Annotated in this window: 192 protein-coding genes, 1 tRNA gene and 1 other RNA gene (1 of these 194 cut by a window edge); 93 read left to right on the forward strand and 101 right to left on the reverse strand. The window is 71.3% G+C overall.

Annotated elements, in window-relative coordinates; all coding sequences use genetic code 11:
* Nucleotides 1-89, forward strand: the end of a protein-coding gene (locus tag R9X44_RS08195; protein WP_319813391.1) for a TrkA family potassium uptake protein. 580 nt of this gene lie to the left of the window's left edge; 89 of the gene's 669 nt are visible here — the last part of the coding sequence; its start codon lies beyond the left edge, outside the window; its stop codon occupies nucleotides 87-89.
* 1 nt (nucleotide 90) lies between these two features.
* Nucleotides 91-753, forward strand: a complete 663-nt coding sequence (locus tag R9X44_RS08200; protein ID WP_319813392.1) for a TrkA family potassium uptake protein — start codon at nucleotides 91-93, stop codon at nucleotides 751-753.
* A gap of 384 nt (nucleotides 754-1,137) precedes the next feature.
* Here R9X44_RS08200 and R9X44_RS08205 read toward each other — a convergent pair whose 3' ends face one another.
* Entirely contained in the window at nucleotides 1,138-1,911 is a 774-nt protein-coding gene (locus R9X44_RS08205; protein WP_319813393.1) for a hypothetical protein, read from the reverse strand.
* A 142-nt stretch (nucleotides 1,912-2,053) separates the two neighbouring features.
* On the opposite strand from R9X44_RS08205, the gene R9X44_RS08210 reads away from it, so the two are divergent.
* From R9X44_RS08210 to R9X44_RS08225, 4 genes are read left to right on the forward strand one after another with little or no spacing between them, the layout of a single operon-like run.
* Entirely contained in the window at nucleotides 2,054-4,435 is a 2,382-nt protein-coding gene (locus R9X44_RS08210; protein ID WP_319813394.1) for a nitrate- and nitrite sensing domain-containing protein, read from the forward strand.
* The gene (locus tag R9X44_RS08215; protein WP_319813395.1) at nucleotides 4,432-4,830 is read left to right on the forward strand and encodes a roadblock/LC7 domain-containing protein; all 399 of its coding nucleotides are present in this window, start codon (nucleotides 4,432-4,434) and stop codon (nucleotides 4,828-4,830) included. Before R9X44_RS08210 ends, R9X44_RS08215 begins: the two co-directional genes overlap by 4 nt.
* On the forward strand, nucleotides 4,827-5,198 hold the full coding sequence (locus R9X44_RS08220; RefSeq protein WP_319813396.1) for a DUF742 domain-containing protein: 372 nt from the start codon (nucleotides 4,827-4,829) through the stop codon (nucleotides 5,196-5,198). Before R9X44_RS08215 ends, R9X44_RS08220 begins: the two co-directional genes overlap by 4 nt.
* Entirely contained in the window at nucleotides 5,179-5,748 is a 570-nt protein-coding gene (locus R9X44_RS08225) for a GTP-binding protein (RefSeq protein ID WP_319813397.1), read from the forward strand. The genes R9X44_RS08220 and R9X44_RS08225 overlap by 20 nt, the downstream gene beginning before the upstream one ends.
* Before the next feature lie 112 nt (nucleotides 5,749-5,860).
* On the opposite strand, the gene R9X44_RS08230 is transcribed toward R9X44_RS08225, so the two are convergent.
* From R9X44_RS08230 to R9X44_RS08240, 3 genes are read right to left on the reverse strand one after another with little or no spacing between them, the layout of a single operon-like run.
* Complete coding sequence (locus R9X44_RS08230; protein WP_319813398.1) at nucleotides 5,861-6,595, reverse strand: DUF3159 domain-containing protein; 735 nt, start codon at nucleotides 6,593-6,595, stop codon at nucleotides 5,861-5,863.
* Nucleotides 6,592-6,969, reverse strand: coding sequence for an OB-fold nucleic acid binding domain-containing protein (locus R9X44_RS08235; RefSeq protein WP_319813399.1), 378 nt, complete (start codon nucleotides 6,967-6,969; stop codon nucleotides 6,592-6,594). The genes R9X44_RS08230 and R9X44_RS08235 overlap by 4 nt, the downstream gene beginning before the upstream one ends.
* 10 nt (nucleotides 6,970-6,979) lie before the next feature.
* Entirely contained in the window at nucleotides 6,980-8,173 is a 1,194-nt protein-coding gene (locus R9X44_RS08240) for an MFS transporter (RefSeq protein ID WP_319813400.1), read from the reverse strand.
* 87 nt (nucleotides 8,174-8,260) lie between these two features.
* Here R9X44_RS08240 and R9X44_RS08245 point away from each other — a divergent pair, with 87 nt between their 5' ends.
* On the forward strand, nucleotides 8,261-9,226 hold the full coding sequence (locus R9X44_RS08245) for a LacI family DNA-binding transcriptional regulator (protein ID WP_319813401.1): 966 nt from the start codon (nucleotides 8,261-8,263) through the stop codon (nucleotides 9,224-9,226).
* 486 nt (nucleotides 9,227-9,712) lie between these two features.
* Here the strand turns inward: R9X44_RS08245 and R9X44_RS08250 are convergent, their stop codons facing one another.
* From R9X44_RS08250 to R9X44_RS08260, 3 genes are all read right to left on the reverse strand, one after another.
* On the reverse strand, nucleotides 9,713-10,516 hold the full coding sequence (locus R9X44_RS08250) for a DUF3710 domain-containing protein (RefSeq protein ID WP_319813402.1): 804 nt from the start codon (nucleotides 10,514-10,516) through the stop codon (nucleotides 9,713-9,715).
* A 28-nt stretch (nucleotides 10,517-10,544) separates the two neighbouring features.
* The gene (dut, locus tag R9X44_RS08255) at nucleotides 10,545-11,009 is read right to left on the reverse strand and encodes a dUTP diphosphatase (protein ID WP_319813403.1); all 465 of its coding nucleotides are present in this window, start codon (nucleotides 11,007-11,009) and stop codon (nucleotides 10,545-10,547) included.
* 76 nt (nucleotides 11,010-11,085) lie between these two features.
* Entirely contained in the window at nucleotides 11,086-11,796 is a 711-nt protein-coding gene (locus R9X44_RS08260; RefSeq protein ID WP_319813404.1) for a PIG-L deacetylase family protein, read from the reverse strand.
* Nucleotides 11,797-11,833: 37 nt separating this feature from the next.
* On the opposite strand from R9X44_RS08260, the gene R9X44_RS08265 reads away from it, so the two are divergent.
* Nucleotides 11,834-12,805 (forward strand): hypothetical protein, encoded by a 972-nt coding sequence (locus R9X44_RS08265; RefSeq protein ID WP_319813405.1) that lies wholly within the window; start codon nucleotides 11,834-11,836, stop codon nucleotides 12,803-12,805.
* Here the strand turns inward: R9X44_RS08265 and valS are convergent.
* Nucleotides 12,792-15,314, reverse strand: a complete 2,523-nt coding sequence (valS, locus tag R9X44_RS08270) for a valine--tRNA ligase (RefSeq protein WP_319813406.1) — start codon at nucleotides 15,312-15,314, stop codon at nucleotides 12,792-12,794. The genes R9X44_RS08265 and valS overlap by 14 nt on opposite strands.
* A gap of 128 nt (nucleotides 15,315-15,442) precedes the next feature.
* Here valS and R9X44_RS08275 point away from each other — a divergent pair, with 128 nt between their 5' ends.
* The gene (locus R9X44_RS08275; RefSeq protein ID WP_319813407.1) at nucleotides 15,443-15,730 is read left to right on the forward strand and encodes a DUF4235 domain-containing protein; all 288 of its coding nucleotides are present in this window, start codon (nucleotides 15,443-15,445) and stop codon (nucleotides 15,728-15,730) included.
* Nucleotides 15,731-15,851: 121 nt separating this feature from the next.
* Here the strand turns inward: R9X44_RS08275 and R9X44_RS08280 are convergent, their stop codons facing one another.
* Nucleotides 15,852-16,736 (reverse strand): hypothetical protein, encoded by an 885-nt coding sequence (locus R9X44_RS08280; RefSeq protein WP_319813408.1) that lies wholly within the window; start codon nucleotides 16,734-16,736, stop codon nucleotides 15,852-15,854.
* A gap of 29 nt (nucleotides 16,737-16,765) precedes the next feature.
* A complete protein-coding gene (locus R9X44_RS08285; RefSeq protein ID WP_123668390.1) occupies nucleotides 16,766-17,062 on the reverse strand; it encodes a DUF4193 domain-containing protein in 297 nt (98 codons plus the stop codon).
* A gap of 595 nt (nucleotides 17,063-17,657) precedes the next feature.
* Between R9X44_RS08285 and R9X44_RS08290 the strand changes: the two genes are divergently transcribed.
* Nucleotides 17,658-19,559: a serine/threonine-protein kinase gene (locus tag R9X44_RS08290; RefSeq protein WP_319813409.1), complete on the forward strand. Its 1,902-nt coding sequence runs from the start codon at nucleotides 17,658-17,660 to the stop codon at nucleotides 19,557-19,559.
* A gap of 99 nt (nucleotides 19,560-19,658) precedes the next feature.
* Nucleotides 19,659-20,210 (forward strand): hypothetical protein, encoded by a 552-nt coding sequence (locus R9X44_RS08295; RefSeq protein ID WP_319813410.1) that lies wholly within the window; start codon nucleotides 19,659-19,661, stop codon nucleotides 20,208-20,210.
* Between the two features lie 87 nt (nucleotides 20,211-20,297).
* On the opposite strand, the gene R9X44_RS08300 is transcribed toward R9X44_RS08295, so the two are convergent.
* Complete coding sequence (locus R9X44_RS08300; protein WP_319813411.1) at nucleotides 20,298-21,461, reverse strand: HAMP domain-containing sensor histidine kinase; 1,164 nt, start codon at nucleotides 21,459-21,461, stop codon at nucleotides 20,298-20,300.
* Nucleotides 21,458-22,111 (reverse strand): response regulator transcription factor, encoded by a 654-nt coding sequence (locus R9X44_RS08305; protein ID WP_319813412.1) that lies wholly within the window; start codon nucleotides 22,109-22,111, stop codon nucleotides 21,458-21,460. The genes R9X44_RS08300 and R9X44_RS08305 overlap by 4 nt, the downstream gene beginning before the upstream one ends.
* 190 nt (nucleotides 22,112-22,301) lie before the next feature.
* Here R9X44_RS08305 and R9X44_RS08310 point away from each other — a divergent pair, with 190 nt between their 5' ends.
* A complete protein-coding gene (locus tag R9X44_RS08310; RefSeq protein WP_319813413.1) occupies nucleotides 22,302-22,463 on the forward strand; it encodes a hypothetical protein in 162 nt (53 codons plus the stop codon).
* A gap of 3 nt (nucleotides 22,464-22,466) precedes the next feature.
* Here R9X44_RS08310 and R9X44_RS08315 read toward each other — a convergent pair whose 3' ends face one another.
* From R9X44_RS08315 to R9X44_RS08325, 3 genes are all read right to left on the reverse strand, one after another.
* Complete coding sequence (locus R9X44_RS08315) at nucleotides 22,467-23,204, reverse strand: inositol monophosphatase family protein (protein ID WP_413774922.1); 738 nt, start codon at nucleotides 23,202-23,204, stop codon at nucleotides 22,467-22,469.
* Between the two features lie 61 nt (nucleotides 23,205-23,265).
* Complete coding sequence (gene hemH / locus R9X44_RS08320; protein WP_319813414.1) at nucleotides 23,266-24,147, reverse strand: ferrochelatase; 882 nt, start codon at nucleotides 24,145-24,147, stop codon at nucleotides 23,266-23,268.
* A 55-nt stretch (nucleotides 24,148-24,202) separates the two neighbouring features.
* Nucleotides 24,203-25,288: a lytic transglycosylase domain-containing protein gene (locus R9X44_RS08325; RefSeq protein WP_319813415.1), complete on the reverse strand. Its 1,086-nt coding sequence runs from the start codon at nucleotides 25,286-25,288 to the stop codon at nucleotides 24,203-24,205.
* A gap of 78 nt (nucleotides 25,289-25,366) precedes the next feature.
* Here R9X44_RS08325 and R9X44_RS08330 point away from each other — a divergent pair, with 78 nt between their 5' ends.
* The 5 genes from R9X44_RS08330 (at nucleotide 25,367) to R9X44_RS08350 (ending at nucleotide 31,928) form a co-directional block, all read left to right on the forward strand.
* Nucleotides 25,367-26,581: an MFS transporter gene (locus R9X44_RS08330; protein WP_319813416.1), complete on the forward strand. Its 1,215-nt coding sequence runs from the start codon at nucleotides 25,367-25,369 to the stop codon at nucleotides 26,579-26,581.
* 23 nt (nucleotides 26,582-26,604) lie between these two features.
* Nucleotides 26,605-27,906 carry a D-arabinono-1,4-lactone oxidase gene (locus tag R9X44_RS08335; RefSeq protein ID WP_319813417.1) on the forward strand — a complete coding sequence of 434 codons (1,302 nt, stop codon included), beginning with the start codon at nucleotides 26,605-26,607 and terminating at the stop codon, nucleotides 27,904-27,906.
* Between the two features lie 399 nt (nucleotides 27,907-28,305).
* Nucleotides 28,306-29,760, forward strand: a complete 1,455-nt coding sequence (sepH, locus tag R9X44_RS08340) for a septation protein SepH (RefSeq protein WP_319813418.1) — start codon at nucleotides 28,306-28,308, stop codon at nucleotides 29,758-29,760.
* Between the two features lie 54 nt (nucleotides 29,761-29,814).
* Entirely contained in the window at nucleotides 29,815-30,309 is a 495-nt protein-coding gene (locus R9X44_RS08345; RefSeq protein ID WP_319813419.1) for a PH domain-containing protein, read from the forward strand.
* Entirely contained in the window at nucleotides 30,306-31,928 is a 1,623-nt protein-coding gene (locus tag R9X44_RS08350; RefSeq protein WP_319813420.1) for a PH domain-containing protein, read from the forward strand. The genes R9X44_RS08345 and R9X44_RS08350 overlap by 4 nt, the downstream gene beginning before the upstream one ends.
* Here the strand turns inward: R9X44_RS08350 and R9X44_RS08355 are convergent.
* From R9X44_RS08355 to R9X44_RS08365, 3 genes are all read right to left on the reverse strand, one after another.
* Complete coding sequence (locus R9X44_RS08355) at nucleotides 31,925-34,153, reverse strand: SulP family inorganic anion transporter (protein ID WP_319813421.1); 2,229 nt, start codon at nucleotides 34,151-34,153, stop codon at nucleotides 31,925-31,927. The two genes, R9X44_RS08350 and R9X44_RS08355, sit on opposite strands and share 4 nt — an antisense overlap.
* Nucleotides 34,154-34,872: 719 nt before the next feature.
* The gene (locus tag R9X44_RS08360; RefSeq protein ID WP_319813422.1) at nucleotides 34,873-36,945 is read right to left on the reverse strand and encodes a hypothetical protein; all 2,073 of its coding nucleotides are present in this window, start codon (nucleotides 36,943-36,945) and stop codon (nucleotides 34,873-34,875) included.
* Nucleotides 36,946-37,109: 164 nt separating this feature from the next.
* Nucleotides 37,110-37,691 (reverse strand): YbhB/YbcL family Raf kinase inhibitor-like protein, encoded by a 582-nt coding sequence (locus tag R9X44_RS08365; RefSeq protein ID WP_319813423.1) that lies wholly within the window; start codon nucleotides 37,689-37,691, stop codon nucleotides 37,110-37,112.
* A gap of 297 nt (nucleotides 37,692-37,988) precedes the next feature.
* Here R9X44_RS08365 and R9X44_RS08370 point away from each other — a divergent pair, with 297 nt between their 5' ends.
* The 6 genes from R9X44_RS08370 (at nucleotide 37,989) to R9X44_RS08395 (ending at nucleotide 43,562) form a co-directional block, all read left to right on the forward strand.
* Complete coding sequence (locus tag R9X44_RS08370; protein WP_319813424.1) at nucleotides 37,989-39,362, forward strand: NAD(P)/FAD-dependent oxidoreductase; 1,374 nt, start codon at nucleotides 37,989-37,991, stop codon at nucleotides 39,360-39,362.
* An 84-nt stretch (nucleotides 39,363-39,446) separates the two neighbouring features.
* On the forward strand, nucleotides 39,447-39,674 hold the full coding sequence (locus R9X44_RS08375; protein ID WP_319813425.1) for a type II toxin-antitoxin system HicB family antitoxin: 228 nt from the start codon (nucleotides 39,447-39,449) through the stop codon (nucleotides 39,672-39,674).
* Nucleotides 39,671-39,904: a type II toxin-antitoxin system HicA family toxin gene (locus R9X44_RS08380; protein WP_319813426.1), complete on the forward strand. Its 234-nt coding sequence runs from the start codon at nucleotides 39,671-39,673 to the stop codon at nucleotides 39,902-39,904. Before R9X44_RS08375 ends, R9X44_RS08380 begins: the two co-directional genes overlap by 4 nt.
* Before the next feature lie 123 nt (nucleotides 39,905-40,027).
* Nucleotides 40,028-40,408: RNase P RNA component class A (gene rnpB / locus R9X44_RS08385), an RNA gene on the forward strand.
* 266 nt (nucleotides 40,409-40,674) lie between these two features.
* Nucleotides 40,675-41,454 carry an aminotransferase class IV family protein gene (locus tag R9X44_RS08390; protein WP_319813427.1) on the forward strand — a complete coding sequence of 260 codons (780 nt, stop codon included), beginning with the start codon at nucleotides 40,675-40,677 and terminating at the stop codon, nucleotides 41,452-41,454.
* Between the two features lie 1,559 nt (nucleotides 41,455-43,013).
* Nucleotides 43,014-43,562, forward strand: coding sequence for a hypothetical protein (locus R9X44_RS08395; RefSeq protein WP_319813428.1), 549 nt, complete (start codon nucleotides 43,014-43,016; stop codon nucleotides 43,560-43,562).
* Between the two features lie 788 nt (nucleotides 43,563-44,350).
* Here the strand turns inward: R9X44_RS08395 and R9X44_RS08400 are convergent.
* From R9X44_RS08400 to R9X44_RS08425, 6 genes are all read right to left on the reverse strand, one after another.
* A complete protein-coding gene (locus R9X44_RS08400) occupies nucleotides 44,351-44,929 on the reverse strand; it encodes a permease-like cell division protein FtsX (RefSeq protein ID WP_319813429.1) in 579 nt (192 codons plus the stop codon).
* The gene (locus tag R9X44_RS08405; protein WP_319813430.1) at nucleotides 44,926-45,441 is read right to left on the reverse strand and encodes a SigE family RNA polymerase sigma factor; all 516 of its coding nucleotides are present in this window, start codon (nucleotides 45,439-45,441) and stop codon (nucleotides 44,926-44,928) included. Before R9X44_RS08405 ends, R9X44_RS08400 begins: the two co-directional genes overlap by 4 nt.
* Nucleotides 45,442-45,732: 291 nt before the next feature.
* Entirely contained in the window at nucleotides 45,733-46,056 is a 324-nt protein-coding gene (locus tag R9X44_RS08410) for a hypothetical protein (RefSeq protein ID WP_319813431.1), read from the reverse strand.
* 97 nt (nucleotides 46,057-46,153) lie between these two features.
* Nucleotides 46,154-47,263, reverse strand: coding sequence for a bifunctional RNase H/acid phosphatase (locus tag R9X44_RS08415; protein ID WP_319813432.1), 1,110 nt, complete (start codon nucleotides 47,261-47,263; stop codon nucleotides 46,154-46,156).
* The gene (locus R9X44_RS08420; protein WP_319813433.1) at nucleotides 47,260-48,003 is read right to left on the reverse strand and encodes a zinc ribbon domain-containing protein; all 744 of its coding nucleotides are present in this window, start codon (nucleotides 48,001-48,003) and stop codon (nucleotides 47,260-47,262) included. Before R9X44_RS08420 ends, R9X44_RS08415 begins: the two co-directional genes overlap by 4 nt.
* Nucleotides 48,000-48,803, reverse strand: coding sequence for a Nif3-like dinuclear metal center hexameric protein (locus tag R9X44_RS08425; RefSeq protein ID WP_319813434.1), 804 nt, complete (start codon nucleotides 48,801-48,803; stop codon nucleotides 48,000-48,002). Before R9X44_RS08425 ends, R9X44_RS08420 begins: the two co-directional genes overlap by 4 nt.
* Nucleotides 48,804-48,952: 149 nt before the next feature.
* On the opposite strand from R9X44_RS08425, the gene R9X44_RS08430 reads away from it, so the two are divergent.
* Nucleotides 48,953-49,333, forward strand: coding sequence for a DUF6191 domain-containing protein (locus R9X44_RS08430; protein WP_319813435.1), 381 nt, complete (start codon nucleotides 48,953-48,955; stop codon nucleotides 49,331-49,333).
* Nucleotides 49,334-49,391: 58 nt separating this feature from the next.
* On the opposite strand, the gene R9X44_RS08435 is transcribed toward R9X44_RS08430, so the two are convergent.
* Entirely contained in the window at nucleotides 49,392-50,483 is a 1,092-nt protein-coding gene (locus R9X44_RS08435; RefSeq protein ID WP_319813436.1) for an alpha/beta fold hydrolase, read from the reverse strand.
* A gap of 287 nt (nucleotides 50,484-50,770) precedes the next feature.
* Between R9X44_RS08435 and R9X44_RS08440 the strand changes: the two genes are divergently transcribed.
* Nucleotides 50,771-52,546 carry a RelA/SpoT family protein gene (locus tag R9X44_RS08440; RefSeq protein ID WP_319813437.1) on the forward strand — a complete coding sequence of 592 codons (1,776 nt, stop codon included), beginning with the start codon at nucleotides 50,771-50,773 and terminating at the stop codon, nucleotides 52,544-52,546.
* A 5-nt stretch (nucleotides 52,547-52,551) separates the two neighbouring features.
* Here R9X44_RS08440 and R9X44_RS08445 read toward each other — a convergent pair whose 3' ends face one another.
* From R9X44_RS08445 to hrpA, 5 genes are all read right to left on the reverse strand, one after another.
* Complete coding sequence (locus R9X44_RS08445; RefSeq protein WP_319813438.1) at nucleotides 52,552-54,879, reverse strand: GMC family oxidoreductase; 2,328 nt, start codon at nucleotides 54,877-54,879, stop codon at nucleotides 52,552-52,554.
* Nucleotides 54,880-54,882: 3 nt separating this feature from the next.
* The gene (locus R9X44_RS08450) at nucleotides 54,883-55,965 is read right to left on the reverse strand and encodes an alpha/beta fold hydrolase (protein WP_319813439.1); all 1,083 of its coding nucleotides are present in this window, start codon (nucleotides 55,963-55,965) and stop codon (nucleotides 54,883-54,885) included.
* Between the two features lie 127 nt (nucleotides 55,966-56,092).
* Nucleotides 56,093-58,930 (reverse strand): helix-turn-helix transcriptional regulator, encoded by a 2,838-nt coding sequence (locus R9X44_RS08455; RefSeq protein ID WP_319813440.1) that lies wholly within the window; start codon nucleotides 58,928-58,930, stop codon nucleotides 56,093-56,095.
* 192 nt (nucleotides 58,931-59,122) lie between these two features.
* The gene (locus R9X44_RS08460; RefSeq protein WP_319813441.1) at nucleotides 59,123-60,694 is read right to left on the reverse strand and encodes an ankyrin repeat domain-containing protein; all 1,572 of its coding nucleotides are present in this window, start codon (nucleotides 60,692-60,694) and stop codon (nucleotides 59,123-59,125) included.
* Nucleotides 60,695-60,702: 8 nt separating this feature from the next.
* Nucleotides 60,703-64,473 carry an ATP-dependent RNA helicase HrpA gene (gene hrpA / locus R9X44_RS08465; protein ID WP_413774923.1) on the reverse strand — a complete coding sequence of 1,257 codons (3,771 nt, stop codon included), beginning with the start codon at nucleotides 64,471-64,473 and terminating at the stop codon, nucleotides 60,703-60,705.
* Nucleotides 64,474-64,688: 215 nt separating this feature from the next.
* Here hrpA and R9X44_RS08470 point away from each other — a divergent pair, with 215 nt between their 5' ends.
* The 4 genes from R9X44_RS08470 (at nucleotide 64,689) to R9X44_RS08485 (ending at nucleotide 69,484) form a co-directional block, all read left to right on the forward strand.
* Nucleotides 64,689-65,195 carry a CAP domain-containing protein gene (locus R9X44_RS08470; RefSeq protein WP_319813443.1) on the forward strand — a complete coding sequence of 169 codons (507 nt, stop codon included), beginning with the start codon at nucleotides 64,689-64,691 and terminating at the stop codon, nucleotides 65,193-65,195.
* Between the two features lie 149 nt (nucleotides 65,196-65,344).
* Nucleotides 65,345-66,091, forward strand: a complete 747-nt coding sequence (locus R9X44_RS08475; protein ID WP_319813444.1) for a CAP domain-containing protein — start codon at nucleotides 65,345-65,347, stop codon at nucleotides 66,089-66,091.
* A gap of 161 nt (nucleotides 66,092-66,252) precedes the next feature.
* Complete coding sequence (locus R9X44_RS08480) at nucleotides 66,253-67,848, forward strand: carbohydrate-binding protein (RefSeq protein WP_319813445.1); 1,596 nt, start codon at nucleotides 66,253-66,255, stop codon at nucleotides 67,846-67,848.
* A 157-nt stretch (nucleotides 67,849-68,005) separates the two neighbouring features.
* Entirely contained in the window at nucleotides 68,006-69,484 is a 1,479-nt protein-coding gene (locus tag R9X44_RS08485; protein WP_319813446.1) for a family 16 glycosylhydrolase, read from the forward strand.
* Here the strand turns inward: R9X44_RS08485 and R9X44_RS08490 are convergent.
* From R9X44_RS08490 to R9X44_RS08500, 3 genes are all read right to left on the reverse strand, one after another.
* Complete coding sequence (locus R9X44_RS08490; RefSeq protein WP_319813447.1) at nucleotides 69,377-72,625, reverse strand: error-prone DNA polymerase; 3,249 nt, start codon at nucleotides 72,623-72,625, stop codon at nucleotides 69,377-69,379. The genes R9X44_RS08485 and R9X44_RS08490 overlap by 108 nt on opposite strands.
* Before the next feature lie 795 nt (nucleotides 72,626-73,420).
* Nucleotides 73,421-74,953, reverse strand: a complete 1,533-nt coding sequence (locus tag R9X44_RS08495; RefSeq protein ID WP_319813588.1) for a DNA polymerase Y family protein — start codon at nucleotides 74,951-74,953, stop codon at nucleotides 73,421-73,423.
* A 776-nt stretch (nucleotides 74,954-75,729) separates the two neighbouring features.
* Nucleotides 75,730-76,254 (reverse strand): hypothetical protein, encoded by a 525-nt coding sequence (locus R9X44_RS08500; RefSeq protein WP_319813448.1) that lies wholly within the window; start codon nucleotides 76,252-76,254, stop codon nucleotides 75,730-75,732.
* Between the two features lie 395 nt (nucleotides 76,255-76,649).
* On the opposite strand from R9X44_RS08500, the gene R9X44_RS08505 reads away from it, so the two are divergent.
* Nucleotides 76,650-76,958 (forward strand): hypothetical protein, encoded by a 309-nt coding sequence (locus R9X44_RS08505; protein ID WP_319813449.1) that lies wholly within the window; start codon nucleotides 76,650-76,652, stop codon nucleotides 76,956-76,958.
* Nucleotides 76,959-77,038: 80 nt separating this feature from the next.
* On the opposite strand, the gene R9X44_RS08510 is transcribed toward R9X44_RS08505, so the two are convergent.
* From R9X44_RS08510 to R9X44_RS08520, 3 genes are all read right to left on the reverse strand, one after another.
* Nucleotides 77,039-78,067 (reverse strand): DUF2637 domain-containing protein, encoded by a 1,029-nt coding sequence (locus tag R9X44_RS08510; RefSeq protein WP_319813450.1) that lies wholly within the window; start codon nucleotides 78,065-78,067, stop codon nucleotides 77,039-77,041.
* Nucleotides 78,068-78,182: 115 nt separating this feature from the next.
* A complete protein-coding gene (locus tag R9X44_RS08515) occupies nucleotides 78,183-78,608 on the reverse strand; it encodes a VOC family protein (RefSeq protein ID WP_319813451.1) in 426 nt (141 codons plus the stop codon).
* Between the two features lie 82 nt (nucleotides 78,609-78,690).
* Complete coding sequence (locus R9X44_RS08520; protein ID WP_319813452.1) at nucleotides 78,691-79,533, reverse strand: helix-turn-helix domain-containing protein; 843 nt, start codon at nucleotides 79,531-79,533, stop codon at nucleotides 78,691-78,693.
* Nucleotides 79,534-79,614: 81 nt separating this feature from the next.
* Between R9X44_RS08520 and R9X44_RS08525 the strand changes: the two genes are divergently transcribed.
* Nucleotides 79,615-79,687, forward strand: a tRNA-Val gene (locus R9X44_RS08525).
* A gap of 92 nt (nucleotides 79,688-79,779) precedes the next feature.
* On the opposite strand, the gene R9X44_RS08530 is transcribed toward R9X44_RS08525, so the two are convergent.
* Genes R9X44_RS08530 through R9X44_RS08545 form a run of 4 tightly spaced genes read right to left on the reverse strand, consistent with a single transcriptional unit; the run spans nucleotide 79,780 to nucleotide 83,061 of the window.
* The gene (locus tag R9X44_RS08530) at nucleotides 79,780-80,760 is read right to left on the reverse strand and encodes a class I SAM-dependent methyltransferase (RefSeq protein WP_319813453.1); all 981 of its coding nucleotides are present in this window, start codon (nucleotides 80,758-80,760) and stop codon (nucleotides 79,780-79,782) included.
* Nucleotides 80,761-80,801: 41 nt separating this feature from the next.
* Nucleotides 80,802-81,395: an isochorismatase family cysteine hydrolase gene (locus R9X44_RS08535; protein ID WP_319813589.1), complete on the reverse strand. Its 594-nt coding sequence runs from the start codon at nucleotides 81,393-81,395 to the stop codon at nucleotides 80,802-80,804.
* 13 nt (nucleotides 81,396-81,408) lie between these two features.
* Nucleotides 81,409-82,476 (reverse strand): isocitrate/isopropylmalate family dehydrogenase, encoded by a 1,068-nt coding sequence (locus R9X44_RS08540; RefSeq protein ID WP_319813454.1) that lies wholly within the window; start codon nucleotides 82,474-82,476, stop codon nucleotides 81,409-81,411.
* A 57-nt stretch (nucleotides 82,477-82,533) separates the two neighbouring features.
* On the reverse strand, nucleotides 82,534-83,061 hold the full coding sequence (locus tag R9X44_RS08545; RefSeq protein ID WP_319813455.1) for an EF-hand domain-containing protein: 528 nt from the start codon (nucleotides 83,059-83,061) through the stop codon (nucleotides 82,534-82,536).
* Nucleotides 83,062-83,434: 373 nt separating this feature from the next.
* On the opposite strand from R9X44_RS08545, the gene R9X44_RS08550 reads away from it, so the two are divergent.
* Entirely contained in the window at nucleotides 83,435-83,848 is a 414-nt protein-coding gene (locus tag R9X44_RS08550; RefSeq protein WP_319813456.1) for a hypothetical protein, read from the forward strand.
* Between the two features lie 76 nt (nucleotides 83,849-83,924).
* On the opposite strand, the gene R9X44_RS08555 is transcribed toward R9X44_RS08550, so the two are convergent.
* Nucleotides 83,925-84,893: a PAC2 family protein gene (locus tag R9X44_RS08555; RefSeq protein WP_319813457.1), complete on the reverse strand. Its 969-nt coding sequence runs from the start codon at nucleotides 84,891-84,893 to the stop codon at nucleotides 83,925-83,927.
* 62 nt (nucleotides 84,894-84,955) lie between these two features.
* Entirely contained in the window at nucleotides 84,956-85,903 is a 948-nt protein-coding gene (locus R9X44_RS08560) for a phosphoribulokinase (RefSeq protein WP_319813458.1), read from the reverse strand.
* A gap of 133 nt (nucleotides 85,904-86,036) precedes the next feature.
* Between R9X44_RS08560 and R9X44_RS08565 the strand changes: the two genes are divergently transcribed.
* Both R9X44_RS08565 and R9X44_RS08570 read left to right on the forward strand, forming a co-directional pair.
* Entirely contained in the window at nucleotides 86,037-86,693 is a 657-nt protein-coding gene (locus tag R9X44_RS08565; protein ID WP_319813459.1) for a response regulator transcription factor, read from the forward strand.
* Complete coding sequence (locus R9X44_RS08570) at nucleotides 86,690-87,352, forward strand: sensor histidine kinase (RefSeq protein ID WP_319813460.1); 663 nt, start codon at nucleotides 86,690-86,692, stop codon at nucleotides 87,350-87,352. Before R9X44_RS08565 ends, R9X44_RS08570 begins: the two co-directional genes overlap by 4 nt.
* 5 nt (nucleotides 87,353-87,357) lie before the next feature.
* On the opposite strand, the gene R9X44_RS08575 is transcribed toward R9X44_RS08570, so the two are convergent.
* Together R9X44_RS08575 and R9X44_RS08580 are read right to left on the reverse strand one after the other, a co-directional pair.
* Nucleotides 87,358-88,440 (reverse strand): DUF6879 family protein, encoded by a 1,083-nt coding sequence (locus R9X44_RS08575; protein ID WP_319813461.1) that lies wholly within the window; start codon nucleotides 88,438-88,440, stop codon nucleotides 87,358-87,360.
* The gene (locus R9X44_RS08580) at nucleotides 88,430-89,218 is read right to left on the reverse strand and encodes a GNAT family N-acetyltransferase (RefSeq protein WP_319813462.1); all 789 of its coding nucleotides are present in this window, start codon (nucleotides 89,216-89,218) and stop codon (nucleotides 88,430-88,432) included. The genes R9X44_RS08575 and R9X44_RS08580 overlap by 11 nt, the downstream gene beginning before the upstream one ends.
* 93 nt (nucleotides 89,219-89,311) lie before the next feature.
* On the opposite strand from R9X44_RS08580, the gene R9X44_RS08585 reads away from it, so the two are divergent.
* The 5 genes from R9X44_RS08585 to R9X44_RS08605 are packed head-to-tail and all read left to right on the forward strand — an operon-like array spanning nucleotide 89,312 to nucleotide 94,869.
* Nucleotides 89,312-90,127, forward strand: a complete 816-nt coding sequence (locus R9X44_RS08585; protein WP_319813463.1) for an SCO2525 family SAM-dependent methyltransferase — start codon at nucleotides 89,312-89,314, stop codon at nucleotides 90,125-90,127.
* The gene (locus tag R9X44_RS08590; RefSeq protein WP_319813464.1) at nucleotides 90,117-91,979 is read left to right on the forward strand and encodes an SCO2524 family protein; all 1,863 of its coding nucleotides are present in this window, start codon (nucleotides 90,117-90,119) and stop codon (nucleotides 91,977-91,979) included. Before R9X44_RS08585 ends, R9X44_RS08590 begins: the two co-directional genes overlap by 11 nt.
* 1 nt (nucleotide 91,980) lies before the next feature.
* Nucleotides 91,981-92,895 (forward strand): SCO2523 family variant P-loop protein, encoded by a 915-nt coding sequence (locus R9X44_RS08595; RefSeq protein WP_319813465.1) that lies wholly within the window; start codon nucleotides 91,981-91,983, stop codon nucleotides 92,893-92,895.
* A complete protein-coding gene (locus R9X44_RS08600) occupies nucleotides 92,892-93,860 on the forward strand; it encodes an SCO2522 family protein (protein WP_319813466.1) in 969 nt (322 codons plus the stop codon). Before R9X44_RS08595 ends, R9X44_RS08600 begins: the two co-directional genes overlap by 4 nt.
* Nucleotides 93,838-94,869 (forward strand): SCO2521 family protein, encoded by a 1,032-nt coding sequence (locus R9X44_RS08605; protein ID WP_319813467.1) that lies wholly within the window; start codon nucleotides 93,838-93,840, stop codon nucleotides 94,867-94,869. Before R9X44_RS08600 ends, R9X44_RS08605 begins: the two co-directional genes overlap by 23 nt.
* Nucleotides 94,870-94,872: 3 nt before the next feature.
* Here R9X44_RS08605 and R9X44_RS08610 read toward each other — a convergent pair whose 3' ends face one another.
* Entirely contained in the window at nucleotides 94,873-96,036 is a 1,164-nt protein-coding gene (locus R9X44_RS08610; RefSeq protein ID WP_319813468.1) for an FAD-dependent oxidoreductase, read from the reverse strand.
* Between the two features lie 487 nt (nucleotides 96,037-96,523).
* Complete coding sequence (locus R9X44_RS08615) at nucleotides 96,524-97,381, reverse strand: LysR family transcriptional regulator (protein ID WP_319813469.1); 858 nt, start codon at nucleotides 97,379-97,381, stop codon at nucleotides 96,524-96,526.
* A 94-nt stretch (nucleotides 97,382-97,475) separates the two neighbouring features.
* Here R9X44_RS08615 and R9X44_RS08620 point away from each other — a divergent pair, with 94 nt between their 5' ends.
* From R9X44_RS08620 to R9X44_RS08635, 4 genes are all read left to right on the forward strand, one after another.
* Nucleotides 97,476-98,897 (forward strand): form I ribulose bisphosphate carboxylase large subunit, encoded by a 1,422-nt coding sequence (locus R9X44_RS08620; RefSeq protein WP_319813470.1) that lies wholly within the window; start codon nucleotides 97,476-97,478, stop codon nucleotides 98,895-98,897.
* Nucleotides 98,898-98,911: 14 nt separating this feature from the next.
* Nucleotides 98,912-99,328 carry a ribulose bisphosphate carboxylase small subunit gene (locus R9X44_RS08625; RefSeq protein ID WP_319813471.1) on the forward strand — a complete coding sequence of 139 codons (417 nt, stop codon included), beginning with the start codon at nucleotides 98,912-98,914 and terminating at the stop codon, nucleotides 99,326-99,328.
* A gap of 17 nt (nucleotides 99,329-99,345) precedes the next feature.
* Nucleotides 99,346-100,284 carry a CbbX protein gene (gene cbbX, locus R9X44_RS08630; RefSeq protein ID WP_319813472.1) on the forward strand — a complete coding sequence of 313 codons (939 nt, stop codon included), beginning with the start codon at nucleotides 99,346-99,348 and terminating at the stop codon, nucleotides 100,282-100,284.
* A 74-nt stretch (nucleotides 100,285-100,358) separates the two neighbouring features.
* Nucleotides 100,359-101,642: an HD-GYP domain-containing protein gene (locus tag R9X44_RS08635; protein WP_319813473.1), complete on the forward strand. Its 1,284-nt coding sequence runs from the start codon at nucleotides 100,359-100,361 to the stop codon at nucleotides 101,640-101,642.
* Nucleotides 101,643-101,644: 2 nt separating this feature from the next.
* On the opposite strand, the gene R9X44_RS08640 is transcribed toward R9X44_RS08635, so the two are convergent.
* Nucleotides 101,645-102,598, reverse strand: coding sequence for a hypothetical protein (locus R9X44_RS08640; protein ID WP_319813474.1), 954 nt, complete (start codon nucleotides 102,596-102,598; stop codon nucleotides 101,645-101,647).
* A gap of 342 nt (nucleotides 102,599-102,940) precedes the next feature.
* On the opposite strand from R9X44_RS08640, the gene R9X44_RS08645 reads away from it, so the two are divergent.
* Nucleotides 102,941-103,546, forward strand: coding sequence for a TenA family protein (locus R9X44_RS08645; RefSeq protein WP_319813475.1), 606 nt, complete (start codon nucleotides 102,941-102,943; stop codon nucleotides 103,544-103,546).
* Nucleotides 103,547-103,555: 9 nt separating this feature from the next.
* Here R9X44_RS08645 and R9X44_RS08650 read toward each other — a convergent pair whose 3' ends face one another.
* Nucleotides 103,556-104,647, reverse strand: a complete 1,092-nt coding sequence (locus tag R9X44_RS08650) for an AAA family ATPase (RefSeq protein ID WP_319813476.1) — start codon at nucleotides 104,645-104,647, stop codon at nucleotides 103,556-103,558.
* Nucleotides 104,644-105,282: a nicotinamide riboside transporter PnuC gene (pnuC, locus tag R9X44_RS08655; protein WP_319813477.1), complete on the reverse strand. Its 639-nt coding sequence runs from the start codon at nucleotides 105,280-105,282 to the stop codon at nucleotides 104,644-104,646. The genes R9X44_RS08650 and pnuC overlap by 4 nt, the downstream gene beginning before the upstream one ends.
* A gap of 233 nt (nucleotides 105,283-105,515) precedes the next feature.
* Between pnuC and R9X44_RS08660 the strand changes: the two genes are divergently transcribed.
* Nucleotides 105,516-107,123 (forward strand): hypothetical protein, encoded by a 1,608-nt coding sequence (locus R9X44_RS08660; RefSeq protein WP_319813478.1) that lies wholly within the window; start codon nucleotides 105,516-105,518, stop codon nucleotides 107,121-107,123.
* Nucleotides 107,124-107,159: 36 nt separating this feature from the next.
* Here the strand turns inward: R9X44_RS08660 and R9X44_RS08665 are convergent, their stop codons facing one another.
* From R9X44_RS08665 to R9X44_RS08695, 7 genes are all read right to left on the reverse strand, one after another.
* Nucleotides 107,160-107,459: an SCO4225 family membrane protein gene (locus R9X44_RS08665; protein ID WP_319813479.1), complete on the reverse strand. Its 300-nt coding sequence runs from the start codon at nucleotides 107,457-107,459 to the stop codon at nucleotides 107,160-107,162.
* A 181-nt stretch (nucleotides 107,460-107,640) separates the two neighbouring features.
* On the reverse strand, nucleotides 107,641-109,056 hold the full coding sequence (locus R9X44_RS08670) for an acyl-CoA carboxylase subunit beta (protein WP_319813480.1): 1,416 nt from the start codon (nucleotides 109,054-109,056) through the stop codon (nucleotides 107,641-107,643).
* 16 nt (nucleotides 109,057-109,072) lie between these two features.
* The gene (fabF, locus tag R9X44_RS08675; protein ID WP_319813481.1) at nucleotides 109,073-110,338 is read right to left on the reverse strand and encodes a beta-ketoacyl-ACP synthase II; all 1,266 of its coding nucleotides are present in this window, start codon (nucleotides 110,336-110,338) and stop codon (nucleotides 109,073-109,075) included.
* A 106-nt stretch (nucleotides 110,339-110,444) separates the two neighbouring features.
* A complete protein-coding gene (locus R9X44_RS08680) occupies nucleotides 110,445-110,702 on the reverse strand; it encodes an acyl carrier protein (protein WP_319813482.1) in 258 nt (85 codons plus the stop codon).
* A gap of 44 nt (nucleotides 110,703-110,746) precedes the next feature.
* Nucleotides 110,747-111,706: a beta-ketoacyl-ACP synthase III gene (locus R9X44_RS08685; RefSeq protein ID WP_319813483.1), complete on the reverse strand. Its 960-nt coding sequence runs from the start codon at nucleotides 111,704-111,706 to the stop codon at nucleotides 110,747-110,749.
* Entirely contained in the window at nucleotides 111,703-112,596 is an 894-nt protein-coding gene (locus R9X44_RS08690) for an ACP S-malonyltransferase (RefSeq protein WP_319813484.1), read from the reverse strand. The genes R9X44_RS08685 and R9X44_RS08690 overlap by 4 nt, the downstream gene beginning before the upstream one ends.
* Before the next feature lie 125 nt (nucleotides 112,597-112,721).
* Entirely contained in the window at nucleotides 112,722-113,906 is a 1,185-nt protein-coding gene (locus tag R9X44_RS08695; RefSeq protein ID WP_319813485.1) for a helix-turn-helix domain-containing protein, read from the reverse strand.
* 198 nt (nucleotides 113,907-114,104) lie between these two features.
* Here R9X44_RS08695 and R9X44_RS08700 point away from each other — a divergent pair, with 198 nt between their 5' ends.
* Nucleotides 114,105-115,100 carry a sulfotransferase gene (locus R9X44_RS08700; protein WP_319813486.1) on the forward strand — a complete coding sequence of 332 codons (996 nt, stop codon included), beginning with the start codon at nucleotides 114,105-114,107 and terminating at the stop codon, nucleotides 115,098-115,100.
* 96 nt (nucleotides 115,101-115,196) lie between these two features.
* On the opposite strand, the gene aceE is transcribed toward R9X44_RS08700, so the two are convergent.
* Nucleotides 115,197-117,995, reverse strand: a complete 2,799-nt coding sequence (gene aceE, locus R9X44_RS08705) for a pyruvate dehydrogenase (acetyl-transferring), homodimeric type (protein ID WP_413774924.1) — start codon at nucleotides 117,993-117,995, stop codon at nucleotides 115,197-115,199.
* 212 nt (nucleotides 117,996-118,207) lie between these two features.
* On the opposite strand from aceE, the gene R9X44_RS08710 reads away from it, so the two are divergent.
* The 4 genes from R9X44_RS08710 to R9X44_RS08725 all read left to right on the forward strand — a co-directional run bounded on the left by R9X44_RS08710 (nucleotide 118,208) and on the right by R9X44_RS08725 (nucleotide 121,562).
* The gene (locus tag R9X44_RS08710; protein ID WP_319813487.1) at nucleotides 118,208-118,615 is read left to right on the forward strand and encodes a secondary thiamine-phosphate synthase enzyme YjbQ; all 408 of its coding nucleotides are present in this window, start codon (nucleotides 118,208-118,210) and stop codon (nucleotides 118,613-118,615) included.
* A 233-nt stretch (nucleotides 118,616-118,848) separates the two neighbouring features.
* On the forward strand, nucleotides 118,849-119,277 hold the full coding sequence (locus R9X44_RS08715) for a DUF3052 domain-containing protein (protein ID WP_319813488.1): 429 nt from the start codon (nucleotides 118,849-118,851) through the stop codon (nucleotides 119,275-119,277).
* A 110-nt stretch (nucleotides 119,278-119,387) separates the two neighbouring features.
* Complete coding sequence (locus tag R9X44_RS08720; RefSeq protein ID WP_319813489.1) at nucleotides 119,388-119,846, forward strand: peroxiredoxin; 459 nt, start codon at nucleotides 119,388-119,390, stop codon at nucleotides 119,844-119,846.
* Between the two features lie 165 nt (nucleotides 119,847-120,011).
* The gene (locus R9X44_RS08725; protein WP_319813490.1) at nucleotides 120,012-121,562 is read left to right on the forward strand and encodes a VWA domain-containing protein; all 1,551 of its coding nucleotides are present in this window, start codon (nucleotides 120,012-120,014) and stop codon (nucleotides 121,560-121,562) included.
* A 103-nt stretch (nucleotides 121,563-121,665) separates the two neighbouring features.
* Here R9X44_RS08725 and R9X44_RS08730 read toward each other — a convergent pair whose 3' ends face one another.
* The 3 genes from R9X44_RS08730 to R9X44_RS08740 form a co-directional block, all read right to left on the reverse strand.
* On the reverse strand, nucleotides 121,666-122,160 hold the full coding sequence (locus tag R9X44_RS08730; protein WP_319813491.1) for a DUF3145 domain-containing protein: 495 nt from the start codon (nucleotides 122,158-122,160) through the stop codon (nucleotides 121,666-121,668).
* A gap of 165 nt (nucleotides 122,161-122,325) precedes the next feature.
* Nucleotides 122,326-123,354, reverse strand: a complete 1,029-nt coding sequence (locus tag R9X44_RS08735) for an adenosine deaminase (RefSeq protein WP_319813492.1) — start codon at nucleotides 123,352-123,354, stop codon at nucleotides 122,326-122,328.
* 28 nt (nucleotides 123,355-123,382) lie between these two features.
* Nucleotides 123,383-123,934, reverse strand: coding sequence for a TetR/AcrR family transcriptional regulator (locus tag R9X44_RS08740; RefSeq protein ID WP_319813493.1), 552 nt, complete (start codon nucleotides 123,932-123,934; stop codon nucleotides 123,383-123,385).
* A 74-nt stretch (nucleotides 123,935-124,008) separates the two neighbouring features.
* Between R9X44_RS08740 and R9X44_RS08745 the strand changes: the two genes are divergently transcribed.
* The 5 genes from R9X44_RS08745 to R9X44_RS08765 all read left to right on the forward strand — a co-directional run bounded on the left by R9X44_RS08745 (nucleotide 124,009) and on the right by R9X44_RS08765 (nucleotide 129,016).
* Entirely contained in the window at nucleotides 124,009-124,422 is a 414-nt protein-coding gene (locus R9X44_RS08745) for an organic hydroperoxide resistance protein (protein WP_319813494.1), read from the forward strand.
* Between the two features lie 88 nt (nucleotides 124,423-124,510).
* On the forward strand, nucleotides 124,511-125,596 hold the full coding sequence (locus tag R9X44_RS08750; protein WP_319813495.1) for a S8 family peptidase: 1,086 nt from the start codon (nucleotides 124,511-124,513) through the stop codon (nucleotides 125,594-125,596).
* Nucleotides 125,593-126,135 (forward strand): sigma-70 family RNA polymerase sigma factor, encoded by a 543-nt coding sequence (locus R9X44_RS08755; protein WP_319813496.1) that lies wholly within the window; start codon nucleotides 125,593-125,595, stop codon nucleotides 126,133-126,135. Before R9X44_RS08750 ends, R9X44_RS08755 begins: the two co-directional genes overlap by 4 nt.
* Nucleotides 126,136-126,383: 248 nt before the next feature.
* Nucleotides 126,384-126,812 (forward strand): hypothetical protein, encoded by a 429-nt coding sequence (locus R9X44_RS08760; RefSeq protein WP_319813497.1) that lies wholly within the window; start codon nucleotides 126,384-126,386, stop codon nucleotides 126,810-126,812.
* Nucleotides 126,809-129,016, forward strand: a complete 2,208-nt coding sequence (locus R9X44_RS08765) for a CHAT domain-containing protein (RefSeq protein WP_319813498.1) — start codon at nucleotides 126,809-126,811, stop codon at nucleotides 129,014-129,016. Before R9X44_RS08760 ends, R9X44_RS08765 begins: the two co-directional genes overlap by 4 nt.
* Before the next feature lie 433 nt (nucleotides 129,017-129,449).
* On the opposite strand, the gene R9X44_RS08770 is transcribed toward R9X44_RS08765, so the two are convergent.
* From R9X44_RS08770 to R9X44_RS08785, 4 genes are all read right to left on the reverse strand, one after another.
* Nucleotides 129,450-130,268, reverse strand: a complete 819-nt coding sequence (locus tag R9X44_RS08770; RefSeq protein ID WP_319813499.1) for a sulfurtransferase — start codon at nucleotides 130,266-130,268, stop codon at nucleotides 129,450-129,452.
* A gap of 53 nt (nucleotides 130,269-130,321) precedes the next feature.
* On the reverse strand, nucleotides 130,322-131,431 hold the full coding sequence (locus R9X44_RS08775) for an alkaline phosphatase family protein (protein WP_319813500.1): 1,110 nt from the start codon (nucleotides 131,429-131,431) through the stop codon (nucleotides 130,322-130,324).
* The gene (locus R9X44_RS08780) at nucleotides 131,428-132,012 is read right to left on the reverse strand and encodes a DUF5998 family protein (protein WP_319813501.1); all 585 of its coding nucleotides are present in this window, start codon (nucleotides 132,010-132,012) and stop codon (nucleotides 131,428-131,430) included. Before R9X44_RS08780 ends, R9X44_RS08775 begins: the two co-directional genes overlap by 4 nt.
* A gap of 91 nt (nucleotides 132,013-132,103) precedes the next feature.
* Nucleotides 132,104-134,554, reverse strand: coding sequence for a GNAT family N-acetyltransferase (locus tag R9X44_RS08785; protein ID WP_319813502.1), 2,451 nt, complete (start codon nucleotides 134,552-134,554; stop codon nucleotides 132,104-132,106).
* Between the two features lie 258 nt (nucleotides 134,555-134,812).
* Between R9X44_RS08785 and R9X44_RS08790 the strand changes: the two genes are divergently transcribed.
* From R9X44_RS08790 to R9X44_RS08815, 6 genes are all read left to right on the forward strand, one after another.
* Complete coding sequence (locus R9X44_RS08790; protein WP_319813503.1) at nucleotides 134,813-135,706, forward strand: sugar kinase; 894 nt, start codon at nucleotides 134,813-134,815, stop codon at nucleotides 135,704-135,706.
* A 352-nt stretch (nucleotides 135,707-136,058) separates the two neighbouring features.
* Entirely contained in the window at nucleotides 136,059-137,051 is a 993-nt protein-coding gene (locus R9X44_RS08795; RefSeq protein ID WP_413774918.1) for a methionine ABC transporter ATP-binding protein, read from the forward strand.
* 38 nt (nucleotides 137,052-137,089) lie between these two features.
* Nucleotides 137,090-137,689 (forward strand): methionine ABC transporter permease, encoded by a 600-nt coding sequence (locus R9X44_RS08800; RefSeq protein WP_319813591.1) that lies wholly within the window; start codon nucleotides 137,090-137,092, stop codon nucleotides 137,687-137,689.
* Between the two features lie 24 nt (nucleotides 137,690-137,713).
* A complete protein-coding gene (locus tag R9X44_RS08805; protein WP_319813505.1) occupies nucleotides 137,714-138,520 on the forward strand; it encodes a MetQ/NlpA family ABC transporter substrate-binding protein in 807 nt (268 codons plus the stop codon).
* A 136-nt stretch (nucleotides 138,521-138,656) separates the two neighbouring features.
* Nucleotides 138,657-138,989 carry a hypothetical protein gene (locus R9X44_RS08810; protein WP_319813506.1) on the forward strand — a complete coding sequence of 111 codons (333 nt, stop codon included), beginning with the start codon at nucleotides 138,657-138,659 and terminating at the stop codon, nucleotides 138,987-138,989.
* A 23-nt stretch (nucleotides 138,990-139,012) separates the two neighbouring features.
* Nucleotides 139,013-140,143 (forward strand): DUF6745 domain-containing protein, encoded by a 1,131-nt coding sequence (locus tag R9X44_RS08815; protein ID WP_319813507.1) that lies wholly within the window; start codon nucleotides 139,013-139,015, stop codon nucleotides 140,141-140,143.
* 57 nt (nucleotides 140,144-140,200) lie between these two features.
* Here R9X44_RS08815 and R9X44_RS08820 read toward each other — a convergent pair whose 3' ends face one another.
* From R9X44_RS08820 to R9X44_RS08840, 5 genes are read right to left on the reverse strand one after another with little or no spacing between them, the layout of a single operon-like run.
* Nucleotides 140,201-141,040, reverse strand: a complete 840-nt coding sequence (locus tag R9X44_RS08820; protein WP_319813508.1) for an STM4011 family radical SAM protein — start codon at nucleotides 141,038-141,040, stop codon at nucleotides 140,201-140,203.
* A complete protein-coding gene (locus R9X44_RS08825) occupies nucleotides 141,040-142,386 on the reverse strand; it encodes an STM4012 family radical SAM protein (RefSeq protein ID WP_319813509.1) in 1,347 nt (448 codons plus the stop codon). Before R9X44_RS08825 ends, R9X44_RS08820 begins: the two co-directional genes overlap by 1 nt.
* Nucleotides 142,383-143,168, reverse strand: a complete 786-nt coding sequence (locus tag R9X44_RS08830; RefSeq protein WP_319813510.1) for an STM4013/SEN3800 family hydrolase — start codon at nucleotides 143,166-143,168, stop codon at nucleotides 142,383-142,385. Before R9X44_RS08830 ends, R9X44_RS08825 begins: the two co-directional genes overlap by 4 nt.
* Nucleotides 143,169-143,202: 34 nt before the next feature.
* Nucleotides 143,203-144,255: an STM4014 family protein gene (locus tag R9X44_RS08835; protein ID WP_319813511.1), complete on the reverse strand. Its 1,053-nt coding sequence runs from the start codon at nucleotides 144,253-144,255 to the stop codon at nucleotides 143,203-143,205.
* A gap of 2 nt (nucleotides 144,256-144,257) precedes the next feature.
* Nucleotides 144,258-145,190 carry an STM4015 family protein gene (locus R9X44_RS08840; protein WP_319813512.1) on the reverse strand — a complete coding sequence of 311 codons (933 nt, stop codon included), beginning with the start codon at nucleotides 145,188-145,190 and terminating at the stop codon, nucleotides 144,258-144,260.
* 159 nt (nucleotides 145,191-145,349) lie between these two features.
* Here R9X44_RS08840 and R9X44_RS08845 point away from each other — a divergent pair, with 159 nt between their 5' ends.
* The 4 genes from R9X44_RS08845 to R9X44_RS08860 are packed head-to-tail and all read left to right on the forward strand — an operon-like array spanning nucleotide 145,350 to nucleotide 148,556.
* Nucleotides 145,350-146,549, forward strand: coding sequence for an acyl-CoA dehydrogenase family protein (locus R9X44_RS08845; RefSeq protein ID WP_319813513.1), 1,200 nt, complete (start codon nucleotides 145,350-145,352; stop codon nucleotides 146,547-146,549).
* Nucleotides 146,550-146,581: 32 nt separating this feature from the next.
* Nucleotides 146,582-147,355, forward strand: a complete 774-nt coding sequence (locus R9X44_RS08850) for a nuclear transport factor 2 family protein (protein ID WP_319813514.1) — start codon at nucleotides 146,582-146,584, stop codon at nucleotides 147,353-147,355.
* A 20-nt stretch (nucleotides 147,356-147,375) separates the two neighbouring features.
* Nucleotides 147,376-147,909 carry a VOC family protein gene (locus R9X44_RS08855; RefSeq protein WP_319813515.1) on the forward strand — a complete coding sequence of 178 codons (534 nt, stop codon included), beginning with the start codon at nucleotides 147,376-147,378 and terminating at the stop codon, nucleotides 147,907-147,909.
* Nucleotides 147,906-148,556, forward strand: coding sequence for a polysaccharide deacetylase family protein (locus tag R9X44_RS08860; protein WP_319813516.1), 651 nt, complete (start codon nucleotides 147,906-147,908; stop codon nucleotides 148,554-148,556). Before R9X44_RS08855 ends, R9X44_RS08860 begins: the two co-directional genes overlap by 4 nt.
* A gap of 83 nt (nucleotides 148,557-148,639) precedes the next feature.
* On the opposite strand, the gene R9X44_RS08865 is transcribed toward R9X44_RS08860, so the two are convergent.
* The gene (locus R9X44_RS08865) at nucleotides 148,640-149,239 is read right to left on the reverse strand and encodes a TetR/AcrR family transcriptional regulator (RefSeq protein ID WP_319813517.1); all 600 of its coding nucleotides are present in this window, start codon (nucleotides 149,237-149,239) and stop codon (nucleotides 148,640-148,642) included.
* Nucleotides 149,240-149,415: 176 nt separating this feature from the next.
* Here R9X44_RS08865 and R9X44_RS08870 point away from each other — a divergent pair, with 176 nt between their 5' ends.
* From R9X44_RS08870 to R9X44_RS08880, 3 genes are all read left to right on the forward strand, one after another.
* The gene (locus R9X44_RS08870) at nucleotides 149,416-151,476 is read left to right on the forward strand and encodes a RecQ family ATP-dependent DNA helicase (RefSeq protein ID WP_319813518.1); all 2,061 of its coding nucleotides are present in this window, start codon (nucleotides 149,416-149,418) and stop codon (nucleotides 151,474-151,476) included.
* A gap of 1,005 nt (nucleotides 151,477-152,481) precedes the next feature.
* Nucleotides 152,482-153,123, forward strand: coding sequence for a hypothetical protein (locus R9X44_RS08875; protein ID WP_319813519.1), 642 nt, complete (start codon nucleotides 152,482-152,484; stop codon nucleotides 153,121-153,123).
* A gap of 179 nt (nucleotides 153,124-153,302) precedes the next feature.
* Nucleotides 153,303-154,085 (forward strand): MBL fold metallo-hydrolase, encoded by a 783-nt coding sequence (locus R9X44_RS08880; protein WP_319813520.1) that lies wholly within the window; start codon nucleotides 153,303-153,305, stop codon nucleotides 154,083-154,085.
* A gap of 917 nt (nucleotides 154,086-155,002) precedes the next feature.
* Here R9X44_RS08880 and R9X44_RS08885 read toward each other — a convergent pair.
* The 5 genes from R9X44_RS08885 to R9X44_RS08905 all read right to left on the reverse strand — a co-directional run bounded on the left by R9X44_RS08885 (nucleotide 155,003) and on the right by R9X44_RS08905 (nucleotide 159,210).
* Complete coding sequence (locus R9X44_RS08885) at nucleotides 155,003-155,608, reverse strand: response regulator transcription factor (RefSeq protein WP_319813521.1); 606 nt, start codon at nucleotides 155,606-155,608, stop codon at nucleotides 155,003-155,005.
* Nucleotides 155,605-156,726, reverse strand: a complete 1,122-nt coding sequence (locus R9X44_RS08890; protein ID WP_319813522.1) for a sensor histidine kinase — start codon at nucleotides 156,724-156,726, stop codon at nucleotides 155,605-155,607. The genes R9X44_RS08885 and R9X44_RS08890 overlap by 4 nt, the downstream gene beginning before the upstream one ends.
* A gap of 42 nt (nucleotides 156,727-156,768) precedes the next feature.
* Nucleotides 156,769-157,338: an ABC transporter gene (locus tag R9X44_RS08895; protein ID WP_319813523.1), complete on the reverse strand. Its 570-nt coding sequence runs from the start codon at nucleotides 157,336-157,338 to the stop codon at nucleotides 156,769-156,771.
* Nucleotides 157,339-157,429: 91 nt separating this feature from the next.
* Nucleotides 157,430-158,029: a class I SAM-dependent methyltransferase gene (locus R9X44_RS08900; RefSeq protein ID WP_319813524.1), complete on the reverse strand. Its 600-nt coding sequence runs from the start codon at nucleotides 158,027-158,029 to the stop codon at nucleotides 157,430-157,432.
* A 32-nt stretch (nucleotides 158,030-158,061) separates the two neighbouring features.
* Nucleotides 158,062-159,210: a lactate 2-monooxygenase gene (locus R9X44_RS08905; RefSeq protein ID WP_319813525.1), complete on the reverse strand. Its 1,149-nt coding sequence runs from the start codon at nucleotides 159,208-159,210 to the stop codon at nucleotides 158,062-158,064.
* A gap of 51 nt (nucleotides 159,211-159,261) precedes the next feature.
* Between R9X44_RS08905 and R9X44_RS08910 the strand changes: the two genes are divergently transcribed.
* Both R9X44_RS08910 and R9X44_RS08915 read left to right on the forward strand, forming a co-directional pair.
* Nucleotides 159,262-161,736 (forward strand): DNA topoisomerase IV subunit A, encoded by a 2,475-nt coding sequence (locus R9X44_RS08910; RefSeq protein WP_319813526.1) that lies wholly within the window; start codon nucleotides 159,262-159,264, stop codon nucleotides 161,734-161,736.
* Between the two features lie 79 nt (nucleotides 161,737-161,815).
* Nucleotides 161,816-162,598: an SDR family oxidoreductase gene (locus R9X44_RS08915; RefSeq protein ID WP_319813592.1), complete on the forward strand. Its 783-nt coding sequence runs from the start codon at nucleotides 161,816-161,818 to the stop codon at nucleotides 162,596-162,598.
* 3 nt (nucleotides 162,599-162,601) lie between these two features.
* On the opposite strand, the gene R9X44_RS08920 is transcribed toward R9X44_RS08915, so the two are convergent.
* The 3 genes from R9X44_RS08920 to R9X44_RS08930 are packed head-to-tail and all read right to left on the reverse strand — an operon-like array spanning nucleotide 162,602 to nucleotide 164,055.
* A complete protein-coding gene (locus tag R9X44_RS08920) occupies nucleotides 162,602-163,120 on the reverse strand; it encodes a hypothetical protein (protein ID WP_319813527.1) in 519 nt (172 codons plus the stop codon).
* 27 nt (nucleotides 163,121-163,147) lie between these two features.
* A complete protein-coding gene (locus tag R9X44_RS08925) occupies nucleotides 163,148-163,663 on the reverse strand; it encodes a hypothetical protein (RefSeq protein WP_319813528.1) in 516 nt (171 codons plus the stop codon).
* A gap of 20 nt (nucleotides 163,664-163,683) precedes the next feature.
* Nucleotides 163,684-164,055, reverse strand: coding sequence for a nuclear transport factor 2 family protein (locus R9X44_RS08930; protein ID WP_319813529.1), 372 nt, complete (start codon nucleotides 164,053-164,055; stop codon nucleotides 163,684-163,686).
* A 99-nt stretch (nucleotides 164,056-164,154) separates the two neighbouring features.
* Here R9X44_RS08930 and R9X44_RS08935 point away from each other — a divergent pair, with 99 nt between their 5' ends.
* The gene (locus tag R9X44_RS08935; protein ID WP_319813530.1) at nucleotides 164,155-164,712 is read left to right on the forward strand and encodes a thioredoxin family protein; all 558 of its coding nucleotides are present in this window, start codon (nucleotides 164,155-164,157) and stop codon (nucleotides 164,710-164,712) included.
* On the opposite strand, the gene R9X44_RS08940 is transcribed toward R9X44_RS08935, so the two are convergent.
* Complete coding sequence (locus R9X44_RS08940; protein WP_319813531.1) at nucleotides 164,690-165,919, reverse strand: NADH:flavin oxidoreductase; 1,230 nt, start codon at nucleotides 165,917-165,919, stop codon at nucleotides 164,690-164,692. The genes R9X44_RS08935 and R9X44_RS08940 overlap by 23 nt on opposite strands.
* Nucleotides 165,920-166,033: 114 nt before the next feature.
* On the opposite strand from R9X44_RS08940, the gene R9X44_RS08945 reads away from it, so the two are divergent.
* The gene (locus R9X44_RS08945) at nucleotides 166,034-166,675 is read left to right on the forward strand and encodes a TetR/AcrR family transcriptional regulator (RefSeq protein WP_319813532.1); all 642 of its coding nucleotides are present in this window, start codon (nucleotides 166,034-166,036) and stop codon (nucleotides 166,673-166,675) included.
* Here the strand turns inward: R9X44_RS08945 and R9X44_RS08950 are convergent, their stop codons facing one another.
* Both R9X44_RS08950 and R9X44_RS08955 read right to left on the reverse strand, forming a co-directional pair.
* Nucleotides 166,676-167,023, reverse strand: a complete 348-nt coding sequence (locus R9X44_RS08950) for a hypothetical protein (RefSeq protein WP_319813533.1) — start codon at nucleotides 167,021-167,023, stop codon at nucleotides 166,676-166,678.
* Between the two features lie 97 nt (nucleotides 167,024-167,120).
* A complete protein-coding gene (locus R9X44_RS08955; protein WP_319813534.1) occupies nucleotides 167,121-169,202 on the reverse strand; it encodes a DNA topoisomerase IV subunit B in 2,082 nt (693 codons plus the stop codon).
* 149 nt (nucleotides 169,203-169,351) lie between these two features.
* Between R9X44_RS08955 and R9X44_RS08960 the strand changes: the two genes are divergently transcribed.
* From R9X44_RS08960 to R9X44_RS08970, 3 genes are all read left to right on the forward strand, one after another.
* Entirely contained in the window at nucleotides 169,352-170,023 is a 672-nt protein-coding gene (locus tag R9X44_RS08960; protein WP_319813535.1) for a VOC family protein, read from the forward strand.
* A gap of 148 nt (nucleotides 170,024-170,171) precedes the next feature.
* On the forward strand, nucleotides 170,172-170,399 hold the full coding sequence (locus tag R9X44_RS08965; protein WP_319813536.1) for a hypothetical protein: 228 nt from the start codon (nucleotides 170,172-170,174) through the stop codon (nucleotides 170,397-170,399).
* Between the two features lie 106 nt (nucleotides 170,400-170,505).
* A complete protein-coding gene (locus R9X44_RS08970) occupies nucleotides 170,506-171,249 on the forward strand; it encodes a peroxide stress protein YaaA (RefSeq protein WP_319813537.1) in 744 nt (247 codons plus the stop codon).
* 38 nt (nucleotides 171,250-171,287) lie between these two features.
* On the opposite strand, the gene R9X44_RS08975 is transcribed toward R9X44_RS08970, so the two are convergent.
* The 4 genes from R9X44_RS08975 to R9X44_RS08990 all read right to left on the reverse strand — a co-directional run bounded on the left by R9X44_RS08975 (nucleotide 171,288) and on the right by R9X44_RS08990 (nucleotide 177,154).
* Nucleotides 171,288-172,262 (reverse strand): hypothetical protein, encoded by a 975-nt coding sequence (locus tag R9X44_RS08975; protein ID WP_319813538.1) that lies wholly within the window; start codon nucleotides 172,260-172,262, stop codon nucleotides 171,288-171,290.
* A gap of 174 nt (nucleotides 172,263-172,436) precedes the next feature.
* Nucleotides 172,437-174,059 (reverse strand): RNA polymerase sigma factor, encoded by a 1,623-nt coding sequence (locus tag R9X44_RS08980; RefSeq protein WP_319813539.1) that lies wholly within the window; start codon nucleotides 174,057-174,059, stop codon nucleotides 172,437-172,439.
* 141 nt (nucleotides 174,060-174,200) lie between these two features.
* Nucleotides 174,201-176,297 (reverse strand): SpoIIE family protein phosphatase, encoded by a 2,097-nt coding sequence (locus R9X44_RS08985; protein ID WP_319813540.1) that lies wholly within the window; start codon nucleotides 176,295-176,297, stop codon nucleotides 174,201-174,203.
* Nucleotides 176,298-176,575: 278 nt separating this feature from the next.
* Nucleotides 176,576-177,154, reverse strand: a complete 579-nt coding sequence (locus R9X44_RS08990; protein ID WP_319813541.1) for an HhH-GPD-type base excision DNA repair protein — start codon at nucleotides 177,152-177,154, stop codon at nucleotides 176,576-176,578.
* A 133-nt stretch (nucleotides 177,155-177,287) separates the two neighbouring features.
* Between R9X44_RS08990 and R9X44_RS08995 the strand changes: the two genes are divergently transcribed.
* From R9X44_RS08995 to R9X44_RS09025, 7 genes are all read left to right on the forward strand, one after another.
* Nucleotides 177,288-178,793: a hypothetical protein gene (locus R9X44_RS08995; protein WP_319813542.1), complete on the forward strand. Its 1,506-nt coding sequence runs from the start codon at nucleotides 177,288-177,290 to the stop codon at nucleotides 178,791-178,793.
* A gap of 75 nt (nucleotides 178,794-178,868) precedes the next feature.
* Complete coding sequence (locus R9X44_RS09000) at nucleotides 178,869-179,879, forward strand: TY-Chap domain-containing protein (protein WP_319813543.1); 1,011 nt, start codon at nucleotides 178,869-178,871, stop codon at nucleotides 179,877-179,879.
* A gap of 4 nt (nucleotides 179,880-179,883) precedes the next feature.
* Nucleotides 179,884-182,769 carry a TY-Chap domain-containing protein gene (locus tag R9X44_RS09005; protein WP_319813544.1) on the forward strand — a complete coding sequence of 962 codons (2,886 nt, stop codon included), beginning with the start codon at nucleotides 179,884-179,886 and terminating at the stop codon, nucleotides 182,767-182,769.
* Entirely contained in the window at nucleotides 182,770-183,135 is a 366-nt protein-coding gene (locus tag R9X44_RS09010) for a hypothetical protein (RefSeq protein WP_319813545.1), read from the forward strand.
* A gap of 53 nt (nucleotides 183,136-183,188) precedes the next feature.
* Entirely contained in the window at nucleotides 183,189-183,947 is a 759-nt protein-coding gene (locus tag R9X44_RS09015) for a 5-oxoprolinase subunit PxpA (protein WP_319813593.1), read from the forward strand.
* Nucleotides 183,948-183,957: 10 nt separating this feature from the next.
* Entirely contained in the window at nucleotides 183,958-184,560 is a 603-nt protein-coding gene (gene pxpB, locus R9X44_RS09020) for a 5-oxoprolinase subunit PxpB (RefSeq protein ID WP_319813546.1), read from the forward strand.
* An 11-nt stretch (nucleotides 184,561-184,571) separates the two neighbouring features.
* Nucleotides 184,572-185,618, forward strand: coding sequence for a DNA glycosylase AlkZ-like family protein (locus tag R9X44_RS09025; protein WP_319813547.1), 1,047 nt, complete (start codon nucleotides 184,572-184,574; stop codon nucleotides 185,616-185,618).
* Between the two features lie 6 nt (nucleotides 185,619-185,624).
* On the opposite strand, the gene R9X44_RS09030 is transcribed toward R9X44_RS09025, so the two are convergent.
* The 3 genes from R9X44_RS09030 to R9X44_RS09040 all read right to left on the reverse strand — a co-directional run bounded on the left by R9X44_RS09030 (nucleotide 185,625) and on the right by R9X44_RS09040 (nucleotide 189,820).
* On the reverse strand, nucleotides 185,625-186,476 hold the full coding sequence (locus tag R9X44_RS09030; RefSeq protein WP_319813548.1) for a biotin-dependent carboxyltransferase family protein: 852 nt from the start codon (nucleotides 186,474-186,476) through the stop codon (nucleotides 185,625-185,627).
* A gap of 54 nt (nucleotides 186,477-186,530) precedes the next feature.
* Nucleotides 186,531-188,804 (reverse strand): AAA family ATPase, encoded by a 2,274-nt coding sequence (locus R9X44_RS09035; protein ID WP_319813549.1) that lies wholly within the window; start codon nucleotides 188,802-188,804, stop codon nucleotides 186,531-186,533.
* Nucleotides 188,805-189,115: 311 nt separating this feature from the next.
* Nucleotides 189,116-189,820 (reverse strand): ribonuclease HII, encoded by a 705-nt coding sequence (locus R9X44_RS09040; protein ID WP_413774925.1) that lies wholly within the window; start codon nucleotides 189,818-189,820, stop codon nucleotides 189,116-189,118.
* Nucleotides 189,821-190,067: 247 nt separating this feature from the next.
* Between R9X44_RS09040 and R9X44_RS09045 the strand changes: the two genes are divergently transcribed.
* Together R9X44_RS09045 and R9X44_RS09050 are read left to right on the forward strand one after the other, a co-directional pair.
* A complete protein-coding gene (locus tag R9X44_RS09045; protein ID WP_319813551.1) occupies nucleotides 190,068-190,931 on the forward strand; it encodes an oxygenase MpaB family protein in 864 nt (287 codons plus the stop codon).
* Between the two features lie 138 nt (nucleotides 190,932-191,069).
* Entirely contained in the window at nucleotides 191,070-192,914 is a 1,845-nt protein-coding gene (locus R9X44_RS09050; protein WP_319813552.1) for a Shedu anti-phage system protein SduA domain-containing protein, read from the forward strand.
* Nucleotides 192,915-193,076: 162 nt separating this feature from the next.
* Here the strand turns inward: R9X44_RS09050 and R9X44_RS09055 are convergent, their stop codons facing one another.
* Both R9X44_RS09055 and nrdR read right to left on the reverse strand, forming a co-directional pair.
* The gene (locus R9X44_RS09055) at nucleotides 193,077-195,938 is read right to left on the reverse strand and encodes a vitamin B12-dependent ribonucleotide reductase (RefSeq protein ID WP_319813553.1); all 2,862 of its coding nucleotides are present in this window, start codon (nucleotides 195,936-195,938) and stop codon (nucleotides 193,077-193,079) included.
* A 138-nt stretch (nucleotides 195,939-196,076) separates the two neighbouring features.
* Entirely contained in the window at nucleotides 196,077-196,532 is a 456-nt protein-coding gene (gene nrdR, locus R9X44_RS09060; RefSeq protein WP_319813554.1) for a transcriptional regulator NrdR, read from the reverse strand.
* Between the two features lie 372 nt (nucleotides 196,533-196,904).
* On the opposite strand from nrdR, the gene lexA reads away from it, so the two are divergent.
* The gene (gene lexA, locus R9X44_RS09065; protein ID WP_319813555.1) at nucleotides 196,905-197,576 is read left to right on the forward strand and encodes a transcriptional repressor LexA; all 672 of its coding nucleotides are present in this window, start codon (nucleotides 196,905-196,907) and stop codon (nucleotides 197,574-197,576) included.
* Nucleotides 197,577-197,729: 153 nt separating this feature from the next.
* Here the strand turns inward: lexA and R9X44_RS09070 are convergent, their stop codons facing one another.
* Both R9X44_RS09070 and leuS read right to left on the reverse strand, forming a co-directional pair.
* The gene (locus R9X44_RS09070; protein WP_319813556.1) at nucleotides 197,730-198,449 is read right to left on the reverse strand and encodes a nucleotidyltransferase family protein; all 720 of its coding nucleotides are present in this window, start codon (nucleotides 198,447-198,449) and stop codon (nucleotides 197,730-197,732) included.
* Between the two features lie 96 nt (nucleotides 198,450-198,545).
* The gene (gene leuS / locus R9X44_RS09075) at nucleotides 198,546-201,017 is read right to left on the reverse strand and encodes a leucine--tRNA ligase (RefSeq protein WP_319813557.1); all 2,472 of its coding nucleotides are present in this window, start codon (nucleotides 201,015-201,017) and stop codon (nucleotides 198,546-198,548) included.
* Between the two features lie 304 nt (nucleotides 201,018-201,321).
* Between leuS and R9X44_RS09080 the strand changes: the two genes are divergently transcribed.
* Nucleotides 201,322-202,866 carry a long-chain fatty acid--CoA ligase gene (locus R9X44_RS09080; RefSeq protein ID WP_319813558.1) on the forward strand — a complete coding sequence of 515 codons (1,545 nt, stop codon included), beginning with the start codon at nucleotides 201,322-201,324 and terminating at the stop codon, nucleotides 202,864-202,866.
* A gap of 52 nt (nucleotides 202,867-202,918) precedes the next feature.
* On the opposite strand, the gene R9X44_RS09085 is transcribed toward R9X44_RS09080, so the two are convergent.
* Together R9X44_RS09085 and R9X44_RS09090 are read right to left on the reverse strand one after the other, a co-directional pair.
* Nucleotides 202,919-204,466, reverse strand: coding sequence for a GMC family oxidoreductase (locus tag R9X44_RS09085; RefSeq protein ID WP_319813559.1), 1,548 nt, complete (start codon nucleotides 204,464-204,466; stop codon nucleotides 202,919-202,921).
* Between the two features lie 80 nt (nucleotides 204,467-204,546).
* The gene (locus R9X44_RS09090) at nucleotides 204,547-205,920 is read right to left on the reverse strand and encodes an aspartate aminotransferase family protein (protein ID WP_319813560.1); all 1,374 of its coding nucleotides are present in this window, start codon (nucleotides 205,918-205,920) and stop codon (nucleotides 204,547-204,549) included.
* A 176-nt stretch (nucleotides 205,921-206,096) separates the two neighbouring features.
* Here R9X44_RS09090 and R9X44_RS09095 point away from each other — a divergent pair, with 176 nt between their 5' ends.
* Together R9X44_RS09095 and R9X44_RS09100 are read left to right on the forward strand one after the other, a co-directional pair.
* Nucleotides 206,097-206,957, forward strand: coding sequence for an alpha/beta hydrolase (locus R9X44_RS09095; RefSeq protein WP_319813561.1), 861 nt, complete (start codon nucleotides 206,097-206,099; stop codon nucleotides 206,955-206,957).
* Between the two features lie 79 nt (nucleotides 206,958-207,036).
* On the forward strand, nucleotides 207,037-208,284 hold the full coding sequence (locus R9X44_RS09100; protein ID WP_319813562.1) for a cytochrome P450: 1,248 nt from the start codon (nucleotides 207,037-207,039) through the stop codon (nucleotides 208,282-208,284).
* A 137-nt stretch (nucleotides 208,285-208,421) separates the two neighbouring features.
* Here the strand turns inward: R9X44_RS09100 and R9X44_RS09105 are convergent, their stop codons facing one another.
* The 5 genes from R9X44_RS09105 to R9X44_RS09125 form a co-directional block, all read right to left on the reverse strand.
* On the reverse strand, nucleotides 208,422-209,357 hold the full coding sequence (locus R9X44_RS09105; RefSeq protein WP_319813563.1) for a hypothetical protein: 936 nt from the start codon (nucleotides 209,355-209,357) through the stop codon (nucleotides 208,422-208,424).
* Between the two features lie 104 nt (nucleotides 209,358-209,461).
* Complete coding sequence (locus R9X44_RS09110; RefSeq protein ID WP_319813564.1) at nucleotides 209,462-210,724, reverse strand: cyclopropane-fatty-acyl-phospholipid synthase family protein; 1,263 nt, start codon at nucleotides 210,722-210,724, stop codon at nucleotides 209,462-209,464.
* A complete protein-coding gene (locus R9X44_RS09115; RefSeq protein WP_319813565.1) occupies nucleotides 210,721-212,052 on the reverse strand; it encodes an FAD-binding oxidoreductase in 1,332 nt (443 codons plus the stop codon). Before R9X44_RS09115 ends, R9X44_RS09110 begins: the two co-directional genes overlap by 4 nt.
* A gap of 93 nt (nucleotides 212,053-212,145) precedes the next feature.
* Complete coding sequence (locus tag R9X44_RS09120) at nucleotides 212,146-212,637, reverse strand: DUF1707 and DUF4870 domain-containing protein (protein WP_319813566.1); 492 nt, start codon at nucleotides 212,635-212,637, stop codon at nucleotides 212,146-212,148.
* Between the two features lie 58 nt (nucleotides 212,638-212,695).
* Nucleotides 212,696-213,499, reverse strand: a complete 804-nt coding sequence (locus R9X44_RS09125) for a polysaccharide deacetylase family protein (protein ID WP_319813567.1) — start codon at nucleotides 213,497-213,499, stop codon at nucleotides 212,696-212,698.
* A gap of 123 nt (nucleotides 213,500-213,622) precedes the next feature.
* Here R9X44_RS09125 and R9X44_RS09130 point away from each other — a divergent pair, with 123 nt between their 5' ends.
* The 3 genes from R9X44_RS09130 to R9X44_RS09140 all read left to right on the forward strand — a co-directional run bounded on the left by R9X44_RS09130 (nucleotide 213,623) and on the right by R9X44_RS09140 (nucleotide 217,613).
* Nucleotides 213,623-213,967: a hypothetical protein gene (locus R9X44_RS09130; RefSeq protein WP_319813568.1), complete on the forward strand. Its 345-nt coding sequence runs from the start codon at nucleotides 213,623-213,625 to the stop codon at nucleotides 213,965-213,967.
* Nucleotides 213,968-214,054: 87 nt separating this feature from the next.
* Complete coding sequence (locus R9X44_RS09135; RefSeq protein WP_319813569.1) at nucleotides 214,055-215,032, forward strand: DUF4192 domain-containing protein; 978 nt, start codon at nucleotides 214,055-214,057, stop codon at nucleotides 215,030-215,032.
* Between the two features lie 100 nt (nucleotides 215,033-215,132).
* Nucleotides 215,133-217,613: a penicillin acylase family protein gene (locus R9X44_RS09140; protein ID WP_319813594.1), complete on the forward strand. Its 2,481-nt coding sequence runs from the start codon at nucleotides 215,133-215,135 to the stop codon at nucleotides 217,611-217,613.
* A gap of 37 nt (nucleotides 217,614-217,650) precedes the next feature.
* Here the strand turns inward: R9X44_RS09140 and R9X44_RS09145 are convergent, their stop codons facing one another.
* Nucleotides 217,651-219,636, reverse strand: coding sequence for an ATP-dependent DNA helicase (locus R9X44_RS09145; protein WP_319813570.1), 1,986 nt, complete (start codon nucleotides 219,634-219,636; stop codon nucleotides 217,651-217,653).
* 135 nt (nucleotides 219,637-219,771) lie between these two features.
* Nucleotides 219,772-220,986 carry a pyridoxal phosphate-dependent aminotransferase gene (locus R9X44_RS09150; RefSeq protein ID WP_319813571.1) on the reverse strand — a complete coding sequence of 405 codons (1,215 nt, stop codon included), beginning with the start codon at nucleotides 220,984-220,986 and terminating at the stop codon, nucleotides 219,772-219,774.
* 136 nt (nucleotides 220,987-221,122) lie between these two features.
* On the opposite strand from R9X44_RS09150, the gene R9X44_RS09155 reads away from it, so the two are divergent.
* Both R9X44_RS09155 and R9X44_RS09160 read left to right on the forward strand, forming a co-directional pair.
* Nucleotides 221,123-221,941: an SDR family oxidoreductase gene (locus R9X44_RS09155; RefSeq protein WP_319813572.1), complete on the forward strand. Its 819-nt coding sequence runs from the start codon at nucleotides 221,123-221,125 to the stop codon at nucleotides 221,939-221,941.
* Between the two features lie 78 nt (nucleotides 221,942-222,019).
* Complete coding sequence (locus R9X44_RS09160) at nucleotides 222,020-222,487, forward strand: DUF523 domain-containing protein (protein WP_319813573.1); 468 nt, start codon at nucleotides 222,020-222,022, stop codon at nucleotides 222,485-222,487.
* Nucleotides 222,488-222,570: the final 83 nt, after the last annotated feature.

A 222,570-nucleotide genomic window follows, 5' to 3' on the forward strand; every position in this document is an offset into this window, starting at 1 on the left:
ACGGCGACGTCGTGCACGTGATGGCGCGGGCCGGCGACATCGACAAGATCACCGAGGCGCTGGCCACACGGGTGCGGGAGGAAGACTGACATGCGGGTGGCTATCGCCGGTGCCGGCGCGGTGGGCAGGTCGATCGCGCAGGAACTGCTGGAGAACGGGCACGAGGTCCTGCTCATCGACAAGGACCCCAAGGCCATCAAGGTCGAGATGGTGCCGCGCGCCGAGTGGCTGCTGGCCGACGCGTGCGAGATCTCCTCGCTCGACGACGCCGCGCTCGAACGCTGCCAGGTCGTCGTGGCCTCGAGCGGCGACGACAAGGTGAACCTCGTGGTGTCGCTGCTCGCCAAGACCGAGTACGGGGTGCCGCGCGTCGTCGCGCGCATCAACCACCCGAAGAACGAGTGGCTGTTCAACGACTCATGGGGCGTCGACGTCGCCGTGTCCACGCCGCGTCTGCTCAGCGCGCTGGTCGAGGAGGCCGTCAGCGTCGGCGACCTCGTCCGCCTGATGACGTTCCGCCAGGGCGACGCCAACCTCGTGGAACTCACCCTCCCCGACGACGCCCCCCTCAACGGCCGGCGCGTCGGCGAGGTCCAGTGGCCCCGCGACACCGCCCTCGTCGCCATCCTCCGCGAAGGCCGCGTCCTCGTCCCCTCCAAGGACGACACCCTCGAAGCCGGCGACGAACTCATGTTCGTCGCCAGCCAGGACGTAGAAGACGAGTTGGGAGACCTGCTTAACCCCCGTGTTTAATTGCCGTGCTGTGTTTTTTGGGCCTCGCTCCGCTCGGCCGGTGATTGGGCGCTCTAAGCCGCCGTCTTCCCTCCGCCTTGCTCGCCTTGCGGCTCGCAAGGCTCCGGTCCAGACGGCGGCGCGCCCAATCACTCTGGGGTCTTCCACTCAGAGGCCGTGGCCCCGGTGCGGCTGGAACCCTCGCGGGGTGTTCGCTCGGAGGCCGTGGCCCCGGCTTAGCTGGAAACTCTGCGGGGTGTTCGCTCAGAGGCCGTGGCCTCGGCTGGGCTGGAAACTCTGCGGGGTGTTCGCTCAGAGGCCGTGGCCTCGGCTGGGCTGGAAACTCTGGGGAGTTCCGCTTGGGGAATGCGGGCCCCGGCTGGGCCGGGGCCTGACAGCGGCCTGCTATTCCGCCAGGTAGATGGCCTCTAGGGCCTCTACGTAGCGGAGGACCGCTACTTGGGCTACTGAGGAGTGGCCGCCTAGGACGGGGGCGGGTTCGGCTGTGGCGTCGGCGGCGGCCTTGGCGAGTTCTTCGGGATCGGCGTCGAGGACGAAGGGGGAGAACGCCAGGCGCTGTGCGCCGTTGGCGCGCAGCGCGTTCGCGGCGGCGGCGAGGGCGGCGGGGTCGCCCAGGGGGGCCGCGACGACGGGGACGGCGAGCCGGGAGGCGAGCAGCACCGAGGTGATCTCGGCGCTCTCGTCGGCGGCACGGCAGCCGAGGACGACGCCGTCGGCGGCGGTCACCATGCTCATCATGCGGATGCGGTCGGCGCGGGCGAGCCCGGCTTCGGCGAGGCGCAGGTGCAGCGCCTCGGCGAGCAGCGGGTGCGGGCCGAGCGTCTCGGAGACGAGGACGGGCACCGAGGACAGTCCTTCGCGCAGCGCGTTCTCGAAGGCGCGGTCGGGGCCGAGCAGGAGCGGCACCACCACCGCCGCCGGGTCGCCGACCAGTTCGCCGAGGTTCTCGTCGGCGCCCGCGTGCACCGGGATGCCTGGGTGGGCCGACTCGATGAAGCCGGCCAGCTCTGACATCACCTCGGTTGACGCGCCCGTCAGCACCACGGCGGGCGAGTCGGAGGGCAGGGTGAAGGAGCCGCCGCGGTGTCGTCCGCCGCGACGACCGGCACGGCGCCGGGTGGGCAACGAGTCGGGAGTCACATCGGGGAGTTCGGTCACGGGGCAAGGGTAGTCCCGTAACGTGCAGACTTTGTGCCATATGCACGGGGAAGCGCATTACATCACCCCGTAGTAGGCTCCGCTTACCCCTCAGCGCCATACCTCGAACCACCCCGCCGGAACCCACGGAGGACTGCCGGGCATGAGACGTTCCCGCAGCCAGCCGATCAGATCCGCGATCGTCTCGCTCATCGCCGTCCCCCTCACGACCCTTGTGCTGTTGTGGGCGTTCACCGCTTTCACGTCGCTCGGCGACGGCATGCTGCTCGCCCGCGCGCAGTCGCTCGACGGCCAGGTCGTGCGCCCCACCCAGACCCTCATCGCCGCGCTCCAGAACGAGCGGATGGTGTCGATGGCGGCGCTCGCGGGCTCGCGGACCGCCACCGCGGAGGACCTCGCGGCGCAGCGGCAGACGACCGACGACGCGCGCACGGTGTTCGAGACCAACACCTCGGACCCTGGCCTGCGCGACGGCATCGAGAGCGACATCCGCTCGGCGATCGACATCCTCACCCGCGACCTCGGCGGTCTCGACCTGCTGCGCAGCGTCGTCGACGGCGGCGCGGCGCGCAGCCGTCCGCAGGTGCTGTCGTCGTACGGCACGTACCTGGACCACGCGTTCGCCATCTACCGCTCGGTCTCGCCGCCCGACCTCACGATCGCCGCCGACGTGGCGACGCTGACGTCGCTCGGCATGGCCCGCGAGCAGCTGTCGCGGATGGACGCGGCGCTCGCCGGGCGGCTCGACGGCGGGCTGACCGCCTGGGACCGCAAGGAGGTGGCGCGGGCCGGCGGCGCGCGCGACCTGCTGTACACCGACACGCTGCCGCGGCTGCGCCCGGCCGACCGCGACCGCTACACCGCGTTCCTCAACACCATCGAGTACCAGCGGCTCCAGCAGTTCGAGGACCGCATCACCCGCAACGCGGGACCGGTCGCGCAGGTCTCCTGGGACGCCAACGCCGCGAAGGTCCAGACGGGGCTGCTCACCCTCGAGGAGGAGATGCTCGGCGGCATCACCTCGCGCGCGGAGGGCGTCGCGATCGGGGTGCTGCTGGAGATCGGCATCGCGGGCGGGCTCGGGCTCGGCGCGATCGTCGGCTCGATCGTCATCGCCTGGCGGGTGTCGCGCCGCCTCATCCGGGAGAGCCGGGCGCTCGCCGACACCGTCGGCGACTTCACGCGCGACCAGCTCCCGGTGATGGCCGAACTCGTGCGCAACGGCCAGCGGGTCGGCGATGAGCCGATCGAGCCAGGCGTGCAGTTCAGCGTCACCGAGATCGAGCGCATCTTCCGCTCGTTCACCTCCGCGCGCGCCGCCGTCCTCGAAGCCGCGATGCACGAGGCGGCGACCATGGCGAACGTCCGCGAGGTATTCGTCAACCTCGCCTCGCGCAACCAGGCGCTGCTGCACCGTCAGCTGTCGCTGCTCGACGAGATGGAACGCGAGGCCGACGACTCAGCGCAGCTCGGCCGCCTGTTCCAGCTCGACCACCTCGCGACCCGCATGCGGCGGCACGCCGAGGGCCTGGTCATCCTCGCCGGGAAGGCCCCCGGACGCGGCTGGCGCTCGCCCGTCCCGCTGGTCGACGTGGTGCGCGGCGCGGCCTCGGAGGTGGAGGACTACACGCGCGTCAGGGTGCTGCCGATGCCCCGGATCGCGCTCGTCGGACCCGCCGTCGCCGACACCATCCACCTGCTCGCCGACCTCATCGAGAACGCCGTCCAGTACTCGCCGCCGGACACCGCCATCGAGGTGTCCGGCCAGGGCGTCGCCGCCGGATACGTGCTGGAGATCGAGGACCGCGGGCTCGGCCTGCCGCCCGAGGTCATCGAGCAGCTCAACGAACGGCTCGCCGCGCCGCCCGAGTTCACCCTCTCCGACACCGCGCGGCTCGGCCTGTTCGTCGTCGGACGGCTCGCCAAGCGGCACGGCATCCGGGTGTCGCTGCGCGTCTCTCCCTACGGCGGCACCACCGCCGTGGTGTTCCTGCCGCGCGAACTGCTGGCCGCCGACGTCCCCGACGCGCCCGCCGAGCCGTCGCCCGCGCTGCGCGCCGAACGCGTGCTCGCCGCCGCGGGCGGCCCCGCAGAACCGCGCCCGGTCGCGGTCCTACGCGAGGAGGTCCCCGTGCCCGACGTCCCGGCCGCCCCGCAGCCCCCGGCCGACGGCCCCGCCCCCGAGGCCGTCGCCCCCGAGGAGGCCCCCGAGCAGCCCGCCGCGCAGCCCGACGACGCGCTCGGGATGCACCTCGGCCTGCCGAGGCGGCGGCGCAAGACCCGTACGGAGGTCCCCGCCACCCCCACCGACCTCGTGTCGGCGACGACGGGACCCAACACTCTTCCGGCGGCGGGTCAGGGGGCGGTCTCCGGACCGAACCCCATGGTCCCCGAACCGCCGGAACGTTCGCCCGATAACCTCCGGCTGCGGATGTCGGCGATGCAGCGTGGCTGGGAACGCGGCCGCGCCGACTCCGCGGCGTCCGGTGACGAACACCTTCAGCACTCCGAGGAGCACTCATGACCGAACCCGGCGATCTCAACTGGTTGCTGAACAACCTCGTCGACAGCGTCGCGCAGGTGAAGCAGGCGGTCGTCCTGTCCAGCGACGGACTCGTGGTGGGCTCCTCCCGGGGCCTCGCCCGTGACGACGCCGAGCACATGGCGGCGCTCGCGTCCGGATTCCAGAGCCTGGCCCGCAGCACCGGCGAGGCGTTCAAGGGCGGCGCGGTCCGGCAGACGATCGTGGAGATGGACGACGCGTTCCTGTTCGTCACCTCCGCCGGTCAGGGCGCGTGCCTCGCGGTGCTCGCCGACTCCGCCGCCGACGTGGGCGTCATCGCCTACGAGATGGCGATGCTGGTGACGCGGGTCGGCCTGCATCTGTCGGCCAAGCCCCGGACGGTGAGTCTTCCGTGACCGGACACGAGTGGCTGGACGAGGAGGCCGGACCCATCGTCCGGGCCTTCTGGCTGACGGGTGGCCGGACCGAGTCCGGCAACCGGACCGATCTCGATCTCATGACACTCGTGGTGCGCACGACCGAACCGGTGTACGGTTCGCTGCTTCTGTCCCCTGAACACGAGGCGATCCTCCAGCTCGCCCATCAGCCGCTCACGGTCGCGGAACTGGCGTCCGCGCTGGACCTTGCCGTAGGTGTCGTGCGGGTGCTGCTCGGCGATCTGCTGAACGACCGTCGGATCACGGTGCGGGCCCCTTCGTCCGTCACCAGGTTCCCCACCACCAGAATCATCGAAGAGGTAATTCATGGACTCCAGGCCCTCTGAGGCCGAGCTCGCCGTCAAGATCCTGGTGGCGGGAGGGTTCGGCGCAGGGAAGACCACGATGGTCGCGTCGGTGAGCGAGATGCGTCCGCTGCGCACCGAGGAGCAGCTCACCGAGCGCAGCATCGGCGTCGACGACCTGGACGGCGTGGAGCGCAAGACCACCACCACCGTGGCGATGGACTTCGGCCGGATCACGCTGCGCACCGGACTCGTGCTCTACCTGTTCGGCACGCCGGGCCAGGACCGGTTCTGGTTCATGTGGGACGAGCTCGCCGAGGGCGCGCTCGGCGCCGTCGTCCTAGTCGACACCCGCAGGCTCGCCGACTGTTTCGCCTCGATCGACTACTTCGAGCGGCGCGGCCTGCCGTTCATCATCGCGGTGAACACGTTCGACGGCGCCAAGCCCTACACCGCCGACGACATCCGCATCGCCCTCGACCTCGACCCGGAGATCCCGGTCGTCAACTGCGACGCGCGCTCGCGCGAGTCGACCCGCCAGGTGCTGATCAGCCTGATGGGCCACGTCATGACGGCGATGGCCCGGCGCTAGTTCCTTCCGCGCGCCGACGCGCGAACGGCCGCCGAGGCGGCCGTTCGTCGTTTGAGCGTGTCCCCAATCGGCCCTTATGGACCGCACAGAGCCCTCCCCCGAGGGCTGAGCGTCATTCTGCGGGCTTGTCCCGGCCGTCCTGTTCCCTGGCGCCCTCGAGCGCGGCGGCGACGTCCTCGGGCGTCTCGTCGTCCGGCAGGGGGGTGCGGCCGCGCGCGAGCACCCATACCATCGCGGCGAACGAGGCGACCTGGAGCGGCCAGCCGAGCGCGATCTTCGCGGTGCCGAGCCAGCCGACCATGCCCGCGAGGTACAGCGGGTACTGGACGACCACGCGCAGCACGCACGGCAGCACGAGCAGCCACGTCAGCTTGGCGCACAGCCTGACGATCGCCGGGTCGCGCCGCCACGCGGTCGGGTCGCCGGTGACGGACCCGATGATGAACCCGACGACGGGCCAGCGCGCGACGATCGAGCCGATGAGCACGACCGAATAGACGGCGTTGTAGAGGATGCCCGGCAGGAACGCGTCCTCGGCCTTGCCGGTGCGCAGCGCGAAGAACGCCGCGATGCCGATCCCGACCAGGCTGTTCAGGACGAACTGGGTCGTGGAGCGCTGCACCAGCCGGACCACGAGCAGCAGCACCGCCGAGCCGACGCCCAGGCCGACCGACAGCTTCAGATCATGGCTGATCAGCCAGGTCAGGGTGAACAGGACGGTCGGCACCGCGCCCTCGGCGATGCCGCGGCCGCCGCCCAGCGCCTTGCCGAGCTGGGAGCGGACCGCCGCCTCGACCGTCCGCCTGGCGTTCTCGTCCGCCTCGTGGGCTGCCTGCACGTCGGTCACGTCGATCCTCGGAGTTCGTAGCGGGGATTGAAGATGACCTTGCGGCCGTCCTGGACGCTCACCAGGCCCTCGGCGCTGAGCCTTCGGCCCGGCTCGATCCCGGCGATCCGGCGGCGGCCCAACCAGACGAGGTTCACCACGTCCGAGCCGTCGTAGAGTTCGGCCTCCAGGGCGGGCGCGCCGCCCCGGGGTCGCAGGGTCACCGTACGTAGCGTACCGGCGACGTGCGCCCTGCGGCGTTCGGCGCAGGCGGCGATGGGTGTCGCCCCCTCCGCGCCCGTGTCCTTCCGCAGCTCTTCGGCCTCCATCTCGGCCTTGCTCGAAGCGAGGCGGCGGAGGAAGCCTCGCAGCCCGCTGCCGGGCGCTTCGTCCATGTTTCAGAGGCTACGGCAAACGCGGACCGGCCGGGGAACGCGCGGCCAACAGATACCCCCCGGCAAGACAGACGGCCACCGCCGCCACCCCGCCGAGCGCCGATCCGGACAGCGCGGCGACCGTGCCGACGTCGTCCTGGACCTTGCCCGCGAGCGCGGAGCCGGCCGACACCCCGACGGTCATGAACGCCACGATCCACGCGAACGCCTCGGTGACGGTGCCCGCCGGGGCGAGGCCGTCGACGAGACCGAAGACACACGCGAGGGTCGGCGCGAGGAAGATCCCCGAGACGTACGAAAGGACCATCATCAGCGGCAGGCCGGGCGTGAGCAGCAGCAGCGCGTACCCGACGGTCAGTCCCGCGAGCAGCGGCGGAATCCGGCGTTCCGGACGCCCGGGCCACGACCGCGCCCCGTAGACGAGTCCGCCGGTCAGCGCCCCGAGCGCGTTGACGGCGATCAGCCACCCGGACGCCTCCTCGCGCCCGATCCCCTCGGCGTAGGCGACCATCGCGACGTTGAAGACGCCGAGGCTCAGCCCGATGAACCCGAGCGACACCCCGAGCACGACGAGGCCCGGCGAGCGCAGCGCCCCCGCCCAGTCCCCCGCCGACGGACGTCCCCGCCACGCCCGCGACGGCCCGGACAGCGCGACCACGAGGGCCCCGGCCAGCCCGAGCAGCGCGCACACGTACAGCGGCGCGGTCCCCGACACGGCCTTGGACGCGATCACCAGCACGGGCCCGAGCGTGAACAGGAGTTCCTGGGCGGCCGCGTCCATCGCGTACGCGGCCTGCACCTGGTCGGGCTCCTTGAGCACATCGGGCCACAGCGCCCGGAGGCCCGGTTCCAGCGGCGGCGTGAACAGCCCCGCGACGGAGACGGCGACGAGCGCGAGCGGCACCGAGCCGATCCCGGTGAACGCGAACGCGACGAAACCCGCGCCCGCCAGGGCCGCGCTGGTGAGCAGGACGCGCGGCTGGCCGAGCCGGTCCATGAGCCTGCCGAGCAGCGGCTGTCCCGCCCCGGCGGCGAGGCCGTGGACGGCGGCGAGCATGCCGGCGAGCGCGTAACTGCCGCCCTCGGCGCGGGTGAACAGGACGATCGCGAGCACGCCCATCCCGTTCGGCAGGCGGCCCAGCAGGGTCCCGCCGAGGAGCCGCGCCGCGTAGGGGGCTCGCAGAAGGCTGAGATAGACGCGCATAATTCTCCATACCCGTCAGTTATACGTATCACTAGAATCAGTGATACGTATGGGGGCGGCACCGACGGATCTACTCTAAGGGGCGTGATGCCAGCACACAGTCGGCCCACGAGCAAGGACGTCGCGGCCGCGGCCGGCGTCTCACAGTCCACGGTCTCGATGGTGCTCAGCGGAAAGTGGCCGGGACGCGTCTCGGAGGCCACCGCCCAGAACGTCCGCGAGGCCGCGCAGCGGCTCGGTTACCGGCCCAATCCCGCGGCCCGCAACCTCCGCCTCGGCCGCACCCGGACGATCATGCTCGTCGTCCCCGCGATCACCGCGCCGTTCTTCGCCGCCGTCTACACCGGCGCGGCCAAGGTCGCGGTGGAGCACGGCTTCAGCCTCGTGGTGTTCCCGTGGCCCCTGGAGGCCGACGGGCCCTTCAGCGGCCCGCAGGAGGCCATCGACGGCATGCTGGCGTCGTCGATGGGCGAGAACTCGCTGGCGGGGATGCGCCGCCCGGTCCCGCTCGTCATGGTCGACAGCGACCCCGCGGGGCCTGCCCCGACCGTCAACTTCGACGTGCAGGCCGCGATCGGCGACATCGTCGCGCACCTGCGCGGGCTCGGGCACACCCGGATCGGGCACCTCGCCGCCGACATCAACGTGTGGACGTTCCGCAGCCGCGCGCTCGGCCTCGCCGACCGGGTCCCCGAACTCGTCACCGGACGCGCCGCGATCAGCATCGCCGCGGGGTTCGAGACCGCGCTGCGGATGCTGTCGGCCCCCGACCGCCCCACCGCGCTCGTCTGCGACGACGACACCCTCGCCGCGGGCGCGCACAAGGCCGCGCGCCACCTCGGCCTCAACGTCCCCGGCGACGTGTCCATCACCGGCTTCGACGACCTCTACCTGGCCGAAGCCCTCGAACTCACGACCGTCCGCCTCCCCGCCGAACGCATGGGCGAACTCGCCATGACCCACCTCATGGACGTCCTCGAAGGCCGCCCCGCCACCCCAACCCTCCTCCCCGCCGAACTCATCATCCGCCGCTCCACCGGCACCCCCACCTAACCCACCCCAACCCCTTTTACCCCGCAGTCCCTTCGGGACTGCGGGGTAGTGGAGTCCTCCCCCCGCACCCCCAAAGGCACCGCAGCCTACGGCCCCCGCGAACCCCGCCGAGACCCTTCTTCCCGCAGTCCCAAGGGACCGCGCGACACGCCCTCAGCGCCCGTGGTCCCAGCAGACCCCGGCCGACGCCCTCTTCCCCGCAGCCCCAGGGGATTGCGAGACACGACCTCAGCGCCTCAGGTCAGCGGGCCCCGCCGATGCCCTTTTCCCGCAGTCCCGAGGGGACTGCGGGGTAGGGGCTCGGCGTCTCGGGTCTCAGCGGACCTCGGCGACGCGTATACCCCGCAACCGCAGGGTGGGGCCTCGGGTTACAGCGGACCACGGCGACGCGTATACCCCGCAACCGCAGGGTGGGGCCTCGGGTTACAGCGGACCACGGCGACGCCGTATCCCCGCAGTCCCGGAGGGACTGCGGGGTGGGGTGGGTTAGCGGACTTCGGTTATGTGGGTGCCTGGGGTGAAGGGGTCGAAGTCGTCGTCGTCTTCGTCGGACTCGGTCTCCTGCTGGCCCATGGCGTTCTTGGCCTCGGCGGGGAGGTTCAGGGGGAGGGCCTCGCGCGGGGGCATCGGCTGGTCGCCGCGGACCACGACGATCTGGGAGAGGACGTCCTCCAGGGGCTGGAAGGCTTCCTCGTCCTCGACCGCCTCACCGGCGATCAGGGCGCGCAGGAACCAGCGCGGGCCGTCGATGCCGAGGAAGCGCAGCGGCTGCCACGCGAAGCCCTGGTCGATGACCTCCTGCGGGATCTGCGAGCGGACCTCTTCCGGCATCTGCTCGAGCATCTCGGCGGTGAGCTGCGCGGGGATCAGCGCGCGCACCTCGGTGCCGAAGGGGCCCTCGCCCTCCTGCACCTGACCATTGGCGTTGCCGGTGATCTCCTCGGCGAGCTCCTTGCGCAGCTCTTCCCAGATGCCCGAGCGCTTGGGCGCGGCGAACGCCTGGAGCTGCATGCTGCTCTGCCCGGCGATCACCGTGATCGCGACGATCTTGCCGTTGACCGGGTTGCCCTGGTCGTCGACCTCGGTCGGCTCGAGGTTGACCTGGATCTCCAGGCCGGGGCCGATCGGCACCTGGACGGCCCCGAAGTCGAGCCGCTCCATCTCGGGCACCGTGTCCTCGGCCGCGTCCCAGGGGCCGGTGCCTCCGGCCGGCGCGGTCTCCTCGGCGGGTACCGCCTCGGCGGGCTGCGCCGCCGACTGCTTCTCCTGACGACGACGTCCGAAAGCCACTTTCCCTACTCCTTCGTTCGAATGCGCGCTAGGAGTGCGCTCGCTGAGCGTATCCGCCTGTGGAGCCGAATCCGCCCGCGCCGCGGGCCGATCCCGGCAGATCGGCGACTTCCACAAAAGCCGCCTTTTCCACCTTTTGAATGACCAGCTGGGCGATCCGGTCGCCGCGTGCCAGCCGGACGGTCTCACGCAGGTCGGTGTTCAGCAGCGTCACCTTGATCTCACCCCGGTACCCGGCGTCGACCGTGCCAGGGGCGTTGACCAGCGTCACCCCCAGGCTAGCCGCAAGACCGGAACGTGGATGGACAAAAGCGGCAAAGCCATCGGGGAGCGCGATCGCGAGCCCCGTCGGCACCACATGCCGCTCGCCGGGCTCGAGGACCACGTCCTCAGCCGCGTACAGGTCGGCTCCCGCGTCGCCGGGATGGGCGTACGACGGGGCGGGAAGCCCCTGGTCGAGCCGCTTGATCAACACCTCGACGGCACCGCGCACGCCGTTCCTCCCCCTCAAGGCCGGTCAGGGTGGAAACCCTACCGCCGCCCGGAGGTCACGGCCGCTCGAACGCCGCCTACAGCCGCTCGAACGCCACGGCGTAGGGCACGCCGACGGCCTCGCCCGCCCCCGCCAGGATCGACCTGACCATCTCCTGCGGGTCGGGACCGCCCTCGAGGTTCGCGAAGTAGACCTCGTGGGCCGCCAGGGCCCTGAGCCCGGTCTCCACATGGTCGGTGACGTCCACGAAGTGCGTGGCCTGCGGCGCGTTGGCGAACAGCGCGAACCTGACGCCCTGCCAGGCCGGGTCGGGAAGGTCGCGGAACACCCACGGGTTGGCCGCGTCGCGCACCGCGTCGGCAACGGCTCGGCCGAGGACCCGGTGGTCGGCCATGTTGTACATGCCGGGCCCGAACGTTTCCCTGAAGTTCAGCGAGACGACCACGTCCGGCCGGTGCCGCCGGATCGCCCCGGCGACCGCGCGGCGCAGCGGCAGCCCGTATTCGAGCACCCCGTCCGGGAAGTCCAGGAACTCGACGGTGTCGACCCCGACGATCCGCGCCGCCTCGACCTGCTCGGCCGACCTGATCGGGCCGACCTCCTCGGGCGGCATCGCCTGGATGCCCGCCTCGCCCCGGGTCGCCAGCACCTCGACGACGCGTTTGCCCTGCGCGGTCCAGCGCGCGATCGCCATGGCCGCGCCGTACTCGAGGTCGTCGGGGTGCGCGACGATCGCCAGCGCGGACTCCCAGTCCTCCTCCACCGCCTGCAACTCCACTGCCTCCATGAACGCCAGCCTAGACGGCGGCACTAGGGTGTGCCGGATGAGCCACCTCCCGGCCCGCCGCGTGCTGCTCGCGGGCTCCCTCGCGCTGCTGACGGCCGCGACCGCCTGCGGCGGCTCAGGGACCGCGCCCGCGCCGGACGCCGCCTCCGCGCCCGCCGCCGAGGCCCCGCGCGGCTCGTCGGGCGGCGGCTCCCCGCACCCGACCGCCGTCGCGCCGGAGGCCCCCGCGCCCGACGCCCCCGCGGCCCCCGCCGCGCGGCCCAAGCCCGCGCCCGGCGTCTCGGCGCGCTGGGTGGTCTACGACCGCAAGACCGGCAGGACGCTCAGCAAGAGCGGCGCGAACAGGACGGTCAGGTCGGCCTCGGTGGTCAAGCTGCTCATCGCGCTCGACTACCTGGGCAGCCGCAAGGGCAAGGTCGCGCCCGCGCACGCCGCGCGCTTCGCCAAGATGCTGCGCTCCAGCGACGACTCGGCCGCCACGTTCTTCTGGAACCTCGGCGGCAAGGGCGCGATCGTCACCCGGATGAAGAAGAAGATCAGCCTCGCCGACACCGCGCCGCCGCCCGCGGGCCAGCCCGGCTACTGGGGCTACACCGCGATCAGCGCGCGCGACATCGCCGCGACGTACCGGTTCCTGCTCGACAGGGCATCGCCGAAGGTCCGCGACACGATCATGGGCCACCTCGGCAAGGCCACCAAGTGCGGGACCGACGGGTTCGACCAGAGCTGGGGCATCCCCGCCGCGACCAAGCGCAGGCACGCGGTCAAGCAGGGGTGGTCGGGGTTCGGCCTGACCCCGCCCTACCCCTGCGCGAACAACTCGCGTTACGTCCCGGCCGCAGGCCCCGACCTCGGGCTCGGCCGGCCCGTCCTGCACACCACCGGGACGATCGGCGCGCAGGCCAGGTACATCGTCGTGGTGCTGACCCTCAACCCCGCGGGCGCGTCCTACCGGGTCTCGGGCCAGCGGCTGACCAAGCTCACCAGGGAACTCGTCAAGGGCCTGTGACGGCCAGCTCCACCTCGGCGCTGACGCCCTCGGCCGCGCTGTCCCCCACGACCGCGAGGTCGGCGACGACCCCGGCCGCCGCGAGGTCGTCGAGCGCGACGAGCGAGGCGTCCGCGCCGCTCAGCACCACCCTGGCGACCTCCGCGCGCATCGACGTCCCGGCCGTCGACTTGGCCTTGCGGACCTGCGACAGCGCGTCGGCCGTCGCGGCGAGCACCCGCGGGTCGCCCGCGCGCTCACCCGGCTCCGGCCACGCCGCGCGGTGCACCGAGCCGTCGTGCCACCACGACCAGACCTCCTCGGTCGCGAACGGCAGGAACGGCGCGAACAGCCGCAGCAGCGCGTCGAGCGCCGTGCGCAGCGCCGAGCGCGCGGCGGCCGACGCCGGGCCCTCGCCGTACGCGCGCTGCTTGACCAGCTCGAGGTAGTCGTCGCAGAACTGCCAGAAGAACCGCTCGGTGACGTTCAGCGCGCGCGTGTAGTCGTAGTCCTCGAACGCGGCGGTCGCCTCGGCGACGACGTCGGCGAGCCCGGCGAGCATCGCCCGGTCCAGCGGCGTCAGCGCCGCGTCGTCGGCCTCGCCCGGCAGCCCGAGCACGAACTTCGACGCGTTCAGCACCTTGGTCGCGAGCCTGCGGCCGACCTTGATCTGCGCGGTGTCGAACGCGGTGTCGGTGCCCGGCCTGCCGTTGGCCGCCCAGTACCTGACGGCGTCGGACCCGAACTGCTGGAGCAGCCCGAGCGGCGTCACCACGTTCCCGACGGACTTCGACATCTTCTTGCGGTCGGGGTCGAGGATCCAGCCCGACAGCGCCGCGTCGGTCCACGGCAGCGTCCCGAACTCGAGTTCGCTGCGCACGACCGTGGAGAACAGCCAGGTGCGGATGATGTCGTGGGCCTGCGGGCGCAGGTCGAACGGGAAGACGCGGGCGAACAGGTCGGGGTCGTCACTCCAGCGTCCGGCGATCTGCGGGGTGAGCGAGGAGGTCGCCCAGGTGTCGAAGATGTCGGGGTCGGCGGTGAAACCGCCAGGAACGTCGCGCTGCGTCTCGGTGTAGCCCGCGGGCACGTCGGTCGACGGGTCCACCGGCAGCAGCGCCTCGTCCGGCACGAGCGGGGTGTCGTAACGCGGCTCGCCCGAGCCGTCCAGCGGGTACCAGACGGGGATCGGCACGCCGAAGAACCGCTGCCGCGACACGAGCCAGTCGCCGTTCAGGCCCTCGACCCAGTTCTCGTACCGGGTGCGCATGTAGGCCGGGTGCCAGGAGATCTTCCGGCCCGACTCCACGAACCTGCGGCGCAGGTCCTCGTCACGGCCGCCGTTGCGCAGGTACCACTGCCGGGTCGTGACGATCTCCAGCGGCTTGCTGCCCTTCTCGTAGAAGCTCACCGGACGCGTCAACGGCTTGGGGTCGCCCTCGAGCCCGCCGGACCCGCGCAGCAGCTCCACGATCCGCTCGCGCGCGCTGTGCACGGTCTTGCCCGCGAGCTCCGCGTAAGGGGCCGCGGGGACGCCCTCGGGCGGCTCGGGCGCGATCCGTCCGTCGCGGCCGACGACCGCGCGGATCGGCAGGTCGAGTTCGCGCCACCACACCACGTCGGTGGTGTCGCCGAACGTGCAGACCATCACCAGGCCGGAACCCTTCTCGGGGTCGGCGAGCCGGTGCGCGAGGACCGGCACCTCGACGTCGAACAGCGGCGTGCGCGCGGCGCTGCCGAACAGCGCGCGGTAGCGGTCGTCGTCGGGGTGTGCGACCAGCGCGACGCACGCGGGCAGCAGCTCGGGCCGCGTCGTCTCGACGTGGACCGGCCCCTCCGGCCCCTGGAACACGAGCCGGTGGAACGCGCCGGGCTGGTCGCGGTTCTCCAGCTCCGCCTGGGCGACCGCGGTGCGGAACGTCACGTCCCACAGGGTCGGGGCCTCGGCCAGATACGCCTCGCCGCGCGCCAGATTGCGCAGGAAGGCCCGCTGGGACGCCGCCCGGGCGCGGGCCCCGATCGTGGTGTACAGGTGGCTCCAGTCGACGGACAGGCCGACCCGCCGCCACATCTCCTCGAACGCCTTCTCGTCCACCTCGGTCAGCCGCTCGCACAGCTCGATGAAGTTCCGGCGGCTGACCGGGATCTGCTGCTTGCCCGGCTTGTCCGGCGGCTCGAACGACGGGTCGTAGGGCAGCGACGGGTCACAGCGGACCCCGAAGTGGTTCTGGACGCGGCGCTCGGTCGGCAGGCCGTTGTCGTCCCAGCCGATCGGGTAGAAGACCTCCTTGCCGCGCATCCGCTGGTAGCGCGCGACGGTGTCGGTGTGCGTGTAGGAGAACACGTGCCCGACGTGGAGCGACCCGCTGACGGTCGGCGGCGGCGTGTCGATCGCGTAGACCTGGGCGCGGTCCTTGGTCCGGTCGAAGGCGTAGGTCCCCTCGCGCTCCCAGACGGCTACCCACTTGTCCTCCAGGCCGTCGAGGGTGGCCCTTTCCGGGATGGCGCGGGTGCGTTGCGTCTCGGTCATCCGCCAAGGATAGGGACGCGCGGCGCGGAAGGCGCGTTGATTACCGCCGCCCTGGGGAGACAGGTCCCGATCGCGATAGCGTCGGAAGACGCTGCGGACTACGCCGCACGAGCGAGGAAGGGGCGACGATGGCCCAGAAACCGGACGTCGGCTGGAAGATCTTCGCCGGCATCACGGGGATGGTCGGCGGACTTGCCGCACGCAAGTCACTTGAACTGCTGTGGCGCAAGGGGACCGGCCGCAAGCCCCCGGTCAACCCCGAGGCCCCCGACGTCAGCCTCGCCGAGGCGCTCGGCTGGGCCGTGCTGATCGGCGTCGGCATGGAGGTGAGCCGCGTCCTGGTCACCAGGCTCGCGGTCAAGCAGTGGCAGGCGACCACCGGCGCGCTGCCCGCCCACCTGCTCAAGGACGACTGAACCCGCACGGACCCTGAACGACAGAACCCGGCACGCGGGACGGGTGTGCCGCCCGTCCCGCCGTCGGTCCGTACTCCCGGCTCCCTGACCGGCCCTGGAGGCCCGGTGGCCGGCCCCGCGGCTAGTCCTGTGGCGGAGGGCCGGGGGGCGGCAGGTCCTGCGGTGGGGGCCCGGGAGGCGGGATCTGGGCGTGTCCGCCGCCCAGCAGATGATGCGGTTTCGGCTCGCGCGGCACACCCCGCGCGAGGGTTCCGTAACGGGCCAGGTCGTTCCTGACCTTCTCGGCGAGCTTCTTGGTGGCCGCCCGGTTCAGCGTGCCGCCCGCGACCGCCCCGGTGAGGAACGGGCCGAGGGTGGTCATGTGCCTTCCCAGCACGCCCATCATGCGTTTGCGCAGCGCGGCCTTGGCCGCGCCGCCCAGGCCGACGCTCAGCGAGCCCGAGTCCATCGGGTTGACGCCGCGCTGCTTGGCCCAGGCGACCGCGTAGGTCATGGTCCGCTCGGCGGTCCCGCCCTGGATCTGCACGCCGTGCGCCTCGTGCAGCTCGGCGATCATCTTGGTCTCGATCGCCGCGACCACGAGGGTCTCCGCGACGATCTGGGCCGGGGCCGTGAGCAGCAGCGGCGGTGCGGTGAACTGCACGGCCGCGAGCGCGCCGCCCGCCGCGCCCACCGCCGTCGTCCGGTTCACCGCGCCGCGCACCAGCTCGTCGGCGAGCGCCTCCGCGCTCAGCCCCGGGTAGTGCGCCCGCAGCGTCTCGAGGTCCCGGATCGGAATCCGGGGGGCGACCGCGGCGAAGGTGTCGGCGAGCCACTTGCCGCCCGCGAGGCCCCTGACCCCCGCGCCCTTCGCGCTGGAGGCGAGGAGGTGGGCGAGCCGTCCGATCAGCCGTCCCCTTGTGGTCTTGTCCAGCTCCTCCGTGCCGGACAGACGGCCGATCAGCTCGCCGATCTCCTGTTCTTCCTCCCCACGCGGGGGCTCGGGATGGTCGCCCTCGCTGGTCATCCCGCCCTCTCCCTCCCTGCGCCGGCTGGTCAGGCCGCGCACTCCGTGCAGACGGGCTCGCCGTTCTTCTCCTTGGCGAGCTGGCTGCGGTGGTGCACCAGGAAGCAGCTGCTGCACGTGAACTCGTCGGCCTGCTTGGGCACGACCTTGAACGACAGTTCCTCGTTCGACAGGTCCGCGCCCGGCAGCTCGGCGACCTCGCCGGCGTCCAGGTCCTCGTCGATGATCCCCGCGGACTTGTCGGTCCGCCGGGCCTGGAGCTCCTGGAGGCTGTCCTCGCCGAGGTCGTCGTCGGTCTTGCGCGGGCTGTCGTAGTCGGTGGCCATCTCTCTCCATCCCCCTCTTGGCCTTACCGGGCTCCCGCCCGGAGGCTCCGTAGTCCTCTATATGCACCCCGTCGCGCGGAAGTAACGCACGGGACGCCGTTCTTGTGCCCGATCCGGGCGGGAAATTCTGTCACGGTTTGCGACCTCCGCCACACATGCCGCTACCGCCACTCCGATACGGCAGCGCGCCGAGGCGGGCGCTCCCGTCCGGCTCCCGCCCGAGAGAACGGTCGGCGACCGGGGATCGTCCCCGCTTGCTGCGCCCACCGCGGGCGGGATCATACCTGGGAAGAACGGGTCCATGAGTCATGACGTGACCATCGACGGGGAAAAACTGCCTGCGAATCACGGTTTGTGGCGAACAACACCCACGTTCCGGCCATCGGAGACCAGTGAGCGGCCATCGGACAAGCCGGTGAGGGAGGACGCGGCGGCCATGACGGCGACCGAGGCTTCGGCCCCGTCTCCAGAAGGTCTCCTACCCCAACAAACGGCCAGAAGTACAGAGAGATCTCATAGTTCAGACTCACGCGATATCGTCGCCGCCTGAGAAGCGCTTGAGGAATGAGCTGACCTGTTGACTCGGAGGGGTCGCATGCCGAAGTACGCTCCGCTGGAGCAAGGTGACCCGACAACGCTCGGTTCCTACGAGGTGGTCGGACGCCTCGGAGCCGGCGGGCAGGGCGCCGTCTACCTGGGCCGGACCGGTGACGGCCAGTTCGTCGCGATCAAGCTACTGCACGCCCAGATGAACGCCGACCCGCAGGCGCGCGCCCGTTTCGTCCGGGAGGTCGCCGCCGCGCAGAAGGTCGAGCCGTTCTGCACCGCCCGGATCATCGAGGCGCAGGTCGACGGCGACTCGCCCTATGTGGTGAGCGAGTACATCGAGGGCCCGTCGCTGCACGAGCTCGTCGCCACCGGCGGGCCGCGCCCGGCCCAGGAGCTGAACCTCCTGGCCATCGGCATGCTCACCGCGCTGGCGGCCATCCACGAGGTGGGCATCGTCCACCGCGACTTCAAGCCCAACAACGTGCTGATCGCCGCCGACGGCCCCCGGGTCGTCGACTTCGGCATCGCGCGGACCGTCAACTCCCAGGAGAGCGCGGTCACCGCCACCGGCATGGTCGTCGGCACCCCCGGCTACCTCGCGCCCGAGCAGCTCACCGGCGCGCCGCTCCAGCCCGCGGTGGACATCTTCGCGTTCGGCGCGACGATGATCTTCGCGGCCACCGGCCAGTCGCCGTTCGAGGCCGACACCCTGCCGGTGATCATCAACCGCATCCTCAACGAGGAGCCCGACATCACCGGGCTGCCCCCCGAGCTGCGGCCGCTGATCGCCAGGTGCCTGTCCAAGGACGCCTCGCTGCGCCCGTCGGCGCTCGACGCCCTGCTGGAGCTCGTGCCGCGCTCCGGGGCGGCCCCGTCGTCGGCGACCCAGCGCGAGGAGCTGCTGAACCAGGGCACGCGGATCGCCGCGCAGCTGCCCACGCCGCCCGCGCCGCACACGCCGACACCCGCGCCCTTCGCCTCCCCCGCGAACCCGTACGCGGCCGCTCCGCCGAACCCGTACGCCGCCTCGCCCGGGCCGGTGAGCCCGCCGTCGTACACGCCGCCGCCCACGCCTGGCCCGCTCAGCGCGCAGCCGAGCCCCCAGGCGTTCCAGCAGCCGGGCCAGCCGACCCCGCCGCCGTTCCAGCAGTCCGGGTTCCAGCCGGGCCTCCAGCAGGCACCGCACCAGCAGCCCGGCTACCCGCAGCAGGGCCCCTACACGCCGACGCCGCAGCCGCAGTTCGGCCAGGCGCCCCCGCCGCCCCCGCCCTACGGCGGCCCCGGCTACCCGCAGCAGAACCAGCCGTTCGGCGGCCAGCCGCCGCGCCGCAAGTCCAACGGCGCGGTCGTCGCCGCGATCGCGGGCGCGGTCGTCGTGGTGCTGCTGCTGGTGATCGCGATCGCCATCGCGCTGCCCGACGACAAGCCCGCCGACCCCGTCGTCGCGCCGCCGCCCACCCAGCAGGCCCCGGTCAACCCGGTGCCGCCGAGCAAGAGCCAGGACAACAACACGGGGTCCGGCACCGGCAACAAGCCCGACTGCGGCCAGCAGGGCGACACCGCCTTCTGCGAGGACTACGCGGGCACCTGGACGGGCCTGGTCACCCAGGTCAAGCCGGAGAGCGCGCAGTACTACGTGAAGGTGACCTTCACCAACGGCTCGCCGACCGGTGAGATCGTCTACACCAACGGGCCCAACGACAAGACCACGTGGTCGTGCTCGGGCACCGTCACGTTCCTGCACCACCCGGGCACCTCGGTCTGGAAGAGCATCGCGCGGGAGAACATCACCAAGAAGGACAACGCCACGTGCCCCGACGTGACGTACAACGAGTTCTTCCCCAAGGACGACGGCGTGGAGATGTTCATCACCAACTTCAGCACCCAGGCCGCCGCCGACGACGGCAGCGGCGAGTACAGCTTCATCGGTACGCTGACACGCCAGTAGGTCCCCCCGCCTGAAGGACTCCGCGTGTACCCTCCGCCTCCTGGACAGCCTCCGTACGGAACCCCGCCTCCGTTCGCCGGACCTCCGCCAAGGCGGGGGGTGTCGCCCGCGGTGCTCGTCCTCGGCGGGTTCGGCCTCCTGATCCTGCTGCTGGCCGCCGTCCTGCTCGTCGTCCTGTCAGACGACGGGAAGGGCGGCGGCACGCCCGTTGCGACGCCGTCCGCGCCCGGCTTCGACGCCAAGTACGCGGGCACCTGGACGGGCCCGGTCATCCAGATCAAGCCGACGTCGGCGCGGTTCATCGTCACCGTCGTGATCGCCGAGGGCTCGACCACCGGCCAGATCAAGCTCGAGAACGACCCGACCAGCACCTCGACCGGCGCGTTCTCCTGCTCGGGCACGCTGACGTTCCTGCACCACACGCCGAACTACGACTTCAAGTCGGTCGTGCAGGAGAGCATCACCCAGTCGCAGGGCAGCGTGACCTGTGACGCGCTGTCGTACTCGACGCTGTTCCCCAACCCCGACAACAACGGCGGCTCGAACGACGGCCTGTACTACAAGACGTACTTCAACGAGTCCGCCGCCGACCGGGATTCCGATCACAACGCGATCGGCGAGCTGAAGCGCCAGTCCGGCGCGAACGCCTGAGCCCCGGAAAGCACAGCCGCGAACGCCTGAGCGCCGGAAGGCACAGCCGCGAACGCCTGAGCCCCCGAGCCCCGCTCCGGCCCCGCGTCAGCGGGCCTGGAGCGGCAGCCGCACGGTGATGATGAGACCGCCCCCCGGCCTGGGGCTGGCGACCACGGTCCCCCGGTGGGCGGTCACCACCGAGCGCACGATCGACAGGCCGAGCCCCGCGCCCTTGGCGGACTCGATCCGGTCGCTGTTGAGCCGCCGGAACGGCTCGAACAGCCGGTCGATCTCGTAGGCCGGGATCACCGGCCCGGAGTTCTCCACCTGGCAGGCCGCCGCGCCGTCGAGCACCCCGGTGCGCAGGAAGACCTCGCCGCCCTCCACGTTGTGCTTGAGCGCGTTGTCGACGAGGTTGGCGATCAGATGTTCCAGCAGCACCGGGTCGCCGACGGTGTCGGCGGAGGTCAGCTCGGTGTTCAGGGTCACGTCGGGCCGCTCGCCCTCGGGCCGGTTGCGCACCGATTCGAGCACGGTGTCGGCGACCTCCTTGAGGTCGACCACCTTGCGGGTGGTCAGCTCGCGCTCGCTGCGGGCCAGCAGGAGCAGGCCCTCGATGAGCCGCTCGTGCCGCGCGTTGGTGGCCAGCAGGGTCTTGCCGACCGTCATCATGTCCGGCGACACCTCGGGGTCGGTGAGCGCGACCTCCAGCAGGGTCCGGTTGATCGCCAGCGGGGTCCGCAGCTCGTGCGAGGCGTTGGCGACGAACCTGCGCTGTGAGTCGAAGGCGTCGCCGAGCCGCGCGAGCATCGCGTCGAACGTGTCGGCGAGCTCCTTGATCTCGTCCTCGGGGCCCTCGAGCGCGATCCGCTCGTGCAGGGTGCTCTCCGACAGCCGCCGCGCGGCGGCGGTGATCGCGTGCAGCGGCGCGAGGGCGCGGTCGGCGACGATGTAGCCGAGCACGAGCGCCATCAGGCCGACCCCGAACAGCGCGAACACCATCCGCTTGACGAGCTGGGCCAGCATTCCCGTGCGCAGCTCGTCGACCGGACGCGTGTAGTAGAAGCCCTCCGACGTCCGGTACGTGAGGTCGCTGCCGGGCCGCAGCACGTCGCTGAACGACTGGCCGACGAACACGTAGGTGACCGCCATGAGCAGGCACCCGGCGAAGAAGAACAGGACGCCGTACAGCAGGGTGAGCCGCAGCCTGACGCTGACGCGCCTGGGCAGCTCCCGCAGGTCCCGCAGCAGGTTCGTCGGCGACGTCACAGCCGGTACCCCACCCCGGGCACCGTCTCGATCACCGGGGGGTCGCCGAGTTTCTTGCGCAGCGTCATCATGGTGACCCTGACCACGTTGGTGAACGGGTCGATGTGCTCGTCCCACGCCTTCTCCAGCAGCTGCTCGGAGCTGACGACGACGCCGTCGGCGGCCAGCAGCACCTCAAGGACGGCGAACTCCTTGCGGGTCAGCTCGATCGGGCGGCCGTCGCGCGAGACGGTGAAGCGCCCCGCGTCGAGTTCGATCCCGGCGCGGGCCAGCACCGGCGGGAGCGGGGTCGCGACGCGCCGGGACAGCGCCCGCACCCTGGCGATCAGCTCCTTGAACGCGAACGGCTTGGCGAGGTAGTCGTCCGCGCCGAGGTTCAGGCCGGCGACCTTGTCCTCGAGCTCGCCGGCGGCGGTGAGCATGAGGATGCGCGCCCCGTAACGCTGCCCGACGAGGGTGCGGCACACCTCGTCGCCGTGCACCTTGGGCAGATCGCGGTCGAGCACGATCACGTCGTACTCGTTGATCCCGGCCCGCTCCAGCGCGCCCGCGCCGTCGTAGGCGATGTCGACGGCCATCGCCTCGCGGCGCAGCCCCGTGGCGATCGCGTCGGCCATGACCCGTTCGTCCTCGACGACCAGAACTCGCACCTTGCGCTCCTCTTTCCCGCCGCGCTCCCACACCCCGACGGGCATGTCGCGGCCTTTCCGTTATGCCACAGGGCCGGTAAGCGACCGGTAAGCGAAGGGCAGGGGTGCTTCGCTGAAATTCTCCATGGGTAAAGGTTTAGACCGGTCTAGACCCGGGGTAGAGGGGATTCGACCCGGAAGGACCATGCTTATGAGCGAGCTCAACGAGACGATCCAGCAGCGGCTCAAGGAGGCTTACGCCTCCCTGCGCGCCGCCACCAGGGACGGCGACGACTACCTCGCCGACGTGCGCCAGTCGGAGATCGACGAGCTGCGGCGGATCGCCGACGCCCACGACCTCCCCGCCCGCTGAACCTCAGTCCCTCGCGGGGTCGAGCGGCGCGAGCAGATCGTGCAGCGGGCCGAACAGGTCGGCACCGGCCGCGATCGTCAGCTCGTTCCCCGCGGGGGCGCCGGCGAGCCCGCCTACCCGCCCGCCCGCCTCGGTGACGATCAGGGTCCCCGCCGCGATGTCCCACGCCTGCACGCCGCGCTCGTAGTAGCCGTCGATCCGGCCCGCCGCGACCTGGCACAGGTCGATCGCCGCGGCCCCGTTGCGGCGGATGTCCCGCACGTTCGGCAGCACCCCCGTCAGCACCCGCGCCTGGGCGGCCCGGCGTTCGGGCGCGTAGCCGAAGCCCGTCGCCACGAGCGCGCTGTGCAGCGGCACCCCCGAGGTGCAGCGGATCGGCTCGCCGTTCAGGAACGCGCCGCCGCCGCGCACGGCGGTGAAGGTCCAGCCCCTGCGCGGCACCTCGACCACCGCCGCGACGGTCTCGCCGCCGCTCTCGGCGGCGATGCTCACCGCCCAGTCCGGCAGGTCGTAGAGGTAGTTGACGGTCCCGTCGATCGGGTCGACGACCCAGCGCACGCCGGACGAGCCCGCGGTGACGCCCTCCTCCTCGCCGAGGAACGCGTCGCCGGGCCGTGCCGCGCCGATGCGCTCGCGGATGAGGCGTTCTGCGGCCTGGTCCATCTGGGTGACCACGTCGGTCGCGCTCGACTTGGTGGCGACCACGGCGGGCCCCTCGACGGGCCGCTTGTCGATCAGCATCCGGCCGGTCTCGCGGGCCGTCGCGACGGCCAGGTCGAGCAGGTCGGCGGGGTCGGGCAGCTCAGCCACGGCGGGTCCTCTCGAAGAGCTCGGCGGCCAGCGGGGCGAGCGCGACGCCCGGCGTGCCCGCCCGCGCGAGGCGCATGCCGAGTTCGGCGGCGAGGTCGCGGGCCTCGACGTCGAGGTCGTAGATGACCTCCATGTGGTCGGACACGAACCCGATCGGGACGAGGACCACGTCGCGGACGCCCAGCGAGTACAGGGTGCGCAGGTGGTCGAGGATGTCGGGTTCGAGCCACGGCTGCGAGGGCGGGCCGCTGCGGCTCTGGTAGACCAGGTCGAACTTGGGGACCGCCCCGGACGCCTCGTGCACCCGGACGGCCACCTCGTGCAGCTCGGTGTCGTACTCGGCGCGGCCCGGCTGCGCCAGCGGGACGCTGTGCGCGGTGAACACGAGCCGCGCCTCGGGCAGCTGGGCGAGCGCCTTCTGGGTCGCGGAGACGAACGCGTCGACGAACTGGGGTTCGAGGCAGTACGGCGGGATCTTGGTGATCTCCGGCGCGCCCGGGACCGCCGCCCTGGCCCGGTCGATGTCCTCCTGGTACTGGCCGGAGGAGGAGTAGCCGCTGTAGGCGGAGGTGACGAACGCGGCGGCCGAGGTGATCCCGTCTTCCTTCATCTGGGCGACGGTGTCGGCGAGGTAGGGCGGCCAGTTGCGGTTCCCCCAGTAGACGGGGACGTCCACCAGCTTCTCGATCGCCGCCTTCAGCTCCCGGCACTGGTCGTTGATCGGGCTCCTGCCCCCGAAGCGGTGGTAGTGCTCGGCCACCTCCTCCAGGCGCTCGCGCGGGACGTTACGCCCCCGCGTGACGTTCTCCAGGAAGGGCATGACGTCCTCGGGGCCTTCCGGACCGCCGAAGGAGACCAGCAGCAACGCGTCCATGGGCCCCAGCCTATGAGACCCCCCGGGCGGACCGGTGGCGGCCGAGGGTGAACGATCAGGAGAACTGTCTGCCGTAGGCGTCGGCGAGCGCGAGGACCTCCTGGACATACCAGTCGGCATGGTTGTAGGCGTAGATCGCCTTGTACAGGTCGCGTTGGGCCCCTGACGCGCACAGGTACTTCGCGGCGGCGGGGATCGCGTCGAACGGGTTCATGACGTCGGCGGCGCCGTCGCCGTCGCCGTCCACGCCGTAGCTCTTCCAGGTGGCGGGCATGAACTGCATCGGGCCGAGCGCGCCCGCGCTCGACGGGCCGACGTTGACGCCGTGGTCGCTCTCCACCTGGCCGATCGCGGCGAGCACCGTCCAGGACAGGCCGGGGCATGTCGTCGCCGCGCTCTTGTACAGGTCGAGGTAGTTCCCCGCGGTACCGCCCTGGGAGGCGGTGTGCAGGTTCACCACCTCGGCCTTCTTCCCGAGGATCTCGCGCACCTTCGTGACGAGCGTCGCGGGTTTGAGGCCGGGCGCGTTCACCAGGACCGCGACCGACGGCACGAGGCCGATCCGCGCGCCGACCTCGGGCGCGACGAGGACGTCGACGCCGGGCAGGCCGAGCGGCGCGGTGCCGCCCAGGACGACCTCGGGGGCCTCGCGTCCGGCGAAGCGGTAGGTCGCGCCGAGGGAGAGCCCGAGGTCTTCCGCGGCCGAGGAGGCGGCGACGAAGCGGCCGCCCGCGAGCGCGGTCCACAGCTCCTGGCTCTCGGCGGTGACCGGCGGGGTCCACGACCTGAACCGCGACGGGTCCACCGCGAGCACGTCGACGCTCTTGCCCTGAAGGGTGACCGCGCCGCCCGCGACGGTGATCACGTCGGCGACCTTGGCGATCTCGCTGATCCTGGCGACCCTGCCGTCGTCTATCCCGGTGGGCAGTACGGCCAGCACGTCCGGCACCACGACGCGTTCCAGCGCCGCGACGGGCGCCGCGGTCGCCGTCGGGTCCTGGGTGATCGCGGGCGGCGGGACCATGGCCTGCCGTGACGGCTCCGCGACGTCGCCGAGCCGGATCGCCGCCCACACCGCGACGGCGGTCAGGGCGAGCACGACGACCGAGGCCACGGCGGTCACGAGGCGGTCTTTGCGCACCCGGGAAGGCTAGCGCCGAGGGCTCCCGCCGGGCATTCCCGGGCGGCGGGTACGGTTGCCGATTCGGGGGTGGATCTGATGGCGAATCCGTACCGGGCCCTGTTCGCGCAGCCCGGCGCGCGGTCGTTCGTGCCCGCGAGCTTCGTGGGCCGCATGGCGATGTCGATGCTCGGGATCGGCATCGTGCTCATGGTCACCGGCACCCACGGCGGGTACGCGCTCGCCGGGGCGGTGGCGGCGACGACCCAGGTCGCCTACGCGGTCACCTCGCCGCTGGTGGCCAGGCTCGTGGACCGGGTGGGGCAGCGCCGCGTCCTGGTTCCGCTGGTCTCGGCCAACGCCGTCGCGATGACCGCGCTGATCCTGTGCGCTCAGCTCGGCGCGCCCTCCTGGAGCCTGTTCCCGACCGGAATCCTGGTCGGGATGACGTCGCCGTCGATGGGCGCGCTGGTGCGGGCGCGGTGGTCGTACCTGCTCTCGCCCACGGGCGGCAAGGACAAGCCGCCGCTCCAGACCGCCTTCGCGATGGAGTCGGTCCTCGACGAGCTCGTGTTCATCACCGGCCCGACCCTCGCGACCCTGCTCGCCACCGCGGTGATCCCGGCGGGCGGCCTCGCGGCGGCCGGACTGTTCACCTTCGCCGGGGGCCTTGCCTTCGCCGCGCAGTACCGCACCGAGCCTCCGGCGAGGGGTCTGCGCCGGGGCGGGCGGAACGCCCTGGCTTATGCGGGGATGCCGGGGATGGCGCTTGTCTTCCTCGCCCTCGGCGTCGTGTTCGGCGCGGTCGAGGTGAGCGCGATCGCGTTCTCCGAGGAGCAGGGCCACAAGGGCCTGTCGGGCGTCGTGCTCGCCTGCTTCGCGGCCGGGAGCGGCCTCGCGGGCCTCTGGTACGGGGCGCGGGAGTGGGTGTGGCCGCTGGGCCGCCGCTTCCGGCTCGGCCTCGTGGTGTTCGCCGCGGGCCTTGTGCCGGTCGCCCTCGTGGAGAGCCTGCCGCTGATGATGGTGGTGATCTTCTTCGCCGGGCTGGCGATCTCGCCGACGATCATCCCCGCCTATGGGGTACTTGAGCGGATCGTGCCGGAAGGGCAGCTCACCGAGGGGCTGACCTGGGCGTCCACCGCCGTCGGGCTGGGCGTGGCGGGCGGCGCGTCGGCGGCGGGCGCGATCATCGACGCGCGCGGCTCGGGTCCGGCGTTCGCGTTCGCCCTCGGCGTCGGCGTTCTGGGCGCGCTGCTCGGACTCGTCGCCGTGTCACGGTTGCATAACGACGCGAAACGCGAATTTTCTTCATAAACCGCGTCCACTACCCTCCTTCCATGTCTGTGGAAACCTGGCGCAACTGGGCGGGCAACGAGCGATCCGTCCCCGCCCGCGTCGTCACCCCCCGCTCCACCGAGGAGGTCGCGGCCGCCGTGCGCGCCGCGGCGGCCGAGGGGCTGGCGATCCGGATGCCCGGCACCGGGCACTCCTTCACCGGCGTCGCGCTCACCGACGGGGTGATGCTGCGCCCGTCGGGGCTGACCGGCGTGCGGTCCATCGACACCGCCACCGGCCTGGTCACCGCCGAGGCCGGCCTTCCGCTGTGGCGGCTCAACCAGCTGCTCGCCGAGCACGGCCTCGCCCTTGCCAACATGGGCGACATCCAGGAGCAGACCATCGCCGGGGCGAGCCAGACCGGCACCCACGGCACGGGACGCGACCACGCCGGCCTCGCCTCCCAGATCGCCGGGCTCGAACTCGTCCTCGCCGACGGCTCGGTCGTCACCTGCTCGGCGACCGAGCGGCCCGAGCTGTTCGACGCCGCCCGCGTCGGCCTCGGCGCGCTCGGCGTCGTCACCGCGATCACCTGGCAGACCGTCCCGGCGTTCCTGCTGCGCGCCCAGGAAGAGCCGATGGCCTGGGACGAGGTCCTCGGCCGGGTGGACGAGCTCGAGGCCGCCAACGAGCACTTCGAGTTCTACTGGTTCCCGCACAGCGAGGGCTGCCTGACCAAGCGCAACAACCGGGTGGAGGGCCCGCGCGACCCCCTGCCGAAGTTCAAGGCGTGGCTCGACGACGAGTTCATCTCCAACAAGGTCTTCGGCGTCGCCCAGGGCCTCACCCGGCGGGTCCCGTCGACCATCGGCCCGATCAACGGCATCTCCGCCAAGCTGCTCGGCGCGCGCACCTTCACCGACACCTCCCACGAGGTGTTCACCAGCTCCCGGACCGTCAGGTTCAAGGAGCAGGAGTACGCGATCCCGCGTGAGCACCTGGTGCCCGCGCTGCGCGAGATCCGCGCCGCGTTCGACCGGCGCGGCTGGCGCATCAGCTTCCCCATCGAGGTCCGGCTGCTGCCCGCCGAGGACGCGTGGCTGTCGATGGCGCACGAGCGGCACTCGGCCTTCATCGCGATCCACGTCTACCACCGCAACGACCACAGGGCGTACTTCGAGGGCGTCGAGGAGATCCTGACCGGCTTCGAGGGCCGTCCGCACTGGGGCAAGATGCACACGCGCGACGCCGCCTACCTCCAGAGCGTCTACCCGCGCTTCGGCGACTTCACGAAGCTGCGCGACGAACTCGACCCGGACCGCTTGTTCCGCAACGCCTACCTGAACCGCGTGCTCGGAGCGTGACGGGCGCGCGCCCGGGAACATACGCCGCGAACCTCGACCTTCCGCCCCGGCGGGCCGCCCACGGGCCGCCCGCCAGGGAAAAGGATGCACAAGAAACCGGCCGCCCCGCCCCGCGAGGCCCCCGCGCACGGCAAGCTAGCCGCGGGAGGAGAACGGCTTTGTCCTGTACTCCGGGTGACACCGCTCACGTGGAGGCCCGCGGGCACTAGCACACCGGACGAATCGGAGCGACGATGTTCGGACATGCCGGGTACGGTGCTGGCAGCGGATGTGTCCCTGACGAGACACTGGGAGCGCTCCGGGCGGTGAACCGTGCGGAGCATCCGGGGGAAGGGACGCATGCGCCCGCTGTCGCAACCGACGGCGTCAGGGCCCGGGACAAGGCTGGGAAGGACACGCATGCAGGAGCTGCGCCTCGTGGCGGTGAGCGAGGACGGTTCGTACCTCGTGCTGGCCACCGCCGGCCGGGGCACCCGGTTCACCCTGCCCGTGGACGATCGGCTGCGCGCCGCCGTCCGTGGGCACTTCTCCCGACTCGGTCAGTTCGAGATCGAAGTGGAGAGCCCTTTGCGCCCCAAGGAGATCCAGGCCCGCATCCGCGCGGGGGAGACGGCGGAGGAGATCGCCGAGTCCGCCGGCATTCCCGTCGAGCGCGTCCGGTGGTTCGAGGGCCCGGTCCTCCAGGAGCGCGAGTACATGGCGCAGCAGGCACAGCGCTGCGTCGTCCGCACCCCGGGTGAGCCGACGCCGGGACCGCCGCTCGGCGAGCTCGTGGAGGAACGCCTCGGCAGACGCGGGGCCGACCTTGAAGAGGTCACCTGGGACGCCTGGAAGTGCGAGGACAACACCTGGCAGATCCGGCTGTCGTTCTACGACGCCGGACGTCCGCACGCCGCCGAGTGGAAGTTCGACCCGCGCCGCCGTGTCGTGCGCTCACTCGACGACGAGGCAGCGCGGCTCATCCACCTCGGCGAGGAGGAGGAGCCCGAGCAGCCCGCCGACACCGTGACGCCGCTGCGCCGCCCGTCGATGAAGATCGTCTCCGACCACCGGCGCGAGTTCCCCGCCGGACGTCCCGTGCCCGCGCCGTTCAGCCAGCGCCCCGACCTCGCCGACGCGCTCCCGTCGCTGCCGTCGCCGCCCCTGTCCCCCGAGCCCTTCACCCCCGAGCGGTTCCAGCGCGAGACGCGCGGCGCGGACCTGCCCGACCTCGACGCCCTCGGCGCGCTCCTCGACGCCACCGCCCCCACCCCGCCCGCTCCCCCTGCCGTTCCCGAACCCGCCGCCGAGACCGCCTCCGAACCCGCCTCCGGAACCACAGCGGCCGACGAACCCGTCGCGTCGCGCCACGACGTCCCCGCCGACCCGGCCCCCGCCGCCGACCCCGCGCCGGAGGCCGCCGCGCCCCTGGCCGACCCCCTGCCGTCCGCGCTCACCGTGGACAGGCCCGCCCCGGAGGACTCCCCGAACACGACTTCCGCTCAGCAGTCTGAGCCGGAGCCCGTCGAGATCGAGGAGCCCACCGTGCCGCAGGAGCCGACCACCGCTTCCGTTCCCGAGCCCGTCGCGCCCGAGCCGCTGCCCGCGGCCCGGCACGTCGAGCCCGTCGCGCCGCCCGCGGCCGCCGAGCCCGCGCCCGTCGCGCCCGAGCCGGTCGAGCGGCCCGCCGCCGCCGAGCCGACGCCGGAGCCCGAGCCGATGCCGGTCCCGGTGAAGAAGCCGAAGCCCGCGCCGGTCCCGGCCGCCGCGGCGGCCAAGGGCGAGCCGCGGCCGCGCAAGCGCCCGGCCCGCAACCGGCGCGCGAGCGTCCCGTCCTGGGACGAGATCATGTTCGGCGCGCGCCGCCCCGACTAGACGGCGGCATCGCGGCGGCCACCCCTTTGGGGCGTGGCCGCATAGGGTGAGATCGTGACAACGCGGCTGAGGCCGCCCGCGCACCGGGTCTCCGGCCGGGCAGTGATCAAGTGGGCCGCCGATCTGCTGATCGGCGGCGCGGTGCTGACCGGCGTGGCGTTCGGCTTCACCGCATGGGCGCGCGGCGCGGACTTCGCGTTCCAGCCCGGCTGGCTGCCGTGGACCGTCGCCGCGCTCAGCGTCATTTCGGTCCTGGTGATCCCCGCCTGGCGCTACCGGGTGCACCGCTGGGAGGTCAGCTCCGACGTGGTGTACACCACGGTCGGGTGGCTGAGCCGCGAGTGGCTGCTGGTCCCGGTCAGCCGGATCCAGACCGTCGACGCCGCGCAGAACTGGCTCGAGCGGCTGCTCGACCTCGCCACGCTCAAGGTGACCACCGCCTCGCACGAGGGGTCGTCGGAGCTCACCGGCCTGCCCGTCGGCACGGCCACCGAACTGGCCGAGCGCCTGGCCAGACGCGCGCACGACCTGCGGGACGACGCCACATGATCACCGGGGAGCCGGAGCAGAGCGCCCCCGCCGAGGGGGACGGACCCGGCGGCCCCGTCGCGCCGCCCGAACCGCCCGACACGCGCAGGCTGAGCCCCGTCAGCTGCGTCGCCAGCGCGCTCCGGGAACTCGCCGCGCTGCTCGTCGTGGCCGTCAGCGGGCTGCTGATCAGCGGGTTCAACGTCGCGGTCTACTTCACGCTCGCCGCGCTCGCCATGGGGCTGCTGCACCAGGCGGTCCGCTGGTGGTCGTTCACGTACACGCTGTACCCCGACCGCCTCGAGCTGCGCCACCAGCTCATCGGACGGTCGGTGAAGACGATCCCGCTGGAGCGCGTCAGAGGCGTCGACATCAACGCCAGCCCCACCCACCGGCTGCTCGGCCTCGCCGTCGTGCGGATCGACGCGGCGGCGGGCGGCGACGAGGGCGTCCTTGACGGCGTCAGCCGCAAGGAGGCCGAACGGCTCAGGCAGCGGCTGCTGGGCCGCCGCCCCACCGTCCCCGGAGGGCCGCGGCCCGAGATCGTCGCGCGGTCCGAGCCGAGCTGGTACTGGTACGCCCCCCTCAGCGGCGCGTACCTGCTGACGCCGTTCGCACTCGCCGGAAGCGTCCTGGGCACCCTGTACAACCTCAGCAACGAGGTCGGCCTGATCTCCGAGGGCACACTCAGCCATCTCGGCGACCGCGTCCTCGGGTTCTCCCCCGTCCTCGCGGCGTTCGTGGCGCTGCTGTTCGTGCTCGCGATGCCGCTCGCGTCCGTGCTGGTCTTCGCCTGGTTCAACTGGGACTTCCAGCTCCGCGCGATCAAGGCCGACCCCTCCGGCGAGGGCAACGGCTCGCAGGGGGCGCTGCTGGCCGAGCGCGGCCTCGTCACCCGGCGCAGCGTCACCCTTGAACGCCGCCGCATCCGGGGCCTTGAACTGCGCGACAACCCGCTGGAACGGCTGCTCGGCGTCGTCAGGCTGACCGCGCTCGTCACCGGGCTCGGCGACGCCGAACACCGGGGACGGCTGCTGCCGACCGCGCCAAGGGCCGTCGCCGAGAAGGTCATCACGCGGCTCGGCGCGATGTTCACCACACCGCTCACCGTCCACCCGCCCGTCGCGCGCACCCGCAGGATCACCCGTGCCGTCCTGCCGCCGCTCGTGCTCGGCGTGGTCGCCGCCGCCACCGGACGGCCCTGGCTCGCCGCCCTGTGCGCTGCGGCGGCCGTCCTTGGCGTCCCGCTGGCGCTCGACAGGTACCGGCAGCTCGGCCACGCCACCGACGGACGGCTCCTGTCGGTCAGGTCCGGCTCGCTCGTCCGGCACCAGCAGATCATCGAGAACCGCGCGGTGGTCGGCTGGAAGCTGCGCCAGAGCGTGTTCCAGCGGCGCGGCGGCGTCGCCACCCTGACCGTCGCGGTCGGGGCCGGGGAGGGCGGGTACGCCGTCATTGACGCCGACGCGGCCGAGGCCGTCGACTTCGCGAGGTCGGTCACGCCCGCCTGGATCACCCCGTTCCTCGCCGATGACGGCACACGGGCCTCAGCCGCCGCCGACGGGCCCGTCAGGCCCCGGGAGACGACAGAGCCCCCGGACGGCGCGTCCGGGGGCTCTGCGGGGCGTTCAGCCGGTTAGGCGTTGGCCGCCGCGCCGCGGCGTCCGTCGTCCTCCTCGGCCGGGACCTCTTCGGGCACCGCGAGGAACCCTCCGCTCTCGGCGTCGTAGATGTGGACCTTGGCCGTCGCCAGGTCGAGGTACATCCCGACGAGCTCGATCTCGCCGAGGTCGACGCGCCGCCGCAGCCACGGGTAGCTGAGCAGGTTGTCGAGCTGCTGCACCACGTTGGCCTGGCACAGCCGGGTCAACGGGCTCGCCGTGTGGTCGCCCTCCGGCTCGTGCAGGAAGCGGTCGAGGCTGTAGTTGGCGTGCTTCAACCAGTTCGACAGCTGCGGCAGGTGCTCCACCTCGCTGCCCCCGGCCAGCACACCCGCCATCGCGCCGCAGTTCGAGTGGCCGCAGACGGTGATCGTCTTCACGTCGAGCACCGATGTGGCGTACTCGACGGTGGCCATCACCGAGTCGTCGGGCACCCGCGAGCCGTTGCGCGGCACGAGGTTGCCCACGTTGCGGTTGATGAAGATGTCGCCGGGCCCGCTGGCGGTGATCAGATTGGGCACCACCCGGGAGTCGACGCACGTGATGAAGAGGTGGTCAGGGGTCTGGGCCATGGCCAGCTCGGCCATGATCGGACGGACAAGGCGTGCGGTGCGTCCGTGGTATTCCCGGACGCCCGCGAGGAGCACCTCGCGCGGCGAGGCGCCGTCGAGGTCCTGGACGGGACCGCGCTCACGCCGTGACCAGGGCGCCCACCAGCGGACACCACCGGACGACTTGTCCTTCGGAGCAGCTTCGCCCGTCATGGCGTTTTCGTACCAAGACTCATGGATTTCATCGATATCGACTTTACCGCCCTGCCTTTCGTGGGAAACGCGCCAGGTGTGGATAGTGTCGAACGCCGCGTTGTCCATGAAGTCCACGTCGAGGTCGAGGTCCACCGGAACGCCCGGCGGGATGGCCGCGAGCGCGGTGTTCAGCCGGGGCACGCCGAGGAACGTCAGCGACCCGGCGACGACGACGTGCCACCGTCCGTCGCGCTGCTCGGTGCGCACCCTGACCCGGGTGAGCCGCCGCAGCGCCAGGCAGGCCGCCAGGGCGATCCCGAGGAGCACGCCCTCGCCCAAGCCGAGGACGACGACACCGGCCATGGTGATCCAGTAGATCCAGGTCTCGCGGTGCGGCCGCAGGCCCTTCAGGTGGGAACGGTCCAGCATCCGCAGGCCCAGCGCGACGAGCAGGGCGGCGAGGGCGGCCAGCGGGATCTGCTCGATCAGCGCCGCGCACGACAGCGCGAGGACCAGCACCCACACGCCGTGCAGCACGGTCGAGGCCCTGGTCAGCGCGCCCGCGCGGACGTTCGCGGTCGACCGGACGATCACGCCCGCGACGGGCAGGCCGCCGAGGAAGCCGGACACGAAGTTGCCCGCGCCCTGGCCCATCAGCTCGCGGTCGAGATCGCTGCGCGGCACCCCGACCGGGCGCATCCGGTCGACCGCCACCGCGCACAGCAGCGACTCCACCCCGGCGACCAGCGCGACGGACACGACGGCGCCGACCAGGTCGGGGAGCGCGGCGTCGGGGGCCTTGGGCAGGCCCCAGCCGCCGAACAGGCTCTCGGGAAGGTCGACGCGCGGGACGTCGAGGCCGCCCGCCCAGGCGATCAGCGTGGCGAACGCCACAGCGACGAGCGGGGCGGGAATCCTGCGGAACGGCAGCCGCTCCCAGGCCAGCAGCACCACGACGGTCAGCACCCCGACCATCACCGCGGCCGAGTGGTTGCGCACGATCTGCTGCGGCAGCTCCACGAGGTTGGCCATCGCCGAGTGCTGCGGGCTGCCGCCGAGCACGATGTGCAGCTGCGACAGCACGAGCACCACGCCGATGCCCGCGAGCATCCCGTGCACCACCGCGGGCGACACCGCGAGGGCGGTCCTGGCGACCCGGCACGCGCCGAGCCCGATCTGGAGCAGGCCCGCGCACATCGTGATGGCGCAGGTCGCCTGCCATCCGTACGTCTGGACCATCGAGGCGACGATCACGGTGAGTCCCGCGGCGGGACCGCTCACCTGGAGCGGCGACCCCCCGGTCAGACCGGCGACGATCCCGCCGACGATGGCGGCTATCAGGCCCGCGGCTACCGGCGCCCCCGAGGCGACGGCGATACCGAGCGAAAGCGGGATCGCCACCAGGAACACCACGAACGACGCGGGAATATCCCTGCCGGGCGCGATGAAACGCGTCACTACATTCTGTGGTTCGAAGGTCACACCCCGTATCGAATCACAGCCACCCACCCACCGAGCCCCCATTCCCCGGTGAGCCACCCACCCACCCCCACCAACCAAAAACCCCACCCCGCCCCTCCAACCCCAGGGGCCGACAGGCCGACGCGATCCGTCCATGAGGCCGCGTCCACCGGGCGGGGTTCACGCCGCCCCCCTTCGACCCCCTTCGACGCCAGGGCCGACAGGTCGGCGCGGTACGTCCGTCCGGCCACGTCCACCGGGCAGGAATCCCGCCACACCCCTTCGACGCCGGGGCCGACAGGCCAGCGCGGCGCGTCCGTGAGGCCGCATCCGCCGGGCGGGGTTCACGCTGCACGCCCTTCGACGCCGGGGCCGACAGGTCGGCGCGATGCGTCCGTCAGGCCGCGTCCACCGGGCGGGAACCCGCCGCACGCCCTCCGACGCCGGGGCCGACAGGTCGGCGCGGTACGTCCGTCCGGCCACGTCCACCGGGCAGGAATCCCGCCGCACCCCTTCGACGCCGGGGCCGACAGGTCGGCGCGGCGCGTCCGTGAGGCCGCGTCAGCCGGGCGGGGTTCACGCCGCACGCCCTCCGACGCCGGGGCCGACAGGCCGGCGCAGCGCGTCCGTTGGGTGGGGCTCGGGCTCGGCGGAAACGGCTGAGCCCGCCTCCGTGGACCTGGCGGTCGTGGGGGCGGGCTCGGCGTGGGCTGCGGCTAGTGGCGGTAGTCGCGGTACTCGTCCCACTCCTCGGTGGAGCGGGGTTGGTCGGCGTACTGGGCCGTCGGGTACTGCTGCGAGGGGTACTGGGCCGACGGGTCAACCGGGGCGCTGAACGGGGTCTGCTCGCCCGGGTAGTAGCCGCCCGAGCCCGTGGTGGGCTGCTCGCCGGTGGTGCCGCCGAGGCTGCTGCCGGTGAAGTCGCCGTAGCGTCCGGCGTTCTCCCCGCCCTGGCCGTAGGACGACGAGCCGTAGGACGGGGAACCGCCCGTGCTCGACGGGTAGCCGCCCAGGGGGTCGTCGTAGCGGGCGGGGCTGGGGTCCGCGCCGTAGGCGGGGGCCGTGGGGTAGTCGGTGGAACCGCCGCCGTAGGACGACCCGGACGACGACCCGTAGGAGGAGCCGCCCAGGGCGTCAGAGGACAGGCCGCCGCTCGGCGACGACGACGGCCACGCCGAGCCGTAGTCGCGGTTCTCGGAGTTCAGCGGGTCGTTCAACGGGTCCAGCGCCGGAGCCGGGCTGTAGGACGACGGGGCCGACGTCCCCGGCGCGTCCGACTTGCGGCGGTCGGCCTGGATGCGCTGGAGGAGCTCGTCGACCGTCGGCAGCCGGGTGCCGTCGGTGTTCTCGCTCGCCGAGGGCTGCTCCGCCGGGGCGCCATAGGACGGCGCGCCGCCCAGCGGCGGGGTGAGCGGTCCGGACGAGCCGCCGAGCGGTCCGCCGCCCAGCGGCGACGCCGACGCGGCGGCCGCGCCCGCGCTGAGCGGACCCGTGCTGCGGCTCGGCGGAGGCGTCGGCAGCGACGGGCTCGCCGACAGCGGACCCGTACCGCCCGCCGACAGCGGACCAGTGCCCTGCGTGGGCAGCGGGCCGCTGGTGCGCGGCGCGGGAGTGCCGTAGGGCCCCGCGCTGAGCGGACCCGTGCCGAGACCGCTCCCGGAACCGAGACCGCCGCCGAGACCACCGCTGGTGCCGAGGCCGCTCAACGGGGCAGCAGGGTAAGCCTGGGTCGCCTCGGGGTCGCGCGCCTGGGCGGCGGCCGCGGGACGCGCGAACGGGTCGGGCAGGCCGAGCGGGTCGGGCTGCGGGACGCGCGGCTGCGGCGGCTCGAACGCGGCGGCCGCGGGCTGCGCCGGCTGCTGCTCGTACTTGTCGAAACCGCGCACCGCGGGCTGGTCGAACCTGGTCAGCGGCTCGTTCTGCCAGTCAGGGGCCGCCGCGGGCTCCAGCGGATCGGGCCGCAGGGGGCGCTGCGCGGGCTCGGGGTCGTAGCCGTCGTTCTGGTCGGGGTAGTAGGCGGTCGTGTCGCTGTAGGCGTCGCCGTAGCCGTCCTTCGCGTACTGCTGGTCCCCGTACTGCTGGTCCCCGTACTGCTGATCGGCGTACTGCTGGTCGGCGTACTGGCCGTCGGCGTACTGCTGCTGGCCGTCGTACTGCGACTGGTCGGCGTAACCGTCGGCCGCGTACTGCTGGTCGGCGTACCCGTCGGCGTACTGGTCGTTGCCGTACTGGTCGTTGCCGTACTGGTCGTTGCCGTACTGGCCATCGGCGTGCTGGGCGTTGCCGTACTGCGCGTCGGCGTACTGGTTGTTGTCGGCGTACTGCTGGTCGCCGTAGGACTCCGTGTACTGCTCGCCCGCGTAGGAGTCGGCGTACTGGTCGTCCTGGGGCTGCGCGGCGGCGTGGACGGGCTCGGGCTCGGGCTGCGCGACGGAGTCGAGCGGATCGGGCTGGGCGGCCTTGGCCTCGCCGCCCTCACCGTTCTGCCAGGGGAACTTGGGCTTGTCGAACGTGATCGTCGCCCAGTAGTCGTCGTCGGCCATGCGCTCGCTGGCCTTGCCCCGGGGGGCGCGGCCGCGTCCCGGCTCGCCCGCCGTCGGCGCGGACAGCGGCGCGCCCGCGACCCTGCGGTCGGGACCGCCGGCCTCCTCGCCGTCCTTGCGGGGCTTAGGGTCGTCGCTCATCCAGTCGTCGTCGTCATCGCGCTCCCGCTGCGCCCGCATGCCGAGCGCGACGAGCACCACGACGAGACCGACGAGGATGACCAACCCCGTAATAACGATAACCATCGCTCCACCCCAGTGCCATGGCCCGGCGCACAGGTCCGGCCCCGTTTGTGTCGGCGGTGTGGCCGCACGTGCCCGGTTCCGCCCGTCACCGCGCCCTGCCCGTCCGTTCGCGAACCACTACCATCACACGATCTCTCACGTTTTGGCCACAGATCCGGGAACTCTCACGACGGTGACTGCTGCCCGAAGTATCCGGTGATGCGACCCCGTCCCACGGTCCGCTCGGCGATCGCGGGCAGCGACTCCTTGAGCTCGCCCACCTCGTCCTCGGGAATGGGCGAGGACAGCGCGTAGACGGTGAAGCGGATCCGGTGCCGCTCCCCCTTGGGCGGGCACGGCGGGAGGTACGACGCGCTTCCCGCGGAGTTGCGGCCCTGCACGCCGCGGTCGGGGACCACCCCCTCGACGAGGTCGGCGGTCGTCCCGTCCAGGTTGGCGAGCACCCAGTGAATATACGTGCCGCCGCGCGCGTCCGGGTCGTCGACGACGACGGCGAAGGCTTTGGCCTCCGGCACGCCCGACCAGTGCAGCGGCAGGATCTTGCCCTGGCCGTCGAGTTCGGCGCAGCCGTAACGCTCGGGGATATCCTTCATGTCGGTGAACGCCGGGCTGCTGACGGTGAACTCCGCCAGCTCGCCGCTGCCCGAGCCGCTGCCGACGACGCCGCAGCCCGAGATCAGGGACGCCCCCACGAGCGACGCGGCGGCCACTTTGAGGACGGCGGCCCGTCCCGAGGTCTTCTTCATCAGATCAGCACTCCCGGGTCGAGATCGTACGCGAGCAGACGCGCTCGCGCGCGGTCCCCGCAAAACCCTAGGGCCTCACCGGACCTTGGGACGCCGATGATGTGACGTTGGTCATTAACAGCGGTCAGGATTTGAGCCCGTGAGAACTTGTGTCGTAGTTCACGGCGCTAGAGCGGTCCACTTTTACCCGACACGGAATTTCAGCGAAAGTTCCTTGGTTCTCGTTTGGACTAGACCAGACACGTCCGCTACATTGTGAATGTCTTCACAAGGTGACACCCTCTTTAGGAGCCTGAGATGGCCAGACGGCCTGACGCGAACCCCGACGCCCCGCACATCCTCATCGTGGGGGGTGGCTATGTCGGCCTGTACACCGCGCTCCGCCTCCAGAAGAAGCTGAAGAGCGAGCTGAAGCGCGGCGAGGTCCAGATCACCATCGTCGACCCGCAGTCCTACATGACCTACCAGCCGTTCCTGCCCGAGGCCGCCGCCGGCAACCTCTCGCCCCGGCACGTGGTCGTCCCGCTGCGTCGCGTCCTGCCCAAGGTCAACATCGTCACCGCGCGCGTCACCGAGCTCTCCCACGCCGAGCGCTGGGCCATCATCCAGCCCGTCGAAGGCCCCCCGAAGCGGCTCACCTACGACTACCTCGTCATGGCCGCCGGATCCGTCTCGCGCACCCTGCCCATCCCGGGCCTCGCCGAGAACGGCATCGGCTTCAAGACCATCGGTGAGGCCATCCACCTGCGCAACCACGTCCTCGCCCAGCTCGACATCGCCTCCTCGACCGACGACCTCGAGCTGCGCAAGCGCGCGCTGACCTTCGTCGTCGTCGGCGGCGGGTTCGCCGGCGTCGAGGCGCTGGCCGAGATGGAGGACATGGCCCGCGACGCGATCAAGCTGCACCCGAACCTGCGCGCGGACGACATGCGCTGGGTCATGGTCGAAGCCGCCGACCGCATCCTTCCCGAGGTCGGCCCCGAACTCGGCGAGTGGACCGCCGAGCAGCTGCGCGGGCGCGGCATCGACGTCAAGCTGAAGACGTTCCTGCAGTCGGCCGTCGACAACGTCATCGAACTGTCGGACGGCGAGAAGTTCCCGACCAACACCCTCGTGTGGACCGCCGGCGCCAAGGCCAACCCGCTCGGCAAGTCGACCGACCTGCCGATCGACGAGCGCGGCCGCGTCAAGGGCAACGAGTTCCTGCAGATCGAGGGCACCGTCCGGGCCTTCACCGCGGGCGACAACGCCGCGATCCCGGACCTCACCAAGGAGGGCACCGAGTACTGCGCGCCGAACGCGCAGCACGCCGTCCGCCAGGCCAAGGTCCTCGCCGAGAACATCCTCGCCGCCTACCGCGGCAAGGCCCTCAAGCCCTACCGCCACGCCTACGTCGGCTCCGTCGCCGGCCTCGGCCTGCACAAGGGCGTCGCCCACGTCTACGGCATCAAGCAGCGCGGCCTGGCCGCCTGGTTCATGCACCGCACCTACCACCTCTCCCGCGTCCCCACCTTCAACCGCAAGGTCCGCGTCATAGCCGACTGGACCCTCGCCCTCTTCTTCAAGCGCGAAACCGTCTCCCTCGGCAGCATCGAAGCCCCCTTCGAAGAATTCGCCCTCGCCGCCGCCACCGACCGCCCCACCCCGGTAGTCAAGAGCGCAGCCAAGTAACCCCTTGGCCCCAAAGGGGCACGGTCCACCCAGACCGTGCCCCTTCCCCATTCCCTGGGGTCGCGACCCCGTAGATTGGTCGTCATGAGCACGCTGCACCTGACCGCGCAGATCTGGCAGGAGGACGACGCCTACGTCGCCCACTGCCCCGAGCTCGACGTCACGAGCCAGGGCGACAGCCTCGACCACGCCCTCGCCATGATCAAGGAAGCCGTGGAACTCACCCTCGCGGACCTCACCCCCGAGGAACTCGCCGCCCAGCTCCACCCGACCCCCGCCCTCATCCCCTTCGAGGTCCAGCTCACCGCATGAGCCCCCGCCTCATCCCCCCGACCCCCGCCGCAACGGTCCTCAAGGCATTCGACGCCCTCGGCTTCGTCCGCGTCCGCCAGTCCGGCAGCCACGTCCGTCTCCGGCACCCCGACGGCCGTGCCGTCACGATCCCCGACCACGGCCGCAAGGACCTCAAGACCGGCACCCTCCACGGCATCCTGCGCCAGGCCCGCGTCCCCGTCCAGGACTTCCTCACCGCACTCCCCTGACCGCGCCCAGCCCCGCAAGGAAGCCGAAGGCTTCGAGCCCCCTCCTTTCGAGGAAGCCGGAGGCTTCGAGCCTTGTCGGATCGGGGGCGGGCGGGGCGGGTCTAGGATTAGGGGTACGGCGGACGAGCCGGCCGGGCGGTCGCGTCGGGGATCTTCGGATCTCCGCCGAGGAAAGTCCGGGCTCCACAGGGCAGGGTGGTCGGTAACACCGACCCGGGGCGACCCGCGGGACAGTGCCACAGAAAACAAACCGCCCCGCTCCCCCAGGGGACGCGAGGTAAGGGTGAAACGGTGAGGTAAGAGCTCACCAGCGCCCAGGGCGACCTGGGCGGCTAGGTAAACCCCACCCGGAGCAAGACCAGACAGCGGACGACACGGGCTGCCCGCCCAATGTCCGCGGGTAGGTCGCTAGAGGACGTCGGCAACGACGCCCCAAGATGGATGACCGCCAAGGAGAGGCACCACCCCTCCAAACAGAACCCGGCTTACAGGCCGCCTCGTCCGCCCCACCCCAGCACAATCCCCTAAATCGGGACACCCCGCGCCTTCCGCAAGCTCAAGCGCGCCAAAACACCCGCCGACGCCCCGTCATCACCCACCCACACCCCCACGGTCGCCACGGCCGAACTGACAACAAGCCGCGGAATCGCATCCCGCAACTGCACCCCCACCCCGGACGTGCTCGGTTCGTCGTGCACTTCCCATGTCCTGTCGCTGCTTCAGCGCTGCACTTCAGCATTTGGGGATCGGCCCGGTGCGAGACTGCCGTCATGGCTGAACTCAATGGGGCGCAGGTCTCCGCCGATGCGCTGCAAGCGCTGGCTCTTACGAACTATGGCCACTTCACGTCCATGCGCGTCGAGGACGGGCACGTCCGCGGCTATTCACAGCACCTGGACAGGCTGGTCACCGACTGTCGGGAGCTGTTCTCCGCCGCACTCGATCGAGACCGAGTGCGCTCCTACGTTCGCTCAGCCGTCGGTGACCGCAAGGAAGCGTTCATCCTCCGCGTCACGGTGTTCGACCCCGCCTTGGATCTGGGCCACATCGGCGGGCAGGCTGCTCCCTCGGTGCTCGTGACGCACCGCCCGGCACCGGGTCTCCCGGCCTCTCCTCTGCGCATCCGGACCACGGCCTACCAACGTGATCTGCCGAAAGTGAAGCATGTCGGATTGCTCGGGCAGCTCTGGCACCGGAGGGAAGCCCTCTCGGCCGGTTTTGACGACTGCCTCTTCCATGACAGCGCCGGGTTCATCTCCGAAGGCGCGACTTGGAACATCGGCTTCTTCGACGGACACAAGGTGCTCTGGCCGAACGCCGACGTCCTCCCCGGCGTGACCATGAGCCTCCTCAAGCAGACCCACGAGGAGACGGTCACGGCACCGGTGCACGTGCGCGACATTCCCGAAATGAGCGCCGCCTTCGCCACGAACACGTCTGTGGGCGTGCGTCCCATCGCCGCCATCGACGACATCCCCCTCGACGCCGAACACGACATCATCGACGCTCTCCGCAAGGAGTACCAGGAGATCCGTCCCGAAAGCCTCTGACCCCACCGGCCCCACCACCGAGGAGCCACCACATGGCACCCGTCGTCCAGCTCTGGTCCGGCCGCGAGGTCCGCTGGCTCCGCGACGCCAAGCGCATGACCATCCAAGCGTCCGCCGCCCATCCCATGGGAGCGGTTTTGCGCGTGGACATGATATTTACAACTATCGGATGCCATAAATCTAATATTTGACACATCCGGAAACGTAGACTTCTGCCGAATCTTGCTGTTTGGGATCAAGAACGGTGGCTTTGCCGCCGCCGGCCGCTCCTGCTCCCTGTCACGACTTCTCGCCGTTACGCGGAGCACTCTGGACCCAACTGCACATGCGACAGGCTGTGGTGCCCCCTGGGGGCTACGCCGTCAGCGGCGATCGCGCTCAGTGTCCGTGGTCGATCAGCTCTGAAACCACCTCGGACCACTCGTTGCAGAGCTCAGCCGACGGCCAGAACGGTTCTGTTTCCGGGTCTGAGCGCCATGTCAGGTGAACGACTGCCCATGCATTCCGCTGCGGCAACCAATACAGAACCTCGTCGCAGACACCGCACCGCGCGAGCGCCTTCACCTCGGCTCCATACAACGAGTGTTCTCTGCTGCCGCACTCGCGAACCAGCTCCACACCGAGTGCTTGACTCGTCACATCGTCCTCCGCGAGTGAAATCCAGCGGCCAGGGAGGTCATCCGGACGGAAGAGCATGCCGCATGATCCCGACGACACTGGCTCAACGCCAACGATCCCAGTGCACATTTCGTGCACATGAGGGTGGGAGAAGGCGGGAAACGATGAGAACTGCCCCGAAGTGAAGGGAAGCGTTTGGGCTGATCAGGATGCGTTTCTGCTGGTCAGGTGGTTGGGGGCTCCGTTCCCGGCGTACAGGCTGCCTCGTCCGCCGCCAACTGAAGACCCAAACCTCGTGTCGAACGTCGGATGGCGGACTGCGCTGAACGAGGTGCTCGGGCGAGGTGCGCTGGGGACCGATTCCGCGAGATCACACTCCGAAACCCGGGCTCTGGCCCTGGCGATGTGTCGGTCGGCTTCCCTCTCTCTACCTGCCCGCTGGACGTAGACCGCGTCTCCTTCGACGTCCGCCTTCCGTTCCGTCGGACCAAGCGCCTATCCCAGACGCCGCTGTCAGATCGCGACATTGCTCAAAGAACGCGAGGCGGACTTTTGGCCGGACGCACTTCCCGGCCATCGTGTGAAGTAGATCAACAGCACTGTGTTCGCAGCGCGATCACGGTCCGCGATGGCGAGGGTGAGCTGCTGCTCGTCGAACGCGCCGACAAGAAACTCTGAGGCCTGTCGGCGGTGGCCTGCATGTCGGCGAGACCGTCACCGAGGCCCGCCTGCGCGAGCTGGCAGGCCATCCGCCAGGACGCCTACGAGGCCCTGACCCGCAAGTCGGACACCTTCTAGCTCCAACATGCCGTGCCCACGTATAACGGACATCCCTAACTGGAAGAACAGCGACAAGCGTGGGACAACAAAACCGCTCTGCTATACGCACTCTTGACAAACCATGCCACCAGCAGGCTTGATATAGGCATACGCTGATCTACATGATCCAGCCCAAGAACCATCGCCAATGCCAGACCTCCGAACCTTTTCATCCAGCAGTCCCGGAGATGCTTTTGCTCAATGCCCTAACCGCCACGATAGGAACACTCGTTGGTGTCATCTTTGGCGGACTATTGGCCGACCATTCACAGCGCAAAATCTGGAAACAACAAAACACCGAAGAATGGAGAGGCAGGCAAGTAGAGGCCTGTCTTGAACTGATAGCCGCCGCACGGAAATGGCGCTCATACATAATGAGCGCCAAGGCAAGAATCGAGCTGGTCGAGAATCCAACCTACGGCGAACCGGTGCCCGTCTTCGACGAAACAGGGTCATCCCTCCAGGCTGCAGCAGAACTTTCCCTCGCCAAAGTCCAGCTTCTGGTGCGGGATCAAGAAGTTCAGCGCTCGGCTGCCGATCTAGTGTCCGCCCTTCGGAGACTCGGCACCATCCGCGCCCCATTGCCCCCGGGAAATATTCCAAAGGAACAATCAGATCACATTCAGAGTTTGCAGCAAGATTTCATTCGGGCCGTAGGATCTGCAGTTTAAGAGTAGTATTTAATGACTCGCATCACTACCAGGTGGCCGTACGGGGAGAGGCCCGCTATGCGCGAAGCCCTTTTGAGATCCAGTTCGTCTTCCGTCCGAAGCCGCGCCAACGCGTCGGCCCGGAGCTGCACCGGCCGTCTACGCGGCATGTGCCTTTCGTGTTGAGAACATGGGGCAACGATATCCCGCGGACCTACTCCAGACCACCCCCGACGACCCTCAAGATCAGTGCACGTTTCGTGCCCATGAGATAGGGATGGGGGGGTGTGGTGGGTGATGTCCTTTCCGGGGTGACCAAGCGGCTCCTTAGATCCCTCCTGAGGGCCTCTGATGTCGCTGGTCTCGCCGCCGAGGGGTGTCACTCCAGGGGACCCGTCAGTGGCTGTCTTAAGATGTTTGGGTGGAGTATGAAGTGGTGTATGACGTTATCTTTCGGGTGGAGTGGGAGCAGCCCGGGGAGCCGGGGAATCCTTATGCGGGGCTGTGTTTTACTGAGGAGGGGGAAAGGTTGGCGCATGTGGCTGTGCCGCCTGGGAGGCGTCCGTTGTGTGGGTCGACGCGGCGGTTTATTGTGCCTGGGGAGAGGTGGGATGGGCAGATTTTGGAACGCTGGCGGCGGTGTTCGGAGTGTTTGGGTATGTGTCCTGTGGGGTCGTGATGGTGTTCGTTGGGCTATGTGGACGTAGCGTGGGGTGGAATTGGTTATGGGTAGGCTGTGGCGGGTGGTTGGTTGTTGGGTGGGTTGGGGGGGTTTTGGTGGTGGGTGTTTTGTGGGGGGGCTTTGGGGGTTAGGTGGGGGGTTGGGGGGTGGGGTCGGGGACTAGGGTGTCTATGCCGGGGAGGGGGGTTAGGGCGGTGGTCAGGTAGGGGATGGCGGTGGGGGTTGTGCGGATGCGGAAGGAGTCGGGGATGTCGCCTGGGCGGAGTCCGGAGAGGAGGGTGGGGGTGTGGGGGAAGAGGGTGTGGAAGCGGGTGTATGCCTCGGGTTGGGATTCGTAGTGGAAGGAGTGGACTTCGGGGAGGGAGGTGAGGAGGTCGGCGATGGCCTGGCGTTGGGCGGGGGTTGTGTTCTTGCCTGCGCAGGAGGGTTGGGAGGAGGTGGAGACACAGAGGTAGGCGGTTAGTTGGTAGGGGGGCGGGGGTGAGGTGGCTGCTTCGGTGGGGAGGGGGGCTGGTTTGACTACCTGGAAGACTGTGGCGATCAGGGCGGCGGAGATCAGGGCGGCGGTCAGGGGGTGGGGGAAAGAGAGGGAGAGCCTTGGGAGGGTGCGGCGGTGGGTGGGGGTGGGGAGGGGTGGGGGGGTGGTTATGGATTGGGCGGTTGTGGTGAGGGTTTCGCGGAGGAGGGATTCCAGGGGGTGGGTCATTGGGGGGGCTCCAGGTGGTGGGAGAGGGCGGTGAGGGCGCGGGAGACCGTGGATTTTGCGGTGCCTCGGGTGATGTTCATGGTGGTGGCGGTTTCGGCTTCGGAGAGGTCAAGGAAGTAGCGGAGGATCAGGGCTTCGCGTTGGCGTGGGGGGAGGTTGTGGAGGGCTTTGAGGACTTCTCGGCGGGATTCGTCAAGGAGGGCTTCGGATTCCGCGGAGAAGGCGAAGAGCTCGGGGGTGGGGAAGAAAGGGAGGCGGCGTTTGCGGAGGACGGAGCGGCAGCGGTTGAGGACGGAGGAGCGGGCGTAGGAGAGGGCCTTGGTGGGGTCGCGTAGGGACGGCCAGCGTTTGTAGAGGCCGAGGAATGCCTCTTGGACTACGTCCTGGGCGGACTCGCGGTCGCCGAGCATGAGGAAGGCGAGGCGGGTGAGGCCAAGGGAGTGCTCGCGGTACAGCGCGGCGAAGGATGCCTCGTCCGGACGGCGGCGGGGGGCCGTCGTGTCAGCGGTCATGTCTCAGAGACGCGGGGACGGGCCGGAGGTTGCCTCTCGGGCGGAGAATTCCGTGGCGCCGCCGAGGGCCCGACGGACGGAGACCGGTTGGCGCCCTGCGGGAGCGGATCGAGCAGGGGCGTATCAGGCGATGGCCTCTGGACCGCCGCAGGGCGATCGGTCCGGCCTTCTCGGGACGAGGGGCTGCGTGGGAGGCCGGTGTGGCGCTGGCCCGTACCCGAGTGAGAGGCCGGAGTGGGGCTGGCCCGTGCCCGAATGGGAGGGCCGGTCTGTCGACCGGTGAAGGTGGGGTCAGGCCGGGACGGTCGCCGTGGCGGCCTGGGCTATCTCGTCGGCGATCGCCAGGGGGATGGTGACGGCGAAGTCCCAGGTCTCGTCGTCCTGGCCGACGAGGATGACGGCGTTGCCGTCGTGCTGGACCCAGAACGCGGGGGCGCCGGCGCAGGTGCCCGCGCCGATGGAGCCAGAGGTCTCCCAGTCGGTGTCGCGGATGGCGGCCAGCCGGGCGAACTCGGCGGGGATCGCGCGGATGTTGATCTCCCAGCCCGCTCCGCAGAGCTTCACCGTGGCGACCGGGTCCATGTCCCGCCCGGCGTCGAACGTCATGCTCACCATGGGCTCATCCTCCCGTATCGCGGCAAGTGAGATGTCCCAGTATCCACCCACCGAACAGGACGCTCAGTACAAACAGGACAAACCCCGAAATAACTCTTTACGCGGTCGGCAGATAATGCGTCTCGTTCATCGACCTGACCACGGCCGGGCCGTCGTCGAACCAGTCGACCGTGCACAGCGAGGCCGTGTCGAGATGCACCCGGTACAGAATCGTGTCGGGGGCGTCGAGGGCGAGTTTGAGCATCGTCTTGATCGGCGTGACGTGCGAGACGACGAGGACGGTCTGGCGGCGGTAGCGCACGAGCAGCTTGTCGCGCGCGACCGAGACCCGCTTGGCGACGGAGGCGAAGCTCTCCCCTCCGGGCGGCGCGTAGGACGAGTCCGACAGCCACGCGGCGAGGTCGTCAGGCCAGCGTTCGGCGACCTCCCCGAAGGAGTGCCCCTCCCACTGCCCGAAGTCGGTCTCGCGGAAGCCCTCGTCCGTGCGGATCTCCGCGCCGATGACTGACGCGACGGCCTTGGCGGTGTCCTGCGCGCGCCGCAACGGCGACGCCACGATCACGTCGATCGGCGTGTCCGCGAGGTGGCGCGCGGCGGCCTCGGCCTGGGCGCGCCCGACGTCGGTCAGCGGGATGTCCCCGACGCCCGCGAAGCGCCGCTCGACCGACAGGGGGGTCTGGCCGTGCCTGAGCAGCAGGGTGCGGGTCGGGTCGGTGGTGGGCGGTACCCAGCCGCCCTTCGGGGGCGGCTCGGGCTCCTGGGGCGCTGAGGACGCGGGCGACCATGTCTCGCCGCGCGCTGCGGCGTCCATGGCGGCGTTGGCGAGCGCGTCGGCGCGGGTGTTGCGGGCGCGCGGGATCCAGGAGTAGGAGACCGCGGCGAAGCCGGAGGCGGCGTCGCGCGCCTCGAGCGCGAGCGGCTTCATGTCTGGGTGCTTGATCTGCCAGCGCCCCGACATCTGCTCGACGACGAGCTTGGAGTCCATCCTGACCTCGACCCGCGCGCGCGGGTCGAGCGCGGCGGCGGCGCGCAGGCCGGCGATGAGCCCCCGGTACTCCGCGACGTTGTTGGTGGCGCGGCCGATCGACTCGGCGGCCTCGGCGAGCACCTCGCCGGTGATCCCGTCGAGGACGACGGCCCCGTACCCGGCGGGCCCCGGGTTGCCGCGCGAGCCGCCGTCGGCCTCGACGACGAGCTTGCGGCTCACAGCCCGGACTCTGGGGTGCGGACGAGGATGCGCCGGCACTCCTCGCAGCGGACGACGTCGTCGGCGGCGGCCGCCCTGATCCGGTTGAGGTCGGAGGTGTTGAGCGCCAGGCGGCACCCCTGGCACTGGCCGCGGGTGAGCGCGGCCGCGCCGACGCCGCCGAACTGGTCGCGCAGCTTCTCGTAGAGGCCGAGGAGGTCGGCGGGGATGTCGGCGGCGACGCCCTTGCGCGCGTCGGAGGTGAGCGAGGACTGGCCGGAGATCTCCTGCTCGGCCTTGTCCTTGCGCTCGTTCAGCTCGGCGAGGGCGGCGTCGAGCTCGCGCTGCCGGGACTCGACGGTCCCGACGCGCCCCTCGGCCTCCTCGCGCCGCTCCATGATCTCCAGGACCACCTCTTCGAGGTCGCTCTGGCGGCGCTGGAGCGAGGCGATCTCGGACTGGAGGGACGCCAGGTCCTTGGCGGAGGTCACCATGCCGGAGTCGAGGCGCTTGGCGTCGCGGTCGGCGCGGGCGCGCACCTGCTCGACGTCCTGCTCGGCCTTGGTCTGCTCGCGGTCGAGGTCGCCGACCTCGGTGCGCGCGGCGACGAGCTTGTCGCGCAGCTCGGCGATCTGCTCCTGGAGCGCGGCGAGCTCGGCGTTCTCCGGCAGGGTGCGGCGGCGGTGGGCGAGCCGGTCGAGGGTGGAGTCGAGTTCCTGGAGGTCGAGCAGACGGATCTGGTCTCGGGGTGCGGCTTTCACTGGACTCCTTCGGCGGCGTGGGTCCACGCGTCGGTGACGAGCGTGGACACCCGGGTCTTGACATGTGGGCTGAGGAAGGCGGCGAGGTCGGCCAGCCATGGCCACTCGGTCGCCCAGTGCGCGGCGTCCACCAGCGCCATCGGGCCGCGCTCCAGGGATTCGGAGACGGGGTGGTGGCGCAGGTCCGAGGTCAGGTAGACGTCGGCGCGCCCGGCCCGCGCGGCCTCGATCAGCGAGTCGCCCGCTCCCCCGCAGACGGCGACGGTGCGGATCTCTGCGTCGGGGTCGCCCGCGGCGCGCACCCCCCAGGCGGTCTTGGGCAGCGCGGCGGCGGCGCGCGCGGTGAACTCCCGCAGGCTGACGGGTTCGGCGAGCTCCCCTATCCGGCCGAGGCCGCGCCGGGGGTCGGCCGGTGACGGGCTGAGCGGCCGGAGCGCGCCGACGACGCCGACGGCCCTGGCCAGCGCGTCCGACACGCCGGGGTCCGCGACGTCGGCGTTGGTGTGCGCGGTGTACAGGGCCGCGCCGGCGCGGATCAGGCGGTGGACGGTGCGTCCCTTGGGGGTGTCGGCGGGCACCCCGTGCACGCCGCGCAGGAGCAGCGGGTGGTGGGTGATCAGGAGTTGGACGCCGTCGGCGATCGCCTCGTCCACGACGGCGGCGACGGGATCGACGGCCAGCAGCACCGAGGTGACCTCGGAATCCGGATCGCCGCACACGAGTCCCACCGCGTCCCAGGACTCCGCCCAGGCCGGGTCGTATCGGCCCTCGATCCGGCGGATCAGTTCGGAGAGACGCACGTCCGAAAGGTTATCGTGGTTTCGCACCGGTCTTCCTGGATCCAAGCCCGGAGCGCTACCGTGCCCGGACCGGCGTTTGAAGGCGGCGGGCACGGGGATCGAACGCGATCAAGGGGATCAAACTCGGCCGTGGAATCGTTGGAGTGTTCGTGAAGTCACCGTTCCGCCGCCGCAAGCGGTCGAAGAAGGCCGAGGAGATGCGCCGCAAGGCCAAGCTCGAGGCCAAGATGGCAGTGCCCGACTGGGCCCAGGAGGGCACCGGGGGCGGCGGTCTGATGTCGGCGCTGCGCGGCGACGGCGAGGCAGGGGCCGGGTTCGGCGCGGGGATCTTCGAGGATCTGCACGCCGCGTTCAGCGGGGCGAAGAAGATCCAGCTCCAGGAGCAGGAGGCCGAGAAGCTCCGCCGCGTGGACGACCACGAGCAGGCGGGCGACGCGCCCAAGAACACGCGGCCCGATCTCGACTCGGGCCGGATCCGGATCACTCCGCGTCGGCCTGCGGCCGCCGAGGAGTCCGAGGACAAGAGCTGAGCGGATTCGTCCGCGTGTGACAGGCCCCCGGGACGGTGTCCCGGGGGCCTGTTCGCTTTCACGGGGTGCTGACGGCCTTCTCCGGCGTCTTGCGGGCGGGCCGTAGGCCGTGCTGGAGGGTGGCCTCATCGAGCCAGGCGCCGAGGCGGAGCCAGGTGGTGGTGCGGGCGGCGCGGCCGGTGAGCACGCCGAGGTGGCTGCCGGGGGCGGTGGCGAACCTGACCTCGGCGGAGCCGGTGAGCAGCCGGGTGAGCGGGTGGACGGCCGGGAGCGGGGCGAACTCGTCGCCGCGTCCGGCGAGCACCAGGACCGGCGCGCGGACGTCGGACAGCGCGACGCGGCGGCCGCCGACGACGAGCGCGCCGGAGGCGAGGTCGCCGCGCCGGAAGAACCGCGCTCCGGCGTGCGCGGCGGCGGGGTCGGCGGCGACGCGGGCGGCGTAGGCCGCACGCGCCTCGGCCTGGGCGAGGAAGTCGGCGTCGTCAAGGTGCGCGAGCATTTTCACCGGACGGGTCAGACGTTTGTCGACACCGAGTGCCGAATAACCGTCGACCAGCACCTCGGGTGCAATTCTCTCGAGCATTCCCGGAAATGATCTCGCTTTTCCGGAGATATGCGCGAGCGGGTCGGCCCCGGCGGGCACCGCGGTCCGGTCGACGGGTGCGGCGACGACGGCCAGCGAGGCGAGCGGCAGCGTCGGATCGGCGGCCGCGGCGAGCACCGCGAGGAGCCCTCCGAGGCTCCAGCCGACGAGCTGGACGGGCTGGCCGCCGGCGTCGCGGCTGACGCGGCGGACCGCGTCGGGGATGGTCTCGCCGATCCAGACCGCCGCGCCCTGCGGCGGCTCGGCGGTGTCGGCGGGGGCGAGATCCAGCAGGTGGACGCGTCTTCCGGTGGCGACGAGGTGTTCGGCGAGGCTGCCGCCGCGGCGCAGGTCGAACGCCCATGACGCGCCGGGCACGGGCGGCGGGAGCAGCAGCACCGGGGGTCCGGTGGCGATGACGGACGCGGCAGGACGGTACCGGCGCAGCGCCCCTGACGGTCCGACGGGGTCGGACGGGGTCGGCGTGAGGTCGGCGAGGGCCCCGTGCCGCAGACGGTGCGCGGCGTTGGCTGTCGCGTCGCGGATCTTTTTCGGGGAGGGGAACATCACCACAGTATTCCACGACCAATCACGACTCGATTTCAAGGACCGGACCCGGACACCCCTTGACCAGCCCTGACTCTTCCCTATCACCGAAATTCGTGTCGCTTATCACACGGCGGTGTCCACTGCGTTAAATCGCCCTCCCGACGCGCTGGGTGACGGGAGCGGTCCATGACGGGCCGGGGTCGGTCACGATGCGGACCCGCTGCCCCGTCCACCCTGCGCGGACCGCCGCGCGCCCGCATAATGGCAGCTACACCCAGTCACTGATCATGTTGCGGACGGCGTCTTTGACGATCATCAGACCTGCGGCGAAGGAGCCGGGCACCGCCCGGTGGCTGCCGCGAGGCGGGCTTCCCTGGCGGGCCGCATCCGGCCCCGCGCAGGCCGTCGAACCGTTGGTCGCGGCGTTCCGCGCGGCCCATCCGTCGGCCGATCCCGCGGAGTTGCGGCGCGCGTACGAGGTGGCCGAGCGGATGCACCGCGGCCAGATGCGCAAGTCGGGAAATCCGTACATCACCCATCCGCTGGCGGTCGCCACGATCCTCGCCGGGCTCGGCATGGACCGCACCTGCCTGATCGCGGCGCTGCTGCACGACACCGTCGAGGACACCGCCTACACGCTGGGCGAGGTGCGCGCGGACTTCGGCGACGACGTCGCGGTGATCGTCGACGGCGTCACCAAGCTCGACGGGGCGCGCTGGGGCAAGGAGACCGCCGAGGCCGAGACGTTCCGCAAGATCGTGCTCGCCGCCGCCGCCGACCTGCGGGTGCTGATCATCAAGCTCGCCGACCGGCTGCACAACCTGCGCACGCTTGGCGCGCAGCCGTCGCACAAGCGCGAGCGGATCGCGCGCGCGACCCTCGACCTGCTGATCCCGTTCGCCGACAGGCTCGGCATCCACGTGCTGAAGCGGGAGATGGACGACCTCGCGTTCGCCACCCTCGACCCCGACGCGTTCGCCGAGACCAGGACCAAGGTCCGCGAGGTGCTGCCGCGCGTGGAGTCCGAGCTGGGCCCGGCCGCGCAGATGCTGCGCACCGCCCTTGCCGACAACGGGGTGCGGGCCGAGGTCGAGCTGCGGCCCAGGCACCTGTACAGCGTGCACAAGACGCTGCCCGGCGACCTTGCGGGCCTGCGCACCAGCGAGGTCATCAGGTTCCTCGTGCTGGTCGACGGCTCCGAGCAGGACTGCTACGTCGCGCTCGGCGCGGTGCACGCCGCGCTGCACCCGATCGCGGGCCGGGTGAAGGACTACATCGCGATCCCGCGCTTCAACCTGTACCGGGCGCTGCACACCGTCCTCATCGGCCCGGACGGCGACATGCTCGACGTCATCATCCGCAACCGCCGCATGCACGAGGTCGCCGAGTACGGCCTGATCGCGCACATCCGCCAGGCGGGCGACGGCGAGGCGGCCGAGGAGTTCGCGGGCCGCCGCGACCTGGCCTGGCTGGCGCGGCTGCTTGCGTGGCAGGTGGACGCCCCCTCCGCGACATTCCTCGACGGCCTGCGCACCGACCTGCGCGAGGGCAACATGCCGATCTTCACCCCCGAGGGCATGATCGTCCCGCTGCCGCCGCGCTCGACGGCGCTCGACTACGCCTACGCGCTCGACCCGGAGACCGGCGAGCACTCCATCGGCGCGCTCATCAACGGTCGCCTCGCCCCCCTGTCGGCCGAGGTGCGCCTGGGCAACGTCGTGGAGATCCTGACCGCGCCCGACGCCTGTCCCGGCCCCGACTGGCTGGAGTTCGCGCGCACCGCCCAGGCCCGCGTGCACATCCAGGGCTTCCTCGACGCCCAGGCCGCCGACGAACGCGCGCGATCAGGCCGCGAGGCCCTCCGCGAGGCCCTGGCGGCCCAGAACATCGACCTGCTCGCCGCCGAGACCGCGGGCGACTCCCTCGGCGTCGCCCGCTCCCTCGGCCACAGCACCCCCGAGTCCCTCTACCTCGCCCTCGCCGACGGCGCGCTCCCCCTCCAAGACGCCCTCTCCCGCTTCGCCACCCGCGACCCCTCCCCGCCGGAGGACGACGGGCCTGAGGACGCCGACGCGTCCTGACGGGGTCAGGGGGTGGGGTCGGGCGGTCCGTAGACGTCCCAGAGCTCGCCAAGGAAGAAGTGGCCGAAGCGGGTGAGGGACTTGAGGTCGTCGGGGCCGTCGGTGCGGAACGTGGTGAGCTGTTCGAGGAAGTCGGCGAGGCGGATGTGCAGGGTGCCCGCGCCCAGGACGGGGGCCGTGGAGTCGGCGGGGACGTGGCCGGACATGACGCGGTAGTACAGGGTCGTGGTGTCCGGCCAGATGTGGGTGGGCGGGCCGACCTGGATGTCCTTCCAGCCCGCGAGGGTGCGCGGCGCGCCGTGCACGTCGGTGAAGTGCAGCAGGTAGCGCATCTCGCGGCGGTCGGTCTGGTCGCCGGGGGTGACGAACAGGTTGAACGAGCCTTGCTCGACGCGCCGCCGTCCGCCGAACGCGGCGGCGTCGACCCAGCCCTCGGCGCGGGCGAGGTGGTCGGGCTCGCGCAGGAACCTGTCGACGTCGGCGGCGGTGATGGTGAGCCGGAACGCCAGCTTCTCGCCGGTCCCTCCGCCGTGCGGCTCGGTCGCCCCCGCGACGTACGTGCCCTTCATCTCCTCGGTGAACGAAAGCGAAGTACTTCCCTTGGGCCGCGCTCCCGTGTGCGTGTTCCCGCCGGAGGCGGCCCCCCCGGCCGCCCCCGTGGCGAGATCGCCGTGCAGCATCTGCCTGCACATCCGCTCGGCCAGCGCCGCGATCGTCAGTGACGGGTTCGCGCCGACCGGCCCCGGCAGCGCCGCCCCGTCGGCGACGTACAGGCCCGGCAGGCCGAACACCTCGCCGAACGGGTCGCAGACGCCCTCGCGCGGATGCCGTCCGATGGGCGCGCCGCCCAGCGGGTGGACGCTGACGACGCGCTTGCGCAGCCAGAGCGGGTTGTCGGCGTAGTCCGCGCCGAGCACGTCGCCGATCCTGCGCATGGTCGCGCGCAGCCTGTCGAAGTACTCGCGGCTGGTCTCCACCGACCAGTCGGCCTTCAGCCTGCCCTCGCGGTCGAGCGACAGCACCCCGTCGGGGACGTCGCGGCCCATGCCGAGCAGCGGCAGCGCGTGCGCCGACAGCGACCGTCCCGACAGCAGCTGCGACACCTCCGCGGACATGTTGGTGTCGCCGTCGCCGGTGAGGAAGTCGGTGAACCGCTCCCACAGCAGCTTGACGGCCCTGGTGATCTGGCCCTGCACGTCGAGGCCGGCCGCCATGAAGTCGACGAACCCCGGATAGCCGCCCTCCTCGATGTACGCGCCGCGCCCGGTGCCGAACCCGTCGAGCTGGTCGGGCAGCCGGACCGCGCTGGTGATCACCGGGCCGCGCGCGACGTCCAGCGGGGTCGTGCGGTCGCTGCCCTTGACCCCGGTGAGGAAGGTCAGCAGGTCGCCGTTCCCGCACAGCCGCGTGCCGAGCGCTGAGCTGATGCCCGGCAGCTTCGAGCGCAGCAGCAGCCGTGTGGTCCCGAACGTCCCGGCGGCCAGGACGAGCCTGGCGCACCCGAGCGTCGCCCTGACGCGCCCGCCGGTCGCCGGGTCGTGCCGGACGTAGTCGACGAGGTAGCCCCCGCCTTCGCGCGTCCGTATCCCCTCGACCTCGTGCAGCGGCCGCAGGTCCGCCCCCAGACGCGCGGCCGCCGACAGGTAGGTGTGATCGAGGGAGTTCTTGGCTCCGTCGTTGCAGCCGATGTCGCACTCGCCGCAGAGCCTGCACGTGGTGCGCGGCACCCCGTGCAGGTTCCCGTACGCGGCCTCCGCCAGCGGTTTGCCCGGCTCCGGCACGGCCCCTGTGTGCGTGCCGAAGCTCACCGCGAGCGGCGGACGGAACCAGTCGAGCCCCAGCTCGGCGGCCGCGTCCTGCATCGCGTGCGTCTTGGGGGTCTCGGCGTACGGCGGATGCTCCACCGGGTACGGCGTGACCCCGATCATCGCCTCGACCTCGTCGTAGAACGGGTCGAGGTCCTTGCGGGTCACCGGCCAGTGCTCGTAGCCGCCCCCCGGCAGGCCCTGCTCGTGGACGAACCAGCGCTCGTCCTTGCGCAGCAGCACGTTGGCGTAGATCAGCGACCCGCCGCCCAACCCCGAGGAGACGACGGAGTCGAACCCCTTGAAGCGCCAGACGTCGAACATCCCGTACAGCCGCTCGGCCGGGTCCCAGAACGCACGCCCGAGGTCGGTCGGCGTACGCGGGAACTGGCCGGGTGCGTAGGAGCGCCCCCGCTCCAGCAGCACCGTGGAAAGGCCAGCCTCGGCGAGCCGCAGCGCGGCGACCGACCCTCCGAACCCGGAGCCGACGACGACCGCGTCGACGGTCTCCACCCGATCCTGCGCCACGGCTCAGACCGCCTTCTTCCTGAGGAACTCGACGATGCGGGGGAAGACATCCTCATGCGCCTTCCGCCCGATGAAGGGATCGACATGGCCGTAGCCGGGCAGCAGCTCAAGCTCGTGCCTGCCGGGTGCGGCCTGCTCCAGGGCCGCGTGGGTGACGATGTTGGAGTCGGTGAAGACGTGGTTGTCGGTCCCGGCCAGGAGCAGGATCGGGGTCTCGACGGCGGCGAGGTCGGCGGTCACGTCGGGCAGCCGGGTGTCGTCCGGGTCGAACGGGACGATCCGCCCGGCCGCGACCATCCTGTGGACGTGCCGGTAGTAGTGGACGCCGCACGCGCCGCACAGGTCCTCCATGCGCTGATGGGTGACCTCGTGCAGCATCTCGTGGGAGAACATGGCGGGTTTGCCGTCCCCCCACATGAAGCTGAGCAGATGGCACGCCGAGTCGCGGCACTCGGGGTGGAACAGGGAGACCGCGCGCGAGAAGACCTTGCGCCTGGTGAACCAGGGCGCGTCGCCAAACCTCGGGTCGAGGACGGGCATGCCAAGCCCGTACTCGGCGAGCGCGGGGCCGAACCGCAGCTTCAACGCGGCCCAGCGCGACACCCTCGGGTGCAAGGAGACGCTGTTGGCGACGACGCTGGTGACCTGGTCGACCTTGCCGCCGAACAGGCTCGCCATGAACGTCACCGAGCCGAGGCAGTGCGCGATGACGTGGACGCGGCGGTCCCCGACGACCTCGCGGAGCGCCTCCATGGCGGCCGGGTGGTCGTAGGCGGCGACGTCGTCGAGGGTGTGCCGGTGGGTCTCCATGTCGTAGGGGAAACGGTTGCTCATCCGGTAGTCGAGCGTCCACACGTCGGTGAACCCGGCGTCGAGCAGGTAGGAGACGAGGTTGGTGTGCTCGGGCATGATGAACATGTCGCGGGACAGGGTGAGGCCGTGGATCAGCAGGACCACGTCGTCGCAGTCGGCCCGGTGGAACCGGGTCAGGCTGAGCCCGAGGCCGTCCTCGGTCGCGAACAGCCGCTCGGACATCTCGGTGCCCGTCACCCCCTGGAGGGTGAACCTGGGTATCCGCTCGGTCATCTCTCCTCGTTTCCCGCAGCGTGCCGGCGGTTTCCCGCCGGGCACCACCTTCCCGCACACGCGACACGCGGGACATCGGGGGAAACACGGAACTTGTGGGGGTCGGTCCCCTACGTACTCGGAGGCGTCACCCGGACGCCGGACCCGTACCGTCGCGCGCGTCCCCGGACATGTCGCGGACCGCGCCCGCCACGCCCACCCGTGAGGTGACCTCGAGCTTGGCGAAGATGTTGGACAGGTGGGTCTCCACGGTCCGGACGCTGATCACCAGTTTGTCGGCGATCTGCTGGTTGCTGTAGTCGTCGGCGACCAGGAGCGCGACCTCGAGCTCGCGGCGTGACAGGCCGCCGGGGCCGCCGCCGGCCTTGCCCCTGCCGCGCTGCACCGGCACCCGCATGCCGCGCGCCCGCTGCTCCCGGACGGCCTGGGCGTGCAGGCCGTCCGCGCCGTGGTCGGCGAACAGCTTGACGGCCGAGGCGAGGTCGGCCAGGGCCGCGTCCTTGTCGGGTTCGAGGCAACCCGCGGTGAGCAGGGCCCTGCCCTTGTCGATCGGGTGGCCGTCGAACAGCGCGGCGGCCGTGCGGGCGCGCGGCGCGGACCGTTGCGCGTGGGCGGCGGCGAGTTCGGTGAAGGCCCTTCCGTAGTCCCAGTCGTCCTGCAGGGCGCTCGCGGCGAGGTCCGCCCAGCGGAGCGCCTCCTCGGGGCAGCCGCGCGCGGCCTCGGCGGCGGCGAGCAGTTCCGCGCACGACAGCAGGGTCGCCGGGTCGAGCACCGGGTCATCGAAGTCGCCGCACGCCGCGCGCAGCGCCGCGACGCCCTCGTCCACCCGGCCGTCGGCGAGCAGCGCGACGCCGTGCGCGTGCCGGAACATCGACCCCCACACCTCGCCCTCGCCGGTGCCGGTCGCCTCCGCCTCGGCGGCGCAGGCGAGGGCGCGTGCGGTGTCCCCGGCCCAGGCGGCGGCGAGGCAGCCCTGGGTCTGCGCGAACACGAGCTGCATGCCGGAGCCGATCATCCGCGCGATGTCGGCGGCCTCCTCGGCGAGTGCGGCGGCCTCGGCGAGCGCGCCCGTCATCGCCAGGGCGCGGGCCTGCCCGGCGAGCATGTTCGCCACGACATAGCCCATCTCGTGCGGCCTTGCGATCGCGACAAGCCGGGAGAAGTGCGCGATCGCGCGCGCCGGGCGGCCGAACAGGGTCTCGGTCCAGCCCGCCCAGGTGAGGATGTCCATCCAGTCGAGCAGGTGCTCGTCCTGGGTCAGGGACAGCTGCTGCGCGGCGATCTCCAGAAACCGCCGCGCCTCCTCGGTGCGGCCGAACGCGTGCGCGGGAAGGCCGCGCAGCGCGGCGACGGCGACGTCGAGGCCGGGCGGCCAGTCGCGGCCGATGTCGGGGATCATGTCGAGGACGGCCTGGGCGGCCCTGCGGTCGTTGCGGAGCAGGCTCTCGGCCGCCAAACGCAAACGCAGCGGGATCGCCACCGCGTTAAGGTGCCGCGGCAGCCGCTTCAGCTCCGCGAGCAGCGCCGCGCGGGCCTGTTGCGGCCGGTCGAGCTGACGTTCCACCAGGGCCAGGGCGCGCACGGCGTGCGCGCGCATCACGTGGTCGTCCTCCGACAGCAGGCCGAGCACCTCGATCGCGGTGCGGCGCGCGCCTTCCAGCCGTCCGCTGGACAGCTGGGCGCGGACCAGCTCGACCAGCAGGCCGAGCCGCTGCGCGTCGCCGGGCGGGATCAGCCGCAGCGCCGAGCGCAGCCGGTGCCCGGCCGTCGCCGGGGCGGGGCCCGCCGCCGCGCGCGCGGCCTCCACGAGGACGTCGATCGCGGCCTGGTCGGCGAAGCGCGCGGACCGCTCCACATGACGGGCCCGGACCGCCGCCGGAGCGCCGAGCCCCGCAAGATGCGCCGCGACGCGGCCGTGCGCGGCGAGGCGCCAGCCCGCCGCCGCCTGGAGGTAGACCGCCTGGCGGACCAGCGGGTGCCGGAACCTGAACCTGCCGGGCGCGGACGGCCGCGCGACGTCGCGCGCGACGAGCTCGTCTATCGCCGACAGGGCGAAGTCCTCGGAGATGTCGGCGGCGACCGCGACGAGCACGGGATCGAACTCCTCGGCCGCGACCGCCGCGCCCTGCGCGGCGGCCTGCGCGCCCGCCGACAGGCGGCTTACTTCGAGCTGGAGCGCAGCGCGGACCGCGCCGGGCAGCTCGTCGGCCTCCTCGACGTCGTCCTCGGCCTGTTCGCCGCGCGCGAGGGCGTCAAGGTAGAAGGGGTTGCCGCCGCTGGCCTCGTACAGGCGGCGGCAGCGCTCCGCGCCGGGGTCCATGTCGAGCAGTTCCGCGGCCTCGGCGAGGCTGAGCGGCCCGACGTTCATCCGCTCGCCGGTCTCGGCGAGCGCGCCGAGCCTGGGCATCGCCTGGACGGGCCGGTAGGCGATCGCGACGAGGATCTGACCGCGCGGCTGGTGCCTGACGAGGTGGTCGAGCAGTTCGACGGTGGCGTGGTCGGCCCAGTGCAGGTCGTCGAGGATCAGGACGAGGCCGTCGGCGCGGGCGAGCTCGTCCATGAGCTGGCGTGCCGCCTTGTGCAGCCGGTAGCGGCCGGACGCGCCCGTGCCCTCCCCTGCCGCGTCCTCGAGGGCGGGGAAGATCGTGCCGAGCAGCCGGACGGTTCCCGGGCCGAGCCTGCGCGGGATCTCGGGCGCGGCCTCGAGGTGGTCGTCAAGCGCGTCGACCACCGCGCCGTAGGGCATCTCCTCGTCGAACTCGGCGGCGCGGCCCCACAGGGTGAGCCTGCCCCTGCCGCGCGCGGCGGCGGCCAGTTCGGTGAGCAGCCGCGACTTGCCCACGCCGGGGTCGCCGACGAGCGTGAGGAACGTGAAGCCCGGCCTGTCGAGGACCTCGGCGAAGGCGGCGAGCGCTTCCGCGCGGCCGACGAGGCGGTCGGCCTTCGGCGGGGGGTGGTCGGGCACGGGGGGCACCTGTCTGCTCCGGAAGGGGGCGGGGCGGACGCGCGGCACACAGCGGCGCGGCGACGTAGATGAAAGATCAATCTAGCCCCACCGGGGGTGCCTGAGTAGTGTCGTATGACGCAGAGGTCCGTAAGGTTTGCGTTAAGCCGGTGGGTCTTGCCCGGGTTCGACGGCGTCTGTCGGGTTCGCCGCTCAGCGTGACGTCGCCCGGAACGCGTCGCGCCACACCGCGTGCAGCCCGTGCGTCTCGGCGAGCCGACGGCAGCGCAGCACGTCGGCGTGCAGCCCGGGATCGCCGGTCCGCGCCGCCGACTCCAACGCCACGTCGAGCGTGTAGTTGTCGAGTTCGGGATCGGCCAGCAGCCGCCTGATCCCCCCGACCGCCCTGCGGTCGCCCCGCTCGGCGAGGCCGCGCGCCGCCTCGGCCAGCACCACCTGGGACGGGTCGTCGAGCCTGCGCGCCAGCGCCTCGCGGATCTCCGGGCCGTCGGCCTCGAGCAGGCCGAGCGACATGGTCGCCCAGTCCCTGACGTACTCGTGGTCGTCCTCGGTGAGCCGGACCAGCTCCTCGGTCTCCAACGGGTCCTCCGGCGGCAGCACCCGCGTCAGCGCGTAGCCGACCGCCTCGCGCACCCGGTGGTCGGCGTGCCTGGCGTGGCCGAGCAGCTCGGGCAGCGCCACCACGTCGCCGTGGTCGCTCAACGCGAGCACCACCGCGCGCAGCAGCACGGGGTCGGTCTCCTCCCGCGCCATCCTGCGCAGCAGCGGCAGCGCCCGCGCCCGGAACTCGGGCTCGGCGAGCACGTCGACGCCGAACGTGCGGTAGAGCGGATCGGGGTCGTGTGCCAGCTCGATCGCCTGCTCGAGGGTCGCGGTGTCGCCGCGCTCGCGCAGCACCCTGACCGCCTCGCTCCACGCCGGACGCTCGGTGGCGTGCCTGCGCGCCTCGGCGGCCGTCGGGCGCAGGTAGCGGAACTCCATCGCGCGGCGGAGCAGCTCGTCCACCGGGGTCGCGATCCCCATCCGCTGCTCGAGGATCGTCGCGATCGCGCCGTGGCCGGTCTGCATCTCGCTCTCGGCCCCGTCGAACTCGCCGGGACGGCCCGCCGAGACGCTGATCAGCTCGGTCTCGTCGTCCTGCTCGGTACGGGTGACGACCACCTCGTAGCCGGGCTCGGTGAACATCTCGGCCTGCCGGCGGCGCAACTCGGCCTCGATGTCGACGCCGGTCCAGCGCAGGGCGGCGTCAAGGGCGGTCTTGCCCTCGGCGTCCAGGGCCGACGGGTCGGCCCCGTGCTTCAGCAGCAGACGGACGATGTCGACCGCGCCGCGCGCGGCGGCCAGGTGCAGCGGGGGCGTCCGGGTGGGGAGGTTCGGGTCCGCGCCATGCTTGAGCAGCAGCGTCACCGCGCCGGTGTGGCCGCCGGAGGCCGCCCACTTCAGCGGGGTCCAGTCGAACGACTCGGTGCGGTTCGGATCGGCCCCGCCCGCCAGCAGTTCGCCGACCGTGGCGTCGTGGCCCCAGCACGCCGCGCCGCACAGCGGCAGGCCGTCGCTGTCGCCGAGGCTCGCCAGGTTCGGGTCCGCGCCCGCCGCGAGCAGCGCGCGCACCACCTCGGCGTGCCCCGACACCGCCGCCGCGTACAGCGCGGTGGTGCCCTCGGTATCCGGGCGGTCCGGCGGCGCGCCGCCCGCGAGCAGCTCGCCCAACCGGTCGAGCTTGCCCGCCCGGGCGGCCCCGACCAGCGATTCGTCCCCCGACATGCCTCAGGTCATTTCCGGGGTCGCGCTTCGGTAATCGCCTTCCTGATCCGTTTGTCGGACACGGGATAGCGGGTGCCGAGCGACTGGGCGAACAGGCTGACCCGGTACTCCTCGATCATCCAGCGGACGTCGGCGGGCTTGCCCGCGCGTTCCCAGTCGCCGAGCACCCCGGCCACCTGGACCATCAGCTGACGGTCGCGGTTCGGGTTCTCCGGGAGCCGATCGAGCCTGTGCTCGATCGCGCGCAGGTACCGCAGGACGTCGGGCAGCCGCGCGAGCCCGGTCTCGGTGACGAACCCGGGATGGACCAGCGCGTCGAGCTGGGCCCGCACGTCGGTCAGCGACGGAACGAGCACGAGGCTGTTGGTGCTCTTGAGCTTGCGCTGGACCGCCTGGTAGGCCCCCAGGACCCGCTCGGCCCAGTGCAGGATCTGGGCCGCGGTGTCGGCGAGGTCGGCGCGGACCGCGTCGAACAGCCGCGTGTAGTCCGCCTCGTTCCACGGGACGCCGCCGTTGTCGGCCATGAGCTTGTCGGCGGCCGCGTCGGTGACGTCGGCGAACAGCTTGGCGACCGAGCCGTGCGGGGTGTGCGCGAGGGTGAGCTTCGCCTGGTTGGTGAGGCCGCGTTCCAGGTGCTTGGCCGGGGACGGGGCGTTCAGCAGGATCATCTTCCGCACGCCGGGCCACATCGCGGCGCGCTGCTCGTCCTCGGTGCCGAAGGTCCGGATCGCCACGGTCTGGCCCTGGTCGACCAGCGCGGGATAGGCCCGCAGCCTGCCCTGCTCGTGCAGGCGCGGCAGCTCGGGGAAGTCCCACGAGGTGAGGCCCTGCCGTTCGATCCCGGCGGACTTGGCGAGCGTCTGCTGTTGCTTGGGGGCGAGCTTGCGCTTCAGCTCCTCCAGGTCCTTGCCCTCGGCGAGGCGTTTGCGGCGCTGGTCCACCACCCGGAACGTCATCCGCAGGTGGTCGGGGATGCCCTGCGGGTTCCACGACTCGCGCGCGACGGCGACGCCCGTCAGGGCCTTGAGCTCGTCCTCGAGGGCGGTGAGCAGGGGGCCCTGACGCGGGACCATGCGTTCCAGCGCGCGGCGGGCGAAGTCCGGGGCGGGCACGAAGTTGACGCGGGTCTGCTTCGGCAGGGCACGGATCAGGGCGGTCACGAGATCCTGGCGGAGGCCCGGGACCATCCAGTCGAACCCGTCGGGGCTGACCTGGTTGAGCAGGTGCAGGGGGATGTGCGCGGTGACGCCGTCGGCGTCGGCGCCCGGTTCGAACTGGTAGGTCAGCTTGAACACGAGGTCGCCCTGGGACCAGGTGTCCGGATAGTCCTGTTCGGTGACCTCGGCGGCGGTCTCGTGGACCAGCATCGACTTCTCGAAGTCGAGCAGGTTCGGTTCCGTGCGCTGCGCCTGCTTCCACCAGGAGTCGAAGTGCGCGCCGGAGACGATCTCGGGTGGGAGGCGGTCGTCGTAGAAGTCGACGAGGGTCTCGTCGTCCACGACGATGTCGCGCCGCCGCGCCCGCTCCTCGAGCTCGCCGACCTCCGCGAGGAGCCTGCGGTTGGCATGGAAGAAGCGGTGCCTTGTCTCCCAGTCGCCCTCGACGAGGGCGTGCCTGATGAACAGGTCGCGCGACGTCTCGGGGTCGATGCGGCCGTAGTTGACCTTGCGGTTGGCCACCAGCGGGACGCCGTAAAGCGTCACCTTCTCCAGGGCGATCACCGCCGCCTGGTTCTTCTCCCAGTGCGGCTCGCTGTAGGAGCGCTTCACCAGGTGCTGCGCGAGCGGCTCCACCCACTCGGGCTCGATCTTGGCGTTGACCCGCGCCCACAGCCGCGACGTCTCCACCAGCTCGGCCGACACGACCCAGCGCGGGTTCTTCTTGAACAGCCCAGAGCCGGGGAAGATCGCGAACCGCGCGCCGCGCGCGCCGAGGTAGTCGCGCTTCTCGGCGTCGAAAAGCCCGAGATGCGACAGCAGACCGGCAAGCAGCGAGGTGTGGATCTGCAACGGGTCGCCCGGCGTGGTGTTCGCGGTGATCCCGAGGTCGCGGCCGACCTGCTTGAGCTGGCCGACGAGGTCCTGCCACTCGCGGATGCGCAGATAGTGCAGGAACTCGTTCTTCAGGGTGCGCCGGAACTGCGAGCCGGAAAGCTCACGCTGCCGCTCGCGCACGTACTCCCACAGGTTGAGGAACGCCGCGAAGTCGCTCGCCGGGTCCTTGAACCGCGCGTGCTTCTCGTCGGCGGCCTGCTGCTTGTCCGACGGGCGCTCACGCGGGTCCTGGATCGACAGCGCCGCCGCGATCACCATGACCTCGTTGACGCAGCCGTTCTTGTCGGCCTCGAGGATCATCCGGCCCATCCGCGGGTCCACCGGAAGCCTCGCCAGCTTGCGGCCGATGTCGGTGAGCGTGCGTTCGGCGTCGAGCGCGTGCAGCTCGTGCAGCAGGTCGAAGCCGTCCTTGACGGCCCTGCGGTCGGGCGGGTCGATGAACGGGAACTTCGCGACGTCGCCGAGACCGAGGCTGGTCATCTGGAGGATGACCGAGGCGAGGTTCGTGCGCAGGATCTCCGGATCGGTGAACTCCGGGCGCGAGACGAAGTCGTCCTCGTCGTACAGGCGGACGCAGATGCCGTCGGAGGTACGGCCGCAGCGGCCCTTGCGCTGGTTGGCGCTGGCCTGCGAGACCGCCTCGATCGGCAGCCGCTGCACCTTCAGCCTCGTGCTGTACCGGGAGATGCGGGCGGTGCCGGGGTCGATCACGTACTTGATGCCGGGGACCGTCAGCGAGGTCTCGGCGACGTTCGTGGCGAGCACGATCCTGCGGCCCCGGTGCGGCTGGAACACCCTGTGCTGCTCGGCGTTCGACAGCCGCGCGTACAGCGGCAGGACCTCGGTGTTGCGGTACTGCTTCTTGGCGAGGGCGTCGGCGGCGTCGCGGATCTCCCGCTCGCCGGACAGGAAGACGAGGATGTCGCCGGGGGCCTCAAGGCTGAGCTCGTCAACGGCGTCGCAGATGGCCTCGGCCTGGTCGACGTCGTCGTCCGGCGGACGGTAGCGGACCTCGACCGGGTACGTCCGGCCGGACACCTCGACGATGGGGGCGTCGCCGAAGTGCCGGGAGAACCGCTCGGGGTCGATGGTCGCCGAGGTGATGATCACCTTGAGGTCCGGGCGGCGCGGCAGGAGCTGCCTGACGTACCCGAGGATGAAGTCGATGTTCAGGCTGCGCTCGTGCGCCTCGTCGATGATGAGGGTGTCGTACGCCTCGAGCGCGCGGTCGTGCTGGAGTTCGGCGAGCAGGATGCCGTCGGTCATCAGCCGGACGAGGGTGTCGTCGCTCGAATGGTCGGTGAAGCGGACCTTGTAGCCGACGGCCCCGCCGAACGGGGTGTCCAGCTCCTCGGCGATCCGCTCGGCGACGGTACGGGCCGCGAGCCTGCGCGGCTGGGTGTGCCCGATCAGCCCCTTGACGCCCCTGCCCAGCTCAAGGCAGATCTTCGGGAGCTGGGTGGTCTTGCCCGAGCCGGTCTCGCCCGCGACGATGACGACCTGGTTGTCGCGGATCGCGTCGGCGATCTCGTCCTTCTTCTGGCTGACCGGCAGCTGCTCCGGATAGGTGATCTTCGGGACGGCGGCGGCCCGGTTCGCCACGCGCAGCTCGGCCTGGTCGACAAGGCGCAGCACCTCGGCCTGCACCTTCGCGCGTTTGGCGGTGTCGCGGATCTTGCGGGTGCCCTCCCAGCGGCGGCGCAGCCGGGAGGCGTCGCGCGTCATGAGGCCGTCCAGGCGTCGGCGCAGGTCGGCTTGGGGGACGGGCGGAGAACTCACAACCGCCAAGGATAGGCGGCACCCGGGGCTGTGGCGCAAAGGATTATTCGCGGGCGGCGGACGCCCCCTGGCCAGGGCGTTTTTCGGCATTAATCACTCATGACCCGAGCATCACGTACGTCACACTATGGTGTTACCGTTTCGTTGCCATTGGAGACGGTATGCCCCCGAAAATCGCTCTTGCCCTGTCAGCGTCCGCCCTCGTCGTGCTCGTCGGCGGACCCGCCAACGCCGCTCCGCTCCCGCAGAGCGCCCCCGCCGTCGCCGCGGCCCCCGCCGCCGCGAAGAAGAAGCCCGTCATGAACGCCAAGGAGCGCAAGGTCCTCGCGCTCACCAACAAGGCCCGCGCCAAGGCCGGGTGCAAGCCGCTGAAGGCCAACGCCAAGCTCGCGCGGGCCGCGCGCAAGCACTCCAAGGACATGGTCGTGAAGAACTACTTCTCGCACACGTCCAAGGACGGCCGCTCGCCCTGGGACCGCATCAAGGCCGAGGGCTACAAGTACCCCGGAGCCGAGAACATCGCCGCCGGATACCCGACCGCGGCCGCCGTCGTGAAGGGCTGGATGAACAGCAAGGGCCACCGCGCCAACATCCTCAACTGCAAGCTCAAGGCGCTCGGCGTCGGCCACCACAAGAAGTACTGGACCCAGGACTTCGGCTGGAAGTGAGCACGGGGGCGGGGGTCCGGCCCACCCTCCGGACCTCCGCCCACCGGGGGCTGTGACACGCGGGGGGCCTTTCGGCGCTTTCAGTGGTGACCCCCGTCGCCCCCGCGGCTCCCCCGACGTTCCGGCGCCTCGCGCCCTCGGAGATGCACATGACCCCCAAGCTCGCGCTCCTCATCTCGGTCTCCGCGCTCACCCTGCTCGCCGGATGCGGCGGCTCAGGACCCTCCGACGACCTCGCGGCCCCCCGCGCCTCGGACTCCCCCGCCCTCACCGACGAGTCGGTCGCGCCGTCCGCGTCGCCGTCGAAGGCACAGCGGCCCGCGAAGGAGGACGGCGCGAAGGGCGGCGAGTCGAAGAAGCCGAAGCCCAAGCCGACGACGGCCGCGCCCAAGCCGTCGGCCTCCCAGCCCAAGCCCAAACCGACAACACCCAAGCCGACAACGCCGACGACGCCCAAGCCGAAGCCCACGACCCCCGAGCCCACCCCGAAGCCGACGACGCCGCCGCCGGTCGCGTCGGGCGGCGGGATGACCAAGGTGGAGCTGAAGGTCCTCGAGCTCACCAACGCCGAGCGGGCCAAGGCGGGCTGCCCCGCGCTCAAGGCCAACGCCAAGCTCGCGCGGGCGGCGCAGAAGCACTCCAAGGACATGGCGGTCAACAACTACTTCTCGCACACCTCGCAGGACGGCCGCTCGCCCTGGGACCGCATCAAGGCCGAGGGCTACATGGACCCCGGCGCGGAGAACATCGCCGCCGGATACCCGACCGCGGCGGCCGTGGTGAAGGGCTGGATGGACAGCTCGGGCCACCGCGCCAACATCCTCAACTGCAAGCTGAAGGCACTGGGCGTCGGCGAGTACAAGAACTACTGGACCCAGAACTTCGGCTGGACCTGACGGAGCCGTCCGGGGCGGGCGATCGCGCTTTTCGGCCGCCCCGAATGGCGACATTTATTGACATCGTCCACTTCTCGGCGTGTTGACCCTGTCATCCGGGCATAGTGAGCCGCGGAGCCCCTCCCGCCTCACGCGCCTGCCCGGACCGTCAGGAGCAGCCCATGGCACGACCCCTCGCCGCGCTGAGAAACCGCGACCGCTACCACTTCATGATCGCCGCGGGCATGGCCTTCGGCGTCCTGGCCGGGGTGTTCGGCGGCTGGAGCGTGCTGGAACGCGCCGCGGGCTTCTCCCTCAGCGCCGCCGCCGCGCCCGACGACGGCTGGAAGGTGCTCTTCCAGGACGAGTTCGGCGGCAAGTCCGGCGCGTTCCCCGGCGACCACTGGCTGCCCGACCTGGGCCACCACACCGTCTCCCCCATCGGCCAGGGGAACGGCCCGATGAACTTCGGCACCACCGAGATCGCCGCGATGACCCGCGACCCCGCCAACGTCGCCACCGACGGCAAGGGCAACCTCGCCATCACCCCCCGCAAGGACGGGGCAGGAGGCTGGACGTCCGCGCGCATCAACAGCCAGCAGGTCTTCAAGTTCGCCGACGGCGGCCAGACCGCCTTCGAAGCGCGCATCAAAATGCCCGACGTCGCCGGCGCACAGGCACTCGGCTACTGGCCGTCCTTCTGGCTGCTCAACCAGGCCCAGCGGCTCTACCCCGAACAGGGCAACTGGCCGTCGGGCGGCGAGATCGACATCGTCGAGAACGTCAACGGACTCAACAAGGCACACTTCACCCTGCACTGCGGCGTCAAAGGCGGCGGCGACCAGGGCGGACCCTGCAACGAGCACACCGGACGCGGCACGTCCGTCGACTGCGCGCCGGTCTCCTGCCAGGCCGGGTACCACACCTACCGCTTCGAGTTCGACCGGCGCACCGACGCCGAGGAGATGCGCTGGTACCTCGACGGCCGCCTCACCCACCGGCTCGAACGCGACAACCCCCCGGGCGGCGCGGACGGCGGCCAATGGCGTCAGGCATGGGACAACATGACCGGCGGCGACGGGTTCTTCATCATCTTCGTCGTCGCCATGGGCGGGGACATGCCGCGCGGCAACGGCGGCGACATCGGCCCGACCACCGAACCCGGGCACCCGATGCTGGTCGACTATGTGAAGGCGATGGCGCGCGGGGCGGGCGCGCCCGACGACGACGTCGCGCCCGAGGTCCCGGCCGACCCGACGCCGAGCGCGTCGGAGGAGCCCGAGCCCAAGCCGACCGAGACGCCCGAGCCGACCGAAGCGCCCGAGACGCCCGAGCCGAGCCCGACGCTCGACCCCGACTCGCCCGCCGCGTGGAGTCCGCCGTTCGTGCAGGCCGAGGGGTACTCCGCGCAGTCCGGCCTGCGCACGGCCGCCGCCGAGGACATCGGCCGCACCGAGTTCATCGGCTGGATCTCCGACGGCGACTGGGCGCGCTACGACGACGTCGACTTCGGGCCCGGCGGGTCGACCAAGTTCCTCGCGCGGATCTCCGGGGGCGCGGGCGGCGGCCTCGGCGGCACGCTCGAGGTGCGGCTCGACTCGGCCGACGCCGCGCCCGTCGCGACGGTCAAGGTGCCCAACACCGGCGGCTGGCAGGACTGGGCCGACGTGCTCGCCGAGATCCCCTCCACCAAGGGCGTCCACGACGTGCACCTGAAGTTCGTGTCCGACCACGACCAGGAGTTCATGAACGTCAACTGGTTCACTTTCCTTCCGTGACGGAACGTGTCAACACCATCACTCTCGGGCAGGGAGAAGGCGGTCCACTCGCCGTCGCCATGTCCGGGAGGAAGCCATCAACACAGAACATCCCCACAGCGAACATCCCTTTAGGGGACATCCCATCAGGGAACACCTCATCCGTCGCGCCGCCGCCGTGCTCTGCGCGGTCGTCGGCGGCACCGCGGTCTTCGCCGCGGTCGCCGAGGCGAGACCGCACTCCCTGCCCGCCGCCCCCGCCTCCGCCGAGGACCCCCTCGGGCGGCCCGCCCCCCGGCCCGCCCTCGGCGCGGCCGCCGTGTCGGCCACCGAGGCCCCTTCCGCCGAGCCGTCCGTGAGCCCGTCCGTCACCCCCTCGCCCGAACTCCCCGCCGCACCCGAGGTCCCCGCCCTTCCCGGCGCGTCCGCGTCGCCTGAGATCCCGTCCCTTCCCGATGCGTCGGCGTCGCCCGGCGTCCCCGCCCTTCCCGACGCCGCCACGCCGGAGGTCCCCGCCGCGCCCGGGGTTCCCGCGCCGCCCGGCGAGGCAGCTCCCGCGCCCGAAGTGCCCGATCTCGCCGCGACGTCGAGCATGGCGCCGGTCCCGTCGGTTCCCGTCCCGCCGCTCGCGGGCAAGACCGCGACGCCGAGGGCCACCGCCCGCGAGCACCCCAAACCGTCGGCCTCGGGGGGCGCACCGCGCTGGCGTGTGCTGTTCTCCGACGACTTCTCCGGCCCCAAGGGCGCGGGCCCCGGCCCCGGATGGGTGCCCGACCTCGGCCACCGCACCCGCTCCCCGCTCGGCGGGCTCGGCCCGGAACGGTTCGGCACCGGCGAGATCGCCGCGATGACCGCCGACCCCGCCAACGTCGCCACCGACGGCAAGGGCAGGCTCGCGCTCACCCCGCGCCGCAAGGGAACGGCGTGGACGTCCGCCCGCATCAACAGCGCGAGGGTCTTCAAGTTCGCCGACGGGACCCGCACCGCCGTCGAGGCGTCCATCAGGATGCCCGACGTCAGCGGGGTCCGCGCGGGCGGCTACTGGCCCGCGTTCTGGCTGCTCAACCAGGCCCAGCGCCTGCACCCCGACAAGGGCAACTGGCCCTCGGGCGGCGAGATCGACGTCGTGGAGAACGTCAACGGCGAGAACACCGCGTACTTCACCCTGCACTGCGGCATCCGCGGCGAGGGCTCCTCGGGCGGGCCGTGCCGCGAACCCGTCGGACGCGGCGGGTCCGCCGAGTGCGCGCCGATCTCCTGCTCCGCCGGATTCCACACCTACCGGATCGAGTTCGACCGGCGCACCGACGCCGAGGAGATCCGCTGGTACCTCGACGGCCAACGGGTCCACCGCGTCGCCCGCGACGAGCCGCCCCGCGACGTGCCGGGCCGCCGCTGGCGCAAGGCATGGGACGCCATGACCTCCGGCGACGGGTTCTTCCTCATCTTCAACGTCGCGATGGGCGGGGCCATGCCACGCGGCCACGGCGCGACCGTCGGCCCCGCCACCGAGCCGGGCAGGCCGATGCTCGTCGACAAGGTGGCGGTCTCAGTGGAAGTCCCTGCTGCGCACCCTTCCGGGCACGGGAAGCCGCCTAAGCCTGGTCGCGTGGACGTGCACCACGCCGTCCCTCCTTTCCAGACGCCCGTTAACTAGCAGACCCTGCGCCGACAGCCCCACCGCCCGGTGCCGGTCCCAGACCGGCGCCGGGCAGATCACATTGGCGACACCCGTTTCGTCCTCGAGGCTGAGGAAGACGATCCCGCCCGCCGTCGGGGGGCGCTGCCGGTGCGTCACAAGACCGGCGACCAGCACGTTGGAGTCCGGGCGCGCGGCGTGCAGTTCGGCAGCGCGCAGCGCCCGGTACTCCTCGAGCATCGGCCGCACGTGCTCCATCGGATGCGTCGCGGAGATCCCCGTCGACCACAGGTCCGCGAGGGTCTCCTCCACCACCGACATCGGCGGCAGGTCGGGGGCCGCCGCGCCCGGAGCCGTCCCCGGCAGCTGGCCCGGCCTGGTGCCCGCGAGCGCGCCCGCGCTCCAGATCGCCGCCCGCCGCGACAGGCCGAAGGAATCGAACGCGCCCGCCGTCGCCAGCGCCTCGAACGCCGCGGCCGACAGCGGCACCCGCAGCGCGAGATCCTCCATCGACGCATACGGCCTGCCCTCCTCGAGCAGTCGCAGCGTCTCGGGGCCAAGGTCGCGCACCGACCCCAGCCCCACCCGGATCGCGGGCTGCGGCCGCGACGGGCCGTGCCGGTGCCGCCTCGTCGGCTCGACCGGCTCCTCGAGCGTGGTGAGGGCCGCCGAGGCGTTGACGTCCACCGGCCGGACCGTCACCCCGTGCCGTTTGGCGTCGCCGAGCAGCGACTGCGGACTGTAGAACCCCATCGGCTGGTTGCGCAGCAGCGCCGCGGTGAACGCGGCCGGGAAGTGCCGCTTCAGCCAGGAGCTCGCGTAGACAAGATGGGCGAACGACTGCGAGTGCGACTCGGGGAAGCCGAAACTGGAGAACCCGAGGATCTTGTCGTAGACGTCGAGGGCGATCTCGCGGGCGATGCCGCGCTCGGCCATCCCGTCGAGCAGCCGCGCGCGCAGCCGCTCGATCCGCTCGGGGGCGCGCTTTGAGCTCATCGCCTGGCGCAGCGCGTCGGACTCCTGCGGGGTGAACCCCGCGCAGTCCACCGCGAGCTGCATCATCTGCTCCTGGAACAGCGGGACGCCCAGGGTGCGGCGGAGCGCGTTCTCCATCAGCGGATGCGGGATCGTCGGCGGCTCGTCGCCCCTGCGGCGCTTCAGGTAGGGGTGGACCGAACCGCCCTGGATCGGGCCAGGCCGGATCAGCGCGACCTCGATCACCAGGTCGTAGAACGTGCGGGGGCGCAGCCGCGGCAGCGTCGCCATCTGCGCCCGCGACTCGACCTGGAACACCCCGACGGAATCGGCGTCGCACAGCATGTCGTAGACGGCCGGGTCGTCCTTCGGCAGGGACGACAGGTCGTAGTGCTCGCCGTGGTGGGCCGCCACAAGACGGAAGCAGTCGGCGAGCGCCGAGAGCATGCCGAGGCCCAGCAGGTCGAACTTCACGAGGCCCGCCGAGGCGCAGTCGTCCTTGTCCCACTGCAGGACGCTGCGGTCCTCCTTGGTCGCCCACTCGATCGGGCACACCTCGCCGACCGGGCGGTCGCAGATCACCATGCCGCCCGAGTGGATGCCCAGATGCCTGGGCAGCCTGCCCATCCGCACGGCAAGCTCGGTGACCTGCTCGGGGATCACGTCGATGTTCACCGGATCACGCCAGTCGACCTGCTTGGACCAGGCGTCCTGCTGGCCCGGCGAGTAGCCGAGCGCGCGTGCCGCGTCGCGGGTCGCCATCTTGGGCCGGTAGGAGATCACGTTCGCGACCTGCGCGGTGCACTCCCTGCCGTACTTGCGGTAGACGTACTGGATGACCTCCTCGCGGCGTTTGTGCTCGATGTCGAGGTCGATGTCGGGCGGGCCGTCGCGTCCCGGCGACAGGAACCGCTCGAACAGCAGCCTGTGGTGGACGGCGTCGACACCCGTGATGCCCAGGGCGTAACAGGCCGCGGAGTTCGCCGCGGAACCCCTGCCCTGGCACAGGATGTCGTTGTCGCGGCAGAACGCCACGATGTCGTGCACGATGAGGAAGTAGCCGGGAAAGCCGAGCCGCTCGATCACCTCGAGCTCGTGGTCGATCTGCGCCCACGCGCCGGGCGTGCGCTCGGCGTCGCGCGGGCCGTACCTGAGCACCGCGCCGTCGTACGTCAGCTCCCGCAGGTAGGACGCCTCGGTGTGGCCGTCGGGCACCGGCCAGCGCGGCAGGCCCGGCGGATCGGCCTTGAAGTCGAACGCGCACGCCTTCGCCAGCTCCACCGTCGCCCCGCGCACCCCGGGGAAACGGGCGAGCCGCGCCGCCATCTCCACGCCGGTCCGCAGGTGCGCGGTGCCCGCCGCGTGCAGCCAGCCCTCCATCTGGTCGAGCGGGGTGCGCGCCCGGATCGCCGCGAGCGCCTGGGCCAGCCGCGCCTCGGGGCCGGGCGCCGCGTAGTGCACGTTGTTCGACGCCACGACCCCGAACCCCAGCTCCCGCGCCCTGGCGAACAGCGCGTCGTTGCGCGGGTCGTCGCCCGGCATCCGGTGGTCGATGAGCTCGGCGAAAACGTTCTCCCTGCCGAACCGCTCGCCCAGCTCCGGCAGGCCGATCCCCCGGCTCAACGGCCCCTTGCGACAGCCGGTCAGCACCGCCCAGTTGCCGTCATGCGCCTCACTCAACTCATCGAGGTCATACACGGGACGCCCCTTCTCCCCGCCCCGCAACTGCGCCCTGGTGATCGCACCGCACAGCCGCCGGTACCCCTCCGCACCACGCGCCAGCACCAGCAGATGCCACCCGCCCGGATCGGCCTCCCCCGCCCTCGGCCCCGGCAGCTCAAGACTCAACTCGGCCCCATAGATCCCCCTGATCCCCGCGGCCCGCACCGCGTCAGCGAACTGCACGGCCCCGTACATCCCGTCGTGATCGGTGATCGCCACATACCCGACCCCCAACCGCGCGGCCTCCCCGGCCAACGCCGCGGGATCACTCGCCCCGTCCAAAAAACTGAACGACGAATGACAGTGCAACTCCGCCCACGCCACCTCCCCCTCAACAAACCCCCCAGCCTCCTCCCCCACCCCGGACACCCTCTCCGGCAAAGCCCCCCGTTCCGCCGCCCCACCCCAGGCCATCCGCCCCGCAAGCTCCTTCCACGGCACCACCGGATTCCCAAACCCCATCACCCCTCCCCTCCCCCACCAAACAAACAACCCCACCCCACACCCCCACCAGGCAGCAGAACCCACCCCGCCCCCAAGCCCCACCGCCCACCCCCACACGCCAGGCTCCCCCAACCCGCACCCCCACGCGCCAAGACCCCCCGCCCACCCCCACCGAGCAGCAGAACCCACCCCGCGCCCGAGCCCAACAAGCCCCGCCGCCCACCCCCACAGAACAAAGCACCCCGCCCCGCACCCGAACACCACAAGACCCACCCACCACTCCCACAGAGCAAGAGAACCCAACCCACACGCGAGCACAACGGGGCCCGCCAGCCCCCACCAAAGACCAGCAAAGCCCCCCGAACCAGGCACACACACAACCGAGCCCACCCAACCCCGCCAACGGCCAGCGAAGGAACCCGCGCCAGGCGCACGCGCGACGGGGCCCACCGAGCCTCGTCAACGGCCAGCGAGGAAACCCCGGTCACGCGCACGCACGACCGAGCCCAACCGCCGCCCACGACCAGCGAAGAAACCTCAGCCGGGCGCGGGCACGACCGAGCCCGACAGACCCCGCCCGCGGCCAGCGAAGGAACCCGCACCAGGCGCACGCACGACGGGGCCCGCCGGGGCTCGGCGGCGGCCGGTGAGGAAACCCCGGTCGCGTGCGGGCGCGACGGGGCCCGCAGGGGTTCGGCGGCGGTCGGCGGACGAACCCCGAGCGGGTGCGGGGGCGGCGGGGGCTGCCGGGATTCGGCGGCGGTCGGCGGAGGAACCCGGGGCGAGGGTCGGTGGGGGTGGGTGGGGGTTGGGTTATTCATAGGAAGCCTCCAGGAGCCAGGAGCCTTGTTCGAGGGTGAGGAGGTGGGCGCCTTGGGGGGTCAGGACCTGGAAGCGGGCGAGGCGGCGGGAGGACTCGGGGTCCCACCAGCGTTCGTGGGCGGGCCAGGGGCCCGTCCAGGAGATGACGCGGTGGCCTGAGCCGTCGGGCATGACGACCACGGCGGGCGGGGCCGACGGCACGCAGCGGGCCGAGACCGTCACCGGGGAGCCGTCGGCCGCGCGGACCGCCACCGGGCGCGGCTCGGGCGGCACCACCGACGGCGCGGGCGCGGGAAGCGCCCCCGGCCACGGCCCCTCCGGACGGGTCTCCAACGGCATGTCGCCGACCGGCACCCGCAGCACGCGCTCGCCGGGGCCGCGCCCGCCCGTCAGATGGGGCCGGGTGAGCGAGCCGTGGCCGAGCATCGCCTGGACCCGGTCTGCCGCGCGCGCCACCCGCTCGGGCAGCTCGCCGCGCGCGCCGTCGCCGTCGCGGCCCCACAGCGCGCGTTGCACGCCGGTGTCGGGGACCACCTGGTCGGGCACCAGCAGCAGCGCGGTCACCCCGCCCCACACCGCCTCCTCCGCCTCGGTGCCGTCGCCGGTGAAGGCGGGCCGCCAGCCCGACAGCTGCCAGCGCACCCGCTCCGCCACGGCCTGGGACGACAGCAGGCCCTCGTGCCGCCACAGCCGCTCCGACACGCCGCCGTCGGCGAACTCGACCTCCACGCCGAGCCGCACACATGTCAGGCCCTCGGCGGCAAGGCCCTCGTGCAGGGTGTCGGCGAGCGCCTTGGCGGCGAACACGACCTCGTCGGAGCGGGCGGCCGGCGGGTCGAACGCGCGGACCACGGTCAGATCCGGCGGGGCGGCGCGCGGTGCGACGTCGCGCGGCTCGCGGCCCCTGGCCAGCCGGTGCGCGAGCACCCCGGGAGCGCCGAACCTGCCCGCGACGTCGTCGGCGGGCAGCGCGGCGAACTCGCCGAGCGTGCCGACGCCCAGGCGCACGAGCAGATCGGCGAGGGAGTCCCAGTCGGGGACCGCCCCGGCCAGCACACTGAGCGGGAAGCGCGCGAGGAACTCCGCCGAGCCCTCCTCGGGCACGATGAGCCCGCCGCCGCCGTTGCGGGCCGCGAGCTCGGCCGCGAACAGCCCGTCGGCGATCCCGACGCCGCAGTCGTACCCCGCCTCGACCACCGCGTCCTGCACGGTGATCCGCAGCGCCTCCTCGCCGCCGTGGAACCGCGCCGCGCCGCGCGCGGGGATCGCGCACACCCCGGGCCTGACCACCTCGACCCGCGGGGTCAGCTCCGCGACCGCCGCCGCCACCGTCTCGAACGCGCGCCCCTCGGCGTCGAGGTCGCGCTCGGCCACCACGAGCTCAGGGCACAGCCGCTGCGCATCGCGCCGCCGCTGTCCCCGCCGCACCCCCGCCGCCCGCGCCGCCGCCGTGCAGGCCACCACCCGCTCCGACGCCCCGACCCTCCCCAACACGGCCCCCGCCACCCCCGCCTCGATCCCCACCGCCGCCAACGGCCAATCCGGACACCACACCACCAAAACCCTCCACCCCCCACCCCGAACATCCGCCCCCCGCCCCGCCAAATCCCGCGAGCCCAAAACCTCCGCCCCCAAGCCCCCCTGACCCGAAACCTCCCGAGCCAAATCCCGCGAGACCGAAACCCACGCCCCCAAATCCCCCTGACCTGAAACCTCCCGCGCCGAACCCCGCGCAGCCGAGTCTTGCGAACCCGAAGCCTGCGAAGCCAAACCCTCCGGCACCAGAGCCCGCGAGGCCGTGACCTGCGACACCGAGACCTGCCGGACCGAAGCCTCCACAGCAGAGGCTTGCATGACCGGTGTTCGCAGGGCCGGAGCCTGCGAGACCGAGACGCGCAAGCCCGAAACCTGCGGTACCGGGCCCTGCCGAGCCGAGACCTGCCAAACCGGGCACTGCGAGACCGGTCCCTGCGGAACCGCGACCTGCGGGGTCGAGACCTGCGGGGTCGAGACCTGCGGAGTCGGGGCCTGCCGGGCCGGGGCCTGTGGGACCGGCGCCTGCAAGGTCGAGGCTCGCAAGGCCGAGGCTTGCGGGGTCGAGCCCTGCCGGACGGCAACCTGCGGGGTCGACGCCTGCAAAGCCGAGGCTTGCCTGGCCAGGACCTGCGAGACCGGGACCTGCCGGGCCGGGACCTGCGGGGTCGACGCCTGCAAGGCCGAGGCTTGCAAGGTCGGGACCTGCGGGGCCGGAGCCTGCGGGGTTGGGGGTTGCTGGGTTGGGGGGTGTGGGGGTGGGGGGGTCATGGGACTAGTTCCAGGTGGCGGAGGGGGGTGGGGGCGGGGGTGACGCGGCCGTCGGGGGCGGGGAGGAGGAGCCAGGTGGAGTCGCCGCGGCCGGCGACGCCGCGGCCCGCGGCGGTGACGCGGACACGACGCGCCATGAGGCGGCCGTGGCCCTGGCCCAGGCCCTGCCATGAGGCGTCGGAGACCGTCAGGCGCACCTGGGCGCCCTCCCAGTCGCCCACGCTGACCAGGGCGCACCCGTTCTTGCGGGCGAGCGCGACGAGCCGCCGGGCGAGCGTCGGCGTCGGCCGCGCCGGTGGCCGCACCAGCACAAGCCTGACCCCCTCGACCAGGGCCGCGACGACCTCGGCCCACCGCTCCCCCGGCGCGTCGGCGAGCAGCAGCCGGTCGGGATCCGCGCCCATCCCGACGGCCGCCGCGACCCCGAACTCCGGCATCCCGACGACCGCGGCCCACTCCTGCCCGCGCGCCGCGCCCGCGACCAGCGCCGTGCCCAGCGCGGCACTTCCTCCCACCGACACCACAGTCCCTCCTCTCAGCTTCGGCAACACCGCCCGCAGCGGCGGAAGCACCGGAACGAGCTCCTCAGCGAGCCCTTCCGACGCCGCCAACGGCCCCACGAGCCCGTCTCGACGGAGCCCGTCCAACGCACCCACAACACCCATCATCGAACAAGATTTCGACACCTGGCAAGTCGATCATCCTTTCGAATCCCTCACCCCCACCCCGCCCCTGACCAGCAAACCCCCACCTTCCCCCCGCTCTACCGCCGTTTCCCCCACCCACCACCCAACCCCCCGATACCCACCCCACACGCCCGCACGTTCCCCGAACACCCCAGCGCGCTTACCCCGCGCCTCCTTAGCCGTCCCCGAAAAAAATTCTTCGACTTCCTCAAAATCGCTACCGTTCGCCCATGCCCGAGGACCACCCCCTGATCCGCGACGTCCTTCCCGAACTCGCCGCCGAGCTCGTCGAGCTCCTCGAAGCCGAGGGCGAGCACACGCTCGCCGCGCTCGTCCCCGAGCTGCGCCTGGTCGGACGCTGCGACTGCGGCGACGACTTCTGCCAGAGCCTCCGCACCGCCCCCCACCCGACCGGGCTCCCCTACGGGCCCGGCCACCGCTGCGTCTCCCTCGACCCCGCCGAGGGCATGCTCGTCCTCGACGTCGTCAACGGGCGGATCGTCTACGTCGAGGTGCTGTACCGGGATCGGCTCCGGTGAGCTGCGCCGAAAAGGCGTGGAACGGCGAAAGCCGGACCACCTCCGGGGGAGGGGTCCGGCTTTCGCCCTGGGGATGAGGGTCAGGCGCGCCAGTTGCGGACGAGGTCGCGCAGGGCGACGCGGTCGAACTCGACGCCGAGGTCGGTGAGCTCCTGGGCGACGAGCTTGCCGTCGGGGCCGTGCTTGGCGACGAGGCGGTAGGCGAAGTAGGGGAACCAGTGGTTCTCGCGGATCTTGGTGACCTCGGTCTCATCGATGGCGTAGCCGTCGGCGGCGAGGTCGGCGCACGTCTTGGTGACGTCGCCGTTGTGCTTGTTCAGCGCCTCGGTGACGATCGTGCGCATCGTCCCGGGGTCGGGCTGTGCCTTCAGGTCGGAGACCGGCTCAAGGAGGTCGACGAACGTCTGCTCGGCCGGCGACTCGGCCGTCGCGTCAGCCGGCTCGGTCTTGGCGTGCTTGGGCGACGGCTTCTCAGCGGCCGGAGCCGCCGCGGCGGCGGGCTCGGCCTCGGCGGCCTTCGCCGTGGCCGCCGCGTTCACCAGCGGGTCGGAGAGCTGCTCGGCGGGGGCCGCGAGTTCGGGGACCCGGACCGCGCTCGCGGTGATCTGACGCGGCTCGGACGAGCCCTCGAGCTCCTTGAGGGAGTCGTCCTCGGCGTGCTGGAGATCCACCACGACGTAACGGTGCAGCGTGCGCAGCAGCACGAACAGGCCGAGCATCGACACGATCGGCGGGACCGCGGCCGTCGCCTGGTAGGAGAAGTCCTTGTTCAGCACGTGGCCGACGTTGAACACCAGCGACGCGGTCCATCCGGCGAGCGCGATGAACAGCGGCAGCATGAAGTCGAGCCAGGACAGCAGGGTCTTGCGGATGGCGTAGGCGTCGAGCGCGAGCAGGAACAGACCGAGCTCGCCGACGATGATGAACAGGTCGACCAGCAGCGGGAACGACGCGGCCTTCCAGCCGGTCAGCCCGTGCTCGATGGCCCACTGGTACAGACCCGAGTACGACTGGGCGAAACCACCTCCGGTCGCGGTGAGGACCGCGGCGGCCATCAGGCCCACCGCAGCCCATCGAGTTATGGCTTTGGCCTTGATGGCGGTGCTCATCTGGGGGCTCCACTCTCACTCTTGAGATGACCTTGGAGGAGAATATCCCTCCCCAACCCCCTCATGAGTTGACTTTGTTCAATTGTCGCGCCTTCGCCGCCATCGAAGCGTGGGTTCAACGGGGGTGGCCGGGGTAGGTGCCGAAGCTCCAGAGGTTGCCTTCCGGGTCGCGGACGGAGAAGTCGCGGGAGCCGTAGTCGGTGTCCTGGAGGCCGGAGACGAGGACGGCGCCGGACTTCATGGCGCGGTCGAAGAGAGCGTCGGGGTCGTCGGTGACGACGTAGGCGCCGAAGGTGCCGGGCGGGAGGGCGAACTTGTCGTCGGGGCCGCGGTCGGTCGAGCCGAGCATGAGGCCGCCGCCGAGCGGCCAGGCGAGCTCGGCGTGGTGGACGACGTCGCCCTCCCCGTAGGTGACGACCTCCTCGAAGCCGAACGCGTCGACGAGGAACGTGATGAGGCCGCGTGCGTCGCGGGCCCGCAGCGACGGCCACACCTGCGGTGCGGGAGCTGTCTTGCCCTGGGTGTTCTGTGTTTCGCTCATACCCCGACCCTTCCCCGCGCGCCGCGCGCGGGTCTTGTACGGATCGGCCCCGCCCGCGTCCTCGACCCGCTCTTTGCCGGGTTCAGCCCTTTCCCGACCCGGCGTCGCCGTCGGGGGATAGCTCGGGGGATAGCTCGGGGGATAGCTCGGTCCTCGCGTAGTGGAGCGGGGGGAGGCCGGTGAACGCGCGGAACTCGCGGGTAAGGTGGGCCTGGTCGGTGTGGCCGGTGGCCTGGGCGAGCCCGGCGAGGTCGAGGGGTTCGCGCCGGGCGACGCGGCGGCGCAGGGCGTCGCGCGCGGCGGTGAACCTGACGATCCTGCGCAGCGTGCTGGGCGGCATCCCCACCTGCTCGGCGAACCTGCGCCGCATGTGCCGTTCGCTCCACCCGGTCTCGGCGGCGAGCTCCGCGACGCCGACGGCCCCACGGGTCTGGAGCAGCCTCCGCCACCCGAACGCCACCTCGGGCGACACCCCGGCGTCGGCGCGCCGGTCGAGCCGTCCCAGCAGGAACTCCTCGACGAGCCCGAACCGCTCCCCCCAGCCGGCCGCCTCCCCCATCCGCTCCAGCAGAACGCCCATTCCGGGCAGAACCGCCGCGCCCTCCACATCACGGAAGGCGAGTTCCCCGGCCGGAACGCCCAGCAGCGCCCGCGCCCCCAGCGGGCTGAGCGACACCTGGACGCCCACCTGACGCCCCGGATGGACGATCATGGCGGGATCGAGGTGGAGGCCGCCGACGAGCGCGGGATACCTGCGCGGTCCGCCGCCGTGCGCGAGCACGAGGGGTTCGTCCCAGGTGAGGATCATGGTCAGCCACGGGGAGGCCACGCCGCGGTGCGTTCCCGGCGCCGCGCCCTCCTGCCGGTAGCCGTGCACCGGGCCGACGAGGGGCCGCAGGACGGGCCCGGGGGTCCACGAGACCATCTCCACTCCTCCACGCTACGCGGCTTGGAGGAACGGCGAGTACAGGACGCCCGCCGAAGACGGTATTGTCTCTTGCGTCAAGGGGCTGTGGCGCAGTTGGTAGCGCGGCGAGCTTACACCTCGTAGGTCGTCGGTTCGAGTCCGGCCAGCCCCACCCAGGCGTCGTCCGCTCGGCCCCTCCGGGGTGCCTTCGCCCCCCGCACTACCCTCCGCACCCCTGATGCAGGGCCCGTGTGCGTCCCCCTCCTACGGCCTCACCCCCCGCAGCCCGCTTGGGGGTTCGTCGGCTCGGCTCTTCGTGTCCTGTCCCTGATCGTCGGGGGCTGTTCGCTGGTTCGGGTGGTGGGGATCAGGGGCGCTGCTGAAGATCCAGTGGTTGGTGGACAGGGGGTCGTGGGGCTGTGGGGTAGGGCCCCTGCCGTGGTGGTGGGTGAAGGTGAAGGGTGTGGTGTCGGTGGTGGACCAGCCTCGGGCGCTCAGCGTGGCGGCGGAGTCGGGGCGGGGGGCGGTGTTGAACAGGGCGAGGAGATCGATGCCGGTCTGGTGGCGGGTCGAGGGGTAGATCGGGTGGGCGCGGATCTGGGGAGACTCCATGCCCCGTTTGATCTCGTAGGCGAAGGCGCTGCCGGGGGCGCTCAGGTGGTCGATGGTGTCGATCATGCGGCGTTCGGCTTCGGGCGGGAGGTACAGCAGCAGCCCTTCGGCCAGCCAGGCGGTGGGCAGGGACGGGTCGAAGCCCGCGTCCAGCAGCGGCCCCGACCAGTCGTCGCACAGATCCACCGGGACCGGACGCCGGGTGGCCGCCGGGGCGGCGGCGACGCGTTCGAGCACCCCGTGTTTGAACGCCATGACGCCTTCGCGATCAAGCTCGTAGATCGTCTGGCCGGGTGGCCAGCCGAGCCGCAGCGCCCGGGTGTCGAGGCCCGCGCCGAGCAGCACGACCTGCCGGACGCCCGACCGGGCGGAGCTGAGGAGGAAGTCGTCGAAGACCCTGGTGCGCAGGCCGAAATAGCGGCCGAGCCTGCCCCACAGCGGGTTGTCGTCGCCCTCCGGCACCTCCTCGGGATGGGTCGGCCAGCCCGCGGACGCCGCCGCGGCGCGGACGAAGTGCTCGGCGTAGGGGTCGCGGGCGAGGGAGTCGGCGCGGTGGGTCTCGATGGCCCGCGCCGCCGCGACCATGAGCGCCGTCAGGCCGACGCCCTCCTCCACTCCCGTACGCGGCTCCACTCCTGTACGTGGCTCCGCTCCCATACGTGGCTCCGCCGCCGTCATCGGACCTCCTCGAACGTGGCGGCCCACCGCTGGGGTGCGTCGTGGGTCGCGGTCCGGGCGCCGTAGACGGCGCCCATGTAGCGCAGGATGTCGGCGTCCGCGAGGTGCAGGGCCGCCGTGCAGTCGGTCAGTACGGTGATGTGGAGGCCCTTCTGGAACGCGGTGCGGGCGGTGGAGTCGACGCACACGTCGGTGAACAGCCCGGCGAGCACAAGTCTCTCGACTCCCGCCCCGGCGAGGTGCCGCTCGAACCCCGGGCTGAGGAAGGCGTCGAAGCACGCCGGTTTGGTGAAGACCGCCTCCCCCGGCAGCGGCAGGACCTCGCAGAACTCGGCTCCCCACGAGCCCTCCAGGCACTTGGGCCGCTTGCCGAGCAGACGGTCCCGCCGCCGCCAGCTCGCCCCCTGGTGTGCGGGGTCGCCGGTGAACCTGACGAAGACCACCTCGACGCCGCGGGCCCTGGCCCCCGCCACCGCGCGGGCGGTGTTGGCGACGACCCGCCGCAGCCGCTCCGGAGATCCGGGGTACCGGGCCGCGGCGGTCGGCCCCACGCAGAAGTCGTTCTGCAGGTCGATGACGACGAGCGCCATGGTCTCCACCGCTTCAGGGCTCCCCCGCCAGGACCGGCGCGTCCTCCGGTTCCAGGGCGTCGATCAGCGCGTCGACCACCGCCGTGGTCGAGTGCCGTCCGCCGAGGTCCGGCGTGCCGATGCCGCGCCGCCCCAGCGCGCCGAGGCCGCGCTCCACCATCCGGACCGCGCCCGCGCAGCCCGCGTGCCGTTCGGCGATCATCGCCGCGGCGCGGATGGTGGCCACGGGGTTGACCGTGTCCCTGCCCTCCAGGTCGTCGGCCGAGCCGTGCACCGTCTGGTACTCGGTGAGCCCGGCGACGTCGGGATGCAGGTAGACGTTCTCGGTGCAGCGGTTCTCCTGCCGCTCGGCGCCGAACCTGTCGAGCAGCATGACGTGCATGATGTCGGCCCATTCGTTGCCCGCGATGACGAGGGTGCGCGGCCGCGGCCCGCGCTCGATCAGGTTCCGGTTCACCGTGTCCGGCTGGCACAGGTCGATGGTGACGCCGTGCCGGCGCGCGCTTTCGGCGACCCACGCGTCGAGCGCGCCGTCGAGCAGGTGGAACTTGTAGGCCATGAGGATCTCGTCCACGCCGTCCGGCCACTGCCGGCGCGCGCGTTCCACCGCGAAGGCGATGACCTTCTCGGTGACCTGCCGGCTGAACGCCATCGTGCGCAGGAGCGCGTCCGGGACGTGAAGGTTCTCCCCTGTGTAGAACCCCTGTGCCGCGTCGCGGACCAGCAGCAGCGACGCGTCGCGGCCGGAGATGACGTCGACCTTCACCGCCTGCAGGGCCTGCCGCACGAGGTAGAGCGACTGGGCGTTGATCGCGGTGCGGAAGACCGCGGTGGTGCCGAGGGCGGCGCGGGTGCGGCAGAACTCCCGGTAGTGGTCGGCGTCGTCGCGGGTGATCTCACGTATTCGCTCGATCCCGACGCCGGTGTTCAGCGAGTTGTAGGAGTGATATGTCCGTGCCGACCTGACGATGTGGACATCGGTCGCGTAAATTCCGGCGATTCCCGTCAGCACCCGTTCGAAGACCGCTGCGAGTTCGGGGCCGGTTCCCCGGCCGACGGCGAGTCCTATGACTGGTTCCACCCGTGCTCCTTGTCGAAGACCTGATCGTGCGGGGCCTTGCCGTCGGGGAATGCGGTTTCAACCCGGTGTCACCACAAGGCGATCGCCCGCTATTCCCGCTTTGTCCGGGCTGTAGTAGTCCCTGATTCCGGCGGTCCAGATCGAGGCCGCGATCTTGTCGTCGGCAGGCTGGAAGGCGTCGAACAGCGCGTCGATGTTCGGCCGCGCGAAGCCGATCGCCGTCATGAGGGCGACGAACCTCTCCCGCTCGACAAGGCCGTCGCCGTCCGGATCGCCCAGCGCGGCGAGGGCCTCGGCGAACTCGGCGAGCGCGGCGCTGAACCGCTCAGGGGACAGCACGAGGGCGCTGAACTCCTCGAACGTGATCTTGCCGTCGCGGTTGACGTCGAGCTCGGCGGCGAGCGTCGTCCAGTACCTCCGGAAGGCGGCGAGCACGGCCGCCCGCGCGGTCTCGCCGGACTCCGGGGCGGCGGCCACCACCCGCGTCGCCATGAGATCGAAGTCCTCGGGTTCGAGGCTGCCGCTGCCGTCGGCGTCGAACAGCGTGAAGATGAGCCTGACCCGCTCGATGGCTGCCTGCTCCATGAGAACCACTCCTTTTCCTGACCATCGCTTGACTCACGATGGAAACCATGGTCACGATCCGCCGCAACTATAACCAGAACCTGTCGAGATTTGCCAGAGGCCGATCTCGCCTTTTTGCATTCCGCCAAATGCCGCCAATAAGACAAATTGGAAATGCCGCGCACGAGCCGCCGAGACCCGAAAATCGCGCGATTCACCCCATGTCGCAGGTGCAAAATGGGTGCATATCACGACGTGCTCCCAGAGGGCCCCAAAGAGACGCCGCCCGACGGTGCGACGGCCCCCGGAGGAGGAAAGGCGCGGGAACCGACGAACCCGGGGCGGCGGAGCGGCGTCTCATCACACGTATGACCCCCCAGAGAGAGGCCCCCCGGTGGAAACCGTCCTGATCGTTGTCGCGGCGCTCGTCCCGCTTGAGCTCATCGTGGTGGCGCTGGTCGTGTCCCACGTGATCCGCAAGTCCCGGCGTGCCGTCTACGGCGCGGTCGCCAACCCCGCGCGGGTCGCCGGAGGTCACGTCGGCGGCCGTCCCGGCCCGTTCGCCTCCGGCGGGTCGCCCTTCGACGCCTTCTTCGCCGACGCCGGACGCCCCGGCCACGGCCACGTCAGCCACGACTCCCCCGGCTCGTACGGACACGGCCCTCACGGACACGACTCCTACGGGCACCGCGGGGCCGACTCCTGGAGCGACCAGGGTTGGTCCTCGTCCTCGTCCTCGGACTGCGGAAGCTCCTCGGACTCTTCAAGCTCCTCGGACTCCGGCTCGTCCTCGAGCTCCTGCGACTGACCCGCGCGACCACCCGCACAGCGAGAAGGCCGGACCCCACAGGGGCCCGGCCTTCCGCACGCTCAGCGGCCGACGGTCAGGAGTCGCCCTCCTGCTCGGCGAGGAAGCGCTCGAACTGGGCGGCGAGCTCGTCGGCGGTCGGCATCGGGGTCTCCTCGGCCAGCAGCGACTCGCGGTCCAGCGACCCGGCGAACGCGTCGTACTGCTGCTCAAGCGCCTCGACGACCTTCTTCACCTCGTCCGACCCCTCCACCTGGGAGGCGATCTCCCGGTCGGTCTCGGCGGCGGCCTCGCGCAGCCCGTCGCCGGGGATGGCCAGGCCCGTGGCGTTGACCAGGGTCTCCAGCGCGGTCACCGCGGCGCCCGGGTAGGACGACTGGGCGAGGTAGTGCGGCACGTGGATGGCGAAGCCCATGGCGTCATGGCCCGCCTCGCCGAGCCGGTACTCCAGCAGCGAGGCGGCGCTCGCGGGCACCTGCACCTTGCCGAACGGCGACTTGGGCCAGGTCAGCAGCTCGGGCCGGGTCGCGTGCGCGGTGAGCCCGATCGGCCTGGTGTGCGGCACGCCCATCGGAATCCCGTGGACGGTCACCGCGAGCCGCACCCCCAGTTCGGCCACCAGCGACGTCACCGCGGCCACGAAGGTGTCCCAGCCGCGGTCGGGCTCGGGGCCGGCGAGCAGCAGGAAGTCCTGGCCGACGGTGTCCTGCACGAGGTGGAGCCGGAGGGTCGGCTTCTCGTAGTCGGCGTAGTGGTCGCCGTCGAACGTCATCATGGGGCGGCGGGCGCGGTAGTCGATCAGCTCGTCGAGGTCGAACGTGGCGAGCACCCGGTGCTCGAGCGTCTCCAGGATGTGGTCGCGCACCAGCCTGCCCGCCGATCCGGCGTCCATGAAGCCGTCAAGGCTGTGCAGCAGTACCGGGCCGTCAAGGGCGGGCAGCTCCGCTTCCAGCCGGTACAGATCCTCGGGGCGCAGCGGACCCACCTCCCAGAAATAGCTGATGTCGGGCTGTCCAACACCAACATAGTGCAGGGAGCTTTTCATCCCTCCTGGAAAAACCGGGTACCGGGGTGGCCCCCGCGCGGGCGCGGGGGCCGTGAAACGGTTCAGTCGCCGGGCCTGAGGCGGTCGGCGTTGATCAGGTGGTAGAGCAGCAGGAGCTGGGTGATCGCGACGGGGTCGCTGACGGTCCCGTCGGCGAGGGTCCCGAGGCCGTCCGGGCAGGGCGCGGCGACGTCGAGCCGCGCCCAGATCGCCTTCTTGACGATCTCGGCCTCGGCGGGCGCGACGTCGCCGTGGACGTGCAGGGAGTCCACGGGCCGTCCGTCGGTGTCGCGCAGCAGCCTGAGGTGCAGCGCGTCGGCGTCGGCGACGACGTCGGTGAGCGGCGGGTGGTCGATCGTCGGACGCAGCAGCAGTTCGGCCGACAGGGGCGCGCCCGGCGGGTCGGCCCGTCCGGCGAGCGGCCCGAACCTGACGACGATGTCGGCGTTGCGCCGCTGCGGCCGGATGAAGGCCGCGCTCTCGCCCGCGCGCCTGCGCATCTCCTCGGCGACCTGTTCCGGCGTGTAGCCGCGCTTGGTGGTGTCGCGCTGCACCTTCCAGGCGAACCTCTGCTCCTCGGGAGGGTCGAGGTAGACGGTGATGTCGAAGCAGGCGCGAGCCATCTTGCTGTACAGCGGCAGAAGGCCCTCGACGATGACGAAGTCCTTCGGCTCGACCAGTTCCGGCCGCACCAGCCGTCCGGTTCCGTGGTCGTAGACCGGTTTGAGTATCGGCTCGCCCATCGCCAGGAGCTGGAGGTGCTGCTCCATGATCTCGATGTGGTTGCAGTCGGGGTGCAGCGCGGTGAACGGCTTGTTCCTGCGCTCCTCCCGGTCGTAGCGGTGGTAGTCGTCGACGCACACCGCCGTCATCCGGTCCTCGCCGAGGCAGTCGACGAGTCCCCTGGTCAGGGTGGTCTTCCCGGCGGCGCTGTCGCCGGCGATCGCGAGCATCACCGGGCGGCGTCCTGTGCCGCGGGCGCGCAGCATGTGCACGATGCGGTGGGGCATTCGTCCTCCTCGACGTCCGGCCTCACCGCGAAGGTAGGACCGTCGTGCGAAGCCACCCTCACCCCCGGGAGGGAACCGAGGGGTGAACCCCCGCTCACTACTGGCCGGTAATGAAGCTTGTTATGTTGCGGGGATGGCCGCCCCAGTACGTGTCGTGCTCGTCGACGACCATGCGATGATCCTCGCCGGACTCCAGGCGATGCTGTCCGGTTTCACCGGCCGGGTCCGGGTGATCGGCCAGGCCGCCGACCCCGTCTCGGCGACCCGGCTCGTCACCACGCTGCGCCCCGACGTCGTCCTGCTCGACGTGCGGCTCGGCGCGCACAGCGGACTCGACCTGTGCCGGTCGCTGTCCACCACCGCGCCCGCCTCACGCGTCGTCTTCCTTTCGGTCTACGACGACGAGCAGTACGTGTTCGAGGCGCTGCGCGCGGGCGCGGCGGGCTACCTGCTGAAACGGGTGGACGGGGTGGAGCTGGTGCGCAGGCTCGAGGAGGTGTCGGCGGGCGAGACCGTCGTGGACCCGACGCTCGCGGGGCGGATGGCGGCGAGCGTCGCCAGGCTCAACCGCGGCGAGTTCTGGCCCGGCGCGAACCGCGGCCTCACCCAGCGCGAGAGCGAGGTGCTGTCCCTGCTCGTCGGGGGCCTGTCGAACCGGGCGATCGCCGGACGGCTGCACCTTTCCGAGGAGACCGTCAAAAGCCACCTGCGCACGCTGTACCGCAAGCTCGAGGTCGCCGACCGTTCGGCCGCGATCGCGGTGGCGCTGCGCGAGGGCCTGTTCCGGTGAGCGCCGAGGAGTTCGCCGAGCGGGCCATCGAGGCGCAGGAGGCCGAGCGCGCGCGGCTGGCCCGTGAGATCCACGACGGGATCGCCCAGCGCCTCGCGAGCGTCGGCTTCCACCTGTCGGCGGCGCTACGCGCCCTGCCTCCCTCCGGCGGTCCTTCGGCGCGCGAGGCACGGCACCAGATAGAGGCCGCCCGCGAACTCGCCGACCTCGCCTTCGCCGAGACCCGCGCCGCGATCGCGGGCCTGCGCCCACCCGTCCTTGACGACCTCGGCCTGTCCGCCGCCCTCGCCGGGCTCGCCAGGGAGGCGAGCGCCCGCCAGCCCGCCCTCGACGTCACCGTGACGGTCTCCGGCGAGCTCGAAGCCCCCCTGCCCGACCACCTCCAGACGGCGCTGTACCGGATCGCCCAGGAGGCCGTCGCGAACGTCCTGCGGCACGCCGGAGCCGACTCCGCCGCGCTCCTGCTGGAGTACGACCGCGACCGGGTCCGCCTCATCGTCGTGGACGACGGCCGCGGCTTCGACCCGCGCCGCGTCCCGCCCGACTCCTACGGCCTGCGCGGCATGACCGAACGCGCCGAACTCCTGCGCGGCCGCCTGACCCTGCGCTCACGCCCCGGCGACGGCACCACCCTCCGCACCGTCCTCCCCCTGCCCTGACCCCTCTAGGACTCGTCCTCGCCGTCCAGCCCCCGGTACAGCTCTCCCTCGCGCTCCCTGCGCTCGCGGTCCTGCCGCTCGGCGAGGTCCCACAGCCGCTCGAACCGCTGCCTGCGCTCATGGACGGCGGTCGGCTCGCTCGTCAGGTGGGTCTTCAGGAACTCGCCGGGCGCCGACGGGTCGGGGATCACCTCGTAGCGGATCGCGTCATCGAAGAGGATGAAGTCGATCAGCGAGCTGCGCAGCGGCCGCGGCACCTGGTCGTGCTGCAGGGCCCGCACCTGGATGCCCGCGTTGATCTGGAGCTGCGCGATCGGCAGGAAGTCGGGGCTGGTGAACTCCGCGTAGTCACGCATGATGAACAGCCGCCTGATCCGCACCCCGCGCTCGACCGCGTCGTCCTGCGCCTTGAGGTAGCGCTGGCCGAGGCCGCTGGTCCAGAAGCCGCCGTCGAAGCTCGTGCCGACGCCGTCGACGAGGCTCGTGCTCGTCGCGTCGAGGGAGACCGCGATGTTGCGGGTCAGGCCGAGCAGCCAGTCCTGGTCCTCGCCGTCGGCGTAGACGACCTCGCCCTGGATGAGCTGCTGGATGAACCGCGACGCCCGGTTGATCTCCGCCTCGGCCATCGCCTTCACCAGCGGCGGGGCGGGCACCCCGAGCATCGCGGTGTTGTCGAGCAGCCGGGTGACGACCCCGTCGTCCACGGCCGACGCGCGCACCGCGCCCAGCAGCCGGCTCGCCCTCGTGGACTGGGCGAACCTGTCCTCCACGACCCCGGTCAGCTCGGCGAACCCCGACCGCACCCCGGCGGCCAGCTCGGCCTGCGCCCGCTGGTCGCGCCGCTCGACGCTCTCCAGCCGCTGCTCGAACTCCACGAGCAGCTGGACGAGGAAGCCGATCCCGCCGATCAGGACCGCGAGGATCAGCGCGCCGACGGTGACGTCGTCGATCGCCGCCCGGTCCACGACGACCGCCGCGCCGAAGCTGAACAGGCCGAGGACCACCGAGACGGCGACCCTCCGGCCCACCCCGCCGTCAGCGGCGCCGCGGCGCGGGCCGGGCGGGGTGGTGCGTTCGTCATCGTCCATGGGCCCTCCGTTGCACGACATAAGAGGAACGCCCGTGAAATCCCAGGACGGCCGCCCCGTCCTCCATCAAAGCGCCGAGCGTCTCCCGCAGTTCCTTGCGCCAGGCCGCCGCCTGGAGCGGATTGACCGTCCTGACCGCCTCGATGTCCTCGGGGGTCTGGACGAGCACCGTCGCGGCGGAGGTCTCCCGTCTTTCAGGCCAACCATCGCGCGAAACAAGCGCGCTCTCCGCGTCCTGTGCCACGAATACGGGGGTGAATTCGCCGGCCGCCGCGGCGATCGCGCCGGGAGAGGTGAGATCCCATGCGGCGCACAGCCTGTCGGACTCGTCGCCGGCGTTGATGCCGTCGGCCATGTCGCCATAGAAGTTCGGCAGGTAGGCGGTGACTGACGCGCCGAGTTTCACCAGGTTGAACTGCGCGTTGCGGCGGACCAGCGGGTCGAAGGTCCACACGATCCGCGTGATGCCGCGCGCGAGCGCCCAGCCGCGCTGGTGCCGCTTCAGCGCGGTGCCGACGCCCTTTCCCTGGACCGCTCCGGTCATGTGCGAGACGAACCCGCCGGCTTCTGGAGCGCAGCGGAACCCGACGGACGCGCCCACCATTCGCTCACCGAGGAAGGCGCCGGAAACATAGTTCCCGAAGTGCGAGAAGGCGAGCAGCATCTCCGCCGACACCGGTTCGGCGCCCGGTTCGAACGACCAGATCTGCTGGAAGATATCGAGTGCCTGGTCGAACTCCTGATGTTTTCGCAGCTCACGGACCAGAATTTGTTCCACTCGGACCTCCACATCACCGTCCGCCACCGGTGCAACACTCCGTCAATGATTCCTATAATGCTCTCTGGATGCCCGCCGAAGGGAGCCCGTCTTATGTCCGCACCGGACGAAGGTGACCGCATACGGCCAGCGCGGCGACGTTTCAATGCGGAACTCGAGTGGGATGCGTTGGATCCCGACGACTACTGCCGGAGGAACTACGAGATTATCCACGAGAACGATGCGGCATTCCTCGCCAGACTCCGTGATTTCTTCTCGTGGAAGCTCGCCGGACGCACCGGTCTGCATGGTGTCGACGTGGGCGCGGGCGGCAATCTCTATCCCGCCCTTTCGATGCTTCCGTTCTGCGACGAGATCACCCTGATCGACTACTCGAGGCCGAACGTGCGGTGGCTTCAGGAGCGTACGACGCACTACTCGGAGGGCACGGTGGACATGGCCCCGTGGCGACAGTTCTGGAACGTGCTCATCGAGGACCCGGCGTACGCCGCGGTCCCCGATCCCTGGGGGGCGCTGCGCAAATGCGCGCGGGTGCGCAGGCAGTCGGTGTTCGGACTCGCCCGCGGCCGGTGGGACGTGGGCACCATGTTCTTCGTCGCCGAGTCGATCTCGGCGAGCACCGGCGAGTTCAGGTCGGCCGTCTCCGGATTTATCGACGCGCTCAAACCCGGGGCCCCGTTCGTCGCCTCATTCATGGAGAAATCCGAAGGGTGGCGGGTCGGTAACCGGGCCTTCCCGGCCGTTTCGGTCTGTGATAGTGATGTTCTTGATTCCTTGGGTCAGGAAGCGGAGGTACACGAACTCCTGCGGCTGGGCACGGGAAACCCGCTGCGCCCGGGCTACACCGGGATGATTCTCGTCTGCGGCACCAAGAACCCGGGTCACGAGGGGATGGGCTATGAGGATTGAGCCCCGGGAGCAACTCCTTGATCTCTGGCGTTCCGTCGCGCGCGCGTCGCTGGAGGAGGGGAATTGGAAGTGGGGCGGCCGCCTCGAGCGCAATTCCATCAGTGACGCCGAACAGTTGCTCACCATTCTCTATCCGGCGGCCTCGCGTGAGTTCCTGTCCGTCGCCGACCCCAGCGTCACCCCCGACGACGTCCAGGACGCGCTGCGCCGCCTCGGCCGGGAGACCGAGCTGCCGCGCCGGTTGATCGAACTGCTGATCGAGCACGTCGAGTTCTACACCGACGAGGAAGGGCCGGTCTTCTCCGGCGGCAGTTACCTGTGGAGCAACGAGCCGGGCAAGGACCCGACGCCGTCACAGCGCAAACTCGACGTCGTCGACTCGTTCTCGATGGCCGTCACGCTGATGCTGAGCACGCTCGCGTTCACCCGTGACTTCCGGAGCGTCGCGCGCAATCCCGCGACGACCAAGCGCATCGACTATCTTGAGGAGATCGCCCGCCGCAGGCTCACCGCGGCGATGGTCGGCCTGCTGCGCAGTTTTGTGGTGTACGTCTTCGACGCCGACTCCGAGTCGGGCGAGATCCTCGTCCGCACCGTCAACCAGCAGCACCAGCCGGCCCGTCAGGTGCTGCGCGGCCTGCACCGCGACCTCCAGCGGGTCCGCGCCTCACTGAACGAGGTGAGCATCGGCTTCGCCTCGAACCTCGAGACGCTGGAGAGCCGCAGCCGCCTGTTCGAGGTCGGCTGGACGTGGGGCGTCGCCAGGGACGCGCCCGAGGTGCTCGGCATCGAGAAGGACCTGCGCCAGCGCAAGGGCGTCGCGGAGGCCGCGCCCTACCTGTACTTCACGGTCAACGCGCTCGACGGCATCTCCGACCTGTTCTCCGACCGCACGATCCAGCTGAGCCTCCTTGACGACGAACAGCAGCGCCTCGCCTCGGCCCTGCGGCTGCGGTGGGAGGCCGCGCAGCGCTACTGGAGCGCGATCGCGACCTACGGCGAGGGCAGGGGCGGCACCCGCTGGCCCCTGCAGGACATCCCCTGGCGCACCACCGACAACCGCGAGTCCGAGTACTTCACGCTGATGGTCAGCTCCCTGGCCATCCAGGACCGCGAGACGAACACCGCGCGCGTCCTCGAAGAGGACCTCCTGCGCCTCACCGAGACCCTCGACGAACTCGCCCAGCGGGGCAGGATCACCCGCCGCACCACGCGCGAGGACCCCGGCGTCATCTTCCACCACCCTGGCCTGCGGCTCGAGCTGACCGGCAGTTCCGACCTCGACGGCGGCCCGACGCTGCGCTGGCAGCTGTCGGACTTCTCCGCGGTCATGCTGAAGAACACCCTCAGGCTCACCGCGCTCACCCAGGACATCGCGCTGCGCGACAGGCTCGTCAGGTTCTCCGAGCAGCTGTGGGAGCACCTCTTCCAGCGCAGGATCAAGCGCGGCCCTGGCGAGGGCCTGTGGGACGACCCCGGGCAGCTGTTCGGCGAGATCCCCGAACGGTTCGAGCACCCCTCGTGGTACATCACCGAACGCGTCGTGGAGTGCCTGACCCTCGCCTCGCAGGTCGCCACCAAGAAGTCACCGCAGAGCGGTTTCCTCGAGACGCTCGCCAGGGACTCGCTCAGCGAGGCCGAGTCCCGGCTCAGCTACATCACGCTCGAACTGACCAGCCGGGGCACCGGCGACCTCCACCGGGGCCTCACCCAGGCGCGGCTCGACCTGGAGCACGCGCAGCGGATCATCTTCGACCGCCCGGCCACCGCCCACGCGATGGCGTCGGAGGTGCTGCGGCTCCTGGAAAGACTCGACATCGCGGGCTCCGACGCGCACGAAGGGGACATCTGAGGTGCTGATCATCTCCACCTCCGACAAAGGTGGAACCGGTCGCACGGTGACCACCTGCAACGTCGCCTACCGCAGGGCCCTTGGCGGCGACCACGTCTGCTACCTCGACTTCGACTTCGGCTCCCCGACGGCCGGGTCGATCTTCGCGATCGAGCGGATCAGCCACGGCACCCTCAAGGGCGGCCTGCACAGCTATCTGAAGGGCGAGGTGGACGAGGCCGAGCGGCTCGACGTCTGGTCAGAGAGCGCGGCGCGCGCCCTGCGGATGCGGCCGTCGAGCGTCGGACGGCTCGTCCTGCTGCCCGGCGACCTCGGCGGCGGCGAGTTCAGCATCACCGACAAGGTGGTCGAACGCTGCGGCAAGCTCCTGCAGTCGCTCACGTCGGAGTTCGACACGGTCTTCATGGACCTCAGCGCGGGCCGCTCGCACGCCGCCGAACTGCTCCTGCGGGTCACCTCGCCCGCCGAGGAGAACGGGATCAGCGCGCGCTGGCTGGTGTTCCACCGGTGGACCCGTCAGCACGTGGCGGCGGCGGCCGGGCTGACGTTCGGCGAACGCGGCCTGCTCGACACCGGCGAGCGCGTCGGCCACCGCCGCGACGACCTCCTCGAGGCAATCCGGTTCGTGCGGACCGCCGTCATCGACCCCGGGACGGCCGCCACCGCGGGGCTGACCGCCGAGCAGGAGAACTGGCTCCGCAGGGTGAACGAGGAACTCGGCGAACGGGCCGTCTACCTCGACCTGGGCAGGCAGTCGGTCATCGCGCGCATCCCCCTCGACCCCGTCCTGCAGTGGCGCGAGCAGGTGATCACCGACGAGGACGTCTACCGCAGGATCGCCAACGAACGCACCGTCGAGGCGTTCACCGAACTCGCCGAATCCCTGGACGACGAGGCCACCTGGAGCCGCGTGTGAGCGGACCCGAGGTCGAGGTCGAGACGGCCACCGCGGTCCCGCGGGTCGAGCGGGTGCCCCGCTCCCACCTCTCCCTCGAACTCGGGCACCTTTACATGGAGGACCTCCTCGGCGGCCCCAAGGCGCTCGACCGGCACTTCGCAGCGGTCAAGCCGTGGGCGGACTTCCTGCTGAAGCGGCACGAGGGCCTGCGGGTGAGCACGTGCTTCCTCGTCGACGAGTACTTCAGCCAGGTCAAGGGCCCCGCCGAACTCATCCCCGAACTCCTCGACGCCGCCGCCAAGGCGGGCCTGACGATCGACTACGTGGCACGGGAGTCGGCCTGCGCGGCGATCGGCGCGGTCTCGCCCGCCGAGCTCCTGCTCGACCGGATCGTCCCCGTCCCCGCGCAGGGCAGCGACGGGTCGCGTCCGTCGCCGCAGTACAGCGGCTGGCTCACCAACAGCGAGCACGGCATCGCCGAGACCTGGATCAGCGAGGCGATGGCCCCGGCGCACACCTGGTCGCCGCCGAGCGAGAACGGGGCGCGCGCCCACTCGATCAGCATGGACGTCCAGCTGTGGGACGAGCCGAAGGGCGTACGCCGCTGGTCGTGCGCCCATCTCGCGGCGGTGTGGCAGATGCTGCGGCTCGGGCTGCTGCGCTACGAGGGCAGGGCGGTGGTCGAGCCCGTCGTCTGGACCGATCCCTTCCCCGACACGTGGGCGGCGCTGCCGGCCGTCGTCCATCTGCCTCCCGGCGGGGAACGGCCGCGCAGACCGAGACCGTTCGCCGCCTACCGCACGATGACGATCCTGGAGACGCGGTTCGCCAAGGTGGAGCAGGCGGTCCGGCTCATCCTCGAACAGACCTCGGTCGACGGGCTCGTCGCCGCGCAGGCCGTCGAGCAGGCGCGCGCCGAACGGGTCGAGCTGCCGCCGGAACCCGTCCGAAGGATCTCCCATGTCTTCACCGACCCGTCCTGACGACGTGCTCGTCCTCGGCGAGGTCAAGACGGGGCTGCTGCGCCACGCCCACTCCGTCCCCGAACAGCAGGGCGTACGGCTGCTCGACCTCGTGCACGGGGAGACCGTCCGTTACAGCGACTACCCTCGGCCCGTCGTCATCTCCGCCGAACGCCTCACCGGTCTCGACTGCCCCCTTCCGACGGCCAGCGGACGCCGAAGCCGGGCCGTGGGTACGGCGGCGTCAGGGGCGATCCTGAACGGCGGGCGCATGCTCCAGGCGTACGCGCGCGCGACGCTCGTGCGCGGCGCGCACGGGCACCGGCAGGAGTGGTCGCACTACCTGGCGAGGCCGGGCGTCGTGGAGTCCGTCGGGAAGGTCGACTTCGCGGACGTGGCCGCGGGGTTCGCCGGTTCGGTCGCCGGGAGGCAGGGCGTCGACCTCGGCGCGGTCGCGGCCCGCACGATGGCGACGGTCCAGGCGGCGAGCGTCCTGGACGGCAGGCCGCCGATCCGCGCGGCGGTCGTGTCGTGGCGGTGGGCGCTGGTCCGCGCCGACCCCGACCGGCCCGTCCGCCTCACCTTCCTCGACGACCGCACCCGCCTGCTGCTGCTGTCGCTCGGCGACTGCGACGCCGCCGACGCGATGAACCTCGTGCTCGACTTCGCGCTGCACGACTGGCTGCTCAGCACCGTCGAGGACATCGTCGCGCGGGCCGACCTCGAATCCGAGGCGGGCGAGCGCGCGCTGCGCAGGGTCAGGCCCGTCCTCGTGCACCTCCTGCACCACTGGATGCCCGCCGCGCGGCTGCGCGGTGACCTGCTCCCGCTGTTCTCCGCGCTCGACCGGGCGCGCGGGCTCAGCCGCCGCTGGGACAACGCGGTGCGGCGCATCCGCGACCAGTTCCGGCTCGCGGAGATCCAGTCGGTGGCGTCGGCGATCTCCGAGAGCCGGGCGCTGCGCTCGGCGGTGGACGACCTGCGCGCGCGCTCGTCGTCCCCGGGCGGGCCCGCCGAGACGGCGCGGTGACCGTCAGCGCGCGGTCAGGAAACGGCGCGGGTCGGCGAACGCCAGGTCGCGCGCGTCACCCGCGCTGAGCGCCGAGCCGGTGACCACGCGGCCGACGAGTTCTGCGGTGCGCGGCGCGAGCGTGATGCCGAGGCCGCTGTGGCCGGAGGCGACCACGAGACGGTCGGCGACCCTGCCGATGAGGGGGGCCTTGTCGCGGGTCGCGGGCCTGATCCCGGCGCGCTGCGTCGCCCCGCGCGCGCCCTCGGCGGCCAGCGTGGGCAGCACCCGGCGCAGGTTCGCCAGGATCTCGTCCCTCGCCCACGGCATGCACTTGGTGTCGGTCTCGTGCTTTTCGAAGGTGACGCCGACGGCGATGTGGCCTTCGGCGTACGGCGAGGCGTAGACGACGTGCTCGCGGCCGTCGATGGTGAGCAGGGCGTCGCACTGGACGCCGAGCCGCAGCCCCGGGCGCTCGCGGACGTCGAGGAGCTGGCCCTTGACGGGCTCGAAGACGTCGGGCGGCAGCATGGGCAGCAGCGTTCCGCTCTGGTGCCCCGCGGCGACCACGACGGTGTCGGCCAGCAACCTGTCCCCGCCGCCCAGCACGACCTCGGCGTGGCCAGGCCCTGAGGCGACCAAGACGACCTCGGCGAACTCGCGGTCCACCCGGGGGTCGGCGGCGATGACTGAGTCGAGCACGGCGGCGAGGCGGCGCGGGTCGATCGCGAGGTCGTCGGGCTGCTCCAGCGCGCCGAGCACCTCGGGGCCCAGCAGCGGCTCCCGCTCCCTGGCCTGCGCCGCGTCCAGGACGTGCGCGCGGATGCCGCGCGCGCGCAGGCGCGGCAGCGTCTCCTCGGTGAGCCTCCGGTGCTCACGTGCGTCGACGGCGACCTGGAGCAGGCCGGTGGCGCGCGGGCGCAGCGGCAACCCGGCCTCCTCGGCGATCCGCTCGACCCACGCGGGGTACAGGTCGCGGCTGCGCTGCGCGAGCAGGCTGACGCCCTCGTCGTCACCGTCGCCCAGGTGGGGGTTGATGCCGCCGGCCGCCGCGACGGTGGCCGAGCCCTGCCGCAGCTCGCTGCGTTCGATCAGGCAGATCTTCCCCAGGTGGTGCCTCAACGACTCGGCGACGGCGGTACCGATCACGCCGCCTCCCACCACGATGAGGTCGTACCTGGGAGCCATCGGCTTGTCTCTCCTTCGCTTTGCGGCCCAGCATGTCAGACGGTGGGCGCTCCAAGCCGGTTTCGGCAAAAATGTGCCAACCGCCGCCAGAACAAGAACCATCCGCCGCCGAAGCCCCGTTTGATTTTAACACCGGAGGAAATGCGGCAGAGTGCGCCCTGGTCACCCCCGTACATGACGCGATACCGGCCTCCCGTTCTCGCCGCCAAGGCCGCCGGGTCCCCGACGATCAAGCGCAGAGGTTAGCGTCATCTGGCGTTTCTGCTACCACCGACATGTCCCGAATTACCCTATAAGGAGGGACCGAAACGGGTATACCAGATTTGTTATATACCTAACCCAGCGCATAAATTCCACCCGTACAGCCGTCGAACAAATCACAACAGGTGCGGTAATGCACGGAGAATTCCGCGCAGATTCGAACACCATCACGGTCATATCACAGGTGCGCACTGGTACAGACCGGTTCTGTCGGGAAAGCGCGCGATCAGCGCGCGGTCCAGCCCGCGGTGAGCAGGTGGGAGAGGAAGAGACGCGTGGGGGCGGAAGGGCGCGGCGCGGAGACGGCGTGCCACGGGCGGAGCAGGGGCGTGCCGGGCGCGTCGGCGAGACACAGGACGCCCTCGGCGAGCTCCCGCTGGACGGCGGCACGGTGGACCAGGGCCGCGCCGAGGCCCGCCGCAGCCCCCGCGATGACCGCGCCGTTGGAGCCGAGGACGAGCGTCGGCGGGCTGACGTCGTGCTCGGCGAGGTAGGCGTCGGCGGTCGCCCGGGTGCCGGAGCCGGGCTCGCGCAGCACCCAGGGCGTGGTGTCGAGGTCGAAGTCGAGCCCGGGGGCCATGACGACGACGAGCTCGTTCTCGCGGGTCGCCAGAACCGTCGCCTCCGCCCCGGCCGGGGGGCGTCCCGCGAGCACGAGGTCGGCCTCGTGCGCGGCGAGGCTCGCCCAGACGCGCGCGCTGGGGCCGACCTCGAGGGCGAGGTCGAGCTTGGGCCACGCGCGACGGAACCCGGCGAGCAGCGCCGGGAGCACCTGATCGGCGGCGGTCGTGACGGCGGCGAGGCGAAGGCGTCCGGTCGAGGGGTCGTGCTCGCCCCTGGCCGCCGCGCGCGCCTCGGCGTGCAGGCCGAGCAGGCGGCGCGCGTAGCCGGCGTAGACGCGTCCGGCCGGGGTCAGCGCGACGCCGCGTCCGGCGCGGGCCAGCAGCGGGACGCCCAGGTCACGGGCGAGCGCGGTCACCGACGCCGACACCGCGGACTCGGTGACGTACAGGCGTTCGGCCGCGGCCCGGACCGAGCCCGTCTCGGCGAGCGCGACGAACGTGCGCAGTCTGGATTCAGTCATCGCTCAACAATCACCCCGAAACCCTTGATAGACGGCACAAGTGTCGGGGCCACATGCTTGCGTCGTCAACGGCGTCGATGGCGAGGAGCCGACGATGGGCAGATGGTCCGCGGGCGTGATCCCGTACGCGGAGATGGGTTACTGGCGGCCCGACTACGTGCCGAAGGACAGCGACGTGCTCGCCGCCTTCCGCATCACGCCGCAACCCGGCGTACCACCGGAGGAGGCGGGCGCGGCCGTCGCGGGCGAGTCCTCGACGGCCACCTGGACCGTCGTGTGGACCGACCGCCTCACCTCGTACGAGAACTACCAAGCCAAGTGCTACAAGGTCGAGCCCGTACCCGGCACCGAAGACCAGTTCATCGCTTACATCGCCTACGACCTCGACCTCTTCGAGGAAGGCTCGATCGCGAACCTCACGTCGTCGATCATCGGCAACGTCTTCGGCTTCAAGGCGCTGCGCGCGCTGCGCCTGGAAGACATGCGCATCCCCACGCACTACGTGAAGACCTTCCAGGGCCCCGCCCACGGGATCATCATGGAGCGGGAGTACCTGGCGAAGTTCGGCAGGCCGCTGCTCGGCGCGACGGTGAAGCCGAAGCTCGGGCTTTCGGCCCGCAACTACGGCCGCGTCGTGTACGAGGCCCTGCGCGGCGGCCTGGACTTCACCAAGGACGACGAGAACATCAACTCGCAGCCCTTCATGCGCTGGCGCGACCGCTTCCTGTACTGCATGGAAGGCGTCACCAAGGCGCAGGCCGCGAGCGGCGAGATCAAGGGCCACTACCTCAACGTCACGGCCGCGACCATGGAGGACATGTACGAGCGCGCCGAGTTCGCCAAGCAGCTCGGCAGCGTGATCGTCATGATCGACCTGACGATCGGGTACACCGCGATCCAGTCGATGGCCAGGTGGGCGCGCGCCAACGGCGTCCTGCTGCACCTGCACCGCGCGGGGCACTCCACCTACACGCGGCAGAAGAACCACGGCGTCAGCTTCCGCGTCATCGCCAAGTGGATGCGGCTGGCGGGCGTCGACCACATCCACGCCGGGACCGTCGTCGGCAAGCTCGAAGGCGACCCCTTCAGCGTCGCCGGGTTCTACGACACGCTGCGCAAGGACAGGATCGAGGCCGACCCGCGCAAGGGCCTGTACTTCGACCAGGAGTGGGCGTCGATGCCGGGCGTCATGCCCGTCGCGTCCGGCGGCATCCACGCAGGGCAGATGCACCAGCTCCTGCACTACCTCGACGAGGACGTCATCCTCCAGTTCGGCGGCGGCACCATCGGCCACCCGATGGGCATCGCGGCGGGCGCGACGGCCAACCGGGTCGCGCTCGAGGCGATGATCAAGGCGCGCAACGAGGGCCGCGACTTCCTCAAGGAGGGCCCGCAGATCCTGCGCGCCGCAGCCAAGCACAGCCGCGAGCTCGACGTCGCCCTGACCACGTGGGGCGACATCACCTTCACCTACGAGTCGACCGACACCCCCGACGTCCTGGCGACCCCCCTCTAACGGAAGGAGCGGCGATGCGCATCACCCAGGGAGCCTTCTCCTACCTGCCTGATCTCACCGACGCCGAGATCACCCTCCAGATCGCGTACGCGCTCGACAACGGGTGGCCCTGCTCGATCGAGTACACCGACGACCCCCACCCGAGGAACAGCTACTGGGAGATGTGGGGGCTTCCGATGTTCGACCTCAAGGACCCCGCGGGCGTCCTGCTCGAGCTGAACGAGTGCCGCAAGACCTTCCCCTCGCACTACATACGCCTCAACGCCTACGACGCGCGTTACGGCCGCCAGACGACGGCGATGCAGTTCCTCGTCCAGCGGCCCGCCAAGGAACCCGGCTTCAGGCTGACCCGCGAGGAGACCGCCGACCGCCAGGTCCGCTACACCCTGCACGCCTACGCCGCCGACCGCCCCGAGGGCGAGCGGTACTGATGACGGGAGCTCCCGCTGTGACGACCTTCGGCATGCGCCCTCCCGCCCTGGAGCAGGAAGTGACGCGGGAGCTCCTCCCCCACGACGCCGTCGTGGACCTGCGCTCCGAACGCGCCGACTCCGGGACCGACGGGGTGCTGTCGGCCCTCGACGCCGACCTCGTCGGCCTCGCCCCGGTGAAGACCCGCATCCGCGAGATAGCCGCGCTCCTGCTGGTCGACAGGGTCAGGGCCCGCTTCGGCGTCGAGACCGGACGGCCCAACCTCCACATGTGCTTCACCGGCGGCCCCGGGACGGGTAAGACGACCGTCGCTACGCGGATGGCGGAACTGCTCCACAGGCTCGGCCACGTACGCAAGGGCCATCTCGTCGCCGTAACGCGTGACGACCTCGTCGGCCAGTACGTCGGCCATACGGCCCCCAAGACACGCGAGGTCCTTAAGCGGGCCATGGGCGGCGTCCTTTTCATTGACGAGGCGTACTCGCTGTACCGCGCGGAGAACGAGCGCGACTACGGCGTCGAAGCCATCGAGATCCTTCTGCAGGTGATGGAGAACGAGAGGGAGGACCTCGTCGTCATCCTCGCCGGATACCGCGACAGGATGGACGCCTTCTTCTCCTCCAACCCCGGGATGGGCTCGCGCATCGCCCATCACATCGCCTTCCCCGACTACAGCACCGCCGAGTTGGAGGAGATCGGAAGGCTCATGCTCGTCTCCGAGGGCTACACGCTGTCCCCCGAAGCGGAGGTCGCCTTCCGCGAGTACATCGGCCTGCGACGCGAACAGCCCAGGTTCGCCAACGCGCGGTCCGTACGCAACGCGATAGAACGCGCCCGGCTACGGCACGCAGGACGGCTCGTCGAGGGTTCGGCACACGTCGGGCTCGCCGAGCTGACGACCCTTCTCCCCTCCGATTTCCGGGCGTCTCGGGTCTTCCAGGGAGGAGCCACCTGAAACGGAAGGCGGCAGCCCGACCCGTTGGGCATGTCCGCCCCCTCGGCCGCTCCCCCGCGTCTACCCTCCCGATCATGGCCAAGCTCCCGCTGGAAGCCCGCGTCTACATCGCGGCGACCGTCGTCCTGGCCTGCGCGGTCATCGCGACCGCGGGGCCGATCGAGTGGGACGTCTACGCGATGCTCGCCATCCTGTTCGTCGGCTGCGACGCGATGTCGGCGCAGTTCGGCGTCGACCGGGCCAAGGTGTCGATGAGCTACGCCGCGACCCTCGCCGCGGTCGTCCTGCTCGGGCCGGGCGGGGCCGCGCTCGTCGCCGCGAGCGCGATCGCCACGCCGCAGCCCGTGCCGCCCGTCAAGCGGCTGTTCAACGCCGCGCAGTTCGCGGTGTGCGGGTGGACTTCCGGGCTCGTCTTCGAGGCGCTCGCGCCCGGCGCGGGGTTCGGCGCGCGGCAGATCGTCCCGTTCGCGCTCGCGCTCGGCGTGTTCGTCGTCGTCAACCTCACCCTCATCACCGGGGTACTGCTGCTGACCGAGCCGTCCGCCGTCCGCGACCTGTTCGGCGAGATCGGCGCGCTGTGCGCGGGATGCCTGGGGTTCGGGTGGTTCGGTCTGCTGATCGCGGCGGCCTGGGACCTCATCGGGCTCGCCGCGCCCGTCCTCGTCCTGCTGCCGCTGTTCATCGCGACATGGGCGATGGCCCAGGTCGCCGAACAGAAGGCCGCGCAGGAAGCCACCCTCGCCGTCCTGTGCCAGGCCGTGGAGACCAAGGACCCGTACACGCGCGGGCACAGCGAACGCGTCTCACGCGGCTCGGTGATGATCGCCGAGGAGCTGGGGCTGAGCTCGGCGCGCGTCGAGGCGATCCGCTTCGCCGGAATGCTGCACGACGTCGGCAAACTCGGCGTCTCCACCAAGGTCCTGCAGAAGGACGGCAAACCCACCGACCGCGAGTTCGCCGAGATCCAGCTCCACCCCATGCGCGGCCTGGAGATCGTCGGCCGCATCGACTTCCTCGACGAGGCGCTCGGCGGCATCATGCACCACCACGAGCGCCTCGACGGCCGCGGCTACCCCCTCGGCCTCGTCGGCGACGAGATCCCCGAGTTCGCGCGGATCATCGGCGTCGCCGACACCTTCGACGCCATCACCAGCACCCGCTCCTACCGCAGGGCGAGGTCCATCGAGGAGGGCGTCGCCGAACTCCGCCGCTGCTCGGGCACCGAGTTCGACCCGGCCATGGTCGAGGCGTTCCTGCGCGCCCTGGCCGTCCGCAAGTGGGAGCAGCCGCCCGACCCGCCGGCGCCTTCACCGTCGGCGATCCCCTCGCCCCGCGACCACGACGACCCTGAGCCCTGACGTCAGGCGTCCGCCTGGAGCCTCCCGGCCAGCTCCCACAGGTCCTCGAAGGTCTTGCGGCGGTCGAGGACATGCTGGCTGCGCGCGTTGAGGTTCGTCATCAGATAGCCCCGGTGCGGACCGGTCTCGGGCGACGGCAGCAGCTCGTAGGCGATCGCGCCGTCGTAGATGATCACGTCGAGACGGCTGCGCAGCACCTCGGGCACCTGGTCGATGTGGATCGTGCGGACGTCGATGCCGATCGCCGCCTGCGACTGGAAGATCGCAAGGAACCCCGGCTCGGCGAGGTCGTCGGACTTCTCCAGCACGAACAGCCTGCGGACCGCGACCCCACGGGACTGGATGACGTCGGCCTGGAGCTTCAGGTAACGCCTGCCCCGGTCACTCGCCCAGTAGCCGCGCGCGAGGCCCGAGCCGTGCCCGTCGACGGTCGCGGTGCTGATCGCGTCGATCGTGTGCCTGGCGACGCGGGTGAGGCCGAGGATCCAGTTGTGGTCCTCGCCGTCCTCGTAGGTCGCCTTGCCCTTGCTGAGCTCCTCCACGAGGTCGGCGGTCCGGTCGATCTCGTGCTCCACAAAAGTGCGGATCACCTCGGCCGCGTCATTGCCGAGCATCGCCGTCTTGGTCAGCAGACCGGTGACCGCCTTGGTCTCCACCCCGCAGTTGTCCACCGCGCGCAGCAGTTGCGCCGCCTCGTGGTCCTGGCTTTGGCTGATCTGCCACTCGTGCATCCCGTCGAGCCGCCGGTCGAAGTCGATCAGCCGTTCTTCGTAATCGATGAGGAGTTTCGCGAGGAAGACGATGCCGCCCACAAGAACCGACAGGGTGATGCTCGCCGCGGGCTCCTGCCCCGCGATTTCGGAAATGAGATAGGTGAACCCGCCCGTCAGTCCCGCCTGCGCGATCCTGCGGGCCACCGCGTTCACGCGGGCCGGCCGGCCGCCGTCCGCCACCATGGTCGATCACCTCGTCCCGTACCCCGTCGCCGGTCAGCGCCCCGCGGGCCCCCTACCGCACCGGCGCCCCGGCGTCCTCACCCGACCGCCCGAACAACTCACCGGGCGGTAAGGCACTTATGCCATTGATAATGCGGTGCGGATTCGCGGGGAGATCGCTCACACGACACCAAACCCCGAATTCGGCCACTTGAGGCCACGAGTTCGCCACTTCCTTCGCACGTTCCACTTCTTCACGCGCATATTCGGGACGTCCGCAATCCGACGTTCCAGCCGCCGTCCGCGCTTTCCCGGCGGGACCGCGAGAACGCGTCGCGCCGCGGCCTGTGAAAGGATGCGGGGGTGAGTATCGCGCGTGAGTTGGAAGAGGTCGGGGAAGGTCTGCTCGCGGAGCAGCTGGCGCATCCGACGGTCCGCGGCATCGCGGAGGGGACGCTCGACGAGCGGGTCTTCCGGTCCTGGCTCGAGCAGGACTACCTGTTCCTGCTCGACTACGTGCGGGTGTTCTCGCGCCTGGCCTGGCAGGCCCCGGACGCGCACCTCGGCGATCTGGTCGACCTCGCGCACGGCACGTTCCACGAGGAGCTGAGCCTGCACCGCAGCCTTTCCGCCGAGTTCGGCGCGGACCTCGACGGCGCGGTCAAGGGCGGGCCCTGCGCGGCCTACACGGCCTTCCTGCTGGAGTCGGCGGCCGACTACGGCGAAGGACTCGCCGCCCTCTACCCGTGCATGTGGGGCTACGCCCGCATCGGCGCGGTCCTCGCCGAGAACCCGCCCGCCGACCCCCGCTACAAGAAGTGGGTCGACTCCTACGCCGACCCCGCCTTCGCCGCCCTCGGCCGCCGCATCGCCCACATGATCGACGAGGCCGCCCCCACCCCGTCCCGCGCCCGCGCCCTCTTCACCGAGGGCATGCACCACGAACTAGCCTTCTGGTCAGTCCCCTGACCCCACCGCTCAGGCGGGGTGGGCGGTCAGGGGGGTTGTGAAGTGCCAGCCCTTGGTGAGGAGGGCGTCTACGGCTTCCATGGCCTGGCTTAGCCGGGCTTGCGGGGGGCCGTGGACGGTGAGGTGGGGGAGGTCGCGGGCGGTCAGCTCGGCGGCGAAGCGGGCGTGCATGGCGTGTCTGATCGATTCGCCGTCGCGCCAGCCGTCCTGCTCGAAGGGGACGCCGTTGACGTCGGTGAGGATCCACAGGTCGTGGCGGGCGCGCGCGGGGACGGGCGGCACCCCGCCGACATAGCGCTCGTGCCACAGGGCCGTGGCGAACGCGTCGGTGTCGCAGACGAGCAGCGGGGACGAGACCCGTGCGGCGGCGTCCTCCCAGCGGAGTTGGCGGTCGGTGATGAGCGCGAACTCGTCCGACGTCCAAGACAGGTCCTCCAGGCGCGCCGAAGGGTCAGCCCGCTGGGCGAGCGCCAGCTTCTCCTCGCAGTACGTGCGCCCGTACTCCGGCACCCAGCGTGTGCTCTCCCACACTCCGCCTCGCGCGGCGTACGCGGCGGCCAGGTCGCGCGCCAAGGTCGTCGTCCCCGACGACTCGGCTCCCACCACCACAACGCGCTTCACCAACGCCGCGCGTACGGCCGGGGAAAGGAATCCCCAGTGCCCCACGGGGTCGGCGCGCACGGCGGTGCCGCTCACCGGCAGCCGCTCGCGCGCCGGGTCCACCGCGACGGCCCGCGCGCCGAACCTGCGCGCCAGCTCCGCGCCGTACGGTTCCGAGCTGAACACCGCGTCGATCTCCGGTTCCACGCCGTGGCACTGGCGCAGCCCGTGCCGGAACACCCCGACGTGCCGCGCCCAGACGTCGTCGGAGTCGTAGTCGATCTCGACGTCGTCCATGACGGGTGCGAAGCGCACGTGCGGCTGCGGGTGCGCCTCGCGCAGCCACGCGGTGCGGTCGGCGAGCGGCACGCTCTCCACCGACGACGCCGCCACCACGACCGTCACCGCCGCGCACTCCCGCGCGGCGGTGTCGATGAGCATGTGGTGCCCGGCGTGCGGCGGATAGAACTTCCCGATGACGAGCCCGTGCGCGTACCTCACGCCGGGGCCGCCGCCGGACGCAGCGCCGGGTCGCGCCGCCACGCGCGCAGCCCCGCGACGCACAGGCCGAGGAAGACCAGGTACAGCGCGCCGGTCAGATACAGCCCCTTGTAGGCATAAAGCGGGATGTAGATGAGGTCGACGGTGATCCACAGCCACCACGACTCCACGAGCTTGCGGCTCTGCCCATATGTCGCGGCGAGCGAGAGCGCCGTCGTGAGGGCGTCCCAGAAGGGGACAGTCGACTCGGTGAACTCCACGAGCACCCACGTCATCACCGCGGTGGCCGCGACGACCCCGGCCGCGAGCCCCGCCCACTCCACCGCCGACGTCCGCTGCACAAGCCGCTCGGTACGCCCCACACCGCCGTAAAGCCACATCCACCAGCCATAGAGGCCGAGCAACACATAGACGATCTGCAAAGACGCGTCCGCGTACAGACCGCTGTCGAGGAAGATGAGCCCGAGGATCAGCACGTTGACGATCCCCACACCCCAGTTGGCGATGTGCTGGCGCACGACGAGCCAGACCGTCAGCACCCCGGTGAGGAACCCCAGCACCTCCCCCCACGACGTCGGCGTCCCGCCCAACGTGAAGGCTGGCTCCAACAGCGGCCCGACCAGTTCGTGCACCATCGCCCCTCCGCGTCCCTAAGCCCGGCGACGCTAACACCACCCACCAAACCCCCACAATCCCGACACCCCTGATCCCGTCCGCACGGCCTTCCCGCACCACGCCGGGGGCGACCCCTCCGGGAACCCGTCCCGCAGCGCGGTGCGGTCCGGGAGCGCGCGCCATCTTGCGCGATCGTCACTGGTTCTTTGTCGAACGGTCACTCTCGGTCATCTCAGCCTGGTACGTTCGGCGCGTGCTGACCGCTCTCGACAGCCCCGCCGTCCTGGTCGTGCTCGGCCATCTGGCGGGACGCGACTCCGACTCGTCCCGGGTGTGCGCCGAGGTGCGCCGCCGCTCCCCGGAGCACGCCGCGACGCTCCACTACGCCGCCCTGCAGACGGCCATCGCCGACGCGACACGCATCGGCTGGGTCAAGGCGGTGCGCCAGGAACGCGACGGCCGCAAGCAGCCGAGATCCGTCTACGCGCTCACCGAGGCGGGACGCGCCGAACTCGTCCACCGCCTCGCCGCGGAGTTCCGCGTGATCCGCTACGAGCACTCGCAGTTCCGCAACGCCGCCGCCTACCTCTTCGAGCTCGGCCCGCGCGCCGCCATCGAGGCCCTCACCGACCGCGTCTCGGCCCTGCGCATGCGCGCCGCCACCGAACGCCACCGCCTCGACGCCGCCCACGCCTCCGGCGTCCCCCGCCTGCACACCCTCGACTCCGAATACACCCTCGCCATGACCACCGCCGAAGCCGCCTGGCTGGAACAGACCATCGACGACCTCCTGGGCACCGCCATCCCCTGGACCCCCCTCCCCCCCACCCCCACCACCCCGCCCCCGTCCCCACCCCAACGAACCGCACCCACACCCCCGACCCGCATCCCACCCGCCACCCGCCGCCCATCCACACTCCCCAAGCCCCCGCCCCCGCCCCCTCCCACCCCCACCTCGCCTCAGCCCCCCACCCGCCCCTCGCCCCACCGCCAACCCGCACGCCAGACCCCGAGCCGACCCTCCGCCCAGCCCTCAGCCAACTCCCCCTCCCAACCCTCCCGCCAAACTCCCAGCCAACCCTCAACCCAGCCGCCCGCCCGCACCGCACACCAAACTCCCGGCCAGCCCTCAAGCCAGCCGCTCACCCGCGCCGCACACCAAACTCCCGGCCAGCCCTCAACCCAGCCGCTCGGCCGCGCCGCACACCAAACTCCCAGCCAGCCCTCAACCCAGCCGCTCACCCGCGCCGCACGCCAGGCTCCCGGCCAGCCCTCGACCCAGCCGCTCGCCCGGGCCGCACGCCAAGCTCCCGGCCAGCCTTCGACGCCCTCCCCACAGTCGCCCCAGCCTGCGACCCAGGATGCGGACGGTGAGTCCGGCCTCCTCAAGCCGCCCTCCCAACAGTTGCCCCGGCCTGCGACCCCCTCCGAATCCTCAAAGCAGGCTCCCGGTCAGCCCTCGACCCAGCCGCTCGCCCGGGCCGCGCGGCAGGGTACTGGGCAGCCTCAGGGGCCGGGCCAGTCTGCGCGCCGGGAGTCCAGCCGGGCTCCGGCCTCCTCGCAGCCCGCGACGGCCCCGTCCGCTGCCGACGCCGAGTCCCAGGACCGCGGCCGGTCGTCGGCGCGTGCTCTCACTGACGCGTCAGATCCGGCGCAAGGCTCCGCGCAGCCCGCGAGTGTGCGTCCGCGCCGCGCGCAGTCCCCGCGTCCGCGGCCGCGTCCCTCCCTGTCCTCTTCTCTCACCCCTTCCCAAACATCGGGCTCGTCCCGCACCACCACGCCGCGCCGGAGTCCCGAACCGGACCCGGGTGAGTCCTCGGGCTCGAGCGCGCCGCCCAACTCCGGCCAGTCCCCGCCGTGAACCCCGGGCCGGACCGGGGGCTGGGCGTGAGTGGGGTCAAGGGTTGGGGAGGAGGCGGCGGAGGAGTTTGTGGAGGAGCCAGGATTGGAGGGCTCCGGTGGCGACGAGGGCCACGGCGTTGAGGATGACGTGGCCTGATGGGAGGGCGGACAGGACCGCCAGGCAGCCGGGGAGGGTCGCGCCCACGAGCCACACGAAGCCCAGGGCGTCTTCGGGGCCTTCGCCGTGGAGGAGGTAAGGGACGACGCCCACCGCGAACGCCGCGAGTACCAGCAGCAGGTAGGCGCGGGCGATCACGCCCGCCACGCTCCTGGAGGCCGTGCTCGGCGCTTCCATGTCGCTCTCCCCTCGGCTCCCGCCGCGATCGCGGGCGCACTGTGCTTCGCCGCGAGACCTTCTCGGGCCTTGCCATCATGCAACGCCGGGGCGACATTCGTCGGACGGGCTGTGGATAACTCTTTTTCGGCGCACCGGCCGTGGCCGCGGGGCGACCACGGCCGGTGCGCGTGCAGAGTTCCTACAGAGGGATGTTGGTGTGGAAGCCGCGGGTCGGCGTGGCTTCGGCAAGGGACTGGGCCAGGGCGGTGCGGGTTCTGGAGGGCGAGACGACCTCGTCCACCACGCCCAGGGAGATGGCCCGGTCCAGACCGCCGGCGATGCGGGCGTGCTCGTCGGCGAGGCTCTGTTCCAGGGCCGCGCGGTCGGCTTCGGGGGCCGCGGCGAGCTGCTTGCGGTGGAGGACGCGGACGGCGGCCAGGGCCCCCATGACGGCGACCTCGGCGGTGGGCCAGGCGAAGACCTTGGTCGCGCCCAGGGAGCGGGAGTTCATGGCGATGTAGGCGCCGCCGTACGCCTTGCGGGTCACCAGCGTGATGCGGGGAACTGTGGCTTCGGCGAAGGCGTGCAGGAGTTTCGCGCCCCGGCGGACGACGCCGCCGTGTTCCTGGCCGACGCCGGGCAGGTAGCCGGGGACGTCAACGAGGACGATGAGCGGGACGCCGAACGCGTCGCAGAGCCTGACGAACCTCGCGCACTTCTCCGCCGAGAGGCTGTCGAGGCAGCCGCCCTTGCGCAGCGGGTTGTTCGCGATGACGCCCACGGTACGCCCGCCGAGCCTCCCGAACGCCGTGACGATGTTGGCCGCCCACTTGGCCTGCAGCTCGACGAGCTCGTCGTCGACGATCCCCTTGACCAGCGGAAGCACACAGTAGGCACGCCGCACGCTCTCCGGCAGGAAGTCCGAGAAGTCGCGTTCCTCCACGGTGTCGAGCCTGACCCGGTCCTGGTTCCCGAGCAGCAGCGCGAGCCGTCGCGCGGTCTCGATCGCCGACGCGTCGTCCTTGGTCGTGATGTGCGCGACGCCCGACCTGACGCCGTGCGCCTCGACGCCGCCGAGCCCGGCCATGTCGATGTCCTCGCCGGTCACCGAGCGCACCACGTCGGGCCCGGTGACGAAGATCTTCCCGTTCTCCGACAGCACGACGACGTCGGTGAGCGCGGGCCCGTACGCCGCGCCGCCTGCCGCCGGGCCGAGCACGACCGAGATCTGCGGAACCACCCCGGACGCCCTGGTCTGCACGGCGAAGATCCTGCCGACCGCGTGCAGCGACTCGACGCCCTCGGCAAGGCGCGCCCCGCCGGAGTGCCACAGGCCGACGATCGGGAGCCGCTCGCGCAACGCGAGCTCGTACGCCCCGACGACGGCCTCGCACCCTTCGGTCCCCATCGCCCCGCCCATGACGCGCGGGTCGCTGGCGAACCCCACGACGGGTATCCCCTCTATCCGTCCTCGACCCGCGAGCTTGCCGCTGCCTTCGCCGCCGCCGAGGGGGCGGAAGGTCCCCTCGTCGAACAGCGACTCAAGGCGGACCCGCGGATCACGCGGGTCCGCCTCGGCGAGCGGGTGGAGCGGAGCGGTGTCGAGGACGGTCACGAGGACTCCTAGAGGCTCATAGGACCCGCTCGAACGCAAGGGTCACGTTGTGACCGCCGAATCCGAACGAGTTGTTGAGAGCGGCGGCCGGGCCGTCAGGCAGCTTGCGCGGCTCGCCGGACACGATGTCGAGGTCGACCTGGTCGTCGAGGTTCTCCAGGTTCACCGTGGGAGGGACAAGGCCCTCGCGCAGCGACAGCACGGTGATGAGCGCCTCCAACGCCCCCGCGCCGCCCAGGAGGTGGCCAGTCATCGACTTGGTCGCGGTGATGTTCAGGCGGTAGGCGTGGTCGCCGAACGCCTTCTTGATGCCCTGCAGCTCGGCGACGTCGCCCTGCGGGGTCGACGTGCCGTGCGCGTTGATGTGGACGATCTGCTCGGGCTCGAGGCCGGAGTCAGCAAGGCACCGCTGCATCGCCTTGGCCGCGCCGCGCCCGTCCTCGGGCGGCTGGACCATGTCGTGGCCGTCGGCGGAGTAGCCGACGCCGGAGGCGATCGCGTAGATCTTCGCGCCGCGTGCGCGCGCGTGCTCCTCGGACTCGAGGATGAGGACCGCGGAGCCCTCGCCGAGCACGAAGCCGTCACGCGCCTTGTCGTAAGGGCGGGAGGCGAGCTCGGGGGCATCGTTGCGGGTGGACATGGCGCGCATCGCGCCGAAGGAGGCCATCTGGAGCGGGTGGATGCACGCCTCGGTGCCGCCGGCGATGACGACGTCGGCGCGCCCGGCCCGGATCATGTCGATGCCGTAGCCGATGGCCTCGGCGCTCGACGAGCACGCCGACACCAGCGCGTGGATGCCCGCCGTGGCGTTGAACTCGAGGCCGACGTGCGCGGCCGAGCCGTTGGGCATCAGCATCGGCACGGTGAACGGGGAGACGCGGCGCCAGCCCTTCTCCCGGAAGACGTCGTAGCTGTCGAGGGCGGAGTGCAGTCCGCCGATGCCGGACGACAGCACGACCCCGAGCCTGTCGGAGTCGATGGTGAGGCCCTCGGTCTCGCCGTGCGCGTAACCGGCGTCCTTCATCGCCTCGATGGCGGCGATGAGGGCGAACTGCTGGCAGCGGTCCATGCGCCGCATGCGGGGCTTGGCGAGCACGCCGGAGTCGGCGGGCTCGACCGCGGCCTGCGCGGCGAACTGGACGGGCAGCCGATCAAGGTCGTCCCAGGGCAGAGTGCGCGAGCCGGACTTGCCGGCGAGTAGGGCGTCCCAGGTGGACGCGACGTCGCCCCCCAGAGGGGTCGACGCTCCCAAACCGGTCACAACAACACGGGTCTTGCCCATTGCGCTTACTCCTATTTACCTGGGGGGGTATCTCGTGGTCGCGCGGGCCTCTGCAGCGGCCCGCGCGACCGCGCGCTCCGAATCCGGACTTCGGAGCGGGTGAGGATCAGGCCTTGGTCGCGAGGCCCTGGACGTAGTCCACGACGTCCTGGACCGTGCGCAGGTTCTTCAGCTCGTCGTCGGGGATCTCGACGCCGAACTTGTCCTGCGCGGCGACGGCGATCTCGACCATCGACAGCGAGTCGATGTCGAGGTCGTCGATGAAGTTCTTCTCGGGGGTGACGTCGGCGGCCGGGATGCCGACGATCTCCTCGACGATCTCGCCGAGTCCGTCGAGGATCGTCTGCGTGGTGACTTCAGCCATTGCTGGGTGCTCCTTGATTCCGATAGGGATGTTTCGCCCAGACCCTAGGGGATCTGGATGACCTGGGCAGCGTAGGTCAGTCCTGCGCCGAACCCGATAATGAGAGCCGGTTCTCCCGACTTGACGTCGCCGCGCTCGATCATGCGCGAGAGCGCCATCGGGATGGACGCGGCCGAGGTGTTCCCGGCGTTGACGATGTCCTCGGCGATCACCGCGTTGGGCGCGTTGAGCTTCCTCGCGATGCCGTGGATGATCCTGAGGTTCGCCTGGTGCGGCACGAACGCCGCGAGTTCGGACGGGTCGATGCCCGCCCTCCGGCACGCCTCCAGTGCCACCGGGTGCAGCGCGGTGGTCGCCCACCGGAAGACGGCCTGGCCGTCCTGGGACAGGAACGAGTTGCGGTCCTGCACCATGATCTTGTCGGCGTTCTCGCCGTCGCTCCCCCACACCACCGGGCCGACCTGCGGCACGTCCGCGCCGGTCACGACCGCCGCGCCCGCGCCGTCGGCGAAGATGATGCAGGTCGTGCGGTCGGTCCAGTCGATCCACGGGGTGAACTTCTCCGCGCCGACGACGAGGACGTTCTTTGCCGAGCCCGCGCGGATCGCGTCGCTCGCCGTGGACAGCGCGTAGCAGAACCCGGCGCACGCGGCGTTGACGTCGAACGCGCCGGGCGCGGTGATGCCGAGCCGGTAGGCGACGGTGGCCGAGGCGTTCGGCACCTGGCTCTCGGCGGTGCAGGTCGCGACGACGACGAGGTCGATCTCGTCGGGGGTGAGCCCGCTCGCGGCGAGCGCCTTGCCTCCGGCGGCGACGGCGAGGTCGAGCATCGACTCGTCCTCGAGCGCGAGCCGCCGTGAGGCGATCCCGACGCGGGAGCGGATCCACTCGTCGTTGGTGTCGACGCCGCGGGCGGCGAGGTCGTCGTTGGTGACGACGTTGTCGGGCTGGTAGTGGCCGAAGGCCAGGATGCGGGCGCCGTTGCGCCCTTCGGACAGCTTCACGCGAGCTCCCGTGCCTTGTCGATGTCCTCGGGGGACTTGAGGCCGAACAGGGTCGTGCCCTTCAGCTCACGGCGGGCCAGGCCCACCAGCGTGCCGGACGGCGCCAGCTCGATGATCGCGCTGACGCCGAGGTCGGCGAACGTCCCCATGCACAGGTCCCAGCGGACGGGCGAGCTGACCTGGCCGACGAGCCGCGAAAGGAACTCCGCGCCGGAGTCGACGACCGCGCCGTCCTTGTTGGAGACCAGTGTGATCTCGGGGTCCTTGGGGGTGATCGCGGCGGCGGCGGTCTCCAGTGCGGCGACGGCCGGGGCCATGTGGTCGGTGTGGAAGGCCCCGGCGACGGCCAGGGGCCGCAGGCGCGCCTTGGCCGGGGGCTCCTCGGCGAACGCCGCGAGCTGCTCCAGCGTGCCCGCCGCGACGATCTGGCCCGCGCCGTTGATGTTGGCGGGGGTGAGGCCGTGCTTGGCGATGGCGGCCAGCACCTCGTCGGTGTCGCCGCCCAGGACGGCGGTCATGCCCGTCTGGGTGATCGTGGCGGCCTCGGCCATGCCGCGGCCGCGCACGGCCACGAGGCGCATCGCGTCCTCCTCGCTGAGCACCCCGGCCATCGCGGCCGCGCCGAGCTCTCCGACGCTGTGTCCGGCGACGGCGTCGGGCCGCAGGCCGAGGGCCTGGAAGGTGACGAGCGCGGCGGCGACCAGCAGCGGCTGGGCGACCGCGGTGTCCTTGATCTCGTCGGCATCCGCGGTGGTGCCGTAGCGGATCAGGTCAAGCCCGACGATGTCGGACCAGGCGCCGAGCCGATCCGCAACGCCGGGGACCTCGAGCCATGGGGCGAGGAATCCGGGGGTCTGGGCGCCTTGGCCGGGAGCTGTGATGAGAAGCACGGGACCAACCATGCCGTGGAGCAGGGGGTCGGGGTCATGCCGACAGGGACGAAGTTTGCTCCGCGGTCTTTGTAGGACCCTGACAAGGGTGACGCCCGCTCCTTGTGGCGCGGCTTGGAGAACTCCTAAAAGGATCCGGCTCGATCGGTGAATCTTCCGAGCACCAGAGCGATCCGGAGGGTGAACGCGCCGCGTCCGTCGGTCGGGGGCAGACCGGTCAGTTCGCTCACCCTGCGCAGGCGGTACCGGACGGTGTTGGGGTGGACGTACAACAGCCGCGCGGTGGCCTCGAGGGACGAGCCCTGTTCGAGGTAGGTGGTGAGGGTGTCCAGGAGGGGCGCTCCGGCGGCCTGGATGGGCGCGAAGACCTGCTCGACGAGGTACTTGCGGGCCGCCTCGTCGCCGTCGAGCGCCCGTTCGGGCAGCAGCTCGGAGGCGGCGACCGGCCTCGGCGCGTCCGGCCAGCCGACGGCCGCGCGCAGCCCCGCGAGCGCAGCCTTCGCCGACGCGGTGGCCCCGTAGAGGTCGGGCGCTTCAGGGCCGACCACGACGGGCCCTTGGCCGAACTTCGCGGAAAGCTGCCTTGCGGCCGCGAGGGGGTCCTCCGCGCCGCCGACGATCACGATCAGCCTGCTGCCCTGCACCCCCGACAGAACGTCCACACGTAGCCGCCGCGCCGAGAGCTTGATCTGGTCGGCGATGGCCTCCGAGCTGTCCTCGGGGGCGTGTCCGGCGATGACGACGACCGGCTTGGTCGTCCAGCCGAGCGCCGCCGCCCACGAGTGCAGGCCGTCGTCGCCGTCACCGCGCAGGAGCGAGTCGACCACCAGCGCCTCAAGGCGGGCGTCCCAGGCCCCGCGCGTCTCGGCGGCGCGCGCGTACACCTGGGCGGCGCTGAAGGCGACCTCGCGGGTGTAGCGCAGGATCGCCTCGCGCAGCTGTGCCTCGCCTCCGGGGGCGGCCAGGTCGTGCAGGCGCGTCTCCACGACCTCGCTGATCACCCGGATCATGTCGACGGTGTGCTGGAGCCGGATCGTGCGCATCATCTCGCGCGGCGCGGTCGCGAACACCTCGCCGCCGAGCGCGACCCGGGTGCGCTCGCCGTTGCGGAACCAGTCGACGAACGCCGCGATCGAGGTCTGCGCCACGAGGCCGATCCAGGACCGCTGCTCGGCGGGCATCCGCCGGAACCACGGAAGCCGCTCCTCCATGCGGGTGAGCGCCGCGACTCCGAACGTGCTCAGCGCGGTCTCCAGGCGGCGGGTGGTCGCCTCCCGCAGCGCGCGGCTCTCCGCGCTCTCGTTCGTCACGGGGACAAGGGTGCCATCCCGGTGGCGGAGCGTTGTACCCCCGTCCTGCCTTCCCGTCCCGCCTCGGCCGCCTACACCGCGTCGGAGTAAGCCCCCGGTCAATTCTCCACCACGGGCCGCTACGTTGCGTGCCAGAAAAATGCACGCTCCGTAATCTCCGGAGGGTCAGTGCCCTCACGACTACGGAAAGGTCAGGGAGTGGAACGCCCCATCTTCGTCGTCGGATGCCCCCGTTCGGGTACCACGCTCCTCCAGCTCATGCTGCACGCCCACCCCAGGATCGCGATCCCGCCCGAGACGAGGTTCCTTCTGCCCGCCTACTACGGCCGTGAGATGTTCGGCGACCTGACCGACCGTGGCAACCGGCGCGCCCTCGGCGTCTGGCTCACCGGGACGCGCGGGCACAAGTTCCCCGACCTCGGCCTCGACGCGTTCGCGATGGTCGCCGAGATCGAGTCGGGCCCGCCGACGCTCGGCTCGGCGCTCGGCGCGGTCTTCCGCGCCTACGCGCGCGGCCACGGCAAGCCGCGCTGGGGCGACAAGCGGCCCGGGTACGTGCGCTACCTGCCCGAGCTGTTCCGGCTGTTTCCCGACGCGCAGGTCGTCCATCTGATCCGGGACGGCCGCGACTGCGTCGGCTCGCTCAAGAACATGCCGTGGTGGGAGCGCGACACCACCTACGCGATGACGACCTGGGCGGCGGCCATAGACGCCGGGGACAAGGCACGGCGGTCCCTGCCGCCGCACTCCTACCACGAACTCCAGTACGAGCGGCTGGTCACCGATCCGGAATCCGAGCTGCGCCGCCTGTGCGGGTTCCTGCGCGAGGACTTCGACCCGGCGATGCTGCGCCCGAGCGCGGTCGCCTCGGTGACCCCGCGCCGCAAGAAGCACCACCGCCGCACCCACCAGGCCGTCGACGCGGGGGCCGTGCACTCCTGGCAGGAGCGGCTCGACGAGACCGAGATCGCGGTCGCCGAGTACTTCCTCGCCGAACGCCTGCGCCGCTACGGCTACGAGCTCAGCGACGCCCCGCGCCCGTCGGCCAAGGCCGTCACCCACTACCTGGCGACGGCCGCGGCGATGCGGCGCAGCCGGATGGCCCGCGACGCCAAGGACGCGGTGCGGCGGCTGCGCGAGCACGGCGACCTCGCCTGCCGCCTCGACCGCGACCTGCTCGTCCTGGGCCGCTGAGACGGCCGCACAGACGTCCGGACGGTGAAGGAGGGGCCCGGAACACCTCCGGGCCCCTCCTCGTCGTTCAGACCGGCACAGCGCCTCGGGGAGGCGTCAGGCCGCGCCGCCGGACTCGGCGGGGGCGTTCACGCCGGAGACCGCCGCGACGCCCTGGTCGAGGCCGTAGCGGGTGATCGCCTGCTGGAGCACCTCGTGCTTCATCTCGCCGCGCTTGACCAGCCTGGTCAGCACCGCGAGCACGATCGACTCGGCGTCGACGTGGAAGAAGCGGCGGGCCGCCGCGCGGGTGTCGGAGAAGCCGAACCCGTCGGTGCCCAGCGAGGTGTAGTCACCGGGGACCCACGGGGCGATCTGGTCCTGCACCGCGCGCATGAAGTCGCTGACGGCCACGATCGGGCCCGGCACGTCGGACAGACGCCGGGTCACGAACGGGATCAGCTGCTCGCGCTCGGGGTTGAGCAGGTTGAACGTGTCGCAGTTCATCGCCTCGCGGCGCAGCTCGGTCCAGGACGGGGCCGACCACAGGTCGGCCGACACGCCCCAGTCCTCGGCCAGGATGCGCTGGGCGTCGATCGCCCAGCGCCCGGCCACTCCGGAGGAGACGATCTGCGCCTTGGGTGCCTCGGAGCCGAGGTCCGGGCCGTCGCCGAACTTGTACAGGCCGCGCAGCAGGTCCTTGACGTCAAGGCCCTCCGGCTCGGCCGGCTGTACGTAGGGCTCGTTGTAGACCGTCAGGTAGTAGTTGATGTCCTCGCCCTGCGGGAACTCCTCGCTCGAGCCGTACATCCGGCGCAGCGCGTCCTTGACGATGTGGGACAGCTCGAACGCCCAGGACGGGTCGTAGCTGACCGTCGCGGGGTTGGTGGAGGCGAGCAGGTGCGAGTGGCCGTCGGCGTGCTGCAGGCCCTCGCCCGTCAGGGTGGTGCGGCCCGCGGTCGCGCCGAGCATGAACCCGCGGCCCATCTGGTCGGCCATCGCCCACATCTGGTCGCCGGTCCGCTGCCACCCGAACATCGAGTAGAAGATGTAGATCGGGATCATGTGCTCGCCGTGCGTGGCGTAGGCCGTGCTGGAGGCGATCAGCGACGCCATCGACCCGGCCTCGGAGATGCCCTCGTGCAGGATCTGGCCCTGCTCGGACTCCTTGTAGGACAGCATCAGCTTGCGGTCGGCCGACTCGTACGTCTGCCCGTGCGGCGAGTAGATCTTCGCCGTCGGGAACATCGCGTCCATGCCGAACGTGCGCGCCTCGTCCGGGATGATCGGGACGAAGCGGTGCCCGATGTTCTTGTCCTTCATCAGGTCCTTGAGCAGCCGGACGAAGGCCATGGTGGTGGCCACCGACTGCTTGCCTGAACCCTTGCGCAGGTCGTCGTAGGGCGCGTCGCCGGGCAGGGTGAGCGGCTTGGCGCGGTTGACGCGTTTGGGCAGGAAGCCGCCGAGCGCCGCGCGGCGCTCCTTCATGTACTGGATCTCCTCGGAGTCCTCGCCCGGGTGGTAGTAGGGCGGGAGGTCGGCCTCCAGGGCCGAGTCCGGGATCTCCAGGTACAGGCGGTCGCGGAACTCCTTGAGCTCGTTCTTGGTGAGCTTCTTCATCTGGTGGCTGGACATGCGGGCCTCGAAGTCGGGCCCGAGGGTCCAGCCCTTGATGGTGTGCGTGAGGATCACCGTCGGCTGGCCGACGTGCTCACGCGCCGCCTTGAACGCCGCGAACAGCTTGCGGTAGTCGTGGCCGCCGCGCGACAGCTTGGCGAGGTCGTCGTCGCTGAGGTGCTCGACGATCTTGCGCAGCCGGGGGTCGTCGCCGAAGAACTGCTCGCGCGTGTAGGAGCCGGGCTCGACGGTGAAGGTCTGCATCTGGCCGTCGGGGGTGTTGTTCATCTTGTTGACGAGCACACCGTCGACGTCCTTGGCCAGCAACGGGTCCCAGTCGCGGCCCCAGATGACCTTGATGACGTTCCAGCCCGCGCCGCGGAAGTAGGACTCGAGCTCCTGGATGATCTTGCCGTTGCCGCGCACCGGGCCGTCGAGCCGCTGCAGGTTGCAGTTGATGACGAAGGTGAGGTTGTCCAGCTCCTCGCGGGCGGCGAGGCCGATCGCGCCGAGCGACTCGGGCTCGTCCATCTCGCCGTCGCCGAGGAACGCCCACACGTGCGAGCGCGAGGTGTCCTTGAGCTCGCGCGACAGCAGGTAGCGGTTGAACCGCGCCTGGTAGATCGAGTCGATGGCGGCAAGGCCCATCGAGACCGTCGGGAACTCCCAGAAGTCCGGCATGAGCCGCGGGTGCGGGTACGACGACAGGCCGCCGCCGGGGTGCGAGACCTCCTGGCGGAACCCGTCGAGCTGCTGCTCGCTCAGGCGGCCCTCGAGGAACGCGCGCGCGTACACGCCGGGGGCGGCGTGGCCCTGAATGAACACCTGGTCGCCGGACTCGCCGTGGTCCTTGCCGCGGAAGAAGTGGTTGAAGCCCACCTCGTACAGCGACGCGGCCGACGCGTAGGTGGCGATGTGGCCGCCGACGCTCAGTTCCGGACGGTTCGCCCGGGAGACCATGATCGCGGCGTTCCACCGGATGTAGGCCCTGATCCGACGCTCGATGTGCTCGTCGCCGGGGAACCAGGGCTCCTTCTCCGGGGGGATGGTGTTGATGTAGTCGGTGCTGCGCAGGCCGGGCACGCCGACCTGCTGTTCCCTGGCTCGCTCAAGAAGCTTGAGCATCACATAGCGGGCCCTGGTACGGCCCTCGGTCTTGATGACCGTGTCCAGTGATTCGAGCCACTCCCTGGTCTCGTCCGGGTTGATGTCCGGGAGCTGGCTCGGCAGGCCGTCGCTAATGATCGAGAAGCGCTGGCGTCCGGAAGGCACTGGTGTCCCCTTGTCACGCGGGTACATCGGCTGTTTGTCGACGTTCACTGCCCATCCTGCCGCCGACGAGGCGCTCTCGCATCTCTACTGCCCGGTAACAAGGCGCAGGTCACAGCACTGTCAGAGCCGATGTTAGGCGCGTCAGAGAGACGGTAAATACACGGTGTAAGGGCACGCCGACCACAAAGCCGTCAGTTGTTCCCCGACCCGCATTGGTCTACACCTGTGATGATCCTCTCATGAAGAGCAGCCTGCTTCCGGTACGCACCGGACGCCACGAGACCGTTCACGACATCACCGAGGAATGCCGAGATTTCATACGCGGTGAGGGGGACGGCCTTCTGCACGTCTTCGTCCCGCACGCGACCGCCGGAATCGCGATCATCGAACTCGGCGCCGGAAGCGACGACGATCTTCTGGCGGCCCTGCGCGACCTCCTGCCCGCCGACGACAGATGGCGGCACTCGCACGGCACCCGAGGACACGGGCGCTCCCATGTCATGCCCGCCCTCATCCCGCCTTACGCGAGCGTTCCCGTGATCGGCGGAAGACTCGCCCTGGGAACATGGCAGTCGATCGCCGTCGTGGATCTCAACGTGGACAATCCCGAACGAGAGGTGCGTCTGTCGTTTCTGCGGGGAACATGATGGGAAGGCGAATCCGCATGTGGAGCACGTGTGGATCATGCTTATGGGGTATGGGCACTTGCGCAAGGGGCCGTCCTTTGTGTGGACTGTCCCGCAATACCTTGGGGCGTGCCGACGCGAAGGCGTCGCGACCCGGGTCTCCGATCGGAAGGCGCCAAGCCGTCCGGTGGCGAGCCGGGGCGCTGGATAGCCAGTACGGTGCATCCCATGAACACGACACAGGGAGGACGTCAGTGAGCGCGACCGCGGGCCAGGCGCAGACAGAGCGCAGCCTGGCCGAACGGCTCGGTTTCAAGCCGGGCCAGGTGGTGCAGGAGCTCGGCTGGGACGAGGACGTCTCCGAGGAGCTGCGTGCGTCCATCGAGGCAGTCATCGGCGCCGAGATGGTCGACGAGGACTACGAGGACGTCGCCGACGTGGTCGTGCTGTGGTGGCGCGACGAAGACGGCGACCTCGTCGACGGACTGGTCGACGCCCTGTCCTCCATCGCCGGCGGCGGGCACATCTGGCTCCTCACCCCGAAGGCAGGCCGCGAAGGGCACGTCGAGCCCAGCGACATCTCCGAGGCCGCCCCGACCGCGGGTCTCTCCCAGACCAAGAGCGTCAGCGCCGCCCCCGAATGGTCGGGAACCCGGCTCGTCGCGCCCAAGGGCCGCATGTAGCGGGCCGAGGGCCACCCGGGTGGACGGATCTTCCTCGGGCGGACTGGTGGCAGACTGGGCCCTGCTTCGCCTGCCCAGGCAAGACCCAGTCTCCTCGAAGGGAATCCACCATGGCCGTTGAGGTCGGAGACAAGGCCCCGCACTTCGAACTGAAGGACCAGCACGGCACGCCAGTGAAGCTGTCGGACTTCGCCGGCTCCAAGGACGTCGTCCTGGTCTTCTACCCGCTGGCGTTCAGCGGCATCTGCACCGGTGAGCTGTGCGCCATCCGCGACGAACTGCCCACCCTGGGCGGCGACGACGTCCAGGTCCTCGCGGTGTCCGTCGACTCCGTCTTCGCGCACCGCGCGTGGGCGGACCAGGAGGGCTACCAGTTCCCGCTCCTGTCGGACTTCTGGCCGCACGGAGGCGTCGCCTCCGCTTACGGCGTGTTCGACGAGGAGAAGGGGCTGGCCCGTCGCGGCACCTTCATCATCGACAAGACCGGCGTGGTCAAGTGGAAGGTCGACAACGACATCCCCAACGCCCGCGACCTCGACGAGCTCCGCAAGGCTCTAAGCGGTATCTGAATCCGTGGCTTGGCGGCCGGGCGCACCCGGCCGCCAAGACCGGCTCTTCCCAAGATGTGCGGTATCGGGAGATGTGCGGATCGGGGCCGGATTCGGCTCCACAGGTTCATCTGACGGTCATGTGGCGTTCTCCTCCGGGTGGGAGTGGGCTGCGTCTCATCGGCCATGAGAAGGATTCTTGCGGCGTTCATGGCCGTCGCCTCGCTGGTGGCGGGATGTTCCGCCGAGGGTGAGCCCGCGGAAGGCTCAGTGCTGCACGTGCTCGCCGGGAGCGAGCTCGCCGATCTCGACCCGGTGCTGCGGGACGCGGCGAAGGCGACCGGCGTGAGCGTGCGGTTCACGTACGCCGGGACGCTCGACGGGGTCCGGCAGGTGGTCTCCGGACAGGCCGGGCAAAGGCACCAGGCCATCTGGTTCGGGTCGAACAGGTATCTGGAGCTGCGCGACCGGCCGTCGGCCGCGACGGCCACGCCGATCATGTCGTCGCCCGTCGTGCTCGGGGTGCGGCAGGAGGCGGCGCGGCGGCTCGGTTGGGTCGACAAGCGGCCGTCATGGGCCGAGGTCGCCAAGGCCGCCGTGGACCGCGACTTCACCTACGGGATGACGAGTCCCGCCGCGTCGAACTCGGGGTTCTCCGCGCTCGTCGGGGTCGCGACCGCGCTCAACGCGGGACAGGACCTCGATCCGCCGAGCGTCGCGAAGCTCTCGCCCGCCTTGCGTGACTTCTTCTCCGCGCAGACCCTGACGGCAGGATCGTCGGGTTGGCTGTCGGAGGCGTTCGTGCGCAAGGGGGCGGAGGTCGACGGGCTCGTCAACTACGAGTCCGTCCTGAGGTCGCTGAACGCGTCGGGAAGGCTGCCTGAGCCGTTGGCGCTGGTGTACCCCTCCGACGGGGTCGTCACGGCCGACTACCCGCTGACGCTGCTGCCGGGGGAGTCACCCGAGACACAGGCGGCCTACGACAAGATCACCGCCTATCTGCTGCGTCCCGAGACGCAGAAGCGCATCGTGGAGACGACGCACCGCAGGCCGGTCGTGGAGTCCGTCCCGTTCGAGGGCGTGGCCGACGTGCGGGAGCTGCCCTTCCCCGGGGCCTCCGAGACCGTCGACGGGCTTCTGGCGGCCTTCTACGACAGGCTGCGCAGGCCGTCGCGGACCGCGTACGTGATCGACGTCTCGGGCTCGATGACGGGCGACAGGATCGCCGACCTCAAGCGCGCTTTCGTCTCCCTGACGGGCGGGGACTCCCCTGCCTTCGACAGGTTCCTCAACCGCGAGGAGGTGACCGTCGTGCCGTTCAGCACCAAGCCGCACGCCGCGCGGGAGTTCACCGTCCCCGCCGAGAACCCGGGGGCCGCGCTGACGGAGATCCGGCGTTACGCCGAGGGGCTCAGGGTCGGCGGCGGCACCGCCATCTACGACGGCCTCACGACCGCGTACAAGATCGTCGGCCAGAAGACCGCGGCCGATCCCGACAGGTTCACCTCGATCGTGCTGATGACCGACGGGGAGAACACCGGCGGCATGGACTTCGCCGAGTTCCGCCGCCGCTTCGACGGCTACGCCAGGCTCGGGGTGCCGGTCTTCCCCGTCCTGTTCGGCGAGGCCGAGGAGAAGGAGATGAAGGAGCTCGCCGACCTCACCGGAGGCAGGTCGTTCGACGCGCGCGCGCAGTCCCTCCAGGAGGTCTTCAGGGAGATCCGCGGCTACCAGTGACGGCCGTGCCCGAAGCGGCCGCCGCCGTGCCCGTCCGCCGCCGTGTCGACCGCCGCCGCCGGAGGGCCGGCGGCGGCCGGACCCTCGGTGCGCGGTCGGACGGTCAGCCCGCGGCGTGCAGCCAGCGGACGGGCGCGCCGTCACCGGCCCTGCGGAACGGTTCGAGCTCGTGGTCCCAGGGGGTGCCCAGCAGCCGGTCGAGCTCGTGTTCCAGCGTCGTCCTGCCGCTCGCGGCGTTGGCCATCACATGGCGCAGCCTGTCCTCGGGGATCATGATGTCGCCGTTGGCTCCGACCGTGGCGGTGAAGACCCCGAGGGACGGGGTGAAGCAGTAGCGCATGCCGTCCGCGCCGGGTGAAGCCTCCTCCGTCACCTCGAACCGCGCGAGTTTCCAGGCGCGCAGCGAGGAGGTGATGGCCGCGGCGATACCGGGCTTGCCCTCCCAGCACAGTTCGGCCCGCTGGCTGCCGGGGGCAGCGGGCTGATCGGTCCACAGCAGTTTGACGGGCACGCCAAGCACACCCGCGGTCGCCCATTCGATGTGCGGGCACAGCGCAGGTGGCGCGGAGTGGACGTGAAACACACCGCGTACGGTCACTCGGTCCTCCTGGTGGTGCTTCTCTAGGCGCGTCTTCCCCTACGGCCTGGAGCAGCGGTGGCCAAGATGGACCGTGCGTCCCTCATTGTGCCCGATGGATCCCCCCGCGCACCAGCGCCATTGACCAAACGAAACCTCACGGCAACAATGCGCGACCTTTCCGCGTCAGGACGACCCCGTCTCCGCGCGGAGATGCGCCTGTATCTCGGCGGTCAGCCGTGCCTTGTCGCGCGGGTCCATGAAGGACGCGCGCACCGCGTTCTCGGCGAGCGCGGCGACGCCGCCGGCGTCAAGGCCGAGCAGGTCGGCCGCGACGAGGTACTCGGTGTTCAGGTCGGTGCCGAACATCGGCGGGTCGTCGCTGTTGACGGTGACCAGCACGCCGGAGTCCACGAGGGTGCGCAACGGGTGCTCGGCGAGCGTCGGGACGGCGCGGGTGGCGATGTTCGACGTCGGGCACACCTCGAGCGCGATGCCGTGCTCGCCCAGGTGGTCGAGCAGGCGCGGGTCGCGGGCGGCGGCGATGCCGTGGCCGATCCGCTCCGCGCCGAGGAACTCGAGCGCGTCCCAGACCGTCTCGGGGCCGGTCGTCTCGCCCGCGTGCGGGACGCTGTGCAGGCCGGCGGCGCGGGCGCGGTCGAAGAACGGCTTGAACTGCGGCCTCGGCCAGCCGACCTCGGGTCCGCCGAGGCCGAAGCTCACCAGGCCCTCGGGGGCGTGCTCGACGGCGAAGCGGGCGGTCGCCTCGCCCGCCGCGAGGCCCTCCTCGCCGGGGATGTCGAAGCACCAGCGCAGCACGACGCCGAGGTCGCGCTCGGCGGTGCGCCTCGCGTCCTCGATGGCCTCGATGAACGCGGGCTCGGGGATGCCCTTGAGCAGCGTCAGGTACGGGGTGACGGTCAGCTCGGCATAGCGGATGTTCTGCCGTGCCATGTCGCGGGCCACGCCGTAGGTGAGCGCGCGGATGTCCTCGGCGTCGCGCAGCAGGTCGACGACCGCGACGTACACCTCGATGAAGTGCGCGAAGTCGCGGAAGTCGAAGAACTCTTTGAGCAGTTCGGGGTCGGCCGGGACCTTGGTGTCGCCCTCGTGCCGCGCCGCGAGTTCCGCGACGACCTCCGGCGAGGCGGAGCCCACGTGGTGGACGTGCAGTTCGGCCTTCGGCAGCCCGGCGATGAAGTCGCGCAACGACATCCGATCCCCCCTTTCGTCGGGAAAGATCCTATGCCGTCAGCAGGCCGCGCAATGCTGCGCCGACGGTTTCCCTGGTCCTTCCCGGGGGGTCGAGCGCGCCGCTGACGGCCGCGGCGTCGCGCAGCAGGAGCAGGAGCCGCGCGCCGCCGGCCGGGTCGCGGTGGCCGGCCTCGGCGAGCAGGTCGCGCATCAGGCACTCGAACCACACGCGGTACTCCGCGACGACCTCGCGCACGGGGTGCTCGGGGTCGGCGAACTCGGCGGCGGCGTTGAGGAACGGGCAGCCGCGGAAGCCGGGCAGCGAGCTCACCTCGGCGATGCGCGTGAAGATCAGCTCGATCTTGGCGGCGCCGTCGCCGGGCATCGCGGCGAAGCCCGCGCGCTGGAGCTGGTACTGCTCGGTGAGGTAGGCGCCGACGAGCGCGTCCTTGGACTTGAAGTGGTGGTAGAAGGTCGCCTTCGCCACCTCGGCCTCGGCGATGATCCGGTCGATGCCCACGGTGTGGACGCCCTCGGCGTAGAAGAGCCGGGTGGCGGTGTCCAGAACGCGGGTGCGGGCGTCGCGGGCCGGTGGTGCCATGCGTTGACAGTACCAGACAGGTCTGTCTATGTTGGGATCGCACATACAGACAGGTCTGTTCAGGAGGCTTTCCCATGAGCGCGCTCTACACCGCCATCGCCACCGCGTCCGGACGTGACGGCCGCGCCGTCAGCAACGACGGAAGGCTCGACGTCGCCCTCGCCCGCCCCAAGGAGCTCGGCGGAGACGGCGCGGGCACCAACCCCGAGCAGCTCTTCGCCGCCGGATACGCCGCATGCTTCGCCAGCGCGATGAACCTCGTCGCCGGACGGATGGACCTCGACGTGTCCGAGGCGTCGGTCACCGCAGAGGTCGGCCTCAAGCCCAACGGGTCCGGCGGCTTCGGCCTCGAGGTCGCGCTGCGCGCCGAGCTGCCCGACGCGATCTCCGAGGAGGCGGGCGCGAGCCTGCTCGAGGCGACCCACCAGGTCTGCCCGTACTCCAACGCCACGCGGGGCAACATCCCCGTCTCGCTCGTCCGCGAGTGAGCCTCCCCCGGTAAACCCGGGTAAACCCGTGGGAAAGGTCGCGTCAGGTGGCGCGGACCGGCGGCGGGAGGGCGGCACACTGTGCGCCATGTTCGATCAGGGTGCACGGGTGGAGCGGCTGCTCGCCCGCCATCGCGACGTGTCGGTCGCGCAGACCGGCTCACTCCTGCGCAGGGACGAGGTCCTCGTCGCGGGCTCCGACCTCGCCCGCGCCGAGGACCTGCTGCGCAGGTGGACGGCGGGCAGCGAGCCGGGGCCCGGCCTGACCCGGCTCCGCCTCAACCGCTCGGCCCGCGTCGACGTGTGCGAGCTGAGCCTCCTGGCCCGGGAACGCGGCCTCAGCGTCTCGCCCAACCACCTGGTGTACGGGCAGCCGATGTGGTGGACGGGCCCGGCCGACCGGCCGCGTCCCGCGCCCGCGCTGCCCGCCCCGGTCGTCGAGGGGACCGGGCCCGCGCGCGACGTGACCGTCGCGGTGCTGGACACCGGGCTCGACCCGCACCCCTGGTACGCGGCCGCCGACTGGTTCGCCGACCACGCCGAGGCCGACCGCGAGGTGCTGGACGCCGACCTGGACTACGAGCTCGACGCGCAGTCCGGCCACGGGACCTTCATCGCGGGCATCGTCCTGCGGCGCGCGCCGTCCGCGCGGATCGTCGCGCGCCGCGTCATCGGGGGCGACGGCGTCGGGGACGAGCTCCAGGTGATCAGGGCGCTGCACGGGCTCAAGGCCGACGTGGTCAACCTGTCGCTCGGCTGCCACACCTTCGACGACAGGCCCTCGCCGCTGCTCCAGCGCGCCATCGCCGCGCTCGGTCGGCGCACGGTCGTCACGGCGTGTGCGGGCAACACCGCCTCGGACCGGCCGTTCTGGCCCGCCGCGCTGAAGCAGGTCATCGCGGTCGCCGCGCTCGACGGCGAGGAGCGCGCCTGGTTCTCCAACCACGGCTGGTGGGTCGACGCCGCAGCGCCGGGCACGGCGGTGCGCAGCACTTTCGTGCGGTTCGGGGAGTTCGACGGGTTCGCCGACTGGTCAGGGACGTCGTTCGCGGCCCCGGTCGTCGCGGGGGAGGTCGCCGCCCGCGTCGCGCGGGGGATGGAGCCCGCCGAGGCGGCGGACGCGGTGCTCGGCTCGGGCCCGGTGCGGCCGGGGCTCGGGACGCTCGTCGCGTGAGCGGACATGGCACTGCCACGTCGGGCGAGCTCGTCGAGCTCGCCCGCGTGGGAGACGCGGCGGCCTGGGACGCGCTCGTGGCGCGCTATCACCCGATGCTCTGGTCGATCGCGCGGGCGCACGGGCTCTCCGGACCCGCCGCCGAGGACGTCGTCCAGACGACGTGGCTGCGGCTCGTCCAGCACCTCGGCGCGCTGCGCTCCCCCGACGGCGTCGGCGGGTGGCTCGCCACGACGTGCCGCCGCGAGTGCCTGCCGCACGCGGCGGTCCCCGCGCCGCGCGAGCCGCTCGACCTCCCCGACCCGGCCCCCGGGCCTGAGCCGGTCGCCGAGGCCCGCGACCGCCTCGCCCGCGTCGCCGCGGCCCTGGAGACCCTCTCGGAGCCTTGCCGCAGGATGCTCAGGCTCCTGGCCGCCGCCACGCCCTACGCCGAGGTCGCCGCCGCACTCGGCCTCCCCCGAGGCGCCATCGGCCCCGCCCGCGCCCGCTGCCTCCACGCCCTCACCACCGCCCTGGGCGACCGAGCCGACACCTCATGACCACCGCGATCCTCGGGGCCCGAGTGGGTGAAGCCGCACGCACAGCACCTGGTAACCGAGCCGACCCTTCATGACCACCGCGATCCGCAGGGCCGCGGGGCACGGCGACGCCGATCCACAAGATCGCGCTGCCTCGCCGCCCGGGACGGCGGAGCCGGTCCATCGAGATTTCTTTCGTTACCGCCGTTGGGCGGGTTGTTGATCCGCGTTCGCGCGTGCGCCGTAGGGGCCCGTGCCGGAGGGACATCATGAACGATCTGTTGTACGAGGTTCAGCGGGTGTTCGCGCTGCTCGACCCGCCGCCGGAGCGGTCCTTCGTCGCGGCTCGGGCCGCGCTGGCCTTCCGTGATCCGGACGCGGCGCTCGCCGAGCTCGTCACGTCGCTGACGCCGTCGGCGGCGGGGTTGCGCGGGGCGGCGCGGATGCTGACGTTCGAGGGGGTCGATGTCGCCGTCGAGGTCGAGGTGTCGGCGGGGGCGCGGCGGCTGTGCCTGACCGGGCGGGTGTCCCCGGCCCGCGCGGCGCACCTGACCGTGCGGCACGCGGGCGACGCGGTCTCCGTTCCGGTGGACGCGACGGGGTTCTTCCTCGCCGACGGCGTCGCGCCCGGCCCGGTCATGCTGCACTTCGCGCTGCCGGACGGGGCCTCGGTCGTCACGAGCTGGACCACCCTGTGATCGACGCCCTCCTCGCCGGGGCCCTTGACGCCAAGGAGACCGGCGACCTCGCCGAGGGGCACCGGCTGCTCGCCGACGCGCTGGCGCGCTGCGCGGGCGACGTCGCCGCGACGGCCCGGGTCCAGGCCGTCATGGTCGCGCTGCTGACCGCTTCCGGCAGGACCGCTGAGGCACTTGTCCTGGCCGACCGTGCCGAGCCCCACCTTGTGGGCGCGGACCTTCAGCGGCTGTCTCTGCACCGCAGTTACGCGCGCGCCAGCCAGGGCAAGGTCGACCGTCCGGCGCGGCCGGGGACGGGCGACCCGGTATGGCGGGCCGCGCGGCTCATGGCCAACGGCATCTCCCTCGCGCAGGCGGGCCGCTTCCAGGCCGCGGAAAGCGCGCTGAAGGCTGCCGCGTCCCTCGCCGCGCGTACCGGGCCGCGCAGGCTTGAGCTGATGGTCCGGCACAACGAGGCGCACCTCGCGGCGCTGCGCGGACGGTTCTCACGGGCGCTCGGCCTGTTCGCCGAGTGCGCGCCGGAGTTCACCGGGGAGCGCCGCGCCCAGCACCGCCTCGACCACGCCTCCGCGCTGCTTGAGGCGGGCCTGTGCGGGGACGCGCGGGAGCTGCTCGCCGAGACCGTCGAGACCGCCGCGCGCGCGGGCTTCGCCGCCGACGCCGCGACCGCCCTGCTCGCCCGCGCCGAGGCGGAACTGGCGTGCGGCGACGCGGGACGCGCGGCGGACTCCGCGCGCGAGGCCGAGGACGCGTTCGCCGTCCAGGCGCGGCCCGGCTGGGAGGCCAGGGCGCACGGGGTGCTGCTGCGCGCCCAGGCCGCGCGCGGAGAGCGCTCCCCTTCCCTTCTGGTGTCCGTACGCACGACCGCCGCGCGCTTGGAGGCGTTCGGCTGGACCGACCCGGCTTTGCGGACCCGGGTGGAGGCCGCGCTGGCGTTCCCCGCCGAACCCGACCTGCTCCCCCGGCCGGGCTCCGCCGCGTCGGCCGCGCTGCGGCTGCGCGCCCACCGGGCGACCGCGCACGTGCACTGCGCCAGGGGCGAGGAGGCCGAGGCGCGCAGGGCGGTGCGCGAGGCGCTGCGCACGGCGGCCGCCCTTGCGGCGGGAGGGGACTCGGTGGAGTTGCGCGGCGTGCTCGGCCAGGCGTGCGCCGACCTGTCTCCGCTTGCCGTACGCCTCGCCCGTACCGACCGTGAACTGCTCGGCATGGAGGAGCTGCGCCGGAGCATCGTGTTCCCGTCGCCGATCCGGCGTCCTTCTATGGACGGCCTTTCCGGGCGTGCCAGGGCGCTCAGTACGGGAGGTTCGACGGCACGTCCTTCAGTGGCGACGGCCGACCTGCTTGAGGGGCTGCACGGGGTCGGGCTTCTGGAACTCGTCAGGGCCGAAGACCGGCTGCTCGCCCTTGTCGTGCGTGACGGACGCATACGCCGGGCCGTCCTCGGCTCCTATGACGCGGCAGTACGGGAGACCCGGCTTATCCGGTTCGCCCTGACGCGGGCCATGGTCGACGGGTCCGCGCCCACCGCCGCCGTCGCGTCCCTGCGGTCCCGTTTCGCGCCCGCACTCGGGCTTCTCGACGGCGTCGAACTCGTCATCGCCCCTACGGGTTCCCTGTACGGGTTGCCTTGGACGACCGTCACCGACGCGCCCTTCACCGTCGTGCCTTCGGCGACGGCCTGGCTCCTCGCCCAGGAACGCCGTCCCGAGCCGGGACCCGTGGTGCTGCTTTCCGGCCCCGGCCTTCAGCACGCGGAAGCCGAGCTCGCAGCGCTCCGAGACGTCTATCCGGACGCGCACACGGGAACTGACCCAGGGCTCCTGTGCGGTGCGCGACTCGCGCACGTCGCGGCCCACGGCGTCCACCTGGCCGACGACCCGCTGAGCTCGTATCTCGACCTGAAGGACGGCCCGCTCACCGGCCACGACCTCAACGCGCTCGCCGCACCGCCGTCCGTCGTGGTCATGTCCGCCTGCGACGCGGGACTCGGCGACGACGTCCTCGGCCTGCCCGGCGTCCTCATGTCAGCCGGAGTCCGCACAGTGATCGCGGCGGTGACGAAGCTCCCCGACGCCGCGGCACCCGCCCTGATGGCCGACCTCCACCACCGCCTCACCACGGGCGAGTCCCCCACCCGAGCGCTCGCAGCCCTCCCCCACACCCCCGGCCGCATGGGCCTCCAGTCCTTCGGCGCAGGCTCCTGACCCCACACGCAAGCCCACCCGTGATCAGGTCGAGCCGCCCGCCCCTCACCCCCTGAGGGGTCGGGCCGGTCGCCCCCTCGGGCACCTGCGGCGGCTACCTTGCCGGGCCGGTCGCCAAGCCCGACCGGATTCCCGAACCGGTCGGGCTCCGCGACCTGCGGCGGCCGCCTTGCCCGGTCGGTCGCCAAGCCCGACCTAATTCCCAAGCCGGTCGGGCTCCGCGGACCGCCCAGGCGCTCGCGACGACCGGTCCTGACGGTCTCAGACCAGCTCAGGTATCCGCGACGACGGACCTGAAGGGCGCTCAGACCTGCCCTGACCCGTGGCCACGGGCCCTGGCGGGCGCTCAGACCTGCCCTGACCCGTGGCCACGGGCCCTGCTCGAACCTGCCCTGACCCGTGGCCACGGGTCCTGACGGGGGCTCAGGGCTGCTCAGGGGCCTGTGGCGACCGGTCTTGAGGGGTCGGTGACCCAGGCGGACCAGGAGCCGGGGTAGAGGGCCGCGGGGACGCCCGCGAGGGTCAGCGCGAGGATCTCGTGGGCGGCGGTGACGCCCGAGCCGCAGTAGACCGCGACGTCGGCCGCGTCGGTCGCGCCGAGCGCCGCGAAGCGCTCGCGCAGCACCTCGGCGGGCAGGAACCTGCCGTCGCCGCCGACGTTCGCCCAGGTGGGCGCGCTGACCGCGCCCGGAATGTGGCCCGCGACCGGGTCGACCGGCTCAACCTCGCCGCGGAACCGCTCGGCCGCGCGCGCGTCAAGCAGGACGCCCGCCTTGGCCAGCGCGGCCGCGCCCTCGGCGTCGACCACCGGCAGCGCGCCGGGACGCGCGGTGAAGCCGCCCGGCTTGGGCGCGGCGTCCTCGGTCTCCACCGGCAGGCCCGCCCGCGTCCACGCGGTGAAACCGCCGTCGAGGACCCTGACGCGCGGGTGGCCGAAGTAGCGCAGGCACCACCACGCGCGGGCCGCGCTCGTGGCGTCGGCGTCGTCGTAGACCACGACGATCGAGTCGTCGTCGACCCCGGCCCGCCGCATCGCCGCCTCGAAGTCCCCGGCGGTCGGCAGCGGGTGGCGGCCGCCCTCGCCGGGCGCGCCCGCGAGCTCGGCGTCGAGGTCGACGTAGACCGCGCCGGGGATGTGGCCCGCGCGGTACGCCTCGAAGCCGGGCGGACCGCCCAGCCGCCAGCGGACGTCGAGGATGACTGCTTGTCCGCGCAGGCGAGCGAGGCTCGGCGCGTCTATGAGGGGCCGCACATCGTCAGTGTGACCGCTGTCGTGCCCTTCGGGGAGGGGCTCAGGTCCCGTACTCATCGCGCCGTCCAAAGGAGAGGTACCAGTTGTTCCTCGGGCACCAGTGAGCCGTGCATGCCGACCATCAGGTGCTCGAACGAGTTGACCGCGGAGTTCACGATCGCCAGCCCGCCGCGCGCGATCGCGACGACGTCGCCGACGCGCGGCAGCATCTCGGCCTCGACCGGGCCGAAGCAGCCGGCCGCGACCGCCTGCGCGCGGGACATCACCCACGCGCGGTCGCCCAGGACCTCGGTCCAGGCGGCGAGGACGTCGTCGGCCGCGCCGTCCTCGGCGTAGACGTGCCTGGCCCGCGCCTCGCCGCCGAGCAGCGCCACGCCCTCGGTGAGCTCGGGGTGGACCGCGGTGTCGAGCTTGTCGTCGGGGTTGCTCATGCCGTGGTCGGCCGTGATGTACAGGGCCGTGCCCGCGGGGATCACCTCGGCGAGCCGTTCGGCGAGCAGGTCGACGAAGCGCAGCTGGTACCGCCACGTCTTGGAGCCCGCCCCGTACATGTGCCCCGCGGTGTCCAGGTCGGAGTGGTAGACGGTGACGTGCGCGCGCTTGCCCTCCAGGGCTTCCTCGGCGCGTGCGACGAGCTGGCCCATGCCGTCGGCCGGAACGTAGTTCACGCCGCGCGTGATCGCGGAGTTGAAGCCGCTGCCCATGTACGCGCCCGAGGCTATGTAGCTTGAGGCGATCCCGGCGTCGGCCGCGCGTGAGTAGACGGTCCGGCGCGGCTGGAAGGACTCGGGGTCGGTTCTGCCGTTGTCCCAGCGCAGGCAGTTGAGCAGCCGTCCCTCGCCGGGGACGGCGACCTCAAGGCCGACCATGCCGTGCGAGCCGGGAGGCAGCCCGGTGGCCAGGGAGCTGAGGCTCGTCACCGTGGTCGCCGGGAAGCCGGCGGTCAGGGGACGGCCGGGAAGGGAACTGAGGAAGGGCACCTCCTCCGGATGCGCCCGGAGCAGCTCCCAGCCCATGCCGTCGATCAGCAGCACGCAGGCGCGCGGCAGCTCCGGCAGGTCGAGCACGTTGGCCGCGCCCCGCACCCCCAGCGAGCCCAGTACCGACGACGACAGGTCGGCCAAAGCCGTCTCGCCGTAACGCGGAACGGGGATCTCGGTCACCGTGTGGTCACCGCCGTGAGCGCCTCGGCGAACGCGAGCACCTGGCTGACGGCCTCCGCGCCGTCGGCGGCCTCGCTGACGCGCAGGGACAGGTCGTCGGACGTGACCGCGCCGGTGTAGCCGTGGTCGGCGTCGCAGTTCTCGTCGCCGCATCCTGCGGGTTCGAGGTCGATCCGGGAGTTCACTCCCCAGCCGAGGGTCAGCACCACCTCCGTCGGCGGGACCCCCGGCACGTAGCGTTCTGGCCGTGGCACGACCCGGGTGACGGCGACCGAGGAGATGCGGTCGAGCTTGACCGCCTCGGTCGTGGTCGAGCAGTGCGGCTGTGGCACAAGGTCGCTCGGCGGGTGCTCGTCGGTGTGGCAGAACAGCAGCCGCGTCGGGGACAGGACGAGGACGGTGACGTGCCTGCGCACCTCCATGCCGGGGTCGAACGCCGCCTCGTGGTGGACCACGTAGGCGAGCACTTCCTCGGTGCCCAGTGCCGACTCGACAGCCCCGGCGACCAGCTCCGGGTAGTAGCCGCTGCGCTCGATCGCGCCGCGCAACCCGTGGTCGTCCTTCGCTCGGGTTTCCCTCATTCCCCCATCCTGCCCTGTTCCGAGCGCCGAGCGCATCCCGGAGAGCCGGGACACGGACGCCGGACCGGCACTTCGGCCCGGCGTCCCGCCCTCACATCCGGCGCGGCTCGAGGGGCAGGCGGGGGCCGGGCGGGTGGGCGAGGGTGAGGCGCGCGTCGGTGACGGTCACCCCTGCGGTGTCGACCATGACGGGTTCGAGTTCGAGCCGCGCCACCTCCGGCAGGTCGCTGGCGAGCCGGGAGACCCTGATGAGCAGGGTCTCCAGGGCTTCGACGGCGACCTTGGCCGCGCCCTGGTGGCCGAACAGCAGGGGGGCCATCCGGATGGCGCGGACCATGTCGGCGGCTTCAAGGTCGGTGAGGGGGGCGAGCCGGTAGGCGCGGTCGTCGAGGAGGGCGGCGGCCACGTCGGACAGGCGGAACGACACGACCGCGCCGAAGGACGCGTCCTCCTGGGTGACGATGTGTACGGCGACGCCGCCGCTCTGCCCGCCTACCGGGACGCCGTAGCAGGCGAGGAGTTCCTCGGCGTCTCCGCGCTCGCCCTTGGCCAGCCACCCGGCGACGAGCTCACGGGCCCGTTCCTGGTCGATCCCGTCGAGGTCGGGGACGCTGCCGTGCGGACGGCGTCGCCAGGCCGCGTAACGGGAGGCGTAAGACAGCGCGCGTACGGCGTCCTCCGGGGCCGGGTAAGAAGGCACCGAGCCCGGGCCCGGCTCCCCCGTCGGGGAAAGGGACCGCAAGGCGGGCGGCATCCCCTTCTGTCCGAGGTAGGTCGCCAGGATCGGCTTGGCCGCCCCCCTGGCCAGCTCCGAGATCGCCGAGGCGACGGGCTCGGACTTGCGGACCCCGGACATGATCAGCTCGGCCCCGCCCATGACGGGCGGCGTGTACATGACGATGACGGCGTCGCAGGCGGGGTCTTCCAGGGCCGCGCCCAGCGCGCGGGTGTAGTCGGCGGCCACCGCGTTGGGGCCGAGGGAGGACAGGGGGCCGGGGACGAGCCCGTGCACGGCGGCGGCGTCGCGGGCGAGCAGGCCGAGGGAGTCGGCGTTGTCGATGATCGCCACCCGGTTGCCGGTGGGCAGCGGCTGGTAGGCGAGCAGCTGGGCGACGTCGAACATCTCGCCGAGGTCCTCCACCCGCAGCACGCCCGCCTGCTCGAACAGGGCGCTGACGGCGTGGTCGGGCAGCTCGATGCGGCGTACCGCGTGGCCGAGCGGGACGCCCTGGAGTGATCTTCCGGTCTTCACCGCGACGATCGGCTTGGCGCGCGAGACGCGTCGCGCGAGGCGGGTGAACTTGCGGGGGTTGCCTATGGACTCCAGGTGGAGCATGACCGCGTTGGTCGAGGGGTCGGCCTCCCAGTACTGCAGAAGGTCGTTGCCGGACACGTCGGCGCGGTTGCCCGCCGAGATGAACGTCGACAAGCCGAGGCCGCGTTCTGCGGTCCGTTGCAGGATCGCGATGCCGAGCGCGCCGGACTGGGAGAAGAACCCGACGGGCCCTCGGTACGGCAGGACGGGCGCGAGTGTGGCGTTCAGCCTGATCGAGGGGTCCGTGTTGGCTATGCCGAGGCAGTTGGGGCCGACCACCCTCATCCCGTTGGCTCTGGCCACCCTTACGAGGTCCTGCTGTTGCTCCCTGCCCTGCTCGCCGCTCTCGGCGAAGCCGGAGGAGACGACCACGAGGCCGTGTACGCCCTTGGCCGCGCACTGGCCTATGACGTCCTGTACCGACGAGGCGGGTACGGCGACGACGGCGAGGTCGACCTCGTCGGGGATCTCCGCGACCGCCTTGTAGGCCCGGACCCCGGCGACGGCGTGCGCCTCGGGATGGACGGGGTAGACGGGCCCGGTGAAGTCCGCGCCGAGGAGGTTGCGCAGGACCGTCTGCCCGACGCTGTGCGAGACGCGGCTCGCCCCGATCACCGCGACCGACGACGGGTGCAGCAGCCGTTCGATCGACCGTGACTCGGCCCGGTGCTCGCGTGCGGCCATGACCTCCACCGAGGTGTCGGTGGGCGAGAGGTCGAGGGTGAGCTGGATGATCCCGTCCTCGAACCGCTGGACCGCCGCGTACCCGGCCTCCTTGAAGACCTTGGTCATCTTGCGGTTGTCGGGCAGGACGTTCGCCTCAAAACGGGCGAGCCCGCGCTCCCGCGCGGCGGCCGCGAGGTGCTCGAGCAGGACGGACCCGACGCCGCGGCCCTGGTGGGCGTCCTCTACGAGGAAGGCGACCTCTGCCTGGTCAGGGTCCTTTGTCCTGTCATAACGCACAACACCCACCATTTGCTCACCAATCGTGGCGATCAGTGCCACGCGGTTGGAATAGTCAACTGTGGTGAAATGCCGAATCTCTCTCTCGCTGAGGTGGGGGCGCGGGGAGAAGAACCGGTAGTAGATCGACTCGGCCGAGACCCGCGAGTAGAAAGCCCTCAGCAGCTCCGCGTCCTCGGGCCTGATGGGGCGCAGGTGGGCGGTCCCGCCGTCGGAGAGGACGACGTCGGCCTCCCAGTGATCGGGATAGGGATGATCGGTCACAGCTCGAGCGTAGGCGACGGACGAATAACGGTCACGTGAGGGTCACGAGGTGGATCGGACCGGTACGGGTCACCCCGTTCCGGGGTTTACTGGAGAGTGCGCATGTGAAGGGTCCGGACAGAAGGTCGGCCCGTTACCCGTTTCGCTGCGCGTTCGAGACCAAATCCGAGGGTTGAAGCTGTTACGGTCGTCGGCACGCCCAGGCAGAATGGTGCGGGTCTGTCGTTAGGCGGAGCTGCCGTAAGAGCGAGGTGAATCATGACACGCGTGGTCGTGGTCGGCGATCTGATGACCGACGCCGTGGCACGAGCCGCGTACCCCCTGGCCAAGGGGAGCGACACCCCGGCCAGCGTGACGATGCACGGCGGGGGTTCGGGGGCGAACGTCTCGGCCTGGCTCGCGGTCGAGGGGGTCGACGTAGCGTTCGTCGGCCGCCGCGGCTCCGACATCAACGGCCGCAACCGGGACATGGAACTGATGGGCTACGGCGTCGACGCCAGGCTCGTCATGGACCCGGAGCGGCCTACGGGCACCTGTGTGGTCCTGATCACCCACAAGGGCGACAGGACCATGATGTCCGATCCGGGGGCGAACGGCGCGCTGCTGCCGGACGACATCCCCGCGGACCTGTTCACCCCCGGCGGCCACCTGCACGTCTCGGGGTACTCGCTGCTCAACGAAGGATCCCGCAACGCGGCGCTGCACGCGCTGCGCATGGCGGGCAAGGCCGGAATGTCGGTCTCGGTGGACGGCGCGTCCTCCTCGCCGCTCAAGCGCGCGGGGGCCGAGCCCTTCTTCGAGTGGACCCACGGCACCAAGCTGCTGATCGTCAGCACCTCCGAGGCCGAGGCGCTGACCGGCCGCGACGAGCCCGAGCTGGCCGCCAAGGTCCTCACCGCGTGGTACCCGCAGGTCGTCATCAAGATGGCCGACGAGGGCTCCCTGTGGTACACCAACGGCCGCCCCGACCCGATCACGGTCCCGGCCGAGCCCGTCGAGAAGGTCGTCGACGGCACCGGCGCGGGCGACGCCTTCACCGCGGGCTTCCTGCCCGCCTGGCTCGACGGCAAGCCCCCGGCCGAGGCCCTCGCCGCGGGCAACCGCCTCGCGGCCCGGGCGATCACCCACCTGGGAGCACGCCCGACGCTTTGATGGTCGCGCGCTGGAGAACCTCGGGCGCCCGAACGCGTCAGGGGCTGGAAGGCTGATCGGCTTGTGTTTTGGGGCGGAACCATACGGTTCCGCCCTTTTTCATGGGCTTTGTTGATCACGGTAAGTGCTGCGTGACTACGCTCTGATTTGGCGGACATGTCCGTCATGTGGTTTAGTCATGTCCATGACCGCCGACCCGAGAGACCGCCGCCCCATGCGGGCCGTGCGCGTCGCGTGTCGGCGAATGTGCGGTTGAGGCCCTAGAGCGGGCTCGCCCTGCGAGCCCCGTGAACTCCCGCCCATCGCCTGCCCCTCTACCGCAGCGCGCCCGGAACGCGGCGCTGCCCCGGGAATGAGACCTGTGATCAAGCTCCACGACCTCACCAAGGTGTACCGCGCCCGCGGCCGCACCGTGACCGCGCTTGACGGCGTCAGCCTCGACGTCGCCGAGGGCGAGATCCACGGCGTCATCGGCCGCAGCGGCGCGGGCAAGAGCACGCTCCTGCGCAGCGTCAACGTGCTCGAACGCCCCGACAAGGGCCGTGTCTTCGTCGACGGGGCCGACCTGCTCGCGCTGCCCGGCGACGACCTGCGCAAGGCGCGCCAGCGCATCGGCATGATCCACCAGCACTTCGGCCTGCTCGGCTCCCGCGACGTCACCGGGAACGTCGCGTTCCCGCTCGAGGTCACCGGCGTTCCCCGCCGCGAGCGGCTGCGCAAGGTCGCCGAGCTGCTCGACCTCGTCGGCCTGACCGAGCACGCCCGCGCCTACCCCGCCCAGCTGTCCGGCGGCCAGAAGCAGCGCGTCGGCATCGCCCGCGCGCTGGCGGGCGACCCCAAGGTGCTGCTGTCGGACGAGGCGACCTCCGCGCTCGACCCCGAGACCACCGACTCGGTCCTCGACCTGCTGCGCGACCTCAACCGCGAGCTCGGCCTGACGGTCCTGCTGATCACGCACGAGATGGGCGTCGTCAAGAAGATCTGCGACTCGGCCTCGACCATGCGCGACGGCAGGATCACCGAGTCGGGCAAGGTGCTCGACCTGCTGGCGCGGCCCGGCTCGGAGCTGGCGCGCGGCCTGTTCCCGCTGCCCGCGCCGACCGTGCGGCCCGACACGACGGTCCTCGACGTGACGTTCATCGGCGACGACGCCTCGACCCCGTTCATCTCCTCGCTCGCCCGCACCTACTCGATCGACGTCAACGTGCTCGGCGGCTCGATCGAGGAGGTCGGCGACGCCCGCGTCGGCAGGCTCCGCATCGAGCTGCCCGGCACCCCCGAACTCAACGCCCCGCAGATCGCGCACCTGCGCGAGAGCGGCCTGACCCTGGAGATCGCGGCTTGAGCGCCGACCTCGTCATCGCCCTCCAGGAGACCTTCCAGATGGTCTGGGTCTCCGGCGTCATCACCGCGGTGGGCGGGCTCGCCCTCGGCGTCCTGCTGGTGCTCACCGACCGCGGCGGGCTCGCGCCCTGCGCGCCGGTCAACCGGGTGCTCGGCCTCGTGGTCAACATCGGCAGGTCGCTGCCGTTCATCATCCTGATGATCGCGGTCCTGCCGCTGACCAGGGCCCTCGTCGGCACGACGATCGGCACCGAGGCGGCGATCGTGCCGCTGGCGATCGGCGCGATCCCGTTCTTCGCGCGGCTCGCCGAGACCTCACTGCGCGAGGTCGACCCCGGCGTGATCGCCGCCGCGCGGGCGATGGGCGCGTCACGCGTCCAGATCGTCCGGAAGGTCCTGCTGCGCGAGGCGCGGCCAGGGCTCGTCGCGGGCCTGACCGTCACCGTGATCACCCTGGTCGGCTACTCGGCGATGGCCGGGGCGATCGGCGGCGGCGGTCTCGGCGACCTCGCCATCCGCTACGGCTACCAGCGTTTTGAGACCGGCACGATGATCGCCTGCGTCGCGGTGCTGATCGTGCTGGTCCAGGCCGTCCAGATGCTCGGCGACCTCCTCGTCCGGCGTCTCTCCCACAAGTAAGAACCCCTGAAAGGCAGCACACCGGTGCTCAAGAAGCTCACCGTCGCCCTGACCGCCGCGGCCCTCGCGCTCGCCGCGGCCTGCGGCTCCTCCGACTCCGGCTCCGACGACGCGCTCGTCATCGGGGCGAGCCCGTCGCCGCACGCGGAGATCCTCACGTTCGTCAAGGACAACCTCGCCGCCGACGCCGGACTCGACCTGGAGATCCAGGAGTTCTCCGACTACGTCCAGCCGAACATCGCGCTGAACGACGGCCTGCTCGACGCCAACTACTTCCAGCACAAGCCCTACCTCGAGGACTTCGAGGCCGAGAAGGGCCTCGACCTCGCCTGGGTCGGCGACGTCCACCTTGAGCCGCTCGGCGTCTACTCCAAGAAGGTCACCGCCCTTGACGCGCTGAAGAGCGGCGCTGTCGTGGCGATCCCCAACGACGCCACCAACGGCGCGCGCGCCCTCGCCCTGCTCGCCGACCAGGGCGTCATCACCCTGAAGGACGGCGCGGGCGTCGCGGCCACCGAGCGCGACATCACCGCCAACCCCAAGGGCCTGAAGTTCAAGGCACTCGAGGCCGCGCAGCTGCCGCGCTCCCTCCAGGACGTCGACGCCGCGGTCATCAACGGCAACTACGCGATCTCCGGCGGGCTCGTCCCGTCCGAGGACGCGCTCGCCCTCGAGTCCGCCGACGGCAACCCGTACGCCAACGGCCTCGTCGTCAAGACCGGCGACGAGAAGGACGCGAAGATCACCAAGCTGCTGGAGCTGCTCCAGTCGCCGGAGACCCGCGCGTTCATCGAGGAGAAGTACGAGGGATCGGTCCTTCCCGCGAAGTGACCTCCGCGCCGGATCTCCGGCGCCCGCCTGCACACCGAGGCCCCAGCGTTCGCCCGCGCGGGGCCTCGGTGTTTTTTTCCGGGGCCGGTGGTCTCGCGGCGGGATTCTGTCAGTGGCGGCGGCTACCTTCACTCGCATGTACCGCCAGGGAGACATTCTGATCCAGCAGGTCGCGGCCGAGGCCGTGCCCGCCGCCGCGCGCGCCCTGCCGCCGGTCCCACGCGACGCGCGGGGTCGCCTCGTGCTCGCGCTCGGCGAGGCCACCGGCCACGCGCACGCGCTCACCGGCCAGGGCACCCTGTACCGCACCCCGCACCTGCTGAGCCCCGACTACCTGCACCTGCCGGAGGGCGGGCGGCTCGTACACGAGGAGCACGGGCCGATCACGCTGCCCAAGGGCTGGTTCCAGGTCGTGCGGCAGCGCGAGTACGTGCCGCGCTCCTTCGACGCCCGTCCCGTCGCCGACTGACCTCCCAAGCCAAAGGCCCCCCGATGCCCTTCACCGCACTGCCCGCAGACCGTCCCCGCGCCGAGGCCGGAGCGGCCGCCGCCTACCGCGCGGCGGGACTGCCCGAGCCCGCACACGTCGTGTGGGCCTCCTCCCCGCTCGCCGGGGCGGCCCTCACCGCGCTGCTCGACCCTGAGCTGTCCGACGAGACGCGGGCCCAGATCGTCTCCCTGATCCCGGCGGGCGCGTGCACGCTGCGCTCCGGCGCCGGCCCCGAGCGCGCGCTTTCGTCCGCCGAGGCCGCCGAGCTCCTTCCCCGGCTCGGCGCGGGCGCGCCCGTCCGCGAGCGGGTGCGCTCCCAGCCGTGGGAGGCCGAGCGGGCCGCCGCCTACGCCGAGCTCGGCCCGGTCGGCTGGGCCGAGGCGTGGGGCCGCACCGCGGCGCCGAGCTGGGAGCCGGTGAACGCCCTCGCCGCGCGGATCAGGGCCGCCATCGGCGACGCGGGCCGGGCCACGGAGGACGACGAGGAGGACGAGGAGCTGAGCCGGCTGCTGCGCGGCGCGACCCTCGACGCCGTCCTCGGCCAGCACGACGCGCCATGGCTCGCCCTGTTCGCGGCCCTGGGCCGGAGCGAGCCGCTGCGCGGCCTCGCCGAGGTCGCCGAGTCGGCCGGATGGTGGTGGCCGCGCGAGGATCTGCTGATCCTCACCGAGCGCCCGTCCCGACTGTGCCGCGACGAACCGGGCCGCCTGCACAGCGGCGACGGCCCAGCCCTGGCCTACCCCGACGGCTTCGGCCTGCACGCCTGGCGCGGCATGCCCTTCCCCGCCGAGTTCGTCGGCACCCTCGCCCGGCTCACCCCCGAGCTCATCCGCGCCGAGGAGAACGCCGAGCTGCGCCGGATCATGCTCGAGCACTTCGGATACGACCGCTACCTCGCCGAGTCCGGGGCCACCCCAAGGCACAAGGACGAGACCGGCGTCCTCTGGCGGATCGAGCTGCCCGACGACGAGCCAGTCGTCATGGTCGAGGTGCTGAACTCCACGCCCGAGCCGGACGGCACGATCCGGACGTACTACCTGCGCGTCCCGCCGGACACCCGGACCGCGCGCGAGGGCGTCGCCTGGACGTTCGGGTTGGAGGCCGCCGACTACCGCCCGGAGAAGGAGACCTGACGAGGGCCCCCGCCGTGACGCCCCGCGCAGGGGCCGGGGCGTCACGGACGCGCGGGTCTACAGGTGCGCGGGGATGCGTTCCAGGAGGCCGCCGGTGAACACGTCGTACAGGCCGAGCGGTTCCAGGTGCAGGTAGCCGATGTGGCAGTCGCACAGGGTGTTGGGGCAGGGCGCGGGCTCAGGCGTCGGCGTGAAGGTGCCGTCGTAGAGGTTGCCCAGGGGCGTCTTCACGAAGTGGCAGCGCCGCACCGTGCCGTCCCCGGCGACGGAGACGACGTCATGGCCGGTCCGGCAGGGCAGGCCGAGGCTGCGGTGCGGATGGCGGCTGTAGGAGAACAGCGGGTCGAGTGCCGTCCACTCGGCGGCCTCGGCGTCGGTGTAGGAGTGGCCCTCGGCGGCGTTGATCCACAGGTAGGTGTCCGCGGGCAGGTCGGCGCGCATACGGCGGGCCGCCGCAAGGTGCTCGGGCAGGCCGACGACGCCGACGCTGTGCCGTACGCCGAGCTCGGTGAGCTCGCGGCTCTTGGCGAGGAACCTTTCGTGGGTCACCTGTCCCGGGTGGTACGTCGTCCACAGGGCGAGGGTTTCGCGGTCGGCGCGTGATGTCCATGACGTCCGGCCGCCGAGGTTCGTCTGGATCGCCACCCTGCGCACGTGCGGCAGATGGCTCAGCTCGATCATCGTCTCCCGGTACCAGGACCGGACGAGGCCCTCGCCCCACGGGGTGAACAGCACTGCGGTGTCGGCGTCGCGCGCGGCGACCCAGGCGGCGAACCTGGCGAGCGCCGCGCGGTCGGCGCGCAGCTGCTCGCGGCTGTCGCGGCGCTTGGCGAACGGGCAGTACGGGCAGTCGTAGTCGCAGCTGGCCAGGGGGCCGCGGTAGAGGATCGTCAGCATCAGCGCGGCGTGTAGGTGTCCATAAGGTGCTGCACCTCCGGGGTGAACAAGGCGGGTCCTAGGGCGTCGGAGTAGGCGAGTCCCTCAGGGGTCAGGCGGATCGTTTCCGGCGTCCGCTCCAGCCAGCCCTTGGCGGCGAAGGGCGTCAGGTCGGCGTCGTCTTCGGGGTCGGTTCTGAACCTGCGGGTGTAGGCGGCGACGTCCACGCCGTCGGCCTGGAGCAGGGATTGCAGCAGATGCCTGCGGCGGCGCTCGGACTCGTCAAGGGCGAACCCGACCCTCGCCCGGGAGAAGTCCTCGGCGAGCACGTACTCGTCGATGATCGACCGGACCGCCGACGCCTCCACCGCGTACTCGAACGAGTAGTGCAGCCGCGACGTGTAGGAACGCGCCCCGCACCCGAGCCCGACCATCCCGTCCTCCTGACAGCAGTACTCGGTGCCGCCCCCCTCCCCCGGCCGCCGGAACATCCGCATGGACACCTGCTCGTATCCCAGTGCGAGTAGGTGATCCCGACCTGCCCGGTACAGCCGCAGTCTCTGTTCGTCCCACACGGGATCGAGCGCGATGCCTTCCAGCTTCTCCAGCCCTGTCTTCTCCCGCTTATAAAGCGGATAGAGATAGAGCTCCTCTGGCCGCCACTCCAGTGCCCGGTCGATCGACGCGAGCCACGACTCCTCGGTCTGTCCCGTGATCCCGTAGATCAGATCGATATTGAGTACCGGAAAACCGGCGTCCCTGATCGCGTCGAGCGCCTTCGTCGCCTGATCCGTCTTCAGCGGGCGGGCAACGGCCTTGACCTCGGCCTCTACGAAGCTCTGCACGCCGATGGAGATTCGGCTCGTGCCGAAGTCACGCAGTATCGCGAGCCTGTCGGGAGTGGCCGTATCAGGTGACGTCTCAACGCCCAAGGGCACGCCCACGCCCGAGGTCCCCCCGGTGAGGCGTTGGGTGAGCAGGCACAGCCGTTCCAGCTCCGAAGCTGTGAGGTAGGTGGGTGTGCCACCACCGAAGGCGGCCTGGGCGAAGGCCGCATCGCCGAGAGCGTCGCGGACGGCGGTCGCCTGTCGTTCGAGCGCGTCGAGATAGGCCGTCGTGAGCTCTTCGGGCGCGCCTGTCCTGGTGAACAGGTTGCAGAACCCGCAGCGGATCTTGCAGAACGGGAGATGCACGTAGAGGAACAGCGTGGAAGTGTCCTCACCGGCCCACACGTCAGCAAGGGCGGGCTCTGGATCAAGTGGCCGATACGCCGTCTTGTGCGGATACGCGTAGACGTACTGCTCGAAGGGCGACGTATATGTCCACGAACCATAGGTAAAGGGACTATTGAGGGCAGGGATAGTCATGCGATCACGAACTCTCCGTAGGGCACGGTCCAGACGACCTCGTGCCCAAGACGATGTCCGACGTATCCGTCTTCGCCGTAGGCGGTGCCGTGGTCGGAGCAGACGATGACGAAGGACGGGCGGCGCAGCATCGCGAACAGCCGGCCCATGCCCGCGTCCACGTACTCCAGGGCGGCCGCATGGGTCTCCAGCGAGTCGCCGGACGCGCCGGGCAGGTAGAAGTGGTTCGGCTGGTGCAGCGAGGCCACGTTGAGCAGCAGGAACAGCCGCTCGGGGGTGCGCGCGAGCACCTCGGCGATCCTGGTGAGCTGGTTGTCGAGGCCGTCGGGGGCCGTCACCCCGAACCCGGGTTCCCAGTGGGACTCGGCGAACATGCCGGGCAGGACCGAGCCGAGCGGGGTCAGCCGGTTGAAGAAGCCGACGCCGCCGACGCAGACCGTGTGGTACCCGGCGGCGGCGAGGCCGGCGGGCAGATCGGCCTGCTCATACGTCCAGGTGCCTTGCGCGGTGGTCTCGCTGCCGGGGAACGCCCCGGCGAACAGCCGCGGGTGCGGGCCCGGACCGGCCGGGGTGGGCAGGAACCCGGCGAGCATCGCCATGTGCGAGGCGAACGTGAAGTTCCCCGGCGCGTGCCGCTCCTGCCAGGCGAACCGCTCGGCCATGCGCGGCGTGCGGCCCTGCGCGGCGAGCCGCACGGCGACGTCATGGCGCAGCGTGTCGAGGGTGACGAGCACGATGTCGTGGGTGCCCACGATCGCGTTCATGTCGGGCATCGGGTTCATATCGAGCACAGTCCTACCAGGCGGCACCGACATCTCACCCCTGCACCGCGACCTCACCCGAGGTCCGCAGATACGCCGCGACCTGGGCGTCATAGACGTCGCGCCCCTCGGCCGACGTGCCCGGCAGGCCCGTCAGGTTGGGCAAGAGGTCGCCGAACGCGTTGACCTCGGCGACCGCGAACCCGCGCATCCCGACCCCGACGAGGAGGTCGACGCCGACCATCGTGCTGTTCGGGAAGCAGGCCGCCGCGCGGGCGCACACGTCCATCGCCGCGTCCCACGCGATCGCCGCGCGCACCGCGGCGAGGTCGCCGCGCTGACCGCCGAGGTGCAGGTTGGTCATGGGCGCGCGGGACGTGCGCGCGACCGCGTGGGTGGGTTCGCCCGCGACGACCACGACCCGCAGATCGAAGACCCTGCCCGCGAGCGCCGCCTTGGGGAACCAGCGTTCGACGTGCAGGCCGTCGGGCGCGAGCGCGTCGACGAGGAGGGCGATCTCGTGCTCGTCGGTGTAGGCGCGCACTTTGAGCGAGTTGTACCAGCCCTCGGCGTCGCGCGCGGCCGAGGTCTGCGCCCTGATCCTGCCGCCCGCCGCCTGGAGCGCGATCACCCCGGACGCCGACGAGCCGTGCGCGGGCTTGACGAACACCCGGTGGAACCCCGTCTCGGCCATCCTCTCGCGCAGCTCGGCGTACCCGCCGACGGGCCCGAGCGCGGGCGGCACCGGCACTCCGGCGGCCGCGAGCCTGGCGTGCGAGGCGCGCTTGTCGAACATGACCGCGATGTCCCCCACGTCGGCGAACGACGGATAAGGCCGGAGTCTGTCCAGGCCGTCGAGGAAGGTCCGGTACCAGCGCGCTCCCCCGCCGATCCGCGCCGCGTCGCCCGGCCCGCGCAGCAGCGCGTTGGCCTCGGCGTCCTCGCCCGGTGAGTCGATCCGCAACATGCCCTCGACGGTGAGGGGACGGCCGCCGAGCACGTCGCGCCAGGGGACGACCAGGGGCGCGGCGAGCCCCGCGCGGGCGCACGCCGCCGCGAACAGCGTCACGCGGCGGTCGCCCGGGGTGCCGACGACGGTGAGGCGCACGGCTACTCCGCGACCTCGACGTAACGCCAGTCGTCCTCCGGGTCGTTCTGGTCGTCGACGTTCACCGCGACGCCCGGCAGCGCCTTGACGATCCGCTCCATCATCGCGTCGGACATGTAGTGGTGGTGCAGGTCGAGCCTGGCCAGGTGGCCGAGCGGCTGGCCGGACAGCAGCGCCTCGGCGCCCTCGTCGGTGAGCGAGCCCATCGACAGCGACAGCGCCTCGAGCCGCGCGACGATCGGCGCGCCCGCGACGGCGGCGGCGATCCGGTCCTGGAACGCGGAGTTCTGCAGGCCGAGTTCGCGCAGGGCGGGCAGCCGCTCGCCGCTGAGGATCGGCGCGAGGTCCTCCACCGAGGAGGTGCCGCCGTAGTCCTCGACGCCGAGCCACAGCTCGAGCGACTCCAGCGCGGGGAAGTCCGACGCGCCCACGGCCCGCACGACTCCCCCGGGAAGGCCGCCTGACTCGAAGCGCAGCGACTTCAGCGAGGGCGCCTTCAGCGGCTCGAGCGAGAGCCCTGAGCCGCCCCTGACCACGACCTCCTCGAGCCCGCCGAAGGTGGTGAACAGGGGGGTGATGTCGTCGTGCATGATCCAGGAGATCTCGGCCTCCTCCTGGAGGAACTCGGCGAAGAAGAACGCCCTGAGGTTCGGGAAGCGCTCTGCGGCGTCGGTCAGCAGCCCGAGCGGCTTGTTGGAGGCCACGTCGTAGGTCGGACCCCAGTTGCCGAAGAGCAGCGCGCCGACGCGTGCGGTGTCCACGTGCTCGAGGAACGACGCGAACAGCTTCTGGAAGGGCTCGAACTCCTCGACGTAGTCGGCGATGCGCAGCCGCCACGCGACGGACTCGGGCTCGGGCAGCCCGGTGAGCTCGGTCTCCTCGGTGAAGTCGAACACCGGAAGACCGGCGAAGGACTCGGCGAACTGGTTGATCATCGTCGATCGGCCTCTCTGGGGGAACTGACGCGCAAGGTCTATCAGCCGCCGCCGACAAACCGCAGGCGGTCCGTCACCTCAGGCCCTCCGACCTCTTGCTTTTCGCCTTTCCATGGCTATCTTAGGTACGGAACGGTTCCGTACTTAATGGAGATCAGCATGGCTTCCACCCCGACCACCGCTCCCCTCCGCTCCGCTGAGGAGGTCGTCGCCAACAGCCGCGCCCTCATCCCCGGCCTCCGCGAGCGGATCTTCGCCACCGAGGAACTGCGCGCCCTCCCCGACGCCACCATCGAGGACGCCGACAAAGCGGGCATCTTCTCGCTGCTGCTGCCGCGCTCCCTCGGCGGATCGGGCGGCGACCTCGCCCAGGCCGTCGAGGTGATGCGCACGCTCGCCCAGGGCGACCCCACCGCCGCGTGGACCCTCGGCTTCCTGATGTGCCACAACTACCTGCTCGCGCGCTGGCCGCAGGAGGCGCTGGACGAGTTCTTCAAGGACGGCAGGCCCGCCCAGATGGCCGGCGTCGCCAACCCGCCCGGCCGGGCCAAGGCCGTCGAGGGCGGCTACCGGGTCTCGGGACGCTGGAGCTACTGCTCGGGCGTCATGCACGCCGAGTGGGTGAGCCTCATCGGGCTCGTCGAGGGCGAGGACGTGCCCTCCTTCTTCCTCGTCCCGCGCGACGAGGTGACCGTCCATGACACCTGGGACGTCTCGGGCATGAAGGGCAGCGGCAGCCACGACGTCGAGGTCGCCGACCTGTTCGTCCCCGAGCACCTCGTGCGCAGCCTCGCCACGGAGTTCACCCGCCGCAGCCCGGGCTCGGAGCTGCACGCCGAGCCGCTTTACGGCTACGACAGCCGCGACCTCGTCATGCTGATCGTGCCCGTCGTGATGCTCGGCGGCGCGGAAGCCATCCTCGAGGGGTACCGCGAACGGCTCGGAAAGCGGCGGGCCGCCTTCAGCCCCACCCTTACCGGCGACACCACCGCAGGACAGACACGGTTCGCGCGCGCGACCGCCACCCTCCGCACCGCCTCCGCGCTGCTGGACGCGATGGTCAGGCGGATCACCGAGGCGAACGCCGCGGGGCCCGACGAGCTCAGCGCCGAACTGCGCACCATGTGCGAACTCGACTGCCAGACCATCGCACGCCTGACCTGGGACGCCGCCCAGATCTGCCTCCAGGGAAGCGGTTCCAGCATCTTCCGCTCAGGCGACATCACCCAGCACTACGTCCGCGACCTCCTGACCCTGCGCGGCCACGCCACCATCGACGACGACCACATCCTCGGCAAGGCGGGCGCGCTGCTGCTCGGCCGTGACGCCGAGGTCAAGGGCGGCCTCGTCGGCCAGTGACCGCACACCACCCCACCCCCTTGAGGAGAGAAATGACGTCGCAAGACACCGCCGAGATCATCGCGGTCACCGTCCGCTACTGCTGGGCGCTCGACCAGCGGCGCTTCGAGGACCTCGCGCAGGTCTTCACCCCCGAGTGCCACGCCGACTACGGCGCGGACCACATCATGACCAGCCCGCAGGAGATCGGCGGGTTCTTCGCCAAGGTCCTCGACCTGCGCGGCGTGGACCGCTGCCAGCACCTCGTGGCCAACCACGAAGTCGTCGTCGACGGCGACACCGCGACCTCGCGCTGCCAGTACCAGTCGCACTACCTCACCCAGACGTCGGCGGGCGCGCAGGTGGAGGACGTCGGCGGCATGTACGTCGACAGCCTGCGTAGGACCCCGGACGGATGGCGCATCGCCAAGCGCGTCGTGCGCACCAACTGGCGGCTCGGCGGGCCTGACCCGTCGGCTTCTTCGACGGCGCAGAACGCGTCGGCCTTCATCGTCGCGGGCGGCTTCTCCGTCGACCCCGAGCGGCGTGCCGACGTCCTGGCCGCGACGCGTGACCTGCGCGCGGCACTCCAGGACGAGCCGGGCATCCTCGACTACTCGGTCACCGCCGACGAGGAGCCGGGAGCCGTCCGCGTCTTCACCCGGTGGCGTTCGGAGAGCGACCTTCGGCGGCACGTCGCCGACCCGCGTGTGCAGGAGCACCGCAAGGCGCTGGGCGAGGCGGGGTTCCGTGACGCCCGCCTGCGCCGCTTCACCGTCGGCGTGGAGACCCCCGCGCTGATCCCCGACCTTCCCATCAACGCCTGACCCGTGCGAGGAGAGACCGCATGACCACCCCGAACACCCTGCCCACCCGGCTGCACCACAACGCCTTCGTCGTCAAGGACCAGCGCGCCACCCAGCGCTTCTACGAGGGCGTCCTCGGCTTCCCGCTCATCGCCACATGGACCGAGGTCGACGAACTGCTCGGCGCGGAGCGCACCTACTGCCACACCTTCTACGGCCTCGCCGACGGCAGCGCCCTCGCGTTCTTCCAGTTCGCCGACCCCTCCGACCAGGCCCTTTTCGAGCCGCAGTTCCGTCCGTCGCCGTTCATCCACATCGCCCTCCAGGTGGACGCCGAGACCCAGGAGGCGCTGACCGGGCGGCTCAAGGAGCACGACTGGGAACACCTCGTGATCGACCACGGCTACTGCGTCTCGCTCTACGCGACCGACCCCGACGGCCTCCAGCTGGAGTTCACCCTCGACCACGCCGACGCCGAGCGGATCAACGTCGAGCGCCGCGCGTCCGCCCACGCCGACCTCGACCGCTGGCTGGGCGGCGACCACAGCAGCAACAACCCCTTCCGCGAGCCGTGACGGCAAGGCTCACCCTGTCGTTCGACAACGGCCCCGACCCCGACGTCACGCCGTTCGTCCTACGGGAGCTCGCGGCGCGCGGCCTCAGCGCGACGTTCTTCCCCGTCGGGGACCAGCTGCGCAAGCCGGGGGGCAGGGAACTGCTCGCGGAGGTCGCGGCGGCCGGGCACGTCATAGGCAACCACTCGATGACCCACACGGTCCCGCTCGGCGAAAGCCCCGGGTGGGAGACGGTAGGGCGCGAGATCGCCGACATGCAGGACCTCCTCGGGGACCTCGCGGGCGACGAGAAACTGTTCCGGCCCTTCGGGGGCGGAGGGCGCCTCGGACCCCACCTGTTCAGTCCCGAGGCCGTCCAGTACCTGGTGGCCGAGAGGTACACGGTCGCCCTGTGGAACAGCGTTCCCCGGGACTGGGAGGACCCGGACGGGTGGTCCGAGCGGGCACGGCGTGACGTGCAGCGGCGGCCGTGGACGCTGCTCGTGCTGCACGACATCGTCAAGGAGGCCATGGAGCACCTTCCCGCCTTCCTCGACGGCGTGCTCGCGGACGGCGTCGAGATCACCGCCGAGCTGCCTCCGGAGTGCGTCCCGGTGTGCAGGGGCGAGGTCACGGGCGATCTCGGCCCGCTCGTCGCGGGCGGCTGAGGCCCGGGAACTGTGACGGGCGGGTGCGGATGTCCGCGCCCGCCCGTCTTCGTTACACCTGTTCCTCGTTACGCCTGCCCTCGTTACGTCTGGGCGCGGTGGGTCAGGGCGGGGAGGATCACCGCGTCGATGTAGTCGATGATGTACTCGGCGTCGGCCGAGACGTTCTCGAAGAGGTCGCGGGTGAAGCACGCGGCGAAGAACATCTGCGGGAGGAACTTCAACGCCGGGGGCGATGCGGGCAGATCACCCCGCCGGACGGCCCGCTCCACGAAGAGGTTGAGCTCCTCGGGCTTCAGCAGCGTCTCCTGAAGCGCGCGGGCGAGTTCCGCGTCGTGCAGCGCCGCGTGGGCGAGCGCGGCGATCAACGGGGTGTCGCGCGCCACCTGGCCGGACGCCAGGCGGGCCAGGGCGACGAGGTCGCCGCGCAGCGTGCCGGTGTCCACGTCCGAGGTCTCGACGGGCCTCGCGGCGCGCAGCGCGGACGCGACCATCTGCGGCTTCCCGCCCCACAGCCGGTACAGCGTCGCCTTGCTGCAGCGTCCGCGGGCGGCCACGGCGTCCATCGTCAGCGCCTCGTACCCGACCTCGCGCAGGATGTCGAGGGCGACGGACAGCAGGTCGGAGGCGCGGTCCTGGTCGACCCGCGGCCGACGGACCCGCTGGGACGTCGGGGCACTCATCGGCGACTCCAAAGTACGGAACTGTTCTGTACTGAGTGTAGCCGCGCCCGGCGGAACGACCTTCGAGATCAGATGAGAGCTGGCTCTCACCAGCGCGAGAGCCGCGAAAGTTCTCCCGAATGAGTTATCCACAGGGTCGGCCGCGGGTGTCGGCGCGGGCTGGTAGTCATGGGGGCATGGAACTGCGCGAGGAAGCCGAACGGTGTCTGCGGGCCCTGGCCGGGGCCACGGCCCGGCTGCGGGAGGACCAGTGGCGGGCGATCTCCGCCCTGGTGTCCGACCGCCGCCGCGCCCTTGTGGTGCAGCGCACCGGCTGGGGCAAGTCCGCCGTCTACTTCGTGGCCACCGCCCTGCTGCGGGCGCGCGGCGCGGGGCCCACGGTGATCGTCTCCCCACTGCTCGCGCTCATGCGCAACCAGATCGAGGCGGCCGCCAGGGCCGGGATCACCGCCCGTACCGTCAACTCCGCCAACATCGACGACTGGGAGGCGGTCTACGCCGAGGTCGCCTCCGGCGCGGTCGACGTCCTGCTCGTCAGCCCCGAGCGGCTCAACAACCCCGAGTTCCGCGACCGCGTGCTGCCCAAGCTCGCGGTCGACGCCGGGCTCGTCGTGGTGGACGAGGCGCACTGCATCTCCGACTGGGGGCACGACTTCCGGCCCGACTACCGGCGGCTGCGCACCCTGTTCGCCGAGCTGCCACCGGGCGTCCCGGTGCTGGCCACCACCGCCACCGCCAACGCCCGCGTCACCACCGACGTCGCCGAACAGCTCGGCGAGGGCACCCTCGTGCTGCGCGGCACCCTGGAGCGCGACTCGCTGCGGCTCGCGGTGGTCAAGCTCGCCACCCCTGAGCGGCGGCTCGCCTGGCTCGCCGAACGCCTCGCCGAGCTGCCCGGCTCGGGGATCATCTACACCCTCACCGTCGCCGCCGCGCACGAGGTCGCCGCGCTGCTGCGCGAGCGGGGGTATGAGGTCGCCGCCTACACCGGGCAGACCGAGCAGGCCGAACGGCTGCGCGCCGAGGAGGATCTGCTCGGCAACCGGCTCAAGGCCCTCGTTGCCACGAGCGCGCTCGGCATGGGCTTCGACAAGCCCGATCTCGGCTTCATCGTCCACCTTGGCGCGCCGGCCTCACCCGTCGCGTACTACCAGCAGATCGGCCGCGCCGGGCGCGGCGTCGACCGCGCCGAGGTGATCCTGCTGCCGGGCGAGGAGGACAAGGCGATCTGGGCGTACTTCGCCTCGCTCGCCTTCCCGCCCGAGCCGCTGGTGCGCGCGACCCTCGGCGCGCTCGGCGAGCGGCCCATGTCCACCGGGGCGCTCGAACCGCTGGTCGACCTGTCGCGGTCGCGCCTGGAGACCATGCTCAAGGTGCTCGACGTGGACGGCGCGGTCCGCAGGGTCAAGGGCGGCTGGGTCGCCACCGGCGAACCCTGGGCGTACGACGCAGAGCGCTACGCCCGCGTCCAGGAGGCGCGGGAGCGCGAGCAGCGGACCATGCTCGCCTACGCCGACACCGACGAGTGCCGCATGGTGTTCCTGCGCCGCACCCTCGACGACACCGCCGCCGAACCCTGCGGCAGATGCGACGTCTGCACGGGCGAGCCATGGCCGTCGGAGGTCGCCGCCGAGGCCGTCGCGGGGGCGCGCGAGCGGCTGACCCGTCCCGGCGTGGCGCTGCCGCCGCGCCGCATGTGGCCGACCGGCCTCAAGGACGACCTCGGCCTCGCCGGACGCATCCCCGCCGCGGAACAGGCCGCGGAGGGCAGGGCCGTCGGCAGGCTTACCGGAGTCGGGTGGGGCCCACGGCTGCGCGCCCTGCTCGACCCGCGCACCCCCGACGGGCCCGTGCCCGACGAGATCCTCGCCGAGGCCGTCAAGGTCCTTGCCGCCTGGGACTGGGCCGAGCGCCCCGTCGCGGTCGCGTCGATCGCCTCCCGCACCCGCCCAACCCTGGTGTCCTCCCTCGCCGAACACATCTGCCGCCTGGGCCGCCTCCCCTACCTTGGCGCCCTCACCTCCACCGGCCCCGTCCCACCCGCCCAGCACAACAGCGCCCAACGCCTCCGCACAGTCCTGTCCTCCCTCACCCTCGACTTCCCCGTCCCCCCGGGCCCCGTCCTCCTCATCGACGACCTCTCCGACACCGGCTGGACCCTCACCGTCGCCTCCCGCCTCCTCCGCGCCTCCGGCGCCACCACAACCCTCCCCCTAGTCCTAGCCACCCCCACCTGACCCCACCCACCTCCCCCACCCAACAACCAAACCCCAACACCCACCCTCCACCCCCACCCAAGACGCAGGGCACAGGCGCGGGCGCAAGCGCGGGCACGGGCGCAAGCGCGGGGGCGGGGCAAGCGCAGGCGCGTGCAGGCGCAAGCACGGGCGGGCAAGCCCGGGCCGCAAGGCGCAAGGCGGCACTCGATGCTCGGGGTACGGGCCTCGGGTCAGGGCTCGGAGTGCGGGTGCGGGTGCGGGTGCGGGGTGCGGCGCAGCACGGCTGCGGAAGTGCGCGGATGCGCAGCGGCACGCGGGGACGGGGGTGCGCGGGGGCAGAGGGATGTGGGGGTGGCGGGGTGATGCGCAGCCTGGGGTGCCGCACAGCGGGGGGCTGGTTGGCGGGGTGATGCGCGGCGCTGAGCGGAGCACGGGGTGAGGCTCGGGACCGGGGCCAAGAGGCGGGGCAGAGAGCGAGAGGTAGGGCCGGGGGTACGGAGCGCGCGGCACACGAGGCGCGCGCGGGGCGGGAGGCAGGAGGCGTGGGCGCGAGGGGCAAGGCGCGGGTGCGAGGCGGGGACTCGGGGGCGGGGGTTCGGGGCGCGGGGCGGGGGGCGGGGGTTCGCGGGGCGGGCGGGGCGCGGACGGCGATGCCCGACGGGCGGGTCGGGGCAGCACGAGCGGAGGTGGGTACGGCGGCGGGGGTGGGCCGGGGAGGCCGGGTACGGAAGGGGCAGGTGGGCTGGGGAGGCGGGGTGCGGCGGGGGTAGGTGGGCGCGGGAGGGGCGGTAGGTGAGCGCGAAAGGCGGGAGGGCGAGGAAGGCGGGAGGGCGAGGAAGGCGGGAGGGCGAGGAAGGCGGGAGGGCGAGGAAGAGGTAGGGGCGAAGAGGAGGCGGTCGGGGGCCAGGAGGCAAGGGGCGAGGAGGAGGTGGCGGGAGGGCGGGGAGCAGGGGTGGGGGGAGAAGTGTGGTTGGGGTGGGTTGGGGGTGGTGGGGGGAGTGGGGGGTGGGGCAGGGTGGGGGGATGGGATTGTGGCGGGGTGTTTCGGTCGGGTTGAAGGTGGCGCTTGTGGTGCTGCTGGGGCTCGCGTTGGCGTTTCCCGAGTGGGAGCGGTTCGCCGACAAGGCGATGGGGGCGCGGGCCGTCGCGTATCCGCTCGCGGCGCTGCTGGTGCCCGCCGTGTGGTGGGCGCGGCGCGCGCTGCGCAAGGCCGGGCCCTTCCCGTGGGACGTGGACGCGCTGCTCACCGCGCCGTTCGTCGTCGACGTCGCGGGCAACGCCGCCGACCTGTACGACACAGTCGTCTGGTTCGACGACTTCTGCCACTTCTTCAACTGGGTGCTGCTCGTCGCGGCGGCCGGGGTCGCGCTGCGCCGCACGTCGCTCGACCTGCCCCGATGGGCGCATGTGGTGATGTGCGCGGGAATCGGCGCGATCGCGGCGATCGGCTGGGAGATCGCCGAGTACGGGGCGTTCATCCTCGACACCCCGGAAAGCGTAGGAATCTACCGCGACACCCTCGGCGACGAGGCCCTCGGCACCCTGGGCGCGGCCTTCGCGGGCCTGATCACCGCCTTCCTCCCCCGCCCCACCCCAGACCACCCGGCCCCGCAACCTCCCACCCCGGCCGCCGCCCGCGCGACACCCTCCGACTCCCCCAACTGACGCCCCCACCACGCACCGCCCGTCGAACCAGAGCCGGGCGATTTGGGGGTTTTGATCTGTACGGTTGGTCACGCTGAGTAGTTTTTGGGGAGTCTTCCGGATAGGGTCCTGGTGTTTGCCTCTGGTTGGCAGCGCCGTGGCGTGAGTCGCGGATACCCGAGACGCCGAGGAGATCTTCTGTGCGTGCGCCACGCATCACGCGGCTGTCCGATGACGCCCACTTTGTCGAGGCGGCGGCCGTCAACTGGACGATCCTCACCGACGGCGACGACGTCACGCTGATCGACGCCGGGTACCCGGGCGACCTCGAGACGGTCCGGTACAGCCTTGAGGCGGTCGGGCACCGGCCGGAGCAGATCACCGCGATCCTCGTCACGCACGCCCATGTCGATCACATCGGGGCGATTCCGGCGCTGCTGCGGCTCGCGCCGAAGGCCGAGGTGATCACGTCGGCGGAGGAGGCGCCGCACGTGCGGCGCGAGTACCTCCAGCAGGCGAGCCCCGCCGACGTCGCCGCGAACATCTGGCGGCCCGGCTTCCTCGGCTGGACGCTGCACATCCTGCGCGCGGGCGCACTCACCGAGCCGAGCATCCCGCAGGCCCGCCCGCACACCCACGACGACCTCTTCCGCGACCCCGCGTCCGGCGCGCCCACGACAGCCCTCGACGTCCCGGGCCGCCCGATCCCCGTCCTCACGCCGGGCCACACGTCGGGCCACACCTGCTTCCACCTGCCCGACCTCGGCGCGGTCGTCACCGGCGACGCCCTCGCCACGGCCCACCCGACCTCGCGCCGCCGCGGCCCCCAGCTCCTCCACCCGATCTTCCACCACGACGAGCAGGCCGCCCGCGCCGCCCTCTCCCTCCTCGCCCCCCTCCCCGCCGACACCCTCCTCCCCGGCCACGGCCCCCTCCACCGAGGCCCCCTCGCCACCGCCACCACCACCGCCCTAACCCCCTAACCTCGCAGTCCTTCGGGACTGCGAGGGGGGAGGCATCGCCCCCGCCGCCTTGAGCCTCCCGCAGTCCCTCCGGGACTGCGGGAGAAAGCACTCCCACACCCCTTCGGACCGCGCCCCAGGGCACCCCCGCAGACCCCACCCCGTGTGCCCCGAGCACTCCCCCAAAGACCACACCCCGCCCAGGCACTCTCCCAGGGTCCTTCGGTCCGCGCCCGCGCCCCGAGGCCCCCACCCCCGCGCCCCGCACGCCCCGGGAGCTTCCCTGCGGCCCTTCATCCGCGCGCCCCGCGCGCTACCTCAGGAACCGCGCCCGCCCCGCCCGGGCGCTCTCCCAAGATCCTTCGGACCGCGCCCGCGTGCCCCGGCGCACCCCCACCCCCGCGCCCCGCACACCCCAGGTATCCCCGCAGACCCCAGGTATCCCCGCAGACCGCGCGCCGCGGAGCTCCCCCGAACCCTGCCCCGCGTACCCGGGCGCTCCCCCACAGCCCTTCGGACCGCGCCCGCGTGCCCCGGGGCACCCCCAACCCCGCGCCCCGCACGGCCCGGGAGCTTCCCTGCGGCCCTTCACCTGCGCGCGCCGGGCGGCTGCTGGGGCTCCCTCGCGAACCGCGCCCCGCCCCGGGTGTTCCCCACGGCCCTTCAGGCCGCGACCGCGCGGCCCCGGGCGCTTCCGTGGACCGCGCCCCGTGTGCCCCGGGCATTCCCCGAACAGACCGCGCCCTGCACGGCCCGGGAGCTTTCCTGCGGGCCTTCGTCCGCGCGCGCCGCGCGGTACCTCAGGAACCGCGCGCGGCCTGTGCGGGTGATCTTCTATGGTTCTTGGGGTTGGGCCTTGGGTGTTGTGGGGGTGGCGCGGACCGGGGGTTGTGCGGGGTGGGGGTTCTTGCGGGTTTGGAGGGGTTGTGAGGAGGGGGTTAGAGCCAGCCTCGGGTGTGGGCGGATTGGACGGCGGCGTGGCGGTTGGGGGCGCCGAGTTTGGTGACGGCGGAGGAGAGGTAGTTGCGGACTGTGCCTTCGGAGAGGTTGAGGGTGCGGGCTATGCGGCTGACGGGGGAGCCGTCGGAGGCGGCGCGTAGGGCGTCGAGTTCGCGGGGGGTGAGGGGGCACTCCTCGGCGGCGAGGGCGTCGGCGGCGAGTTGGGGGTCGATGTAGCGGGCGCCTGCGTGCACCTGCTCGATCACCTCGGCGAGGCGGGAGCCGGGGGCGTCCTTGCCCAGGAAGCCGCGTACGCCGGCCGCCATGGCCCGGCGCAGGTTGCCCGGCCTGCCATGCCCGGTGACGATCACAACACGGCAGCCGGGAAGTTCCGCAGCCAGCCGCTCTGCTGCCGAGAGCCCGTCAAGCCCCGGCATGTCGATGTCGAGGACCGCGACGTCAGGCTGTTCGGCAAGCGCGCGCGCGACGGCCTCGTCTCCCCGTCCGACGTCGGCGACGACCTCGATCCCGTCCACGGTGTCGAGGAGGAGCGCGAGCGCCTCCCTGACGAGGTGGTGGTCGTCGGCGAGCAGGACCCTGATCACGTCTCCTCCAAGGGCACGGTCGCGAGTACCCGGAACCTGCCGCCGTCGGCCGGTCCGGCCTGGAGCGCCCCGCCGACGGCGGCGAGGCGTTCGCGCAGCCCGGCGAGGCCGCTGCCCGAGCCGGCCGCGCGGCGCGCCCCGTCGTTCACGATCTCCAGTTCGACCCGCCCGCCGTCGGTGCGGACCTCCATCGCGCAGCGGGTCGCGCCGCTGTGCCGCAGCACGTTGGTGACCGCCTCGCGGGCGACCCAGCCGAGCGTCTCGTGGACGTGGCGGGGCAGGTCGGCGGGCAGCGCCGCGCCGTCGCAGGAGATCCCGGCGGCCCGCAGGACGGCGGTCGCGCCGTCGAGTTCGGTGCGCAGCGAGGTGGTCCGGTACCCCCGGACGATCTCGCGCATCTCCTGGACGGCCCCGCGCGCCATCGCCTGGATCTCGGCGAGCTCCTTCGCGACGCGTTCGGGATCGCGCGGCAGGAGCCGTTCGGCGAGTTCGGCGCGCAGGGCGACGGCCTGGAGGCTGTGTCCGAGCACGTCGTGCAGGTCGCGGGCGAACCTGATGCGCTCCTCGCCGACGGCCCTGCTGGCGAGTTCGGCGCGTGCGTCGCGCAGTTCCCCGACGGCGAGGCACAGCCAGACCGTCGCGTAGGCGGACAGCCCCGCGACGGGCACGCCGGCCCCGGCGATCAGCGCCTGCAGGACGGCGGCTCCGGTCGCGAGGGTGATCCCGGCCGCCAGGACCGCCGCGACGGCCGCCAGCGGCACCGACAGCCGCTCGGGGAGGGTCACCGCGAGCATCCCGCCGACGGCGAGCATCGCGGAGTTCCAGGTGGGCCCGAGGAGCAGGGGAAGGCTGAAGCAGACGACGGCGAGGACGGCGAGGGCGATCCGGCTGCGCGCGTCCACCTGGCGGGTCGCCGACTGCCACATGAGCCCGCCCTGGATCACCACGACGAGCAGGGCCGCGGCGCTTCCCCACAGCGCGGCCGGGAGTGAGCCGCCGGAGACCGCGCCGCCGAACGCGTCACCGACGCCCTGGACGAACAGGCCGCAGGTGGCGACCGTGGACAGCGCGACGACGAATCCGACGATCGCCGTCTCTCTGGGCAGCCGCGGGCGCACGGCCCACCTCCCTGGTCCGGGGCTCCACAGCGTATGCGCTCCTCACGCCGCCAGGAGAGATCCGGCGGAAGGGACGATCCGGTCGGCCTTGGCGACCCCGTTCCGCAGCCGAGCCCCGACCAACACGGGGATCTTGAGGCCGCGCAGCGCCGCCCACACCTTCGCGGCTTCGGCCCCGTCCAGGCCGGTGCAAGGTTCCTCGACGACAAGCGCGCTAGGCGCGGCCAGGAGTGCCATGACGAGGTCGAACAGCCGCCGCTCCCCCGGGGTAAGTCGCTCATACGGGATCGACGTACGGCGTGCCAAGGCCGCGATGACCCCTTCGGCGTCGGGGCCGAAGGGCGTAGCCGACCAGCGCCGCCACGCGCCCGTCACCTCGCGCAGGCTCAGTTCCCCGTAGACGCCGCCCTCCGCCCACAGCGCCCCGACCATAACGGATCTGTCCCGGTAGGGGTCGGCCCCGTCGACGCGCACCGCGCCGCGCGCTCCCGGCCGCTGGCCCGACGCCAGCTCCAGCACCGCCCGCGCCCCCGGCCCGTGGATCCCGACGACCTCGCCGGGACCGACCGTGACGCACCCGTCGATCTCGATCACGTTCCCGCGTTCGTCCATGCGTCAAGCCTGCCCGGACGCCGACGGACGCGGTCAGTGCCGGGCGTCAGGACATGGCACTGAACCTCTCACCGTCCACCCATGACAGATGTCATGCCGAAGGGGCGCGATGCACGGAGACGGCGTAGCCCCCTCCCTCATACGGTTCCGCGTCCCAGGTCGCGTAACGGACGTCAAGGACAAGCCCCGCAGCCGCGCAGAAGGAGTCGTACTCCCCCAAGGTCAAAGACGGCGGGACGGGAAGGTGCGCCCGGTCGAGGCCGAAGCCAGCCACCAGAAGCCCACCCGGCCGTAGCGCGGCCGCAAGCCGACGGACGGCCTCGGCCTCCGTCCCCGGCGCGAGAAGCGGCATGACGTTCCCCGCCGCCACTACAAGATCGAAGACTCCAGGCGCGTCGAACGCGGAAAGGTCGGCCGCTATCCAGGTCAGCCCAGGCGCGGCCGTACGGGCGACGGCGAGCATCGAGGCGTCCATGTCGACCCCTACGCACTCGTGTCCGAGCTCGGCGAGGCGGATCGCCACCCTTCCGGTGCCGCATCCCGCGTCAAGGACACGGGACGCGGCGGGCAGCAGGGCCGCGCAGAACCCGGCCTCCCCGTGGACGTCCTTCCCGGACTCGGCAAGCGCCGCGAACCTCGCCGCGTAGTCCTCGCCGGACGTGCCTCCGGTCAGCTCTTCCCATCGGTTCATCCCCGCAGCCTACGGCCGCCCGTGAACGGCGCTCAGGCGAGGACGTCCCTGGTCAGGTCCTCCACCCGGTTGAGCCCGAGAAGGCTGACCGTCAGCTCCAACTCGGCAAGCAGACACCGCAGGACGTGCCTGACGCCCGCCTCGCCGCCCAGCCCGAGCCCGTAGGCGTACTGACGTCCGATGAGCACCGCGTCCGCACCCAGCGCGAGGGCCTTGGCGGCGTCCGCCCCGGTGCGCACCCCGCTGTCGAACAGGACGGACATCCTGTCGCCCACCGCGTCGGCGATCAGCGGCAGCCTGTCCAGGGACGCCACCGCCCCGTCGACCTGACGGCCTCCGTGGTTGGACACCACGACCCCGTCCATCCCCGCGTCGGCGGCGCGGCGGGCGTCGTCGGCGTGCTGGACGCCCTTGAGCACGATCGGCCCCGCCCACCGCTCACGCAGCCAGATGAGGTCGTCCCAGGTGAGCGTGGGGTTTCCGAAGTTGGCGACCCAGTGCAGGATCGCCGAGATCCGGTTGGCCTCGGTGATCTCGCCGCCGACCGCGCGCAGGAAGACGGGGTCGGCAAAGTAGTTCTGCACGCCGATGCCGCGCAGGAACGGCAGGTAGGCGGTGTCGAGGTCCCGGGGCCGCCACGCGAGCTTGAACGTGTCGAGCGTGACGACCAGCGCCTCATAACCGGCGGCCTTAGCGCGCTCAAGGAAGCTCTGGGCGAGGTCGCGGTCCTTGGGCCAGTACAGCTGGTACCAGCGCGGCCCCGCCACCTCGGCGACCTCCTCCATCGTGTGCGAGGCGGCGGTGCTGAGCACGACGGGGACGCCGAGTTCCTTGGCCGCCCGCGCGACCGCGAGTTCTCCGTCGGGATGCACGATCGACAGCACGCCGACGGGGGCGAGCATGACGGGCGCGGGCATGGCGGTGCCGAGCACCGTCGTCGAAAGGTCGGGGGTCGAGGTGTCGCGCAGCACACGTGGGACGAGCCTCCAGCGGTCGAAGGCTTCCCGGTTGGCGCGCGCGGTCGCGCCCGTGCCCGCCGATCCCGCCACATAGCCGAACGCCTGCCCGCCGAGCTTCTCCTCGGCGAGGGCCTCCAACCTGGAAAGATCCGTCGGCAACACGGGCCTGACGTCCGACAGACCGTTCAGATAGATCTCGTTCTGGAAGTCGGCGAGGCTCATCCTGGCGCTCCTGGTACGAAACTGTCGTCGGGAACCGCGAGAATAGCGACCATGGCAGCACGTCGTTCAGCGCAGACCCCTCCCCCCGAGGACTTCGAAGAGAACATCGTCGACATCGACGTCGCCGAGGAGATGCGGGGCAGCTTTCTGGAGTACGCCTACTCGGTGATCTACTCCCGCGCGCTGCCCGACGCGCGCGACGGCCTCAAGCCGGTGCAGCGGCGCATCCTGTACTCGATGAACTCGATGGGCCTCAGGCCAGACCGCGGGCACGTCAAGTGCGCCCGCGTCGTCGGCGAGGTGATGGGCAAACTGCACCCGCACGGCGACACCGCGATCTACGACGCGATGGTCCGCCTCGCCCAGCCGTGGGCGATGCGGATGCGGATGGTCGACGGCCACGGCAACTTCGGGTCGCTCGGCGGCGACGACGCCCCGGCCGCGATGCGGTACACCGAGGCGCGGATGTCGGCCGAGGCCATGAGCATGGTCACCGGCCTCGACGAAGACACCGTCGACTTCCGGCCGAACTACGACGGCCAGGAGCTCGAGCCCGAGGTCCTGCCCGCGGCGTTCCCGAACCTCCTGGTGAACGGCGCCACCGGCATCGCGGTCGGCATGGCGACCAACATGGCTCCGCACAACCTCGGCGAGGTCGTCTCGGCGGCCCGGCATCTGCTCGCGCACCCGGACGCGACCCTGGAAGACCTCATGCGGTTCGTGCCGGGCCCCGACCTTCCGACGGGCGGCAAGATCGTCGGCCTCGACGGCATCCGCGACGCCTACGCCAAGGGCCGCGGCACGTTCAAGACCCGCGCGACGGTCCACGTGGAGTCGGTGACGCCGCGCCGCAAGGGCCTGGTGGTCACCGAACTGCCCTACAACGTGGGGCCCGAGCGGGTCGTCGCCAAGATCAAGGACATGGTCCAGGCGAAGAAGCTCAACGGCATCGCCGACCTGAAGGACCTCACCGACCGCACCACTGGCCTGCGCCTGGTCATCGAGGTCAAGAACGGCTTCCACCCCGAGGCGGTCCTTGAGGAGCTGTACCGGCTGACGCCGATGGAGGAGACCTTCGGCATCAACAACGTCGCGCTCGTGGACGGCCAGCCGAAGACGCTCGGCCTGCGCGAGCTGCTGCAGGTGTACGTCGACCACAGGCTCGAGGTCGTGCGCCGCCGCTCGGTGTACCGCCGCCGCCGCCGCGAGGAGCGGCTGCACCTGGTCGCCGGTCTGATGATCGCGCTGCTGAACATCGACGAGGTCATCCAGGTCATCCGCAGCTCCGACGACACCGGCCAGGCGCGGTCCCGGCTGATGCAGGTGTTCGAGCTGTCGGAGATCCAGGCCCAGTACATCCTGGACACCCCGCTGCGCCGCCTCACCCGCTTCGACCGGCTCGAGCTGGAGAAGGAGCGCGAAACGCTGGAGAAGGAGATCGCGGAGCTGACCGCGATCCTGGAGTCCGAGCCGAAGCTGCGCGCGCTGGTGTCCAAGGAGCTCGCGGCGGTCTCCAAGCAGTTCGCCACGCCGCGCCGCACGGTGCTACTGGAGTCCGGCGGCCAGGCGCAGGTCGCGGCGATCCCGCTCGAGGTCAAGGACGACCCCTGCCTGGTGCTGCTGTCGTCCACCGGTCTGCTGGCCCGCACCACCGAGCCGAACCCGCTGCCCGAGGACGGTCCGCGCGCCGCGCACGACGTGCTCACCTCGGTCCTGACCACGACGGCGCGCGCCGAGTTCGGGATCGTCACCAGCTCCGGACGCCTGGTGAAGGCGAACGTCATCGACCTGCCGACGCTGCCGCCGTCGAACTCGCCGCCGTCGCTCGCGGGCGGCGCGACCCTTGACGAGTTCCTCTCGCTCACGCCCGGCGAAACCGTCGTCGGCCTCGCCGCCCTTTCCGAGGAAGGCCCCGGCCTCGCGCTCGGCACCGAGCAGGGCGTGGTCAAGCGCGTGCTCAACGACTACCCCGCCAACCGCGACGAGTTCGAGGTCATCACCCTCAAGGAGGGCGACCGCGTCGTCGGCGCGGTGCAGCTGGAGTCCGAGGAGCACGATCTCGTGTTCATCGCCGACGACAGCCAACTGCTGCGTTACGCGGCCTCCAACGTGCGGCCGCAGGGCCGTCCGGCGGGCGGTATGGCGGGTATCAAGCTCGCCCCCGGCGCGAAGGTGATCTTCTTCGGCGCGGTCGATCCGGACCGTCCGTCGGCGGTGGTCACCGTCGCGGGCAGCACCGAGGCGCTGGAGGGCACCCAGCTCGGCGCGGCGAAGGTCAGCGACTACGCGGACTTCCCCGCCAAGGGCCGCGCGACGGGCGGCGTCCGCTCGCACCGCTTCCTCAAGGGCGAGGACACGGTGATCCTCGCCTGGGCCGGCCCGATGCCCGCCTCGGCCGCCACATCCGCCGGACAGCCCGCCGACCTGCCGCCCGAGATAGGCCGCCGCGACGGCTCGGGCACGCCCCTCACGGTGGCGCTGGGGGCCGTCGGCGGCTCGATCGGGCCGCGCGTCCAAGCCCAGTAGGCCGGTTTCCGGGGGCGCGCCCCCGGAAAAACCTGCTGCGGTCCGCCGGGCGGGCTGCGAAGATCACGGCGTGAACGCCATGTCCTCCGCGCCGCTCGCGGGCCGGGTCGTGCTCGTCACCGGGGTCAGCCGCCGTCGCGGCATCGGCCACGCGGTCGCGCGGCGGCTCGGCGCGATGGGGGCGTCGCTGTTCGTGACGCATCACCGCGCCCACGACGTCGCGCAGCCCTGGGGAGCCGACGACCTCGCGGAGGTCGTGGCCGCGCTGCGGGAGGCCGCTCCCCGGGTCGTCGACGTCGCCGCCGACCTCGCCGACCCCGACGCGCCGGCCGAGGTCGTCGCGGCGGCCGTCGCGGCCTACGGGCATGTCGACGCGCTCGTCTGCGTGCACGCGCGCAGCGGCTCCGACGCGTCGCTTTCCGCGCTCGACCCGGCCTGGCTCGACGCGCACTGGCAGGTGAACGCCCGCGCGACGCTGCTGCTCACCCGCTCCTTCGCCGCCCAGCACGACGGACGGCCCGGCGGCCGCGTCGTCTGGTTCGGCTCGGGCCAGCATCTGGGGCCGATGCGCTCGGAGGTCGCCTATGCCGCGTCCAAGGGGGCCCTGATCGGCGCGCTGCCCACGGTCGCCGACGAGCTCGTCGGACAGGGCATCCTGCTCAACGCCGTCAACCCCGGCCCGGTCGACACCGGGCACCTACCGCCCGAGCAGGACTTCCCCGGCTTCGAGCACGCGTTCCCGCTCGGCCGTTACGGCACGCCCGACGACGCCGCAAGGCTCGTCGCCTGGCTGGTGTCCGACGAGGGCGCGTGGATGACCGGCCAGTACCTCAGCTCAGAGGGCGGCTTCCGACGCGGATAGGGTTCAGCGGGTGGCGATGTCGTACCAGTACCAGGCGCCCTTGAGCGGCCGGTACACGCTGCCGTTGAGGCCGTCGGCGCTCTCCGGCACCCCCGACGGCGCGTACAGGAACCCCGTCTCCTCGTAGTAGGGCCCGCCCGTCCCCGCAAGCCGTAGCCGGGTCACGTCGGTGCCCTCGACCTTCTTGACCTCTGCGATCTCGTAGATCCCGGCCCGTGCGGGCTCCCCCGAGACCAGCTGCTTCTCCAGCCCGCCTTGCGCGACCGAGAACGCGACGTTCAACGGCACGTCGAACCAGGCGAGCAAGGCGGTCAGCAGCCCCAGCGCGGGCGTCGCCCACAGCCACCGGTCCCGCCGCCACACGAGCCGAACCAACCACACAAGCCCGACAAGCCCCCACAGCAGCAGCCCCACGAGAAAGGGCCCGGAGTTGCCCGCCGGGAAAGCCAGCGAGTACAGCAACGCCACCGAGGCCCCCGCAGGCAGGACCGCGAGCCACCAAGCCGAAGCCTTGACGATCATCCGAGCACCCTAACCACTCCCGTGCCCTCACAGAAGCGACTCAGGCACCCGATACCAGTACCACCCCCCGCCAAGATGCCCAAACTCGAAGTACTCCCCGACCGCCTTCCCCTCCACCACCCCCTGCGGCGCGTACAGGAACCCGGCTTCCGCGTACCAGGTACCGCCCATGCCCGCCAGCTCGAGCGACGTGATCCCGTCGCCCATGTCGCCCACCCAGTCCACCTCGAAGATCCCCGCCCCACCCGGCTTTCCGGACGCGCGCGCCTCCTCGAGCGCGCTCCTGGAGAGCGCGAACCCCGCCTGCAGCGGGAGGTCCGTCCCCATCACCCCCAGCGTCGCCGCCGCGACGAGGGGGGCGATCAGGTGGGCGGGGTCACGGCGGACGGCGAGGGTGATCACCCACGCCACGCCGATGGCCGCCCAGCAGAACAGGCCGAGCACAAGGGCGGGCTCCCGGGCCGTCGGCGCGGTCTGGGACCAGAGCAGCGGCACGGCGGCGACGCCGCACACGCCGCCCCACACGACCCACTTGTTGGTCATCGGGTCATTGTCGTCGGGGGTTATGTCGATTTCATGTCGTCCGGGCCCCAGTAGGCGCGCATGACGGCGATCTTGCCGGCGTCGTCGAAGGTGAAGACGTCGACCGCCTTGATGCTGAGGTTGAGGGCGGGGAGGTCGATGGTGAAGGCCATGGCCGCGCCGTTGCCCTGCGAGCCTCGGGGAGGGCCGTCGAGGGTCAGCTTCGCGCCCGAGGCGACGGCGTCGCGGTAGAACTTGCCGATCTCCTCGAGGCCCCGCTTCTCCGGGGTGCCTACGGGGTCCTCGACCACGGCGTCCTCGGCGAACAGGGCGATGACGGACTCGGCGTCGTCGTTGGCGAAGCCGTCCACGTAAGCGCGCAGGACGGCTTTCATCTCTTCCTGGGTGGGCATGGCCCGGAGCGTACCAAGCGCTTGCTTATGTCTCCAGGGCGGCCCGCGCCACACCGGCCCCGACGCCACACCTGCCGCGGAGGATGCCACCATGGTCCCATGGCCATCCAGTCCTTCCTGGTTCCCCTCGGTACGCCCGCGCCCGCGTTCTCGCTGCCCGATCTGGACGGAACGACGGTGACCCTGTCCGCCGCCGACGAGCAACCACTCGTCCTCGTGGTCTTCCTGTCGAACCACTGTCCCTACGTCCGCCGGATCGAGAAGGCACTCGGCTCCCTGACGGCCAAGTACGCACGGCTCGGCGTCGCGACGTTCGGCATCTCCGCCAACGACGCGGTCACCTACCCCGACGACTCCCCCGCCCACCTCGCCGAACAGGCCGAGCGCGCCGGGTTCACCTTCCCCTACCTCTACGACGAGTCCCAGGACGTCGCCCGCGCCTACCGCGCCGCCTGCACGCCCGACTTCTTCCTGTACGGCCCGGACCGCCGCCTCGTCTACCGGGGCGAGTTCGACGGCGCGCGCCCGTCCAACGACGTCCCCGCGACCGGCGAGACCCTGCGCGCCGCCCTCGACCTCGCCCTGGCCGGCCGCCCCGTCCCCGAGCCGCACACGCCGAGCCTCGGCTGCGGCATCAAGTGGCGGCCCGAGGACTGACCTTCGTGTCGTAGCAGCCGATGGGCAGCCCTCCCGCGACGCTGATGCAGCGGTTGCACATCGTGCAGACCGGCGCGTCCGGCGTCGGCGTCGCGCAGTGCCGGTAGAGGTGCGGGTCGGCGATCAGCCCGCGGGCCGCCGCGACGGCGTCACAGCGCCCCGCGTCGATCGCCGCCCGCATCGCGGCGGGCGTGCGGAAGCCGCCGACGCAGATCACCGGGATGTCCAGCGCGCGCTTGAACTGTTCGGCCTGATCGAGGTTGAAGCCCTCGCGGTACGGGAACGCGCGGCTCAACCCCGCCTCGAGCACGGGCGCGATCACGCGCATCAACGTCCGCCGCGTCCGCGACGCCTCGCGCATCGCCCCGTCCCGCACCTGCGCCCTGACATAGCCGCTGAAGTCGCCTGACGTCGTGCTCGGGAACGACGAGAAGTGACCGCGGCTCACCTCGATCGCGTCGAGCCCCTCGTCCTGGAGGCGGCGCGCCAGCGCGATCTGCTCCGCGAGCCGCACCCCTCCGTAGGGCAGCGTGTCCGTCCCGTTGATCTTCGCGATGACGGGGAAGTCGTCGCCCACCCGCGCGCGCACGGCCCGCAGCACCTCGAGCGGCAGCCGCATCCGCCCGTCGGGCGAGCCGCCGTAGCCGTCGCGACGCCGGTTGGATTGCGGGCTGAGGAACTGGCTCAGCAGGTAGCCGTGCGCCATCTGGATCTGCACGCCGTCGAGCCCGGCGACCCGCGCCCGTTCCGCCGCCGCCGCGTAGGACTCGACGAGCGCGGGAATGTCGGCGGCCCGCAGCGGGCGCGGCTTCGTCCCCTGCGCGATCTCCCGCACGCCCGAGGCCGACACCGCGTACGGGACGCCGGGCGCGGGCCGCGTCATCTGCCTTCCGCCATGGTTGAGCTGCGCGAACAGCCTGCCTCCCCCGGCGTGCACGAGCGCCGCCCACTCCCGCAGGCCGGGAATGACCGCGTCGTCGTGAATGCCCGCCTGCCGGTACGCGGACTTGCCCTGCCAGGAGACGAACAGGTTCCCGGTGATGATCAGCGGCGTGCCCGCCTCGGCCATCGGCGCGTAGAACTCCAGGAGCTCGTCGGTGACCAGCCCGTCCTCGGTCGCGCGCGTCTCGTGCGTCGCCGACTTCACCAGCCTGCCCGGCAGGTCGAGCGTGCCGATCCGCCAGGGCCGCAGCAGCGGATTGTCCATGGGTGCCTCCTCGCTTCCGCACCGCCGGGAACGGACGACCCGGCGGACGGCGCAAGTATTCGACATAGTGTCGAGTTAAGTCAACACAGTGTCGAGCGCTGTTAGGCTGACCCCATGGACCCCGCCGTCACCGAGCCCGTACGCTCCCGTCGCGCCGCGCGGACCCGCGCGGTCACCGGCGACGACCGGGAGCAGGCGATCCTCGCCACGGCCGAGCGGCTGCTCGCGGTGAAACCGCTCGCCGAGATCTCCATCGACGAGCTGGCCAAGGGCGCGGGGATCTCACGGCCGACGTTCTACTTCTATTTCGCCTCCAAGGAACTCGTCCTCCTGGCGCTGCTCGACCGGGTCGTCGGCGAGGCGAGGGCACGCCGTGACGACGCGCTCGACCGGCTCGCCGAAGGGCCCGAGCGCATGTGGCGTGCGGCCGTCGGGGCGTTCTGCGCGACCTTCGCCGAGCACCGGGCGGTCACCTCCGCGAGCGCCGTCGCGCTGCACACCAACGGCGAGGTCCGGGCGGTGTGGTCACGGGTGATGGAGGGGTTCGTCGCCGACACGGCCAAGGCGATCGAGGCGGAACGGCGGCGCGGCGCGGCGCCCGACGGGGTGCCCGCGCGCGACCTGGCGATCTCGCTCAACTGGATGGTGGAACGCGTCCTGGTGAGCACGTACGGCGGCCAGGAGCCCGCCGTCCCCGAGGACCGCCTCCTCGACACGCTCCTCGCCGTCTTCCTCGGCGCGATCTACCGGAGCTGATCAGCTCGGCGCGCGCTGGGCCGGGACGGGGTTGCGGGCGCGTTCGGCGCAGTCCACGAGGAGCGCCAGCAGGTCCTCGGGGTCGCCGTCCGGGGCCTCGTAGTGCCAGAACCTGACGAGCCTCTCGCCTTCCACGCCGGGGCTGTAACGCCCGAGGACGAAGCAGCCCGCGGCGTGCAGGCGCAGGATCACCCTGTCGCTGTCGACCAGCGCGCGGGCGACGGCCGCGGCGTCGAGCAGGGCGAGCGCGCTGCGCGCGTCACGGCGGTCGTCGGCGGTCCCGGCGCGGTCGAGCCGCCAACGGGCGCACTGCTGGAGGTAGTCGGCGACCATCGCACTCTTCTGCACGCCGATCAGGGTGCCCGTGGGCGCGTCCCGGCGCGGGCCGCTTGCCCCTACCTTGACGCGCCCGGCACGCTTTCCTGACCCATCGGATCAGGGCACGTCAGGTGTCGATCCGGGTCTCGTCGATCTCGGCCGCGCCCGCGATGATGAAGTCGCGCCGCGGCGGCACCTCGCTGCCCATGAGCAGGTCGAACATGCGGCCCGCGGCCTCGGAGTCCTCGATGCGGATGCGCCGCAGGGTGCGGTGGCGCGGGTCCATCGTGGTCTCGGCGAGCTGGTCGGCGTCCATCTCGCCCAGGCCCTTGTAGCGCTGCACCGGGTCCTTCCAGCGCAGGCCCTTGCGCTCCAGCTCCACGAGCTTGCGGCGCAGCTCGGCGTCGGAGTAGCAGTAGATGTACTTGTCCTGGCCGCGCTTGGGGTTGGTGAGCTGGATGCGGTGCAGCGGGGGCACCGCCGCGTACACCCGGCCCGCCTCGATCATCGGCCGCATGTACCTGTGCAGCAGGGTGAGCAGCAGGCAGCGGATGTGCGCGCCGTCGACGTCGGCGTCGGCCATCAGGATGATCTTGCCGTAGCGGGCCGACTCGACGTCGAAGGTCCGCCCCGAGCCCGCGCCGAGCACCTGGATGATCGCCGCGCACTCGGCGTTCTTCAGCATGTCGGCGACCGACGACTTCTGCACGTTGAGGATCTTGCCCCGGATCGGCAGCAGCGCCTGGAACTCCGAGTCGCGCGCGAGCTTGGCCGTGCCGAGCGCGGAGTCGCCCTCGACGATGAACAGCTCGCTGCGGTCCTCGGTGGTGCGGCAGTCGACCAGCTTGGCGGGCAGCGCCGAGGACTCAAGCGCGTTCTTGCGGCGCTGGGTGTCGCGCTGGGTGCGCGCGGCGATCCTTGTCTTGGCGGCCCCGACGATCTTCTCGAGGACCGTGCGCAGCTGCTGCTTCTGGCCGCGCGTGGGCGTCTCGAAGATCTCCTTCAGCCGCTTGCCGACGACCTGGTTGACGATCCTGGTCGCGTCGGAGGTGCCGAGGATCTCCTTGGTCTGGCCCTCGAACTGCGGCTCGGGAAGGCGGACGGTGACGACGGCGGTGAGGCCCTCGAGGATGTCCTCCTTGATCACGTTGTCGTCGCCGACCCTGAGTAGCTTGGTCGCCCGCAGCTGCTCGTTGATCACCCGCACCAGCGCCCGGTCGAAGCCCTGGACGTGGGTGCCGTGCTTGGGCGTGGCGATCACGTTGACGAAGCTGCGGACCGTGGTGTCGTAGCCGGTGCCCCAGCGCAGCGCGACGTCGACGTCGAGCTCGCGCGGGACGTCGGTCGGCACGAGGTGGCCCAGGTCGTCCAGGACGGGGACGGTCTCGGTGAAGTGGCCGCTGCCCTGGATGCGCAGGACGTCGCAGATCTCGGGGTCCCTGGCCAGGAAGCCGGTGAACTCGCTGATGCCGCCCTCGAACCGGAACGCCTCGTACAGCGGGGTCTCGCCGCGCTCGTCGGTGACGGTGATCTCAAGGCCGGGCACGAGGAACGCGGTCTGCCGCATCCGGTCGAGCACCGGCTCGGTCGCGATCGTGGCGTCCTTGAGGAAGATCTGGTAGTCCGGCCAGAAGCGCACCCGGGTGCCGGTGCGGCCGCGCGGCACCTTCGCGCCCTCCACGACGCCCGACTTCTTCCGGAACGACGCCTTGGGCCCCTCGCCGTTGAAGACTCCGGCGATGCCGCGGCGGAAGGAGATGTGGTGGGTGTGGCCGGAGCGGTCCACCTCGACGTCCACCCGGGCGGACAGCGCGTTGACGACGGACGCGCCCACGCCGTGCAGGCCGCCGGAGGCGGTGTAGGACACGCCGCCGAACTTGCCGCCCGCGTGCAGCCGCGTCATGACGAGTTCGACGCCCGACAGCTTGGTCTTGGGCTCGATGTCGACGGGGATGCCTCGCCCGTTGTCGTCCACCGAGCACGACCCGTCGGCGTGCAGCACGACGTCGATCTTGGTGCAGAACCCGGCGAGCGCCTCGTCCACGCAGTTGTCGACGATCTCCCACAGGCAGTGGATGAGGCCGCGGCTGTCGGTCGAACCGATGTACATACCGGGGCGTTTGCGCACGGCCTCCAGGCCCTCCAGCACCGAAAGGTGCCGGGCGGAGTAGCCGGCGGCGTCCACGTTTTCCTCGACGGCGGTGGTCACGACGCTCCCTCGAACGCTCCTCAGATGCGATGTCCCGCGCCCCGATGGGTTCGAACATGCATTGCATCGTCGTCGCAAGACCTTACCCCGTCCGGCCGACAGAAGAGCGCCGTCCGGGGACGGCGGGGGCCCGTCCTACTGTGGGTCACATGGCGATCACCATCTTCAAGGACCTGTGCCTGGACGCCGCCGACCCCGTCGCGCTCGGCCGCTTCTGGGGGAGGCTGCTCGGCCTCGCCGACTCCCCCGACGGCGACGGCGACGCCGTCCTGCGGGGCGCGGACCCCCACCAGACGATCTGGGTCAACCTGGTCCCCGAGCCCAAGACGGTCAAACACCGCGTCCACCTCGACGTCTGGCCCGCCCCCGGAGCGGAGGAGTTGGAAGGGCTCGGCGCGCGCACCCTCTCCCGGCAGGAGGGGTGGACGGTCATGGCCGACCCCGAGGGCGGCGAGTTCTGCGTCTTCCCAGGTGAACCCCGTGACCCGGCGGACGGGAAGCGGATCAAGTCCCTTGTCGTGGACAGCGCCGACCCGGCCCGTCAGGCGGCCTGGTGGGCGGAAATCCTCGACGCCGAGGCCGTCGCGGGTGACGGTTTCTGGTCCCTCAGGAATGTTCCCGGCGCCCCTTTTGAAACCTGGGACTTCGTGGGGGTTTCCGAACCCAAGACGGTCAAGAACCGCTGGCACTGGGACGTCACCGGAGACCCCGCTGACCTGGTCCGCGCGGGTGCGAAGGTCCTGCGGGCGAAGGACGACGAGATCGCCTGGACCGTCATGGCCGACCCGGAAGACAACGAATTCTGTGTCTTCGGTCACTGAAACCGGACTTCGGCATGGTGGGATCATGGCGAACCCGCGGTACGGAAGGCGCTTTCTGCTGTCGGCGTAGCGCAGGAGGTTTTGGGAACGCCCAGGTCGGGTTAGATGTTCTCCTAAGTACCGACCCCCGAGTACAGAGGAAGGTGCCGTGACTGGAACCCTTGCCCCGACCAAGCCGCTCACCGCGCAGGACCGCTGCGACCGCTGTGGGGCCCAGGCTTATGTACGCGCCACCCTCAGTGGTGGTGCGGACCTGATGTTCTGCGCCCACCACGGCCGGAAGTACGGGGAGAACCTCCGTGCTTCGGGGGCTGAGATCCACGACGAGACCGACAAGCTGACCGAGAACCGACAGCGTGGCGAAGACCACTCCTAGGGACTGATCAGCCCGACAGGTTGAACGAAGGGCCGCCCGTGAGGGCGGCCCTTCGTCCTGTTCACAGCCCGTCTCACGCGGGCCCGAGACCCCTAAGATCATTCCGATGCTCATCCTCCTGCCGCCGTCAGAGGGGAAGGCGACGGCCGGGACAGGCCCGCCCCTCGACCTCTCGACGCTCTCCTACGCGCCGCTGACGCCCGTCCGCACCCGGGTCCTGGAAGCGCTCACGGCCCTGTGCTCGGGCCCCGAGGCGCACGCTCAGGCCGTTCTGGGCCTGACCGACGGCCAGCGCGACGCGATCGCCAGGAACCGGGCTGTGCCCGAGGCCCCGACCCTGCGGGCCGCCGAGCTGTACACGGGCGTGCTCTACGACAACCTGCGCGTCGCCGACCTCGATGAGGAGGCGCGCGCGAAGATCCTGATCTTCTCAGGGCTGTGGGGGGTGCTGCGGCCCGACGACCGGGTGCCGCCCTACCGGCTCGCGATGGGCGTGCGGCTGCCGCCGCTCGGCGCGCTCGCGGGCGTCTGGCGTCCGGCGCTGCACGAGGCGGTGGAACACGACGGGCTCGTGGTCGACATGCGCTCGGCACCGTACGCGGCCGCGTGGAAACGGCCCTCCGTGGGCGTACGGGTGCTCCGCGAACGCGTCGTGGACGGCGTGGTGAAGCGCTCCGTCGTCAGCCACATGGCCAAGGCCACGCGCGGCGCGGTGGCCCGTGACCTGCTGGTCAACGGTGTGGCGGCGTCCTCCGCCGAAGAGCTGGTCAAGGCGTTGTCCAGGCTCGGCCACGCTGTCGAGCTGGGACGCGGCGGAATCGACGTGATCGTCGGCGATCCCGTGGAATGAGGCCGGAAGGACCCGGAACCACCCGGTCTACCGGGGTTTCAGTGGTCCAGCAGGTTGAGGTGCTTGCATGCCTTGGCGTATTGATCGACGGCGTTGCCTCCGATGTAGGTCCACGGCAGTGACGCGGGTCGGCCCTGGGTCCGCGACAGGTGGTTGCGGGCGGGCCGGCGCGCGTCGGCGAGATGGAACGCCGCGCCGAACAGGTTGTGCGCCTCGATCGTGCGCGGATGCGGGCGCGGGCCCTCGTGCCAGCCGCGCGCGGCGGCCTCCACGTCGCGGATCTCGGTGCCGGAGAACCAGGACGACGCGCCCTTGATAATTCCGGAACGTTCCTGGACGAAATACTCGAAATAGGCAAGTGGCATCAGCGCCGCTCGCGGATCTTCCCTTGACGACATGCTCATCGCGACCCTGGCGAAGTCGAACATCTCCTCGGCGACCCCTCCCCACTGCGGGGAAAGGCTGATCACCCGGGCGACGTGCGCGCCGTAAAGGGTGGGCCAGCGTTCCGAGGCCCGCTTCCACAGCTCGGTCTTGTCGTCGGCGTCGGTCTCAAGGCCGAGCGCGAGCCACTGCATGGACTCCCACGGCACGGGGTCGTCCTTGAAGAGGTCGGCCGACGTCTTCAGCGGCTGGCGCGCCGCGTGCAGCGCCTTGGTGAACGCCTGGTAGCCGCCCGCCTGCTGCGACCGCGACCGGGCGGCGGGCCTGATCTGCCACGCCTCCTCGATCAGCGTGCGGCCGAGCCACAGGTGCAGGTCGGGGTTGTACGGATCATGGGCGAGCAGCGCCTCGATGCCCTTGCTCCAGCCGACAGCGGCCTTCGCCAGATATTCGACCCTCAAGGATCGCAGCTCGAAATCGTTGCGCGTCTCCCAAAGCGCGGAGACGGCGACTCTCAGATAGCGTTCGCGGACGGCGTCGCAGGCTTGATCCAGGATCGGGTCAAGCCAGGGGCGGCCGTCTATGACGCGCTCGGCCCGGGGACGGTGTCCCGCGGGCTGCAAGTGCACCCTGTCAACCTCCATCACTCCCATGAAATCTCAGACTAGGGAGCGAGGACGCACCGGTAGATACCACTACGTAAACAGCATGTTAATCGCCCCTCTTTGGGGGGCAAGATCCGAAAAAATACGACGGACCGTCTCCGAAAGACGGCCCGCCGTGATCAAAACGCACGACTGTGATCAGTCGAGATAATCCCTGAGCACCTGCGAACGCGACGGGTGGCGCAGCTTCGACATGGTCTTGGACTCGATCTGCCTGATCCGCTCACGGGTGACCCCGTAGACCTTGCCGATCTCGTCAAGCGTCTTGGGCTGGCCGTCGGTGAGGCCGAACCGCATCGACACCACGCCCGCCTCGCGCTCGGACAGCGTGTCGAGCACCGAGTGCAGCTGCTCCTGCAGCAGCGTGAAGCTGACGGCGTCGGCCGGGACGATCGCCTCGGAGTCCTCGATGAGGTCGCCGAACTCGCTGTCGCCGTCCTCGCCGAGCGGGGTGTGCAGGGAGATCGGCTCGCGGCCGTACTTCTGGACCTCGACGACCTTCTCCGGGGTCATGTCGAGTTCCTTGGCGAGCTCCTCCGGGGTGGGCTCGCGGCCCAGGTCCTGGAGCATCTGCCGCTGCACGCGCGCCAGCTTGTTGATCACCTCGACCATGTGGACCGGGATGCGGATGGTCCTCGCCTGGTCGGCCATGGCGCGGGTGATCGCCTGACGGATCCACCATGTGGCGTACGTGGAGAACTTGTAGCCCTTGGTGTAGTCGAACTTCTCGACCGCGCGGATCAGACCCAGGTTGCCCTCCTGGATCAGGTCGAGGAAGAGCATGCCGCGGCCGGTGTAGCGCTTGGCGAGGGAGACCACGAGGCGGAGGTTCGCCTCAAGGAGGTGGTTCTTGGCGCGGCGGCCGTCCTCGGCGATCCACTCGAGGTCCTCGAGGTCTTCCTCCGACAGGCGGCCGACCTCGTTGGCCAGGCGCTCCTCGGCGAACAGGCCGGCCTCGATCCGCTTGGCGAGCTCGACCTCCTGCTCGGCGTTGAGCAGCGGGACCTTGCCGATCTGCTTCAGGTAGTCCTTGACCGGGTCGGCCGTGGCGCCCGCGGCGACGATCTGCTGGACGGGGGCGTCCTCGTCGTCATCGGTGTCGGTGAGGACGAAGCTCTCCTCCTCGTCCTTCTCGCCGGCGGCGCGGGGCTTGGGGACCTCGGCGGCCTGGGGCTCGTCCTCGGTCTCCTCGGCCTCCTCGGCCTCGTCCGCGGCGACCTCGACCGTGTCCTCGACCTCGAGGTCCGACAGGTCGAGATCCTCGATGTCCTCAAGGTCCTCGGCCTCGTCGTCCACCTCGGGACCGGCCTTCTTGACGGCCTTCACCGGCTTGGCCGGGGCCGCCTTCTTGGCCGCGGGAGCGGCGGCCGGCTTGGCCGCGGGGGCCTTCGGCTTCCTGGCGGCCCGCGGGGCGGGCTTGGCCGCGGCGGGCTTTTCCTGCTCGCCTTCCTCCACCACCGCGGTCACCGTTTCCGGCTTCTCCTTGGCGGCGGCGGCTGTCTTGGGGCGGCGTGAAGCGGCTGCCTTGCGCGGGCGCTTGGGCGCCGCGGAGTCGGCTGCTGTCACCATGACGGTCACACCCTCCTTGCTCAGGCTCCGCAGGATGGCGGGGGCCTTCGACACCGGAATGTCGGCCTCCTCGAACGTCCGGCGTACATCATCAGCCTCGATGTAGCCCTGCGTCCTGGCACGTTCGAGGAGCTGCTCGATGACGAGGTCGTGCAGCTCGGACGGCTTCGAGGTAGAACTGGCAGGCGACACAAATACCTCTCGAACGAACGTGTGCTTTGACGGTCCGTGTCCACTACAGACACGTTCCTCAGGCCCGTCAGGGAAGGAGCATCGTACCCGGAGCCCGCTAACACACCACCTTAGGGGGAGTCCAGTGGTCCTTCGTACGGACTACGCCGTGTTTCTGGGTGGAACATGGAGCGCGAGGACCGTGACGTCGTCGTCCTGGTCGTATCCGGCGAGCATCTGGTCGACCAGGTAGTCCACCAGGATCTCTGGGTCTCTGACGACGTCCGGCGGGGCGTTCCCGGCGACCCCGACGAGTTCCTCGAGGCCCGCGTCGACCCCGCGCCGACGGTTCTCGACAAGTCCATCGGAATAGAACACGACAGTGTTGCCGGGTTCCACGGAAAAACTTGACTGCTGTCGCTGGGAGGGCCATCCGAGCGGCGTCCCGGGCTCGGCGAACCCGAGCGACGGAGGCCCGTCGGGACGGACGACGAGGGCGGGCGGGTGTCCGGCATTGGACACCACCGCGGCGCCGGTCTCGGGGTTGATCACCGCGTAGGCCAGCGTCACGAACTGCTCCTCCGGCTCAGTGGCGGAGAAGACCCTGTCGAGCCCGGCGAGGACGGCCGCCGGACGCGGGTCGTTGAGCGCCAGGGCGCGCAGGGCGTTGCGGACGCGTCCCATGACCGAGGCGGCCAGGACGCCCTTGCCCATGACGTCTCCGACGGCCACGGCGAGCCTGTCGTCGGCGAGGCGGAAGGCGTCGTACCAGTCGCCGCCGACCTGCACGTGGCGGGTGGCCGGGTGGTAGCGGGCCGCCAGCTGCATCCCCGCGAGCTGCGGGAGGCTGTCGGGCAGCAGGGACCGCTGGAGGGTCTCGGCGGTCTTGTGCTCCTGCTCGTACAGCGTCGCGCGGCCCACGGCGAGCGCGCACTGGCCGGCGAGCGCCTCAAGGAAGACCCGTTCCTCCTCGGTGATCTCCCGGGGCCGGGTGAAGGTGAAGCGCAGCGCGCCGATCGCGGAACCGGCCATGAGCAGCGGCAGGCCCACCCAGGCCCGCTCATCGGGCTCGGCCAGGTACCCTTCCTGCTCCGCCTCCCCGCCGAGCTGCTGGCGCAGGCTGGTGGGCGTGGAGGCCAGGAACGGACGGCTCTCGCGGACCGCTACGGACATGGAGGTGGCCGCGCTGACCGGGATCACCACCGGCGCCTCGCCCTCGGCGACGCCGTCGGGCGAGATGAGCGTGAGACGGAACTTGTCGTGGTCGAGCAGCGCCACCGACGAGCGGTCCGCGCCGATCGCCGACCTGCCCACCTCGGTGATCACCGCGACCACCTGCGAGACGGTCAGGGCCTCGGCCAGCATCGACGTCGCCTGCTGCAGGCGCGCGGTGCGCAGGGCCGCGGCCGAAAGCTGCTCGGTGAGCCGCCCGCGCATCTCGTCGGCCTCGCGCTGGCCGGTGACGTCGGTGTTCGCGCCGACCCACTCCACCACCTGCTCGCCCCGCTTGATCGGGACGGCGCGCACCTCGTACTGGCGGAACGCGCCGGTCTTGGTGCGGACCCGGTAGGCGATCTGGAAGGTGCGGTTGTCGTCAAGGGCCTCGAGCCAGGACGCCTCGACCCGCTGGCGGTCCTCCTCATGGACGACGGAGAGCCAGCCGCCCTCGCGGTACTCCTCGAGGGTCTGGCCGGTGATCGCGCGCCACTCGGGCGCGTCGTCCACGGCCTCGCCGCGCGGAGAGGTCACCCAGACGACCTGGGAGGACGCCTCCACCAGGGACCGGTACCGCTCCTCCTTGCGACGGATCTGCTCCTCGTCAAGGCGGCGCTCGGTGACGTCCACGGCGATCAGCGCGACGCCGAGCACCTTGCCGTCGGGGCCGTGCGAGGGGAACCAGCTCGTCGCCCAGCACTTGACGTCCGGGACGCCGGACTCCTCGGCCTCGGCCGAGGCCGCGGCGAACCTGAAGTCGCGGTCGACCACGGCACGGTCGGTGGAGACCACCTCGGCGATCTGCGCGGTGAGCGCCGCGGCGAGATCGTCGCGCAGCAGGTCGGCGGGCAGGGTGTCGACGAGATCGTCGGCGGGGACGCCGAGCAGGCCGGCGAGGGTGTCGTTGACGCGACGGCAGCGCATCTCGGCGTCGAAGAAGCCGAAGCCCATCGGGGCCTCGCGGACAAGGGTCGAGAAGAGCGCCGAATCGGACGCCGCGAGGCCCGAGACCCGCGGGCCGGGCACAGACGTATCGGTGCTCATCGCCGCCACCTCCGGTGCCCCTCACGCCCTACGGCGAGGCAAGTTTCCATCACTATGGGTGAATGGGAGCAGGCTAGCGCTCCCGCCTCCATCACAACAGCGGTCGGAGTCACTTCATCATCCCGGGGAGCGCGCGGTTCCACAACCACCCGCCTCGTCGGGGCCCAGCCGGTCAAAGTCACCCTAGTCGTCCCCTCCAACGGGCGCCATGGCGCGAACCGCCCCGAGATCCTAGAACGCGGGACGTCCCCGGTACCCCTAACTCGCCGGTATCGGGATCAGCCCTCGCCCTTGGCCGCGGCCTTCGCCGCCTTCTTGAACTCCCGCACCTTGAGCAACGATTCCGGGCCCGTTATGTCGGCTACCGAACGGTGAGAACCTTCTTCCCCATAAGCTCCGGCGGCCTCACGCCAGCCTTCGGGCGTCACGTCGAACTGCTTTCCCAGCAGCGCGAGGAAGATCTGTGCCTTCTGTTTGCCGAATCCGGGAAGTTCGTTGAGCCGTCGCAGGAGGGTGCGGCCGTCGGGGACGTCCTCCCAGATGCGCGCGGCGTCGCCGTCGTAGTGCTCGACCAGGTACGCGCACAGTTGCTGCACCCGCTTGGCCATCGACCCCGGGTAGCGGTGCACCGCCGGCGTCTGCGCGAACAGCGCGGCGAACTCCTCGGGGTCGCGCGCGGCGATCTCGTGCGCGTCGAGGTCGGCCGTGCCCATGCGGCGCGCGATCGTGAGCGGCCCGCCGAACGCGCGCTCCATCGGCACCTGCTGGTCGAGCAGCATCCCGACGAGCGCGGCGAGCGGACTGCGCGCGAGCAGCGCGTCGGCGTCCGGGTCCTGGGCGAGTCGCAGTTCCACCATGTCCCCATTATGGAGCGCGCCCGCCCGCCGGTCCCCGGCGCGGGGCGGCGGTCTGACCGACGGACAAACAGACCGCGACAAACAAACATGTTTCCTTAAAGAGCCCTGGTGGCTGCGGGTAGGGTGGCTCAACGTGAGTCCGCGCCGCGCCGAGGAGATCTCGGGGATCTTCGACGACATGCTCGTGCACGCTCGCGAACTGCTCGCCGTCCGCAGCCCGCTGGACGCCGAGCTGATCGTCAGCGAGATCCTCGGGGCTTGGTACGGCGGCAGATCCGGACAGGGCGACCTGGAGAAGGCGGTCGGCGAGGCCCTGCTCGACCACGCGATCCACTCCGCCACCCCCGCCGCGCTCGCGCTGCTGTCGGGCGTGGCGCACCTCGGCACGCCGCGCCAGGCCGCCAAGGCCGAGCGCGGGGCGCTGCGGCTGATGGACGCGGGCGTGGCGCGACCGCCGTGGGCCGACCGGATGGGCCTTGTCGAGCCGTCGGCGTGCTACCTGTCCAAGGACGTCTACGGCGACCAGAAGACGGTCATCTGCACCTTCACCTACGCGGGCGAGGAGGAGCACGCCCTCGTCGTCCTGGTCGACCAGAACCTCGGCGGCCGCTGGGACTGCCCGGCCGACAGCGGACTCGTCCGGGACGCGTGGATCTCCTCCAAGGTCGAGCGGCTGCTCGACCACTGCCGGGGCCAGGCGTCCTCCAGCGCGCTCATGGAGTTCGCCGAGATCGACCCCGGCGAGGCGCGCGCACTGCTGGAACCCGCGCTCGACCTGACGGGTTCGCTGCGCGACGCCCCGGTGAGCGAGACCTTCGCCTCCTACAACGCGCTGTTGCGCGCCCGTATACGCGCGCTGCCTCCCGGCGGGTCGAAGCCGCCCGTCCCCGTGTGGAGCAGCGACCGCAAGGCGACGCTCGTCGCGCGGTTCCTGGCCTCGGAGGAGGCCAACGACCTGTCCGACCTCGCCGCGGCCGGCCGCTGCGTCGACCGGATCATCGCCTACGGATGCGCCAGGGACTTCGGCCGTCCGCTGCGCGTCAGCCCGCTCAAGTGCGAGATGTTCCTGCTCGACTGGCTGCCGCGCAAGGTGTTCCTCAGCCCGTCCGAGCAGGAGGCGATGCCGCACGTGCTCGCCGCCTGGGTGCGCTGGGCGGCCCGCCGCACCAACCTTCCCGACGACGGCGTCCGCGCGACCCTCGACGCCGTGTGGGACGCCACGCACAAGTTCGGCGAGGCGTACCGCGACCCTGCGGCCTCCGGACTCGAACGCGCGCTCGTGGAGAAACTGCTCCCGGACGGCGACCTCGAGGCGCTGCCCCGGCGCGCGTTCGCGCTGCCGTTCCTCACCGGGGAACTCGCCGGGCTCGACCCCGCCGACTCCGCCGACCGGCGCGTCATGCTCGCCTATGAGCACCCGGGCGCGACCGAGGCGGAACTCGACGGATACGAGCGGCTCGCCGACCGGTTGTGGAAAGGTGACCCTCCCGAACTGTGGGAGACCACGCAGCGGCTCCTGGACGAGGGCGGCCAGCGCCACCTCGTGGTGCACGGGCTGATGCGGCTCGTCGTGCGTTTCGACCGAGACCGTCCCGGTCTGCGCCGGGCTCTCCGGAAGATACGCGTGGAAGACCTTTAGACTGTGGCCGCCCGCTTGCCACAGTGACAGCGCATCGGGATCATTCGCTGGACCTTCGGGGGGACTCCCCACAGCGTGAAACGGAGAATCGCCTTGGAGTGGTCGGAGTTCGCCCAGCGGTTCGCCCTCGAGCTGTCGACCCTCGGCCGCGACACCATCCTGATCGTCCGTGAGCGCGACGAGAGCCGTCACTACGTGCAGGCGATGCGGGAGCCGGACAGGCTGTACGCCGAGTCGGTGAGCAACAACTTCCTCGACGGGCCCTTGCTGCTCGGCCCGTCGGACGAGGAGATCCTCACCGAGGCCGGCTGGCGGCCGCCCACGGCCGACTGGTCGCCCGCCAACTGGTGGACCGAACTGCCGCCCGACTCGGGCCCCGACGCGTTCTCGCTGCTCGCCGACATGATGGTGACCGCACTGCGCGACGTCCAGGGCGTCCGGCGGCCGCTCGACCTGGTGTACGAGTCGTTCCACCGGCACGGCACAGGCCAGGTCGACCTGCCCCGCTTCGGCATCGCCTCCGCCCAGGCGGCGGGCCGCCGCCGCGCCCCCGCGCCCGTCTCGGCGCCCGTCCCCGCCCGGGAGCCGACCGTGGAAGACGTCCTCACCGACGCCCGAAGACGCGACGACCACGTCGCCTACTTCGACGTCCTCATCAGCGCGGAGCTGCTGCTTCCGCTCACCGGCGCGGGCCAGGTCGGCTACCGCACGGTCCTGCACGACGGCGCGGTGCACGTCCTGGCGTTCACCTCGCCCGCCGCGCAGGACGCCGCGGGCTACGCCGGGCCGCACCACCGCACCGACGTCCTCGGGCTCGCCGGCGGCTGGCCCGACCCGGCCTGGCAGCTCACCGTCAACCCCGGCCTGCCGAGCGAGATGCGGCTCGACTCCGGGTCGGTGCAACGGCTCGCCGAGATGCGCCGCACCGCCGGACGCGTGTCGGCCGTCGACGCCCAGGTCCTGCCGCCCGCCCCCGGCCTGCCGATCCGGCTGCCGCACGGCGCGCAGCTGTGGTCCGACACCGGCCTCATCGCGGTGTTCGACGGCGTCAGCGGCCGTTGGACCGAGACCTCCCGGACGCAGTAGCGCCATGAACTGGGGAGAATTCGCCGAGCGGCTGGCCCGTGAGCTTGCCGGACTCGACTCGCACATGGTCCTCGTCGTGCACCGGCGCGCCGAGGGAAGCCACTACGTCCAGGCGTTCCGCACGGGCGACCTGCTGCACGCCGAGGCCGTCAGCAGTTCCGTGCTCGGCGCGGCGCTGCGCTTCGACCCCGTCGCCGAGGACAGGCTCGCCGACATCGGCTGGCAGCGGCCGGAGTCCTTCGGCAACTGGACCTACGACCTGTCGTTCTCCTCGCCGCCCGACGGCTTCCGCGAGGTCGCGACCCTGATGACGATCGCGCTGCGCGACGTGCAACGCGCCGACACCCCCGACGACCTCGCCTACGAGTCGTTCCGCGGCGGCGTCTTCCTCGACCTCACCGAGTTCGGCATCACCCCCTCCGACCCGGGCCGTGCCACCGAGAAGCACGTACCCCCGCCCCTCCCCGACGTCCCCCCACGCCTGTCCGCGGTCCCCCCCGTCGAGGACCCCACCCCCGACACCCCCCTCCACACCACAACCGACCTCTCCCCCTTCCCCCCCACCACCCCCACCCACGAACCCCCCACCTACACCGGCCCCTCCTACGACACCCCATACGACCCCCCACCCTTCGGCGACCCTCCCTACGACGGCCCTTCGTACGACACCCCCGCCTTCGGCGACCCCACCGGCAGCGGCCCGGCACACGGCGACGGCACCTACGACCGCCCGACCTACGACGGCCCCTCCTACGACGCCCCGCCCTTCGGCGACCCCGCGCACAGCGACCCGGCGCAAGGCGAGCAAGCACACGACGGCCTCTCCTACGACGCCCCCTCCTTCGGCAACCCAACGCACGGCCAGGGCGGCCCAGCGCAAGGCGGCGAAACCTACGGCGCCCTGTACGGCACCTCCTACGACAGCCCGGCCTACGACGCCCCCGCCTTCGGCGACCCGACGCATGATGCTCCGCCCCAAGGCGACCCGTCGTACGGCCCGGCTCCAGAGGCCCCCTCACAAGGCGTCCCCGCGCACGACGACGCGCGTCAGCCGGGTCCGGCGCAAGGCGACCCGGGCCAGCCGGGTCCCGCGCTCGGCGACCAGACCTACGACGCCCCCGCGTCCGGCGGCTCGCCGCAAGGCGGCCCTTCCTACGGCCGCTCGGACCGTGGCCTCCCTCCGTACGACGGCCCCACCGCCTACGAACCCTCTGCCTACGACGGCCCGTCCTATGACGCCCCTGCCCAAGGCGGCCCGGCGCACAGTGGGCCCGCGTACCGGGCGGGGCATGACGCCTCTTCGTATGACGGGCCTTCTTACGACGGCCCGGCTTACGACGACGCGACGCGTGGCGGTCCTGCGCAGGGTGGGCCCGGGTTCGGAGAGGGTTCGGGGAAGGACGGGCCGGAGGGTGCGGGTTATGACGCGCCCTATGACTCCGGGTATGACGCGTCCACGGGGGCGTATGCGTTGCCGCCGTTGCCTGCGGCGGAGCGGGACGACGATCCCCTCACGTCCGGGTCCTTCAGGGTGCCGCGCGCGGATCCCTACGCGCTGCCGCCCTACGGGGACGCCGACCAGGACGACCCGCTCACGTCGGGTTCCTTCTCCTTCCCGCCCAGGACACCCCCCGCGTCACCGTCCGCGCAGGACGACCCGCTGACATCAGGCTCCTTCTCCTTCCCGCCCGTCACCCCGCCGTCCGGACAGGACGACCCCCTCACGTCAGGGTCCTTCGCGTTCCCGCACGTCGCCGACGACCCAGGGCTGACCACGACCGACGTCCCGCGCCCCTCGGGCCCCGACGACGACCCCCTCACCTCCGGCTCGTTCAGCTTCCGCGAGTCCGCCGACGCCCCCCGCGACGACGACCCCCTGACGTCCGGCTCCTTCGCCTTCCCGGCGGCCGGCGACCCCGGCGTCACCCTGACCGACCGGGACCTCGCGCCGCCCGAGCGCGCCCCCGACCCGGGCGAGGACACCGCGCGCTTCGCGGCGATCCCCGACGACGGCCCCTCCCCCGCCGGGCAGACCCTCGCCGACGTGCCGCGGCCCGACCGGCGTCAGCCCGACGTCCCGGCCGTCGACGTGCCCGTGGCGGGCCACCCGGCAAGGCAGCCGAACCGCACTGCGGTGCGGCTCGCCGAGGCCAAGGCCAACGGCGACAGGGACGGCTACCTGAGCGTCCTGGAAGGCGCGGAGTTGTATGTCACCGGTACCGTCATCTACTCCGACGGCGTGTACCTGCGGGCGTACACGTCACCTCCTGAGCAGCCGCACTCGGTGACCCAGCTGCGCGCTCTTGTGGCGGACTGGCCGCAGCCGCACTGGCAGCTCGCTGTGGACGACGGCCTGCCCAGCGCCGGTTACCTCGACTCGATCACGCTCGCGCGCCTGGCGGGCGGTGTCTCCTCCCGTCTGGTCATGCAGAAGGTGCTTCCGCATCCGCTGGTCGTCCACTACCTGGAGGGCGGCTACGACCGCGTCGCCGGGTACGTGCACCGGGTGGCCGACGTGCTGTCCCTGACGACGCCCAAGCAGCTGTACGCGGCCCTGGGCCTCGGCCACGGGCGGGCGTCCACCTTCTCCCCCGACGACGACGTCGTGCACGTGCTGCGCTGGCACGCGCGGTTCGGCGGCCCGCTGCGCACGCCCTTCGGCGGCCCGGATGAGGCGTCGATGCGCCGTATGCCGGGCGGCTGGGTCGTGGAGCATCCGCCGTTCGAAGGCAACGGGTTCGCTCCCGGCCTCGGCGTCGCGATCCCCGAGTTCAAGGTCGACAGCCAGCGGCTGCCGCACGGCGCGGAGATCTACCGGTTCGACCGGTCCGGCCGCCGTGTCCTTGTCGCCCTGTTCGACGCCGACGGCACCCGATGGGCGGCGGTGTAGATGCGCGACGGGTACTACGCGGTGTGGCAGGGCGAGGAGTTCGCCTGCGCGCCCGGTGAGGGCGACGTCCGGCTGTACTCGGCCGATCCCCGGATCGGTTTCACCGCCGCCGCCCCGGGCAGGTTCGTCAGGGTCGTCCCCGCACACGAGGTGGACCAGCTCAAGTACGTGGTCACCCGCTGCGTGTGGAGGGACGAGCCGTTCCTCATCATCGGCGAGCACGACGGCTGGCTGCGGGTGGAGTACACCGGCGGCAGCGCCCCGGCGGCCGAGGCGCTCGGCCTCGAGTACTTCGACCGCGGCGTGTACCAGGCGTGGGCGCCGGTCACCGAGGTCGGCCAGGTCCGCGAGGAGGTGTACGGGTGACCGACAGGCTTGTGGCGGGCCGCGCCGTCGAGCTGGGCAGGAGGCCCACGGTGATGGATCTGCGGACCATCGACCTGAACGCCGATCTCGGCGAGGGTTTCGGCGCGTGGCAGCTCAGTGACGACACCGCGCTGCTGTCGGTGGTGACCAGCGCGAACGTGGCGTGCGGGTTCCACGCGGGCGATCCGCTGATCATGCGTTCGGTGTGCCGTGCGGCGCAGGCCAGGGGCGTGACCGTAGGGGCGCAGGTGTCCTACCGGGATCTCGCCGGGTTCGGCCGCCGCCCGATGGACGTGCCGTTCGAGGAGCTCTCGGCGGAGATCCTGTACCAGCTCGCGGCCCTCGACGGCATCGCCCGCAGCTGCGGTACACGCGTCTCCTACGTCAAGCCGCACGGGGCGCTGTACAACCGGGTCGTACACGACCGCGAGCAGGCGATGGCGGTGGCCGAGGCCGTCCTGGCCTATGACGCGTCGCTCCCGGTGCTCACCCTTCCCGGGTCAGTCCTCAACGACGTGCACGACGACCTCCAGACCGTCGCGGAGTGCTACGCCGACCGCGCCTACACCGCCGAGGGGACGCTGGTGTCGCGCCGCTCCCCCGTCGCGGTCGTCCGCGACCCCGAGCGGGTGGCCGAGCGCGCGGTGCGCATGGCGGTCTCCGGCGAGGTCGAGGCGATCGACGGGACAGTCGTGCCGGTCGCGGCACGGTCGATCTGCGTGCACGGGGACACCCCGGGCTCGGTGGAGCTCGCCAAGGCGGTGCGCAAAGCGCTCACCGACGCGGGCGTCCAGATCATCCCGTTCGCCTGATGGCCGCCTGATGGAGATCCGGCCCGTGGGAGACCGCGCGCTGCTGCTGGAGACCGACGCCCCGCACGCGCTGAGGGCCGCGGTGGCGGCCGCGGGGCTGCCGGGGGTCACCGAGATCGTGCCCGGCGCGCGGACGGTCCTCGTGGTGTTCTCCGGGCCGTTCGGGGACGCCGCGCGGCGGCTCGCCGATCTTGAGGCCGAGGCCGCCGACGTCGCGGGACGCCTTGTGGAGATTCCCGTCGTCTATGACGGGGCCGACCTTGCGGAGGTCGCGGAGCTGACGGGCCTGGCCGCGGCCGAGGTCGTCAGGCGGCACGCGGCAGCCGAGTACACCGTCGCCTATCTGGGGTTCTCTCCGGGTTTCGCCTATCTCACCGGACTTGACCCCGCCCTCGAGGTGCCGAGGAAGGCGACGCCGCGCACGTCGGTTCCCGCGGGATCCGTCGCGATCGCCGGGCCGTACACGTCGGTGTACCCGTCGGCGTCGCCGGGCGGCTGGATGCTGCTCGGCCGCACCGACCTGCGGCTCTGGGACGTCGACCGCGACCCGCCGTCGCTGCTCGAACCGGGCGATCGGGTGCGGTTCTCCGAAACTGTCAGTGGCGGCGCGTAGCGTCGTCAGGCATGAAGGAGACGACGTGGGGCCGGGTGCTCGCGTGGCGGGCGCACCGGCAGTTCCTGACGGGTGACGGGCCCGCCGATCCCGTCGCGGTCGCGCGGCGGCTCGCTGGTGTGCAGGCGCAGGTCGCCGGGAGCGCGGCCACCGCGCTGCGGGTGCGCGGCGCGGCCGCGCCCGCCGCGGCGCTCGAGGCCGGAAGCCTGGTGAAGACCTGGGCGATGCGCGGGACACTGCACCTGCTGCCACGCGACCGCGCGGCGGCGTTCCTCACCCTGTGCGCGACCGTGCGCAGCTGGGAGAAGCCGAGCTGGTCCAAGGCGTTCGGCGCGACCCCGGCCGACGTCGAGGCGCTCACCGAGGCCGCGCGCGAGGCGCTGGCCGGCGGCGTCGAGCTCACCCGTGAGGAACTCGTCGAGGCGGTCACCGCGCGCACCGGCTCGGCGCATCTGCGCGAGGCGCTGACCAGCGGCTGGGGCGCGCTGCTCAAGCCGCTCGCGTGGCGCGGGGTGCTGCGCCACGGCCCGGCGCGCGGCTCGAAGATCACCTTCGTCGCGCCGGAGCTCGGCGATCCCCCGGCCGTCGAGGATGCCGCGCGGATCGTCATCGGGGACTTCCTCGACGCGCACGGCCCGGCCTCGCCCGCGATGTTCGACGCGTGGCTCACCAGGAACAACAGCCGCAAGGCCGAGCTGCGCTCCTGGTTCGCCGCCGCCGACGCCGACCTCGCCGAGGTGGCGGTGGAGGGCGCGCCGATGCTGGTCCGCGCCGATCAGCTCGACGCCCTGCTCGACGGCCCGCCCGCTCCGAAGGTCGTGCTGCTGGGTGCTTTCGACCCGTATGTCCTCGGCGCGGGCACGTCCTGCGCGGCGCTCATCCCGCCCGAGCGCAGGGCCGAGGTGAGCAGGGCGGCCGGCTGGATCGCGCCCGTCGTGCTGCACGAGGGCCGCGTCGCGGGCACCTGGGACCCGAAGACGAGCGAGACCGCCCTGTGGGAGGACGTCCCGGCCGCCGACCTGCGCGCGGCGCTGGCAGCCTGGCCTGCCGAACCCTGAAGGGGATCACCTTGCGCGGCGGAACCGCACTCCGTCGCCGGGCCGCAGCTGCGCGGCCTGCCCCAGGTCCGCCTCGGCCACCACGGCGATCACGGGATAGCCGCCCGTCGTGGGGTGGTCGGCGAGGAAGAGGATCGGTTTTCCGTCCGGCGGCACCTGGAGCGCGCCCGTCACCATGCCCTCGCTCGGCAGCTCCCCCGCGCGGGCCCGCTCAAGCGGCGGGCCGTCGAGCCGCACGCCGACCCGGTTGCTGCGGTCGGTCACCTCGTAGCGCGCGTCGAACAGCGTGCGCAGGGCGTCGGCGGTGAACCAGTCGGCGCGCGGCCCCGGCACCACCGCGAGCACGGGGGCGGCGGGCAGCGCGGGGCGCGGGGCCACGTCCACGCCCGCGAACGCGCCCACGATCCTGCCGACCGGCAGCGTCATGCCCTCGGCGAGCGGCACCGGACCCAGGCCCGACAGCAGGTCGGTCGAGCGGCTGCCGAGCACCTCGGGCACCGCGATCCCGCCGCGCACCGCGAGATAGCTGCGCAGGCCGCGTTCCGGCGTCCCGAAGCGCACCACCGCGCCCCCGGGCACAAAACAGGGTCCGAGACAGCCCTGGCCGCGCCCGTCCACCGCCCAGTCCACCGGCGCGCCGGTGACCGCGACCCACGCCGGGCGGACGAAACGCAGCCGCGCGCCGCCGAACGTCAGCTCGAGGCCCGCGGCGTCCTCGGGGTTGCCCACGAGCCGGTTGGCGAGCGCGAGGCTCTCGGTGTCCGCAGCACCCGCCTTAGGGACGCCGAGATGGGCGAGCCCCGCCCGTCCCAGATCCTGCACCGTCGTCAGCGCGCCGCCCGCCAGCACCTCGATCATGCGCGAACGGTACAACGGCCGGGCGCGACGGGCGCGGGAGGCACGTCATCGAGCTCAGTCGACGCCCCGGATGTCGCCCTGGGTGAGCGTCGTGAGGTCGTCGGTGGTGGGCGCGGGCAGCGCCGAGACCCGCACGTCGCGGGCGGCGCAGGAGCGTTCGTAGACGGTCCTGGCGAAACGGGCGTTCCCCAGCGTGTCGATCGCGCCCTGCCCGCACGCGCGCTGGAACAGCAGCGCGAGGTCGTCAAGGGCGGTGTCGTCCCAGTGGTCGCCGTTGTCGGCGGCGAGCGCCACCGCGATCCGCAGCAGCTCGTCAGGGCCGTACGAAGGGAACGGCACGCGGGTGTCGAACCGCGAGGCGAGCCCGGGGTTGGAGGCGAGCAGCCGTTCCATCTCCGTCTCGTACCCGGCGAGGATGACGACGAGGTTGTCCCGGTCGTCCTCGGCCCGCTTCAGCAGCGTCTGCACGGCCTCCTGGCCGAACGCGTCACCGCCCGAATAGCCGGCGCCCACAAGGCTGTATGCCTCGTCAACGAAGAGCACGCCGCCCAGCGCGGAGTCGATCGCCCGTCCGGTCTTGAGCGCGGTCGCGCCGAGGTGCTCGCCCACCAGGTCAGCCCTGCTCACCTCGACGACGTCGGGACGGCTGAGCAGGCCGAGCGCCGCGAAGATCCGGCCGAGGACGCGCGCCACGGACGTCTTGCCCGTGCCAGGGGGCCCGGTGAACACGAAGTGCCGCATCGGCGGCTGCGCGGGCAGCCCCTGGGCCGCGCGCAGCCTGCGCACCTGGAGCTGCGCGGCGATCTGGTGCACCTGCCGCTTCACCGGCTCGAGGCCGATCATGCCGTCGAGCGAGCCGAGCGCCTCCTCCAGCGTCGGCGTCTCGGTGTAACCCCGGTAGCGCGCGGTCAGCTCGTCGTAGGCGGCGCGCACGTCCTCGGCCCTGACCGTCACGAGCTCGGACGCCGAGGGGTGCGCGCTGCGCGAGACGACCCGCAGGTCGCGTGCGCGCGACGCGCCTTCGGCGAGCGAGCGGACGAAGCGGCCGTTGCCGAGCTGGTCGATGATGCCCCTACGGCGCACCTCCTCGAAGCAGGAGGCGAGCTGGGTGAGCGCGTCGGCCGAGAGGCGGTCGCCGCGCGCCTCGGTGTGGTTGCGGCAGATCGACAGCAGCTCGTCGGGCTCGTAGCTGGGGAACAGCACGCGGGTCCCGAAGCGGGAGGCGAGGCCGGGGTTGGAGTCGAGGAACCCGTCCATCTCCGTCTCGTAGCCGGCGAGGATGATGACGAGGTTGTCCCGGTCGTCCTCGGCCCGCTTGAGCAGCGCCTGGACCGCCTCGTTGCCGAACCTGTCGGCCTGGCCGTCGCCCGCGTTGACCAGCGAGTACGCCTCGTCCACGAACAGCACGCCGCCGAGCGCGGAGTCCACCACCTCGTTGGTCTTGATCGCGGTCGCGCCCAGGTACTCGCCCACGAGGTCGGCGCGGTGCACCTCCACGACCCGCGCCGAGGGCAGCAGCCGGAACGCGTAGAAGATCGTCGCGAGGGTGCGCGCGACTGTCGTCTTGCCCGTGCCCGAGGGCCCGGCGAACACCAGGTGCCGCAGCGGCTTCTCGATCGGCACCCCCGCCTCGGCCCGCAGGTGCGCGGCCTCGATCGACGCGGCGATCGAGCGGACCTGCCGCTTCACCGGCTCGAGCCCGATCATGTCCTCGAGCTCGGCGAGCGCCGCCGCCACCGACGGGCGCGGCTCCTCGGCGGGCGGCCGCTGGACGGGCACGACGGGCACGACGACCGGCGGCTCGGGCGCCTTGGCACGGACCGGGACGGGCTCGGGCGCGGCCTCCTCCACCCAGCCGGAGTCGTAGGAGTCCGCCGCGACGACCCGCCGCGCCCGGTCCCACCGGTAGGCGAGTACCAGCACGGCCCCCGCCCACGCGGGCCCCGCGTGCAGCCGGGGCGCGAGGTCGGCCAGCGCGGCGGTGAGCAGCGCGGCGGTGGCCAGCGCCCACAGCGCGCTCCGCCACGGCACATACCCGCGCAGCCGCAGCGCCGCGAAAGCCACGGGAGGGGCGAGCAGGGCGAGAGCGAGGCCCTGGTAGGAGGCGTCGGGGAACATCCGGGCGAGCGGCACCACGAGCGCCAGCCAGCATGCGGTGACCGCCAGCACGGCGGTACCGGCCGGGGAGCGAAGCGTCAGATCGACCACCACCAGCGCGACGAGGGCGCCCACCAGGGTGCCCGGCACCGGCAGTCCCGCAGTCACCGCGACGGTGAGGCTGACCGCCAGCAACAAGATCCCCGCGAGCCGCCTGAGACCCGAGTGCATCCGAAAATATCCGCCGCGTGCGCGCTCGAAAAGGTCCCGCGCCGCTCCCGTGGGCGGGCGGGTGGCGATTCGTCCCGACGCTCCCATCTTGAACCGACAGCCTGACCCCTGCCGGCCCACGAGTCCAGCACCACACCCCACAACCGCCATATTCGCCAACGCGATCACCTGACGGCCGGATCGTCGGCCACACCCACCCCACAACCACCATCAAACGACAACCACAACCCCCCAACAAACCCCACCCACGCCACAACGGCACCGCCGAACACCGCGGAGGCGTCGCGAGATTTCGCGGGGCAGCGCGGGGGTTAGAGGAGGCTGAGTTGGCCCTCGCCTGCCAGCGGGTCGCGGTGCACCTTCAGGTGCCGCCAGCGGGGCAGGTCGTCAAGGTAGGACCACGACAGCCTGTGGTGCTCGCCGGGCCCGATCCGTTCCAAGGCGGCCTGGTGGACGGGCGAGGGGTACCCGGCGCTCTCGGCGAACCCGTATTCCTCGGCCCCCGGCAGTTCGGCCATGTACCTGTCGCGGTGGACCTTCGCCAGCACCGACGCCGCCGCGACGGTCACCGAACGCTGGTCGGCCTTCACCTCGGTGCGCACCCGCCAGGGTGCGCCGAGGAAGTCGTGCGCGCCGTCCACGATCACCGTGTCGGGGCGTTCGGGAAGTGCCTCAAGCGCGCGCACGGCCGCCTTGCGCAAGGCGGCGGTCATGCCGAGCTCGTCGATCTCGCGCGGGGACGCCTCGCCCAGCGCCCAGCAGCTCAACCAGCCGGGCAGCACCTCGGCGAACGCGGCGCGGTGCGCGGCGCTGAGCAGCTTGGAGTCGGTGAGCCGGACGGGAGCGCGTTTGCCGCGCGGCAGTTCGGGCGGCGGCGTGAGGTCCGTGACGGCCGCGCAGACCACGACGGGTCCCGCCCACGCGCCCCGGCCGACCTCGTCTATCCCCGCGACGCGTGACGCGCCCGCCGCGCGCAACTGTTCCTCGACCTCGTATCCGGCTGCCACGCCGCACATCATCCCAGCACCCGGACGCCGACGGGGAAAAGGAGGGCGCGGACACCCGCGCCCTCCTCATAGAACACCCGGAACCGAAGCGCGCCATGCACGGTTCCGCGTCGCGCAGCATCCTATGGCGGCTACGTGAAGCCCACCGTCCACGACACTCCGTAACGGCATGGAAGTGTGACGCGCGACATGTTGCAAGTGCTCACTTACTGAGTGACCATGGGTCCGTCCGGAGCCACCCCAGCCGGAGGAACCCATGACGGACCCCGTGTCGCCCCTGCCCGAGGACCACCCCATATCGGAGGACGGTCCGGCCCCCCGCGCCGTCCAGGCGACCCTGAACTGGTACGCCCTGGCCCTCGGCCTTCCCAACGTGCTCATGCAGCTGTCCAACATCAAGGTCGGCTACGGCGTCGCCGAGAGCCGGGTGGAGAGCGGCAGACTCGACCGGCACCCCGTCAAGCGGCTCCGCACCACCCTCACGTTCCTCGCCGTCGCCACCCACGGCAACGCCGCCGAACGCGCCTACCTGCGCGAGGAGATCAACCGCGCGCACCGGCAGGTCGTCTCCCGGCCCGGCAGCAAGGTCAAATACAACGCGTTCGACCGCGAACTCCAGCTCTGGGTCGCCGCCTGCCTCTACAAGGGCACCGAGGACATGCTCAACGCCCTGGAGCTGACCTTCACCGACCGCGAATGGGACGAGCTCTACCAGCACTCCTCCCGCCTCGCCACAAGCCTCCAGGTCCCCCGCGACATGTGGCCCCCCGACCGCGAGTCCTTCGCCAAGTACTGGAACGACTCCCTGAGCACCCTCGAAACCGACGACTACACCCGCACCTTCCTCCGCGACCTCGCCGGCCTGGCCTTCCTCCCCACCCCCTTGCGCGCCCCCCTGGCCCCCCTCTCCCGCTTCGTCACCACAGGCTTCCTCCCCCAGGAATTCCGCGACGAGATCGGCCTCACCTGGACCCCCCTCAACCAGACCCTCTTCACCCGCTTCGTCCACACCTCCGCCCGCCTCAACCGCGCCCTCCCCCCCACCGCCCGCCAATTCCCCTTCAACCTCTACCTCCGCGACTTCCGCCGCCGAATGCGCCACGGCCGCCCCGTCGTCTGATCTCCCTCCGAGCCGCCGGAGGGCAGGGCTCGGCGCCTCTCCCCGCCGAGCCCTTCACCCCACCCACATGCGCACTCCCAGCGCATTCCGTCACCCCCATCCGCGACACTGCTCCTACCCCGACGTAGGAGCCTCGCGATGCCCGCCCCTCCTCCCCTCCACCCAGAAGACCTCCCCCTCGGCCCCTTCGCGGCCGCCGACCTGACCTTCTGGTCCACCCCCAAGGGCCGCCGACGGCACGCCGACCCGAACTGCCCCTCCCGCCCGCCCTCGGCCCGCCCCACAACCCTGCGCCTCCCCAAGGACGCCACCTACGCCAACCTCAACATTCACTGCGCCCCACCCGGCCCCCAAGCCGCCCACCTGGCCGCCTGCCAAGCCCTCCTCACCTACGCCCAAGCAACCGAAGACGCCTGGGAAAACCTCACCTCCAACCACCTCACTCTCTCCGCCATCCCCACCTCCCCCCTCCCCACCGACCACCCGGCCCTCACCCAGCCCCCCTTCACCGAAATCTGGGAACGCTGCCTAGCCCGCCGCGCCGCACTGGTCGACGAACTCCTCACCACCACCCGCCCCCGCTTCCCCCTCATGATCGCCGCCGCCACCCTCCGCTGGAGCGATCCTCACTTCAAACGGGTCCGCTCAGAAGGGTTCGAAGCCTTCACCGAAGCAGCACCCGCCGCGCTCCAACGCATGGAGACTCGCCGCTCCGAATCCGGCTTGGCGAGGGCGATCGCCGACGTCGCCCGTCGACACGTCCTCGACCCATTCCTCGAACGAATCGAGAACGGTCTCCCACCGGCCGAGGCGATGCGTCCGCTCGCGGAGAAGGAGTGGAAGCGCGCCAAAGGAGAGGCCGACCTGGGAAACCCAGTTCCCTTCGACGAGATCGGCCTGGCCTGGATGAGAGTCGGCGAGATCTGGACGGACATGCTGCGCGGAAGCTGCGCGATGAACTCGGGCAGCATCTTCGCGATCTTCGAGGTGGACAAACTGCCCTTTGACGCGGAGGTCCTGAATCGCCTGTATCCCTACGCCCGGATAAGGACCACATCGTTCACCTGGGCTGCGGGGAACGTCCCGGCGGCTTTCCGTCTGCTGTTCCGCGAACGCTCGTACCGCTCGCTCGGCTTGGAGTTGGAGCAGAGCTACTACCGCCTCGCTGAACCGGGCCTGCCCGGCCTTTTCCTGCGGAACCTGCTGACCCACCTCGATATGGGCGACCTCACCGTCCACGTCGAGGACGTCGGCACCGGAACCGACGCGCCCCCGGTGGAGGTCGACTGGTCACGCCGCGTACTTTTCCGTGACGGCATGACCGGAGACGGAATCGCCCCTGTCCACTGTTATCCGGCGCTGCGCGCCGCCATGGACGGCGAGACTCTCGAACCTTCCGAGTTCGAGTGGGACGACGTTGAGGATGACGAGGAAGAGTTCGAGGACGAGGAGTTGGCGTCTCGGATTCTTGAGCTTCTGCGCGAAGGGGACCGGGCGACGCTGTTGTCGGCGGTGCAGTTGCATGTGCGGCGGGAGCAGTTGGCCGAGGTCAGGGCCGTGGTCGAGCGGCGGTCGAGTAAGGAAGGGGACCTGCAGAAGGCGCTCGCTGGGGCGTGGTGGGTGTTCGGCGGGGAGTACGTAGGTGAGTTCTTCCGGCGGAGACTTGTGGAGACCACGGAGGTCGATATCCCGCTGCTCAGGCCGGACGGCGTGCTCCAGCTGGTCGAGCTGAAGACCGCGACGGCCCCGGCCGTCACCGAGCACCGGAACAAGCTCATTCCGTCAGGTGACGTGCACAGGGCGGTCGGGCAGGTGTTGAACTACCTGACGCTCCTTGACGAGAGCCGCAACGAACTCCTGGAGCGCTGGCAGGTCGATGTGCGCAGGGCTGGGGCTGTGGTTGTTGTTGGGCATCCGAAGTTTCAGGAGGGTGTGGATGAGGGCAGGTCAACGGGGCGTTGCGGACGCTCAACGCCCATTTGAGCCGCGTTGAGGTCATCACTTATAAGCAGTTGTTGGATCGCGCGGAGCGCACGCTTGATCTCGTCGGTACGCGTGCACCGGACAGAGCGGCCACGCGCAGCGGGTGAGGGAACGCCGAAGGCGGCGGACCGGGTGGGGCCGCCGCCTTCGGGTGGGGAGGGGTCAGCTGCAGCCGCTGGTGGAGCCGCAGCCTTCGCAGACGTAGCAGGAGCCCGCGGGACGCATGTTGGTGCCGCAGGTCATGCACATGGGGGCGTCGGCGGTGCGGCGGCCGTGGCTTTCGGTCGCGTCGACGCGGGCGGGCTGGATCTGGACGACGGGCGGGGCGGCGACGGCCACGGCGGGCTTGGCCGGGGCCTGGTCGACCGGGGCGGACTGGGCGAGCGCCTCGACGTCCTCGGCGGTGTGCAGGGACGCGGGGTCCTCACCGGACGCCTGGAGCGCCCGCTCCTCGGCGGAGAAGATGCCGAGTTCCGCGCGGGAGTCGTAGGACAGGTGGTCGAGCGCCAGACGGCGGAAGATGTAGTCCATGAAGGACGTCGCCATCCTGATGTCCGGGTCGTCCGTCATGCCCGCGGGCTCGAAGCGCATGTTCGTGAACTTCTCGACCCACGTCTCCAGCGGCACCCCGTACTGGAGGCTGATGGAGATCGCCATGGAGAACGCGTCCATGACGCCCGCGAGGGTGGAGCCCTGCTTGCCGAGCTTCAGGAAGACCTCGCCGAGCCCGTTGTCGGGGTACGACGACGCCGTCATGTAGCCCTCGGCGCCCGCGACGGAGAACCGCGTGACGGTCGCCGGACGCTTCTTCGGCAGCCGCTTGCGCACCGGACGCGCCGGGACGGCGGGGGCCGCGGGGGCGGGCGCGAAGACGGGGGCGGCGACCGCGACGGCCGCGGGCTCCTCCTTCTTCTTCGCGACCGAAAGCGGCTGGCCGACCTTGCAGTTGTCGCGGTAGATCGCGAGCGCCTTCAGGCCCATCTTCCAGCCCTCGAAGTACACCTTCTCGATGTCCTCGACGGTGGCGGACTCGGACATGTTGACGGTCTTGGAGATCGCGCCGGACAGGAACGGCTGGGTCGCCGCCATCATCCGGACGTGGCCCATCGGGCTGATCGACCGCTCACCCATCGCGCAGTCGAACACCTCGTAGTGCTCGCGCTTGAGCGACGGCGCGTCCACGATGTGCCCGTTGTCCGCGATGTACCCGACGATCGCCTCGACCTGCTCGTCGAGGTAGCCGAGCTTGCGCAGCGCGCGCGGCACCGTGTGGTTGACGATCTCCATGGAGCCGCCGCCGACGAGCTTCTTGAACTTCTTCAGCGCCAGGTCGGGCTCGATGCCCGTGGTGTCGCAGTCCATCATGAGGCCGATGGTGCCGGTCGGGGCGAGCAGGGACGCCTGCGCGTTGCGGTAGCCGTTCTTCTCGCCGAGCTTCAGGCACTCGGCCCACGCGCGGGTCGCCTCGGCGTGGATGGCCTTGTCGATCGCGTCGAGCGTGCGGATCTCGTCGTTGGCCGCGGCGTGCTTGCGCATGACGCGCTTGTGCGCGTCGGCGTTGCGGGCGTAGCCGTCGTAGGGGCCGACGGCCGCGGCCAGCTCGGCCGAGCGACGGTAGGCGGTGCCCGTCATCAGCGACGTGATCGCCGCGGCGACGGCACGGCCGCCTTCGGAGTCGTAGGCGTGCCCGGACGCCATCAGCAGCGCGCCCAGGTTGGCGTAACCGATGCCGAGCTGGCGGAACGCCCGCGTGGTCTCGGTGATCTTCTCGGTCGGGAAGTCGGCGAACGTGATCGAGATGTCCATCGCGGTGATGATCAGCTCGACGAGGTCGCGGAACGGCTCGACGTCGAAGGTGTTGTCGGGGCGCAGGAACTTCAGCAGGTTGACGCTGGCGAGGTTGCACGAGGAGTTGTCCAGGTGCAGGTACTCCGAGCAGGGGTTGGACGCGGTGATGCGGCCCGACTCCGGCGAGGTGTGCCAGTCGTTGATGGTGTCGTCGTACTGGATGCCGGGGTCGGCGCACTCCCAGGCGGCCTGCGCCATGAGCCGGAAGAGGTCCTTGGCGCGGATGGTCTCGATGACCTCGCCGTTGAGCCTGGCGCGCAGCCCGAAGTCTCCGTCGGTCTCGACCGCGCGCATGAACTCGTCCGAGACGCGGACGCTGTTGTTGGCGTTCTGGTACTGGACGGACACGATGTCCTTGCCGCCCAGGTCCATGTCGAAGCCGGCGTCGCGCAGGGCGCGGATCTTGTCCTCTTCGCGGGCCTTGGTCTGGACGAACTCGGCGATGTCGGGGTGGTCGACGTCGAGGACGACCATCTTGGCCGCCCTGCGGGTCGCGCCGCCCGACTTGATCGTCCCGGCCGACGCGTCCGCGCCGCGCATGAACGACACGGGCCCGGAGGCGGTGCCGCCCGACGACAGCAGCTCCTTGGAGGAGCGGATGCGCGACAGGTTGACGCCGGAGCCCGAGCCCCCCTTGAAGATCACGCCCTCTTCCTTGTACCAGTCCAGGATCGACTCCATCTGGTCGTCCACGGACAGGATGAAACAGGCGCTGACCTGCTGGGGCGACTTGGTGCCGACGTTGAACCACACCGGCGAGTTGAACGAGAAGACCTGGTGGGCGAGCGTGTACTTCAGCTCGTGGTCGAAGATCTCGGCGTCCTCTTCGCTGGCGAAGTAGCCGTGCTCGCGACCGGTGTCGGTGTAGACCCGCACCACGCGGTCGATGAGCTGCTTCAGGCTCCACTCGCGCTGCGGGGTGCCGACCGCGCCGCGGAAGTACTTGGTGGTGACGATGTTCGCGGCGTTGACCGACCAGAAGTCGGGGAACTCCACGCCGCGCTGCTCGAAGTTGATCGAGCCGTCGCGCCAGTTGGTCATGACGACATCACGGCGTTCCCAGGTGATCTCGTCGTACGGGTGCACGCCGGGGGTGGTGAAGATGCGGCGCATCTTCAGCCCCTTGCGCCCCGTGGTCCTGCCACGACGAGCCGGTCCGCTGACCGTCTCTGTCATGTCTTCCCCCTTCATCTGGGCCCTCCCGCAAGGGCCCGTGCTCGCACATGACGGATCACGCCCTCTTCCGTGTGTTCGGAAGGGGCGTGGGTGGTGTTGTGTGCGCTCGCGTCGTTTACAGCGTTTCCGCCGGCTTCCTCATTCCGGCGGAGCGTGACCGCGCAGAGCGTTGATCTCCTTCTCGAAGTCGTCGAGCGACTCGAATCCCCGGTAGACCGAGGCGAAACGCAGGTAGGCGACCTCGTCAAGCTCCTGCAGTGGCCCCAGGATCGCCAGTCCGATCTCGTGGGACTGGATCTCGGCGGCTCCGGTCGCCCGGATCGCCTCCTCCACCCGCTGGCCCAGCAGGGCGAGCGCGTCCTCGTCGACGGGACGGCCCTGGCAGGCCCTGCGCACCCCAGCGATGATCTTCTCCCGGCTGAACGGCTCGGTCACGCCGCTGCGCTTGGCCACCATCTGCAGGACGTTCTCCTGGGTGGTGAAGCGCTTGTTGCACTCCGGGCAGGAGCGCCTGCGGCGGATGGCCGCGCCGTCTTCCGTGGAGCGGCTGTCGATGACGCGGCTGTCGGGGTTGCGGCAGAACGGGCAGTGCACGTCCGTCTCCTTCCCGTTCTTCCGGCGTCAACCATTCACCGACGGAACACAATCTGTGGTGAACTACATCCGTGTAACTACTAGATGTTGTGGTCACTAAACCTAAGCCTAGGATCTTGGCAACGCAAGCCGAACCCGCTCGAGACGTTGTAGCGCCCATCACGTACCGGGCATCGGCGTGTCGGGTGGCGATCTTCCACACCCCTCGAATGCAGATTCGATAGAACGGATGTACGATGGTGGTCGCGGACACGCTGGCGTGCACACCTGTGACGCTGCGTGGCCGCGGCGACGTTGTGCGACTCCGCGCGGCGACGGCAAGGCGCGCACGCCGAAAAGGCACGCGAACACCGAACGAAAGGGGAAGGCGCCATGAGCAAGGTCTCCCAGACGCCTGAGGAACCCCTGGACGAAGGCGGCCTCACCCAGCGCCAGCGCATGGTGCTCGAGGTGATCCGGGACTCGGTCCAGCGCCGCGGCTATCCGCCGTCGATGCGCGAGATCGGCGAGGCGGTCGGCCTCACCAGCACGTCCAGCGTTTCCCATCAGTTGCGCACGCTCCAGCGCAAGGGCTTCCTGCGCCGCGATCCCAACCGCCCCCGCGCGGTCGAGGTGCGCATGCAGGGCAAGGCCGCGCCGGTCGAGGCCGAGACCATCGGCCACGGCCCTGAGCCGGCCTATGTGCCGCTCGTGGGACGGATCGCGGCCGGTGGCCCCATCCTCGCCGAGGAGTCCGTCGAGGACGTCTTCACGCTGCCCAAGCAGCTGGTCGGCGAGGGCGAGCACTACCTGCTGAAGGTGCAGGGCGACTCGATGATCGAGGCGGCCATCGCCGACGGCGACTGGGTGGTCGTGCGCCAGCAGCCCGACGCCGACAACGGCGACATCGTCGCCGCGATGATCGACGGCGAGGCGACGGTCAAGACCTTCAAGCGCAAGGACGGGCACGTCTGGCTGCTCCCGCAGAACTCGGCTTACGATCCGATCCCCGGTGACTCCTCGAGCGTGCTGGGCAAGGTCGTGGCGGTACTCCGCAAGATCTGAAGAGCCGTCGTCGGGCCGCCGGGCGCCGCGGCGCGTCCCGTCGGCCCGTCCGGCAGGGCAGGGCCGCGCGCCCGAACGACGCCCCGCTCTTCCGGGCGTCCTTGCCCGGCCGGGGCACGGCGGGCCGGGCAGGCGGCCCGTCCGCGCCGTCGGTCAGGCGGCCCACTCCAGGTGCTTCAGTTCGCGGTTGGCCTCCTGGAGGTCCTTCGCGCTGTCTATCGCGCGCCAGTAGCCGTCGATCTCGTAGGCGGCGAGCCTGCCCTGGGCGGCCAGGCGCGGGAACGTGACGCTCTCGTGGTCGCCGAGGTCGGGCAGCAGCGCCGTGGTCTCCGGCGCGAACAGGTGCACCCCCGCGTTGACCCGGTGCGGCAGCACCGGCGCGGCGTCGAAACCCTGGATGCGCCCGTCCGGGCCGACGTCCACGATCCCGTAGGGCGAGCGCAGCGCGGCGATCCCGAGGGTCGCGGCGGCGCCCGAGTCCGCGTGCCGGTCGGCGAGGCCCGCGAGCGAGAACCGTGTGACGACGTCGCCGTTGAGCGCGAGCCACGGCTCCGCCGCCATCGGCAGCGCCCGCGCGGCGTGCTTGAGCCCGCCGCCCCGGCCCAGCCGCCGCTCCTCAACGACCACGGTCACCTCGAGCGGGAGGGTCCTGCCGAGCAGGTGCCGCTGGAGCGCGTCGGCCCGGTACCCGCACGAGACCACCGCGTGCTCGATCCCCTCCGCGGCGAGCCAGGCGAGCTGGTGGTCGAGGATCGGCTTGCCCCCGACGTCGACCAGCGCCTTGGGCACCCGGTCGGTGTAGGGCCTGAGCCGGGTGGCGTTGCCCCCGGCCAGGATGACTGCCTGCCGCACCTGGATCGCGCTGTGGGTCACGCTGGGACCTCCTGTCCTCGGGAAGGTCCCAGCGTGCCCGCTGGACGTTACGCGCGGGTGACCCGCCGCCGACGGTTTGTTACGTCGCCGGGCCGGTCAGACGACGATGTTGACGATCTTCGGCGCGCGCACGATCACCTTGCGCACCGGAGCGTCGCCGATCGCGGTCTGCACCTTCGCCGAGGCGAGCGCCAGCTTCTCCAGCTCGTCCTCGGCGATGTCGGGCGTGACCTCGAGGCGGTCGCGCACCTTGCCCGACACCTGCACCACGCAGGTCACCGAGTCCTGCACCAGCAGCGCGGGGTCGGCCACCGGCCAGGGCACGCGGGCGATCGAGCCGTCCGCGCCGTGGCCCAGCTTCTCCCAGCCCTCCTCGGTGATGTAGGGGGCGGCCACCGACAGCATGATCGCCAGCGCCTCCGCCGCCTCGCGCACCGCGGGGTCGGCCGCGCCGGGGCCGCTGTCGATCGCCTTGCGCGCCGCCGAGGTCAGCTCCCTCATGCGCGCGATGGCGACGTTGAACCTGTGCCCCTCGACCAGCCGGGTCACCTCGTCCACGGTCCGGTGGGTGAAGCGGCGCAGCGTGGTGTCGCCCTTGGCGAAGTCGACGCCGGGCTCGCTCGTCACGTCGGTCATCACCCGGTAGGCGCGGGCCAGGAACTTCTGGGACGCGGCCGGGGAGACGTCGGCCCAGTCGATGTCGTCCTCGGGCGGGCCGCCGAACAGCATCGTCAGCCGGACGGCGTCCACGCCGAAGTCGTCGATCTGCTGGCCCAGGTCCACCCCGTTGCCCAGCGACTTCGACATCGCCCGGCCCTGGTTGATCACCTGGCCCTGGTTCAGCAGCCGCCGGAACGGCTCGGTGAAGTCGACCATGCCCATGTCGTAGAGCACCTTGGTGAAGAACCTGCAGTACAGCAGGTGCATCACCGCGTGCTCGATGCCGCCGATGTACTGGTCGGCGGGCATCCACTGCTTCACCTTGGCCGGGTCGAACGGACCGTCGGTGTAGCCGGGCGAGGTGTAGCGCAGGAAGTACCAGGACGAGTCCACGAAGGTGTCCATGGTGTCGGTGTCCCGCTTGGCGGGGCCGCCGCACTTGGGGCAGTCCACGTTCACCCAGGCCGCGGCCGCCGCCAGCGGGGAGATCCCCTTGGGGGCCAGGTCCGCGCCGCGCAGGTCGGCGGGCAGGGTGACGGGCAGGTCCTCGTCGGGGACGGGCACCTCACCGCAGTCCGGGCAGTGGATGATCGGGATCGGCGTGCCCCAGAATCGCTGCCGCGACAGCAGCCAGTCGCGCAGCCGGAAGTTGACGGTGCCGTGGCCCAGGCCCCGGTCCTCCAGGATCGAGATGATCTTGGAGATCGCCTCGGTCTTGGTCAGCCCGTCCAGCGGGCCGGAGTTGACCAGCCGTCCCTCGCCGGGGGTGGCCACGCCGGTGACGTTCGGGTCCTCAGCGCCGGTCTCCAGCACGATCCTGACCGGCAGGTCGAAGGCGCGGGCGAAGTCGAGGTCGCGCTGGTCGTGCGCGGGCACCGCCATGATCGCGCCGTGTCCGTAGTCGGCCAGCACGTAGTCGGCGGCCCACACCGGGATGCGCTCGCCGTTCACCGGGTTGACCGCGTGCACGCCCAGGAAGACCCCGGTCTTCTCCTTGTCGGTGGCCAGCCGCTCGATGTCGCTCAGCTTGGCGACCTCGGCGCGGTAGGCGTCGAGCGCGGGCCGCTGCGCGTCGCTGACGATCTGCTCAGCCAGCGGGGCGTCGGCGGCCACGACGAAGAACGTCGCGCCGTACAGGGTGTCCGGGCGCGTGGTGTAGACGGTGACGGGTCCGTGCCCCTCGACCTCGAAGGTGACGTCCGCGCCCTCGGAACGGCCGATCCAGTTGCGCTGCATGGTCAGCACGCGCTCGGACCAGCCGCCCTCGATCTCCTTCATGTCGTCCAGCAGCCGCTGGGCGTAGTCGGTGATCTTGAAGTACCACTGGGTCAGCTCACGCCTGACCACCACGGCGTGGCACCGCTCGCACTTGCCGTCGACCACCTGCTCGTTGGCCAGCACGGTCTGGTCGTTGGGGCACCAGTTGACCAAACCGCCCTTGCGGTAGGCCAGGCCGCGCTCGAAGAACCTGGTGAACATCCACTGGTTCCACCGGTAGTAGTCCGGGTCGCTGGTGTGCAGCCGCCGGGTCCAGTCGAAGGAGATCCCGTAGCGGCGGAAGGAGTTCGCCTGGGTCTCGATGTTGGCGTAGGTCCACTCGGCGGGGTGCGCGTTCCGCTTGATCGCCGCGTTCTCCGCGGGCAGGCCGAAGGAGTCCCAGCCGATCGGGTGCAGGACGTTGTAGCCCTTGTGGAACCAGTACCGCGCGATGACGTCGCCGATCGCGAAGACCTCGCCGTGGCCCATGTGCAGGTCGCCGGACGGGTAGGGGAACATGTCCACCACGTAGCGGCGTTCGCGGGGGTCGGCGGGGTCATCGCTGGCCACGAAGGTGCCGAGGTCCGCCCAGCGGTCCTGCCACTTGTCCTGGACGGCTCGGACGTCGTACCGCTGCTCTTCGTCGCTCACTGGGTGTCCTTTTCCGGTTCGCTGCCTCTAGCAATGAAGAAGCCCCTCACGCATGGAGGGGCTGCCGCGCCGACCCGGTCTTGCCGAGGACGCCGAAGGGCGGCGCGCTCGGGACCTGGATCAACGCGGCCGGCTGAGAAGCAGCCACGATCGCATGGTCCAAGGGTAGCGCAAGACCCGGAAATCGCAGGTTTTCGTCGCGCACTGTACCCGCGGGCACTAGATGTGGATCACGATCCACGGTTGGATGTGGTCACCCCCACATGTTTACGACGCACAGCCCCTGGCGCGAGGAGAGAAGTCCATGCTCAACCTGTCCGTGCTGATCGAGGACGCGGCCCGCGAGACCCCTGACCGGGACGCCTTCGTCTTCGGCGAGATGCGCCTGTCGTACGGCTTCATCAACACGGTCGCCAACCAGGTCGCCAACCTCCTGGTGTCGCGCGGCATCCAGCCGGGGGACAAGGTCGCCCTTTCCTCGCCGAACCTGCCGTACTTCCCGATGGTGTACTTCGGCATTCTCAAGGCGGGCGCTGTGGTGGTCCCGCTGAACGTGCTGCTGAAGCCGCGCGAGGTCGCCTACCACCTCGCCGACTCCGACGCCAAGGCGCTGTTCTGCTTCGAGGGCACGCCCGAGCTGCCGATCGGCGAGGCGGGGCACGCCGGTTTCCAGCAGGCCGACGGCTGTGAGCACTTCTTCCTGCTCCCGGCCAACCCCGCGGCGGCCGAGCCGTCGATCGAGGGGGCCGAGCTGTTCTGGGCGGCGCTCGGCGGCCAGGCCGGCACGTTCGAGCCGGTGATCACCGAGGCGACCGACACCGCCGTGGTGCTCTACACCTCGGGCACGACCGGCCAGCCCAAGGGCGCCGAGCTGACCCACGGCAGCATGCTGATGAACGCGATGGTCAGCGACGGCCTGTTCGAGAAGTCGCTGCACGACATCTTCCTTGTGACGCTGCCGCTGTTCCACATCTTCGGCCAGACGTGTGTGATGAACGTCGGCATCTACCGCCGCGCGACCCTGGTGCTGGTGCCGCGCTTCGAGGTGAAGGCCGCGGTCGAGCTGATGGTCAAGGAGAAGGTGAACATGTTCGCCGGCGTCCCGACCATGTGGTGGGCGCTGATGACCGACGACACCTCGCCTGAAGACGTCGCGGCGATCACCGAGAGCCTGCGCGTCGCGGTCTCGGGCGGCGCGGCGCTGCCGATGGAGGTCATCAAGGGCGTCAAGGCGAAGTTCGGGGTGGACATCCTCGAGGGCTACGGCCTGTCCGAGACGTCCCCGGTCGCGGCGTTCAACCGGCCGGACCGGCCCACCAAGGCCGGCTCGATCGGCCTCCCGGTGTGGGGCATCGAGCTCAAGCTCATCGACGACGACTGGAAGACGATCGAGGGCGAGGGCCCGGGCGAGATCGCGATCCGCGGCCACAACATCATGAAGGGCTACTACAACCGGCCCGAGGCGACGGCCGAGGCGATCAAGGACGGCTGGTTCCGCACCGGCGACCTGGCGACCCGCGACGACGAGGGCTACTACTTCATCGTCGACCGCTCCAAGGACATGATCATCCGCGGCGGCTACAACGTGTACCCGCGCGAGATCGAGGAGGTCCTGATGACGCACCCGGCCGTCTCGCTGGCCGCGGTCGTCGGCGTCGCGCACGACAGCCACGGCGAGGAGGTCAAGGCGTTCGTGATCAAGACTCCGGGCGTCGAGATCACCGAGGCGGAGCTCGTCGCGTGGGGCAAGGAGCAGTTCGCGAACTACAAGTACCCGCGCATCGTGGAGTTCCGCGACGCGCTGCCGATGACCGCCACCGGCAAGATCCTCAAGCGCGAGCTGCGCTAACGCGGCAAGGCTGAGCGAGGGGGCGGGGTCCACACCGGACCCCGCCCCTTTGTCATGCCTTGAGCAGGTCCGCCGCCTTCTCCCCGATCATGATCGCGGGGGCGTGGGTGTGGCCGCGGTTGATGCGCGGCAGCACCGAGGCGTCGGCGACCCGCAGCCCCGCGACGCCGCGCACCCGCAGCTCGGGGTCTACGACGGAGGTGTCCTCCACGCCCATCCGGCAGGTGCCGACGGGGTGGTACAGGGTCTCGGCGTGCGCGCGGACGTAGTCCTCCAACGCCGCCTCGTCTTCCGCGCCCTTGTAGGGGGCGTAAGGCTCGGCCGCGTACGGGCGCAGCGCTTCCGTCGCGAACAGCCGCTCGGCCTCCCGGACGCCGTACACGAGCCGCTTCAGGTCGCTCTCCCCGGTCAGGTAGGCCGCGTCGATCTTCGGCGGGTCGGCGGGGTCGGTGGAGGAGAGCGTGAGCGAGCCCTGGCTGTCGGGCTGGAGCAGGATGACGCCGATCGTCACCGCGTCGCCGGTCGGCTCGTCGAGCCCGTGGTTGACGAACGGCACCGGCGCGAAGATCAGCTCGAGGTCGGGCGCGGGCAGCCGGGGGTCACTGCGCAGGAACGCGACGGCCTCGCCGATGTTCGACGTGAACGCCCCCTTGCGCCGCGTCAGGTAGGACGCGAGCGCCCCGGCCATCCCCGCGCTGGCGAGCGTCACCTTGCGCGGGCAGGTCCGCAGCACCGCGATCGACAGGTGGTCCTCAAGATGACGGCCCACCGACGGGCTCGCCGCCGCGACCTCGATGCCGTGTTCAGCGAGCTGGTCGGGGTCGCCGATCCCGGACAGCAGAAGCAGATGCGGCGAGCCGATCGCGCCGGCGCACAGCACGACCTCGCGCCGCGCCCTGATCTCCTGCCCGCCGTAGGCGACGCCGACCGCGCGCCCGTCCTCGATGAGCACTCGCGAGACGAGCACGTCGGTGATCACCGTGAGGTTGGTGCGCTTCAGCGCGGGCTTCAGGTAGGCGTCGTGCGCCGACCAGCGGCGGCCGCGCTTCTGGTTGACCGGCGTCTGGGCGTAACCCTCGTTGTCCTCGCCGTTCAGCTCGGGCAGCCTGGTGAGCCCGGCCTCCTCACACGCGGCGAGGAACGCCTTCGTCGTGACGTTCGGGTCGCGCAGGTCCTCAACGTGCAACGGCCCCTCGGTGCCGTAGACGCCGCCGACGTTGGAGCCGACCCTGCGCTCGGCTTTGCGGAAGTACGGGACCACCTCGTCGTACGACCAGCCGGGCACGCCCCAGTCGTCGTAGTCGGCGCGGACGCCGCGCACCCACATCATCGCGTTGATGCTGGAGGAGCCGCCGAGCACCTTGCCCCTCGGCCAGTACAGCTCGCGCCCGGCGAGCTCCCCCTGTGCCGTCGTGCTGAGGTTCCAGTCGCCCTCGCCCTTCAGCAGCTGGGGGAAGCCCGCCGGGATGTGGAACTCCTTGCGGGCGTCGCTCCCGCCCGCCTCGACGAGGGCGACGGTGACCGAAGGATCCTCCGTCAGCCGCGCGGCGAGCACACAGCCGGACGATCCCGCGCCGACGATCACGTAGTCGTAGTCCACGAACGCTTCCTCCGGGATGAGCAGGGGGTGGTCATCCCGGAGCTAACACCGTCATCGGAGCCGGTGTCCACAGCGCACGGTCACAGCTTGGTCCATGCTTCCGTGAGGACGGCCCGTAGTTTCTGTTCGATCTCGTCAAAGTGCGACTGGTCGCAGATGAGCGGCGGGCTGAGCTGGATGACGGGGTCGCCGCGGTCGTCGGCGCGGCAGTACAGGCCGATGTCGAACAGGGCCTTGGACAGGAACCCGCGCAGCAGCCGCTCGGACTCCTCGTCGTTGAAGGTCTCGCGGGTCGCCTTGTCCTTGACGAGTTCGATCCCGTAGAAGAACCCGTCGCCGCGCACCTCGCCGACGATGGGCAGGTCGAGCAGCTTCTCCAGGGTCGCGCGGAAGGGGCCCTCGTTGCGCTGGACGTGGCCGAGCAGGTCCTCGCGCTCGAAGATGTCGAGGTTGGCCAGCGCGACGGCCGACGAGACAGGGTGGCCGCCGAAGGTGTAGCCGTGCGCGAACATGGTGTCGCCGTGCCGGAACGGCTCGAACAGCCGGTCGCTGACGAGCATCGCGCCGAGCGGCGAGTAGCCGGAGGTCAGGCCCTTGGCGCTGGTGATGATGTCGGGCTGGTAGGCGTACTTCTGCGCGCCGAACATGTGGCCGAGGCGGCCGTAGGCGCAGATGACCTCGTCGGAGACGAGCAGGATGTCGTACTTGTCGCAGATCTCGCGGACCCGCTGGAAGTATCCGGGCGGCGGCGGGAAGCAGCCTCCGGCGTTCTGGACGGGTTCGACGAAGAACGCCGCGATGGTCTCGGGCCCCTCGAAGAGGATCGCCTCCTCGACCCGGTCGGCGGCCCAGCGGCCGAACGCCTCGAGGTCCTCGCCGTGCTCGGGGGCGCGGTAGAAGTTGGTGTTCGGCACCCGGAAGGTGGAGGGGACCAGCGGCTCGTAAGGCGCCTTGAACGCGGGCACCCCGGTGATGGACAGCGCGCCCTGGGTGGTGCCGTGGTAGGCGGTCTGGCGGCTGATCACCTTGTGCTTGAGCGGCTTGCCGGTGAGCTTGAAGTACTGCTTGGCGAGCTTCCACGCCGACTCGACGGCCTCGCCGCCGCCCGAGGTGAAGAAGACGCGGTTGAGGTCTCCGGGGGCCGCGGCGACGAGCCGGTCGGCGAGTTCGGCGGCCTTGGGGTGGGCGTAGGACCACAGCGGGAAGAAGGCGAGTTCCCGCGCCTGCTTGGCCGCGGCCTCGGCGAGCTCCTCGCGGCCGTGCCCGGCCTGGACCACGAACAGTCCGGCCAGGCCGTCGAGGTACTTCTTGCCCTTGTCGTCGTAGATGTAGGCGCCCTCACCGCGGACGATCATCGGCACCTCGGCGCCGTTCTCGTGCACGGAGTGCCGGGTGAAGTGCAACCAGAGTTTGTCGCGAGCCGCTGCCTGTAGATCGGTTGCCTGGTCCGTCATCTTCCATCCTTGCGCGACATCAACTTATTTCGTCGTCGTTACGGATTCTTGACACTGATTCCAGCGTCGTTCCCGGTTTCCACAACGGTATCCGAAGATGTGCGGTGCTGCGAGACCCGCCCCCTCAACAGAATCGGGTTCTGGTCGGGACGTGTGCCGCGCAGTAGCGTCGCGGCATGACCGAGACGACGACGATCAAGGCCAACGGGATCGAGTTCGCGTGCCGCACCGAGGGCCCCGCCGACGGCCCCCTCGCCCTCCTGCTGCACGGCTTCCCCGACACCCCGCACTCCTGGCGCTTCCTCATGCCCGCGCTCGCCGACGCCGGATACCGGGCGGTCGCGCCGTTCATGCGCGGCTACGCCCCCACCGGGACCGCGCCCGACGGCGACTACCGGGCGGGTGCCCTCGGGGCCGACGCCAACGCCCTGCACGACGCGCTCGGCGGCGACTCCTCGGCGGTGCTCGTCGGGCACGACTGGGGCGCGGCGGCCGTCTACTCCGCGATCCGGCAGGACCCGGCGCGGTGGCGGCGCGGCGCGGCGATGGCACTGCCGCCGCTGCCCGCGCTCCTCGCCGGGTTCTTCTCGTACGAGCAGCTCAAGCGGTCGTTCTACATCTTCCTGTTCCAGACGCCGCTCGCGGAGATGGCCCTCGACCGCGCGTTCGTCGAGGGACTGTGGCGTGACTGGTCGCCGGGACACGAGGAGGACGTCGCGCACGTCATGGCGGCGCTCGGCACGCCGGAGAACGTCGCCGCCGCGCTCGGCTACTACCGGGCCATGCTCGCGCCCGAGCACCTGGGCGAGGCGGCGTCGGCGTCGGTCGGCGAGGTCGACGTGCCGCTGCTGTACCTGCACGGCGAGGACGACGGCTGCCTCGGCCTCGACGCCGTCAGCCCGCAGGACCCCGACCTGGCTTCCGTGACCGCGCACCTTCCGCCCGGCTCACGTGCCGCGACCGTGCCCGGAGCCGGGCACTTCCTCCAGGTCGAGCGGCCCGACGCGGTGAACGCGGCGATCCTGGGGTGGATGTGATCCAGGTAACATACAGTGTACGTACAGAGTTTGGCATGATGCTCAAACCGAATGTTGTTCTAAACCTCAGGGACGGGACATGCTCAAAGTCGAGGACATCGACCTGACCGACTGGGCGTTCTGGGAGCGCCCGTTCGCCGAGCGCAACGCGAGCTTCCGCCTCCTGCGCGAGCACGACGGCCTGCGCCACTTCCGCGAGCTCCCGGCGGGCTTCGGCGAGCCGGGTCCGGGCTACAAGGCGCTGGTGACCCACGCCGACGTGGTCGAGGCGTCCCGGCGTCCCCAGGACTTCTGCTCGGGCCAGGGCGCGATCAGCATCCCTGACATGCCGACCGAGGTCCACGAGTACTTCGGTTCGATGATCAGCATGGACGACCCGAGGCACGCCAAGATCCGGCGCATCGTCTCGCGGGCGTTCTCCCCGCGCATGATCCAGCGGTTCGAGGACCAGGTCGAGACGGTCGCCGAGCAGATCGTCGCCGACCTCAAGGCGGGCAAGGGCACCGGCGACTTCGTCCCCGACGTCGCCTGCCGTCTCCCGTTGAAGATCATCTGCGACATGATGGGCATCCCCGAGTCCGCCTACCATGACGTGCTCGACGCCTCCAACGTCATCCTCGCCGGCAACGACCCCGAGTACCTGCCGTCGAACGACTTCGAGGGCATCATGCTGAAGCTCGCCGCCGCGGGCGAGACCCTGCAGAACCTCGTGCAGGAGCTCGGCCGCGAACGCAAGGGCGGCGACGGCGACGACCTCATCTCGCTGCTCATCAACGCCAACATCGACGGCGAGTCGCTCACCCCGCAGGAGCTCGGCTCGTTCTTCATCCTGCTCGCCGTCGCGGGCAACGAGACCACGCGCAACGCCATCTCACACGGCCTGCACCTGTTCAGCCGCTTCCCCGACCAGCGCGCGCTCCTGCTGACGGACTACGAGGCGCACGCGCCGGGCGCGATCGAGGAGATCGTCAGGTTCGTCTCCCCGGTGATCTGGATGCGGCGCACCGCGACCCGCGACACCACGCTCAACGAGCACGAGATCAAGGCGGGCGAGAAGCTCGTCCTGTACTACGGGTCGGCCAACCGCGACGCCTCGGTCTTCACCGACCCCGACGCGTTCGACATCACCCGCTCCCCCAACCCGCACGTCGGCTTCGGCGGCCCAGGCCCGCACTTCTGCCTCGGCGCACACCTCGCCCGCCGCGAAGTGAACGTCATGTTCCGCCGCCTATACGCCGCCTTCCCCAACATCCGCTCCGGCGAGCCCGACCGCCTCTTCTCCAACTTCATCAACGGCATCAAACACCTCCCCTACACCCTCACCTAACCCCCCTTCTCATCCACCAAAGGACCTCCTGACCAGCGACCTCCCACCAACACGCCCGCCCCGCAGGCCCGCTCAACACGCCGCCCCGCGGGTCCCGCCACCAAGGCGGGACCCGCGAGACGGTCCGGTGGGGTGGGTCAGCAGTTCAGTTGTGTGATCACTGCCTCTCGCCAGGATCTCGGGGGTGGTGTGTCGGCGCGGGCGATGACGTCGTCGGGGAAGGTGCTTCGGGGCGGGTGTCCGTCGGGCGGGTATGCGCCGTCTGCGGCGTGTCGTTCCGAGGGGGCGACGATTGTCAGGCGGGTGGGTGGGCCGTTGGGGGTGCCGGGGTCGAGGCGGAGGCGCAGCAGCGCCGACCCGGCTCCGTGCGGGCATCCGGCCGTGGCGCGGCCGACGTCGGCGGCGGTGAGCCGCACCTCGGCCGGGATCTCGCGGAACGCGCAGCCGGGGGCCTCCTCCAGGTCCGCCCACTGCGCGCGCAGCAGCACCTGCGCGAGCCCGCACAGCACGTCCGCCCACGATCTGCGCAGCGCAGCGGGGATCCGCGCGACGCGCAGCTCGGGCAGCCCGAGCACCGTGAGCCCCGCGGTGGTGAGGGTCCAGCCACGGCCGCGCGGACCCGGCGCGGCGTGCACCCCCACCCACTCGGCGGCGGCGAATCCCTCGGGCACGTCGAACGGCTCGGGCGGCCCCGCCCACGGGTCGACGTCGCCCGTCACGGCGTCAAGCAGGATCCCGCCGGTCTCCTCGGCGAGCTCGAACCCGACGGCCGCGGCCTCGGTGACGTGGCTCGGCGGCCAGCACGCGTCGCCCAGCGCGCTCACCCGCAGATGGAAGTCCGCCTCACGAATCCGCCGCACCAGCGGAGCGTCCACGTCGAGCCCGCCCGGCACACAGCGCGCGCAGTGCCCGCTCGGCCCGGTCAGCCACGGCAGCGGCGGCACGCCCGCCGCGACCGGCTCCACCAGCGCTAACGCGCCAGAACCGATCCCGACGGGCATGCCGAGCGGCGCGGCGACAAGGCAGACCGCGCGCAGTCGCGCGGGGACCGGCAAAACAAGTGTCTCGTCCATGCCGCGCACGCTACGCCCCGCCACCGACATTTCACGCTGCGGGGCGGCGACCCGGTCTCCGGATCGCCGCCCCGAGGCGGAATTTCGGCCTTGCGGGCCCGGCGTCACATGGCCCAGGCGCTGCGCAGCGGCATTCCCGCGTTCTTGGACTCAGGCAGCTTCACCCCGAGGATCTGGTGCAGCTGGACCATGTTCCGGTCGAACCCGAGACGGCACCCCGCCATGTACACCCGCCACACGCGGGCGATCTCCGGACCGACCTCGGCGACCGCTTCGTCCCAGTTGGCGTCGAGGTTGCGGCACCAGTCGCGCAGGGTCATCGCGTAGTGCTCGCGGAGGTTCTCCTCGTGCCTGATCTCGAACCCGTTGTCGTTCATCGCGGTGACCAGGTAGCCAGGCCCCTCGAGCTCGCCGTCGGGGAACACGTACCGGTTGATGAAACCGTCGGGCCTGATCGACGGCTGAAGGTTGTCCGGCCGGGTGATGCAGTGGTTCAGCATCCGCCCGCCGGGCCGCAGCTTGCCGTTCAGGAACGCGAAGTAGGCGGGGACGTTGGCCTGGCCGATGTGCTCGGTGAGGCCGATGGAGCTGACCGCGTCGAAACCGCTCTCGGCGACGTCGCGGTAGTCCATGTGCCGCACCTCGGCGAGGTCGCTCAACCCCTGCTCGGCGATCGCCTTCTGCGCCCACTCGGCCTGCTGCTTGGACAGCGTCACGCCGAGCGCCTTCACCCCGTGCTCACGGGCGGCGTGCATCACCATGCCGCCCCAGCCGCAGCCGACGTCGAGCAGCCGCATCCCCGGCTCGAGGCCGAGCTTGCGCGCCACGAGCTCGTGCTTGGCGAACTGCGCCTGCTCAAGCGACGACTCGAGCTCCGGGTAGACCGCGCAGGTGTAGGCCATCGACGGCCCGAGCACCCACTCGTAGAAGCGGTTGGACACGTCGTAGTGGTGGTGGATCGCCTCGGCGTCCCGCTTCTTGGAGTGACGGCGCAGTTTGCCGCCCGGCTGTGCCTCGACCGAAGGCGGGTCGAGCTTGGTGGCCGCGGCGGCGCGCAGCAGCGGGTCGTCCAGAACGCCGGCGAGCACCCTCAGCCTGTCGGACACCGAGATCTTCTCCAGCGTCTGCGACAGCCTGCTCAACGTGGTGTACATGTCGCCGCGGACCTCGATGTGGCCCGAGACGTACGCGCGCGCCAGGCCGAGCAGCCCCGGCGAACGGACGAGATACGACACCGCGTACGGACTGCGTATCTCCACTCTTATGTCGGAGTCAGGACGTCCCGCCCTACTTCCGTCATATGCCGCGAACTCGACGGGGACGTCCGCCCCGTTGGTGACTCTTTCGAAGACTTTCGCCAGGGTCATGTGCCCCTCACACACTTGTCGTAGAGGTCGTACAAGCGGCCCTCTGAGTCGTAACGCTCCTTGAGGGCCTGGTACGTCTTCCCGTCGTAGTGGCGCCAGAACTCGTCCCGCGCGTAGAAGGCCGTGGAATACAGGGACTTGTGCCCGTCCAGCGAGTCGACCACGCGCTCGATGCGCCGGTTGTAGTGGTCGGGCAGGGTGCCCGGCCGCTGCGGGACCGTGCCCCAGAATCCGACGTTCACGTAGCTGCGCCCCGGTTCGAGCGGATAAAGGGGCCATTTCTCGCGCGCCTTGAGCGGGCAGAGCCACACCGGGCTCATGCCGACCTCCTTGTGGAAGAACTCAAGGAACTCCGGGAGACGTTCGGTGGGGACCTCGATGTCCTGGATGACGTCCTCGCGCGGCGGCTTGCCCGTCCAGCGGTCGATCCGCGCGGTGAACTGCGCGCGCTTGTCCCAGGCGACGATCCTGCGGTACACGTCAGAGCGCTTCTTGGCGTCCGGCCACAGCCGGCGCACCGCGGGCTTGTGCAGGCCGAACGCGCCCGAGCACCAGAACCAGTCGGTGTCCCAGCGCCACAGGTAGTCCTTGACGGTCAGGTAGTCGACCGAACGCTCCTGGATCGACCGGAAGTAGATCTTCTGTCCGGTGTAGTCGGAGGTGTAAGGGGCCTCATCCACGAAGGTGCCGACGGACAGGTAGATCTCGTCCGGGCCGAAGAACGTGCCGTCGAGGAAGTCGGCGTCCTCGATCCTGGTGATCGCCGCGGCGGCCTCCACGGCGTCGGTGAACCGGATGTGCCGCACCTGCACGAACGGCTTGACCGGGATGAGGTCGATGGTGAGCCGGACGGCGTAGCCGAGGGTCCCGTAGGAGTTGGGGAATCCGTAGAAAAGGTCGGAATGCTCGTTGTCGCGGCTCGCGGTGACGATCTCGCCGTCACCGGTCATGATGTCCATCTCCCGGACCGACTCGTGCGGCAGTCCCAGCCGGAACGAGGTGGACTCGATGCCGAGCCCGGTCACCGCCCCGCCCAGGGTGATGGTCTTCAACTGCGGGACGACCGTCGGCATCATCCCGTGCGGCAGGGTGGCCGCCACGAGATCCTCGTACGTCGTCATCCCCTGGACGACAGCCGTCGTCCCGTCTATCCGCAGCACACCGTCGAACCCGCTCACGTCGAGTCCGGGCGCGCCCGGACTGTCACGGAAGCGGAAGAGGTTCGACGTGGGTTTCGCCAGCCGCACGGGGGCTCCCGGCGGTATGGCGGCGTAGGACGCGCGGAGCGCGGCCACCGCTGCGTCATGTGAGGACTCGGTCACTGGCATGGGCGCCTCCCTCACTCGATCTTCACGCACAACTCATCCGGTAAACCTTTCCGTCCCGTAAATGTTCCAGGTCCTTTACCTCTGAGACTCAGATCACTTGATGAGCCTGAGTGTCAGGGGATAGCGGAAGGAACCGCCCGTCAGAGCGGAGGCACCCGCGATGAGCGACGCGATCCACGACACCGCGTACACGATCCCGCCCACACCGAGCGTGACGATGGTGAACAGCAGGAGCGTCAGCTGGAAGTTCAGCGCCTCCACGGCGTGTGCGCGCACGTGTTCGGAGCGCTTCCCGGGCACGAGCAGGATGACGAGCGGCCCGACGAACGACGTCAGCATCCCGGCGAGGTGCGCGAGCGCCCCCAGGGCCTTGTCCTCGGACGTCTCCTCGGCGGAGTGCGGCAGCTTCGGGGACAGGTCGCGGACCAGGAGGTCGAGTTCCCCCTGCGTCTTGCTGGTCATGGCGAGGTGGACCCGCTGGTCGAGCTCGTCGTTGTCCAGGCGGCCCTCGGCGTAGGCGGTCTGGAGCACCTCTATGACGGATTCGCGCTCGGCGTGGCCGACGCGCAGCTGGGTGATGTCCATTCTTCGATCGTCGCCGGGGACCGGCCCCGTCGCATCGGGGAGAACCCTGAAAATCCCCCTACCGCGCGACCGCCGCGTGCCGCTCCCGGTACTGGTGGCCCGGCTTCAGCTCGGTCCCGGCGAACAGCGTGCTCACCGTGACGAACTTGAAGCCCTTGGCGGCGAGCCCTTCGAGGATGCGCGGGACGGCGTCCACGGTGCTCGCGTGGATGTCGTGCAGCAGCACCACGTCGCCCTTGCCCGTCTGCGACAGGACGCGGCGCGCTATCAGCGACGAGTTCCGGTCGCGCCAGTCGAGCGGGTCCACCGCCCAGATGATCTCCGGAAGGCCGAACGACGCCGCGATCTTGGCCACCTGGGCGTTCGAGGAGCCGTAGGGCGGCCGAAGGAGGACAGAGCGGTATCCCGAGTGCTGGAGGATCGCGTCCTGCGTCCGCTGGATCTGCGCGGTGACGCCGTCGGCGGACAGGCTCGCGAGGTTGGCGTGGTTCCAGCTGTGGTTGGCGATCTCGTGGCCCTGCTCGACCTCCTTGCGGACCACCTCGGGGAACTCCTCGACCATCTGGCCGACGACGAAGAACGTGGCCTTGGCGTCGTAGCGGGCCAGCATCTCCAGCAGACGCTCGGTGTGCTCCATCGGGCCGTCGTCGAACGTCAGGGCGACGCACTTGGCCCGCGCGCACAGGTCCGGCCGCCCGTCGGGGCCGAGCCCGCGCCGCATGTCGGGGTCGGGCTCGCGGAACACCATCGGCCGCACGACCACCGGCGCGTCGGCGTCGGCACTGGTGTGCACCCGGTCGGGCGCCTGGCCGCAGGCCGCGAGCGCCGCGAGGACGGCAAGCGCCGCCACGAGCCGTTTCATGTGCACCCCCGTCGCCGGAAACGTTGGTGGACATGCCCTCGCCATGATCATCGGGAACCTGATGTCGGACTTTTTCGTTATCGTTTTCCTTTCGCTTTTCTCCATAGTGATGATCGGACGGCGATGAGGTTCTGGGATCGTTTCGGGCTCAGGAGACACCGCGGCGGCGCGATCCAGCGGTTCGACCGCGAGGCGACGGACGCCGACGTGAAGGCCCTGATCGCCTTCGCCAAAGACCGCAGGGGCGTGGAGTTCTACGTCGAACCGGAGACCTTCGCCACCGACACCACTGCGGTGGCCGTCGCGCACGACGGCGAGTGGATCCGCCGCCGCGTCGGCGCGCCCGCGGTGATCGCCAAGGTCGCGCGCGGGCTCGGACTGCCGGTGTACGACGTGCAGATCGTCGGGTACCCGCCGCGCATGCGCGCCTGGAACGAGCGCAACAAGGGCACCCGCGGCTCCCTCTGACGGCGTCGGCGGCCCTCCCGAACAGCCGGAAAAAAGTTATCCACAGGCCGCGGAGCGGGTCGCGGCGATCTGTGCGAGCGTTCGGGCATGGACGAGACACGCGGCGAAGCCGCTCCCCTGGTCATCCGAGGCCCCGCCGAGCTCATCTCGGCGATCCCCTACATGCTCGGCTACCATCCGGCCCGCAGCGTGGTGGCGGTCGGCACCGACGGGCCGCACGGCGCATGCGCGATACGGCTCGGCTTAGAACTCCCTCCGGGGTCCGCGGCCCATCTCGCGGCGCTGCTGACGGCGCACGGCTTCACCGAGGCGATGCTGGTCTGCTACGGCCCGGCCGAGCACTCCGATCCGGTGATGAACCGGACCTGCGTCGCGCTGGCCCACGCGGGCATCGGGATCGTCGACGCGCTGCGGGTGGACGACGGCAGGTACTGGTCCTACATGACCAGGCAGGCCGAGGGCGTGCCGCTGCGGCCGACCGCCGTCGAGGTGCAGGCCGTGGTGAACGGACTCGTGGCGCTGCCCTCGCGCGAGGATCTCGTCGCGTCCGTCGCGCCGCTGCCCGATCCGGTCGCCGCCGCGGTCGCGCGGGAGACCGCGCGGGCCGAGCGCAGGCCGCTGGGCCTGGCCGAGGGCCTGCGGCTGGTGCGCGAGGTCATGGCCGGGGTCGACAGCGGAAGGCCGCCGCCGGGGATCGCCGAGGTCGCGCGGTTCACCGTCGCGCTCAGCCAGGTCAGGCTGCGCGACGAGGCGTGGGTGCGGATCGAGCCGAAGGAGTTGCACGCGCAGCGCGCTTTCTGGCTGCACGTGCTGCGCCGCACGGCTCCGCCGTACCGGGCCGCGCCCGCGTGCCTGCTCGCCTACTGCGCCTTCCTGTCGGGGGACGGCGCGCTGGCGAACGTCGCGCTCGAGGTGGCCGAGGACGCCGCGCCCGGCTACTCCCTGGCCGACCTGCTCCGCCAGACCATGGAAGCCGGCGTCCACCCGTCGACGGCGTCGATGCGCATGACGCCCGAGGATCTCGCCCGCGCCTACGCCGATCCCCCGGAAACATGGCCGGGGTGATCTTGACTCCTTGACAACAGAACAGTGACAAATGTCCAGGTAATGAGGCCCGCACGTCTTTTCACGTGACCTGCGCCATAGAGTGCTGGCCGTGAAGTTCATGCGTCAATGGCCCTGGCCGCTGCGGTGGGGCGTGCGGGCACTCGCCCTGGTGATGGTACTCGTCCTCGTCGTCTCCGGATGGTTCGTCTGGACGGTCCGCAAGGCGTTCCCGTCCTACGACGGGCAGATCAAGGTGCCCGGCCTCGCCGGAGAGGTCACCGTGCACCGGGATTCCTACGGCGTCCCGCAGATCTACGCCGACACCCCCGAGGACCTCTTCCGCGCCCAGGGCTACGTCACCGCCCAGGACAGGTTCTGGGAGATGGACTTCCGACGGCACATCACCGCGGGCCGCCTGTCCGAGCTGTTCGGGGAGGCCACCCTGGACACCGACAAGGTCACCCGGACGCTCGGCTGGCGCAAGACCGCCGAGGCGGAACTCCCGCTCCTGGAGCCGGAGACCCGGCAGCTGCTCGAGTCCTACGCGGCGGGCGTCAACGCGTGGCTGAAGGACAACCCGGACACCGCGTCCCAGTCGCTCGAGTACTCGGTGCTCGGCTTCCAGCGCACCGGCTACCAGCCGGAAGACTGGACGGCCGTCGATTCGATCGCCTGGCTGAAGGCGATGGCCTGGGACCTGCGCTCGAACATCGAGGAGGAGCTCGGCCGCGCCCTCGCCGACGCCAAGCTGCCCAAGGAGCGGGTCGACCAGCTCTACCCGGACTACGACTTCCACCGGATGCCGACCATCGTGTCCGGCGGCGAGGTCGAGAACGGCGCGTTCGCGGGCGGCCGCGCCGTGCCCGCCGCGCCGCAGGCGCCCGCGCGCGCCCTCAGCTCGGTGCTCGAGGCGATCAAGGCGATGCCGGAGGGACTCGGCAACGGCGACGCCGAACTCGGCTCGAACTCCTGGGTGATCTCCGGCGAGCGCAGCACCACGGGCATGCCGCTGCTCGCCAACGACCCGCACCTTTCGGCCCAGATGCCGTCGGTCTGGTACCAGACGGGCCTGCACTGCCGCACGGTCAGCGACGCGTGCCCCTACGACGTCACGGGCTTCAGCTTCTCCGGGCTGCCCGGCGTCGTCATCGGCCACAACCACCGGGTCGCCTGGGGCTTCACCAACCTCGCCCCCGACGTGTCCGACCTCTACCTGGAGAAGGTCACCGCGACGACCGCCGAGTACAAGGGCGTCCAGGAGCCCCTGCAGATCCGCGAGGAGAAGATCGAGGTCGCCGGAGGCAAGCCGGTCGAGCTGACGGTACGGGCCACCCGGCACGGCCCGATCATCTCCGACGTCATGTCCGATGCCGAGAAGGCGGCCCCGTCCGGCGAGGCCGTCGCGCTGCGCTGGACGGCGCTCGACCCCGGCAAGACCGCCGACGCGATCTTCCAGATGAACCGGGCCACCGACTGGACGTCCTTCCGCGAGGCGGCCCGGTCCTTCGAGGTGCCCGCGCAGAACCTCGTGTACGCCGACGTCGAGGGCAACATCGGCTACCAGTCCCCCGGCCGTATCCCGGTCCGCGCCGAGGGCGACGGCACACGTCCGGTGCCCGGCTGGGACGGCGTCCACGAGTGGACCGGCTTCATCCCGTTCGAGGAGCTGCCCACGGTCCTCAACCCCGACTCCGGCTACATCGTCACCGCAAACAACGCGGTCATCGGCACGTCCTACCAGCCGCTGCTCACCAAGGACTGGTCCTACGGCTACCGGGCCCGCAGGATCGACGACCTCGTCCGCAACGGCGGCAAGCTCGACGCCGCCGCGATGAGCGCGATCCAGATGGACGGCAGGCACGGTTTCGCGCCGACCCTCGTGCCGCACCTGCTGCGGCTCGGCGCGGGCGTCAAGGGCATCGAGCTGCTGCGCGACTGGGACTACTCCCAGCCGGTCGACTCCGCGCCCGCCGCGTTCTTCAACGCGGTGTGGCGGCACACCGTGCTCGGCGCGTTCAACGACGAGCTGCCCGAGGGCGCGCGCCCCGACGGCGGCGACCGCTGGTTCGAGGTCGTCCGCGCCCTCCTCGACCGCCCGACCGACCCGTTCTGGGACGACGTCGGCACCGCCGGCGCGACCGAGCAGCGCGACGACATCCTGCTGCGCGCGCTGCGCGAGGCCAGCGACGAACTCGTCGACAGGCTCGGCTCGGACCCGGCGAACTGGCGCTGGGGCGACCTGCACACCCTGACGCTCACGAACGAGAGCTTCGGCACGTCCGGGATCTCCCTGATCGAGAAGATCTTCAACCGTGGCCCGGTCGAGGTCGGCGGCGGCAAGTCCGTCGTCAACGCCGTCGGCTGGGACGCCCAGGAGGGCTACGAGGTCAACACCGTGCCGTCGCTCAGGCTCGTCGCCGACATGTCCGACCTCGACGCCTCCCGGTACATCAACCTGACCGGGGCGTCCGGGCACGCTTTCGCCGACCACTACTGGGACCAGACGAAGCTGTGGGCGCGCGGCGACACCATCGCCTGGCCGTTCACCGCAGAGGCCGTCAAGAAGGCCGCCGAGCACACCCTCACCCTCAAGCCCTGACGCCGTCGCGGGCGGCGTCCGACGCCGCCCGCACGGATCAGTCGGCGGTGAGCCGCTGCAACGCGGCCCTGACCTGCGCGGGGTCGCTGGTCGGCCAGAACGGCGGCAGGCTGCCGGTCAGGAACGAGCCGTAGCGCGCCGTGGCGAGCCTCGGGTCGAGCACCGCGACGACGCCCTTGTCCGAGCCGCTGCGCACCAGCCGCCCCGCGCCCTGCGCCAGCAGCAGCGCCGCCTGCGCGGCCGCGACCTGCATGAACCCGTTGCCGCCGCGCGCCGCGATCATCCGCTGCCGCGCCGAGGCCACCGGGTCGTCGGGCCGCGGGAACGGAATCCGGTCCATCACCACGAGCGACAGCGACGGGCCCGGCACGTCGACGCCCTGCCACAGCGAAAGCGTGCCGAACAGGCACGTCTCGGGTGACTCGGCGAACTGCCGGACGAGCTGGGACGTCGAGTCGTCGCCCTGGCACAGCACGGGGAAGTCGATCTCCAGCTCGTCGGCGGCCTGCCGTGCCGCCCGCATCGAGGAGAACAGGCCGAGCGTGCGCCCGCCCGCCGCCTCGATCAGCCCCTTCAGCTCCTCCAGGTACTCCTTCGGAAGGCCGTCGCGGCCCGGCGGCGGTAGGTGCTTGGCGACGTAAAGAATCCCGCTGCGCGGATAGTCGAACGGGGACCCGACGTCCAGCCCCGACCAGATGATCGGCTTCTCGTCGTCCGACGCCTCCCCGTCGCGCGCGGCGGGCACCGAGGGCACGGGACCGCCGGGCGCGGGCAGCCCCCACTGCCTGGCCAGCGGCTCGAACGAGCCGCCGAGGGTGAGGGTCGCCGAGGTCAGGATCGTGGTGCGGGTGCCGAACAGCGCGTCGCGCAGCAGCCCGCCGACCGCGATCGGCGCGACGTGCAGCGACGGCGGCCACTTGCCATCGAACGACTTGGCGAGCCACACCACGTCCCACCGGTCGGCGATCGGGGCCTCGAACGCCGCGAGCATCCTGACGACCGTCGAGTGCACGTCGTCTAGCGACGTCTTGGCCGCCCGCCGGGCCGCCGACACCGCGGGATCGGCGTCCTTGGGCTCCGGCCCCAGCCCCTCGAGGCAGGACTGGGCGGCGTCCCGCACGGCGGTCAGCGTGTTGCCCAGGTGCGAGGGCAACATGTCCAAGCGCGCCGCGCTCTCCTCGTCGAGGGCGATCTTCAGGTCCTCGGCGAGCTCACGCAGCCGTTCGGCCGTCCGGTCGGCGACGAGCTTGCCGGCCCGCCGCGCCGCGGTCTCCACCGCGTTAGCCGACAGCTCCCCCGACGCGACCGAGGTGACCCTGTCGACGAGGTCGTGCGCCTCGTCGATCACCACAGCGTCATGCTCGGGCAGGACCTGGAACTCCTCTAGCGCGTCGATCGCCAGCATCGCGTGGTTGGTGACCACCACGTCGGCCTCGGCCGCCTCGGCCCGCGCCAGCTCGGAGAAGCACTGCTGCGCCTGCGGACACCGCTGCGCGCCGAGGCACTCCTTGGCCGACACCGCGACCTGCCGCCACGCCTGCTCCGACACCCCCGGGACGAGCTCGTCGCGGTCGCCCGTCTGGGTCTTCTCGGCCCACTCGTTCAGCCGCTGCACCTGACGCCCGAGCGTCGAGACCTGCGCGGTGTCGAACAGGCCGTCCTCGGGATCGTCGGGCGCGCCCACCGACATCCGGTTCAGGCACACGTAGTTGCGGCGGCCCTTGAGGATCGCGTACCGCAGCTCACGCCCGAGCAGCGGCTCGAGGGCGTCGGCGAGCCGCGGCAGATCCCGGTCCACAAGCTGCTGCTGCAACGCGATCGTCGCGGTGGACACCACGACCGTGACGCCCTTGGACACCGCGTGCCTCACCGACGGGACAAGATAGGCGAGCGACTTGCCCGTCCCGGTGCCCGCCTGGACCGCGAGATGCTCCTTGCGGCGCAGCGCCTGGTCGACCGCCTCGACCATCTTCACCTGGCCCGGCCGCTCGCTCCCGCCCACGGCGGCCACCCCCGCAGACATGAGATCCTCCAGCGGAGGCACATCCTTCAGGGCGAGACGGGGCTGCGGAGAAGACACCCCGACACCGTACCGGCCCCCGCCGACAGCCGCCGCCGGTTGTCCACAGCCCCGCGCCGTCCCCTGACGGCGGAACCGTCACCGCATCCTGCGGGGTTCGAGGAACGCGGCGAACCTGCCGATCGCGTCCTCGAGCACGTCGGCGTAGGGCAGCGTGACGAACCTGAAGTGGTCGGGCCTCGGCCAGTTGAACCCGCTGCCGTGCACGATCAGGAGTTTCTGCTCCTCGAGCAGCTCAAGGCAGAACCTGACGTCGTCGACGATCGGGTAGACGAGCGGGTCGAGATGCGGGAAGACGTACAGGGCCCCCTTCGGCTCCACGCAGCTCACGCCAGGGATGTCGTTGAGCAGCTTCACCGCACGGTCGCGCTGCTCAAGCAGCCGCCCTCCCGGAAGAACAAGATCCCGGATGCTCTGCCTGCCGCCCAGCGCCGCCTGGATCGCGTGCTGCGCCGGCGCGTTCGGGCACAGCCGCATGTTCGCGATGACGTCAAGGCCCTCGATGTAGGACTCCGCGCCGATCTTCGGCCCGGAGATCACCACCCATCCCGAGCGGAACCCGGCGACCCGGTACGACTTCGACAGACCGCTGAACGTCAGGCACAGCAGATCCGGCGCGAGCGTCGCGATCGAGGTGTGGACCGCTCCGTCGAACAGAATCCGGTCGTAGATCTCGTCCGAGAACAGGATCAGGTTGTGCCGCCTGGCCAGCTCGGCGATCGCGCGCAGCGTCTCACGCGAGTACACCGCGCCCGTCGGGTTGTTCGGGTTGATCAGCACGAGCGCCCGGGTCCGGGTGGTGATCTTGCGTTCCATGTCCTCGAGCGACGGCTGCCAGCCGTCGGACTCGTCGCACATGTAGTGCACGGGCGTGCCGCCGCCCAACGCCACCGCGGCGGTCCACAGCGGGTAGTCCGGGGCGGGGATCAGCACCTCGTCGCCGTCGTTCAGCAGCGCCTGGAGCGTCATCACGATCAGCTCCGACACCCCGTTGCCGAGGTAGACGTCCTCGACGTCAAGGCCGGTGAAGCCCTGGCCCTCGTAGTGCTGCACCACCGCGCGGCGCGCCGACAGCAGGCCCTTGGAGTCGCTGTACCCGTGCGCCTGCGAGAGGTTCTGGATGACGTCCTGCAGGATCTCCGGCGGGGCCTCGAAGCCGAACGGCGCGGGATTGCCGATGTTCAACTTGAGCACCGGATGCCCGGCGTCCTCGATCTGCTTCGCGCGCTTGAGGACCGGACCCCTGATCTCGTAACAGACATTGGTCAGCTTGTCCGACTGTTTCACCGGCATGACATCACACTAATGGTTGCCGGGAGACGGATGACGACAGTGTTACCGCAGGGCCCGACCCCGGGACGGCCCTGGTGGGGACCACCCCTTCGCCCTACAATCCGGTGATCCCGCCCGTCACAGCCGAGAGGTCCCCATGACCACAAGCATCGTCACCGGGGGCGCCTCCGGTATCGGCGCGGCCATCGCCGCCGAGCTCGTCGCGCGCGGCGACACCGTCGTCCTCGCCGACATCAACGGGGCCGGAGCCGCGGAGACCGCCGAGCGGCTCACCGGCCGGGGGCCCGGCAAAGCCTTCGGGGCGGCCCTCGACGTCACCGACGCGGCAGCCGTCGCCGAGCTGTACGACAGGACAGCACGGGACAACTCGGGCCTCGACCTCGTCTTCAACAACGCGGGCGTCGCCATCGCCGGACTTGCCGAGGAACTCACCCTCGACCACTGGAACCGGGCGATCGACATCAACCTGAGGGGCGTCGTCCACGGCGTCGACGCCGCCTACCGGATCATGCGCGGCCAGGGCCACGGCCACATCGTCAACACCGCGTCGCTCGCCGGGCTCGTCCCGATGCCGATGGGCATTCCGTACACCGCCACGAAGCACGCGGTCGTCGGCCTCACCCTCGGGCTGCGCGCCGAAGCCGCGGGGCTCGGGATCAAGGTCAGCGCGGTCTGCCCCGGCTTCATCGCGACGAACCTCCTGCGGACGGTCAACGCGGGCCTCCCCGAGACCGGCATGAGCAGCAAGGCCGACGCCGAGGTCCCCAAGGACCTCTACACCCCGGAACGGCTCGCCAAGGTCGTCATGAAGGGCGTCCGCCGCAACAAGGCGGTGATCGTCGCGCCCGCCTACGGCCGCTTCGCCTGGCTCGCCGCCCGCCTGACCCCGGCCGGGGCCGTCCGGGCCGCCCGCGCCGCCGCCGACGGCTACCGCAAGGACCACAACCTCACCTGACCCGGACATCCCCCGGGCTCTCCGGCCCGCAGGGCCGCCCAGAGGACGCCGCACGGCCGACCGCCTAGGCTGGGAGCCATGGAACGGGTCCTGGTCAGCGCATGTCTCCTGGGCGCGGCGGTGCGCTACGACGGGCGGGCCAAGACGAGCCACTCGGCGATCCTCGCCCGCTGGCGCACGGAGGGCCGCGTCGTCCCCTTCTGCCCGGAACTCGCCGGCGGCCTCGGCGTCCCCCGCCCGCCCGCCGAGATCCGCGACGGCTCGGTCGTCACCAGCACCGGCGACGACGTCACCGAAGCCTTCCGCCGAGGCGCAGAACTCGCCCTGGAAACCGCACTCCGCGCCGAAGTCAAAGTGGCAGTCCTCAAAGAGGGCAGCCCCTCCTGCGGCCTCCACCAGATAGCCGACGGCACCTTCACCGGCCACAAGATCCCCGGCTCCGGCATCACCACGACCCTCCTCCAAGCCCACAACATCAAGGTCTTCACCGAAAACGAACTCGACAAAGCAGACCTGTGCCTGACCACCACACCCCCAGCACCCTGAATCAGCCCGCGGTAACCCGGACGCGACCTGCTCCCAAGAACGCACTACTCCGGAAATGCAGAAAGGCCCCGGGATTTCTCCCA

This window comes from Actinocorallia sp. A-T 12471 (assembly GCF_033875155.1).
Lineage (GTDB): Bacteria > Actinomycetota > Actinomycetes > Streptosporangiales > Streptosporangiaceae > Actinocorallia.

Bases quoted from the DNA above. Each gene is read 5' to 3' on its own strand.
- R9X44_RS08200 (WP_319813392.1), top strand. From the start codon at position 91: ATGCGGGTGGCTATCGCCGGTGCCGGCGCGGTGGGCAGGTCGATCGCG.
- R9X44_RS08210 (WP_319813394.1), top strand. From the start codon at position 2,054: ATGAGACGTTCCCGCAGCCAGCCGATCAGATCCGCGATCGTCTCGCTC.
- R9X44_RS08215 (WP_319813395.1), top strand. From the start codon at position 4,432: ATGACCGAACCCGGCGATCTCAACTGGTTGCTGAACAACCTCGTCGAC.
- R9X44_RS08225 (WP_319813397.1), top strand. From the start codon at position 5,179: ATGGACTCCAGGCCCTCTGAGGCCGAGCTCGCCGTCAAGATCCTGGTG.
- R9X44_RS08235 (WP_319813399.1), bottom strand. From the start codon at position 6,969: ATGGACGAAGCGCCCGGCAGCGGGCTGCGAGGCTTCCTCCGCCGCCTC.
- R9X44_RS08240 (WP_319813400.1), bottom strand. From the start codon at position 8,173: ATGCGCGTCTATCTCAGCCTTCTGCGAGCCCCCTACGCGGCGCGGCTC.
- R9X44_RS08245 (WP_319813401.1), top strand. From the start codon at position 8,261: ATGCCAGCACACAGTCGGCCCACGAGCAAGGACGTCGCGGCCGCGGCC.
- R9X44_RS08260 (WP_319813404.1), bottom strand. From the start codon at position 11,796: ATGGAGGCAGTGGAGTTGCAGGCGGTGGAGGAGGACTGGGAGTCCGCG.
- R9X44_RS08265 (WP_319813405.1), top strand. From the start codon at position 11,834: ATGAGCCACCTCCCGGCCCGCCGCGTGCTGCTCGCGGGCTCCCTCGCG.
- valS (WP_319813406.1), bottom strand. From the start codon at position 15,314: ATGACCGAGACGCAACGCACCCGCGCCATCCCGGAAAGGGCCACCCTC.
- R9X44_RS08275 (WP_319813407.1), top strand. From the start codon at position 15,443: ATGGCCCAGAAACCGGACGTCGGCTGGAAGATCTTCGCCGGCATCACG.
- R9X44_RS08280 (WP_319813408.1), bottom strand. From the start codon at position 16,736: ATGACCAGCGAGGGCGACCATCCCGAGCCCCCGCGTGGGGAGGAAGAA.
- R9X44_RS08285 (WP_123668390.1), bottom strand. From the start codon at position 17,062: ATGGCCACCGACTACGACAGCCCGCGCAAGACCGACGACGACCTCGGC.
- R9X44_RS08290 (WP_319813409.1), top strand. From the start codon at position 17,658: ATGCCGAAGTACGCTCCGCTGGAGCAAGGTGACCCGACAACGCTCGGT.
- R9X44_RS08310 (WP_319813413.1), top strand. From the start codon at position 22,302: ATGAGCGAGCTCAACGAGACGATCCAGCAGCGGCTCAAGGAGGCTTAC.
- R9X44_RS08315 (WP_413774922.1), bottom strand. From the start codon at position 23,204: ATGCTGATCGACAAGCGGCCCGTCGAGGGGCCCGCCGTGGTCGCCACC.
- hemH (WP_319813414.1), bottom strand. From the start codon at position 24,147: ATGGACGCGTTGCTGCTGGTCTCCTTCGGCGGTCCGGAAGGCCCCGAG.
- R9X44_RS08330 (WP_319813416.1), top strand. From the start codon at position 25,367: ATGGCGAATCCGTACCGGGCCCTGTTCGCGCAGCCCGGCGCGCGGTCG.
- R9X44_RS08335 (WP_319813417.1), top strand. From the start codon at position 26,605: ATGTCTGTGGAAACCTGGCGCAACTGGGCGGGCAACGAGCGATCCGTC.
- sepH (WP_319813418.1), top strand. From the start codon at position 28,306: ATGCAGGAGCTGCGCCTCGTGGCGGTGAGCGAGGACGGTTCGTACCTC.
- R9X44_RS08350 (WP_319813420.1), top strand. From the start codon at position 30,306: ATGATCACCGGGGAGCCGGAGCAGAGCGCCCCCGCCGAGGGGGACGGA.
- R9X44_RS08360 (WP_319813422.1), bottom strand. From the start codon at position 36,945: ATGGTTATCGTTATTACGGGGTTGGTCATCCTCGTCGGTCTCGTCGTG.
- R9X44_RS08365 (WP_319813423.1), bottom strand. From the start codon at position 37,691: ATGAAGAAGACCTCGGGACGGGCCGCCGTCCTCAAAGTGGCCGCCGCG.
- R9X44_RS08370 (WP_319813424.1), top strand. From the start codon at position 37,989: ATGGCCAGACGGCCTGACGCGAACCCCGACGCCCCGCACATCCTCATC.
- R9X44_RS08375 (WP_319813425.1), top strand. From the start codon at position 39,447: ATGAGCACGCTGCACCTGACCGCGCAGATCTGGCAGGAGGACGACGCC.
- R9X44_RS08380 (WP_319813426.1), top strand. From the start codon at position 39,671: ATGAGCCCCCGCCTCATCCCCCCGACCCCCGCCGCAACGGTCCTCAAG.
- R9X44_RS08390 (WP_319813427.1), top strand. From the start codon at position 40,675: ATGGCTGAACTCAATGGGGCGCAGGTCTCCGCCGATGCGCTGCAAGCG.
- R9X44_RS08395 (WP_319813428.1), top strand. From the start codon at position 43,014: ATGATCCAGCCCAAGAACCATCGCCAATGCCAGACCTCCGAACCTTTT.
- R9X44_RS08400 (WP_319813429.1), bottom strand. From the start codon at position 44,929: ATGACCCACCCCCTGGAATCCCTCCTCCGCGAAACCCTCACCACAACC.
- R9X44_RS08405 (WP_319813430.1), bottom strand. From the start codon at position 45,441: ATGACCGCTGACACGACGGCCCCCCGCCGCCGTCCGGACGAGGCATCC.
- R9X44_RS08410 (WP_319813431.1), bottom strand. From the start codon at position 46,056: ATGGTGAGCATGACGTTCGACGCCGGGCGGGACATGGACCCGGTCGCC.
- R9X44_RS08435 (WP_319813436.1), bottom strand. From the start codon at position 50,483: ATGTTCCCCTCCCCGAAAAAGATCCGCGACGCGACAGCCAACGCCGCG.
- R9X44_RS08450 (WP_319813439.1), bottom strand. From the start codon at position 55,965: ATGACCGAGCGGATACCCAGGTTCACCCTCCAGGGGGTGACGGGCACC.
- R9X44_RS08460 (WP_319813441.1), bottom strand. From the start codon at position 60,694: ATGTCGGGGGACGAATCGCTGGTCGGGGCCGCCCGGGCGGGCAAGCTC.
- hrpA (WP_413774923.1), bottom strand. From the start codon at position 64,473: ATGACGCGCGACGCCTCCCGGCTGCGCCGCCGCTGGGAGGGCACCCGC.
- R9X44_RS08470 (WP_319813443.1), top strand. From the start codon at position 64,689: ATGCCCCCGAAAATCGCTCTTGCCCTGTCAGCGTCCGCCCTCGTCGTG.
- R9X44_RS08475 (WP_319813444.1), top strand. From the start codon at position 65,345: ATGACCCCCAAGCTCGCGCTCCTCATCTCGGTCTCCGCGCTCACCCTG.
- R9X44_RS08480 (WP_319813445.1), top strand. From the start codon at position 66,253: ATGGCACGACCCCTCGCCGCGCTGAGAAACCGCGACCGCTACCACTTC.
- R9X44_RS08490 (WP_319813447.1), bottom strand. From the start codon at position 72,625: ATGGGGTTTGGGAATCCGGTGGTGCCGTGGAAGGAGCTTGCGGGGCGG.
- R9X44_RS08505 (WP_319813449.1), top strand. From the start codon at position 76,650: ATGCCCGAGGACCACCCCCTGATCCGCGACGTCCTTCCCGAACTCGCC.
- R9X44_RS08510 (WP_319813450.1), bottom strand. From the start codon at position 78,067: ATGAGCACCGCCATCAAGGCCAAAGCCATAACTCGATGGGCTGCGGTG.
- R9X44_RS08515 (WP_319813451.1), bottom strand. From the start codon at position 78,608: ATGAGCGAAACACAGAACACCCAGGGCAAGACAGCTCCCGCACCGCAG.
- R9X44_RS08520 (WP_319813452.1), bottom strand. From the start codon at position 79,533: ATGGTCTCGTGGACCCCCGGGCCCGTCCTGCGGCCCCTCGTCGGCCCG.
- R9X44_RS08535 (WP_319813589.1), bottom strand. From the start codon at position 81,395: ATGGCGCTCGTCGTCATCGACCTGCAGAACGACTTCTGCGTGGGGCCG.
- R9X44_RS08545 (WP_319813455.1), bottom strand. From the start codon at position 83,061: ATGGAGCAGGCAGCCATCGAGCGGGTCAGGCTCATCTTCACGCTGTTC.
- R9X44_RS08555 (WP_319813457.1), bottom strand. From the start codon at position 84,893: ATGAAAAGCTCCCTGCACTATGTTGGTGTTGGACAGCCCGACATCAGC.
- R9X44_RS08560 (WP_319813458.1), bottom strand. From the start codon at position 85,903: ATGCCCCACCGCATCGTGCACATGCTGCGCGCCCGCGGCACAGGACGC.
- R9X44_RS08565 (WP_319813459.1), top strand. From the start codon at position 86,037: ATGGCCGCCCCAGTACGTGTCGTGCTCGTCGACGACCATGCGATGATC.
- R9X44_RS08575 (WP_319813461.1), bottom strand. From the start codon at position 88,440: ATGGACGATGACGAACGCACCACCCCGCCCGGCCCGCGCCGCGGCGCC.
- R9X44_RS08585 (WP_319813463.1), top strand. From the start codon at position 89,312: ATGTCCGCACCGGACGAAGGTGACCGCATACGGCCAGCGCGGCGACGT.
- R9X44_RS08590 (WP_319813464.1), top strand. From the start codon at position 90,117: ATGAGGATTGAGCCCCGGGAGCAACTCCTTGATCTCTGGCGTTCCGTC.
- R9X44_RS08605 (WP_319813467.1), top strand. From the start codon at position 93,838: ATGTCTTCACCGACCCGTCCTGACGACGTGCTCGTCCTCGGCGAGGTC.
- R9X44_RS08610 (WP_319813468.1), bottom strand. From the start codon at position 96,036: ATGGCTCCCAGGTACGACCTCATCGTGGTGGGAGGCGGCGTGATCGGT.
- R9X44_RS08615 (WP_319813469.1), bottom strand. From the start codon at position 97,381: ATGACTGAATCCAGACTGCGCACGTTCGTCGCGCTCGCCGAGACGGGC.
- R9X44_RS08620 (WP_319813470.1), top strand. From the start codon at position 97,476: ATGGGCAGATGGTCCGCGGGCGTGATCCCGTACGCGGAGATGGGTTAC.
- R9X44_RS08625 (WP_319813471.1), top strand. From the start codon at position 98,912: ATGCGCATCACCCAGGGAGCCTTCTCCTACCTGCCTGATCTCACCGAC.
- R9X44_RS08635 (WP_319813473.1), top strand. From the start codon at position 100,359: ATGGCCAAGCTCCCGCTGGAAGCCCGCGTCTACATCGCGGCGACCGTC.
- R9X44_RS08640 (WP_319813474.1), bottom strand. From the start codon at position 102,598: ATGGTGGCGGACGGCGGCCGGCCGGCCCGCGTGAACGCGGTGGCCCGC.
- pnuC (WP_319813477.1), bottom strand. From the start codon at position 105,282: ATGGTGCACGAACTGGTCGGGCCGCTGTTGGAGCCAGCCTTCACGTTG.
- R9X44_RS08665 (WP_319813479.1), bottom strand. From the start codon at position 107,459: ATGGAAGCGCCGAGCACGGCCTCCAGGAGCGTGGCGGGCGTGATCGCC.
- fabF (WP_319813481.1), bottom strand. From the start codon at position 110,338: ATGGGCAAGACCCGTGTTGTTGTGACCGGTTTGGGAGCGTCGACCCCT.
- R9X44_RS08680 (WP_319813482.1), bottom strand. From the start codon at position 110,702: ATGGCTGAAGTCACCACGCAGACGATCCTCGACGGACTCGGCGAGATC.
- aceE (WP_413774924.1), bottom strand. From the start codon at position 117,995: ATGTACCCGCGTGACAAGGGGACACCAGTGCCTTCCGGACGCCAGCGC.
- R9X44_RS08710 (WP_319813487.1), top strand. From the start codon at position 118,208: ATGAAGAGCAGCCTGCTTCCGGTACGCACCGGACGCCACGAGACCGTT.
- R9X44_RS08720 (WP_319813489.1), top strand. From the start codon at position 119,388: ATGGCCGTTGAGGTCGGAGACAAGGCCCCGCACTTCGAACTGAAGGAC.
- R9X44_RS08725 (WP_319813490.1), top strand. From the start codon at position 120,012: ATGAGAAGGATTCTTGCGGCGTTCATGGCCGTCGCCTCGCTGGTGGCG.
- R9X44_RS08735 (WP_319813492.1), bottom strand. From the start codon at position 123,354: ATGTCGTTGCGCGACTTCATCGCCGGGCTGCCGAAGGCCGAACTGCAC.
- R9X44_RS08740 (WP_319813493.1), bottom strand. From the start codon at position 123,934: ATGGCACCACCGGCCCGCGACGCCCGCACCCGCGTTCTGGACACCGCC.
- R9X44_RS08745 (WP_319813494.1), top strand. From the start codon at position 124,009: ATGAGCGCGCTCTACACCGCCATCGCCACCGCGTCCGGACGTGACGGC.
- R9X44_RS08750 (WP_319813495.1), top strand. From the start codon at position 124,511: ATGTTCGATCAGGGTGCACGGGTGGAGCGGCTGCTCGCCCGCCATCGC.
- R9X44_RS08760 (WP_319813497.1), top strand. From the start codon at position 126,384: ATGAACGATCTGTTGTACGAGGTTCAGCGGGTGTTCGCGCTGCTCGAC.
- R9X44_RS08780 (WP_319813501.1), bottom strand. From the start codon at position 132,012: ATGAGGGAAACCCGAGCGAAGGACGACCACGGGTTGCGCGGCGCGATC.
- R9X44_RS08790 (WP_319813503.1), top strand. From the start codon at position 134,813: ATGACACGCGTGGTCGTGGTCGGCGATCTGATGACCGACGCCGTGGCA.
- R9X44_RS08795 (WP_413774918.1), top strand. From the start codon at position 136,059: ATGAGACCTGTGATCAAGCTCCACGACCTCACCAAGGTGTACCGCGCC.
- R9X44_RS08800 (WP_319813591.1), top strand. From the start codon at position 137,090: ATGGTCTGGGTCTCCGGCGTCATCACCGCGGTGGGCGGGCTCGCCCTC.
- R9X44_RS08810 (WP_319813506.1), top strand. From the start codon at position 138,657: ATGTACCGCCAGGGAGACATTCTGATCCAGCAGGTCGCGGCCGAGGCC.
- R9X44_RS08815 (WP_319813507.1), top strand. From the start codon at position 139,013: ATGCCCTTCACCGCACTGCCCGCAGACCGTCCCCGCGCCGAGGCCGGA.
- R9X44_RS08820 (WP_319813508.1), bottom strand. From the start codon at position 141,040: ATGCTGACGATCCTCTACCGCGGCCCCCTGGCCAGCTGCGACTACGAC.
- R9X44_RS08825 (WP_319813509.1), bottom strand. From the start codon at position 142,386: ATGACTATCCCTGCCCTCAATAGTCCCTTTACCTATGGTTCGTGGACA.
- R9X44_RS08830 (WP_319813510.1), bottom strand. From the start codon at position 143,168: ATGAACCCGATGCCCGACATGAACGCGATCGTGGGCACCCACGACATC.
- R9X44_RS08840 (WP_319813512.1), bottom strand. From the start codon at position 145,190: ATGATCAACCAGTTCGCCGAGTCCTTCGCCGGTCTTCCGGTGTTCGAC.
- R9X44_RS08845 (WP_319813513.1), top strand. From the start codon at position 145,350: ATGGCTTCCACCCCGACCACCGCTCCCCTCCGCTCCGCTGAGGAGGTC.
- R9X44_RS08850 (WP_319813514.1), top strand. From the start codon at position 146,582: ATGACGTCGCAAGACACCGCCGAGATCATCGCGGTCACCGTCCGCTAC.
- R9X44_RS08855 (WP_319813515.1), top strand. From the start codon at position 147,376: ATGACCACCCCGAACACCCTGCCCACCCGGCTGCACCACAACGCCTTC.
- R9X44_RS08865 (WP_319813517.1), bottom strand. From the start codon at position 149,239: ATGAGTGCCCCGACGTCCCAGCGGGTCCGTCGGCCGCGGGTCGACCAG.
- R9X44_RS08870 (WP_319813518.1), top strand. From the start codon at position 149,416: ATGGAACTGCGCGAGGAAGCCGAACGGTGTCTGCGGGCCCTGGCCGGG.
- R9X44_RS08875 (WP_319813519.1), top strand. From the start codon at position 152,482: ATGGGATTGTGGCGGGGTGTTTCGGTCGGGTTGAAGGTGGCGCTTGTG.
- R9X44_RS08895 (WP_319813523.1), bottom strand. From the start codon at position 157,338: ATGGACGAACGCGGGAACGTGATCGAGATCGACGGGTGCGTCACGGTC.
- R9X44_RS08900 (WP_319813524.1), bottom strand. From the start codon at position 158,029: ATGAACCGATGGGAAGAGCTGACCGGAGGCACGTCCGGCGAGGACTAC.
- R9X44_RS08905 (WP_319813525.1), bottom strand. From the start codon at position 159,210: ATGAGCCTCGCCGACTTCCAGAACGAGATCTATCTGAACGGTCTGTCG.
- R9X44_RS08910 (WP_319813526.1), top strand. From the start codon at position 159,262: ATGGCAGCACGTCGTTCAGCGCAGACCCCTCCCCCCGAGGACTTCGAA.
- R9X44_RS08915 (WP_319813592.1), top strand. From the start codon at position 161,816: ATGTCCTCCGCGCCGCTCGCGGGCCGGGTCGTGCTCGTCACCGGGGTC.
- R9X44_RS08920 (WP_319813527.1), bottom strand. From the start codon at position 163,120: ATGATCGTCAAGGCTTCGGCTTGGTGGCTCGCGGTCCTGCCTGCGGGG.
- R9X44_RS08925 (WP_319813528.1), bottom strand. From the start codon at position 163,663: ATGACCAACAAGTGGGTCGTGTGGGGCGGCGTGTGCGGCGTCGCCGCC.
- R9X44_RS08930 (WP_319813529.1), bottom strand. From the start codon at position 164,055: ATGCCCACCCAGGAAGAGATGAAAGCCGTCCTGCGCGCTTACGTGGAC.
- R9X44_RS08935 (WP_319813530.1), top strand. From the start codon at position 164,155: ATGGCCATCCAGTCCTTCCTGGTTCCCCTCGGTACGCCCGCGCCCGCG.
- R9X44_RS08940 (WP_319813531.1), bottom strand. From the start codon at position 165,919: ATGGACAATCCGCTGCTGCGGCCCTGGCGGATCGGCACGCTCGACCTG.
- R9X44_RS08945 (WP_319813532.1), top strand. From the start codon at position 166,034: ATGGACCCCGCCGTCACCGAGCCCGTACGCTCCCGTCGCGCCGCGCGG.
- R9X44_RS08960 (WP_319813535.1), top strand. From the start codon at position 169,352: ATGGCGATCACCATCTTCAAGGACCTGTGCCTGGACGCCGCCGACCCC.
- R9X44_RS08970 (WP_319813537.1), top strand. From the start codon at position 170,506: ATGCTCATCCTCCTGCCGCCGTCAGAGGGGAAGGCGACGGCCGGGACA.
- R9X44_RS08985 (WP_319813540.1), bottom strand. From the start codon at position 176,297: ATGAGCACCGATACGTCTGTGCCCGGCCCGCGGGTCTCGGGCCTCGCG.
- R9X44_RS08990 (WP_319813541.1), bottom strand. From the start codon at position 177,154: ATGGTGGAACTGCGACTCGCCCAGGACCCGGACGCCGACGCGCTGCTC.
- R9X44_RS09005 (WP_319813544.1), top strand. From the start codon at position 179,884: ATGAACTGGGGAGAATTCGCCGAGCGGCTGGCCCGTGAGCTTGCCGGA.
- R9X44_RS09010 (WP_319813545.1), top strand. From the start codon at position 182,770: ATGCGCGACGGGTACTACGCGGTGTGGCAGGGCGAGGAGTTCGCCTGC.
- R9X44_RS09015 (WP_319813593.1), top strand. From the start codon at position 183,189: ATGGATCTGCGGACCATCGACCTGAACGCCGATCTCGGCGAGGGTTTC.
- pxpB (WP_319813546.1), top strand. From the start codon at position 183,958: ATGGAGATCCGGCCCGTGGGAGACCGCGCGCTGCTGCTGGAGACCGAC.
- R9X44_RS09025 (WP_319813547.1), top strand. From the start codon at position 184,572: ATGAAGGAGACGACGTGGGGCCGGGTGCTCGCGTGGCGGGCGCACCGG.
- R9X44_RS09030 (WP_319813548.1), bottom strand. From the start codon at position 186,476: ATGATCGAGGTGCTGGCGGGCGGCGCGCTGACGACGGTGCAGGATCTG.
- R9X44_RS09035 (WP_319813549.1), bottom strand. From the start codon at position 188,804: ATGCACTCGGGTCTCAGGCGGCTCGCGGGGATCTTGTTGCTGGCGGTC.
- R9X44_RS09040 (WP_413774925.1), bottom strand. From the start codon at position 189,820: ATGTGCGGCGTGGCAGCCGGATACGAGGTCGAGGAACAGTTGCGCGCG.
- R9X44_RS09045 (WP_319813551.1), top strand. From the start codon at position 190,068: ATGACGGACCCCGTGTCGCCCCTGCCCGAGGACCACCCCATATCGGAG.
- R9X44_RS09050 (WP_319813552.1), top strand. From the start codon at position 191,070: ATGCCCGCCCCTCCTCCCCTCCACCCAGAAGACCTCCCCCTCGGCCCC.
- R9X44_RS09055 (WP_319813553.1), bottom strand. From the start codon at position 195,938: ATGACAGAGACGGTCAGCGGACCGGCTCGTCGTGGCAGGACCACGGGG.
- lexA (WP_319813555.1), top strand. From the start codon at position 196,905: ATGAGCAAGGTCTCCCAGACGCCTGAGGAACCCCTGGACGAAGGCGGC.
- R9X44_RS09080 (WP_319813558.1), top strand. From the start codon at position 201,322: ATGCTCAACCTGTCCGTGCTGATCGAGGACGCGGCCCGCGAGACCCCT.
- R9X44_RS09090 (WP_319813560.1), bottom strand. From the start codon at position 205,920: ATGACGGACCAGGCAACCGATCTACAGGCAGCGGCTCGCGACAAACTC.
- R9X44_RS09095 (WP_319813561.1), top strand. From the start codon at position 206,097: ATGACCGAGACGACGACGATCAAGGCCAACGGGATCGAGTTCGCGTGC.
- R9X44_RS09100 (WP_319813562.1), top strand. From the start codon at position 207,037: ATGCTCAAAGTCGAGGACATCGACCTGACCGACTGGGCGTTCTGGGAG.
- R9X44_RS09105 (WP_319813563.1), bottom strand. From the start codon at position 209,357: ATGGACGAGACACTTGTTTTGCCGGTCCCCGCGCGACTGCGCGCGGTC.
- R9X44_RS09110 (WP_319813564.1), bottom strand. From the start codon at position 210,724: ATGACCCTGGCGAAAGTCTTCGAAAGAGTCACCAACGGGGCGGACGTC.
- R9X44_RS09115 (WP_319813565.1), bottom strand. From the start codon at position 212,052: ATGCCAGTGACCGAGTCCTCACATGACGCAGCGGTGGCCGCGCTCCGC.
- R9X44_RS09120 (WP_319813566.1), bottom strand. From the start codon at position 212,637: ATGGACATCACCCAGCTGCGCGTCGGCCACGCCGAGCGCGAATCCGTC.
- R9X44_RS09125 (WP_319813567.1), bottom strand. From the start codon at position 213,499: ATGAAACGGCTCGTGGCGGCGCTTGCCGTCCTCGCGGCGCTCGCGGCC.
- R9X44_RS09130 (WP_319813568.1), top strand. From the start codon at position 213,623: ATGAGGTTCTGGGATCGTTTCGGGCTCAGGAGACACCGCGGCGGCGCG.
- R9X44_RS09135 (WP_319813569.1), top strand. From the start codon at position 214,055: ATGGACGAGACACGCGGCGAAGCCGCTCCCCTGGTCATCCGAGGCCCC.
- R9X44_RS09140 (WP_319813594.1), top strand. From the start codon at position 215,133: ATGCGTCAATGGCCCTGGCCGCTGCGGTGGGGCGTGCGGGCACTCGCC.
- R9X44_RS09145 (WP_319813570.1), bottom strand. From the start codon at position 219,636: ATGTCTGCGGGGGTGGCCGCCGTGGGCGGGAGCGAGCGGCCGGGCCAG.
- R9X44_RS09150 (WP_319813571.1), bottom strand. From the start codon at position 220,986: ATGCCGGTGAAACAGTCGGACAAGCTGACCAATGTCTGTTACGAGATC.
- R9X44_RS09155 (WP_319813572.1), top strand. From the start codon at position 221,123: ATGACCACAAGCATCGTCACCGGGGGCGCCTCCGGTATCGGCGCGGCC.
- R9X44_RS09160 (WP_319813573.1), top strand. From the start codon at position 222,020: ATGGAACGGGTCCTGGTCAGCGCATGTCTCCTGGGCGCGGCGGTGCGC.